We start from the raw sequence: 230,686 nt of genomic DNA, 5'->3' as shown, positions 1-230,686 counted from the left end.
AGCGACAGCTGCAGGCTTTCGTTTTCATCTTTGGCTTGAGCCAGCTCAGCGCTGATCTGCTCGTTGCGCTCGCTCAATTCCTGATTCTTTTGTACCAGGTCGATGACGAGTTGTTCCAATTGACTAAGGGAAGTTTCCAACATGATTGCCTTCTCGGGATTTTCAGGGGGCGCACACGATAAAGAAAAGTCCGCGTGGTCGCCAGGGATATCGGGTTAGACGCTTCGGCCTGGTGCAGATTGACCCACTGATAGCGGTCCGGTTCCCGCTGCAGATGCCCGCCTGTCAGGAAAACCGATCACGATTTCACAGTTTCATCTTCCGCACCTCAAGTCTGCCAAAGGTTGTCCGATAGTGAAGGCAAGCCTGAATCTGGCGCCGGTATCACGCGCCTTTTCCCTTTCCGGAAGACCACCATGTCCCTACGTAATATGAATATCGCCCCGCGCGCACTGCTGGGGTTTGCCTTGATCGGCGCGCTGATGCTGGGCCTGGGCCTGTTTGCCTTGAACCAGATGAGCAAGATTCGCCAGGCCGGCGAGACCATCGAGAACATCGCTGTACCCAGCATCACGAACCTCGATCAGCTCAACCAACTGACCCTGCGCCTGCGTACCTTGTCGTATCGCCTGCTGATCAACCGCGAAGCCGACACCCTGCAAAACACGCTGAAGCTGATCGGCCAACGCAACCAGCAGATCGATGAAGCGCGTAAGGCCTATGAGCCGCTGATCAGCAGCCCTCAGGAGCGGGCGGCCTACAACCAATATGTGCAGTTGCTCAGCCAGTATCGGCAACTGGAAAGCCGCATGCACCAGGCTTCGCAGAACAACGACCTGGATACCCTGCGCAACCTGATCAACCGCGACATGCTCAACAGCTCCGAGCAGATCAACAGTGTCATGGACCAGTTGGTTAGCATCAACACCGAGCAAACCCGTGAAATCAACCAGACCGCTGCCGAGCAGTACGCCAACGCCGTGACCCTGGTCATTGGCCTGCTGTTGGCCGCCACGGCGCTGACCCTGATCTGTGCCCTGCTGCTGACCCGCAGTATCGTCAAACCGATCAACGACGCCCTGCAGGCCGCCGAGCGCATTGCTGAAGGCGACCTCACCCGCACCATCGAGACCCAGGGCCAGGATGAGGCCGCACGCCTATTGCAAGCCATGGCCAAGATGCAGCACAAACTGCGCGACACCCTGCAACTGATTGCCGGTTCTGCCACCCAACTGGCTTCCGCCGCTGAGGAATTGAACAGCGTCACCGACGAAAGCGCTCGTGGCCTGCAACAGCAGAACAATGAAATCGAGCAGGCCGCCACTGCGGTCACCGAGATGACCAGCGCCGTTGAAGAAGTGGCGCGCAATGCCGTGAGCACTTCCGAAGCATCCAAGGAAGCCACCCGTTCGGCTGGCGACGGCCGCGATCTGGTGCTGGAAACGGTCACAGCCATCGAGCGCATGAGCGTTGACGTTCAGGGCACCGCCGATCTGATTGGCAACCTGGCGGAAGAGTCACGCGATATTGGCAAGGTGCTGGACGTGATTCGCGGCTTGGCCGACCAGACCAACCTGCTGGCCCTCAACGCCGCCATCGAGGCCGCGCGTGCCGGTGAAGCTGGCCGTGGTTTTGCTGTGGTCGCCGATGAGGTCCGCGCCCTGGCCCATCGCACCCAGCAGTCAACCAGCGAAATCGAGCGGATGATCGGCAGTATCCAGGGCGGTACCGAGCAGGCGGTCAACTCCATGCGCAACAGCACTGAACGTGCCGAGTCGACGCTGAACATCGCTCGCGGTGCAGGCCTGGCGCTGGACACCATCACCGGCGCGGTCGCCGAGATCAACGAGCGTAACCTGGTGATCGCCAGCGCCGCCGAAGAGCAGGCTCAGGTAGCCCGCGAAGTGGACCGCAACCTGGTCAACATCAACGACCTGTCAGTGCAATCGGCCACCGGTGCCCACCAGACTACTGCGGCAAGTGCCGAGCTGTCGCGTCTGGCGGTTGACCTGAACGGGCTGGTGGCGCGCTTCAGCGTCTGATCAATACTCGATCCGCACGTCGCCCTTGGGCACGCTGCAGCACGACAGGATATAGCCTTCGGCGACGTCATCATCGGTGATGCCGCCGTTGTGCTCCATCTCCACCTCACCACCGAGCTTGAGCACCTTGCAGGTGCCACAGATGCCCATGCCACAGGCTTTGGGGATCATCAGGCCAAGCTTGGCCGCCGCGGCGTGCACGGTCTCGCCCGGCGCCACGCGGATACTCTTGCCGGCGCTGGTGAACTCCACCTGATGCAGGTCGGCATTGTCCACTTCCGGCGCGTCGGCCGCCTGTTCGGCAAGCTCCACGGCGTCAGCCTTGACCTCGGCTGGGGTCGCACCGAACGACTCCTCGTGATATCGACTCATGTCATAGCCGCTACCTTCAAGCAGGCGCTTGACCGCGTGCATATACGGCGTCGGGCCACAGCAGAAGATTTCCCGCTCCATGTAATCCGGGGCAATCAACTCCATCAGCTTCTGGTTCAAGTAGCCGCGATAGCCCGCCCACGGCTCACCCAGACCATGTTTCTCACAAATGATGTGCAAGCTGAAGTTGTCGATCCGCGACGCCATATGCTCCAGCTCGCGGTGATAGATGATGTCTTTCGGCGAGCGGGCACTGTGCACGAAGACCATATCGACATTGGCGTTGGTGTCGTAGAACCAACGGGCCATGGACATCACTGGGGTGATGCCGACACCGCCACTGAGGTACAGCACCTTGGGGCTAGGAAAATCGATGGCGTTGAACAGCCCGACCGGCCCGTGCACCGCCAGCTCCTGGCCTTCGTGCAGGGTGTCGTGCAGCCAGTTGGAGACCTTGCCACCTGGCACCCGCTTGATCGTCACCGAGAAGCTGTAAGGGACTGAAGGCGAGCTGGAAATGGTGTAGGAGCGCATGATCGGCACACCGTCGATCTCCAGCTCCAGGGTCACGAACTGTCCTGGCTTGAAGAAGAACATGATCGGCTGATCGGCCATGAAGCAGAAGGTGCGCACATCCCAGGTTTCCTGGATCACCTTGACGCAACGGACGATGTGACGGCCGTTGGCCCAGGTCTGGGTGCTGACCGGATTGAGGAAGTTGGACATGCTCGTCTCCACGGCCGACTGTGGCCTGATGGCTGCGATTCTGCGCAAGCTGAACGGCAAACACTTTCCTATCCGCGACATCGGCGTGCTTATCGCGACCAGCCCCCTGCCACAAGGGCTGGCGCGTCGGAAACGGATCTGATCATGTCGCCCATGGATATGGTTCACGAACACTTCAATCGCACACTCCATCGCAAATGATCCTGCTGTATTTAGCCTTGCGTCGCCATAACAACGATTAGCCACTTTCACCGGCCATAGCAATGGCCATGAGGACCTACACGATGGACGTCACCGCAACTTTGAGTCTGGGCGATCCACTGGAACCTGCGCGCAAGGCGACTGCCGAGATGCTGCAGAGCCGCGAGCGAACCTTCTCGCTGCCACAGCCGTTCTATTGCGACGAGCGCCTGTTCCAGATCGACATGGAAGAAATCTTCCAGAAGGAATGGCTGATCGCTGGGATGACCTGTGAAATCCCGACCAAGGGCAACTTTCTCACCCTGCAGATCGGCAAGAACCCGATCCTGGTAGTGCGCGGTGCTGAAGGTCAGGTGCATGCCTTCCATAACGTCTGTCGTCACCGTGGCTCACGCTTGTGCACCAGCGACAAAGGTAAAGTCGCCAAGCTGGTCTGCCACTACCACCAATGGACCTACGAGCTCGATGGCCGCCTGTTGTTTGCTGGCACCGAGATGGGCGCTGACTTCGACATGAAGCAGTACGGGCTCAAGCCTGTAAACGTCAAGACCGCCGGCGGCTACATCTTCATCAGCCTGGCCGAGAACCCACCTGCGATTGATGACTTCCTGGCTACCCTGACGCACTACATGGAGCCCTACGACATGGAAAACACCAAGGTGGCGGTGCAAACCACCTTGATGGAAAAGGCCAACTGGAAACTGGTGCTGGAAAACAACCGTGAGTGCTACCACTGCAGCGGTTCACACCCGGAGCTGTTGAAAACTCTGCTGGAGTGGGATGACGTCACCGACCCACGGGCCGACCAGGCATTCAAAGACCATGTGGCCGCCTCGGCTGCAGCCTGGGACGCCGAGAAGATTCCGTACGCACACGCCAGCTTCGGCCTGCGTAACCGTATTGTGCGCATGCCATTGCTCAAGGGCACGGTGTCAATGACCCTGGACGGCAAGCAGGGCTGCCAGAAGCTGATGGGGCGGATCAAGAACCCGGACCTGGGCTCGATGCGCATCCTGCACCTCCCACACTCCTGGAACCACTGCATGGGCGATCACATCATCGTCTTCACCGTGTGGCCGATCAGCGCCCAGGAAACCATGGTGACCACCAAGTGGCTGGTGCATAAGGATGCGGTTGAAGGGGTCGATTACGATCCGGCACGCATGCGTCAGGTCTGGGACGCCACCAACGACCAGGACCGGCGCCTGGCCGAAGAGAACCAACGCGGGATCAACTCTACTGCTTACCAGCCGGGGCCGTACTCCAAAACCTATGAGTTTGGGGTAGTGAACTTTGTTGATTGGTATAGCGAGCGGGTGTTGAGCAATCTTGGCGCGGCGCCAGCACCTTATCTCAAGGGGGTCGCAGCGCAGTAAAGCAGGGCCGCTGCGCGGCCTATCGCCGGCAAGTCCCGCTCCCACAGGTTCTGTGTGTACCTCAAGCACCTTGTGGGAGCGGGCCTTGCCAGCAGCCTGTACGAATTTTAGCCACCCTGCGCAATCCCCCGGCCCCACTGGCCCCTTCCATACAGCAAACACTTTATCCACAGGACAACCCACAGCTAATGTGGGCAAGTCATTGTTTTTGCCACACAAAAATATTGATCATTATTTGATCAAATCTCTATAGGCCTTTAAATACGAGGCTTACAGAAGAAGGCGAACACCTTATCCACAGAGAGGCCAACAGACTTTGTGTGCAAAAGTCATGGACCACCAAAAGTAATGTGGATAACGCTTCGAACGACCGAAAAACCGGGCTGTAACCGACGTAAAAGCAGTTATTGGATGTTTTTTGATCAAACCTGTGCAGCCCTTGCTGTGCGGGCCTCTCAGCCATAGGCGAACATATTATCCACAGAGCCGCCAACAGCGATTGTGGGCAAAGTCATCGTCTTCCCGAGAAGAAAACCCCGAAAAATCCGTGACTTAGACTGGTCATTTTTTAACCATAACGCCGAAGGGCACGCAATGCGTGCCCTCCAGCCATACACAAACACTTTATCCACAGATCGGCCAACAGACTTTGTGAGCAACTGTTCAGCGCAGCACGCCCTCTTCCACCAGCAACTTGAGGATGGCTTCAGCACCCGCCTGCGGGCTCACGTCCTTGAGCACTTGTCCACCGCCGCCGCTGGCCTTGGCGGTGGCTGCTTTCATACGGTCGGCACCGCTTTTGGCCTTGATCACCTTCAAACGCTTGGGCCGAGGCTTGGCTGGCTGCAGTTCGGCGCCTGTGAACAACTCGTCTTCGACGATCTCTACCTGGCGCGCGGCCAAGACACCGCGGCGCGCAGGACCGAAAGCGCTTTGCCGCGGCTTGGGCGCCGCGTTATCCACAGTCGCCAGTAACGGCAAGCGCACCTTGAGCCGACGTCGCTGACCCCGTGGCAACGCTTGCAGCACCTGGGCTACGCCATTGTCGATAGATTCCACTTCCGCCAGCCCCACCACCAGCGGCCAGCCCAGACGTTCGGCCAGTAGAAACGGCAGCATGCCCGAACCCTCGCCGGTTTCGGCCTGGCTTCCCGCCAGTACCAGCTGTGCACCGGCTTCACGCAGGTAATCACCAAGCACGCCCAGGGCATCAGCCCCTTGAGGCTGTTCAAGCACATCCAACTGCTCCAGGCCCATGCCCAGATAGGCGCGCAAGGCCGGCTCCTGTGGATCGCCAGCATGCAATACCTGCAAGTTATCCCCAGCCAGCTGCAAGCCCAACTCCACCGCCCGTGCATCCTGTTCGGCACGCCGGCTGCGGCCAGAGCTAGGATGGGCACCGATTGAAACCAGACTGATGACCTTGGTGTTCATAATTGCCCCTGCCCTTATGCCGCATCGCGCTTGGCGTCGTTGCGATAGTTTTCCACAGCCTCGATCAGCGCCTGCAGAATCGCCGCACTGTCACCGATTACCGACAAATCGGCACGTTTGATCATGTCGCAGCCCGGGTCCATGTTGATCGCCACCACTTTGTCGCAGGCGCCAATGCCCTGCAGGTGCTGGATCGCCCCTGAGATACCCACAGCGAGATAGACCCGAGCCGTAACCCAGGTTCCAGTGGCGCCGACCTGACGGTTGCGCGGCATGAAGCCGTCATCCACAGCCACCCGCGATGCGCCCTCAGTGGCACCGAGGACAAGGGTGGCGCGGTGGAACAGGTCCCAATCCTTGACGCCGTTACCGCCAGATACAATAAATTCAGCTTCGGCCATGGCGATGGCTGCCGGGTCGACAGCGACCGGACCGAGGTCTTCAATACGTGGCAGGCTGCGCGCGACGCTTGTGGATAACTGTTCAGGCAAGGCTTCATGGCGGGTTTCGCTGACCGGCTCGGCACATTCGGCTGCGGCCAGAATCAAGCGTGGCAAGCCACGAATGAGGTCTTGCTGCCCAGCGCCAGCGCGACCACTGCATTGTCCATCCTTGACTTGCCATACCCTGGTCGCTGGACGCTCGCCGAGCGCCGCAGCAAAACGCCGCCCCAATTCGCCGCCGCCGGTGCGACTGTCGGGCAGCAGCCAGTGGCGCGGGTTGAACTGGTTATCCACAGCACGCAGCCCCTGCACCAGTTGCTCCGGTGCATAACCTTCAAACTCATCCCCCTCAATGACCAGCAAGCGATCAACACCGGCTTTGGAAAAGTTGTTTTCCTTGTGCTCGCCAAACACCACGGCCAACACCGCGCCGTCACTACCGGCCAGACTATGAGCCAGGCCCAGCAGATCACGGTCGTGGCTGCCCAAGCGACCGCCGACCATGTCCGGCACCACGGCAATGTAGAACGCCGGTTGTGGCACTTGGTGCAGCGGTAATTCCACCACCGCAGCGGCACTGCGCTTGTTGCTGGTGCCCTGCTGGGCACCGCTACGGTCAATACGCTTGATGCCGTTAGGGCCGATAAAACCTACCCCGTGCGGGTTCTTGCGCACAACGCCGTTGGGTCCCATCCAGCTGTGCTGCTGAGTTTGCTGCATGGCCGCATGCAGCGGGTGCAGGCGGTTACGGGCAATCCACTCGGCGCGTGGGTCACGGCGAATAATGTCGCTCATCAGTGCACCTCCGCAGGTTCACGCTTGGCAGGTGCGGGTTTGCTCGCTGGGGCCTGCTCTTCAAGCAGGGCATCGGCAACCAACTCGGCCAGATCCTTGATCAATGGCCGTGGCTCAACCACGCCTTCGAGCATCGCCGTGCACTGCGGACAACCGACTGCAACCAGCTCGGCGGCAGTCTCGCGGATGTCCTCCATACGCATGTCCGGAATCCGCTGCTTACCAGGAATGTCGGTGATCGGCGCACCGCCGCCACCGCCGCAGCAGCGAGAGCGAAAGCCCGAACGCTGCATCTCTTTCACTTCAATGCCCAGGGCACGTAGGACTTCCCGGGGTGCTTCGTATTCACCGTTGTAACGGCCCAGGTAGCAGGGATCGTGATAGGTGACGCTGCCACCTTTATGCTGGCCAAGATTCAGCGCGCCCGCGGCGATCAATTCGGCGATGTAGGTGCTGTGGTGCTGCACTAAGTACTCGCCGCCAAAGGCGCCGTATTCGTTCTTGAGCACATGGAAGCTGTGCGGATCGCAAGTGACGATGCGCTTGAAGCTGTACTTGGCCATGCTCTGAATATTGCGTTTGGCCAATTGCTGGAAGGTCGCTTCATCGCCCAAACGACGAGCCACATCACCACTGTCGCGCTCTTCCAGACCGAGCACGGCGAAGTCCACTTGGGCCGCTTTCAGTACTTTGACGAAAGCGCGCAAGGTGCGCTGATTACGCATATCGAAGGCGCCGTCACCGACCCAGAACAGCACGTCGGTGGTTTTGAGGTCGCTGAGCAGATTCAGGTTAAGGTCGGCTGCCCAGTTCATCCGTCCACCTGGGGCAAAGCCGCCTGGGTTGTCGGTGGCGATCAGGTTATCCAGCACTTCAGCGCCTTTGTTTGGCGTGGCGCCTTTTTCCAGGGTCAGGTGACGGCGCATGTCGACGATGGCATCGACGTGCTCGATCATCATCGGGCATTCCTCCACGCAGGCGCGGCAGGTGGTGCACGACCACAGGGTTTCGGCATCGACCAGGCCGTTGACGATCGGTTGGTGCGGATTGCCGCCATGTTCGCCGATGGGTTTGCCTGGGTAAGGGCTGCCGGCAAACTTGGCATCAGTGCCGCCAGCCAGGCCAACGACCATGTCCTGGATGAGTTTTTTCGGGTTCAGCGGTTGTCCGGCAGCAAAGGCTGGGCACGCTGCTTCACACTTGCCGCATTGCACACAGGCGTCAAAACCGAGCAACTGGTTCCAGGTGAAGTCCTTGGGTTTCTCCACGCCCAGCAGTGCTTGCGGGTCTTCCAGATCAATGGGTTTGAGGCCAGTCGAACGCCCACCGCCGAAACGCTCGGCACGGCGGTGCCAGGCTAGGTGCAGAGCACCGGCAAAGGCGTGCTTCATCGGCCCGCCCCAGGTCATGCCGAAGAACAATTCGGATACCCCCCAGAGCACGCCAAGGCCCAGCAAGGCGACCAGCAGCCAACCACCAAAACCTTCAGGCAGAATTCCGGCCACTGGCAAGGTCGCGATGAAGAAGCTTGCGGCGAACACCAACAGGCTTTTCGGCAAGCGCATCCACGGCCCTTTTGACAGACGCGAAGGTGGGTTGAGTCGACGCTTGTAGACGAACAGTGCGCCACCAAACATCAATACAGTAGCGAACAACAACGCATAGCCGAGGATCTTGTTGTGCAGGCCGAAACCGTGCACCAGGATCGCCAGCACCGCTGCCAGGACAAAGCCACCGGCGGTAGCAACGTGAGTGTTGGCCATGTATTTGTCACGGGCGACCACGTGGTGCAGGTCGACCATATAGCGCCGTGGCATGGCCAACAGGCCGCCAAGCAGGTCGACCTTGGATGGCCGACCTTGACGCCACATCCGCACGCGCCGCAAGGCGCCGAGGACAGCAAGGCCCAAGGCGGCGAACAGGAGGATGGGAAGCAGGGTGTTCAACATGGGAAGCTCCCAAAAGGCACCTCAGTGCCTTGCCAGGGGTTCACTGTGGGAGCTGGCCTTGCCAGCGATGCAAACACCGCGCAACAGCAAATAGTGCGCTGATCCCATCGCTGGCAAGGCCGGCTCCCACAGGAGTAGTAGCAAGCCGTCTGCCCTAGAAATCCTTACATAGGCGCAAGGCGTCATAGATCGCGGCATGTGTGTTGCGCTGCGCTACGCAGTCGCCGATGCGATACAGCAGGTAGCCTTCGCCCGATTGACTGAGGATTGGCTGCGGCTGGATCGCGAACAGTGCCTCGACATCAATTTGGCCTTTGTTGCGCGAACCTTCCTTGAGCCCGTAGTAGAGCGCTTCGTCCGGCCGTACACCGTTCTCGATCACTACCTGGTCGACCACCCGCTCCTCTTTGGCGCCGGTGTATTCGTTTTCCAGAACTGCCACCAGCTTGTCACCCTCGCGGTAGACCTTTTCCAGTGCCAGGTCGCCGGTCATGATCACTTCTTTGGGGTACATGCTGCGGTAGTAAGTCGGGAACGAAGTGCCACCAATGGCCACACCCGGCTTGATGTCGTCGGTGACGATCTCGACCTGGCTACCTTTGTCGGCGAGATAGTCGGCCACTGACATTCCGGTGAACTCACAAATGGTGTCGTAGACCAATACGTTCTTGCCCGGTGCGACCTTGCCGTCGAGCACGTCCCAGCTGCTGACCACCAGCCCCTCGGCGGCGCCCCAGTGCTCGTTCTGCTCCAGGAACGGATGCCCGCCCACGGCCAGCACAATCACATCAGGGCGTAGGTCCCTGATCGTGTCGATGTCTGCGGCAGTGCCCAGGCGCAGATCGACCTTCAGGCGCGCCAGCTCCAACTGGTACCAACGGGTAATACCGGCAATCTGATCACGCTGCGGCGCCTTGGCAGCGATGCTGATCTGTCCGCCAATGGCGTCCTTCTTTTCGAACAGCGTCACGTCGTGGCCACGCTCGGCCGATACCCGGGCCGCTTCCATTCCGGCAGGGCCTGCACCAACCACCACCACCTTGCGCTTGGGCCCGGTGGTTTTTTCGATGATGTGCGGCACACCCATGTATTCACGGGAGGTGGCAGCATTCTGGATACACAGGACATCCAGGCCCTGGTACTGGCGGTCGATGCAGTAGTTGGCACCGACACATTGTTTGATCTGGTCGACCTGGCCCATCTTGATCTTGGCAATCAGGTGCGGGTCGGCGATATGTGCGCGAGTCATGCCGACCATGTCCACGTAGCCGCCTTCAAGGATGCGCGTGGCCTGGTTCGGGTCTTTGATGTTCTGCGCGTGCAGCACTGGAACTTTGACCACTTCCTTGATCCCGGCCGCCAGGTGCAGGAACGGCTCCGGTGGATAACTCATGTTGGGGATAACGTTGGCCAGGGTGTTGTGGGTATCGCAACCTGAGCCAATCACCCCGAAAAAGTCGAGCATGCCGGTGGCGTCGTAGTACTTGGCGATTTCCTTCATGTCCTCGTGGCTGAGACCATCGGGATGGAATTCGTCACCACAGATACGCATGCCCACGCAGAAGTCTGCGCCGACTTCTGCACGCACAGCCTTGAGCACTTCCAGGCCAAACTTCATCCGGCCCTCAAAACTACCGCCCCATTCGTCCGTACGCTTGTTGACACGCGGGCTCCAGAATTGGTCGATCATGTGCTGATGCACGGCCGACAGTTCGACGCCGTCCAGGCCACCTTCTTTGGCCCGACGGGCTGCTTGCGCGTAATTGCCAATCACCCGCCAGATTTCCTCCGGCTCGATGGTCTTGCAGGTAGCACGGTGCACGGGTTCACGAATACCCGAAGGCGACATCAGGGTCGGCCAGTTGAAACCGTCCCAACGCGAGCGACGGCCCATGTGGGTAATTTGAATCATGATCTTGGCGCCGTGCTTGTGCATGGCATCAGCAAGATTCTGAAAATGCGGGATGATCCGGTCAGTAGACAGGTTTACCGAGGCCCACCATTCCTGCGGGCTATCGATGGCGACCACCGAAGATCCACCACAGATGGCCAGGCCTAATCCGCCCTTGGCTTTCTCTTCGTAGTATTTGACGTAGCGCGCGGTGGTCATGCCGCCGTCAGTGGCGTAGACCTCAGCGTGCGCAGTGCTCAATACCCGGTTACGGATGGTCAGTTTGCCGATCTGGATCGGCTGGAACATTGCTTCGAAAGCCATGGCAGGATCCTCGACTTACAACGGCTTGACGATGAACAGGCCGTCGTCGTGGCCTTCTTCCGAACCGCCGTAGACCTGCTCGGCGACCGTGCGAATCGTGCTGCCACGGGCGGCCAGAATCTGGTCCATGGCGCCGGCGAACCAGCCGGTGAACATGTAGTCAACCTTGCGTCCGACCTTGCCGTAGACGTAGACGAATGCCGAGTGCTCAAGCTTGACGCTGGCAGTGCCCTTCTCCAGGTCGATATCCTGAATCTTGAACAGACCCCAGCCGCGCTGCGACAGGCGTTTCATGTAGTGCTCGAACACTGCAACGCCTTCCAGGCCGTGGCATTCGGCCTCCTTCTCGCACCAGTGCCAGGCGGACTTATAGCCGGCCTTGTAGAGGATCTCGGCATAGGCATCAGCGCCCAGTACTTCCTCGATACCCATGTGGTTGTTGACGAAGAAATGCCGTGGCACATAGAGCATTGGCAGGGCATCACTGGTCCAGACACCGGTCTCGCTGTCGACTTCGATAGGCAATTGCGGGGCGATCTTGGCCATGGAAACTGAACTCCAGAAAATTAGGTTGGCTGCCCCTGCGCCTGTGGCCGGGGCTGGAAGACGGTTACTGGCGGCTTACTCGCCCCAGACATCCTTGAGCACGTTGACCCAGTTCTCGCCCATGATCTTGCGCACCACGCGCTCGGAATGGCCGCGCTTGAGCAGGGTTTCAGTGAGGTTGGGGAACTCGCCCACGGTGCGGATGCCCAGTGGGTTGATGATCTTGCCGAAGTTGGTCAGGCGCCGGGCATAGCCCTTGTCGTGGGTCAGGTACTCGAAGAAGTCCTGGCCATGGCCCTGGGTGAAGTCGGTACCAATGCCGATGGCGTCTTCGCCAACGATGTTCATGGTGTATTCGATGGCCTCGGCGTAGTCATCGATGGTCGAATCGATGCCTTTGGCCAGGAATGGCGCAAACATGGTCACGCCGACGAAGCCGCCATGGTCAGCAATGAACTTGAGCTCTTCATCGGACTTGTTACGCGGGTGCTCTTTAAGCCCGGAGGGCAGGCAGTGGGAGTAGCACACCGGCTTTTTCGATTCGAGGATGACTTCTTCGGAGGTCTTGGACCCGACATGGGACAGGTCGCACATGATGCCCACGCGATTCATCTCGGCAACGATTTCACGACCGAAGCCCGACAGGCCACCGTCGCGCTCATAGCAGCCGGTGCCGACCAGGTTCTGGGTGTTGTAGCACATTTGCACGATGCCTACGCCCAGTTGCTTGAACACGTCTACATAGCCGATCTGGTCTTCAAAGGCGTGAGCATTCTGAAAACCAAAGAGGATGCCGGTTTTACCCAATTCCTTGGCCTTGCGGATGTCGGCAGTGCTGCGCACCGGCATCACCAGGTCGCCGTTCTCGCGTATCAGTTTCTGGCTGGCAGCAATGTTGTTGACCGTGGCCTGGAAACCCTCCCAGACCGACACCGTGCAGTTGGCCGCAGTCAGGCCACCCTTGCGCATGTCTTCGAACAGCTCGCGGTTCCATTTGGCAATGATCAGCCCGTCGATAACGATGCTGTCGGCGTGTAACTCGGCTGGGCTCATCAGGCTGTCCCCTTTATTGGTAATACCTGCGCCGAATCGTCTGCCGGCGCTTTGGGGCCAGCATATGCCTAGGGGCCAGGTCGCCCAGATGCAAAAACGACAGGGGAATTGCCGAAAGCGTCAAACCGCGACAAAGGGCCGTGGCAAGTTTCATTCGAAGGGCAATAGCCGTTGCGGCTACCCTGTTCTTTGCCATAGCGCTGAGCGAGAATCGGCGCCCATATACCCACGGGTTTTTAGAGAATGTCGCAGATGAGATCGATGGTAGGCTTGGTCCTGGTGTTGTTGGCGTTCGGTGCTCATGCAGAAGAAGACGAGAACACCCCGTGCGACAACGTTGAACCCGATCAGCAAACCTACGCGTGTGCACTGTACAGCCGCCAGACCGCCGAGCGCGAACTTGATGCGGCCTTCAACGACCAGCTCGAACGCATCAAAGAGCAATACCGCGGCCAGACGACGCAAATCACCGAACTCAGCCAGCGCCTGCGTGACGCCGAAGCGATCTGGAAACAACTGCGCGATGCCGATTGCAAGGTCGAAACCTATGGCCAACCCCCCGGTAACAGCGCCTTTGAAACCGCGCAGAACACCTGCCTGGCCCAACGCAGCGACGATCGTTCGGAATACCTACAATCGCTCGGCCTGCAATAACCCCATCCCGAGGTATGAATGAAAGTCTGCGGAATCGAAATCAAAGGCAGTGAAGCCCTGTTGGCCGTGGCCACGCTGGACGCCGGGAACCTGGTCCATTTATCCCTGGCAACGAAAAAAATTGCTCTGGAAGACGACGAGCTGGCAGACAACGTGAAAGCCTTCGCCAGTCAAGCCCGGCACTTTATTGCTGAACACGGCATCAGCCACCTGGCAATCAAGAAACGCAGTAAAAAAGGCGATTTCGCAGGCGGTCCGACTACCTTCAAGATCGAGGGCGTGTTGCAGCTGCTGGATAACTGCGAAGTTGAGCTGGTTTCACCACAGACCGTCAGCGCTCAGGCGAAAAAGCACAACCTTGAGTTACCTGGCTCGCTGAACAAGTACCAGCACGAGGCCTACAAGAGCGCCTGCGCGCTGCTGCTCAAGCGCCGCTAAGGCTGGCGGCCCCGGCCTTACGGTCCTCCCGGGGGCAACGCTCGAATCGTCCCCGGTAGCAGCGGGTGAAATACGACGCCGACTCGAATCCGCAGGCAATGCTCACCTCCAGCACGCTCATGTCGGTCTGGCGCAGCAGTTGCCGCGCCTTGTCCAGCCGCAGACGCAGGTAAAAGCCGCTTGGGGTTTCGTGCAGGTATAACCGAAACAGGCGCTCCAATTGGCGCCGGGTAATCTGCACGGAATCAGCCAGCACCAGCGTGTTGAGCGGTTGCTCGGTGTTGCGCTCCATCTCGCCGATGACCTGCACCAGCTTCTTGTTGCTGATGCCATAGCGTGAGGCGATCTGCATGCGCTGATGGTCCTGGCGTGGGCGAATGCGCCCGAGCACAAACTGCTCGGACACTTGGATCGCCAGCGCCGGCCCATGAGCCTGGGCGATCAGGTCGAGCATCAGGTCGATGGATGCCGTACCACCGGCCGAGGTAATACGTCGTCGATCCACTTCGAACAGCTCCTGAGTCGCCAGCAGCTGCGGGTAAGACTCCTTGAACGCTTCCAGCGCTTCCCAGTGCAGGGTTACCCGGTGCCCTTCGAGCAAACCGGCTTCGGCCAAAACCACGGCGCCGGTATCGATGCCGCCGATCACTACGCCTTCGTGATCGAGTTTGCGCAGCCAATGCTGCAGCGCCGGGCTGAAGCTGCCCAACGGCTCAAACCCGGCCACCACCAGCAAGGTTGCACCCTTTGCCAAGGGTTGCAGCGCGCCATCGACATTGACCGACATACCATTACTGGCCTGCACCGCCCCACCCTCTATGCTCAACACCTGCCAGCGGTATAACCCGCCGCGAAAGCGATTAGCCACCCGCAGTGGCTCGATCGCCGAGATGAAGCCGATGGCAGAAAAACCGGGAAGCAATAGAAAGTAAAAATCCTGGGGCATAGCGAACGACTCGACGGCCACGGGTCTGCGGTTAATACCCTGCAGGTCGCCACTGTGCAAGTGCTGGTCGCCAGGGTGCGTATTTTCCCATGGCTGTACGCGTAGTTTGATCAGCACGGCACGCAGAGGCCGCCCCCTATAACAATTAGAACTGCCGTTGGAGGAGCCACCATGAACAGATTGATCAGCCGTAGCCTGCTGACGCTCGTCGGTACCGCAATCCTCAGCACCAACGTATGGGCCGCAGAGCCGGCCGTTTGCAAGAACGTACGCCTCGGCGTGGTCAACTGGACCGATGTCATGGCCACCAGCGCCATGACCCAGGTCCTGCTCGACGGCCTGGGCTACAAGACCAAGCAGACCAGTGCCTCGCAACAGATCATCTTTGCCGGTATCCGCGATAACCGCCTGGACATGTTCCTCGGCTACTGGAATCCGATCATGACCCAGACCATCACGCCGTTCATTACCGCCAAACAGGTCAAAGTACTCGAGCAACCGAGCCTCAATGACGCCCGCGCCACCCTCGCCGTGCCCAAATACCTGGCGGATAAGGGCCTGAAAACCTTTGCCGACATCGCCAAATTCGAGAAGGAGCTGGGCGGCAAGATCTACGGCATCGAACCCGGCTCCGGCGCCAACACCCAGATCAAGGCAATGATCAGCAAGAACCAGTTTGGTCTGGGCAAGTTCCAGCTGGTCGAATCCAGCGAGGCCGGCATGCTCGCCGCCGTCGATCGTGCTGTGCGGCGCAAAGAAGCCGTAGTGTTCTTCGGCTGGGCGCCCCATCCAATGAACGTCAACATCGACATGGCTTACCTGAGCGGCAGCGAAGACGCCTTAGGCCCGGACGAAGGCCGCGCCACGGTGTGGACCGTCACTGCCCCGGACTACGCCGAGCGCTGCCCGAACGCCAACCGCCTGCTCAGCAACCTGAAATTCACCGCCGAAGACGAGAGCCGCATGATGCAGCCGCTGCTCGATCATAAAGACGCCTTGGCCTCCGCCCGCCAATGGCTCAAGGATCACCCCGAAGACCAGAAGCGCTGGCTTGAGGGGGTGACCACATTCGATGGCAAGCCCGCCGCCGAAAACCTGCAACTGACTGCCAACTGAACCCAGCAAACCTGATGCCTTCGTCGCCTGCCGTGACGACGAAGCGAGCCACGACGCCTGAAGGAAACCGCACATGAACCATGACGTCATCATCACCTGTGCACTGACCGGTGCCGGCGACACCGCCAGCAAGAGCCATCTGGTACCGGTCACACCAAAACAAATCGCCGAAGCTGCCGTGGAGGCGGCGAAGGCCGGGGCAACCGTCGTTCATTGCCATGTCCGCGATCCGCAAACCGGGCGTTTCAGCCGCGATGTCGCCCTGTACCGCGAAGTGATGGAGCGCATCCGCGAGTCCGACGTGGACATCATCGTCAACCTCACCGCGGGCATGGGTGGCGACCTGGAGATTGGCCCGGGCGAAACACCGCTGGAATTCGGCGCCGGTACCGACCTGATTGGCCCGCTGGAGCGCCTGGCCCATGTCGAAGCGCTGCTGCCAGAAATTTGCACCCTGGACTGCGGCACCCTCAATTTCGGCGACGGCAACAGCATATATGTATCGACCCCAGCCCAACTGCGTGCTGGCGCCAAGCGCATTACCGAGCTTGGGGTCAAAGCCGAGCTGGAAATCTTCGATACCGGCCACCTCTGGTTCGCCAAGCAGATGATCAAAGAAGGATTGCTAGACGATCCGCTATTCCAGCTGTGCCTGGGTATTCCCTGGGGCGCACCGGCCGACACCGCCACGATGAAAGCCATGGTCGACAACCTGCCCGCCGGGGTGACCTGGGCAGGCTTCGGCATCGGTCGCATGCAAATGCCCATGGCCGCGCAAGCAGTACTGCTCGGCGGCAACGTGCGCGTGGGTCTGGAAGACAACCTGTACCTGGACAAAGGCGTGCTGGCCAGCAACGGCCAGTTAGTCGAGCGTGCCACAGAGATCCTCAGTCGCCTTGGCGCACGGGTCCTGACCCCTGCCGAAGGCCGCGTAAAAATGAACCTCACCCGTCGCTGATTGCTGGAGCCAATAATGAGCTTTATTACCGAGATCAAGACATTTGCTGCCCTGGGCAGCGGCGTGATCGGCAGTGGCTGGGTTGCCCGAGCCCTGGCTCACGGCCTGGATGTCATCGCCTGGGACCCAGCACCCGGCGCCGAAGCGGCCTTGCGCAAGCGCATCGCCAACGCCTGGCCAGCCCTCGAGCAACAGGGCCTGGCACCAGGGGCGTCACAGGCTCGTCTGCGGTTTGTCGCCACCATTGAGGAATGCGTGCGCGATGCCGACTTCATTCAGGAAAGCGCCCCCGAACGCCTCGACCTCAAGCTCGACCTGCACAGCAAGATCAGCGCCGCAGCCAAGCCGAATGCGCTGATAGGCTCAAGCACCTCGGGCTTGTTGCCCAGTGAGTTCTACGAGTCCTCGACTCACCCCGAGCGCTGCGTGGTCGGCCACCCGTTCAACCCGGTGTACCTGCTGCCGCTGGTAGAAATCGTCGGCAGCAACAAGACTGCGCCAGAGGCAATCGAGGCGGCGAAAACCGTCTACACCAACCTCGGCATGCGCCCGCTGCATGTGCGCAAGGAAGTCCCTGGTTTTATCGCCGACCGCCTGCTCGAGGCGTTGTGGCGTGAAGCCCTGCACCTGGTCAACGACGGTGTGGCAACCACCGGTGAGATCGACGACGCCATCCGTTTTGGCGCGGGCTTGCGTTGGTCGTTCATGGGCACGTTCCTCACTTACACCTTGGCCGGTGGCGATGCCGGCATGCGTCACTTCATGGCCCAGTTCGGCCCAGCGCTACAACTGCCCTGGACCTACCTGCCAGCACCGGATCTGACGGATGGCCTGATTGACGCCGTGGTCGAAGGTACCAGTGAACAGCTGGGTGAACGTAGCATCAGCGCGCTGGAGCGCTATCGTGATGATTGCCTGCTGGCAGTGCTTGAGGCGGTAAAAACCACCAAAGCCAAGCACGGCATGGCCTTCAGTGATTGACCGGAGTTCAGCGATGCCCGCATTGATCACCTACCAAACCCCAGTCCAGGCGGACTGGGTGGACTACAACGGGCATCTGCGCGATGCCTTCTATCTGTTGATCTTCAGTTATGCCACTGATGGCTTCATGGACCGCATAGGTCTCGATAGCGACAACCGAAGCGCCAGCGGCAACTCGCTGTTCACTCTGGAGTGCCACCTGAACTACCTGCACGAAGTAAAGCTCGGCACCCAGGTATGGGTACAGACACAGGTAATCGGCTTTGATCGCAAACGCCTGCACCTGTATCACAGCCTGCACCGTGAGGGTTTTGACGAGGCACTGGCGGCCAGTGAGCAGATGCTCTTGCATGTAGACTTGGCTGGACCACGCTCGGCACCGTTTGCAACAAAGGTGGTGGAGCAGCTGCAGGCCATTGTTGATGAGCAGGTTGACCTGCCAGCAGCCGAATTTGTTGGACGCGTGATCGGCCTTGCCGCGACGCATTGATCAGCAGACTTTCAGGCAAAAAATGGCCCCGGAGCCGTGACGCAACCGGGGCCTAGCGTGAGCATCCACATGCGTGAAGCGGAGGGTGACCAAACCTTCCTGTTACTGTGCATGGCCTCAGTTTGCCGCCTCCTTCACACCTCGGTTTGCCCGAAAACGACCTGTTCTTAGGTAAAGCAGCCATCGCGACATTCTGTTCTTGCCGCCCTGCACCTGTGCCCACAGAATCGACTGACGATCACACCTGCAAACAAGGACAACAGCCATGATGCACGCGGATTTGATTGATCAAGACGACCTACTGGGGCAACTGCGCGCCCTGGGTTTCGAGATGCCAGCCGACGCCAGTGCCGACCAGGCCTGCGAATGTGCGGTGCGGGGGTTAAGTGAACCGCGGGCCAAGGCCTTGAAGGGCATGGTGGAGCAGATATACACCAGCAATGCGACCATCCTGCCGGCCGTGCGCCAGGCCATCGAAAAGCAGCTGCTGCCGGCGCTCGCGCAATTCAACAGTACTCGCGGCTGACCCCATCGCTGGCAATGCCAGCTCCTACAGGTTTTGTGCACACCCCCAAACCTGTGGGAGCCAGTCTCGCCGGCGATAAGGCCCAACGCGCTTTCAGCTACAACCGCACACTGGCAAATGTCGACTCATTGCGCGCCTGGCTCAATGCCGACATTGGCCCCGCCAGCGGCGACAACACCAAGGCCTGCGGAATCGGCATCATTGCCACCTGCTGGGCGGTATTGGAGCCCACGCGCTCGTCACGCGGCGGAATGCCAAAGTACTCGCGATAGCACTTGGAGAAGTGCGGCGTGGAGACAAAGCCGCACACCGAAGCCACTTCGATAATCGACATCGGCGTCTGCTTGAGTAGTTGCCGGGCACGAATCAGGCGCAGCTTCAGGTAATAGCGCGACGGCGAGCAGTGCAGGTACTTCTGGAACAGGCGCTCAAGCTGGCGACGCGACACCGCCACATACACTGCCAGCTCATCAAGGTCGATCGGCTCCTCCAGGTTGGCTTCCATCAACGCGACGATTTCCTGCAACTTCGGCTGGTTGGTGCCGAGCATGTGCTTGAGCGGCACACGCTGGTGATCCTGCTCGTTACGAATACGTTCGTAGACGAACATCTCGGAAATCGCCGCCGACAGTTCGCGGCCATGATCACGGCTGATCAGGTGCAGCATCATGTCCAGCGGCGCGGTGCCTCCGGAGCTGGTAAAGCGGTTACGGTCGAGGGTGAACAAGCGGGTACTCATGCTGACCCGTGGGAAGGCTTCCTGCATCGCCGCCAGGCATTCCCAATGCACGCTGCAATCAAAGCCGTCGAGCAAGCCGGCGCAGGCCAGCGCCCAACTGCCGGTGCATACCGCCCCCAGACGCCGCGACTGACGGGCCTGGCTTTGCAGCCAGGTTACGTGCTCACGGGTCACGGTGCGTTGAATACCGATACCGCCGCAGACGATCACCGTATCCATCGCCGGTGCCTTGTGCATGGCCGCGTCCGGGGTGATCTGCAAGCCGTCGCTGGCCCAGACCTGACCGCCATCCACACTCAATGTGCTCCAGCGATACAGTTCACGACCGGACAGCTGGTTGGCCATGCGCAGCGGTTCGACCGCAGACGCCAGGGAAATGAGAGTGAAGTTATCCAGCAGCAGAAAGCCGATAGATTGTGGTGTGCGGTTTTGGGTTGGGGTCCCGGAGTTGTACGACGTCATCGCGGTATCTCCTCACACAATGCAGGTTGCGCCTCAGGCAGGCGCGGGCTTTTTTTGTCACGGCCCCGATTCGAATGCAGGGGCTTTGCCAATCACAACGCAAATGCCATGCCTGAAATTGAATGGGCATTCAATAAAACCCAAAAACGACGTCGCGCAGCGTCTATATTGCCGCTGTTGCGAGGCGCAGTGATAAACGCAAACCGCCGGGCTAGCGCCGGTGCTTGGGCGACATGAGCAATTCGGTAGCACTTGTGGGAAGGATGCCCAGAAACGACATGCGCAAGTGTCACCCCAGGCGCCAAGCACTGGGGTAACAGGGGTTTAAACAAAGGGTGTCGAGCCGTGCGCTAAAAGGTGGCACAGCTACCTTTAGCGGGCATAAATGGCGCAGCTCGATTCAGCACTCGATGGCATTGACCGCCAAACCACCGCGCGAGGTTTCTTTGTACTTGTCATGCATGTCGGCGCCTGTGTCGCGCATGGTACGGATCACCCGATCAAGCGAAATGAAGTGCTCACCGTCGCCACGCAGGGCCATCTGTGCGGCATTGATCGCCTTCACGGCGGCAATCGCATTGCGCTCGATACACGGCACCTGGACCAGACCGCCGACCGGGTCGCAGGTCAGCCCCAGGTTATGTTCAAGACCGATCTCCGCGGCATTCTCCAGTTGCCCCGGCGTTGCCCCCAGTACTTCGGCAAGGCCTGCAGCCGCCATGGCGCAGGCCGACCCGACCTCACCCTGGCAACCGACCTCGGCACCGGAAATCGATGCATTCTTCTTGCACAGAATGCCCACCGCCGCCGCGCCGAGGAAAAAATCGACCACACAGGCTTCGCTGACTACATCGCTAAAACGCATGTAGTAATGCAGTACCGCCGGAATGATCCCCGCCGCGCCGTTGGTCGGTGCAGTGACCATGCGCCCGCCCGCTGCATTCTCCTCATTGACGGCCAGGGCATAGAGATTGACCCACTCCATGGCACTCAAGGTGGAGCCGATCACATTGGGCTTGTTCAGCTCCTGCAGGCTGCGGTGCAGCTTGGCCGCCCGGCGTTTCACATTCAGTCCGCCAGGAAGAATGCCTTCATGTTTCAGACCGTTTTCAACACAGTCCTGCATGGCGCGCCAGAGCGTGAGCAAACCGGCGCGAATCTCTTCTTCGCTGCGCCAGACTTTTTCGTTCTCCATCATCAATTGCGACACACGCAGGTCGTTTTGCTTGCACAGTTCCAGTAGCTCTACCGCGCTATTGAAATCGTAAGGGAGCACGGTGTTATCAGCGTCCAGTACGCCGCTGGCAGCCTGGGCTGCATCAACCACGAAGCCACCCCCGACCGAGTAATAGGTATCGCGGTGCAGCTCGCCGTTAGCGCCTTCGGCGATCAGGGTCATGGCATTGGGATGGTAGGGCAGGTTTTCGTCGAGCAGTCGCATGTCACGGCCCCAGATAAAGTCGACTTCGAGTCGGCCATCAAGCAGCAACGTCTCTGTTTCGCGCAACGTGGCGATGCGCAGACCAATCTGCGACGGGTCGATAGCGTCCGGCCACTCCCCCATCAGGCCCATGATCACTGCATTGTCGCTACCGTGACCGATACCGGTGGCCGACAGCGAGCCGTACAGGCGTACTTCGATGCGCTGCACCTGCTCCAGCTCGCCACGTTCACGTAGCCCTTGAACGAACAGCGCCGCTGCCCGCATCGGGCCAACGGTATGAGAGCTGGAAGGGCCGACGCCGATCTTGAACAGGTCGAACACACTGATGGCCATGCCACCTACCTCCTGATTGAGCAGCCACCCCCAAGCCCAGCCAAGGGCGGTGCAACTGCTACGCTAAATAGGCGGCAATCCGCCGAATTCGCGCATCATCAGGCTTTTAAGCGCACGTCTGACGTCTGCAACCGACGCGTTCTTGCTCAGCAACGCCGCCAGCTGTCACCCACGTTTGTGTGCCGTTTTTTTGCGGTGCAGAAGCGCCGAAAGAGCGATTACGAGGTGGGATAAATCTGTAAACGACCTCATCGACACTGGATGCGACCCTGTCTGTACTGGATACGACGCGCCCTGTAGGCGTTTGATTTTCGCTGTTAGATGATCGGTATCGACTCGATTGCACGGCACCTGTCCCGCTATCGCCCGATAGTCAGGTCCGACCGAATGCAAATCATAAAGCACGGCGGTCCCGTGGGACGTCCGAAAAAAACATCAGGAGTCCATCGAATGAAAGGTTCACCTTCGCTGTTGCTGACCGCGCTACTGAGTTTGCCGGTTCTGGCACAGGCCGCAGAGCCCGAACAGTGTCACACCGTCAATTTCTCCGACGTCGGCTGGACCGACATCACCGTCACCACTGCGGTCACCAGCGTGGTGTTGCAGTCGCTGGGCTACAAGACCAAAACCACCATGATCTCGGTACCGGTGACCTACAAGTCGCTGGCCGACGGCAAGAACATGGACGTGTTTCTCGGCAACTGGATGCCGACCATGGAAAACGACATCAAGCAGTACCGTGATGCCGGCACGGTGGAAACCGTGCGAGCCAACCTTGAGAACGCCAAGTACACCTTGGCTGTCCCTGAAGCGCTCTACAACAAGGGCCTGAAGACCTTCGCCGACATCCCCAAGTTCAAGAAGGAACTGGACGGCAAGATCTACGGCATCGAGCCGGGTAACGACGGCAACCGCACCATCCAGAGCATGATCGACAAGAACGCCTTCGGCCTTAAGGACGCTGGATTCAAAGTGGTCGAATCGAGCGAAGCCGGCATGCTCTCGCAGGTCGATCGCGCTCAACGCCGTGGTACCGATGTGGTGTTCCTGGGCTGGGAACCGCACCCGATGAACACCCGCTTCAAAATGAAATACCTCGACGGTGGCGATGACTTCTTCGGCCCCGAATACGGCAAGGCCACCGTGCTCACCAATACCCGCAAGGGTTACGTGCAGGAATGCAGCAACGTGGGTCAGTTGCTGAAAAACCTGTCCTTCACCCTGGACATGGAAAGCACCCTGATGGGCAACGTCCTGGACGACAAGATGAAACCCGACGCAGCCGCCAAAGCCTGGCTGAAAAACAACCCTCAGGTACTCGAAACCTGGCTGGCAGGGGTTACCACCGTTGACGGCAAACCGGGCCTGGAGGCGGCCAAGGCCAAACTGACGCAGTAAGCACCACCTGCGGCGGGTTCGTCCCGCCGCAGGCTGTCTTCAATCTTTTGCAGGTGGACGCTCGCTATCATGCTGATCGATGAAAAAATACCTTTGGGCCAGTACATCGCAGGCTTCGTTGACTGGTTGACGCAACACGGCGCCAACTACTTCGATGCCTTCGCTGAAGCACTGGAATTGATGATTCATGGCGTGACCGGGGCACTGACCTGGTTCAACCCTTTCGTCCTGATCGGCCTGATCGCAGTCATCGCACACCTGATCCAGCGCAAATGGGCGCTGACCGCTTTCTGCGTGCTGTCTTTCCTACTGATCCTTAACCTGGGTTACTGGCAAGAAACCATGGAGACCCTGGCCCAGGTGCTGTTCGCCACCATGGTCTGCGTGGCCATCGGCGTGCCTTTGGGCATTCTTGCTGCGCACAAGCCGATGTTTTACACCGCCATGCGCCCGGTCCTGGACCTGATGCAGACGGTCCCTACCTTTGTCTACCTGATCCCGACCCTGACCCTGTTCGGGCTGGGCGTAGTCCCTGGGCTGATCTCGACGGTGGTGTTCGCCATCGCCGCACCGATCCGCCTGACGTACCTGGGCATCTGTGATGTGCCTCAGGAACTGCTCGACGCGGGCAAGGCGTTCGGTTGCTCACGCCGCCAATTACTCTCGCGCATCGAACTGCCTCACGCCATGCCGAGCATCGCCGCTGGGGTCACCCAGTGCATCATGCTGTCGCTGTCGATGGTGGTCATCGCCGCCCTTGTAGGTGCCGACGGTCTGGGCAAACCTGTGGTCAACGCACTCAATACTGCCGATATTGCCCTGGGCTTTGAAGCGGGACTGGCAATCGTGCTGCTGGCGATCATGCTCGACCGTATCTGCAAACAACCCGACGCACCGGTAAGGAGTGAAGCATGAGCATTATTCGCTTCGAAGACGTAGACGTTATCTTCTCCAGCCGACCGCGTGAGGCCCTCAGCCTGCTTGATCAAGGCCTTTCGCGGGAGCAGATCCTGAAGAAAACCGGGTTGGTAGTCGGCGTTGAAAAGGCCAACCTGGATATCAACAAAGGCGAGATCTGCGTGCTGATGGGCCTGTCCGGATCGGGCAAGTCGAGCCTGCTGCGCTGCATCAATGGCCTCAATACTGTTAGCCGCGGCAAATTGTTCGTTGAGCACGAAGGCTCACATATCGACATCGCCCACTGCACCCCGGCGGAACTGAAGATGATGCGCACCAAGCGTATCGCCATGGTGTTCCAGAAGTTCGCCCTGATGCCTTGGCTGACGGTGCGCGAAAACATCAGCTTCGGCCTGGAAATGCAGGGGCGCCCGGAAAAAGAGCGGCGCAAGCTGGTCGACGAAAAGCTTGAACTGGTGGGTTTGACCCAATGGCGCAACAAGAAGCCTGATGAACTCTCAGGCGGCATGCAGCAACGCGTTGGCCTGGCGCGCGCGCTGGCCATGGACGCCGATATCTTGCTGATGGACGAGCCTTTCTCCGCCCTCGATCCGCTGATCCGCCAGGGCCTGCAAGACGAACTGCTGGAGCTGCAACGCAAACTGAGCAAAACCATCGTCTTCGTCAGCCACGACCTTGACGAAGCCCTGAAGCTGGGCAGCCGTATCGCGATCATGAAAGACGGCAAGATCATCCAGTACAGCAAGCCTGAAGAGATCGTACTCAACCCTGCCGACGAGTACGTGCGTACCTTCGTCGCCCATACCAACCCGCTCAACGTGCTGTGTGGTCGCAGCCTGATGCGCACCCTGGACAAGTGCAAGCGGATCAACGGTTCGGTGTGCATCGATCCAGGTGGTGACTCGTGGCTGGATCTGGCCGAAGGCAACACCATCAAAGGCGCACGTCAGGGCGCCAATGGCATGGACCTGCAGAACTGGGCGCCAGGTGAAGCGGTAGAAGGGTTGGGTCGCAAACCGACCCTGGTCAGTGCCAGCATCGGCATGCGCGAGGCGCTGCAGATCCGTTACCAGACCGGAAACAAGCTAGTGCTGCAGGAAGGGAATACTGTGGTGGGGATTCTGGGTGACAGCGAGCTGTATCACGCCCTGCTGGGTAAAAATCTCGGCTAAACGCATCGCCCTTTGTAGCCGCTGCCGACAGGCTGCGATCGACTGCATGGCAGTCGCCACCTACGGCCGCTTCGCGCCCGATCGCAGCCTGCCGGCAGCGGCTACAGCTTCAACGTACGACGATACCTTGCTTGGCCATGAAGGCCTTGGCTTCCGGCACGGTGTACTCACCGAAGTGGAAGATGCTCGCCGCCAGCACTGCGCTGGCGTGGCCTTCGATGATTCCGTCGGCCAGATGCTGCAGATTACCCACACCACCTGAAGCAATCACCGGAATGCCCAAGGCATCGCTGATCGCTCGGGTTACACCGAGGTCAAAGCCGTTCTTCATGCCGTCCTGATCCATGCTGGTCAGCAGGATCTCACCGGCACCCAGGCCTTCCATCTTCTTCGCCCACTCCACCGCGTCCAGGCCAGTCGGCTTGCGACCGCCATGGGTGAAGATTTCCCAGCGCGGGGTTTCGCCCGGGCCGGAAACCTTCTTGGCATCGATGGCAACCACGATGCACTGCGAACCAAAGTGCGCGGCGGCTTCGCCGACGAACTCAGGGTTGAACACGGCAGCTGTGTTGATCGAAACCTTGTCTGCACCAGCATTGAGCAGGTTGCGGATGTCCTGCACGCTACGTACACCACCGCCTACAGTCAGCGGGATGAACACCTGGCTGGCCATGCGCTCGACGGTATGCAGGGTGGTATCGCGGCCATCGACACTGGCGGTGATATCGAGGAAGGTGATTTCGTCAGCGCCCTGTTCATCGTAGCGCCGGGCGATTTCTACCGGGTCACCAGCATCGCGGATGTTCTCGAATTTAACGCCCTTGACCACGCGGCCGTTGTCCACGTCCAGGCAAGGGATGATGCGCTTGGCCAGTGCCATGTCGGAGTCCTCAGCCTTTATAGCTGTCGCAGAAGGCTTGCGCCTCAGCAACATCCAGGGTGCCTTCGTAGATGGCGCGGCCGGTGATCGCGCCGATGATGCCCGGCGCTTTGGCGTCGAGCAGGGCCTTGATGTCACCCAGGTTGTGGATACCACCAGAGGCAATGACCGGGATCTTGGTAGCTGCGGCCAACGCTGCGGTGAACGGTACGTTGCAGCCCTGCATCATGCCGTCTTTGGCGATGTCGGTGTAGACAATGGCCGAGACGCCGTCAGCTTCGAAGCGCTTGGCCAGGTCGATGACCTGTACCGAGCTGACTTCAGCCCAGCCGTCGGTGGCAACAAAACCGTCTTTGGCATCCAGGCCGACGATCACTTTGCCTGGAAAAGCGCGGCAAGCTTCAGCCACGAACTCAGGCTCTTTCACCGCTTTGGTACCGATGATCACGTAGCTGACGCCAGCTTTTACGTAGTGCTCGATAGTTTCCAGCGAACGGATGCCGCCGCCGATCTGGATCGGCAGGTTCGGGTAGCGCTTGGCAATGGCGGTAACTACCTCGCCGTTGACCGGCTGGCCTTCGAAGGCTCCGTTGAGGTCAACCAGATGCAGACGGCGGCAGCCGCCTTCGACCCACTTGGCGGCCATGCTCACCGGGTCATCGGAAAATACCGTGGAATCTTCCATGCGGCCCTGGCGCAGACGTACGCAGGCACCGTCTTTAAGATCGATAGCGGGGATAATCAGCATCTGCAAAACCTGTCTATTCGGTAAACAGTGATGCTCGGGAAGTCAGTTCTTCTCGAGCGCCCACAGGTCGCTTTCGATGCTCTCGAACCGTTCTTTCAGGTGGTTCTGCACATCGAAAATCGCCCTGTTGTAGTAGTGCGGGGCAATCTCTTTGGTGAACAGCTCCAAAACTTCGGCGACCTCGAATGAGCCCAATTGCAGCTCAAAACGGTCTTCGAGAAAGCGCTTGAGTACGTCCAGCGCTTCACGTTCCTGTTCTGGTGCGAGGGTGAGGATCGGTACCTTGGTCCTGGACTTGCTCATTACCAGCGTCCGTCCCAGGCCGCGAAGTTCTGCAGCAGCTGCAGGCCATGGGTATGGCTCTTCTCTGGGTGGAACTGCACGGCAAAACGCGAACCTTCGGCCAGCGCCGCGGCAAAATCAACGCCGTAGTGACCACGGCCCACTACCTGCACGGCCTTGGCCGCCGCGATGTAGTAGCTGTGCACGAAGTAGAAGCGTGCAAGGTCAGGGATGTTGTGCCACAACGGATGGTCGATGGACTGGGTGACTTCGTTCCAGCCCATGTGCGGCACCTTCAGGTGCTCGCCGTCTTCATGCAGATCTTTGCCGAAGAACTTCACATTGCCGGGGAACAGGCCGATGCAGTCAACACCGTCGTTCTCTTCACTGTGATCGAGCAGCGCTTGCATGCCGACACAAATGCCCAGAAACGGACGGTCCTGACTGACTTCACGCACCAGGCTGTCGAAGCCCAGGCGGCGAATTTCGGCCATGCAGTCGCGGATCGCGCCAACACCAGGGAATACCACGCGGTCGGCCTCACGGATCACCGCAGCATCGCTGGTGATCAGCACCTTGCCGGCGCCGACATGCTCCAGGGCCTTGGCTACCGAGTGCAGGTTACCCATGCCATAGTCGATAACGGCAACTGTCTGCATTACAGGCAACCCTTGGTCGACGGCATCTGCCCAGCCATGCGCTCATCGAGCTCGATGGCCATGCGCAGGGCGCGGCCGAAAGCCTTGAACACTGTTTCGATCTGGTGGTGAGTGTTGTGTCCGCGCAGGTTGTCGATGTGCAGGGTAACGTTGGCGTGGTTGACGAAGCCCTGGAAAAATTCCTGGAACAGATCGACGTCAAAACCGCCTACCGAGGCGCGGGTGTACGGCACATGCATCTGCAGGCCAGGGCGGCCAGAGAAGTCGATGACCACACGCGACAGGGCTTCATCGAGCGGCACGTAAGCGTGGCCGTAGCGACGGATGCCTTTCTTGTCACCGATGGCCTGGTTGAACGCCTGGCCAAGGGTGATACCGACGTCTTCGACGGTATGGTGATCGTCGATATGCAGGTCACCCTTGCACTCGATGTCCAGATCAATCAACCCATGTCGGGCGATTTGGTCGAGCATGTGTTCAAGGAAAGGCACGCCGATATCAAATCGGGCCTTGCCGCTGCCATCCAGGTTGATCGAGGCCTTGATCTGGGTTTCCAGAGTATTGCGCTCGACGGAAGCCTTACGTTCGACCATCACCAGCTCCGCAAAATCATTGGGCGAAAAAGGCGATCATTATAGGCCTAGAAGCGTCTGGCATGAAACGAAGATGACATGTGGCAGGGGATTTACCTGGTAAATCCCCCAAAACGCACAAATCTCTGTGCGGTGGACTGTCAGTTGAACAGCACTGCGGTCTTCTGCAACGTCACCCAGATGCCCAACGCCAGCGGGATCCCCACGACCAGCCAGGCAGCAATCACCAACGGCAGACTGCCCGGTGCGGCATGCCATTGCAGCACCCGGGCATTGTCATTTTTCTGGTCATGGCTCAGCGCCTGTTCAGCTGCCAGCTGCGCATCCGTCATGAAGTACTTGTCGGCAACCGGACGTACCAGCGCATTACAGACAAAACCCAGCACCAGCAGGCCGGCGAGGATATACAGGGTGATGTCATACACCGCTGCCCGCTCGACACCCAGCGCCAATTGGTACTCACGCAGATAGGTGATCAACACCGGCCCGAGCACACCGGCAGCAGCCCAGGCGGTCAACAGGCGACCATGAATGGCGCCAACCATTTGTGTGCCAAACAAGTCAGCCAAATAAGCGGGCACGGTGGCAAAGCCACCACCGTACATCGACAGGATGATGCAGAACGCTGCCACGAACAGGGCGATGTTGCCCAGGTGCCCCATGTTCGGCACCAGTGCATACAGCGCGACACCCAAGGCAAAGAAAGCAAAATAGGTGTTCTTGCGGCCGATGTAGTCGGAGAACGAGGCCCAGAAAAACCGCCCACCGATGTTGAACAGGCTCAACAGCCCGGTGAACCCGGCAGCAATGGCAGCTATCTGCGCCAATTGCGCGGTATTGAGCTCACTGAAACTCAGGTCGTTGCCCAACAACTTGCCGGCGAAAACCTCCTGCAGCAATGGCGAGGCCATGCCCAAAATGCCAATACCCGCCGATACGTTCAGGCACAATACCAGCCAGATCAAGGCGAACTGCGGGGTTTTCCACGCCACACTGACGTGTACATGGCGGTGAGTGATCATCGCATTGCTGGTTTTCTTCAGCGGTGCGGTCCAGCCCTCGGGCTTCCAGCCAGTGGGCGGTACGCGATAGGCCAAAGCGCCGCCGATCATGAACACGAAGTAAATCACCGCCATCACCACGAAGCTCTGCCATACGCCGACACCTTCAGGGCTGGCGAAGTGGTTCATCAGCGCTGCCGCCAACGGCGCACCGACCATGGCGCCACCGCCAAAACCCATGATCGCCATGCCGGTCGCCATGCCGCGCTTGTCCGGGAACCACTTGATCAGGGTCGAAACCGGCGAGATGTAGCCCAAGCCCAGACCGATACCGCCGATGACGCCCGAGCCCAACCACATCAACCAGAGTTGGTGGGTATAGATGCCAAACGCCGAGATCAGCAGGCCACCACACCAGCACAGCGCCGACACCACCCCGGCCTTGCGCGGCCCGGCGTGCTCAAGCCAGCCACCCCAGATGGCTGCCGAACAACCGAGGAAAACGAAGAACAGCGTGTAGATCCAGCTCAACATCGAAATCTGCCAGTCACACTCGGCACTGAACAGACGGGCGAAAAAACTCATGTCCGGCGCACAAGCGACTGGCGCGCTAATACCGATTGCTTGCGACAAAGGCAACCAGAACACCGAAAAACCATAGGCCATGCCGATGCACAGATGGATGGCCAGTGCCGCCGGTGGCACCAACCAGCGGTTGAAGCCGGGGGCGGCAATAATTCGTTCCTTGGACAGGAAACCAGGGCTGCTGGTGATAGCGCCTGCCGTGATACTGCTATTCATTATTGTGTTCCCTCGCAGAAATGGTCAGCTCACGGCTCACGACCTTGGGCCCATCGGCAACTGATCGTTTTTTGGCACTATTGCCCTTATAAACGCGACAAATCGCCGCAACAGGGGCTTGTGAGCGGCGCAAGAGTAGCATTAGCGTCCCCCTTTGAAAGCCAGCTGACCCTGCCTTTTGCTCAACAACTGATACACGTCGGCAAGGAACTGTCCTGCCCGTCATTGTCGAACTCCAGACCAAGCCACGTCAGTAGGGCCTCGTCAGGTGCTGTAGGAGAATTCCTTAGTAATCCCCTGTCACGCCCAGTGACGCCACATGCAGCGCTATACTCTGCGGCTAAATTTTAGAATCGGACTACAAGGACTCGCCCATGAAAGCGTTCGGCAAAATCCTGGGGCTAGTGCTTCTCGGACTGTTGCTGATCATTGTGGCTCTAGGCTTTGCCTTGACCCACCTCTTCGATCCCAACGACTACAAAGACGAGATTCGCCAGCTGGCACGCGATAAAGCCCACGTCGAGCTGACGCTCAATGGCGACATTGGCTGGAGCCTGTTCCCCTGGCTGGGTCTGGAGCTGCATGAAGCCAGCATCGCGACCCTGAACAACCCCAAAGCGCCGTTTGCCGACCTGCAGATGCTTGGGCTGTCCGTACGTGTGCTGCCCTTGCTGCGCCGTGAAGTGCAGATGAGCGACGTGCGCGTAGAAGGTCTTAACCTGACCCTGAGCCGCGACGAGAATGGCCATGGCAACTGGGAAGACATCGGCAAGCCCTTGCCCGCGGCGACTACCGCCCCCACCGACCCTGCAACCCCAGCTCCCGCTGGCGATGCCACCGCCAAAGCCGACAGCAAGAGCGACGCTAACGAGCGTCCTGTCAAACTGGACATCGATAGCCTGACCGTGAACAACGCTCGGGTGCAGTACACCGATGCCCGCAGCGGGCAGATCTTCGGCGCTGAAAGCATCCAGTTGAGCACGGGTGCTGTACACGAAGGTGTGAATATTCCACTGAAAATGACCGCCTTCATCAGTAGCGGTCAACCGGTACTCAAGGCGCGCACCGAGCTAAACGGCGAACTGCGCTTCGACCGCCGCCTCAAGCGCTATCAGTTCGAAGACATGAAGCTCAGCGGCGAAGCCTCCGGCGAGCCTCTGCAGGGCAAGACCCTGACCTTCGCCGCCCAGGGTCAGTTGCTGGTCGACCTGGCAGCCAACGTCGCTGAGTGGAATGGCCTGAAACTCTCGGCCAACCAGCTGCGCGCCCTTGGCGAACTGAACCTGCGTGAACTGGATAAAACCCCGCAGTTGACCGGTGGCCTGTCCATTGCCCAGGTCAACCTGCGCACCTTCCTCGACAGCATCGGCCACCCGCTGCCTGCCACGGCTGACGCCAACGCATTGAGCAAGTTCGAGATGGTCAGCCGCCTGCAAGGCAGCCCTAACAGCCTGGCCTTGGAAGACCTGGCAATCAAACTCGACGACAGCACCTTCAGCGGTCGCCTGGCCGTCGAGGATTTCGCCAAACAAGCTTTGCGTATCCAGCTCAAAGCCGACAAGTTCGACGCCGATCGCTACATGCTAGCCAAGAGCGAAGCGGCTGCCAGCAGCAAAGCGGCGCGCCAGGCCGAGGTCAAGAGCAAAGAGCAAAGCGCACTGGCCAGTGCCGGTAACACGCCACTGCCGGACGCGCCAACCCAAGTCGCCTGGAGCAACGACAAGCTGTTGCCGGTCGATCGCCTGCGCCAGCTCGACTTGCAAGCTGACCTGAACTTCGGCCTGTTGACCCTGGACAAGCTACCCATCGAGAACGCCAACCTCAAAACCCAGGGCCAAGGCGGCTTGATCACCTTGGAAACCCTGCGCGGCGGCCTCTACGACGGTAGTTTCGAAAGCAAAGGTACCCTCGATGTACGCCCAGCAGTCCCGCAGATCGGTCTGAACACCAAGATCAACCGAGTACCGGTCGAGCACTTCATCAAGAGCCATACCGAAACACCACCGGTCAAAGGCTTACTGACGCTGAACAGCGATCTGACCGCCACCGGCAACAGCCAGAAGGCGCTGATCGATACCCTCAACGGTAACGCCAACTTCGTCATCAACGACGGCATCCTGGTCAACGCCAACCTTGAGCAGCAGCTTTGCCAGGCCATCGCCACCCTCAACCGCAAGGACCTGAGCGGCGAGCCGCGTGGCAAGGACACGCCGTTCCAGGAGCTCAAAGGCAGCCTGGTAATGCGTAATGGCCTAGCCAGCAACCCTGACCTGAAGGTGCGTATTCCCGGCCTGACGGTCAATGGCCATGGTGACCTTGACCTGCGCGTGCTGGGCATGGACTACCGGGTCGGTGTCATCGTCGAAGGCGACAAGCGCGACATGCCGGACCCGGCCTGTCAGGTCGGTGAGCGTTATGTCGGCCTCGAACTGCCCTTGCGTTGCCGTGGCCCGCTTGAGCTGGGCGCTAAGGCCTGCCGTCTGGACAAGGACGGCCTGGGTAAAGTCGCCGCCAAGCTTGCCGGTGACAAAGTCAGCGAAAAACTCAGCGACAAGATCGACGAGAAGCTCGGTGACAAGGTCAGCCCGGAGCTCAAGGATGCACTCAAGGGGTTGTTCAAAAAATGAGTCCCGAGCAGTTTTCCAGCGCCGTGCTGGAGTGGTACGACCGTAACGGCCGTCATGACCTGCCCTGGCAACAGGGCATCACTCCTTATCGAGTGTGGGTTTCGGAGATCATGCTGCAGCAGACCCAGGTGAGCACCGTGCTCAATTACTTCAGCCGGTTCATGGAGGCGCTGCCGACCGTGCAGGCCCTGGCTGAAGCCCCCGAGGATGAAGTGCTGCACCTGTGGACGGGCCTGGGTTACTACACCCGGGCTCGCAATCTGCAAAAGACCGCGAAGATCGTCGTCGAACAGTACGGCGGTGAGTTTCCCCGTGACGTGGAGAAACTGACCGATTTGCCAGGCATCGGCCTGTCCACCGCCGGCGCCATCGCCAGTATCAGCATGGGCCTGCGCGCACCAATCCTCGATGGCAACGTCAAACGCGTGCTGGCGCGCTACACCGCCCAGCAAGGTTATCCAGGCGAACCAAAGGTAGCCAAGGCGCTGTGGGCCAACGCCGAGCGCTATACACCGCACAGCCGGGTCAACCATTACACCCAGGCGATGATGGACCTTGGCGCCACCTTGTGTACCCGTAGTAAGCCCAGTTGCCTGCTGTGCCCGCTGAAGATCAGCTGTGAGGCGCACATGCTTGGCGAAGAAATCCGCTTCCCAGTGCCCAAGCCGCGCAAGGAGTTGCCACAGAAGCGCACGCTGATGCCGTTACTGGCCAACCGCGATGGCGCCATTCTGCTTTATCGGCGCCCGTCCAGCGGCCTCTGGGGAGGTCTGTGGAGCCTGCCGGAGCTGGATAACCTCGAACAGCTTGAAGATCTGGCCTACCAGCACGGCCTGAACCTGGCCAGCAGCCAGGCGCTAGACAGCCTGACCCACACCTTCAGCCATTTTCAGCTAGCCATCGAACCCTGGCTGGTCCGGGTCGAGGCGGCCACAGACCACGTGGCCGAGGCCGACTGGCTCTGGTATAACCTCGCCACCCCGCCGCGCCTGGGCCTTGCCGCCCCAGTGAAAAAACTGCTCAAACGCGCGGCCGACGTATTGCTTACAGGAGAGTCGCGATGACCCGCACCGTAATGTGCCGCAAGTACAAAGAAGAACTACCGGGCCTGGAACGCCCACCTTACCCAGGCGCAAAGGGCCAGGACATCTTCGAGCACATCTCGCAGAAGGCCTGGGCCGACTGGCAGAAAGAGCAGACCATGCTGATCAACGAGAAGCGCCTGAACATGATGAACGCCGAGGACCGCAAATTCCTCCAGGGCGAGATGGACAAATTCTTCTCCGGCCAGGAATTCGAGAAGGCCGAAGGCTACGTTCCACCAGCCGAATAACCCCCAAAAACCGTAAGCGACGGTATTAATTAAAAAAATTTTCAAAAAGTCGTTGACGCAAACCTGAAAAAGCCTTTTAATGCGCCCCGTTGCCCAGATAGCTCAGTCGGTAGAGCAGGGGATTGAAAATCCCCGTGTCGGCGGTTCGATTCCGTCTCTGGGCACCACTAATACCGAAAAGCCCCAAGTGAAGTGATTCCTTGGGGCTTTTTTAATGCCCGCGATTTCTCTACTGATCACGGGCCTGCCTGCACACAGGAACGCTGCAGGGTAGCCGGAGCCAAGGATGAGACTAACCGTCGTCGCCCTCACCATGATGCTGTGCCTGACCGGCTGTGTCGGCGCGACAGTGGCCCTGCCGTACAAACAGACCTACCCCAGCCAGGCCGATCAACCACTGCGCCTGAACGCTAGCCCCCCAGTTATCCGTAAAACACAAAAATCCGACGTTACCCGCCAATGGTGCGGCATCACCGTGTGGGCACTGATTGTGCCGATTCCACTGCAACTGCCGGTGTGCGAGAGCTACAGCGAAGTGGCATACGGCGCTGACGCAAACGGCGAACAGGTGATCCTGTTCAATACCAAGCAGCGCATCAGGCCAACACTCTACGCCTGCGGGCCAATCATGATCCTCGGGTCGATAGCCAGCCGCTACGAAGGCAATGCGTTCTGCGGTAGCCTGCCCTGGAGCGACGGCTGACCGAAACAAGCCGAAGACTGTTGACCACAGTCAGTATGCCCTTGGGGTGCAGCCGTAAAATGTCCCGAGGATATTAGAAAAAACTAACAGGCCCCCCATGAGCGAAGAATCCACTGCCCTGCCACTGCCCTTGCCCGCCCCAGAAACGCCAGCGAACGCCAGCCAGCCCCCGCTACCCAAGCCCGCTACCCCACGCACACGGCGGCCACGCGCCACCCGCAAGACGACTACAGTTACCGTCGACGGTGAAATCAGTACCATCAGCCAGCAACCGGCTGCACTGAAGGTCGCCTCGGCACCACGTGGCTCGAACGAAGACAGCCCCACGGCAAAACTGCCCGCCAGCTACCCCTATCGCACCCGCATGCGCCGCGCGGAGTACGAAAAGGCCAAGCACGCTCTGCAGATCGAACTGCTCAAGGTGCAAAGCTGGGTCAAGGAAACCGGCCAGCGCATCGTCGTCCTCTTTGAAGGCCGTGACGCAGCTGGTAAGGGCGGTACCATCAAGCGCTTCATGGAGCACCTGAACCCACGTGGCGCACGTATCGTCGCCCTGGAGAAGCCTTCCGAGCAGGAGAAGGGCCAGTGGTATTTCCAGCGCTATATCCAGCACCTGCCCACCGCCGGTGAAATGGTCTTCTTCGACCGCTCCTGGTACAACCGTGCCGGTGTCGAGCGCGTCATGGACTTTTGCACGCCGCTGCAATACCTGGAATTCATGCGCCAGGCACCTGACCTGGAGCGCATGCTCTGCAACAGCGGCACGCTGATGTTCAAATACTGGTTCTCGGTCAACCGCGAAGAGCAACTGCGCCGCTTCATCTCGCGTCGTGACGACCCGCTCAAACACTGGAAGCTGTCGCCGATCGACATCAAGTCGCTGGACAAGTGGGATGAATACACCGCCGCCAAAGAGGCGATGTTCTTCCATACCGATACCGCCGATGCGCCGTGGACGGTGATCAAGTCCGACGATAAGAAGCGCGCGCGAATCAACTGCATTCGTCATTTCCTGCATTCGCTGGATTATCCGGGCAAGGACCTGAGCGTGGCCTACCAGCCTGATCCACTGCTGGTTGACCGTGCTGCGCGGGTGCTTGAGGAGGAAGACCGTGGCGAGCTGCCTCAGTCGGCCTGAGCAGTGGCACTTGGGTTTAGCGGCCAACTGCGATTCAATACGCGCAATTTGTCCGAGTCAGCACAAGGGTGCACCGATGGCCTCCAGCAGCAAACAACAGAAACGCGCCAAGCGCGCCGCCAACAAGGCCCGTGAGAATCGCATGGTGCGTAGCGGCCAGGCGGTCAAGAGCAGCGGCGAGAGCTCCAGCGCCAGCGTCGAGCAGGTGTTCAACAAGGCCATGGACTCGGGCAGCTATACCGCCCTGTTCGACAAGATGAAACAAGCCCAGGAAGGCGGCTTGGTGCCGTTGATCTCGGTGTTCCTGGTTGACCCGCTACTGGCCCTGGTACTCAAAGGCCACAAGGAAGAGCACGCTACCGACTACATCGTCATGGTCTTCACCGCCTACCGCAAATGGCTCGATGGTGCCGATGAAGACACCACCATGGCCTGGCTTGAGAGCGACGAGTTCCAGGAAGCCTACATCTCGGCCTCCGAGGCGGTGGCCAAGACGCAACAGAAAATGTTTGGTTGAGTCTCACCTGCCGTAGCCGCTGCCGAGGTACGAGACTGCGATCGGCTGCAAAGCAGTCGCAACCGGGAAGCATGGCCGCTTCGCGCCCAATCGCAGCCTGACCGCAGCGGCTACAGCGATTGGCAGTTGGCAAAACAAAAAGGCCGCGATCCTCACAGATCGCGGCCTTATTCATTTCAACAACCCATCAGTTGTTCAACACCACTCGCCCAGCCGCTTCGGCCTTGCGCTTGCGTGCCACCAGCAGCCCCGCCGCGACCACGGCAATCGACAACAAGCCAGTCGCAACGATCTCGATGCGGTGATCCGGACGGATCAGCATCACGGTAAGAATGCCGACGATAAACACGATGGCCGCCCAGGTCAGGCCTGGGAACAGCCACATCTTGAAGGCGATCTTCTCACCTCGCGCCATACGCTGGCGGCGCATGCGCAGTTGCGAAATGGCAATCACCAGATACACCAGCAAGGCAATGGCGCCGGAGCTGGCCAGCAAGAACTCGAACACCGCGGCAGGTGCCACGTAGTTGGCAGCCACAGTCAGGAACGCCGCCGCCGTCGACAGCACCACCGCAACGTACGGGGTACCGCTGGAGGTGGTGCGCTGGGCCACGGCCGGCGCATCGCCACGCTTGCTCAGGGAAAAGAGCATGCGCGAGGAGGTGTACAGCGCCGAGTTCAGGCAACTGGTTACCGCGATCAACACAACGATGTCGACGATCAGCTTGGCGTTAGGGATGCCCATCAGGTTCAGCACGGTCTGGTAGGAGCCGACTTCTGCCAGCTCGCTGCTGTTCCACGGCACCAGCGCCACTACAAGGAAGATCGATACGAGGTAGAACAGGAAGATCCGCCAGATCACCGAGTTGGTGGCCTTGGAAATCTGCTTGCCCGGATCCTTGGATTCGGCTGCCGCAATCGTAACGATTTCGGTACCCATGAACGAGAACATGGTGGTCAGCATGGCTGCCAGCACTGCGCCCAACCCGTTAGGCATGAAGCCCTGGGTGTCGAACAGATGGCTGACGCCGCTGACCTGGCTGTTAGGCAGGAAACCAAAGACTGCCGCCAGACCAAGAACAATGAAGCCGATGATGGCAATAACCTTGAGCAGGGCAAACCAGAACTCGAACTCGCCGTAGTTCTTCACGCTGAACAGGTTGGTCGCGGTCAGCAGCAGGGTAATAACCAGACTAAAGACCCAGATACCGACATCAGGGAACCAGGCATGCAGGATGGCCGCTGCGGCGTTGGCTTCCAGCGGAATCACCAGCACCCAGAACCACCAGTACAGCCAGCCAATGGTAAAACCGGCCCAGTGGCCGATGGCCTTGTCGGCATAAGTAGAGAAGGAGCCCGTATCCGGTGAGGCAACCGCCATCTCTCCGAGCATGCGCATCACCAGCACCACCAGGGTACCGGCGGCGGCATAGGCCAGCAGAACGGCCGGACCGGCGGCGGCAATGGCGTGGCCAGAGCCTACGAACAGGCCGGCACCGATAACACCAGCAATGGACAGCATGGTGACATGCCGTTGTTTGAGCCCCTGAGCGAGGTCATTGGAATTGTGCGTACCGCTCATAAAACTACCTTTGCAAGAATTGCGTTCTGATCCTGCGACCTGAGGCGCGCCTTGGATAAAAAGATTGCTACATCCTGTTGCCGATGCATAAGGCAATATCCGCGCCAGCACGATGACCGTTCGTTCGAGATATCTCACACCCCCGTCTAACAAGGCTTACAGGCCTTTCTGCCAGAAGGTGACCGAAAGACCCTCAAAAACGCTCGGAAAACCACGATTACTGAAATACCCACTTACAAATGCCCCAGGTGCACCAAAATCATTCAGCGGTAACACCTCAGGCACATCGAAGAAACAAAAAGGCGCAACCCCCAGGTACCACCAAAGCCGCAATTCACAGCCCGAAGCTGTACGCAAGGTCAGAAACGACTTCCCAGCTCCGGCCAAAACTGGCACCATCGCGCCTTTTTTCATCAAGGCTCCGGCCCTGGAAACGAGGGCAGGCGGACATCCGCGCGACAGTCCACTGCAGCGATGCGACACTGGCCCTCTCGGCAACCACTTGCCCCTCCCTACCTTGTTGGCTGTCATTCGGCCGCTATGCTAGCTTGGCGCTCGCCAGGAAGGCCGCCTACAAGCAGGAGCGCACCAGAACACATGAGGACCGCACATGGCTGAGGCCACGCCCGCGCTGGAAATCCGCAACCTGCACAAACGCTACGGCGACCAGGAGATCCTCAAGGGCATCTCGCTGACCGCACGCGATGGCGATGTGATCTCGATCCTGGGATCCTCCGGCTCCGGCAAGTCCACCCTGCTGCGCTGCATCAACCTGCTGGAAAACCCGCACCAGGGCCAGATCCTGGTGGCCGGTGAAGAACTCCGGCTCAAGGCTGCGAAAAACGGCGAGCTGGTAGCTGCCGATAATAAGCAGATCAATCGCTTGCGCAGCGAGATCGGCTTTGTGTTCCAGAATTTCAATCTGTGGCCACACATGAGCATCCTCGACAACATCATCGAGGCCCCTCGCCGCGTGCTGGGTCAGAGCAAGGCCGAAGCCATCGAGCATGCCGAAGCGCTGCTCAACAAGGTCGGCATCCACAACAAGCGCCACAGCTATCCGGCCGAATTGTCCGGTGGCCAGCAACAGCGTGCGGCCATTGCCCGCACCCTGGCGATGAGACCCAAGGTCATACTGTTCGACGAGCCGACCTCGGCCCTGGATCCGGAAATGGTCCAGGAAGTGCTTAACGTTATCCGCGCCCTCGCCGAAGAAGGCCGTACCATGCTACTGGTTACGCACGAAATGGGCTTCGCCCGCCAAGTGTCCAGCGAAGTTATCTTCCTGCACCAAGGGCTGGTCGAAGAGCAGGGAACGCCGCAGCAGGTTTTTGAAAACCCGAACTCGGCGCGTTGTAAACAATTCATGTCCAGCAACCGCTAACGGAGCAATACGCATGCAGACCTATAAGAAATTCCTCCTGGCCGCTGCCGCCACGCTGGTGTTCTCGGCCAATGCAATGGCTGCCGAAAAACTCAAGATGGGCATCGAAGCGGCTTACCCGCCGTTCAACAGCAAGGATGCCAGTGGCCAGGTTGTCGGCTTTGATAAAGATATCGGTGATGCACTGTGCGCCAAGATGAAAGTCGAGTGCGAAGTGGTCACCTCCGATTGGGACGGCATCATCCCGTCGCTGCTGGCCAAGAAGTTCGACTTCATCGTCTCGTCGCTGTCGATCACTGATGAGCGCAAGCAAGCCGTCGATTTCACCGACCGCTACTACTCCAACAAGCTACAGTTCATCGCTCCAAAGAACAGCGACTTCAAGATCGAAAAAACCGATATGGACTCGCTCAAGACTGCACTCAAGGGCAAGACCATCGGCACCCAGCGCGCCACCCTGTCCGGCACCTGGCTTGAAGACAACTTCAGCGACGAAGTCAAAGCCATCAAGCTCTACGACACCCAGGAAAACGCCTACCTCGACCTGACCTCCGGTCGCGTCGATGCGCTGTTGGCTGACAAGTTGGTCAACGTCGACTGGCTCAAGTCCGAAGCGGGCAAGAACTATGAGTTCAAAGGCGAGCCTGTGGTTGAGAGCGACGAAATCGGTATCGCCGTACGCAAAGGCGACCCACTGCGCGAGAAGCTAAACACTGCGCTGAAAGAAATCGTTGCTGACGGCACCTACAAAAAGATCAACGACAAGTACTTCCCGTTCAGCATCTATTGATTCGCCCCGACCAGCACCGCCGTTTGCGGCGGTGCCCGTCCCTTGAACACACCTGCCCATGAATATTGATCTATACGGATTCGGTCCGGCCCTCGCGGCCGGGACACTGATGACCGTCAAACTGGCGTTGTCGGCCCTCTGCGTGGGGCTGCTGCTGGGGCTGCTTGGCGCCCTGGCCAAGACCTCGCCCTTCAAACCCCTGCAATGGATTGGTGGCACCTACTCGACGCTGGTTCGCGGCGTGCCGGAATTGCTCTGGGTACTATTTATCTACTTCAGCTTCGCGACGATGATGGACAAGCCCTTCGTGGCTGGTGTCATCGCCCTGGGCCTGTGCTTCGGGGCGTATGCCACCGAAGTTTTCCGTGGCGCGATCCTGGCCATCCCCAAAGGTCACCGGGAAGCTGGCCTGGCCCTAGGGCTGTCCAAGACCCGGATCTTCTCTAAACTGATCCTGCCGCAAATGTGGCGCATGGCCCTGCCAGGCCTGGGCAATCTGTTCATGATTCTGATGAAAGACACCGCCCTGGTGTCGGTAATCGGTCTGGAAGAAATCATGCGCCAGGCGCAGAACGGCGTAACCAACACCAAGTTGCCGTTCACCTTCTACATGGCCGCAGCCTGTATCTACCTGTGCCTGACCATTGTCGCCATGACCGTCATGCACTTTCTGGAAAAACGCGCCGCGCGCGGTTTCGCGAGGCCTAACCAATGAACTGGGAAGTCATTATCAAGTGGCTGCCAAAGCTCGTTCAGGGCGCCACACTGACCCTGGAGTTGCTGGCTATTGCGGTGATTGTCGGCTTGATCCTGGCCATTCCGCTGGGTATCGCTCGCTCGTCGCGGCACTGGTACGTACGCGCATTGCCATTTGGCTACATCTTCTTCTTCCGTGGCACCCCACTGCTGGTGCAACTGTTCCTGGTGTACTACGGCCTGGCGCAGTTCGATGCGGTGAAAAACAGCGCCTTTTGGCCGTACCTGAGTGATCCGTTCTGGTGCACGGTACTGACCATGACCCTGCACACGGCGGCCTATATCGCCGAGATCCTGCGTGGCGCCCTGCAAGCCATTCCTCGCGGTGAGATTGAAGCAGCCCGCGCCCTGGGCATGTCGCGGACCAAGGCGATGATCTTCATCATGCTGCCACGTGCGGCGCGCATCGGTCTGCCGGCCTACAGCAACGAAGTGATCTTGATGCTCAAGGCCAGTGCCTTGGCCAGCACAGTGACCTTGCTGGACATCATCGGTATGGCCCGGACCGTCATTGCCCGGACTTACATGCCGATTGAGATTTTCTTCGCCGCCGGGATGCTGTACTTGGTGATCTCCTTCGTACTGGTGCAAGCGTTCAAGCAACTCGAACGCTGGCTGCGCGTCGACGCCTGCCAGGGTCGTTGAACCTGTATAACGGGGCTGATCACAGCCCCGTTTTTGTATCTACCCATGACCACTTCCCGTCCACTTGAAGATAACCAACTGCTGAGCCGCTTCCAGGCTCTGGACGGCTTTCTGCGCGAGCACCAGGCACTCTGGCGACCACGCCCCTTCACCCACCTGCATTTGCCCTGGGAGGCAGAGCACGAGGCGCTGGCCACTTGGCTGCGGCAACGCTCGCTGAGCGAGGCGGAAGCGGCCCACAACCATCCCGAGCACCTGCCTGCACCTGCGCCTTTTCCACAGCTGGCGACGCTGGCCAGTCAGCTTTCCGAGATAGGCGAGTTATCCACAATTGACCTGCCCCCGGCCAGTCACCGTCTGAATGTCGATGTACCTGGGCGCAAGTGGCAGCAGATCGAGGCATTCGCCAGTCACCTGGATTTTGCCCAGCCGCCGCGACACTGGCTCGACTGGTGCTCGGGCAAAGGCCACCTGGGCCGTCGCCTGCTGCACGCCGAAAAACAACAGCTGACCTGCCTGGAATATGACCGGGTGTTGGTCGAAGCAGGTCATACGCTCAGCCAACACCATGGACTGAACGCCGAGCACCTACTGCAGGACGTACTGGCCGAAGACGCCGGTCGACACCTGGCTAGCGAACATACCGCAGTGGCCCTGCATGCCTGCGGCGACCTGCATGTGCGCTTGATGCAACTGGCCAGCCGTCAGGGCTGCCGGCAATTGGCCATAGCCCCGTGCTGCTACAACCGCATTCAGGCTCAGGAGTATCAACCGTTATCCACTGCCGCTAGGGTCTCCGGACTGCAATTGTCCATTGATGATCTGGGGCTGCCGCTCAGTGAAACCGTCACCGCAGGTGCTCGGGTTCGTCGCCAGCGTGACGAGTCGATGGCCAGACGCCTTGGCTTCGATCTGCTGCAGCGTCATTTGCGCGGCAAGGATGACTATTTGCCCACACCGTCACTGCCGGTCAGCTGGCTGCACAAGCCGTTTGCCGACTACTGTCGGGAACTGGCTGCCCTCAAGGGTCTGCAGATTGACCAGACTCCCGACTGGGACGCGTTGCAGACCGCAGGCTGGCAACGGCTGGGCCAGGTGCGCAACCTGGAGCTGCTGCGTAACCTGTTCCGGCGCCCGCTGGAGTTGTGGCTGGTGCTGGACCGCGCCTTGTACCTGCAAGAGCAAGGCTACCGGGTACAGCTAGGGGTGTTTTGTCAGCAACCGCTGACGCCGCGCAACCTCATGCTGCTGGCCGAGCGATAGTCATTCGCTGACATGTGTGCAGCCTGTGGATAAGTCTGTGGGAAACCTTTTGAAAAAACCCTCAAAAACCTTGGATCCAAGCGCTTTCAACGATTGATGGTTTTTTGCTCAGCGGTTTATCGCCAACAAAAACAGCCATTTGCGCAAAGACCAACGGCGAGCGTTGGTCCGATGTGCGCACCACACGGCTGGCACGCGCCTTGTGCATAAGCTTTTCAGCAAAATGTTCTAAGCAGGTATATCAGGCCAGTTTCAGCAAGCTCATGCCTACCAGCAACAGCACCAGGCCCAGCCAGCCCCGCCCGGCCAATCGCTGGCCAAATAGCGCCCACCCCATAGCCACTGTAGCGAGGATGCCGAAGCCACCCCAGATGGCGTACGCCAGCGACAGTTCAATATCGCGAACAGCTTGGGCCAGGGCGGTAAAGGCCGCCAGCACACAGAGAATCGAGATAACGCCCAGGCCACGTTTGCGAAAACCATCGGAGTACTTGAGCAGCAAGTTGGCGATGACTTCCAGCACGATAGCCAGGCCCAGCCAGGCAAATGGAATCCAGTTCATGCTTAGCATGGCAAGGCCTCCATGTTGCGCTCGGCAGGTGCTGGGCGAGTGCCGGCCTTGATCAGCAGAATACCGGCGATCATCACACCCAGGCCGGCAGCCTTGAGCAGCCCCAGGCTTTCACCCAACCAGGTGACACTGATCAGGGTGATCAGCACGATGCCAATGCCTTCCCACAGCGCGTAGGCCACGCCTACCGGCACACGCTTTACTGCCAGCGCCAGGAAGAAGTACGACAGACCGATCATGGCGTACATCAAGCCATGTCCGAGGAGTGGGGAGTGAGTGGCGGCGAATTTCATCGACGCCGTACCGATCACCTCAGCGGTGATGGCGATAAACAAATAGATCCAGGAACGCATGATGCCCTCCCACGGGCGACACAAAACCGGGCACGTAATCGGCGACGGCTACAGACAAAAACAGAGAAAAAAGCTGATTGTCGGGGGAGGCGCTACAGACCGCCGGTCCAGTGATTTTCACGGGAGACCAAACGAGAGGTGGGGAGCAGGTACGCTTTAGTGTTCAACATAATGAACAACAAATTAACTCAAGGCATCGTAAAAGTCAAATCGATAGAAAATGACTAATTAAATTTCGCGTCTTTCAGCCCGTATTTAGGTGAAAGCCCTTAAAGGCTGCAGAAAGGTTCGTAAATTATATTATTCATCACGCTGTAGCCGCTGCCGCCAGGCTGCGATCGACTGCGAAGCGGTCGTATAAACTGATCTGCCCTGTTCATCAGCCCCCCCTGAGGTACCTGGGTTACGACTGGCGCACCAACCCGAGCATCCTCATCAAAGACCGACCTTTAGAAAACGGAATTCACCGTGAACAAACCTTCCTCCCTCGCCTTGCTCACCTTCCTCCTGGCCCTGGCCGGTTGCAGCGGCACAAGCTACACCCCAACGTCTGACTGGGACATGCCACAGATGCAAGTGCTGGGCGATAACGGCCTGCCAGCTCAGCCTTCCACGCACTGCAACAAGCGCGGTTGCCACGAGCACAAGCCGATGCTTTTCGACCCAAGCCAAAGCGAACCCGACGCCACGACATTGCACCGCGGCTGGTAAGAAAACGCCTTGCAAAGCCTGTTGAATAAAGGCTTTGCAAGGAATCTTGCAGAAGTAGTTTACAGATGCAAACTGATCGCTATAATGGCGACCCTGTGCCGGTATAGCTCAGATGGTAGAGCAACTGACTTGTAATCAGTAGGTCCCGGGTTCGATTCCTGGTGCCGGCACCATACGCAGTAAAAAAGAGGCTCACCGAAAGGTGGGCCTTTTTTGTATTCACGCGTTGAGGGTTGCGATACAAAGTCCGAACTAGCCTCTGCCCCGCTGGAATGGATATCAGCGAAAGCCAGGTTCACTCGCTCAACCGCTCAGCCGCCTTGCGATAAACCTGCTCCCTTTCCCATTTATCCACCGCGACCACAAACACCACGATCTCCTGATCGATGACCTGGTAGACCAACCTATACCCGCTGCTGCGCAACTTGATCTTGTAGCAATCCGGCAAGCTATGCAGCCGATTCGCTTCAATACGGGGATTGAGCAAAACCGCAGTCAGTTTTTTCTTGAATTGCTGGCGCACCGTGTCGCCGAGCTTGTGCCATTCCTTAAGTGCCCGCGCATCGAATTCAAGACTATAGGTCATCCAGCGAAACCTTTACCCGCTGAGGTGCAGCAAGACGTTCGCGCACCTTGGCAAGCAGGGCCTCATCATCCTCAGTCATCAATACCGGCTTGAAAGGCAACTGACCGCGCTCTGCTACGTATTGCAGCGCTTGGCGCATCAGCTCGGAAGGCGTAACACCCAGCTTTTCAAGCTCACGATAGGCGCGTGCTTTGAGATCGTCGTCGATACGAACATTGATAGACGCCATGGCATCGGCCTCCTGTAATGACAATAGTCTTTACAGTGACCTAATGTGGCTCGATGGGCAAGTAGCCCTGCTGACCTACCGACGGAGCGCCATCGCTTCATATACCCACCGCGCGTTTCACTCGAGCCTCTCGCACCCACCAAAGCAATCAAGACGACGGGCTGCCAGGCAGCCCCGGGGCGAGTAAATCCCAACCTCGCATCGCCGACTCACTCGAAGCGAACTATTCGAGCCCTTTACGCCTCAACGCCTCACTATCAATCCCATCCAGCACGGCATCGACCAAGCCCTTGGCCATCTCAGCCGAGTGCAGGGTGGACCAGAGCAGGCCCTTCTTGGGCAGCCCATGAATATGCTCGCAAGCCTGCTGAGCCGTATCGTAGATACCCTCCAAAAGCTGCGAGGCATGGACCAATGCGTCTTCAGCTTCAATGCCATCGCGTACGGTGAACAAAGGCGGGTGTCCGGCATCACACGAGCCGAAGGTGGTTGTGGCAGTCTTGCCGAAGAGGGATTGCGGGGGATCGGGAACTATTTTTGTCATTGTGACGCTCCTTTTGCTGTGGAGCTGCCACCGCCTTGCGACCAAACAAATTGGGTGACAGCTGTACGCAGGTTGGTCGACCGGGGCAAAAGGCAAACCCGGCAGGCACGAATGCCTCCCGCGCACAGCCGCCATAGCACGAAGATGCGGACGAAAAAAACGTCAGCATTCGTGGATGAGAGCTTTTGCATTTTGCTAGTTCGGGCGACCAAACCCGATCGCTGATTTTGCAGCGACCGGTGAAGCCTAACGTTCATCGGGTTAGCAGGCAAGTTGAGGTGCGCCGCCAGGTGTATCGAACCTTGTAATCCAAGGATAGAGGTCCGTTTCGATATTGGAGGCTACCCTTGTGGCCCGCACCACTGCCCCGCTTACAAACACCGCCTGTCGCACAGAAACATCCCTTGGCCAAATGTCTGGGTGGAAAGCCTCTGGCGACACAAAAATTCAACATAAACAGCTTTGTTTCAATAGCTTTTGTCACCGCTTTAGTCACCACAGAAGCCGTTAGCCCCCTTAGCACACACCCAAGTCTTCATCTGTAACCGATCCAACCAAAATATTTAACAAAAATAGCTTTCCTCTTTTTTTCAATATGAAAGTCGATTAAATCAAGGATACCGGTAAAAAAAACATGCTCTTCAACACCCAATCTTTCAGGAATGAAGCAAAGGTCGTACCAGGACAGAATCTCATCAACTGAAAAATCACCTGACCGTTGAAGCTTTATATAAGTGGTTATATCCTTCCTTAGCGAAAGGGCAGAGCAATACGTTTTTTTCACCATCCATCGTTCGATTATCTCTTCGACGCTAAGCTGTCCAGCCCGTTGATCTTCAGGTAGATAATCGAGTATCCCATCACCCAAATCCTTCATAAAGCCTATCAACTCCATATATCCGCGCATTACAAAAATCTCAAGGTATTGGAAAGGCAGTAAGGATGTATCTTGGCATATAATTGAACTCAACGAATTCTATAACAACCCTCACCTTTGTCATAGGAACTGGAACATTCGGAGCTGAACGATAGATACCCCAGCCTACATTCTGTTTCGCATCGAACTCCAAGACTAGGCGATTGCTCTTACGAATAAACTGAGTTTTGGAGTACATCAGAATTCTAAGTTTGTTTGCTTTCAGTGCTTGGCTAATAGCCAATTCTGCGATATCCATTTTTTCAAATGTGGACATTACAGCAGCTGATTTCACCTTTTTCAAACGCCACTGTAATGCTGCAATATCTTTTTGGAAGTGGAGTTTTTCAGTATGCCCACCGACGCTGTTATTCGGTGCATGTAACGGCTTCTCGCTTGTAGCAATACTCATTCTTCCAGCACGAACCGAGGAAACTCGAAATGCGTTGTACATAGATGCAGTAGTTAAAGGCACTACGAATTCGGTAGCTAACCCTATGACCTGACCAGTCGCTCGAGAGGCACCTAAAGCCTCAGCCGCTGTTGCTCCTGCTTTAAATGCGTAAGAATCGGTTTGCTTGCCTGTCACAATTTGCGTGGAGGCAGCTGAGAGTTGGTCAGATGCATGAACTCCCATTGCAACACAACCGACCTTTGAAATCATCGTTGGCTCAGGTATCGCACATAAGACACCCGAACCAGCAAGTTCAATGATGCCGCCAACGAGACGAAGACTGCCAAATATACGGTTAGACATCATCTCGGCAGGAGTAAGAGACTCATGCGTGAGTACCGCCGCCATTTGGGCAAAATTGAGGATGGCGCGAAAACTTCCATCATCAGACATAATGGGTTTCCTTACGCAAATGGCTTGTTAGCGGTCCTGTCCCAGCCACCAGAAACGATACCAGCACTCCCCCCATCGGCACGCCGCTGTTGTGAATACTCGAATTTAATACGTCCGTAATTTAGGGTCACGACTTCGACAGGAAAGCCAGATTGTTCTGCGCCCTGCCCGCTCACTAATGCAATCAGCACCTCTTCAAGCACGATGTCCAGATACTTGAACTTTTCAGTCCCCGCTCGATGGATTCGAATGGTCACGTTTTTGATATGGGCGCCCCTGCAGCAAAGCTCAAACAACTTCGGGGTCGCTCTATCCACATATTTGCTGATCTGGAAATCCCCGAGGGAAACGCCCCCAGCAGATGCACCACCACTGGAACTGGCAGTTTGACTGATAGACTGCACGGCATCGTAGTGATAGGAAAGCAGCTCGATCCAACCTTTGTGCCCATCGTCAAGCGACTCGCCCTCAACGCCATCCACCTTCATAAACGCATCAAACGACATAGAAGCTCCCTGCTTTTCTCAAAGTCGAATAAGAAAACACTAACTGAATCTGCGCTCAAATTACCAGCGCTCCTTGTCGCCGAGCGTGTGCCATTCCTTAAGTGCCCGCGCATCGAATTCAAGGCTATAGGTCATCCAGCGAAACCTTTACCCGCTGAGGTGCAGCAAGACGTTCGCGCACCGTGGCAAGCAGGGCCTCATCATCTTCAGTCATCAATATCGGCTTGAACGGCAACTGACCGCGCTCTGCTGCGTATTGCAGCGCTTGGCACATCAGCTCGGAAGGCGTAACACCAAACCAATCAAGACGACGGGCTGCCAGGCAGCCCCGGGGCGAGTAAATCCCAACCTCGCATCGCCGACTCACTCGAAGCGAACTATTCGAGCCCTTTACGCCTCAACGCCTCACTATCAATCCCATCCAGCACGGCATCGACCAAGCCCTTGGCCATCTCAGCCGAGTGCAGGGTGGACCAGAGCAGGCCCTTCCTGGGCAGCCCATGAATATGCTCGCAAGCCTGCTGAGCCGTATCGTAGATACCCTCCAAAAGCTGCGAGGCATGGACCAATGCGTCTTCAGCTTCAATGCCATCGCGTACGGTGAACAAAGGCGGGTGTCCGGCATCACACGAGCCGAAGGTGGTTGTGGCAGTCTTGCCGAAGAGGGATTGCGGGGGATCTGGAACTATTTTTGTCATCGTGAACGTCTCTATTGTGGTGGAGCCGTCACCGCTTGCGACCAAACAAGTTGGGTGGCAGCTGTACGCAGGTTGGTCGACCAGGACAATAGACAAACCCGGCAGGCACGAATGCCTCCCACGCACAGCTGCCATAGAACGAAGATACCGACGAGCAAACGTAAGTATTCGTTGTAGGACGCTGTAGCGTCTATCGTTCAGACGGGCGACCAAACCCGATCGCTGATTTTGCAGCGACCGGTGAAGCCTAACGTTCATCGGGTTAGCAGGCAAGTTGAGGTGCGCCGCCAGGTGTATCGAACCTTGTAATCCCCACCCCCATCCGTTATAGCTAAAAAGGCATCCATAACGAGAAGAGGCAGAATCAGCCCATCATGAACGAGACCACACGCATCTTTCGCCCCCAAGGCCCGTTTGCCGCGCTGTTCGGCAAGCCTTACGGGCCCACCCTCGCCGCTGACCAATCGCTGTCCAGCTCGCCCCTCTCGACACTGTTCCACGCTTTGTCGATTCCACCCCGCGACGCCCTGCTCGCGCACAAACGCAAACGCCCTGTCCCCCCACCTGCCAGCTGACGCCTGAATTTTCCGCTTTCCATTGCCCTCGGCTCTGCCGTTCAGGGCTGGAGATACTTTGCATTTTTTTCAGTGTTTTCTGTCAGGAAGTCTTATGAGTATTCGTGTTGCCATTATCGGCGCCGGCCCGTCTGGCCTGGCGCAGTTGCGTGCCTTTCAATCCGCTCATGCCCAGGGCGCTCCGATGCCTGAGGTGGTCTGTTTCGAGAAGCAGTCCGACTGGGGCGGGATGTGGAATTACACCTGGCGCACCGGGCTGGATGAGCACGGTGAGCCGGTGCACGGCAGTATGTATCGCTACCTGTGGTCAAACGGGCCGAAGGAGTGCCTGGAGTTCGCCGACTACAGTTTCGATGAGCATTTCGGGCGGCCAATTTCGTCGTATCCGCCGCGTGAGGTGCTCTGGGACTATATTCAGGGCCGGGTGAAAAAGGCCGGTGTGCGCGATTACATTCGCTTCAACACGGCGGTCAAAGCCGTGAGCTTTGATCAAGCCAGCCGTACCTTTACGGTCAACGCCTACGACTACGCAATCGGCCAGGGCGTTGAGCAGGTGTTCGATTATGTGGTGGTCGCCAGCGGGCATTTCTCCACGCCGCATGTGCCGGACTTTGCCGGGTTCGAGCGTTTCTCCGGACGTATCCTGCATGCCCACGATTTCCGTGATGCGCTGGAGTTCAAGGGTAAGGATGTGCTGATCGTCGGCAGCAGCTATTCGGCCGAAGACATCGGCTCGCAGTGCTTCAAGTACGGCGCACGCTCGATTACCACCGCCTGGCGTACTCAGCCAATGGGCTACAAATGGCCCAAAGGCTGGGAAGAGCGCCCGCAACTGCAACGCGTTGAAGGCGACCTGGCGTTCTTTGCCGACGGTTCAAGCAAGCGCGTGGACGCGATCATTCTGTGCACCGGCTATCAGCATCACTTCCCGTTCCTGCCTGATGAGCTGACGCTCAAGACCGGCAACCGCCTATGGCCACTGGGGCTGTATCAGGGCGTGGTCTGGGAAGATAACCCGCAGTTGATCTACCTCGGTATGCAAGACCTCTGGTACAGCTTCAACCTGTTCGACGCCCAGGCCTGGTTCGCCCGCGACTACATGCTTGGTCGCCACACGCTGCCATCAAAGGCCCAGATGCAGGCCGATAGCGCACGCTGGCGCGCTGAAGAAGAGGCACTGGAAACCACCGCGTCGATGTACGAATTCCAGGGCCGCTATATCAAGCACCTGATCGGGCAAACCGACTACCCAAGCTTCGATATCGACGCGGTTAACCGGATCTTCCTTAAATGGAAGTCGGATAAAAAGCAGGACATCATGGGCTACCGCGACAAATCCTACCGCTCAGTTATCACCGGTACCACCGCTGTACCGCACCATACCCGATGGATGCAGGCCATGGACGACTCGCTCCTTGAGTACCTGCGCGAAACCTCAGCCAAGGGTGATGTGAAAACCCTACGCCAGCACTAAGCAGCCGCCGCCTGCCGACTGGGTGCAGGCGGCGGGCTTTCAAGCCCCAGCAACCAGTCGCAGTAGCGGGCCACACCCTGCTCCACCGTCAGGGTCGGCTCGCGATAACCCACCTCGCGCAGCTGCTCCAGATCGGCGCAGGTGTAGCACTGGTACTTGCCGCGCAGGTGATCAGGAAATTCGCTGTACTCAAGAATGCCTTCCAGCAAGGCCATCTCCCGTGAAAGCGGGGGCTGGTCCTGCTGCGCGCGCAGACGATTGATCACCGCCATGGCCACGTCGTTGAACGGCTGGGCACGGCCACTGCCAACATTGAAAATCCCGCTCAGGTGTGGGCGGTCAAGGAAGAACAGGTTGACCTTGACCACATCTTCCACCGAGACGAAGTCGCGTAGATGCCCCCCACTGGGGTAGTCACCGTAGCTGCCGAACAGGCTGACCTTGCCATGCGCCTGGTATTGGTTGAAGCAGTGCAAGGCTACCGACGCCATCGCACCTTTGTGCTGTTCGTGCGGGCCGTAGACGTTGAAGTAACGCAGGCCAACGATCTGGCTGCGTGCTGCGGACAGTTGCCGACGCACACGTTGATCGAAAAGGAATTTGGAGTAGCCGTAAACATTCAACGGCCGCTCGTTCTCGCGTTGCTCGCGAAAGTACCTGCCTGCGCCATACACCGCCGCCGATGAGGCATACAGCATCGGCACCTGCAGGCCTTGGGCAGCGTCGAGCAGGTCGCGGCTGAAGCGGTAGTTGTTGTCCATCATAAAGCGCCCGTCGCCTTCGACGGTGCTGGAACAAGCGCCCTGATGCAGCACAGCGCGGACCTTGCCGAACTGGCCACGGGCAAAGCGCTCGAGAAAGTCGTCCTTGTCCAGGTAGTCGGCAATCTCGCCATCGGCGAGGTTGCGAAACTTGTCTCCATCAGTCAGGTCGTCGACCGCAATAATCTCGGTTTCATTGCGTCGATTGAGGGCCTGGACCAGGTTGCTACCGATGAAACCGGCGGCGCCGGTGACGATAATGGTCATGCCTTGTCCCCCTTTGAGGGTGCAGAGCGCTCAGTTTAGGCAGGGTGAACTGTGCAAAAATTAACCAGGATCAATAGTTTTGCGGATAACCATGACGCTCGTCAGCTTGTGCTTTTGCGGTTATGGCCAGCACTGCCTTATCATCCAGCCCCCGTTCTTGTGCACATGGATGTCTGATGAAAGCCTTCACGCGCCTGCTACCTATCGCCCTGCTCGCCGCCTGTCTGCCCGGCCACACAACCTTCGCCGCCAGCTTCGATTGCAGTAAGGCCGGCACGCTGGTGGAAACAGCCATCTGCAACACACCAACACTGTCGACCAAGGACGAGCAGCTCAGCGAACTTTACCTGCCGCTCAAGCACCAGAAAATTTACCGTGAGCTGCAGCGGCAATGGCTGCGCGATGTACGCAATCATTGCGACTCGACAGCGTGTATTGAGTCCGCTTACGACCAGCAGATAGCACGGCTGACGCCGCCACCGGAGCGCCCACGCGTTGCGGCGCCGCCACTGACCCCTACGCCTGGCCAAGAGCCCTACAGGAGAATTGAGGACGCACCGTGGCAACGCTTTGCCCTGGCAACAATCCCCGAGATCAAGACCAACGCCTATGCTCGGGTGGTCGATGTGACGACCGTGGACGGCGTGCTGAATGTGGTAATTTTTGTCGGCGAACAGGCAGACCTCACGGTCAGCAGCCCTAGCAGTGTCTATGAGCGTCGCTACTTCGGCTCGCTCTACGAGTATTCCGATGCGCGCCCAGGGCTCCATCCCATTGCCCGCGACATTCGCTTCAGCGGTTGGGGCCGGACCGGCGCCAACGATCAAGGCGAACGGTACGCTGGCATCATTGACGGGGTGTTCTACTATCGCCAACGCATGCGTGGCGAGGCCGAGCAAAGCATGGCCTATACCTTGGGTTCCAGGACTGTGCCGCAACCGTCGACACAGCTCTACGCCACTGAATCCAGCAGCAAACGCTTTTCCAAAGCCATCATTGCCAGTGACCTGAACGTCGATAACACTGGGCTGCTGTTGATTTACCCCTTCCTGCAGGACGACAACGTCTACGATCGGGTGATGAGCTCAGATGACAAGGGCTGGAGCCTGATGAACCCGATCTGGAGTCCAACCCGGCCGGTGTTGTACTTCGATAACAACGGCGACTTCGCCTGTGTCTGGCGGGTTGATCTGGAGAACAAGACGCTGGAGAAGATCGTCCCTGAGCATGAAGCGGTTGCCGCGTTTCCGGCCGACGCCTTGGGCCACGAGGCCGTCGTTTACCTCGAGGCCAATCAACTGAAATTCGCCATCGCCCCTGGACCTTGAGAGTTCAGCCCAGCGCCGACAGCGTAGCAGTACGTCGGCGTCCGTACAGACGACCAATGCTGACAGCCCAGTTGATCAGGGCTACCGCTAGCAGGCTGAACATCATGGCTTCGGTGCCGCCACTGACAATCAGATTGCCCGCCAGCCACGGAAAGCCGAACACCCCGAGAAAGTACGCCAGGCTGAACAACAGCAGGGCTTGCGGGGTGTAGCCGGTCGGCGCCTGATTAGCCGCCAGGCCGTTGATCACCGAGTAGTTCAGGCCATAGCCGACGCCCAACAATGCCGCAGCCAGCAGGTAACTGAGGTTGCCCTGCACCCACCAGCCCAATGCCACGACCGCCAGGACGATAAAGCCCGAGAGCAGGCAGGACGCACGATAGGCATCGCGCTTGACCACCCAGCCGGCAATCAACAAGCGACAGCCAATTGCGGCGCTCATGAAACCGATGAAAAACAGCGAATAGTCCAGACCTCGCGCCGCGGCGTAGGAGGTTTGAAAGCTGCCCAAACCACCGAAAATTGCCCCGCCCAGGCCAACCATGAGAATCGGCCAGCGCGCCGCCGAGCCCAGCACCTGTGCACTGGCCCGGCGGCTGATACCGACGGGGTTGCACGCGTGGCGAGGCTGACGTGCCAGATGATTGAAGATCAGCAAACCGATGAATGCCGCCAGGGCCGCCGCATAGAATGCCGTTTGCACCGGCATGGCGAACACACTGGCGAGCTTGCCCGCCAGCGGTCCCGAGCCGATACCACTCATCATGCTGCCCGACAGCAGGGCGAAGCAGTGAGTGCGGCGTGAGGGCTCTACTCGCTCAGCGACCAGGATCGGCCCGAGGGTATAGAACGAGCCCCAGCCAAGGCCAAGGGTCAGACCACAGAGCATCAGGCCGAAACCGATGCCCGGCATCAGGGCAAAACCTAGACAGGTAACCACCAGGCATACCGCTGAGAACGCGATGGCTCGCGCCGATCCCGAGCGATCAGCCAGATGGCCACTGCCGAGTACAGCGACAACAGTGCTAAGCATCGCCAGGGAGATGATCTGCCCGGCATCCTGCTCGTTGCCTGCGCGGGTACTGACCAGCAAAGACAAAAGAAAGGTCGAGCCATAAGACAACGACAGCAGATAGCTGGCCAGGCACAGCAGGCCGAAACCACGATTAGCCGGTTCAGTATGGGTAGCGGAAGTCACAAGGCTTCACTCGCAAAAAACTGAAGTTGCCTTGTAGCACGACGACGGGTGACGGCAGTTATGCACATGCTGGAGTTGAGTTCAGTCAACAACAAACTATCGCCACGCCAACCGGGTCAAGCACCTGGGGGATAAAAGTCTTTTACCGATTTCACGGGTTTTCCACCGGCACGCTTGCCCTATCCTTGGCAGGATCTCTCATATCAGTGGAAGATTCATGAAAGCTTCGCTTCCCAGCCGCTACGCCGTTCTGGCCGGCTGCCTGCTCTTCACTTGTATCAGCCTGCCCTACCTTGCGACCCATGCTTGGCTCTGGCCCTTCAGCCTGATCTGCGCGGTACTTAGCCTGGTTGGCCTTAACGATCTGCGACAAAGCCACCACGCGGTTCGGCGCAACTACCCGATCCTGGGCAATATCCGTTACCTGATCGAAACCATCCGCCCGGAAATCCGTCAGTACCTGCTCGAAGGTGATGACGACAAACTGCCCTTCTCCCGTGCCCAACGCTCACTGGTGTATGCCCGGGCCAAGAATGAAAGCGCCGAGAAGGCCTTTGGTACGCTCAACGATGTTTATCGACCAGGCTTTGAGTTCATCAGCCATTCAATGCTGCCGGCCGACACGCCCGACCCCGCCTCGTTTCGCATCGCCATCGGTGGCCCGCAGTGTCGCCAGCCTTACTCAGCCTCGATCTTCAACATTTCGGCCATGAGCTTCGGCGCCCTCAGCGCCAACGCCATTGCTGCACTCAACCAAGGGGCGAAACAGGGGCGCTTTGCCCATGACACCGGTGAAGGCAGCATCAGCCCGTATCACCGTGAACATGGCGGCGACCTGATCTGGGAAATTGGCAGTGGTTACTTCGGTTGCCGCACTGCCGCTGGCCGCTTTGATCCCGAACGCTTTGCCGATCAAGCGCGCGATCCACAGGTGAAGATGATCGAAATCAAGCTCAGCCAGGGCGCAAAACCCGGGCATGGTGGGATTTTGCCCGGGCACAAGGTCAGCGCTGAAATCGCGACCACGCGTGGCGTGATGGTCGGTGAAGATTGCATCTCACCTGCAGCGCACAGTGCCTTTCGCACCCCTGTCGAGTTGTTGCAGTTCATCGCACAATTGCGTGAGCTGTCTGGCGGCAAGCCTGTGGGTTTCAAGTTCTGCCTGGGCCACCCATGGGAGTTCATGGGTATTGCCAAGGCGATGCTGGCAACCGATATCGTCCCGGATTTTATCGTCGTCGACGGCAAGGAAGGTGGCACCGGCGCTGCGCCGCGCGAGTTCAGCGACAACATTGGCGTGCCCATGCGTGAAGGCCTGATGTTCGTGCACAACACCCTGGTCGGCCTGAACCTGCGCGACAAGGTACGCATCGGTGCAGGCGGCAAGATCGTCAGCGCCTTCGACATCGCCAGCGTGCTGGCCATCGGCGCCGACTGGGTCAACTCGGCGCGCGGCTTCATGTTCGCCATCGGCTGCATTCAGTCGCAGAGTTGTCATACCAACAAGTGCCCTACCGGCGTGGCGACTCAAGACCCGCTGCGACAACGTGCACTGGTGGTGCCGGATAAAGCCGAGCGGGTCTACAGCTTCCACCGCAATACCCTGCATGCCCTGGCCGAGATGCTCGCGGCCGCCGGGCTTGAACATCCCTCACAGCTCAAGCCCAAACACCTGGTGCGGCGTATCAGCACCAGCGAGATTCGTCAGTTTTCCCAGCTGCACGTGTTCCTCAAGCCCGGTGAGTTGCTCAGCGGCTCGATCAACAGTGAGTTCTACGCGCGGATGTGGCGGATGGCTCGAAGTGACAGCTTTGAGCCGGAGACTGGCGAGGTGCTGGCGAACTCGCCCGCTGTACGTCGAAAACAAACAACCCCGGCCTGAGCCGGGGTTGCTGGAGACGCCAGACAACTATCAGAACAGGTTGACTGGGTACTCAACGAACACACGAACTTCGTTACCGTCGTCGTTGTAGCCGTTCAGGCGAACGCTTTCGGAAGTACGCAGGAACGAACTACGCAGTTTGACGGATAGGTCCTTAGCTGGACCTTCCTGAACCACATACTTGAACTGGTTGAAGATTTCGCGCTCTTTACCTTCACCGAAGCCGTGGGTGTTGATGTTGTCACCACGCACGTAGGCTACTTTGTAGGTCAGGCCCGGCACGCCGAAGGCGCCGAAGTCCAGGCCATAGCCGATCTGCCAGGAACGCTCGTCTTCAGCGTTGAAGTCGGACCAGTAGGAGTTGGCCAGGTAGATGGTCGAACCACCGTCACCCACGCCACCGGCGTTCTGGTAGAAGCCGTATTGATAACCGGTGTCGCCAGTACTGCGCTGGTGAGCAAGGGTGATCGAGTGTGGGCCGAAGGCATAAGTAGCCGCCAGGCTCCAGATGGTGTTGGAGTCGCCGGTCAGATCTGCGGCAGCGACGTACTTCTTGTCGATATCAGACTTGTAGCCGTTGAAATCCAAGGTCAGGGACTGGTCGTCCGAGATCGGGTGAACGTAGTTCACGCCCAGGTAGTACTTCTTCAGTACGTCTTCAACATCGGAGCCGTATACCGAAGCCGACAAGTTTTCGGTGAACTTGTAGCTACCGCCGAGCACGTTGATCGACTTCAGGCCACCGCTGTCACGACCTTCAGCACTCTTGCGCGCTTCCTGGGTGAAGCGACCGGCGTTCAGCTCCAGGCCCTTGATCTCTTTAGAGGTGATCAGGGTACCGGTGTAACTCTCAGGCAACAGGCGACCGTCGTCGTACTGCAGCACTGGCAGCTCCGGCATTTGGTCGCCGTACTTCAGTACTGTATTGGAGACACGGAATTTGACCGCGGCGCCGCCACGAGCAAGGTTATGCGGGGAATTCTGCTGGTTGGTCGCTGAGTCGCCATCGGCCGGTTTGAAGAAGTCGATACCGGCGCCACCGTTGCGACCTTTACCACCGTCCAGACGCACAGCGTACAGTCCGAAAGCATCCACACCGACACCGACGGTGCCCTGGGTGAAACCGGAGGAGAACTTGCCGATGAAGGCCTGGCCCCACTCGCTCTGATCTTTGGTGCCGTGTTTCTTGTCACGGTTGATGAATGCGTTGCGCAGCAGAACGCTGGCAGTGCTGTCTTCGACGAAGCCGTTAGCGCTGGCCTGATCATTGGCCGAAGCTTGAGTCGCCGCCATAAGCCCCAGCGCGATCAAGCTGATCCTGGTTTTCAACATTTTATTTTCCTTATTACGAGTCAAATACGCTCTGCGACCTACGCCAGAAACCACGCCCCCTGCGTGGGTTGACGCTCGCGGGTCAGAAAATAAAAAGCCCGCATGCGAGTGATCGCAGCGGGCCTTTTATTCTGGACTCTTGGCTCATGGGCCTACAGGCGTTGACCGAATCCTATCCGCGTGCGGATCAGCGTGTCAAAAATTCGTGAAAAATAACCCTGCGAAACAATTAGATACATAAACACGCGGGCGCAGTCGAGAAACGATTAACATAAGTAAATAGCAAGCATTATCATTCGCGCCGAATTTCAATACCTCTTTCGTCTAACTCGCTCTCCCCTTCGGATGCTCTTAATGCCTGCCCCCTGCCGCCTGTCACCCCTGACCTTGGGTGTCTCCCTGTTTCTCGGTTCCGCCATGGCGATGGCCGCCAGTACTACCCTGCCTGAGCTTTCGGTTACCGCCGAAAGTGATCCCGACCAAGATGATCCGCGAGTCAAGGAAGTCAGCACCGCCACCCGCACCTCAACACCTGCCCGTTATGTTCCCCAGGCTATCGACGCGGTGAAGACCAGCAACGTAATGGACTACGGCACTAACGACCTGGGCAAGGCGCTGAACGGCATTCCCAACGTCAGCAACGGCGCCGATACCCGCTTCGACAGCGTGCGTATCCGTGGCTTCGACGCCAGCAATGACTTCTACCTGGACGGCATCCGCGACGACAGTCAGTACGTGCGCGACTTGCACAACATCGAACGTATCGAGGTACTCAAAGGCCCGGCTGCCGTGTTGTACGGGCGCGGCAGTCAAGGCGGGATCGTCAACCGCGTGAGCAAACTGCCAGAAGCCGGCCGACGCTCAAGTATTGAAGCTCAAGGGGGCAGCGAAGACCTGCGCAGCCTGTACGCCGACCTCAGCGCCGATCCGTCGGATAACATCAGCCTGCGCCTGAACCTGGGCAACCAGGACAACAACAGCTTCCGCCACGGCATCGACGGCAGCCGCCAGCTGTTCGCCCCATCCATGAGCTGGCAACTGACTCCGGAACTCAACTGGCTGGTGCAATACGAATACAGCCGTTACAACCGCACGCCTGATCGTGGCATTCCGAGCGTCAATGGTCGCCCGGCCGATGTTGACCGTGACACTACGTATGGCGATACCCAACGCGACTTCATCGACGACAAGGCACAATCGCTGCGCTCACGTCTGAACTACCAACTCAGTGAAAACTGGCAGGTGCGTCACACCCTTGGCCTGTTCAAGCTCAACAGCGACTTCGACAACACCTACCAGAACGGCTACAAGGCCAGCACCAATCAGGTCACTCGCCAGCGCTGGCAGCAAGACCTCAATACCCGCAACCTGTTCAATAACCTAGAACTGGAAGGCAACTTCGACACCTTCGGCCTGCAGCACACCTTGTTGACCGGCCTGGAGGTCGGTAATCAGCGGCGCGATCCGTTGCTCTACAAATCAGCGACAGAAGTGCCGAGCGTAGACCTAGACAATCCCGACAGCGACGCGCAATACAATGGCCTGATGGTGCCTTCGAGCAACAACCACACCGTGGTCGATAGCCGTGGCCTGTACATCCAGGACCAACTGCGCCTGAACGATCAGTGGCAAATACTGGCAGGGGTACGCTTCGACCAGTTCGAAGTCGAAACCACCAACAAGCTCAAGAATATTTCCGAGAAGCAGGACAGCACCAGCACCAGCCCTCGCCTGGGCGTGGTCTATTCGCCATGGAAAGAACACTCCTTCTACGCCTCCTGGAGCAAAACCTTCTCCCCAGTGGGTGGCGGTCTGATCGGCATTACCCCGGGTGCACCTGGCAACAGCAATGAAACCAGCCCTGAAGAAACCCGGCAGAAGGAAATCGGGGTCAAGAGCGACTGGCTCGACGAACGCCTGAGCACTACCTTGGCGATCTACGAACTTGAGCTCTACAACCGCCGCACCAGCGACCCGAACGATCCTGGCGTTACCTTGCTGACCGGCCTGCAGCGTTCGCGCGGGGTGGAACTGACCGCCACCGGCAACATCGTCGGCAACTGGTACGTCCGGGGCGGCATCGGCATTCAGGATGCAACCATCGTCGAAGACAACAACAACCAGGAAGGCAATCGGGTGAGCAACGTCGCCAAACGCAATGGCAGCGTGTTCGTGACCTGGAAACCCGAGATGGGCTGGTATGGCGAGACCGGTCTGACCCTGGTCGGTGAACGTTATGCCGACAACCAGAACACTGCAGTACTGCCTGGCTATGGTAGTTGGGATGCCTTGGCCGGTTTCCGTACCAAGGACTGGGACCTGCGTGCGGCGTTGACCAACATTACCGACAAGACCTACTACAGCTCGGCCACCAGTGCCGCGCAGATCCAGTTCGGTGATCCACGCAGCCTGGTAGTTACCGGCACCTATAGCTTCTGATGCTAGAACGGTAGCCGCTGCCGCAGGCTGTGATCGACTGCGTAGCAGTCGCAACCCAACCAACTCGGTGATGGGTAACTACGGCCGCTTGGCGGCCGATCGCAGCCTGGCGGCAGCGGCTACGACAGATCCAGCAGGGTTGCGATTCACTCACCCAGCAGGGCTTCAAGCTCTGCTTCTGTAATCAACCCTCGCGGATAGCGCTCCAGCAACGAGCGGCGGTGATCGGACTTCCTGCCCCGGATGGCTCCATTACTTTTCAACCACTGCGCCACCCTTCGCAGGGCCGCGCCATTCAGTACGGACGAAGCCGACTCACTTACTGCATTCATTTCGACACGTACTCCCTGGGCCGTGAGTGGCTAACCTACTCAAACTTTGTGACAGAACAATGCTGTCCTATCTGCTTGAAATACAATGCAAAACAAATACAAGAGGTGTGCCAGATAGCAGCGCCGATTGTCGCCGCCCATAAAAAAACCCGTCCGAAGACGGGTTTTTTTATGGGCGCAAACTCAGCCTTTGAACGGTGCCGGTTGTTGCTGGGTCAGGCAGTGGATGTTGCCCCCACCCAACAGCATTTCGCGACCGGGGATCATCACCACTTCGTGGTCCGGGAAAACCCGAGCGAGAATCGCTCTAGCCTCGGCATCTGCCGGATCGTCGAAGCTCGGGGCAATGATGCCGCCATTGACGATCAGGAAGTTGACGTAGGAACCGGCCAAGCGCACGGATGGGTTTCGCTCCTGGCTACCGGCCACCGGATCGACGCCGGCACACTCTTCTTCAGTGGCAAACAACGGACCCGGAATCGGCATCTTGTGCACGGTAAAGGTGCGACCTTTGGCGTCACGGCTGTTCTGCAAGACCTCAAGTGCGGCGTGGCAGCGCGCGTAGTTGGGGTCTTGTGGATCATCTGTCCAGGCCAGTAACACTTCACCTGGGCGCACGTAACAACAGAAGTTGTCGACGTGACCATCGGTCTCGTCGTTGTACAGGCCATCGGGCAGCCAGATGATGGCGTCTACCGCCAAGTGATCGCGCAGGATGGCTTCGATCTGCTCACGGTTGAGGTGAGGATTGCGGTTGTGGTTGAGCAAGCATTCTTCGGTGGTGATCAGGGTGCCTTCACCATCGACGTGAATAGAGCCACCTTCGAGCACAAAGCCCTCGGTGTGATAACGCTGGCAGCGTTCCATCTCGAGGACCTTGCTGGCCACTTGCTCGTCACGGTTCCAGGGCGAGTACAGCCCGCCCTCGAAGCCACCCCAGGCGTTGAAGCCCCAGTCAACTCCGCGCACTTCACCGCTGTTGTTGATGACAAAGGTCGGACCGGTATCACGCACCCAAGCGTCGTCGTTGCTGATTTCCACCACGCGAATGTTCGGGGCATCCAGACGGGCGCGGACGTTGTCGTACTGGCCGGCCGAGACGGCTACGGTCACCGGCTGAAAACGGGCGATGGCCTGGGCCAGCGCCACGTGTGCAGCTTGTACTGGTTTGCCGCCCAGGCGCCAGTTGTCTGGACGCTCAGGCCAGACCATCCATACCTGGGTTTGCGGTGCCCATTCGGCTGGCATGTAAAAGCCGTCGGCGCGTGGGGTGCTGGTCAGGGTCTTCATGAGTAAACCTTTGCAGTATTCGACGCAGGCCTGGTAACCCACGTCGAGGTCATTGAATGATCAGGATTCCAGCGCGCCGTCGAGGGTTTTCACCGGGCCGTACAGGTTTGGACGACGGTCACGGAAAGTGCCCCAGGCGCTGCGGATGTGCTCCAGTTTGTCGAGGTCGAAAGTATGCACCAGCACGCCCTCTTCGGTCTCGTTGAGCGCTTGGACTTTCTCACCAAACTGGTTGGCGATGAACGACGAGCCGTAGAAGGTGATGTCGTAGCCGTCCTGTTCTTCGGTACCGATGCGGTTGCTGGCGATCAGCGGCATCAGGTTGGCGCCCGCATGGCCCTGCTGCACACGCTGCCAGTGATCTCGCGAGGAGATGGTCTTGTCGTGCGGCTCGCTGCCAATGGCTGTCGGGTAGAACAGCACTTCGGCACCGAGCAGCGCCATGCTACGCGCGCACTCCGGGAACCACTGGTCCCAGCAGATGCCTACGCCGATCTTGGCGTAACGGGTCTGCCAGACCTTAAAACCGGTATCGCCCGGATTGAAATAATACTTTTCGTGGTAGCCAGGGCCATCCGGGATGTGGGTCTTGCGGTACAAGCCCAGGTTGCTGCCATCGGCATCAATGATCGCGATGCTGTTGAAACGCGCACGACCGGCCAGTTCGAAGAAGCTGATCGGCAGCACCACCTGCAGCTCTTTGGCGAGCTTCTGGAAGTGGGCGATTGCGGCGTTGGTTTCAACCGGCGTGGCCAGTTGCAGGTAATCCGGATTCGGCTTCTGGCAGAAGTACGGGGTTTCGAACAGCTCCTGAATCAGGATGATCTGCGCGCCTTTTGCTGCCGCTTCGCGGACCAGCTTTTCGGCAGTGGCCAGATTGTCCTGACGATCCCAGGAACACGCCATCTGGGTGGCGGCGACAGTAACGGTGCGGCTCATGAAAACCTCCTCGAAGGATGACTGGGCCGGCTGACCGTGCAGACGACCGAAAACAGATTGCAGGGGTGGACGGACGACTTTATATCCGATAAATATCGGCTTTGAAAGCTGAGATATAAAAATAACAGGCACAAAAAAGCCGGTTAACCCGATAACAATCGAGTTAACCGGCTTTCAGCTCGCGAGCTAGAGGGCTTCTGAGAGCACCCTGTCGATGCTGTCTACGAAGAAGTCCACGCTCTCCCGAGTGGTGCACATCGGCGGCTTGATCTTGAGGATGTTCAAGTAATCGCCAGTTGGCTGCATGAAAATTCCCAGGTCACGCAGACGGTTACATAAGGTGGTGGTTTCTTCGCTGGCCGGCTCCAGGCTGGTGCGGTCGCGGACCAGCTCCAGGCCCAAGTAGAAGCCCGAACCATGGACGGCACCCGCTAGCGGATGTTTATCGACTAAACCTTGCAGGCGCGCCTTGAAGTACCTGCCCACATCTCGGGCGTTGTCCCACAAACCTTCCTCGCCCATGACATCCAGCACGGCAATGCCGATCCGGCAACTGACCGGGCTGCCGCCGGCAGATGAGAAAAAGTAGCCCTCAGCTTCCAGCGCTTCGGCTATCTCCCGACGGGTGATCACCGCCCCCAGCGGCTGGCCATTGCCCATACCCTTGGCCATGGTGATGATGTCCGGCACCACGCCTTGTTGTTCAAAGCCCCAGAAATACTCACCAAGCCGGCCATAGCCGACCTGTACTTCATCGGCGATGCACACGCCACCGGCGGCACGTACCTTGGCATAGGCCTGTTGCAGGTAACCCGACGGCAATGAAATGCCACCAGCATTGCCATACACCGGCTCGCAAATGAAGCCGGCCAGTTGCCGCTGATCGGCAGCCACGGCTGCCAGCTTGGCATCGACGTCACGCAGATAGTCGGTGCTGCTGTCGTCACCGCGATAGGCACCGCGGTAGGTGTTCGGCGCAATCACCGGATGCACCCAGTCAGGCCGAGTGCTCAGCGCCTGGGGGTTGTCGGCAATCGAGGTGGAAATCGCGTCGGTCGCCACTGACCAGCCGTGGTAGGCCTCCAGCACGCTGAGCATGTCCCGGCCACCGCTGTAGGCCCATGCCAAACGAATGGCCAGGTCGTTTGCCTCGGTGCCACTGTTGACCAGGAACACCCGGTCCATGGTATCGGGCGCCAGCTCCAGCAAGCGTTCGGAAAACTCGGCAATGGCCGCGTAATGAAAGCGTGAGTTGGTGTTGAGCAAGGACCACTGCCGAGCCGCTTCACTGGCCATCCGCGGATGACCATGGCCAAGTACCGCGACATTGTTGAGCATGTCCAGGTACGCACGCCCCTGCATGTCGTAGAGGTAATTGCGCCAGCCACGTTCGATATGGGGTGGCTGTTCATAGTAGTGCTTCTGCGAGCGGGCAAAACTGGCGTCGCGACGCTCAAGCAATTGCTGTGCATCAACCAGCGGCTCAGCGTCACAGGCGAACCCAAGCACGGCTTGCGGCGATGGGCATAGGGCTTGCCAGGCAACGGCCCGCGAAGGCACCACAAAGGAGGGCGGGCACAGGCCAGCAACGCGGCAGAGCTGGACGCTCAACAGCCCATCGATGTGCCCCAGGCACTGACCGTTGGTCAACTGCGACCCGGATTCGGGGGCATCGACCAGCCCACGCAACCACAGGCTGCACTGCGCGCCTTGCAAATACCCCTCGCCATCGGCCGTGTTTTGCCAAACCCCCGGCCAGGGGGCTTGCAACGCAGTCCCCGTAGGCAGCTGCAGCTCAACGTGCAAGGCAAAGGTCTTCGGCTCTTGCGGATTGTCGATATGGGTTTGCGACAGACGGTACTGCGCATAGAGCGAGCAAGCGGCCCCTTGTGCACTGGCCTGCTCACGCAACAGCTGCTGGTCGATACCGGGTTGCTCCCAGTTACCGGCATGGAAGTGGTTGCTCAACACCCCCAGATCCACCGACGTGACCCTGTTGGCCTGCACGCCAGGCAGCAACGGGCTTGCCTGCAAGGGCGACAGGGGTAGGTCGAAGCCGGTGATTTGCAGAATCGCAGCTTCCATCAGTTCGAATGGGACGCTGGTGGCAACATCAAAGATTTCCCATTCGTGTCTAAGGTTGTCACGAATGTAGTTATTGCCTGGATCGACACTCAGTTGCTGCTCACTGCTGAGCACCAGCACAGCGGCGCGCGCCACGATCATCGGCCATAGCGCCTGGAGTTCAACTTGGCTCAGCGGATTCAGCGCATGGTAGGCCTGAACGGCTGGCAAGATGCGTAGCGGATCGCCCTCGGCATGATGGAGCAAGGCCGCGCAGGTCACCGACAGGTCGGCAATACGCCAGGTGCGCAACAAGTCGCCGAAATCGATCACGCCGCACAGTTGCCATTGCCGTTGTGCGTCCCGTTGCCAGACGGCGTTGTCATCGGTGATGTCCAAGTGCACCGCTTGCATCGGCAATTGTTCGATCAACGGTTGCAAACGCTGTTCGGCCTTAAGGGTGGCTTCGAGCAGTTGCGCCTTGCGCGGTCCGTCGTTGAGCACAGGTGACAGGTGCGCGATCAGGGCTTGGGCATGCTGCGGGTCCCATTGCAATGTGCGCTCAAGCCCTGGGTGACTGAATTGCACCAAGGCCTGATCGATACGTGCGCAGAGCCTGCCCAGTTCAGCGACCAGCGTTGGTTCCATGTACTTGAGCCGGGTCAGTGGCTGACCTTCGATGTACTCAAGCAGACGCACGCGCAAGGCCTGGCCCTCCACCTCCAGTGCCAGTAACTGTGCACCGGAATTTGCAGTAATCACTGCGGGTACCGGCAACTCACGCTCGCGCAAGTAACTGAGGGCCGCATGCTGGGCTTGCAGTTCAGCGGCGCTATAATCGCCATGGCAGATTTTCAGCACATACCGCCCTTGCGCGCTGTCAACGCGAAAGTTCAGATCCTGCTGGCTACCCAAAGGCTGCAATGAACCACTGAGCCCATAGTGCTCCTGCAATATCCGCAGCGCTTGCTGCTCGCTGACATCAGGGCACGGTTGGCTGGAGCGGTGGAGCAAGGTACTGAGCGGCATGACGGGACCTCATTTTTTTGTTGCTTATATCGCCACTGCTTTTGCCGAGAAGCAAGATTAACCGCTAAAATCGCGCAAATTTTGCTCAACTGCTCAATGCTTTCAGGGAAAACTCGACTGCTCAGCGCTTTTTGCTTGCTCCAGTCCGCTCCCCACCACAAGCTATGCGCTTAATGTTCAATGTCCGTTATGGAAGAAAGGCAGTCCGACATGCGAATTCTCATCACCGGCGGAGCCGGCTTTATCGGTTCGGCGCTGGTGCGTCACTTGATCACCAATACCGAACACGAAGTGCTCAACCTCGATAAGCTGACGTATGCCGGCAACCTTGAGTCGCTGACCAGCATCGCGACCAATACCCGCTATGAGTTTGTTCAGGCCGATATTGCTGATCAAGCGACTGTCAGCGCTGTACTGGCACGATTCCAGCCACATGCCATCATGCATCTGGCGGCTGAGTCGCATGTCGACCGCTCGATCGACGGCCCGTCTGATTTCATCCAGACCAACATCGTCGGGACCTACAGCCTGCTAGAGGCCACTCGCGCCTACTGGCTGACCCTGCCGGCGCAAGAGCGTGCGGCATTTCGCTTCCATCACATTTCCACTGACGAAGTGTATGGCGACCTGCATGGCGTCGATGACCTGTTTACCGAAACGACGCCGTATGCACCAAGCTCCCCTTACTCTGCAAGTAAGGCGGCGTCCGACCACCTGGTCCGCGCCTGGCAACGTACCTATGGCCTGCCGGTACTGATCACCAACTGCTCAAACAACTACGGGCCGTTCCACTTCCCGGAGAAGCTGATTCCACTGGTGATTCTCAACGCCCTGGCGGGCAAACCGCTGCCGGTCTATGGCAACGGCCTGCAGGTTCGCGACTGGTTGTACGTCGAGGATCACGCCCGTGCCCTGTTCAAAGTTGTGACCGAAGGCAAGGTCGGCGAGACCTACAACATCGGCGGGCACAACGAGCAGAAGAACATCGACGTAGTCCGTGGCATCTGTGCGCTGCTTGAAGAGCTCGCGCCCGAACGCCCCGCCGGTGTCGCCAACTATGCCGACCTGATCACCTTCGTCCAGGATCGCCCAGGCCACGACCAGCGTTACGCCATCGATGCCAGCAAGATTGAGCGCGAGCTGGGCTGGGTCCCGGAAGAGACATTCGAAACCGGCCTGCGCAAGACTGTGCAGTGGTACCTGGACAACCTGCCATGGTGCCAGCGCGTACAAGACGGTAGCTACCAAGGACAGCGCTTGGGCGCCAGTGACTTCAAGGATCTTATTGCATGACCAAAGGTATCGTTCTGGCAGGGGGCTCCGGCACCCGCCTGCACCCCATCACCCTGGGTGTTTCCAAGCAACTGTTGCCAATCTACGACAAACCGATGATCTACTACCCGATTTCGGTGCTGATGCTGGCCGGTATTCGGGAGATCTTGCTGATTTCCACGCCTCATGACTTGCCGCAGTACAAGCAACTGCTGGGCGACGGCAGCCAGTTCGGCATCGAAATCAGCTACGCCGAACAGCCCTCTCCCGACGGACTGGCCCAGGCTTTCCTGATCGGTGAAGAGTTCATCGGAGACGATTCGGTCTGCCTGATTCTGGGCGACAACATTTTCCATGGCCAGGGTTTCAGCGAGCAGTTATTGCGCGCCATCAAGCAACCCACAGGCGCAACGGTGTTCGGCTACTGGGTCAAAGACCCGGAGCGTTTCGGTGTGGTCGACTTCGATCAGGACGGTCGCGCCCTGTCGATCGAAGAAAAACCCGCCAAACCCAAGTCGCCTTATGCAGTGACCGGCCTGTACTTCTACGACAACGATGTGGTGAACATCGCCAAGAACGTCAAGCCGTCGCCACGTGGCGAGCTGGAAATCACCGACGTCAACAATGCCTACCTGCAACGCGGTGACTTGCGCGTCGAGCGTTTCGGCCGTGGCTTCGCCTGGCTCGATACCGGTACCCACGACAGCCTGCTCGAAGCTTCGCAGTACGTGCAGACCATTGAGCACCGTCAAGGCCTGAAGGTTGCCTGCCTTGAAGAAATATCCTTCCAGCAGGGCTGGATCGATCGCCCGCAATTGCTGGAACGCGCCAGGATTTTCGGCAAGACCGGCTACGGACAATACCTCTACGGTCTGGCGGAAGAGCATCAATGAACGTCATCACTACCGACCTGCCAGGCGTGCTGATCATCGAACCAAACGTGTTCGGTGATAGCCGCGGTTTTTTCTATGAGAGCTTCAACGCCGAGGCGTTCAAAGACAAAACCGGCGTCACCACGACCTTTGTCCAGGACAACCATTCGCGCTCGCAGAAGGGTGTGCTGCGCGGGCTGCACTATCAACTGGAAAACACCCAGGGCAAGCTGGTGCGTGTCACCCACGGTGAAGTGCTGGATGTGGCTGTCGATATCCGGCGCAGCTCGCCACACTTCGGCCAATGGGTTGCGGTAAGGCTGTCCGCCGACAACCATCGCCAGCTGTGGGTGCCGGAAGGCTTTGCCCATGGTTTTGTCGTGCTCAGTGACAGTGCCGAGTTCCTCTACAAGACCACCGACTACTACAACCCGGCGGCCGAACGCTGCATTCGCTGGGACGATCCGGACCTGGCCATCGACTGGCAACTGGATGCTGCGCCGCAACTGTCCGCCAAGGACCAGGCCGGTAAATGGCTGAAAGAGGCGGATCTGTTCCCATGACCGCACGCCGACTGAACATCCTCATCAGCGGCCAGCACGGCCAGGTTTCCCAAGCGCTGCAACAGCGCTTGGGCGACCTTGGCCAGTTGCATGTGCTGGGTCGTGATCAGCTCGACCTGGCCAAGCCCGAAGGCATCCGTGAACACGTGCAGGCACTCAAGCCTGACCTGATCATCAACGCCGCCGCCCATACCGCGGTAGATCAGGCCGAAAGCGAGCCGGAACTGGCCTTTGCAATCAATGCCCAGGCTCCCGGCATCTTCGCCGAGGAAGCCGCCAAGCTGGGCATCCCGCTGATCCATTACTCCACCGACTACGTGTTCGACGGGAGCAAGGCTGGCGCTTATAGCGAAGACGACCAACCCAACCCGTTGGGCGTCTACGGGCGTAGCAAACTGGCCGGCGAACAGGCCATTGCCGCTGTTGGTGGTGAGCATTTGATCCTACGCACGAGTTGGGTGTACTCGCAGCACGGGCGCAATTTTCTGTTAACCATGCAGCGCCTGCTGCAGGAAAAACCACAACTGCGCATAGTTGCCGACCAGTTCGGGGCACCGACCTGGGCGGGCACCATTGCCCAGAGTACCCGCGCTCTGATCGAACGCTGGCTGGCGGGCCAAGCCGGCGCTTGGGGCACCTATCACTTGACCGCTCAGGGCGAGACGTCCTGGTTCGGTTTCGCCCAGGCCATTGGCGAACACCTCAAGGCCCAAGGCTTGCCTTGTGCCGAGTTGCTGCCGATTGCGTCGAGCGAGTACCCAACGCCTGCACGTCGTCCGCTGAACTCGCGCCTCGATTGTGGCCGCCTGCAACGCGAGTGGAATGTCAGCCAACCGCACTGGCAGCAAGCGCTGATTGACTGCCTGAAGTAGCGCATAATGCGCCAGATCATTCTGGCGCAGTTACGATGACCAAGACTCCACCTCTTCCCCGCCGTCCTCGATGGCGCAGCCTGGCACTACTGGCGATATGCCTGGCGCCTTTGCTCTGGCCCTTGCAGCACTTGGCCAAGCACTACTACCAGGGCGAACTGGCCGGCCAGAACCGCCAGATCCTGGACCTGTACGTCGCCAACTTGCTCGGCACCCTGCACCGCTATGAAACCCTGCCGCAGATCCTCGGTGACCTGCCCGCCTTGCGTGCGGTGCTGGCCGATCCAATCCGCCTGGAAACCCTGACCAACGCCAACCGCCTGCTCAAGAACATCGCCACCCAGACGGGCGCCGAAGTCATGTACTTGATGGATGCCAAGGGCAACACATTGGCGGCCTCCAATTGGGACAAGCACGATAGTTTCATTGGCCGAAATTTCGCATTTCGTCCTTATTACACTGAAGCCGTTGCCGGACGCCTGGGACGCTTCTTTGGCCAGGGCACGACATCGGCCAAACGCGGCTATTTCTTCGCCGCCGCCGTGCGTGACGGCGACGAGATCATCGGTGCATTGGTAGTTAAGGTCGATCTGGATCACACCGAAACCCTGTGGGGTAAAACCCCCGAGCAGTTACTTCTGACTGACCACAACGGCGTGGTGATCCTGACCTCCCGCCCAGACTGGCGCTTCCGTGCCACCCGGCCGCTGACCGACGCTGAACGCGAGGCGATTACCGCCATCCAGCCCTACCCGACCCAGACGCCTCAGCCCCTGAACCTCAACGAGCAAGCCTGGTTGATCCAGACCCAGGCTATCGAGGAAACCGGTTGGCAGGTCAGCATCCTCGCACCGAGAACCTTGATCGACCGTTCGGTAAACACCGTGGTCGCAATCGGTGCCGCCGCCTTGCTGGTACTGATGCTGTTGCTTGGTTTGATCATGCAACGTCGACGTCACTACATGGACCGCATCGACTTCGAGGCTCACGCACGCCAGGAACTGGAGAAGCGGGTGATTGAACGCACCGCCGACCTCGAAGGCCTGAACAGCCGCCTGAAAAGTGAAGTACTGGAGCGTGAGCAAGCCCAGCAGGAATTGGTGCGAGCCCAGGACGAGTTGGTCCAGGCCGGCAAACTGTCGGTACTGGGGACCATGTCGGCAAGCATCAGTCACGAACTCAATCAGCCGCTGGCGGCAATCCGCAGCTATGCAGAAAATGCCGAGATCCTCCTCGACCATCAGCGCACCGATGACGCACGCAGCAACCTCAAGCTGATCAGCGAACTGACCGGGCGCATGGCCTCGATCATTGCCCACCTGCGTGCGTTCGCTCGTCGTGACCGTCATGCGCCGGAAAGCGTGGCACTGCAGCCAGCGCTGGATGACGCCTTGGCCCTGCTGGCCAAACGTCGCCGGGCCATGGCCGTGGAGTTGGTGCGCGATCTGCCGGACGCGACGCTATGGGTCCAGGCGGGTGAGACCCGCTTACGTCAGGTACTGGGAAATCTGTTAGCCAACGCCCTCGATGCCCTGACCGAAAAAGCCAACCCGCGCAGGCTCATGCTCAGTGCCGAACAGCGCGACGGCAACGTCTACCTCTACATTCGCGACAACGGTCCCGGTTTCACCAGCGAAGCGCTGGCCCGTGCCCGTGAGCCCTTTTTCACCACCAAGACACGTACCCAAGGTCTTGGGCTGGGCCTGGCGATCTGCGATACCTTGATGCGCGCGCTAGGCGGCGAGTTGCTGCTTGGCAACCACCCCGAAGGTGGCGCCCTGCTTACCCTGCAACTGCGCATGGCCAAACCCGGCGCCAACCTGCAAACCTCGGAGGACCCATCGGCATGACAACCGAGCCGCTCATTGACAGTCAGGTACAGGTGATCCTGGTCGACGACGACCCACACCTGCGCCAGGCACTGAGCCAGACCCTGGATCTTGCCGGCCTTAAAGTCTTGTCCCTGAGCGATGCCCAGAACCTGGCCGGACGCATCGAACCGGACTGGCCAGGCGTGCTGGTCAGCGATATCCGCATGCCTGGCATCGATGGCCTGGAGCTGCTGCAACAGGTGCATGCCCAGGACCCCGATCTGCCGGTGTTGCTGATTACCGGTCATGGCGACGTGCCCCTGGCGGTACAGGCCATGCGCGCTGGGGCCTATGATTTTCTCGAGAAACCCTTCGCCAGCGATGCCCTGCTCGACAGCGTGCGCCGCGCCCTGGCCCTGCGTCGCCTGGTACTGGACAACCGCAGTCTGCGCCTGGCCCTGAGCGACCGCCAGGAACTGAGTACGCGGCTGGTTGGCCACTCGTCGCCTATACAGCGCCTGCGCGAGCAAATCGGCGCGCTGGCCGGCACCCGCGCCGATGTACTGATCCTCGGCGAGACGGGCGCAGGCAAGGAAGTGGTAGCCCGAGCGCTGCATGACCTGTCGAGCCGACGCGACGGTCCTTTTGTCGCTATCAATGCCGGCGCCCTGGCCGAATCGGTGGTCGAAAGTGAACTGTTCGGCCACGAACCCGGTGCGTTCACTGGTGCGCAGAAACGCCGAATCGGCAAGTTCGAGTTCGCCAATGGCGGCACGCTGTTTCTCGATGAAATCGAAAGCATGAGCCTGGATGTACAGGTCAAACTACTGCGTTTGCTGCAGGAACGGGTGGTCGAGCGCCTGGGTGGCAACCAGCAGATTCCGCTGGATATCCGCATCATTGCCGCTACCAAGGAAGACTTGCGACAGGCTGCCGACCAAGGCCGCTTCCGTGCCGACCTTTACTACCGCCTGAATGTCGCCCCCCTGCGTATTCCGCCGCTGCGCGAACGCGGTGATGACATCCTCGTGCTGTTCCAGCATTTCGCCGATGCTGCCAGCGCGCGTCATGGCCTATCGGCTCACGCGTTGCAACCGGCGCAGCGTGCGCTGTTACTGCGCCACAATTGGCCAGGCAACGTACGTGAACTGCAAAATGCCGCTGAACGCTTCGCCCTAGGGCTGGAGCTGGCGCTCGATGGCGAAGCACCACCACATTTCCAGGAACACCCTGCAATACCTGGCAGTGGTAACCTCAGTGAGCAGGTCGAGCACTTCGAGCGTTCGCTGATTGCCGCCGAACTGACCCAGCCGCACAGCTCCATGCGCAGCCTTGCCGAAGCACTCGGGATTCCACGCAAGACCCTGCATGACAAGCTGCGCAAGCACGGCCTGAGCTTCGCTGACAGCAACAGCAGCACTGACGATCTGGAGGACAACCGCCCATGACCACAGACAGCCACTACCTGGAGTCAGTGCTACACAGCGACATCCCCCTGACCCGCGAGATGGGTTTGCAGGTACTCGACTGGCAACAGCACCAACTGCGCCTGCAGCTGCCGTTGGCCGCTAACGTCAACCACAAGAGCACTATGTTCGGTGGCAGCTTGTACTGCGCGGCCGTACTGGTTGGCTGGGGCTGGTTGCACTTGCGCCTGCGTGAGGCAGGGATCGACGACGGTCATATCGTCATTCAGGAAGGGCACATCAGCTATCCGCTGCCAGTGACCGGAGTAGCTATCGCCGCCTGCCAAGCGCCGGAGGAGAAGGTTTGGGAACGCTTCGTTGCCACCTACCAGCGCCGTGGTCGTGCGCGCCTGAACCTGCATACACAAGTCACCAACGCCGGTAGTGATGAGGCCGCCGTGCTGTTTAGCGGCCAGTACGTGCTACACCGTTGAAGCCAGCTGCAGTAGGCGCTCACGCCACGGCGCAGCGGCCGGCAAGGCCAGGAAGTGGGCATTGAGCAATGACTCACGCGGCGGGTAGGTAAAGGCTTGGCCATTCAGACTAAGCACTTCACCGCCCGCGCCCTCCAGAACACCCTGGGCGGCAGCGGTATCCCACTGGGACGTCGGCGCCAGACGCGGATAGCAGTCGGCGGCCCCCTCGGCCAGCAGGCAGAATTTCAACGAACTGCCGATATTGGCAAGCTGCAATTCACCGACCGCAGTACTCAAGCCCGCCAACAAGGCTTCCTGCTGCGGGCTTGAATGCCGTCGGCTGGCGACCACGGTAAACCCCGCCCCCGCAGGTGGCGCCAGACGCACCTGGATTGCCTGTGGCGCGGCATTAGCCTCGGCACACCAGGCACCAATACCCTGGCCACCAAAGTAGCAACGTCCATTGGTGGGAATTGCCACGACGCCAAACACCACACGGCCCTGCTCGATCAGGGCGATATTGACCGTGAACTCTTCAGAACCGGCAATGAACTCCTTGGTGCCGTCGAGCGGGTCGACCAGCCACCAGCGCTGCCACCGCTGACGCTCACTCAAGGGAATATCGCAGTCCTCTTCAGACAGCACCGGGATCTGCGGGGCCAACGCCTGCAGGCCCTTGGCAATCACCTCATGGGCAGCCAGGTCGGCAGCAGTGACCGGCGACTCATCGAGTTTGGTCGTCACCGCCACATCGACGCGCCAGAACGGCAGGATGGCCTGGCCCGCCTGCCGTGCCAACTCAACCACCTGATGCATCAACTGTTGATCATTCATGCGCTGAACGCCCCACGCTGGGTCAGCAGATCACGCACCAGATACAACGCCGCCAGCGCGCGGCCTTCGGAAAACTGCGGGTGCTGGGCCAAGGCCGAAAGCTCGCGCAGGTTGATCTTGTCGACGCGCATTGGCTCTGGCTCATCACCTTCCAGGCGCTCCTCATACAGATCGGTGGCCAACACCACCTGAATCTTCTGGCTCATGTAGCCCGGCGACAGCGACAACTCGGTCAGGTGCTCAAGTTGATGAGCACCATAGCCCGCCTCTTCCTTGAGCTCGCGGTCGGCTGCTGCCAGCACATCTTCACCCGGCTCGATCAGGCCTTTGGGCAAGGACAGCTCGTATTCATCGGTACCACCGCAGTACTCTTCAACCAGCACCGCATGCTCGGCATCGAGCATGGCCACGATCATCACCGCGCCATAACCGTTACCACGCCCCACAAGCCGTTCGTAGGTGCGCTCGTTACCATTGGCAAAGCGCAACTGCACAGCTTCGACCCGAAACAGGCGGCTGCTGGCGACAATCTCGCGGGAGAGTACGGTAGGTTTCTGGCGCATGGGGCGGCTCCTGGGCGTGAACGGGTTACTATACCGTGGCTTGCCCGGCCACTGTTGCCCTGACTGTCCGAGAATTTCATATGCCCGTTTTAGCCTGGTCCACCATCGACACTGTACTGCTGGACATGGACGGCACCCTGCTGGACCTGCACTTCGACAACCACTTCTGGCTCGAACACCTGCCCCAGCGCTATGCCGAGCTGCACGGCATCAGCCGGGCAATGGCTGAATTGGAAATGCAGCCGTTGTTCGAGCAGCACGCAGGCTCGTTGAACTGGTACTGCCTGGACTTCTGGAGCCGCGAGCTGAATCTTTCAGTACGCGACCTCAAGCTCGAGACCGCCCATCTGATTGCCCTACGTCCGGACGCTGACACCTTTTTGCAGGCAATCAAGCAGGCCGGCAAACGGGTGATCCTGATCACCAACGCCCACCGCGACTCGCTGTCATTGAAATTGGAAAGAGTAGAGCTTGCACCTTACTTCGAACGCCTGATCAGTTCCCACGACTATGGCTACCCCAAGGAAAATCCACAGTTCTGGGATGCATTGCAGGCCGATATCGGCTTTGCTCCGCAGCGCAGCCTGTTTATCGATGACACCTTGTCGATCTTGCGCAGTGCCCGCGACTTTGGCGTGGCGCACCTGCTTGCGGTGCGCCAGCCGGACAGTCGCAAAGGGCCACGTGATACCGAAGAGTTCGCCGCCGTGGAGGACTACCGGACGCTGCTCGAAGGGCTTTGAGGTTTACTCGGGGATACGCAGGGTCTGGCCGGGATAAATCTTGTCCGGATGACTGAGCATCGGCTTGTTGGCTTCGAAGATTTTGTTGTACAGGTTGGCATTACCGTAAACGGTCAGAGATATGGCGCTCAGTGTGTCGCCTTTTTTCACCACCACAAAGCGCGCGGCAGTGGCCACCGGCCCAGTGACGGTAATCTGGTCATCGACCTCAGCAACCCCAGCAATGTTACCCAGCGCCAGAAGGATCTTCTCTTTTTCTTCCTGACTGGAGACCTCACCGGTGACGATAACCTTGTCGCCCTCCACCGTCGTCTGAACGTTCGGGTTACCCAGTCCGACTTTGGCCACATGGTCCTTCAACTGCTCGCTGGCATTGGCATTACCCGGCGTCAGCAGGTCGATGATTTTCTCGCCGGCCTCTTTGATGAAACTGAAAATGCTCATACCGCTCTCCTTGGTTATGAATCTCGGAGCCTGCAGTCTAGGACAGGTTAGAATGCTTCGCCTGCTTTGCGCCAAGGAGCGACGATGGACATCAAACAACTCAAATTCCTCATCGCCCTGGATGAAACCCGCCACTTCGGTCAAGCCGCCGCCCGCTGTCATGTGACCCAACCCACGCTGTCCATGCGCTTGCGCAATCTGGAGCAGGAACTGGATCTGGCCCTGGTTAACCGCGGTCAGCGCTTCGAAGGCTTTACCGCCCAAGGAGAGCGCGTATTGGCTTGGGCACGCACGGTGATTGCTGCCTATGACGGCCTGCATGCCGAAGCCGCTGCCTGTCGCGGTCACTTGGTCGGTAACCTGCGGTTGGGAGTGGTGCCCCTGTCGAGCTTCGATCCCTTGCCATTGCTGCAACGCTTGCACCAGCATCACCCGGACCTGAACTTCGAACTCAGCGCGCTGAGCTCCGAGCAGATTCTCGAGCAGCTGACCAGCAATCGTCTGGATCTGGGAGTCTCCTACCTAGAGCGCCTGGACCACGACCGCTTTCTGTCGCTGCCCCTGGGCGAGACGCGCATGGGACTGATGTATGACCCAGATCATTTTCGCTTCGACGAGCAGCCCTTAAGCTGGCAAGCATTGACCGAACTGCCACTGGGCCTGCTGACCGCCGGCATGCACTTTCGCCAGTCGATCGATCACAACTTCCACAGCCGTGGCCTGCAACCGCGCTTGCTGTTGCAGACTGATGCCGTCCATCAGTTGGTCCAAGCGGTTCGCGGTGGCCTGTGTTGCGCGATCATGCCACTGGCTGCAGGTTTGGAAGTGCTGACCGAAAAGCTGCGCCTGCAACCAATAGAGCAGGCCTGCACCCTGGCGCCACTGGGCCTGATCATGCGCCGCACAGCGCCGCGCTCGGCCTTGGCCGAAGCTTGCCTGGCTGAATTTCAAGCCCTGCAAAGTGGTGTCTGATCGACGCCACCTATCAATGCATCAGCATTAGCGATTAGACGATAACCGAGCGCAAGCCTAGGCTTAATCCAGACTAGTCGCCGGTATCTCTAATGCCTACAAAACCTCCGGCCTGCGCGGCGTCCGCCCCCCTGACTGCGCCCGCGGCCAGCAATCACTATGACTACAGCCACCTGACCGACCACAGCCAGGCCAGCACTGCGCTGGCCGAAGAAGTCGCATTGGCCATTGCCTACAACGGTATCAACCAGGCAGTCATGCTGGTCAGCCCGACTGACCTTGAAGATTTCATCGTTGGTTTCAGCCTCGGCAGCGGCATCATCGCCTCACCAGACGACATCTATGACCTCAAGCTCACGGGCCGCGGTTCGGCGATCAGCGCTGAGGTCGAGATCGCCAGTCGCGCTTTCTGGAACCTGAAAAACCAGCGCCGACAACTGGCGGGCACCAGCGGTTGCGGACTGTGTGGGGTTGAAGCCCTGGAACAAGCCCTGCCGGAGCTGAAGGTATTGCCTGGCACTCCGCTGCCGCCCGCGCACTGGCTCGACGGCCTGCGCCAGCGCATCGACGCCTTCCAGCCCCTGGGCCAGCACTGCGGGGCGGTACATGCGGCCTTGTACATGAACAACCAGGGTGAACTGCTGTTGGGCCGCGAAGACATTGGCCGTCACAACGCCCTGGACAAGTTGATTGGTGCCCTGTTGCGCCAGCACATCAGCCTCGACGGCGGGCTGGCGATTGTTACAAGCCGCTGTAGCCTGGAGTTGATCCAGAAGGTCCTGCGTGCCGGCATCCAGACCCTGGTCAGCTTGTCCTCACCCACCGGCCTGGCCCTGCAGTGGGCGCGCCGTCACAACCTGAACCTGATCCATTTGCCTAAACACAGCGCGCCACGGGTCTTCAGCCCCGTGCTGGAGAATTGACCGTGAGCCTGCATCACCAAGCCGATCAGAAGCCCGTCCCGCGTTACAAGCCCTATCACGGTGCTGCTGGAGGCTGGGGTGCTCTACGCAGCGTGGCCCAAGCCTGGATCGGCAGCGACAACGCGCTGAAGAACATCCGCGCCTTGCTCAAGACCAACCAGAATGGCGGCTTCGACTGCCCCGGTTGCGCCTGGGGCGATTCGCCGGAAAGCGGCATGGTCAAATTCTGTGAGAACGGCGCCAAGGCGGTGAACTGGGAGGCGACCAAGCGCCGTGTCGATGCTGCATTCTTTGCTCGCCACAGTGTTACCGCGCTGCTGGATCAGAGCGACTACTGGCTCGAGTACCAAGGCCGACTGACCGAGCCGATGGTCTATGAGCCGAGCACTGACCGTTACCGTCCGATCGACTGGGACGCAGCGTTCGCCCTGATCGCCAGCCATCTGCATAACCTCGCCAACCCCGATCAGGCCGAGTTCTACACCTCGGGGCGGGCCAGCAACGAAGCGGCCTATCTGTACCAGCTGTTTGTGCGTGCCTTTGGCACCAACAACTTCCCGGACTGCTCGAACATGTGCCACGAGGCCAGTGGCGTGGCCTTGGGGCAGAGTGTCGGCGTCGGTAAAGGCACGGTGACCTTTGACGATTTTGAGCACGCAGAGGCTATTTTCGTCTGGGGCCAAAATCCCGGCACCAACCATCCACGCATGCTCGAACCGCTGCGCGAGGCCGTCAAGCGTGGTGCCCAGGTGGTGTGTATCAACCCCCTCAAGGAACGTGGCCTGGAACGTTTCCAGCACCCGCAGCATCCGCTGGAAATGCTCACCAACGGCGACCGCCCGACCAACACCGCTTACTTGCGCCCAGCCCTGGGCGGCGACATGGCTTTGCTCCGGGGCATGGCCAAGTTCCTTCTGCAGTGGGAGCGCGAGGCTCAGGCCAGTAACGCAGCGGCCGTCTTCGATCATGACTTCCTCAATCAGCACACCCAAGGGATTACTGATTACCTGGAGGCGGTGGATGCCACCACCTGGGCAGCGATCGAGTCCCAGTCCGGTCTGAACCTGGCAGAGATCGAACAAGCTGCACGGATGTACTGCAAAGCCAAGAAGGTCATCATGTGCTGGGCCATGGGTATCACCCAGCACCGTCACTCGGTGGCGACCATCCAGGAAATAGCCAACCTGATGCTGCTGCGCGGCAACCTCGGCGTGCCCGGTGCGGGCCTGTGCCCAGTGCGCGGCCATAGTAACGTGCAAGGCGACCGCACCATGGGCATCAACGAGCGCCCGCCGGTTGCCCTGCTCGATGCGCTGGAGCGCCGCTTCAGCTTCAAGGTGCCACGTCATAACGGTCACAATACCGTGGAAGCGATTGGCGCCATGCTCGCCGGCCAGGCCAAAGTGTTCATCGGCCTTGGTGGCAATTTTGCCCAGGCCACGCCGGATACTGAACGCACTGCACAGGCCCTGCGTAGCTGTGAACTGACCGTGCAGATCAGCACCAAGCTCAACCGCAGCCATTTGATTCACGGCAAGCAGGCACTGATCCTGCCGTGCCTTGGCCGTACCGACATCGACCAGCAAGCCGAAGGCCCGCAGGCAGTCACCGTGGAAGACTCGTTCAGCATGGTGCATGCCTCCAACGGTCAACTGCAGCCACTGTCACGCCAGATGCGTTCAGAGCCGGCCGTCATCGCCGGTATTGCCGCTGCCACACTGGGCGCCAAACCGGTGGACTGGAACTGGTTGGTCGGCGACTACGCGCGTATTCGCGACCTGATCAGCGACACCATCCCAGGCTTCGACAGCTTCAACCAGCGTCTGGAACACCCGGGCGGGTTCTATCTGGGCAATAGCGCTGGGCAACGGCAGTGGAAAACTGCCAGCGGCCTAGCTAACTTCAAGGCCAACCGGCTGCCTGAGGACCTTCTGCACGAACGTGTGCGTGAAACCGGGCAGGTGCCTGATCTGATCATGCAGTCGATGCGTTCCCACGATCAGTACAACACCACCATCTACGGCCTCGATGACCGCTACCGTGGGGTCAAGGGCCAACGTAACGTACTGTTCGTCAATGAAGCCGACATCATCCGCCTGGGCTTTCACCCTGGACAAAAGGCCGATATTGTTTCGCTATGGAGCGATGGCCGCGAACGCCGGGTCAAAGGTTTCACCCTGCTCGCTTTCGATATACCCGCCGGTCAGGCGGCAGCCTATTACCCGGAAGTGAATCCGCTGGTACCGCTGGAGAGCGTCGGTGACGGTAGCCACACGCCAACTTCGAAGTTCGTCGCGATCCAACTGCAAGCCGCGAGCGACAACACGCGTATCGTCTGACAGAATCCACCGCTCAACACGCACAAAAAAGGCCCTGGCAGCGATGCCGGGGCCTTGTCTCAAGTAAGCTCAGACAGCCAAAAATCAAGAAAGTTTCATAGTTAAAACAGTAACTTAGAGAATTGTGTACAACTCGTGTTACTCGTCGGATTTCCATTGCCAGCCCCCTCCGTCAGCCTCAGGATCGCCTCGTCATCCTTATGAGGCTCTCTTGATGAAGTACTCCTCGATTCTGTTGTTGTCTCTCGGCCTGCTCAGTGGCGTTGCCTCGGCAGGTGGCACCACCGAAGCCGGTATCGGCGGCGCATTGGGTGGGGTACTGGGGTCTGCAGTCGGTCAGTCGATCGGCGGCAGCACCGGTTCGACAATCGGTGCAGGCCTTGGCGGCGCAGCCGGCAGTGCTGTCGGTGCCAACAAACACAGCCGTGGCGAAGCGGCCATCGGTGGCGCATTGGGCGCAGCTGGCGGTAATGCAATTGGTCGCAGCGTGGGTGGTGTCAACGGTGGCTACATCGGTGCAGCTGCAGGCGGTGGTGCCGGTGGCGCACTGGGTAACTACATGGGCAAGGAAAGTGACAAGGAAGATCGTCACTACAGCAGCCGTGACTACGACGACCGCGGCTACCGCCACGACCGTGGCCATCACTATGGCCATCGCAAGCACAAGAAGCACTGGCGTCACCGCTAACCACGTCCGGGCTTAAGCCAATCTCTTAGTCCCTGCCCTCACGGGCAGGGATTACGAATGATCCCCCCGCGTTACCGATCAAGCCGTTCAGGCAAAACCGCCTGTCAATCTGGCGAAATTTCGCACCGGCGCAATACCCCTATCTTATCTATGGCTTAGGGGCCACCCCGATTCTGGCCCAAATAGCCAGTAGCTATCATCGAACATTCCCCAATCAGCCAATGGACGCAGGGAATGCGCATCGATTCTGCACCGCCGCCCCTATTGCCCGTTGTCCGCAGAGGCTGATATGCCGGCAGGCAAGCGCTTACCTGCGCTCAACGATGCTCAGTTTCTTGAGCTGCAGTCGCTGGTGGAACGCGCATCAGGGGTGATTCTGCTTTCTGAGCGCCGCGCAGTCATTGCTGCCCGTCTGGCAAGGCGCCTGCGCCATTATAAATTGGCGACCTTCTCCGATTACCTGCTCCTACTCGCACGGCCAGACCAGGGTGTTGAGCGTCAGCGCGTGATCGAACTGCTTGTTGCCAAAGAGACCTACTTCTTCCGCGAACACCCGCATTTCGAATTCCTCGCCCACTGGCTGGCGACCAAGACCGGCCCTGTGCAACTGTGGAGCGCTGCCTGCGCGTCTGGCGAAGAAGCCTACAGCCTGGCCATGGTTGCCAGCGAACACGCCCGTAACGACAACTGGCACGTCCTGGCCAGTGATATAAGCCCAGATATGCTCGAACGTACCCGCCACGGCATCTACGACATTGCCCAGGCACGGTACTTTCCTGAGGGCTGGCTGCAACGCTATTGCCAATGGGGCATTGGCGAAATGGCCGGGCGCCTGCAGGTACAGACAAGTCTGCGGGAGCGAGTCAGTGTGCGGCAGATCAACCTGATCCGGCCGTTACCCGATGACCTCGGGGTATTCGATGTCATCGTTCTACGTAATCTGCTCAGCTATTTCAGTCAGGACGACAAGCAACAAGTCGTACAGCGACTGCTGACTCGATTACGCCCGGGCGGACTGTTGTTGATCGGTCACAGTGAAAGCATACACGGGCTTGATCTACCAATTCGTCCGATACTGCCATCGGTGTTCGAGCGTCTATGTTGACCTGCGCTGCCGACACCGACGGCAGACTTTCGATACTGATCATGCTCCGTCGCGGCAGCGCTCATACGGACCGAGCAAACCTGCCGCCTTCCAACCCTTGCGAAACAGGCTCGAACCCATGCTCTGCCGAATTCTACTTGCCGATGACTCGCCGCTCTTTCGAGCTGGCCTGCGCGCGCTGCTCGAACAAAAGAAACATTACGCCGTAGTCGGTGATGCAGGCGATGGCCTGACCGCAGTTGCTTTGGCGGAAAAGCTCAAGCCCGATGTGATTCTGTTGGGTATGACCGCCGACACCCAAGACAGTGAGCAAATCCTGCGCGAGTTGTGTCTGCGTGCGCCAGCCAGTCATGTGCTAATGCTCTCATCGCGTTCAGAGCTGGATTTCGTTATGCGCTGCCTGCAGCTAGGCGCTCATGGCTTCTTGCTCAACAGCGCTACGGTACAAGAACTGGAGCAGGCACTGCAGGCGCTGAAAAATGGTGGCCAATACCTGTCCTCAGCAGTACTGCCGATGGTCATCAGTCAAGCGGTGAAACACAGCAGCAAGCGCCTGCCCGGCAGTAACGCCATGCAACTGACAGTCCGTCAGCTGGAAATTCTGCGCCTGATCGCCCGCGGCGAAAGCACCCGTTCAATTGCCGATGGTCTGGGCCTAAGCGTGAAAACCATCGAGGCACATCGCTCACAGATCATGCACCGCCTGCAGATTCACGATGTCCCGGGGTTGGTGTTGTTTGCAGTACGTGAAGGCATCATTCGCCTGAACGACTGAGCGCGAATCAGCCCTGCAAGCGTAAGAACGCCTCCTGCAACTCAGCTGGCAGCGCAGCCGGCCGTCCCGAGGCGCGCTCGACGAAAACCTGAACGACCTTGCCAGCCGCGCACGGTTGCGTCTCGCCGAGCCGAAACAGCCCCAACTGATACTCCACCGAACTGCCGGCGAGGCGCGCCACACGCAGCCCGACTTCAAGGGTATCCGGGAACACCGGCAAGGCAAAAAAGTCCGCCGCCGAACTGACCACAAACCCCACTACTTCGCCCTCCTGTGGGTCCAGGTTGGCCTGCTGCTGAAGGAATGCCTGAATGGTCGTGTCGAAATAGCTGTACACCGTGGCACCGGCGATATGGCCATTGGGGTCGCTGTCTTGCCAGCGCGTAAGAACCGGCTGCAGGTGGGGATAGTCGTGGCGTTGGGGCATTTCGGACATGACTGGCCTAGCGTGTTAATAGGGGAATACCGAAGCTTCCCACAATCACGAAGAAATACCGAGAACGAAAAAGCCGCCCATAAGGGCGGCTTTTTCTGTTTCACACCGGTTTCAGCTTACAGCTGTGGACCAGCAGCCTTGATGGCGTCGGAAACTTCAAACTTCGTGAAGTTTTCGGTGAACAGCTTGGCCAGGCCTTTGGCTGCTTCATCGTAGGCAGCTTTGTCAGCCCAGGTGTTGCGCGGGTTGAGCAGGTTGGTTTCAACACCAGCAACGGCTTTTGGCACGTCCAGGTTGATGATGTCCAGGTGCTCGGTCTCGGCACCGACCAGCGCGCCGCTCTGGATCGCGGCGATCACTGCACGGGTGGTCGGGATGTTGAAGCGTTGGCCAACGCCGTAGCCACCACCGGTCCAGCCTGTGTTGACCAGGTAGACCTTGGAGCCGAAGCCGCGGATGCGCTTGATCAGCAGCTCTGCATATTCGCCAGCAGGACGCGGGAAAAACGGTGCGCCGAAGCAGGTCGAGAAGGTCGACTTGATGCCGCTGCCCGAACCCATTTCGGTCGAGCCCACCAGTGCGGTGTAGCCGGACAGGAAGTGGTAGGCCGCTTGTTCTTCGTTGAGGATCGACACTGGCGGCAGCACGCCGGTCAGGTCGCAAGTCAGGAAGATCACCGCGTTTGGCTCGCCACCGAGGTTCTTTTCCGAACGCTTGGCAACGTGCTCCAGCGGGTAAGCTGCGCGGCTGTTCTGGGTCAGGCTGACATCAGCGTAGTCAGCGTGCTTGGCATCGTCGATCACGACGTTTTCCAGTACCGCGCCGTGCTTGATGGCTTTCCAGATAACCGGCTCGTTCTTCTCGGACAGGTCGATGCACTTGGCATAGCAACCGCCTTCGATGTTGAACACAACGCCTTCGCCCCAGCCGTGCTCGTCGTCACCGATCAGGTAACGGCTTTCGTCGGCGGACAGGGTGGTCTTGCCAGTGCCGGACAGGCCGAAGAACAGGGTGACATCACCCGCTTCGCCGATGTTGGCGGCGCAGTGCATTGGCAGCACGTCGGCAGCCGGCAGCAGGAAATTCTGCACCGAGAACATGGCTTTCTTCATTTCACCGGCGTAACGCATACCAGCGATCAGCACTTTCTTCTGGGCGAAGTTGAGGATCACGCAGCCGTCGGAATTGGTGCCGTCACGTTCAGGCACGCACTCGAAGTTGGCAACGTTGAGAACCTGCCATTCATCACGGCCAGCAGGGTTGTACTGCTGCGGGTTGATGAACAGGCAACGGCCGAACAGGTTCTGCCAGGCGGTCTGGGTGGTCATTTTGACGGCCAGGTAGTGCTCGGAAGCAGCGCCTACGTGAACGTGCGAAACGAAATGCTCTTGAGCATTGTTGAAGGCCTCAACGCGGTCCCACAGGGCATCGAACTTGTCGGCCGGGAACTTGCGGTTGATCGGACCCCAGGCGATGGCGTCCTGAGTGGACGGCTCTTCGACGATGAAACGGTCGACCGGCGAACGACCAGTACGATGACCAGTTTTCACAACCAGCGCGCCAGTATCGGCCAGCTCGCCTTCACCGCGGTTCAGCGCTTCTTTTACCAGCTCATCGACGCTCAGGTCGGTGTACACGGTGTTGTTGGCTTGCGTCATGAGATTCCCCATCCGGCCTGCGGCCGAGTGCTCCAAACGTTTTGTAGTAGAGCTTTGAAAACTACTACAGCGAAAAAAGTGGCCGGATTATGCCAGAAACGCCCAAAAAAAGTAGGGCCCTCCTGTCAGAACGGCGAGTTTCCGGCGTTAGACAGGAGATTTACCTGTGCTGAAACGTTTTAGTGACGAGTATCTGACGGCGTGTCTACACCGCCACCGGCGAACAATTGCTCGATATCGGCCGCGTCGAATTGGTAGCTCTGATTACAGAACTGGCAATCGACTTCGATCTTGCCGCCATGCTCGTCGATCAAGGCCAGCGCATCAGGTTTACCCAGGCTGACCAGGGCATTACCGGAGCGCTCCCGCGAGCAGCTGCAGCGGAAATGCAGTGGCTGGATATCGAACAGGCGCACGGCATCCTCGTGATACAGGCGATGCAGCACGGTCTCATTGTCCAGACCAAGCAGCTCCTCGGCTTTCACTGTATTGGCCAGCGCTTTCACATGGTTCCAGCTTTCCTCACGCTCCTCGATGTCCTTGTGGCGATCAGCAGGCAACTGCTGCACCAGCAGGCCACGGGCGCGCTGGCCGTCGGCGGCGAGGGAAATACAGGTGTTAACCTGCTGGGACATGACGAAATAGTTGGTGAAACACTCCGAAAGGTCCTTGCCGTCCAGATCCACCGTGCCCTGGTAGCGCTGACCGTTGACCGGAATGATGGTCAGGACCAGATGGCCGCCGGGCATCAGGTCGGCAAGGGTTGCATCGTCCTTGACCTGCTCGGCCACATAGCGTGCCAGGCCGCGAATTTCGTGCTCGCTGGTGCATTCGATGGCCAGCAGGGGCACCGGCCCGCTCGACTGCGCCTGAAGGATCAACAGGCCATCGAATTTAAGGGTGCCGACCAGCAGCGCGGCAGCCGCCATCAGCTCGCCGAGCAACTGCGCGACAGGCAGCGGGTAAGGATGCTTGGCCAGCACTTCGGCGTAGCTGCGCTCCAGCCCGACCATTTCACCGCGAACATCGCGGTCGTCGAAGATGAAGCGTTGGGTGTAATCGGTATCCGGCAATTCAGACATGGGTTCGGCTATTCGCGTAAATGAGTTAATGGCACTTAGTTTATCAGTGCGCTCCGCGCCCGTTAACCGGCGCTGTCGTGAAGCTGATGGAGTTGGCGCCGCTGTTTCTTGGTCGGCCGACCATCGGTCGTCACGCCCAAGGCGCCAGCCTTGCGCATGGCGGCTGCCTTCTCGCGCCGCTCGATACTCTCGGTGGTTTCTTCGTACAGCGTCTGGGCCTCGGGCGCGCCACGGCGCACCACCGAAAGGGCCTTGACCACCACCGTGCGCTCGTCAAAGCCGGTGCGCAAGACAAATTCGTCACCGACCCGTGGCTCTTTGCCCGGCTTGCATCGCTCCCCCCGACAGTGCACCTTGCCACTTTCGATGGCCGCCTTGGCCAGCGCCCGGGTCTTGTAGAAACGTGCTGCCCATAGCCATTTGTCCAGGCGGACCTTATCGTCCTCTTCCGACTTTTGTGCCATGACATTTCCCCGCTTAATTTCGTAAACGGAACTGTACTACCGTATCTGGCGGATGCAAAAAAACCGCGGCGTGCTTACAGTTCACCGACCTGTCGCGCATGCCGATTCTGGCCTTGCGACTTTCTACGCTGGTTGAGCAATTTGAAGACATTTGACCATTTGACTGTGATCGGCCTGCGCGAGTGGGTAGCCTTGCCCGACCTCGGGGTAGCAGGCCTGCGCGCCAAGATCGACACCGGCGCCAGTACCTCAAGCCTGCACGCCACCGAGGTCGAGACCTTCGAGCGCAATGGCGAACCCTGGGTACGCTTCAACGCGCACCTGGGCTCAGTCGTGCAATTGCGTCACCGCCGCTGCGAAGCGCCGCTGGTGACCATGAAAACTATCAAGAGCTCCAACGGCCACGCCCAGATCCGTTACGTGATCCGCACGCCACTGGCACTCGGTGACCGGGTCTGGGAAGTGGAGTTCACCCTGGCCTGTCGCAAGGCCATGCGTTATCGCCTGTTACTAGGTTCCAAAGCCCTGATCCATGGCCAGTTGGTGGTCAATCCGGGTCTCAAGTACGTTCAGGACAAGCCGGCATTTCCGGCCACTATTTCTCCTTCCACAGGTGTTGCATGAAGATCGCCGTGCTGTCGCGTAACCCGCGTCTGTATTCCACTCGTCGTCTGGTTGAAGCCGGTACTGCACGAGGCCATGAGATGGTCGTGATCGATACCCTGCGCGCCTATATGAACATCGCCAGCCACAAGCCGCAGATCCACTACCGCGGCAAGCCCCTCGAAGGCTTTGATGCAGTCATTCCGCGCATCGGTGCCTCAGTGACGTTCTATGGCTGCGCGGTACTGCGCCAATTCGAGATGATGGGCGTGTTCCCGTTGAACGAGTCGGTCGCCATCGCCCGCTCGCGGGACAAATTGCGCTCGCTGCAGTTGCTGTCGCGACGCGGCATTGGCCTGCCGGTCACTGGCTTTGCGCACTCCCCCGACGATATCCCCGACCTGATCCAGATGGTCAACGGCGCGCCGCTGGTGATCAAGGTGCTGGAAGGCACCCAGGGTATCGGCGTGGTCCTGTGTGAAACCACCAAGGCAGCCGAATCGGTGATTGAGGCCTTCATGGGCCTGAAACAGAACATCATGGTTCAGGAATACATCAAGGAGGCCGGAGGCGCCGACATTCGTTGCTTCGTGGTCGGCGACAAGGTGATTGCCTCGATGAAACGCCAGGCCAAGCCCGGCGAGTTTCGCTCCAACCTGCACCGCGGCGGCAGCGCCAGCCTGATCAAGATCACCCCCGAGGAGCGCATGACTGCAATTCGTGCCGCCAAGGTCATGGGTTTAAGCGTCGCCGGTGTGGATATTCTGCGTTCGAATCACGGCCCACTGGTGATGGAAGTGAATTCCTCGCCCGGCCTGGAAGGCATTGAAGTCACCACCACCAAAGACGTTGCCGGGATGATCATCGAACATCTGGAGAAGAACGGCGGGCCAAACCTGACCCGCACCAAAGGCAAAGGCTAGACTGCGTCGCGCGGCAGCAACAGCCCTAGCGGCAGGCGCACTCGGGCTTCGAGCCCACCGCCGGAGCGGTTGCGCAGCTCAACATTGCCGCCATGCTGGGCGGCGATCCGCTTGACGATCGCCAGCCCCAGCCCCGTGCCCTTGCCACTGCGGGCGCGGTCGCCACGAATGAACGGGTTGAAGATACCCTCCAGCTCGTTCGGGTCGATGCCCGCCCCCCGGTCCAGCACGCTGAGCACCACGTAAGGGGCGCTGCTGTCGCCAGACACATAGGCCGCCACTTCAACGCCCTTTCCGGCGTGATACAAGGCGTTACCAATCAGATTATTCAACAAGCGCTTGAGCGATACCCTACGCAACGGGAAGGGCGGAATGGGCTCAAGACACAGGCGTACCCGCTCCTCTGGCTGGTTGAAGGGCGCCACCACCTCGCGCACCAGATCGCTCAGGTCGACCTCTTCTACCGGCTCATCCCGCCCGTCACGGATGAATGCGAGAAACTGGTCAAGGATCGCGTCCATATCTTCAATATCGCGCACCATGTCGTCAGTCAGGTCGCTCTCGTTGGCCAGCAACGACAACGACAAACGCAAACGCGTGAGCGGCGTGCGCAAGTCATGGGAGACACCGGCGAGCATCAATTCCCGCTCGCGCCCGGCCTGCTCGACGTCTTCAGCCATCTGGTTGAACGCCCGGTAGACCTCGGTCATTTCGCTGGGTGTATCGCTGATTGGCAACCTGACACTGCGCCCCTGACCCAGCTGTCGAGCAGCGAACACCAGACGTTTGAGCGGCTGGTTGAGCTGGCGGACAAAGATCCACGCCGACGCTGTGGACAACAGGCCGATGGCCAGGAACCAGCCCAACACGCTCCAGATTTTCTGCCCACGCAACGGGTGCGGATACAGCGGCACCTTCAACCAGCCATCTCCCAGGCTCGGCGCCCTTACCCACAACGCCGGTGGCGCGTGTATGCGCAGGCGCACTTCAGTGTCAGCCCCCAGCTCAGCTTGCATCTGACGCTGGTAGATCTCGCTGTAAGGCCAATGCTGCTCACCTTCAGGCACACCGGAACCGACCACGCGGATCAACCCGGCAGCCTCGGCGATTTTGTCCCGATTGGACTCGTCGGCCGCCCAATAGGCGCGCAGGGTCAGGGCGACACCGTGACTGTACTGGCGGTCGACCAGCACGTCTTCGTTCATCAGCAGGTAGACCAGCGTCAGGGCCTTTGAAAACAGAACGACGATCAGCACCAGCCAGAGGGTGCGGGCGAAGAAGCTTTGCGGGAACCACAGGGGCGTTTTCATCGACAACGGCTACACACTTTGCAGGAGCGAGCATGGCTCGCAGACTTTGCGGATCTCGGCACACGCAAAAACAGGGCAACCCGAAGGTCCGCCCTGCTTGCGGTGACTGGCTCCTACAAACGACACATCACTTGCTGGCATTGCCATCCGGCACGAACACATAACCCACGCCCCAGACAGTCTGGATATAGCGAGGCTTGGACGGATCGGGCTCGATCATGCGGCGCAGACGAGAGATCTGTACATCGATGGAGCGCTCCAAGGCGTCCCATTCACGGCCACGGGCCAGGTTCATGAGTTTGTCTCGGGTCAGCGGCTCGCGGGCATGCATCACCAGCGCTTTGAGCACCGCAAACTCACCGGTGGTGAGCATGTGGACTTCTTCACCACGCTTGAGCTCGCGAGTGGCCAGCGACAGCTCGTAGTCACCGAACGTAACGGTTTCGTCCTCGCTGCCCGGCGCGCCCGGTACCGCTGGCGCCTGGCGACGCAACACCGCCTTGACCCGGGCCATCAACTCATCGGGGTTGAACGGTTTGGCCAGATAGTCGTCAGCGCCCAGCTCCAGGCCTTTGATACGGCTCAGCTCGTCACCTTTGGCGGTGAGCATGATGATCGGGATCTGATTATTCGCGGCGCGCAACCGGCGACAGGCGGTCAGACCATCCTCGCCAGGCAGCATCAGGTCGAGGACCACCAAGTTGAAGACCTCGCGAGCCAACAAGCGGTCCATCTGTTCGGTATTGGGCACCGCACGGGCACGATAGCCCTTGCTGGTGAAAAATCGTTCCAGCAGGCTGCTCAAGCCCGGGTCGTCGTCGACGATGAGAATTTTTTCGCCTTCAGCGGTTTGTGCAGTGCTGCTCATGGATAACTCCTCTAATCTCGGCACGCATTATGGCTTAGCCGCCATTGACCGTGCCGTGTGCATTGTTAGCAGATTTTTCCCTGTGCGCCAGTTCTGCCTGGCCAGGGCTGGCGTGCTGCTATCACCGCAAGCCCGGCGCGCTGGGTATAATGCGCCGCTTTCAGCCAGTGCCGCATTGATCCAAGCGCCCCATGGCGCCCGCCCGCGGCCTTTGTTTTCACAATTTGTCAGGTGGTTTTATGGACAGCATCAACAGCCGCATCGCCGAGGAACTCGGTGTCCGCCCGCAACAGGTCGAAGCGGCCGTCGCTCTGCTTGATGAAGGCTCGACGGTGCCTTTTATTGCCCGTTACCGTAAAGAAGTGACCGGCAGCCTGGACGACACCCAACTGCGTCATCTGGAAGAGCGCTTGCGCTACCTGCGCGAGCTGGACGATCGCCGCGCCAGTATCCTTGCCAGCATTGAAGAGCAAGGCAAACTGACGCCGGAGCTTGCCCGCGAGATCAAACTGGCCGACACCAAGACGCGTCTTGAAGACCTTTACCTGCCGTATAAACAAAAGCGCCGCACCAAGGGCCAGATCGCCCTGGAAGCCGGCCTGGGCGAGCTGGCCGATGGTCTGTTGCATGACCCGCAGCTGAGCCCGGAAACCGAAGCCGCACGTTTTGTCGACGCCGAAAAAGGCGTGGCGGACGTCAAGGCCGCCCTCGAAGGCGCCAAGTACATCCTCATGGAGCGCTTCGCCGAAGACGCCAGCCTGCTCGACAAGCTGCGCAGCTTCCTCAAGCAAGAAGCGGTGCTCAGTGCTCGCCTGGTGGCTGGCAAGGAAGAAGAAGGCGCCAAGTTCCGTGACTACTTCGAACACGACGAGCTGCTCAAGAGCGTACCGTCGCACCGTGCCCTGGCGATTTTCCGTGGCCGTAACGAAGGCGTGCTGGCCGCGTCGCTGAAAGTCGGCGAAGAACTGCCGGGTACCCTGCACCCATGCGAAATGATGATTGCCGAACGTTTCGGCCTGCAAAACCAGAATCGCCCTGCCGACAAATGGCTGGGCGAGGTGGTGCGCTGGACGTGGAAGGTGAAACTCTACAGCCACCTGGAAACCGATCTGTTCGGTGAACTGCGCGACAACGCCGAAGGTGAGGCAATCAACGTCTTTGCCCACAACCTGCACGATCTGCTGCTGGCTGCGCCGGCGGGCCCACGCGCCACCCTGGGCCTTGACCCGGGCCTGCGTACCGGCTGCAAGGTCGCCGTCGTCGACGCCACCGGCAAACTGCTCGACACTGCCACCGTCTACCCGCATGTGCCGAAAAATCAGTGGGACCAGACCATCGCTGTACTCGCGGCCCTGTGCGCCAAGCACTCGGTCGAGCTGATCGCCATCGGTAACGGCACCGCCAGCCGTGAAACCGATAAGCTCGCTGCTGAACTGATCAAAAAATACCCAGCTCTGAAAATGACCAAGATCATGGTCTCCGAAGCCGGTGCTTCGGTGTATTCGGCTTCCGAGCTGGCGGCCCGTGAATTTCCTGATCTGGACGTATCGATCCGCGGCGCGGTTTCCATCGCTCGCCGCCTGCAGGACCCACTGGCCGAACTGGTGAAGATCGACCCGAAATCCATCGGTGTCGGCCAGTACCAGCATGATGTCTCCCAGCTCAAGCTGGCGCGCGGCCTGGATGCTGTGGTCGAGGACTGCGTGAACGCCGTCGGCGTCGACGTCAACACCGCCTCGGTGGCGTTGCTGGCACGCATTTCCGGCCTCAACAGCACCCTGGCGCAGAATATTGTCAGTCACCGTGACGCCAACGGCGCTTTCAAAACTCGTGCTGCGCTGAAAAAAGTCAGTCGTTTGGGCGAAAAAACCTTCGAACAAGCTGCCGGTTTCCTACGCGTAATGAACGGTGACAACCCGCTGGACGCTTCGGCCGTTCACCCTGAGGCCTACCCACTGGTACAGCGCATCGCCGCCGAAACCGACCGCGATATCCGCTCGCTGATTGGTGACAGCGGTTTCCTCAAGCGCCTGGACCCAAAAAAGTTCACCGATGAAACCTTCGGCCTGCCGACCGTTACCGACATCCTCCAGGAACTGGACAAGCCCGGCCGCGACCCACGCCCTGAATTCAAGACCGCCGAGTTCCAGGAAGGTGTCGAAGACCTCAAGGACCTGCAGTTGGGGATGATCCTCGAAGGTGTGGTCACCAACGTCACCAACTTCGGTGCCTTCGTCGATATCGGCGTGCACCAGGACGGTCTGGTGCACATCTCGGCGCTGTCGGAGAAGTTCATCAAAGACCCGCGTGAAGCGGTCAAGGCCGGCGACGTGGTCAAGGTCAAGGTCATGGAAATCGACATCCCGCGCAAACGCGTTGGCCTGTCGATGCGCATGAGCGACACCCCCGGTGAGAAAATCGATGGCGCCCGTGGCAGCCGTCCAGGTTCGGCACCGCGCCAGCAGAGCGCCCCGGCCCGCGCCAAGGAAACTCCGGCCCCGGCCAACAACGCCATGGCCGCGCTGTTTGCCAACGCCAAGCAACTGAAGAAGAAGTGATGGACGCTCAGCAAGAGGTGGTCCTCAGCGCCTTCAGCCAGTTGCTTGGCTGCCGTCTGCAACGCCTGGAAGCGGGCGTTGCAGAGATGACGCTGGCGCTGGAGCCGCATCTGCGTAACCGCGGCGGCAAGCTGCATGGCGGGGCAATCTTCAGCCTGGTCGATACCGCCATGGGCCTGGCTTGCTCCAGCGCCCATGGTTTCGATCAGCAAAGCGTGACCCTGGAGTGCAAGATCAACTACCTGCGCGCGGTGGGCGATGGTGAAGTGTTGTGCATCGCCCGTGTGCTACACGCTGGACGTCGAACCCTGGTGGTCGACGCCGAGGTACACCAGGACGACAAACTGGTGGCCAAAGCCCAGGGAACGTTCGTCGTCCTCTAGCCGCGAGTGACCAAATTGCGATACTTTCGGCAGAGCGCAGGCACTGCCGAAAGCCGGCCAAAACCAGGCGACAACGCCAGTTCCTCTGTCCACCCTTGTAGACCGTCATTTCCACCCCCATATTGGGGCGACTGATGCGTGAAGGAATCCATCTTGAGCGAACTTCTCAACCGCCGCCTGAGCCTGCTCGGCCAAGGCGACAACCTCTCCCTGCTCAAGCAGTGCCTGCACGGCATCGAGCGCGAATGCTTGCGTGTGACCGAACAAGGTCGCCTGGCACAGACCCCGCACCCCGAGGCTCTCGGCGCGGCGTTGACCCACGAGCAGATCACCACCGACTATTCCGAGTCGTTGCTGGAGTTCATTACTCCAGCACTGGCTGACCCTGCGCAGACCCTCGAAAGCCTGGAGAACATCCACCGCTTCGCCTACACCCAGTTGGGCACCGAGTACCTGTGGAGCCCGTCGATGCCTTGCCCGCTGCCCGCGGAGGAAGACATTCCGATCGCCTGGTACGGCAGCTCCAACATCGGTCAGCTCAAGTACGTGTACCGCAAGGGCCTGGCCCTGCGTTACGGCCGCACCATGCAGTGCATCGCCGGGATTCACTACAACTTCTCGCTGCCGGAAAAACTCTGGCCGCTGCTGCGTGACGCTGAAGGCAGCAGCCTGGATGACCGCGATTATCAGTCGGCTGCCTACATCGCCCTGATCCGTAACTTCCGCCGTTACAGCTGGTTGCTGATGTACCTGTTCGGTGCCTCGCCGGCGCTGGATGCCGGTTTCCTTCGCGGCCGCGCCCATCAGCTCGAACAGTTCGATGCCGATACGCTCTACCTGCCATACGCCACCAGCCTGCGTATGAGTGACCTGGGATACCAGAGCAACGCCCAGGCCGGCCTGACACCCTGCTACAACGATCTGAACAGCTACACCGACAGCCTGCGCAAGGCCGTCGCCACCCCGTATGCGCCCTATGTGGAAATCGGTACGCACAAGGATGGCGAGTGGGTGCAGTTGAACACCAACATTCTCCAGATCGAAAACGAGTACTACTCCAACATCCGTCCCAAGCGTGTGACCTACAGCGGCGAGCGTCCTATCCAGGCGCTGATGGCCCGGGGCATCCAGTACGTCGAAGTACGCTGCCTGGACATCAACCCGTTCCTGCCGACCGGCATCGACCTGCCCGAATCACGCTTCCTCGATGCCTTCCTGCTGTTCTGCGCCCTGGATAGCAGTCCACTGTTGGGCTCCCTGGAGTGCGGCAACTGCACGGACAACTTCCTCAATGTGGTCAAGCAAGGTCGTCGCCCAGGCTTGATGCTGGAGCGCCATGGCAAGCCGGTGGAGCTCAAGGAATGGGCCAATGAGCTGCTCGAGCGTATTGCGCCGCTGGCCGCACTGCTTGACCGCAGCCAGGACAGCGACGAGCACGGCAAAGCCCTTGAACTGCAAAGGGCCAAGGTCAGCGACCCGTCCCTGACGCCGTCGGCGCAAGTACTGGCGAGCATGAGCGAGCACAAGGAAAGCTTCAGTCGCTTTGCCCTGCGTCAGAGCCAGGCGCATGCTGAGTTCTTCCGCGCCAAGGCTTTGCCGGCAGGCGAGCAACAGCGTTTCGAAGCAGCAGCACGTGAGTCCCTGGAAGCCCAGGCCAAACTGGAGCGCGAAGAGAACAAGGTCGACTTCGACCTGTTCGTCAGCGCTTACCAGGCCAGCATCCTGGCGATCAGCAACTGACATGACCCGTACCGTCACCCCGCGCAAACCCCGCGCCCGTAGCCAGGCGCGGATCGACTCGATCCTTGAGGCGGCGCGAACCCTGCTGGCCAACGAAGGCGTGGCCAGCCTGTCGATCTACAGTGTCGCCGAGCGGGCACAGATTCCGCCGTCATCGGTGTATCACTTTTTCGCCAGTGTCCCAGCACTGCTCGAAGCCTTGACTGCCGACGTGCACGGCGCCTTTCGCGCGTGCCTCGCGGCACCGGTCGAAGCAGCGGCGCTGAACACCTGGCACGACCTCTCGCGCCTAGTAGAACTGCGCATGCTGAGCATCTACAACGAGGATGCTGCTGCCCGTCAATTGATCCTCGCCCAGCATGGCTTGAGCGAAGTGACCCAGGCTGACCGTCAGCACGACCTCGAACTGGGCGAGCAGATGCACGCGTTGTTCGCCCAGCACTTCCAGTTACCGGTACTACCGGAAGATGTCGATGTGTTTGCCCTAGCCATGGAGCTGGGGGATCGGGTCTATGCCCGCTCAGTGCAACTGCATGGGCAGATTACGCCGCGCATGGCTGAGGAAGGCATGCGCGTGTTTGATGCGTATCTGGGGTTGTACCTGCCGCCTTTTTTGCCTAAGCGCAAGATCAACCCGTAGCCGCTGCCGCCAGGCTGCGATCGGCTGCGAAGCAGTCGTCATACGGTCGCCACGAAGGGCCCGAAGACGGCCGTTCGCACTCGATCGCAGCCTGAGACCGGTGCCCTGCCACGGGCTCAAAGCTTGGCAATCGACACTTCTGTGGATTTCACAAAGGCAATTACCTCACTGCCAATGGTCAGCTCCAGCTCACGTACCGACCGGGTGGTGATCACCGAGGTGACAATGCCCGAAGCCGTCTGCACGTCGATTTCCGACAACACCGGGCCTTCGAGAATTTCCTTAACAGTGCCTTTGAACTGGTTACGTACGTTGATCGCTTTGATAGTCATCTGCTTACTTCCTTCAGGTTAGAGAGCCCAACGCAGTTGCGTCGGCAAAGGTGCTACGGGTTCCGGTTCAGGCGGTGCCGCCGGCACCGAGAGCACACGGTTGAGAACTTCGCTTTCCAGCGCTGCCAGACGATGGGAGCCACGTGCACGGGGACGCGTCAGGTCAACGATCAAATCCAGTCCCACTTCACCGTCTTCGATGAGGATCACCCGGTCAGCAACCGCCACCGCTTCGCTGACATCGTGAGTGACCAACAACACCGTAAAGCCATGCTGGCGCCAGAGCCGTTCGATCAGTTGCTGCATCTCGATACGGGTCAGGGCATCCAGCGCACCTAATGGCTCGTCGAGCAACAGCAGGCGCGGCTGATGGATCAGGGCACGGGCCAGGGCCACACGCTGCTTTTGCCCACCCGACAGTGCCGCCGGCCATTCATTGGCACGCTCGGCCAGGCCGACCGCCTCCAGGGCTTGCAATGCCTGTGGCCGCCAGTTGCCAGACAACCCCAGGCCGACGTTGTCGATGACCTTTTTCCACGGCAGCAAACGTGCCTCCTGGAACATCAGCCGGGTGTCTTCACGTGCCTCACTCAATGGCGCAGAGCCCGCTAATAGCTCGCCACCGGTGGGCTGATCGAGCCCCGCAAGCAAACGCAACAGCGTGCTCTTGCCACAGCCGCTTCGGCCAACGATGGCCACGAATTGTCCGGCTGGAACATGCAGGTCGATGTCACGCAGGACCTGGCGCTGGCCAAAGGTTTTCTGCAGGTTATTGGCCGCCAGCGGTATACCGCGCAGTAACCGCGCGGGTGCTTCTTGGAGGATGGTCATGCGCCCTCTCCCCGGGTCGGTTGATAAGCCGGATGCCAGCGCAGCCAGACCCGCTCCAGGCCTCGCGCCGCGAGATCGGCAAGCTTGCCGAGCACGGCATACAGAACAATCGCCAGCACCACCACGTCGGTCTGCAGGAACTCACGGGCATTCATCGCCAGATAGCCGATGCCTGCGTTGGCCGAAATGGTTTCAGCAACGATCAAGGTCAACCACATAAAGCCCAAGGCAAAGCGCACGCCAACCAGGATAGAGGGCAAGGCGCCGGGCAGAATCACCTGGCGAAACAGCTCGAAGCCGGACAGACCATAACTGCGCGCCATTTCCACCAGCGCCGGATCGACATTGCGGATGCCGTGGTAGGTGTTGAGGTAAATCGGGAACAGGGTGCCCAGGGCCACCAGAAAAATCTTCGCCGACTCATCAATGCCGAACCACAGGATCACTAATGGGATCAGCGCCAGGTGCGGCACGTTACGGATCATCTGTACCGAGCTGTCGAGTAAGCGTTCGCCCCACTTCGACAGTCCGGTGATAAACCCCAGCGCCAAGCCGATCGCGCCACCAATCAGAAAACCAAGCCCAGCTCGCCAGCCACTGATGGCCAGGTGGGTCCAGATTTCACCGCTGCGAATCAGCTCAACACCGGCACTGAACACCGCGCTCGGAGCAGGCAGGATGCGCGTCGACAGCCAGCCGACGCTGACTGCCTGTTGCCAGATTGCTAGCAAAAGCAATGGCAGCGCCCAGGGTGCCAGGCGCTGGGGCCAAGGAGTGGATACTCGACTCATAACCCGACCCTCAGCGCTGCGCCGTGGACTTGGGCAGGATGTCGTTTGCGACCATCTCGCCAAAAGGGCTCACGTAACCTGAGCTTTTCGGCAGCTCTGGACGCTGCACATCCAGGTGCGGAAAGAGCAGTTCAGCAACCCGGTATGACTCTTCAAGGTGTGGATAACCAGAGAAGATGAAGGTATCGATGCCCAGGGCGGCATATTCCTTGACCCGCTCGGCCACCGTCCGGCCATCGCCCACCAGGGCGGTGCCGGCACCACCACGCACCAGGCCGACACCGGCCCAGAGATTGGGGCTGACTTCCAGGTTGTCACGGTTGCCGCCATGCAGCGCGGCCATGCGTTGCTGGCCCACCGAGTCAAAGCGCGCCAGCGACGCTTGAGCACGCGCGATGGTGTCGTCGTCCAGGTGCGAAATCAGCCGCTCGGCAGCCTGCCAGGCCTCAGCATTGGTTTCGCGCACAATCACGTGCAGTCGGATACCGAAACGTACTGTGCGTCCTTGCTTGGCGGCTTTGGCACGGACTTCCTCGATCTTTTGCGCAACCGCGGTCGGCGGTTCACCCCAGGTCAGGTACAACTCGACCTGTTCGGCAGCCAGGTCCTGGGCCGCTTCCGAGGAGCCACCAAAGTACAGCGGTGGACGTGGCTGCTGGATCGGAGGGTAGAGCAACTTGGCGCCTTTGACCTGGATGTGCTGGCCGTCGTAATCGACAGTTTCGCCTTCCAGCACGCGCCGCCAGATACGGGTGAACTCCACCGAGGCCTGGTAGCGCTCTTCGTGGCTGAGGAACAGACCGTCACCGGATAGCTCTTCTGGATCGCCACCGGTGACCAGGTTGAACAATGCACGGCCGCCGGAGAGACGATCCAGGGTCGCGGCCTGACGGGCTGCCACAGTCGGCGAGATGATCCCGGGACGCAGGGCAACGAGGAACTTCAGGCGCTGGGTGACGGGAATCAGCGATGCCGCGACCAGCCAGGAGTCTTCGCAAGAGCGACCGGTCGGGATCAATACCCCGCCAAACCCCAAGCGGTCGGCAGCCTGGGCTATCTGCTGCAGATAGCCGTGATCGACGGCGCGTGCACCTTCGGCGGTGCCCAGGTAGTGGCCGTCGCCGTGGGTAGGAAGAAACCAGAAAATATTGAGGCTCATCGGAGTTGTCTCCTAAGGGGAACGCAAGCCGGGGCAACGCCCCGGCATGGGCAAATCGTCAAGGCGCGCTAGCGACCTTGGCCGGGGGAGTCCAGATCACATCCTTGATGCTCAACGGCTTGGGTATCAGCTTGAGCGTGTGGAAGGTGTCGGCGATTTTCTGCTGGGCGCTGACCACTTCCGGGGTCAGGAAGTGCGCGCCATAGCCCTGGCGTTTGACCGAGGTCAGAGTGATGTCAGCCGACAAGCCCAGCAGTGGCGCCACCTGCTCGGTGACCTCCTGCGGATTGGCCTGGGACCACTCACCGACCGCACGGACTTCCTCGACCAGCGTGCTGATCACTTCAGGGTGTTTTTGCGCGTAGGGCTTGGTTGCCAGGTAAAACTGGTGGTTATCGACGATGCCGTTGCCGTCGCGCAGGGTGCGCGCCTGCAACTGCTGTTCGGCCGCCGCCTGATAGGGATCCCAGATCACCCAGGCATCGACACTGCCGCGCTCAAACGCGGCGCGGGCATCAGCAGGCGGCAGGAACACCGGTTGGATATCGGTGTATTTGAGGCCGGCATCCTCCAAGGCGCGCACCAACAGGTAATGCACGTTGGACCCCTTGTTCAGCGCGACTTTCTTGCCCTTGAGTTCCTTCACTGACTGGATCGGCGAGCCCTTGGGCACCAGAATCGCTTCGCTGTGCGGAGCAGGGGGTTCATAGGCGACATACAGCAAGTCAGCGCCAGCAGCCTGGGCAAATACTGGCGGGGTTTCGCCAGTGACACCAAAGTCGATGGAGCCGACGTTCAAGCCTTCAAGCAGCTGCGGACCGCCTGGGAACTCCGTCCATTGCACCTGCACGCCCTGGGCAGCCAGACGCTTTTCCAGCGAGCCCTTGGCTTTGAGCAGCACCAGGGTGCCGTATTTCTGATAGCCGATACGCAGGCTTTCAGCCTGAGCTTGAGTAATGGCGCCGAAGGACACAGCCGCAGCAAACAGAGCGACCAGACCACGACGCAAAATGACAGTGCGCATAGCGCTCTCCTTTTGCTGTTGGGTTCAGGCTGCACCTGCTTGCCCGTTGGCGGGCGAGTAAGGTGGGAATTACAGAGGTTCGGGTTGTACGCCTCAGATGCTCCAGCGAGCACTGAGCAAGCGTTCGTTCAATACACCTGGCGCGAGCGGCTTGGGTCGACGGGCCAGGGCGCTGTGAAACTGTTCCAGCGATTCGTACAGGCGCTGCTCCAGCGCGGGTGCCAACTGCGCGGCGGCGCTGCCTTGGCCGTAGGCGATCTGGCTGTCATCGGCGAAGATCCCTTGCAGGGTTTCCTGGGCCTTGAGTGCAGACAGCACTGGCTTGAGGGCGTAATCCACCGCCAGCATGTGAGCGATGCTGCCGCCAGTGGCGATCGGCAACACCACCTTGTGACTCAAGGCGCGTTCGGGCAGCAGGTCGAGCAGGGTTTTCAGTGCACCGGCAAACGACGCCTTGTATACCGGGGTGGCGACGATCAAGCCGTCAGCCTGCTCTACCAGTTGCAGAAAGTGCTGGACCCTGGGGCTGTCGAAGCGTGCATGCAACAAGTCTTCGGCGGGAAAGTCGCGGACCTGGAAGGTCACCACTTCCACGCCCTGGCCTTGCAACCACTGGCGGCTGCGCTCAAGCAGCACGCCGGAGCGTGAACGCAAACTGGGACTACCACCGAGAGAAACAACCAGCATTGGAACGCATCCTTGATCGTGTTCTAGAGGGCCGCGAGGTTGAGTTTCTCGCTGGAATAGATTGACCTTAACAGCTACATACATATATCAATAAATCATATTTTTTTATTTGTTTATTCTTTTAAGAACTATAGCTTTGCCTCGTAACAAAACAAAAAAAGGGCCGTCGAAACGGCCCCAAAATCCCTGCTATGGCTAAAGATCAGCGATTAGGTTGCGGGGTCAGGCGCAAGTACGGCTTGACCGTCCGGTAACCTTTAGGAAAGCGTTGTTTGATTTCGTCTTCGTCCTTGAGCGACGGCACAATTACCACCTCATCACCGTCCTGCCAGTTGGCCGGTGTGGCGACCTTGTGGTTGTCGGTCAGCTGCAACGAGTCGATCACGCGCAAAATCTCGTGGAAGTTGCGCCCGGTGCTGGCCGGATAAGTGATGGTCAGGCGAATCTTCTTGTTCGGGTCGATGACGAACAAGGACCGTACGGTCAGGGTATCGCTGGCATTGGGATGAATCAGGTCGTAAAGGTCAGACACCTTGCGATCGGCATCGGCCAGGATCGGGAAGTTGACGATGGTGTTCTGGGTTTCGTTGATGTCTTCGATCCAGCGGTGGTGGGAGTCCACCGGGTCCACCGACAAGGCGATGGCCTTGACCCCACGTTCAGCGAACTGCTCCTTGAGCTTGGCGGTAAAACCAAGCTCAGTGGTGCACACCGGGGTGAAGTCGGCCGGGTGCGAGAACAACACGCCCCAACTGTTGCCCAGCCATTCATGGAAACGGATCTGGCCGGCGCTGGATTCCTGTTCGAAGTCGGGGGCGATGTCGCCGAGTCTGAGGCTCATGGTGCGGCTCCTTGGCTGGGTTCGTTATGGGTTCACTGTGCCTGCGATGGAATAAAAACAAAAAGAATAAATATTGATTTGTTTATAACTTTTAACTCTATTGATCGATAGGTAAAAAAAAGCCTCGCGTTAGAGCGAGGCTTCTTGGTTCAACCGGACTTACATGAAGCTGTAAGTGTAGTTGAAGATCAGGCGGGTTTGGTCCACGTCGGCACCGGCTTCGCCGCTGCCACGATAGACACCGTGACGCAGGCTGGTGCCCAGGCCTTTGAAGGTACCTTCCTGAATGACGTAGTCGATGCGAGCATCGCGTTCCCATTCGTTGTAAGAGCCGTCTCCGCTCTTGTTACGGATGTCATCACCACGCAGGTAGGAGATCGAAGTCTTCAGACCTGGAACACCCAAGCGGGCGAAGTCATAGGAGTACTGACCGAACGTGGTGTTTTCACCGGCACGGGCAAACTGGTTGATCATGCTATCGGTGAAGAGGTAGAAGCTTGCACCACCGGCACCTTCGTTGCGGCCATTACCGTCAACCACGTTGCCCTGGTTCAGCCAGACGAAACCACCGTCGTCACCGATTTGCTGATGACCCAACAGGAATGCATGGCCACCCAGGGTGTAGGTGAACATGGCGCTCCAGGTTTTGTTGTCGACCTCGCCAGTGTTCTTGGCATAACCGCCGTTGTTGCTGAACTGATAGCCAACCTCGCCGTTCTTACCATCCGAACTGCTGTCGAAGTAGCGCAGGTCGGTTTTGAACGACTGGTCTTCAGCAATTGGCAGTACGTGTACCAGACCCAGGAAGTGCTGCTTGTAGAAGTCTTCCAGGTTCGAGTAGTAGTACTGCAGGGTCAGGTCTTTGGTGACCTTCCAATCGCCACCGGCGAACTGGAATTTGTTACTGTCCTGAGTTGCGCCAATGCCGGCGACAGACAAACCAGTACGGTTGCTCGATGCCCGGCCCATAGCGTGAGTCAATTGACCCGCATTGATGGTCAGGTTGTCGATTTCTTTAGTCTGAATGGTGCCGCCTTCAAACGTTTGCGGCAGCAGACGACCATCGTTCGAAACCAGGATTGGTAGGTTTGGTGCCAGAGCGCTACCGAAATGAGCTTCAGTCTTGGAGAAGCGCGCTTTAGCGTTAGCACCAAAACGACCCCATTGGCTTACAGCCGAACCATCAGTGTCGCTTGGGAAGAAGCTACTGTTGTTCGGGTGATGGCCTTTGCCACCGTCCAGGTGAATACCCCAAAGGGCTTGAGCGTCCACACCAAAACCAACGACACCCTCGGTGAAACCCGAGATATAATCGAGCTTGAAACCTTGACCAGATTCCCGGCTGCTGTTGCTCCCAGTCTCACGGTCATCGTGATCGAAATACATGGTTCGCGAACTGAGCGACAGCTTGCTGTCTTCCACGAAACCGGCGGCGTTCGCCTGTTGGGCCAGAACCCCCACGGCCACGGCGAATGCCAAGGTCGACTTGTACATGTTTTGCTCCTCTCATTTCTAATTTTTGTGTGTCGCTTACGGCGGGATCTTTGTGTCCCGCTCGACGTCGATTGGCGATTAGCACCAAAGCGTGACCGTCAAGTCAATCGTAACGATTCATTTCACGACTTTGGTCTAATACGTCAACCCTTGGCGTCAAGGATAATGACAATCCTATAAATCCAAAAAGACTTATTTCGTAATTTTTCAGATTATTACGGAATATGGACCGAAATTTTCTCCGCTGCCGTTGTCGGCACACGCGCAAATTCCTAAAGGCTATTTGCTTGCAGGTTTTTAGATCGCTCAGCGTTTGAGACCCCGCGTTTACCTACCGCCCCCTTCTGCAACTCACCCGCATCTTTTCGTGTTCTGTAGGCCTTGGCATTGACCATCGTCAGGTTTAGAGGATGACCGCTTGCTGTCCAGGCCCGGTCACTTAAAGCGATTGGCTCCTAAGCTAATGCTAAAAAGTTATTTATTTTACTTTTCTTAGATCATTTAGCCTTTCAGCCATTGCTTCCCACCGACCGCCTGACAAGGAGTTCACCATGACCCTGCATGCTCCGCTGCGCCTGTTTGCCGCCCTGACCCTGACCGGTGCAAGCTGGTTTGCCCAGGCGGCCGACCTGACTGTTGCCTACCAGACTACCGTGGACCCGGCGAAAGTCGCCCAGGTCAACGGCGACTACGAAAAAGCCAGCAAAGCCAGTATCGACTGGCGCAAGTTTGACAGTGGTGCCGATGTAATTACCGCCGTCGCCTCCGGCGATGTACAGATCGGTTACCTCGGCTCCAGCCCCCTGGCCGCCGCCGCCACCCGCAAGCTGCCCGTGGAGACCTTCCTGATCGCCACGCAGATCGGCGCGGCCGAAGCCCTGGTGGCACGTGATGGCGCCGGGATCAACTCGCCTCAGGACCTGGTCGGCAAGAAAATCGCCGTGCCGTTCGTTTCAACCGGTCATTACAGCCTGCTGGCTGCACTTAAACAGTGGAACATCGACCCGGCCAAGGTACAGATCCTCAACCTGGCGCCACCGGCGATCATTGCCGCCTGGAAGCGGGGCGATATTGATGCCACCTACGTCTGGGACCCTGCACTGGGTGTCGCCAAGGAAAACGGCAAGGTGCTGATCACTTCCGGTGAACTGGCCGAGAAAGGCGCACCGACCTTCGATGCCTGGATCGTGCGCAAGGACTTCGCCGTCAAGCACCCTGAAATCGTCAAAGCTTTTGCCAAAGTCACCCTGGATGCCTATGCCGACTACCGCAAAGACCCTCAAGCCTGGCTGGCCAATCAAAGCAACGTCGACAAGCTGGTCAAGCTCTCCGGCGCTAAGGCCAGTGATATTCCGGGCTTGCTGCAGGGCAACGTGTTCCCGCTGGCCGCTGATCAGGTAGCCGCCCTCGGCGCGCCGACCACCCAGGCCATCACCGACACCGCCACCTTCCTTAAAGAGCAAGGCAAGGTCGAGGCAGTACTGCCGGACTACGCGCCCTACGTCAGCGCCAAGTTCATCGCCAATTGATCGGAGCTCGTCATGGCATTGCTTGAACTGGAGCGTATCAGCGCACAGTACCCCGGCGCAGCCGAACCGGTGCTGGCCGACATCAACCTGAGCCTGGGCCCACAGCAACTGCTGGTGGCCCTCGGCCCTTCGGGTAGCGGCAAAACTTCACTGCTCAACTTGATTGCCGGCTTTGTTGCGCCCAGTGCTGGGCGTATCACCCTTGATGGGGTGGCCGTGCAAGGGCCAAGTGCCGAGCGCGGCGTGGTGTTTCAGGATGACGCCCTGCTGCCCTGGCAGGATGTTCTGGCCAACGTTGCCTTCGGTCTGGAATTGGCGGGCGTGGCGCGCCCGGAGCGTGAACGCAAGGCGCAGGAAATGCTCGCCCTGGTAGACCTGGCCGATTTCGGCAAGCGCCGCATCTGGCAGTTGTCCGGCGGTCAGAAACAACGCGTGGGCCTGGCCCGCGCATTGGCCGCCGACCCACGCGTGCTGCTGATGGACGAGCCATTCGGCGCCCTGGATGCCTTTACCCGAGAACAAATGCAGGAGCTGCTTCTGCAGGTCTGGCAACGTACGGCGAAACCGGTGTTCCTGATTACTCACGACATCGAAGAAGCCGTGTTCCTCGCCACTGACCTGATCCTCCTGGCGCCCAATCCTGGGCAGATCGTCGAGCGCCTGCAGCTGGATTTCGGTCAGCGCTACGCCGCGGGAGAGTCGGCCCGGACGATCAAATCCGACCCACGCTTTATCGAAACCCGCGAGCACGTGCTCAGTCGGGTGTTTTCCCAACGCAGCGCCGCCGTGCGGCAGGAGTTTGCATGAGCAGCCTGGACGTGTCGGTCGCGGCCAAACGCAAAAACCCAACAACACCGGTTGCCAAGCCTCGTCGCAGCCTGAGCACACGCTGGATCAGCAGCCTGACCCTTCTCACCTTGCTCCTGCTGTGGTGGGCAGTGACCGCCGCTCAATGGATTGAGCCACTGTTCCTGCCACCCCCGGAAGCGGTACTGGCCAAGGCCTGGTTGCTGCTGACGCAAGGCTATATGGAATCGACCCTGTGGCAACACCTGGGCGCGAGCCTGGGACGCATCGGCCTGGCGCTGGGTGCGGCGATTGTCACCGCGATTCCGATCGGCATCGCCATCGGCCACAACCGCATCGCCCGCGGCATCCTCGACCCGCTGATCGAGTTCTACCGGCCTATTCCACCCTTGGCCTACTTGCCGCTGATCGTGATCTGGTGCGGCATCGGAGAGCTGTCCAAGGTACTGCTGATCTACCTGGCGATCTTTGCGCCCATTGCCATTGCGACCGCCACCGGCGTGCGCACTGTCGACCCGACCAAGCTGCGTGCGGCGCAATCGTTGGGTGCTTCGCGGGCACAGTTGATTCGCCATGTGATTCTGCCCAGCGCCCTGCCCGATATCCTCACCGGTGTGCGCATCGGCCTGGGCGTCGGTTGGTCGACCCTGGTGGCTGCCGAATTGATAGCCGCCACCAGCGGCCTGGGTTTCATGGTCCAGTCGGCTGCGCAGTTCCTGGTCACTGATGTAGTGGTGCTGGGCATTCTGGTGATCGCCTTGATTGCCTTCGCTCTGGAAATGGGGCTGCGTGCCCTGCAGCGTAAGTTAGTGCCCTGGCATGGCCAGAGCCATTGAAGCCTAAGCGAGAACAACCATGAGCCTGACTATTACCCCGCTGAGCATTGCCCTCGGCGCACAGATCAGCGGCGTTGACCTCAGCCGTGAGATCAGCAGCGAACACCGTGATGCCATCGAACAGGCCTTGCTCAAGCATCAGGTGCTGTTCTTTCGCGAGCAGCCAATCAACCCGCAACAGCAGGCCGACTTCGCCGCTCGGTTTGGTGACCTGCATATCCATCCGATCTACCCCAATGTGCCGGAAACGCCGCAGGTGCTGGTTCTCGACACGGCGGTAACCGACGTGCGCGACAACGCTGTCTGGCATACCGATGTCACCTTCCTGCCGACCCCGGCACTGGGTGCAGTGCTCAGCGCCAAGCAGCTACCGGCCTACGGTGGCGATACCTTGTGGGCCAGCGGTATCGCCGCCTTCGAGGCATTGTCGGCACCGCTGCAACAGTTGCTCGATGGTTTGAGCGCAACCCATGACTTCACCAAGTCGTTTCCGTTGGAGCGCTTCGGCACTACGCCTGAAGACCTTGCGCGCTGGGAAGCGACGCGGCGCAACAACCCGCCACTGTCACACCCGGTGATCCGTACGCACCCGGTCAGCGGGCGCAAGTCGCTGTTCGTCAATGAAGGATTCACCACGCGAATAAACGAGCTGAGCGAGGCGGAAAGCGAGGCGATACTCAAACTGCTATTTGCCCATACCACCCGGCCGGAGTTCACCATTCGCTGGCGCTGGCAGGAGAACGACGTAGCGTTCTGGGATAACCGCGTGACTCAGCATTATGCGGTGGATGATTACCGGCCACAGCGGCGGGTAATGCATCGGGCAACAATCCTGGGGGATGCACCGTTCTGAGTCTGCGGTGTAGCTATCGCCGGCAAGGCCGGCTCCCACAGGACTAAGGTTCAACCTTAGCCAATGTGGGAGTCGATCTTGTCGGCGATTAGGCCAGCAGGGTCAACGCACCAGATGCAAGAACTGCATATGCCGCTCGTACTGATCGAGGATGTCGTTGATGATCTGCTCCTTGCTGTAGCCCACCAGGTCATAGTCCTGGCTGCCTTCGCTCAGATGCACCTCGGCACGGTAGTAGCGACGGTTCTTCAGCTCCTGGGTGCCCAGCCCGCCCAAGGCGAACGATGGCGTGAAGTAGCCACGCATCTGCACCTGATAGATGAACGGCTGCTCCTCACCATGGCCAATCTTCAGACTGACGTTGTCATGGCTCGGGTCTTCCTGGGTGATGACGTTCAGGCCCTTCTCGACGAACACTTCAGTGACCTCGGCAATCGCCGGGCGCACCACGTCATCCATGAACCGATAGACCTCATCCCGTGATGGGAAGTGCACCGCTTGGCTCAAGCGCTGGCGCCAGCCACCACGGCCGCGGCGCGAGTTGGCGAACGGTGCCAGCGAATGCAACTGCGCAATCTGCCGCTGCGACTCCAGGTAGAACGCCTTGTGCAGGCCCCACATCATCGCCAGGAGGATCACCGAGAATGGCAGTGAGGTCAGCACCACCGCTGACTTCAACGAGTCGATGCTACCGGCAAACAACAGGCCGATCGTTACCAGGGCAGTCATTGCGCCCCAGAACACCCGCAACCAGTTCGGGCCGTCTTCATCAGGGTTACCCCCGCGGGCCGACAAGGTCGACAGCACCACGGTGCCAGAGTCGGCAGAGGTAACGAAAAACACAAAGCTGATGAACACCGTGACCGCGATCACGGCCTTGCTCCACGGATAGGTTTCCAGCAGCAGGTAAAGCGTCATCGACGGGTTGTCGATGGCTGATTGGCCTAATGCAGTCATACCGTGATCGAGCACCTGCGACATTGCGCTGTTGCCGAAGATCGACATCCACGCCAGGGTGAAACCCAGCGGGATCAGCAGCACGCCGAAGACAAACTCGCGAATGGTCCGGCCACGGGAAATCCGCGCAATGAACAGACCGACAAAAGGCGCCCAGGCAATCCACCAGGCCCAGTAGAACACGGTCCAGCCGCCCAGCCAGTCACGGGCTTCGTTGTAGGCATAGACGTCGAAGCTCTTACGCGGCAGCGCTCCGAGGTAATCACCCAGGTTCTGAATCAAGGTATTGAACAGGTGCTGGGTAGGCCCGGCGAACAGCACGAACAACAGCAGCGCACAGGCCAGGAACATGTTGATGTCGGACATCACCCGCACACCCTTCTCGACTCCGGCCACCGCCACCGCTACCGCCGCGCCCATCATCAGGGTGATCAGCGCCACCTGCACCCATTGGGTATGAGGAATGCCAAACAGGTAGTCCAGGCCCGAGTTCAGGTGCAGTACACCAAAGCCCATGTCCGCGCCCAGACCAAAGACCGTGGCAATAATGCCAAAGCCGTCCACGGCATAGCCGATGGGCCCGTTGATACGCTTGCCGATCAGCGGGTAGAGCGCTGAGCGCAGCGCCAGCGGCAGGTTATGCCGATAGGCGAAGTAGGCCAGGGCCATACCGACGAAGGCAAACACCCCCCAGCCATGCAGGCCCCAATGCAGGAACAGCAACTGCATGGCCTGACGCCCGGCCTCGACTGTTCCGGCTTCCCCTTGGGGCGGTTGGAGCATGTGAGTCAGTGGTTCGGAGACGCAAAAGAAGAACAAGGTAATACTGATGCCAGCGGCGAAGAGCATGCCGGCCCAGGACAAGTAGCTGAACTCGGGTTCGTCGTGGTCGGCACCGAGCTTGATCTTGCCGTAACCGGACAAGGCGGTGACCACCACGAAGACCAGGTACAGCGTCATCGCCAGCATGTAGTACCAGCCGACCGTGTTGGCCGCCCAGTTCTGCGCCGCCAGCAACCATTCGCCGGCCGCCTGCGGATTGCTGATGACCACCAGTCCGAAAATGAGGATAAAACTCGCCGCGAAGTAGAAAACCGGCGGATTCATGCGGATTTTGCCGCTAGGTAAGGAACTCGGCGCACCCATTAAATGTGCACCTCGACATGAGGGGAAAGGCTTGGATTGAACGGGTTCGGCAAAGGGTTTTCTCCTTTTGAACACCGGCAGCGGACCACCGTTTTAACTTGAACAAGCGTTCAAGTTAAACACGGATGGGGGTCGCGATGCGACCCAGTGCCGCAACTCAAGCCTGGGGCAAGGCCCTAGACACCATTGCGAATTTACTTTTGAGTGCCGTCATCATGCTGCAAATTGGCCTGGGTCAGGTTGCTGCCCGGAACCACGCTGCGGGTCAGCCAGACATTGCCACCAATGGTCGAACCCTTGCCAATAGTGATGCGTCCCAGAATAGTTGCGCCGGCATAAATCACCACGTCGTCTTCGACGATCGGGTGACGCGGATGGCCCTTTTGCAACTGCCCATCCTCGTCCGCCGGAAAGCGCTTGGCCCCCAAGGTCACGGCCTGGTAGATGCGTACCCGCTCACCAATGATTGCGGTTTCGCCAATCACCACACCCGTACCGTGGTCGATGAAGAAGCTTTTTCCGATCTGAGCACCAGGATGGATGTCGATACCGGTCGCCGAATGCGCCAGCTCCGAACTGATCCGCGCCAGTAACGGCAGGCCAGAACGGTAGAGGTGGTGGGCCAGGCGATGATGGATCACCGCAAGAATACCCGGATAGCACAGCAACACCTCATCGACACTGCGCGCCGCCGGGTCACCATGGAAGGCCGCCAGCACATCGGTATCGAGGATGCTGCGCAAACCCGGCAGGGCTGCGGCGAAATCCTGAATCAGACGCAGCGCCTTGGCATCGACCTCAGCGGCATCGCACTTGCCTTGGCGAGCGACGTAGCGCAGCTCCAGACGCGCCTGGGCATGCAAAGCTGTCAGGGCCGAGTCGAGGGTATGACCGACGTAGAAATCCTCGCTTTCCTCGCGCAGGTCGACAGGCCCCAGGCGCATGGGGAAAAGCGCCCCACACAATTGCTCGAGGATGTGCCGCATGGCTTCGCGCGAAGGCAATTCCCGCCCCCCCTGCTCGCCACTGCTACGGCCATTGCTGCTGCGCCATTTGTCACGGGCGCTGCGCAAGCCGGCAACGATGCCCTGCAATTGCCAATGCCCTGTTTGCGCGTTCTCGCTCACGGTTACGTCTCCCTGTCGCTACGGTGAATGGAATGAAAATGCTGTCAGATCAGCCCTCACTGTACGGCAAATGCCCTTACGGGAAAAAATAATCCGTTATTCCAAAACGCGATAAATCAGGCATAAGGCCGGAAGTTGCCCACTGACCAGAGGCTGCCTATAGTCGAATTTTCCCTTGCAGATGTATTGCCATGATCGACCGACAGCTATCCCGCTTCAATCGTCTGGACCTGCTTGGCGCGCCGACCGCGCTGGAAAAACTGCATCGCCTCTCGGCCTGGGTCGGCCGAGACATCTACGTCAAACGTGACGACTGCACTCCCCTTGCTCTGGGCGGCAACAAGCTGCGCAAACTCGAATACCTGGCGGCCGATGCCTTGAGCAAGGGCGCCGACACGTTGGTTACTGCCGGTGCGATCCAGTCCAACCATGTGCGCCAGACCGCGGCGCTCGCCGCGCAACTGGGCCTGGGTTGTGTCGCACTGCTGGAAAATCCGATCGGCACCGATTCACCGAATTACCAAAGCAACGGCAACCGTCTGTTGCTGGAACTGTTCGACGCCAAGGTCGAGCTTGTGGATAACCTCGACAACGCCGAGCAACAACTGCAAGCCCTGGCTGTACGCCTGCATGCCAGCGGGCGCAAACCCTACATCGTGCCGATCGGCGGCTCCAATGCGCTCGGGGCGCTGGGCTACGTACGCGCAGGCCTGGAGCTTGCCGAACAGATCAAACACGGCGGTCAGCGCTTTGCCGCTGTGGTGCTCGCTTCCGGCAGCGCTGGCACTCACAGCGGCCTGGCCTTGGCCTTGGCCGAAGCCCTGCCAAAGCTGCCGGTGATTGGTGTGACGGTGTCCCGCACAGATGAGGCCCAAAGGCCCAAGGTCCAGGGGCTTGCCGAGCGCACGGCTGAACTTCTCGGCGTGCACTTGCCCAAGCACTTCAAGGTCGAACTGTGGGACGAATATTTCGCCCCTCGCTATGGCGAGCCGAACGCTGGCACCCTCGCCGCCATTCGCCTACTGGCCAGTCAGGAAGGTTTACTGCTGGATCCGGTGTACACCGGCAAGGCCATGGCCGGCTTGCTCGACGGCATTGCTCGCCAGCGATTTGACGACGGCCCACTGATTTTCCTGCATACCGGTGGGGCACCGGCATTATTCGCCTACCCTGAGGTCTGGAACAGCTGAACTAATTATTCCCAAATAATATAAGAAGATGCATTTATATTATTTTTAAGCCTATTAACGTCACCCTATAGTCGCCTACCACTACACAACAACATTGGGGCTTCGTCATGACAGTAATCGGAAAACAGCTTCTCAACGCGAGCGTCGCCCTGCTGTTGGGTGCCAGTCTGCTCAGCCACGCGGTTGCCGGTGAGCAACTGAAATCCATCAAGGAAAAGGGTGTAATCAGCGTTGGCCTGGAAGGCACCTACCCCCCATTCAGTTTCGTCGATGCAGACGGCAAGCTGGCCGGGTTCGAAGTGGAACTGTCCGAGGCCCTGGCCAAGGAGTTGGGCGTCAAAGCCAAGCTGCAGCCGACCAAATGGGATGGCATCCTCGCCGCGCTTGAGTCCAAGCGCCTGGACGTGGTGATCAACCAGGTGACCATCTCTGAGGAGCGCAAGAAAAAATACGACTTCTCCCAGCCCTACACCGTTTCCGGCATTCAAGCGCTGGTGCTGACCAAGAAAAAGGATGAGCTCAATATCAAGACCGCTGCCGACCTGGCCGGTAAGAAAGTCGGCGTAGGCCTGGGCACCAACTATGAGCAGTGGCTAAAGGAGAACGTCCCGCAGGCCGAAATCAAAACCTACGACGACGACCCAAGCAAGTTCCAGGACCTGCGCGTTGGCCGCATCGACGCCACCCTGATCGATCGCCTGGCCGCACTGGAGTACGCCAAGAAGGCCAAGGACACCAGCGTCACCGGCGAAGCCTTCTCTCGCCAGGAAGCGGGCATAGCACTGCGTAAGGGTGAGCCGGAGCTGCTCGAAGCCCTCAACAAGGCACTGGACAAGCTGCGCGCCGACGGCACCTTGAAGCAAATCTCCGAGAAGTACTTCCAGGCTGACGTCACTCAATGATCGAGGAAAGCCTGCAGCTTGCCCTCGACAGCGCGCCCTTTCTGCTCAAGGGCGCGTACTACACGGTGATCCTCAGCCTCGGCGGGATGTTCTTCGGCCTGTTGCTGGGGTTCGGCCTGGCGCTGATGCGGCTGTCGTCACTCAAGCTGTTGAGCTGGACGGCGCGGGTTTATGTGTCGTTTTTCCGTGGTACACCGCTGCTGGTACAGCTGTTTATGATCTATTACGGCCTGCCGCAGTTGGGACTGGAGCTGGACCCGTTGCCGGCAGCGCTAATCGGCTTCTCGCTGAACATGGCCGCCTACGCCTGTGAAATCCTCCGTGCCGCGATTGGCTCGATCGATCGCGGCCAATGGGAAGCGGCCGCCAGCATCGGCATGACCCGTGGCCAGGCCATGCGCCGGGCGATCCTGCCTCAAGCTGCGCGCACTGCTTTACCCCCGCTGGGTAACAGTTTTATTTCTCTGGTCAAAGACACCGCTCTGGCCGCCACCATTCAGGTGCCCGAACTGTTCCGCCAGGCCCAATTGATCACGGCTCGTACCTTTGAAATCTTCACCATGTACCTTGCCGCAGCACTGATTTACTGGGTGCTGGCCAGCGTTCTCGCACACTTTCAGAACCGCCTGGAAGCGCGGGTCAACCGACACGACCAGGAGTCCTGAGGCATGATTGTGGTAGAGCGACTGAGCAAGCAGTTCAATGGTCAGACGGTACTCAAGGACATCAGCCTCAAGGTCGACGCGGGTGAAGTCATCGCCATCATCGGCCCCAGCGGTTCTGGCAAGACAACCTTTCTGCGATGCCTGAATCTGCTGGAAACGCCCAGTAGCGGCCGTATCCAGGTCGGTGATGTGGAAATCGATGCCAACCGCCCGCTCAGCCAGCAGCAAGGGTTAATCCGCAAGCTGCGCCAGCAGGTCGGCTTCGTGTTCCAGAACTTCAACCTGTTCCCCCATCGCACGGCACTGGAGAACGTCATTGAAGGCCCCCTGGTGGTCAAGAAGACACCTCGTGAACAGGCCGTCGCATTGGGCATGAAGCTGCTGGCCAAAGTCGGTCTGGCAGGCAAAGAAACGTCCTACCCGCGCAAGTTGTCCGGTGGCCAGCAGCAACGGGTGGCAATTGCCCGCGCCCTGGCAATGGAGCCCGAGGTAATTCTCTTCGACGAGCCCACTTCGGCCCTGGACCCCGAATTGGTCGGTGAGGTACTGGCAACCATTCGCGGCCTGGCCGAAGAAAAGCGCACCATGATCATCGTCACCCACGAGATGAGCTTTGCCCGTGATGTCGCCAACCGGGTGATCTTTTTCGACAAGGGGGTGATTGTCGAACAGGGTGAAGCCCGCACGCTGTTCGCTCACCCGAAGGAAGAGCGCACGCGTCAGTTCCTCGGCAAATTCCTCGGTACCCAGAACACCGGGTACTGAGTTTCCCGCCAGACACCATCCCCTACCTCACCTACAGGTTTTTCCTGTGGGCGTAGTCCTGTTCCGAAGTTTGCCACTGTCGGCCAATTGGCAGTGCGCGGGCTTGATCCTTTGCGCTTGCTGGCCAATAACCGCCAATCCCGCAGATGACCATGCCAAGGATGCGCACCATGCCCCATGTCAGCCAAGGACCCGAACTTTCCCCGCCAGCCCTTCCCGGCATCAATGCTGGCGGTATTGGACGCCACAGCGCGGCACGCTTGCGCGCACGCGTGCAGATCCAACCACCAATGGAAGCCGGCGATCTACTCACCCTGTTCTGGGGGCAACGCTTTGTTGCCGCCCACACCCTGCAAACTCAGGAAGCGGATGACAGTATCGATTTTCGTGTACCCGCTGCCCTGCTGCACAGCGGAATCCACCGCCTGCATTATCGTCTGCTCAAGCCCGGCAGTCGCCCACTGCGCTCACCCGAGCTGCAGGTATTGGCCAAACTCGACTGCCCAGGTGGCAACGGCGCCCACGCGCACCTGCAGCCCGTGCAACTAGCGAGTCAGCTGCGTCGCGAAGGCCTTTTCCTCAATAGCCTGTGTGGCGATCTACCCTGCACCCTGGCTCCGTATCAAAACATGGCCAAAGGCGATCGGGTTACCTTGCGTTGGGGCGACCTGCGCTTTGACCTGCCGACCTTGAAGCAGTGCCAGGTCGGCCATCCACTGCAGGCGAAGATCCCTTTGGCGCTCATCCACGAAGGCGGACCAGACCCACACCTGGAGCTGAGCTACTGCATTCTTGACCGAGTCGGCAACTGCTCGCAGTGGGCACCCGCCGCCTACCTTCGGGTATACGCAAAGCGTCGTTGAGCGCTTCTATATTTATTCCAAAAAGTTAGTTTATTTAATTTTTATACAGCATTAGGGTATATAAACCGGACCACCGGACCAGCGCATTTCAGTCGGCGCAGCCTGCGCCGACCTTTTCAATACGTGAGGTAAGGTATGGTCAGGAACACAATCACCCCAGTGCGTAACGCCAGGGCATTGAGTACAGCCAAGGAGCAGTACTGATGTCCAGTCTGGCAGAAACCAATGTCCACAGTGATCTGGACAGCGCCCCACTGCTGTTGCCCGCCAAGGTGCTACGCAGTGACGCTGAAGCCTTGCAGGCCGCCCATGAGCTGGCCGAACTAGCCCGCCGTCAAGCCGCTCGCCGCGACCAGCAACGCAAGCTGCCCTGGGCAGAAATCGAACAGTTCACCCGCAGCGGTCTGGGTAGTATTTCCATTCCCCGCGAGCATGGCGGCGCACAGGTGTCTTTTGTCACCATCGCCGAAGTGTTTCGCATCATCAGTGCCGCGGATCCGGCGCTGGGACAAATTCCGCAAAACCAGTTTGGCATGCTGCAACTGCTCAAAGGCACTGCCAACGAACGACAGCAGGAGCTGTTGTTCAAATCGGTGCTCGACGGCTGGCGGATCGGTAATGCCGGACCAGAGCGTGGCAGCAAGCACACCCTGGACCTTAAGGCGCGGATCAGCCGTGAGGGTGATCACTATGTGCTCAGTGGCGAAAAGTTCTATTCCACCGGCGCCTTGTTCGCCCATTGGGTGGCCGTCAAGGCTCTGAACGATGAGGGCCGTCAGGTGCTGGCCTTTGTTCGTCGCGGCACGCCAGGGCTGCGCATCGTCGATGACTGGTCCGGATTCGGCCAACGCACCACCGCCAGCGGCACCGTATTGCTCGACCGGGTTCAGGTCGATGCCGAACTGGTCGTCGACAACTGGCGCCAGAATGAGGTGCCGAATATCCAGGGCGCCGCCTCGCAGCTAATCCAGGCCGCCATTGATCTGGGCATCGCCGAAGCCGCCGTTGCCGACGCCATCACCTTTGTGCGCGAACGCTCACGGCCATGGATCGACGCCAAGGTCGAGCGCGCCAGCGATGACCTCTACGTGATCGCCGATATCGGTCGCCTGCAACTTGAGCTGCATGCCGCCCAGGCCTTGCAGAGCAAAGCAGCGCGCACCCTTGATGAAGTCAACGCAGCCCCCGTGGATGCTGCTGCGGCAGCCCGTGCCTCGATTGCCGTGGCCGAAGCCAAGGTGTTGACCACCGAGATCGCCTTGCTGGCCAGCGAGAAGCTGTTCGAACTGGCCGGCAGCCGCGCCACCCTCGCCGAGTTCAACCTCGACCGGCATTGGCGCAATGCCCGCGTGCACACCCTGCACGACCCGGTGCGCTGGAAATACCACGCCGTCGGCACCTATCACCTCAACGGTACCTTGCCTGCCCGGCATTCCTGGATCTGACCAGACCTCTGGAGCCTATTTATGAGCCTTCTGCCGCAACCGCACGAAAACGTCGCGGTCATTCACACTGACGCCCAGGCTTTGCAAGTTGCCGAAGAACTGGCTGGCGAGCTGCGCCGTGACAGCATCCTGCGCGACCGCGAACGCCGCCTGCCTCATCCGGAACTGGCGCTATTCTCGCGTTCCGGCCTGTGGGCCATCAGCGTGCCCAAAGCCCTTGGGGGTGCCGGTGTCTCCAACGTCACCCTGGCCAAAGTAATCGCGCGCATCGCCCAGGCCGATGCTTCCCTCGGCCAGATTCCACAGAACCATTTCTATGCCCTGGAAGTGCTGCGGGTAAACGGCAGCCTGCAGCAACAGCAGCGCCTTTACGCTGAAGTGCTGGCCGGCAAACGCTTCGGAAATGCCCTGGCCGAACTTGGTACCAAAACCGCCCATGATCGTACTACGGCGCTAAACCGTGACGGTGACGGCTACCGCATCAATGGGCGCAAGTTCTACGCCACCGGCGCCCTCTACGCCCAACGCATCCCCACGTCGGTGGTCGACGAGCAGGGCGTGCAACAACTGGTGTTTGTCCCTGCTGACAGCGACGGGCTGCAAGTGATCGACGACTGGAGTGGCTTTGGCCAGCGCACCACCGGCAGCGGTTCAGTGCTGTTTGAGAATGTCCGGGTCGCAGCCGAGGATGTGATTGCCTTCCAGAGCGCCTTCGAACGGCCAACTACTGTCGGCCCACTGGCACAGATTCTTCATGCCGCCATCGATACCGGCATCGCCCGCGCCGCCTACGAAGATGCACTGCAGTTTGTACGTACCCGCAGCCGACCATGGATCGACGCGGGCATCGACAAGGCCAGCGACGATCCGCTGACCCTGAAATCCTTTGGTCACCTGGCGATCCGTCTGCACGCCGCCGAAGCCCTTCTTGAACGTGCAGGTGAGTTTCTCGACCAGGCCCAGGCCGAAACCAACGCCAGCACTGTGGCCGCTGCCTCCATCGCCGTCGCTGAGGCGCGGGCAATCAGCACCGAAATCTCCCTTGCCGCCGGCAGCACCCTGTTCGAACTCGCGGGTAGTCAGTCCACCCTTGCCGAACACGGCCTGGACCGCCACTGGCGCAATGCCCGCGTGCATACCCTGCACGACCCGGTGCGCTGGAAGTACCACGCCATCGGCAATTACTACCTCAACGATGAGAACCCACCGCTGCGGGGAACCATCTGATGGCCAAGAAAAAGATCCTCCTCAATGCCTTCAACATGAACTGCATTGGCCACATCAATCACGGCTTGTGGACTCACCCTCGCGACACTTCCAGCCAATACAAGACCCTGGAGTACTGGACCGAACTGGCCCAGTTGCTGGAACGCGGGCTGTTCGATGGGCTGTTCATCGCCGATATCGTCGGTGTTTACGATGTGTACCAGAACAACGTCGACGTGCCGCTCAAGGAGTCGATCCAGCTACCGGTCAACGACCCTTTGCTGCTGGTATCGGCCATGGCCGCCGTGACCCGCCACCTGGGCTTTGGCCTGACGGCCAACCTGACCTACGAACCGCCGTATCTGTTCGCCCGCAAGCTCTCGACCCTCGACCACCTGAGCCGTGGCCGGGTCGGCTGGAACATTGTCACCGGCTATCTGGACAGCGCCGCCCGGGCCATGGGCCTGGAGCAACAAACTGAACACGACCGCCGCTACGACCAGGCCGATGAATACATGCAGGTGCTGTACAAGCTGCTCGAAGGCAGCTGGGAACACGACGCGGTGGCCAACGACCGTCAGCAGCGCGTCTACGCTCGGCCGGACAAAGTGCACAAAGTGCGTCACCAGGGCGAGTTCTATCGGGTCGAGGGATATCACCTGTGCGAACCGTCGCCACAGCGCACCCCGGTACTGTTCCAGGCGGGCAGCTCCGAGCGCGGTCTGGGCTTTGCCGGCAACCACGCCGAATGCGTGTTCATCAGTGGCCAGACCAAGGCCGGCACCCGAGCCCAGGTCGACAAGGTGCGTGCGGCCGCCGTGGCTGCCGGGCGTGATCCCGAGGCGATCAAAGTATTCATGGGCCTGACCGTGATAGTCGCCCGCACCGAGGAACAAGCCTGGGCCAAGCACGCCGAATACCTGCGCTACGCCAGTGCCGAAGCGGGCGTTGCGCATTTCGCCAGCTCCACCGGCATCGACTTTTCCGCCTACGCGCTGGACGAGCCGATCCACTATGTGCAGAGCAATGCCATCCAGTCGGCGACCAAAACCCTGCAGAACAACGACTGGACCCGGCGCAAGCTACTTGACCAGCACGCCCTTGGCGGGCGCTACATCACCCTGGTGGGATCGCCGAGCCAGGTTGCCGACGAACTGGAAAGCTGGATCGCTGAAACCGGCCTGGACGGCTTCAACCTGACTCGCACCGTAACCCCGGAAAGCTATGTCGACTTCATTGACCTGGTGATCCCCGAGTTGCAGCGTCGCGGCTCCTACAAGACCGCCTACGAACAAGGCAGCCTGCGCGAAAAGCTGTTTGCCACTGACCATCCCCTGTTGCCTGCCGACCATCCCGGCGCCAGCTATCGCCACACCACCCCGACTGGAGCGCTACAGCATGCTTAAGACTTTTTTTGCCCGCCCTGTCGCGGCCCTGCTCCTGAGCCTGGGCTTGTCCGGGATTACCCAGGCGGCCGACGCACCGTTGAAAGTCGGCACTACCGCCGCGTTCGCCATCCCGCTGGAAGCGGCCGTCAGTGAAGCGAAAAAACAGGGCTTGAGCGTCGAGCTGATCGAGTTCAGCGACTGGATCGCGCCGAATGTCAGCTTGGCCAGCGGCGACATTGACGTGAACTACTTCCAGCACATCCCGTTCCTGGAAAACGCCAAGGCAGCGGCAGGTTTTGATTTGGTGCCCTATGCGTCGGGCATCATCAACAATGTCGGCCTGTATTCGAAACAGTACAAAAGTTTCGACGAACTGCCCAAGGGCGCCAGCGTTGCCATCGCCAATGACCCGATCAACAGCGGCCGAGGCCTGCAGCTGCTGGCCAAGGCCGGCCTGATTACCCTCAAGCAAGGCGTTGGCTACAAGGCCACCGAAGAAGACATCGTCGCCAATCCCAAGCAGTTGAAGATCCTGCAGGTCGAAGCAGTGCAACTGGTGCGCGCCTATGATGATGCGGACCTGGTTCAGGGGTATCCCGCCTACATTCGCCTGGCCAATACCTTCGATGCCACCTCAGCGCTGCTGTTCGACGGCCTCGACCACAAGGAATACGTGATCCAGTTCGTCATTCGCCCGCAGACCAAGGGCGATCCGCGTCTGGCCAAATTCATCGACATCTATCAGCACTCGCCCGCCGTGCGGGCAGCGCTGGATAAAGCCCATGGCAAGCTTTACCAACCGGGATGGGAGAGCTGACATGAGCGCCGTCACCGCCCTTGCAACACCTGGGCAACAATCCTCGGCGCCACTGCATCAGGCTCAGCAACGGGCCCTGCGCCCGGAGCTGGGCAATGCCCATGTACGCTTCATTGGCCTGGGGAAAACGTATCCCGGGCAAGCGACGCCGGCGCTTGAAGCCATCGACCTGAACATCCAGCGTGGCGAAATCTTCGGCATTATCGGTCGCAGCGGTGCAGGCAAGTCGTCGCTGATCCGCACCATCAATCGGCTCGAACAACCGAGCACTGGCCGGGTGCTGATCGACCAGATCGACATCGGCGAATTCGACGAAGACCGCCTGGTACAACTGCGCCGACGCATCGGCATGATCTTCCAGCATTTCAACCTGATGTCGGCCAAGACGGTCTGGCAGAACGTCGAACTGCCACTTAAGGTTGCCGGTGTGCCCAAGGCCCAACGCCAGCGCAAAGTTGCCGAGTTACTGGAGCTGGTTGGCTTGGAACAGAAGCATCACGCTTATCCGGCACAACTGTCGGGCGGGCAAAAGCAGCGCGTCGGCATCGCCCGGGCGCTGGTACACGATCCAGATATCCTCCTCTGCGATGAGGCCACCTCGGCGCTCGACCCGGAAACGACCGCCTCCATTCTCGAATTGCTGCGCGACATCAACCAGCGCCTGGGCCTGACCATCGTGCTGATTACCCATGAGATGGCCGTCATCCGCGATATCTGCCAACGGGTGGTGGTGCTTGAGCGCGGGCGCATCGTTGAGCAGGGCGCGGTTTGGCGGGTCTTCGGCGATCCTCAGCATGATGTCAGCAAGACCTTGCTTGCACCGTTGCAAGCCGCCTTGCCGGCCAGCTTGCAGGCCCTGCTGCAGCCCCAGGCAAACGGTGTAGACGCAGGCCTGGTTCTGGATCTCAGAGTCAGCGGCAGTGACCAGCAGGCTCCGGAGTTATCCACATTGTTCACCAGCCTCGGTGGCCAGATCCGCTTGCTACAAGGCGGCATCGACGCCATACAAGGCAGGCCGCTGGGGCGGCTGGTGCTGTCGGTGACCAACTCCCCTCACAGCCATGAACAAATCATCCAACGTGCCCGGCAATGGGCCACGCAGCTAGAGGTACTGGGATATGTGGACTGAGCGCCTGCTGCAAGGAGTACTCGATACCCTGCTGATGGTCGGGGTGTCATCATTGATCGCCTTGTTGGCCGGAATACCGTTGGCGGTCATCCTCGTTACCAGCGGCAAGGGTGGAATCTTCGAAGCCCCCACCCTGAACCGGGTGCTTGGTGCCTTCGTCAACCTGTTCCGCTCGATCCCGTTTCTGATCCTGATGGTCGCACTGATCCCCTTCACACGCTTGATCGTCGGTACCACCTATGGCGTCTGGGCGGCTGTGGTGCCGCTGACCATTGCCGCCACGCCGTTCTTCGCGAGAATTGCCGAAGTCAGCTTGCGTGAAGTCGACCATGGCCTGATCGAAGCCGCCCAGGCCATGGGCTGCCGACGCTGGCATATCGTCTGGCACGTGTTGCTGCCCGAAGCCCTGCCGGGCATCGTCGGCGGCTTCACCATCACCCTGGTGACCATGATCAACTCCTCAGCCATGGCCGGTGCCATCGGTGCGGGTGGGTTGGGCGACATCGCTTACCGTTACGGCTACCAGCGCTTCGACAGCCAGATCATGCTCACCGTGATTGTCATGCTGGTGGTACTGGTAGCCTTGATTCAGCTGGGCGGGGATCGCTTGGCCAAAGGCCTGAACAAACGCTGACCCCACACCAGACTCAACCAAAGACTGTGGGCAGCGGCTTATTGAATCTGCTCAGGTGTGACAATCACCCAGTTCTTGTCCGCAGTCACCGCCAAGCCTTCTTTGGCCTGGGCGGCGGCATTCTGGGCAATCATGCCGTTGAGCTGTTCCATGTACTTGGCTTTGCGATTTATCCACAGGTGTATACCCCCCTTGCTCACATCGACACTGTGAAACTGCATATAACCGTCACTGGTTGGCGTATCACCGCCAACCAGCACCGGCTTTTTCCATTGATCGATGTAGGTGAGGATCGCGGCCTGCTTGCCCGCCATCCAGGTGGCAGGGGTCCACAAGTACGGGGTCAGCTCCAAGCCCATATTGGCCTGCGGGTCATAGTTGCCAGCGCTGATCTGCTTGCGCGCCGTGGTCAGCGCGCCGTTTTCACGATCCTTGAGCAACAGGCTGACGCCAATCACGTTCTGCGGTTTGACGTTGTAGCCGTACTTGGGGTCGGAGGCGACCATACGCACCAGCTCTTCAGACGCTGCTGTCATGACATAGACCTCGATGCCATTGGCCATCAGTTTGTTGAACAGCTCGGTCTGGCCAGTAAAGACTTTCGGCGGCTGCACCTCGATGGTCTTGACCTGATCACCCTCAAAATAGGTGCTTGGAATAGGCTTTCCAGAGGTCATCAACTCGTCGACATAGCCTTTGAGCTCCTTTAGGGTAAAGCCGGAGAACACTTGGGCAACCCATGGATAACAGACCATGTCGTCGATTTCGCAGAGCCGGTAGTAATAACTGAACAAACTTTCCTTGTGCTCGGCGGTGTCCTTGAATGGCATCAGCTTCAATGAGGGATCGAGCTTTTCGCGGCTGAGCAGGCCCTTGTTTTCCATAAACGGCAGCAGCGACTCTTCGAGGTCGAAGCGGTAGCTGGTGTTATCCATGTCAAAGACGGCGTAATTGCCTTTGTTGGCATTGGCCGCGATCATCGTGTCCAGTTGCTTGGCAGCGTCAGCCGGCCAGTGCTTGAGTTCGCTGGCCCAGGTTTGACCGGTCAGCAGCAGTGCCAGGCCGGCGGCGAGAACTTTCGGAGCAGACGTCATGTGCATTTCTCCAGAAAATAGGCCCGCCCACGCTAGCCAATGTGTACACGCCAAGAGCACCTGACAGCGACGCCGACACACCCCAGAACGGCGTTGCTCATGTCATTTGCGACACGCCTATATTCCAAAAACGACTAAGTAAATTACCTTTTGATATAAATTCGTTCGTTTTCATGCTGTTAGCATTTCTGTTCGCAATCGCACACAGAGGCGATGCCCCGCTTTTTCTCTGGAGCTCCAATGAATCTGCCGCTGTCACTCAATCTGCTGGCGTTCCTGGCCTTGCTGCTAGGCCTGGCCCAAACCCGTCATGGCAACTGGAGCCTGGCCAAGAAAGTTCTGGTCGGCCTGGTGCTCGGCGTGCTGTTCGGTGCTGTCCTGCATGCCATTTATGGCGCTGGCGACCCGATTCTCAAAGCCACCATCAGTTGGCTCGATCTGGTCGGCAACGGTTATGTGCAGTTGTTGCAGATGATCGTCATGCCACTGATCTTCGCGTCGATCCTCAGCGCCGTGGCCCGTCTGCACAATGCCTCGTCACTGGGCAAGATCAGCTTCCTGACCATTGGCACCCTGCTGTTCACCACAGCCATCGCCGCACTGATCGGCATTGCCCTGACCAACCTGTTCGGCCTGACCGCCGAGGGCCTGGTGGCCGGCACCGCCGAAACCGCGCGGATGCAGGCAATCCAAAGTGATTACGTGGGCAAGGTCGCTGACCTGAATATCCCGCAGCTGCTGCTGTCGTTCATTCCGAGCAACCCAGTCGGCGATCTGGCTCGGGCCAAACCGACGTCGATCATCAGCGTGGTGATCTTTGCCGTGTTCCTTGGCATGGCTGCCCTGCAGTTGCTCAAGGATGACGCGGACAAGGGCAATCGCGCCCTGGCCGCCATCGACACCCTGCAAGCCTGGGTGATGCGCCTGGTGCGCCTGGTGATGAAGCTCACCCCGTATGGTGTCCTGGCACTGATGACCAAGGTGGTCGCCAGCTCGAACCTGGACGACATCCTCAAGCTCGGTAGCTTCGTCGTGGTTTCGTATATCGGCCTGGGGCTGATGTTTGTGGTGCACGGTGTGTTGCTGGCGATCAGCGGCGTCAATCCGCTGCGTTTCTTCCGCAAGGTCTGGCCGGTGCTGACCTTTGCCTTCACCAGTCGCTCCAGCGCCGCCAGCATCCCGCTGAGCATTGAAGCGCAAACCCGTCGCCTGGGTATTCCACAGTCGATTGCCAGCTTTGCCGCCTCGTTCGGCGCGACCATTGGCCAGAACGGCTGTGCCGGTCTGTACCCGGCAATGCTGGCGGTGATGGTGGCTCCGGCCGTGGGCATCAACCCACTGGACCCGCTGTGGATCGCTACCCTGGTGGCTATCGTGACCCTCAGCTCAGCCGGTGTGGCCGGTGTCGGTGGCGGTGCAACCTTTGCTGCGCTGATTGTGCTGCCGGCCATGGGCTTGCCGGTGGAACTGGTCGCCTTGCTGATCTCGGTTGAACCGCTGATCGACATGGGCCGTACGGCGTTGAACGTCAATGGTTCGATGACGGCAGGGGCGATCACCAGTCAGATGATGCAGCAGACGGACAAAACGCTGCTGGAGGCCCAGGAGCATGCGGAACTGACGCATTCCTGAGTGTTGTAGCGCCTTTCAGGGCCTCATCGCCGGCAAGGCCGACTCCCACAGTGTCTGGCGTGTGGGAGCCGGTCTTGCCGGCGAAGCTTTATCAGGCCTTTTCCCACACCTCAAAGTGATACGCCGGCTTGTCACCTTCAGCCGGATTCGCCTGAGTCGAGGCCAACGCCCACTGCGCCAAGTCGAACTCAGGAAACCACGCATCGCCCTCTGGGTTCAGCTCCACTCGCGTCAGGTACAGCCGATCCGCCAGGCCACGCTCAATCGCCTGGGTATACAGTTGCGCACCACCAATCAGCATCAGCTCATCAACACCCTGCGCCAGCGCCCACTGTTCGGCACGCACTATCGCCTCATCCAGCGAAGCGAACACCTCGGCACCTTCGAGCTGCAGCCCAGGCTGGCGACTGACCACCAGGTTCAGACGCCCAGGCAATGGCCGGCCCAGCGAATCCCAGGTCTTGCGGCCCATGATGATCGGCTTGCCCAGCGTAGTCGCCTTGAAATATTTGAAATCCCCCGGCAAATGCCAGGGCATGCTGTTGTCGATGCCGATTACGCGGTTCTCGGCGAGCGCCGCGATCAGGCTGAGGGGAAGTGATGTTTTCATCCTGGCGAGGATAGCAAAGCCCGATCTTCGATGCCTGGGTTATGCTTTGAGCTGAATTGATCAATGGAAGACCGCGTGACTGCACTGACTGACCTGGACAAACGCTGGCTCACTGAAGCGGTACGCCTGCGCGAGGAACATGCCGGCCCCCTGGAGGACCAGGAAGCCAATCGCCGTGCCCGCCAGTTCGGCGGCGACCTGCCAACGCGTATCGAACAGCGTGCCTTGTGGCTGGCCGAGCGCGACGGCATGCGCAGCGCCCTGCAGCACTGGAAACAAGGTGCACGGTTAGCTCTGGCACTGTTATCAGTTGTGGCCGTTGTCAGCGGCGCGGGCCTGGCCCTGGCCGCCCTGGGCGACAGCCAACGCCCGGTCAATGTGTTCTGGGCCCTGGGTAGCCTGCTGGGCTTGAACCTGGTTTTGCTGCTGGGATGGGCTCTGGGTTTCTTCTTTGCCGGCGAGCAAGGCGCAACGTTGGGCAAGCTGTGGTTGTGGCTCAGTGAGAAATTCGCCCGTGATGCCCAGGCCGCGCATTTAGCCCCCGCCCTGCTGGTCCTGCTGCAACGTCAGAAACTCAACCGCTGGCTGCTTGGACTGCTGGTACACGGCCTGTGGCTGGTGGCCTTGAGCACAGCGCTGGTGATGCTGCTGGTGCTGCTCGCCACCCGCCGTTATGGCTTCGTCTGGGAGACCACCATCCTCGGCGCCGATACCTTCGTCGGACTGACCCAAGCCCTCGGCGCTGTGCCAGCCCTGCTCGGTTTCAACGTGCCAGACATCGACATGATCCGCGCCAGTGGCGACAGCCAACCCGCCCTGGAGCTGGCTCGCCAGGCCTGGGCCAGCTGGCTGCTCGGGGTATTACTGGTGTTTGGCATCGTCCCGCGCCTTGTGCTCGCAGCCCTGAGCCTGTGGCGCTGGCGTAGGGGCCGTGATCGCTTGCGTCTGGACCTCAACTTACCCGGCTACAGTCAACTGCGTGAGGCGCTGATGCCCAGCAGTGAACGCCTAGGCGTCAACGATGCCGCACCAGAGGCCTTACCGCAGATTGTGCGCGGCGTGGGTGAAGAGCTCAGTGACGGCGCCTTGCTGGTTGGCCTCGAACTGGACGATCAACGTCCCTGGCCACCCACCCTCCCGGCGACGGTGAAGAACGCCGGCATCCTCGACAGCCGTGAATCACGTAACAAGCTGCTCGAGCAGCTCAGCCGCTTCCCGCCAGCACGCCTGGCCATCGCCTGCGACCCGCGCCGCTCGCCGGACCGCGGCAGTCTGGCGCTGCTCGCTGAGCTTGCCCGCAACGCTGGCGCCACGCGCATCTGGTTACTGCAGGCATTGCCCGGCCAGGCCCTGGATGCCGACCGCTTGGGCGACTGGCATCAGGCGCTCGATCAATTGGGGCTGGAGCATGCCGACAGCGCCCCACTGACCTGGCTGGAGCATGGCCATGACTAAGCCGCTGAAACTGGCCGTGGTCGGCCATACCAACGTTGGCAAGACCTCGCTGCTGCGTACCCTGACCCGCGATGTCGGCTTTGGTGAAGTGTCCCATCGGCCAAGCACCACGCGTCATGTTGAAGGCGCACGGCTGTCGGTGGACGGCGAACCCTTGCTTGAGCTCTACGACACTCCAGGCCTGGAAGACGCCATTGCCCTGCTCGACTACCTTGAACGCCTGGAACGACCAGGCGAGCGCCTAGACGGCCCGGCACGGCTAGAGCGCTTTCTGCAAGGCAGCGAAGCGCGCCAGCGCTTCGAACAGGAAGCCAAAGTCCTGCGCCAATTGCTGGCCAGTGATGCCGGGCTGTATGTCATCGATGCCCGCGAGCCGGTGCTGGCCAAGTACCGGGATGAGCTGGAAGTGCTCGCCAGCTGCGGTAAGCCGCTGCTCCCCGTGCTCAACTTTGTTGCCAGCAGTGACCATCGTGAGCCCGACTGGCGCGAAGCCCTGGCCCGCCTCGGACTGCATGCGCTGGTACGTTTCGACAGTGTCGCGCCGCCGGAAGATGGTGAACGACGCCTTTACGAAAGCCTGGCGCTGATGCTGGAAAAATCTCGCCCGGCCTTGCAGCGGCTGATCGACGACCAGCAGGCGCAGCGCCAGGCCCGCCAACTCAGCGGCAAACGTCTGATAGCCGAACTGCTGCTCGATTGCGCGGCATGCCGACGCAGTGTGGTGGCTGAGCCTGGCGCCGAAGCTGTGGCCATAGAAGCATTGCGCAAAGACGTTCGCCAGCGCGAACAACGCTGCGTCGAGGCCTTGCTCAAGCTCTACGCCTTTCGCAAGGACGACGCCAGTGCCAGCGATTTACCCCTGCTGGACGGGCGCTGGGGCGATGATCTGTTTAACCCGGAAACCCTCAAGCTGCTCGGCGTACGCCTGGGTAGCGGTGTGGCTGCCGGTGCTGCAGCAGGTGCCGGTGTCGACCTGCTGGTCGGCGGCTTGACCTTGGGGGCTGCGGCGCTGGCTGGGGCCATTGCTGGCGGGGCATTACAAACGGCGCGCAGCTACGGCTCACGCCTGCTAGGCAAGCTCAAGGGGCAACGCGAATTGACCGTGGATGACAGCGTGCTGCGCCTGTTGGCACTGCGTCAGCATCAGCTGATTGAGGCTCTGGACAGCCGTGGACATGCGGCAATGGAGCGGATCAAGTTGAGCGCGCCTCAAGAACAAAGCTGGCGTGAAGGCAAGCTGCCGGAAGCCTTGAGCAAGGCGCGGGCGCATCCGCAATGGTCGTCGCTTAATCCGGGAGCCAGGCTCAATCAAGCGGAGCGCCAGGAGCAGATAGATAGCCTGGTGCAGGAGCTTTAGGGCCTTGCCGGCGATAGCGGTCTATAGGATCAATGCAATAGCGCCAACGCCTTGCCCTTGAGCACGTCCAAATCAATCACCGGCACATTCATCTCTTTGGCCAGCTCATCCCACTCTCGCATGCGCAGGCTTACGCTGCACAGCGGGTCACGCTCAAAGGCATCGGCTTCAGCTTCGCTCATCACCCCACCTTGATACTCCAGCGTGCGACGGCTGGCTTCACTCAAGCGCTGGTAGTAACCCGGTTTACGCAGCGTCAGGTAACGCTTGGCTTCAACGTGGTATTGCACCAACGTAACCAGGCGCTCGCTGAAACCGCAGCGACGCAAGTATTCAGCACCGACCTGCTCATGGCTGACCACTCCGTAGCCGCCCATATCACCTTCGGCACCGCCGCAAATATGGCCAATGTCATGGAAGAACGCCGCCAGCACCACTTCATCATCGAAGCCTTCGTCCAGGGCCAACTGCGCCGCCTGGGACATATGTTCCAACTGTGACACCGGCTCGCCGATGTAATCTTCATCGCCATGTTGCTGGTACAGGGCGAAGAGTTCGCTGACAACCTGCTCGGCCGTTCTCATTGTTATCCCCTCATGCGATGTCATTGAACAGTCGAGCGATGTGTCGCTCGGCCAGCGCCGGACCGACGCTCATGCCAACGCCACTGTGCATCAACGCTGCGCTGATGCCTGGCGCCACCTGCAAAAGCGAAAACGGTCCGGGGCCGCCAGAACCATAGACGCCTTGCCAGCGTTCGACCACCTCGATGCGACCGCCGAGGGTGTGCTCGGCCAGCTCGATCATCCAGTTGTCCACCTGCTCGGCATTGAAGGGCGCTGCATCGCTGCCATAGGCATGGGAATCGCCAATGATCAGCTCGCCATGGGGCGTAGGACTGATCAGCAGGTGAATGCCGTGCTCCATCAACTGCGGGCTGTTGCTCTGCAGTTGCGCCGTGAGGGCCTGTGCCTGCGGCAGATCGGCGAAGGCACCGTAATGCACACAACTAAGCCCCGTCAGCAACGCGTGTTGCAGGTCGAGCTTGAAACGTGGGCGTGCACGCAGCATCTGCAAGCGGCAGACCTGTGGCTGCAGCTGGGCAATAGGTTCGGCGAGCAAAGTCTGATAGTCATGCCCGGAGCAGACCACGGTCTGCGCGGCACTGAAATCACCGGCGGTGGTCGATACTTTTCCAGGCTGGATATCGCGCACCAGAGTGGAGAAATGAAACTGCACATCCAGTTCCTGCTGCAGGAAGCGGATCAAGGTCGGGATGGCTTCGCGGGAGTACAGTTGCTGGTCGTCCAGTCCGCGCAAGGCCGCACGGTGATGGCGAAACTGGCCGCCGTACAGGTCATTCAGCGCCGCACCGGACAACAGTTCGACCTTGTAGCCATGTTCCACAGCCCGTTCGGCACAAAAGGCTTCCAGCAGCTCCTGTTCAAGGGCGGTGCGCGCGAATAACAGCGAACCATTGCTCTTCAATTCAAAGCCAGCATGACGCGACCAGTGCGCCCAGATCCCGCGGCTGGCCTTGGCCAGCTCAAGCATGTCGCCCGGTGGCTGGCCGGTGACCAGGGCCTGGCCGAAGTTACGTACTGAAGCGCCCAAGGGCGTGGCAGTGCGCTCAAATACGCGCACCTTGAGGCCACGGCGGGCGGCGGCATAAGCATGCGAAAGGCCAAGAATGCCGGCGCCGACAATCAGTAGATCGGTCATCTCAGATTCCTTCAAAAATTGCACTGGCCTTATCGCTGACAAGGCCAGCTCTCACAGAGATATCCACAGCACCTCAATCTTGTGGGAGCCGGTCTTGCCGACGATGAAGCCAACCCGGTATTACTGCTGCGCTACCTTCTCCGACTTACCGTCATAGCGCTTACGCCATTCGGCCAGGATGGTGTCACGGTTCTTCGAAGCCCAGGCAAAGTCGTTCTTGATCAGGCGCTGTTCGTAGTCAGCCGGCAGTTCGGTCTGCGGCTGAGCGATGCCCGGTTGGGCCAGCACGGCGAAGTTTTCCTTGTACAGCTCCATCGCTGCCGGGCTTGCCGAGAAGTCGGCCAAGCGCTTGGCCGCGTCTTCATGCTTGCTGCCCTTGAGCACCGCAGTGGCTTCGATTTCCCAACCCAGGCCTTCCTTAGGCAGAACGATGTCCAGCGGCGCTCCCTGGCGCTTGAGCTGCACAGCCGGGTATTCGAAGGAGATACCAATCGGGAACTCACCCGCTGCCGCCAGCTTGCACGGCTTGGAGCCGGAGTGAACGTACTGGCCGATGTTCTGGTGCAGGTCATCCATGTACTGCCAGCCCTGCTTCTCACCGAAGGTCTGCAGCCAGGCACTGACATCGAGGAAACCTGTACCGGACGACGCCGGGTTAGGCATGACGATCTTGCCCTTGTACTCAGGCTTGGTCAGGTCCTGCCAGCTAACCGGCTTGGTCAGGCCCTGCTTCTCGGCTTCGATGGTGTTGAAACAGATGGTCGCCGCCCAGACATCCATACCGACCCAAGCCGGTGGGTTGGCCGCATCGCGGTAGTTGCCGCCGATCTTGTCCAGATCCTTTGGTGCGTAGCTTTGCAACATGCCCTGCTGGTCGAGGATCGCCAGGCTGGAAGCGGCCAAGCCCCATACCGCGTCAGCCTGCGGACGGTCTTTTTCGGCCAGCAGTTTGGCGGTGATGATGCCGGTGGAATCGCGTACCCACTTGATCTCGATATCCGGATTGGCCTTTTCAAAGGCCTGCTTGTAGCTCTTGAGTTGTTCAGCTTCAAGTGCGGTGTAGACCGTCAACTGAGTCTCGGCGGCAGTGGCCTGCAGGCTGAACGCAGTGAGGACGGCAGCGGCAAGAGCAAGTGGCTTGAACATGGTGCGGTTCCTTTGAACAGTACAGGGTTGGGTAGGGCAATCATTGACCTGGCGCGCGTTGGCGCCAGGCTTGAGAACGTTGCAGCAGGCCACGCGAGGCCCAGGCCAGGAGCAGCGAAACAGTGGCGCTGGTCAGCAAGATCAGGGTCGACATCGCTGCAGCGCCGCCGACGTTGCCGGCATCGTCCATGTTCAACACGGCGACAGCGGCGAGGATGGTGTCGGGGCTGTAGAGAAAGATCGCTGCCGACACCGTGGTCATTGCCGAGACGAACAGGTAGCGAATGATGTCCAGCAGCGCCGGCAGGCAGATCGGCACGGTGACCCGCAGAAAGTGACGGTACAGCGGTGCCTTGAGCGACAGCGCAGCCGCTTCGAACTCGCCGTCGAGCTGACGCAGGGCGGTGGTCGCGGTCATGTTTGCGGTGGTCAAGTAATGCGCAATGGTGCACACCACCAGCAGCGCCATGCTGCCGTAGAACACGTGCAAGGGGTTGCTGCTCAGGTTGAAAAAGAACACGTAGCCCAGGCCCAGGACCAAACCCGGCACCGCCATCGGCACGAAGCTGAGCAGGCGCAATACCAGGTTCAGCGAGCGCTGGCCCTTGGTCTTTTCCATCAGGTAGGCACCGGTGAAGATCACCGCGCTACCGATCAACGCCGTGCCCAGGGCCATGGTCAGGCTGTTGGTGTAGGCCAGCCAGCCGCCGCCGGCGGTTTCGTCGAACTGATAGTGCTTGAGCGACAAGGTCATGTTGTAGGGCCAGAAGGTCACCAGCGACGAGTACACCGCCATGCCCACCACCAACAGCAGCACCGCGCAGACCATCAATACAATCGCCAGGAACCAGGCATCGCGACGACGCGACGGTTGCGGCAGGAACACCTGGGCACGGCCACTCATTGAGTCACCCTGGCGCCGGCGTAGCCAGGCATCGACGGTAAAGCTGAGCAGTGCCGGCACCAACAAAACCATGCCGATCAACGCGCCGCGACCGAACTGCTGCTGCCCGACCACGGCCTTGTAGGCTTCCAGCGCCAACACCTGATAGTCGCCACCAACCACTACCGGCACACCGAAGTCGGTGATGGTCAGGGTGAACACCAGACAGAACGCGGCGAACACCGCCTGCCGTGTAGCCGGCCAGGTAATGCTGTGGAACGCGCGCCAAGGGCCTGCGCCCATGCTCGACGCGGCATCGAACAAGCGCGCGTCAGCCAGCGACAGCGCCGACAGTAGGATCATCAGCGCATGGGGAAAGGTGTAGATCGCCTCACCAAGGACAATGCCCCAGAAGCCATAGATATTGTCGCTGAGCAGCCCGCGCAGCAGCCCCTGATTACCGAACAGGTACACCAGAGCAATGGCCGGTAGCATCGAAGGTGCCAGCAACGGCAGCAGCGAGATACCCCGCCAGATACGTTTACCGGGTATCAGTGTGCGTTGCAGGGCATAGGCGAACAGGTAGGCCAGCGGCACGACAATCGCGGCAACACTGAGCGACACCTTCAGACTATTGCCCAACAGCCAGTGAAAGTTGGCGCTGGCAAACAGTTCACGCGCGGCGACCAAGCCACCGCCCTGCCCGGCATCGCTGCTGAAACCACGCCAGAAGATCGCCAACAGCGGCATCAACACCGCGACGGTCAGCAGGAGCAGCAGCAGCCATTTACCGCCGACCACGAACAGACGATCACCCAGTGAAGCGCCGGAGCGCTGTGCTGCCTTCGCCTGTGCGATCGGCATGGCCATTGGCGCGGCCATCTCAGGCAAACACCTGCAGGCTGCGCGGTGGCAAGGCTACCCAGATATCCTGGGAGCCCAGGCGCGGCATCGACTCGGGAGCGACTTCGGCCAACAGGGCATGGCCCGGCAGTTCATTGAACTCAAAACTCATGCGGCAGCGGTTGCCGAGGAACGTGATCTCGCGGACCCGTGCCGGGAACAGGTTTTCTTCATGCACCGCAGGGTTGACGCTGATCGCTTCGGGGCGGCAGAACAAACGTCCGCTACGGGCTTGGCCAGCACCGTCGGCCAGCCGCATGTTCAGCGCACCGACTTGAGCATGGCTGTCACTGTGACGCTGAAACGGCAACCAGTTGCCCTGGCCGACAAACTCGGCCACAAACGGAGTAGCGGGCTTGTCGTAGATTTCCTGAGGCGTGGCGTATTGCTCGACCTGGCCGTTGTTCATCACCGCGATGCGGTCGGCCATGAGCATGGCCTCATCCTGATTGTGCGTGACCATCAACGTGGTAATGCCCAACTGGCGCTGCAACTGGCGCAGCTCGGTGCACAGGTGCTCGCGAACACGGGCATCAAGGGCCGACATCGGCTCGTCGAGCAACAGCAAAGAAGGAGCCGGAGCCAAGGCCCGCGCCAGGGCTACTCGCTGCTGCTGACCACCGGAAAGTTGACCAGGGTACTTTTTCTCGCTGCCGGACAAACCGACCAGCTCCAGCATCTGTGCCACTCGCTGGCGCACTTCCTCACGACCGCTACCCGCCAGGCCGTAGGCGATGTTGGCCTCGACCGTCAGGTTCGGAAACAGCGCATAGGACTGAAACAGGATTCCGTAGTCACGGGCCTGGGGTGGCAGATCGGAGATATCACGGTCGCCGATATACAAGGTGCCGCGGTCCTGGCGTTCCAAGCCGGCGATACAGCGCAGCAGCGTGGTCTTGCCACAGCCGGACGGGCCCAGCAGACACACCAATTCACCGGCGGCGATGTCGAGGGAGACATCCTGCAGGGCGGTAAAGGCGCCGAAGCGCTTGTGGATACCGCGCACTTTCATTTGTGCGCCAGGGTTTGCGAGCGGCGTGTTCATGGCAGGACCTCATTGAACGAATGAGGGCCATGCTAGGGGGCTAATGCGAAGGTTCTGTGGCTGGGAAGCAAAAGATGGTGATAGTGGTATAGGCAGATTTTGGTGTGGCCTGGGTTAGCAACGCTGTGCCTTGCATCGCTGGCAAGCCAGCGCCCACAAGGTACTGCTGATCAGCTATATCTCAACCGCCGCCACTTCCTGCGCCAAACCAAGAAAAGCTGCTGGCAACCTTGCCTGCCGCCGTTCCTTCAGGCAATACAGGTACTCATGCATCACCGGCGCATTCTCCAGGCTCAGCACCCGCAACTCCGGGTTGTGCGGCACTTCATGGCGGGCGATCAGGCTGATACCGATGTTGCGCAACACCGCCTCGCGAATCGACTCACGGCTGCCGATCTCGACAACCGAACCCACCTTGACACCGGCTTCTTCAAGCATCTGCTCGGTCAGTTTGCGCGTAGTCGAGCCTTGTTCACGCACCAACAGGCAGTGCCCGGCGAGCGCCGACAACGGCAGCGATTCACGGCTGGCCAACGGATGGTTGCGATGCACCGCCACCACCAACGGGTCGGTACCCAATACGCGACGCACCAGACGAGCGTCTTCAACCAGTTGTGACGAAGCGGCAAGGTCTACGCGATAGTCCTCGAGCAGTTCCAGCACCTGCTGGGAATTGCCGATCTCCACTGAAACCTCGACGTGTGGCAGGCGCTCGCGAAAGATCTTCACCAGATCGAGGATGTAATACGGCGCGGTGGCGGCAATGCGCAGGCTGCCTTGGGCCTGGCCACTGTTGCGCAGGAAGAACTCAATATCGGCTTCCTGCTGCAGCAGCGCCTTGACCATCGGCAGCAACCGCGCGCCGTCATCACTGAGAGTAAGGCGTCGACCGCCGCGATAGAACAGCTCCACCGCATACTGGCTTTCCAGGTTGCGAATTTGCGTAGTGACTGTCGGTTGGCTGAGCCCGAGTTTCTTCGCCGCCAGGGTAATGCTGCCCAAGCGGGCAACCATGTAGAAGGCTTTCAACTCGGAACTCAACATACATCCTCTATTTTCGCAGTAAGCGCAGGCCGTTAAAGACCACCAACAAACTCACGCCCATATCGGCGAACACCGCCATCCACATGGTTGCCATACCGGCAAAGGTGATCGCCAGAAAGATCGCCTTGATCCCCAGCGCCAGCACGATGTTCTGGGTCAGGATCGCCGCGGTATCGCGTGAGAGCCTGACGAAGGCCGGGATTTTGCGCAAGTCATCATCCATCAGCGCCACGTCGGCGGTTTCAATTGCCGTGTCAGTACCAGCAGCAGCCATGGCAAAGCCGATCTCCGAGCGGGCCAATGCCGGGGCGTCGTTGATTCCGTCGCCAACCATCCCCACTCGATGCCCAGCAGCGTACAGGTCTTCGATAGTCTTGAGCTTGTCGGCCGGCAGCAGATTGCCATGGGCCTGATCGATGCCAACCTGAGCGGCAATCGCCTGAGCAGTATGGGGATTGTCGCCGGTGAGCATGACAGTCTTGATACCCAACTCATGCAATTCGGCAATCGCTTCACGACTGCTTTCCTTGACCGTGTCAGCCACGGCGAACAGGGCCAGCGGGCCGGATTTGTCGAGCAGCAGTACCACAGTCTTGCCCTGGCGCTCCAGCGCATCCAACTGTGCTTCAAGTTGCGGGGAGCACAGGCCCAGCTCTTCGACCAAGCGATGGTTGCCCAGGTGGTACAACTCACCGTCGATTTCACCGCGCACGCCACGACCGGCCAGGGCTTCGAAGGCGGTCACTTCACTGAAAGCCAGTTGCTGTCCAGCGGCGAACACCGCAATGGCACGAGACACCGGGTGATCGGAGCGCTCGGCAAGGCTGGCCGCCAACGCCTGTGCGCGGCCTTCGAACAGCGGTTCGAGAACCACATGATCGGTTTGCACTGGTTTGCCGTGGGTGATGGTGCCGGTCTTGTCCAGCGCCAGGAAGTCGAGCTTGCGCCCACCTTCAAGGTACACCCCGCCTTTGACCAGGATACCTTTGCGCGCCGCGGCGGCCAGGCCGCTGACGATGGTCACCGGGGTGGAGATCACCAGCGCACAAGGGCAGGCAACCACCAGCAGCACCAGAGCGCGGTAGATCCAGTCGAACCAGGCGCCGGCCATGAACAACGGAGGAATCACAGCAACAGCCAGCGCAAAGGCAAATACGGCCGGGGTGTAAATCCGCGAGAACTGATCGACAAAACGCTGAGTCGGTGCACGGGCACCTTGCGCCTCTTCCACCGCCTTGATGATCCGCGCCAGGGTCGATTGCCCGGCAGCCGCCGTCACCCGATATTCCAGGGCGCCTGCCTGATTGATGGTGCCCGCGAAAACCTTGTCACCCGGGCCTTTTTCTACCGGCAGACTCTCACCGGTAATCGGCGCCTGGTCGATGCTCGATTGGCCACTGATCACCTCGCCATCCAGGCCTATGCGTTCACCTGGGCGCACCCGCACCAAAGCGCCGAGCACCACCTGCTTAACTTCAACCTCACGCCATTGGCCATCGGCCTGTCGTACGGTGGCCATATCCGGCGTGAGTTGCATCAACCCACCGATGGCGTTGCGCGCACGGTCCAGCGAGCGTGCCTCGATCAACTCGGCGACGGTAAACAGGAACATGACCATGGCCGCTTCTGGCCACTGCCCGATCAGCACCGCGCCCGTCACCGCGATGCTCATCAGCGCGTTGATGTTGAGGTTGCCGTTCTTCAGGGCAATCCAGCCCTTCTTGTAGGTACCCAGACCACAACTGAGGATCGACACCAGGGCGACCAGTGCCACGACCCAGGAGGGCCCCAGCGCGGCGAAGTGAATGACTTCGGCGCCAATGGCCGCAACCCCCGACAGTGCCAGTGGCCACCAATGTTTTTTTTCAGGTGTCGGCGTGTAAGCAGGTTCCTCGCTGGAGTCAGTCAGGGGTTCGGCCTGCATGCCCAACGAAGCCACCGCCTGTTCGATCGCCGAGGTGTCGTCATGGGTATGGCGAACCTCGAGCACGCGATTGATCAGGTTGAACTCGAGCTGCTCGACCCCCGCCAGCTTGCCCAGCTTGTTCTGGATAAGGGTCTGTTCGGTCGGGCAATCCATCGCCTCGATGCGGAAGCGACTCAGGCGCGCATCATCGCTGGCAGCATCACCGAACTGCACTAACGACGGCGCGGCCTCGTGAGAGCAGCAGCTGTGTGCGTGCTTGGCGTGGTCATGACCGTGGGCGTCTTTACCGTGGATGTGGCTAACAGGCTGGTTCATAGGTTCATCCCTAAATGTCCTGTTGCCAAGTGAACACCCTGTAGCCACTATAGGGTCAAGCAACCTGTCGAGGATTTTGCAGATGAAGATCGGCGAACTGTCCAAAGCCACCGACTGCGCGGTGGAAACCATCCGTTACTACGAGCGGGAAAACCTGCTGCCGGAGCCTGCGCGCAGCGAGGGCAACTACCGGATGTACACCCAGGCTCACGTTGAGCGCCTGACCTTCATTCGCAACTGCCGCACCCTCGACATGACCCTGGAAGAGATTCGCAGCCTGCTGCGCCTGCGCGACAGCCCGGAGGATCAGTGTGAAAGCGTCAACGCGCTGATCGACGAGCATATTCAGCACGTAAATGCGCGTATTGATGGGCTGCAGGCGTTGCAGGCGCAACTGCTGGAGCTACGCCAACATTGCCATCCCAAAGAGGTGCAGTGCTCGATCCTCCAGCACCTGGAGGTCAATGGTGCGGTGACGGCTCCCGAGGCGGAGCATTCGCATGTGGGTAGAAGCCACGGTCACTGACGTGCCTTGCTGGCAACGCTTCGTAGCCGCTGCCGCCAGGCTGCGATCGGCTGCGTAGCAGTCGTCATCCAGTCACCCTGATGCGCCTGAATTGCGGCCGCTTCGCGCCCGATCGCAGCCTGGCGGCAGCGGCTACGAGGTTGCTCACGTAAATCAGTCAGAAAATTTCAGGTTTAGACGCTTTCGGAACTATCCTACGCACGCTGCCGCCTTTTCTCTGTTGTTGAGAAAATGCATCAGGGCTAATTTCCTTGGGTCGTCATTTTTGGCGGCCGGGCGTGAGAAACCCGATGACATTAGAGCAGCCAGTCATGGCGGCTGTGCGCGGGCAGACCAGCAATACGGCAGGTGTGGTGAATTTCATCCGCAGCGAGCAATCACCGATGGGGCTGTTTCGTATTGCGCCGGGCGTGCCGTGTGACTACGCGCTGGAACAAGCCTCAACCGTGGTGGGAGCGGCGGTGCGACGACTCGACTTGCCCCGCGATGCGATGTAATAGTCAAATCGCAATCGCGGGGCAAGCCCGCTCCCACCAGACAGCCAGTTGTTTCTACAATGACGGTGATCAGACCGCCATCGGGGCGGTCATCGGCGCATGGTGTTCGTAGCCTTCAAGGCTGAAGTCGCTCGGCTCGACCTTCTCCAGCCACTCTGGTTCGTACACGCCAGTCTTGGCATATTCCGGCACACGATCACTGATCACCAGCGTGGGTGCTGCCAGCGGCTCGCGCTTGAGCTGCTCGTTGAGCATGTCCAGGTGGTTTTCATACACGTGCGCATCACCGATGAAGTAGGTGAACCAGCGCGGCGTGTAGCCGGTCAGGCGACCCACCAGCGACAGCAGCGCCGCGCCTTCGGTGAGGTTGAACGGTGTGCCCAGGCCCAGGTCGTTTGAGCGGATGTAGAGGGTCAGGGAGATTTCCTTGGTCTCGACATTCGGGTGGAACTGGTACAGCAGGTGGCACGGCGGCAAGGCCATTTCATCGAGCTGCGCGCAGTTCCAGCCGTGGAACAGAATACGGCGGCTGCCTGGATCGTTGTGAATGGTGTCGATGCACTGGCGAATCTGGTCGATGGCCTTGTACAGCACCACGAAGGCCTCGCCGTCTTCTTCAGACGCTGCAATTTGCTGGAAGCCCTGGCTCTGCGCCAGCTCGATCGCCGCCGGGTTGCTCAGCGGGATGCGCTTGTAGGCCGGCCATTGGCGCCATTGCACACCGTAGATCTCGCCGAGGTCGTCATGCCCCTGGCGGAACGGGTTAGCCAGCCACTGGGCGTTTTCGTTGGCGTTCTGGTCCCAGACCTTGCAACCCAGCTCACGAAACTCGCCGGCGTTCTTCACACCACGCAAAAAACCCACCATCTCGCCGACGGCCGACTTGAACGCCAGCTTACGGGTGGTGATGGCCGGGAAGCCCTTCTGCAGGTCGAAGCGCAGCGAAGCGCCGGGCAGGCTGATGGTGCGGATACCAGTACGGTTGCCCTGCAGGGTGCCGTTTTCGATCACATCACGGACCAGATCTAGATACTGTTTCATGGCTTACCTGTAGCAAAGACGGCAGGGGATCACCCTGCCGTGGAAAATCAAACGGCGGCCTTGGCCGTGGGTTTACGGTTGTAGGCCCACCAGATCAGGCCGATGCCGCCGAGGATCATCGGCAAGCAGAGCAACTGACCCATGGTCAACCAGCCAAAGGCAATGTAGCCCAGCTGGGCGTCGGGAACCCGCACAAACTCAACAATGAAGCGGAAGATCCCGTAGAACAGCGCGAACATGCCGGAAATGGCCATGGTCGGGCGCGGCTTGCGCGAGTACAGCCAAAGGATCAGGAATAATGCCACACCTTCCAGGGCGAACTGGTACAGCTGCGACGGGTGACGCGGCAGTTGTGCCGGATCGCTGAACGGCGGGAAGACCATGGCCCACGGCACATCAGTGGCCTTGCCCCACAGTTCGGCGTTGATAAAGTTGCCAATGCGCCCGGCACCCAGGCCGATCGGCACCAGCGGCGCAACGAAGTCCATCAGCTCGAAGAACGACTTGTTGTTGCGTTTACCGAACCACAAGGCCGCCAGCATCACACCGATAAAGCCGCCGTGGAACGACATGCCGCCTTTCCACACTTCGAAGATCAACGCCGGGTTGGCCAGGTAGGCGTGCAGATCGTAGAACAGCACGTAACCCAAGCGTCCGCCGACAATCACGCCCATGGACAGCCAGAACACCAGGTCCGAGAGCTTTTCATTGCTCCAGGTCGGATCGAAGCGGTTCAACCGGCGCTTGGCCAGCAGCCAGGCGCCGCCGATGCCGATCAGGTACATCAGGCCGTACCAATGGATTTTCAGCGGACCCAGGGCAACAGCCACGGGGTCGATCTGCGGGTAAGGCAGCATGGTGACTCCTCTCGTTAAAGCAAAAAGCTCAAGCCGACGCAGAACAGCAGCGCGGCAAACAGCCGTTTGAGCAAGCGTGGCGACAGTTTATGCGCCAAGCGCGCGCCGAAGCGGGCGAAAAACATACTGGTCAGGGCAATTCCGAGCAGCGCCGGCAGGTACACGAAGCCCAGGCTATGCGCAGGCAAGTGTGGGTCGTGCCAACCCAGCCAGATGAAACTCAGGGCACTGGCCACAGCAATCGGAAAGCCGCAGGCCGACGACGTTGCCACCGCCTGCTGCATGGGCAAGCTGCGCCAGGTCAGGAACGGCACGGTCAACGAACCGCCGCCAATGCCGAAGATCGCCGATGCCCAACCGACAACGCCGCCAGCAGCGGTCAGTCCGGCCTTGCCGGGTACCTTGCGACTCGCCTTGGGCTTGAGGTCCAGAGCCATCTGCAGGGCGATCACTAGCGCGAACACACCAATGATCTTCTGCAACATCGGGCCCTGGATCAGCGACGCGGTCTTGGCCCCGATACCGGCACCAACCAGAATCCCCAAGGTCATCCAGACGAAGATCGGCCACTGCACCGCGCCCTTGCGGTGGTGCTCACGAATGGCGTTGATCGAGGTGAAGACGATGGTCGCCAGGGATGTACCCACGGCCAAGTGGGTCAGCACCGAAGCATCGAAACCCTGCAAGGTGAAACTAAACACCAGCACCGGCACGATGATGATGCCGCCGCCAACGCCGAACAACCCGGCCAGCACGCCTGCACAGGCGCCCAGCAGCAAATAGAGCACGAATTCCATTGTCGCCCCCGTAAATTCAGTCCGGCATGGTAACGGAAGGTAGGCCTGTGGCTCTAGTGAAGACACATTAAGTCGATGGAACAGGTTGGGCGCTATTGGGTAGAGTGGGCAAAAACACAGAGGACCACCTATGTGTCTGATCGTTTTTGCCTGGCGGCCGGGCCATGCCCAGCCGCTGATCGTCGCGGCCAACCGTGATGAGTTCTATGCCCGTCCCAGCCGCATGCTGGGCGCCTGGGACGATGCGCCTGGGGTGTATGCCGGACGCGACCTGGAAGCTGGCGGCACCTGGCTGGGCGTCGGCCCGGGCGGGCGTTTTGCCGCATTGACCAATATCCGCGACCCGCAACTGGCACAGGGCGCACGCTCACGTGGCGAGTTGGTGGCGGCGTTCCTGCGGGGCGAGAGTAGCGTTGAAGCCTATCTGGATCAGGTCGCCAGCCACAGCCAGCAGTACTCCGGGTTCAACCTGCTGGTGGGCGATAGCAGCACGCTTGGCTATCTGAATGCCCGAGAGGCGCAGGTGCAACTGCTCGGCGAAGGTGTTTATGGGCTGTCCAATGCAGGGCTGGACACGCCTTGGCCAAAGCTGGTCAAGGCTCGCGCCGGTTTGAAGCAACAGTTGGCCGACCCGCAGCCTCCGGCGTTGCTGAGCCTGCTTGGGGATAACCTGCAGGCCGCCGATGGCGAGTTACCAGAAACCGGCGTAGGGCTCACTACCGAGCGCTTGCTGTCGAGTGTGTTCATTGCCAGCCAGAACTATGGGACGCGGGCCAGTACGGTGCTGATTGTCGAGGCGGACGGTCGGCGCAGGTTGCTGGAGCGCAGTTTCGGGCCGTTTGGTGGGCATCTGGGGGAAGTGGATTTGCAGGTTTGAGGCTATCGCCGGTCTTGCCGGCGATGGGCCGCAAAGCGGCCGCAACAATCACAAGGTCTTCGACGACCCGGGATTGATCATCCGCGCCAGCCCAAGGTTCTTCAGAGCCAGCTGCAGCGAACTGTGGATAACTTGCGGGTTGTCGATACCCATGGCCTGGGCCAGCAGTTCCTTGGATTTGCTCAAGCTCACCTGACGCAGCATCCATTTCACTTTCGGCAAGTTGGTGGCGTTCATCGACAGGCTGTCGAAGCCCATGGCCATCAACAACACTGCAGCTGCCGGATCACCGGCCATCTCACCACAGATACTCACCGGCTTGCCTTCGGCATGGGCATCGCGCACCACGTTCTGCAGGGCTTGCAGCACGGCCGGGTGCAAGTAGTCATAGAGGTCGGCAACCCGCGGGTTGTTACGGTCTACCGCCAGCAAATACTGGGTCAGGTCGTTGGAGCCGACCGACAGAAAGTCGACCTGACGCGCCAGCTCGCGGGTCTGGTACACCGCAGCCGGGATCTCGATCATCACCCCCACCGGCGGCATCGGCACATCGGTGCCTTCGTCACGCACTTCGCCCCAGGCCCGGTGAATCAAGTGCAAGGCTTCTTCCAGCTCGTGAATACCGGAAATCATCGGCAACAGAATGCGCAAGTTGTTCAGGCCTTCGCTGGCCTTGAGCATGGCACGGGTTTGCACCAGGAAGATTTCCGGGTGGTCGAGGGTTACGCGAATGCCCCGCCAGCCGAGGAAGGGGTTGTCTTCCTTGATCGGGAAATACGACAGCGCCTTGTCACCACCGATGTCCAGGCTACGCATGGTCACCGGCAAGGGGTGGAAGGCCGCCAGTTGCTCGCGGTAAATCGCCAGCTGCTCCTTTTCACTAGGGAAGCGCTGGTTGATCATGAACGGTACTTCGGTGCGGTACAGCCCTACGCCTTCGGCGCCACGTTGCTGGGCACGGGCGACATCGGCGAGCAGGCCAGTATTGACCCACAACGGCATGCGGTGACCATCAAGAGTAATGCACGGCAGTTCGCGCAGGGCATCCAGGCCTTGGGCCAACTGGCGTTCTTCTTCGACCACTTCGGCATACTGCTTACGCAGCACATCGCTGGGGTTGGTGTAGACATCGCCCTTATAGCCATCGACGATCATGTCGATACCGTCGACCTTCGAATACGGGAGGTCGACCAGGCCCATCACGGTGGGAATACCCATGGCACGGGCCAGAATCGCCACGTGGGAGTTACCCGAGCCCAGTACCGATACCAGTCCGACCAGCTTGCCTTCCGGCACTTCGCCGAGCATCGCTGGGGTCAGTTCTTCGCTGATCAGAATGGTGTTGTCGGGATAGACCAGTGTCTGCTGCCTTGCCTCTTGCAGATAGGCCAGCAGACGCCGGCCTAGATCCTTCACATCGGAAGCCCTCTCGCGCAGGTAAGCGTCGTCCATCAGTTCGAAGCGATTGACGTGCTCGCCCACCACCTGGCGCAAGGCGCCCTGGGCCCACTGACCGGTCTTGATCACCTGCACCACTTCACCGCCCAGGGCCGCGTCTTCGAGCATCATCAGGTAGACGTCGAACAACGCGCGCTCTTCCGGGCGCAGTTGGGTAGCGAGTTTGGCGGACAGGCTGCGCATGTCGGCGCGCACGCCTTCCAGGGCGTTGTTGAAGAGTTTGAGTTCGGCCTCGATGTCATCGACGCTCTTGTCCGGCACCACGTCCAGATCGGCCGGTGGCAGCATGACCACTGCCTTGCCCACGGCCGCACCAGGCGAACCCGGTACGCCGACGAACTTGGCCTCTTGTATGCCTTTGCCCTGACGCCCCAGACCACGGATCGAGCCGGTTGCTTCGGCATGGGCAATTACCCCGGCGAGCTGGGCGCTCATGGTTACCAGGAAGGCTTCTTCGCCCTCATCGAACTGGCGTCGTTCCTTTTGCTGGATGACCAGAACGCCGACCACACGCCGGTGGTGGATGATCGGCGCACCGAGAAACGAGGCATAACGCTCTTCACCGGTTTCGGCGAAGTAGCGATACCGCGGGTGGTCTGCGGCGTTTTCCAGGTTCAGCGGTTCTTCACGCGTACCGACCAGACCGACCAGACCCTCGTTAGGCGCCATGCTGACCTTGCCGATCGAGCGTTTGTTCAAACCCTCAGAGGCCATCAACACAAAGCGGTTGCTCTCAGGATCGAGCAGATAGACCGAACAGACCTGACTACCCATGGCCTCTTTGACGCGCAACACAATGATCCCCAACGCCGTCTTGAGATCCTTGGCGGAGTTAACTTCCTGGACGATCTTGCGCAGCGTATTGAGCATGGCTCGGGGTCGAACTCCGTCGTCAGTCGCGCGCCAGCAGGCGCGGGGCAAGCTCTTTGAGAGCGCGGCGGTAAACCTCGCGCTTGAATGTCACCACCTGGCCCAGCGGATACCAATAGCTGACCCAGCGCCAGCCGTCGAACTCCGGTTTACCGGTCAAATCCATCCGCACCCGTTGCTCGTTGGAGACCAGGCGCAGGAGAAACCATTTCTGTTTCTGGCCGATACACAGCGGTTGGCTGTGGGTCCGCACCAGGCGTTGGGGTAAACGATAACGCAACCAGCCGCGGGTGCAGGCAAGAATTTCAACATCATCGCGCTCCAGCCCCACTTCTTCGTTCAGCTCGCGGTACAAGGCATCTTCCGGCGTCTCTTCAGGGTTGATACCACCCTGGGGAAACTGCCAGGCATCCTGGTTGATCCGCCGAGCCCATAGCACCTGCCCAAGATCATTCGTCAGAATGATCCCGACATTGGGGCGAAAACCATCGGGGTCGATCACGGCAGCAACCTCGCAAACGCATGTCACGGCATTGTTCCACAAAGCCCACAAGGCCAGCAACGCGCCTGTTTACCTTATGTGCACCGATGTGAAAAGTCCGTATTCTGTGGGACTTTTCAGATGTTATGCGAGTGACTTCAATGCGCCTGGCTTTATTCGATCTGGACAATACCCTTCTTGGCGGCGACAGCGATCACGCTTGGGGGGACTACCTCTGCGCCCGCGGGATTCTCGACCCAGTGGAGTATCAGAACCGCAACGACGCTTTCTACCAGGATTACCTGGCTGGCAAGCTGGATCTGGCGGCTTACCTGAACTTCAGCCTGGAGATTCTCGCGGCCACCGACATGGCGCAACTCGACGAATGGCATCGCGATTTCATGCGTGATTGTGTCGAGCCGATCATCCAGCCCAAAGCCCTGGCGTTATTGAAAAAACATCGCGACGCTGGCGACAAGCTGGTGATCATCACCGCCACCAACCGTTTCATTACCGGGCCGATTGCCAAGCGCCTGGAGGTGGAAACCCTGCTGGCTACCGAGTGTGAGATGGTTGACGGTCGTTACACCGGTCGCAGTACCGATGTGCCGTGCTTCCGTGAAGGCAAGGTGACGCGCCTGAAGCGCTGGCTGGAAGAAAATGGCTTGAATCTGGACGGCAGCTATTTCTATAGCGACTCGATGAACGATCTGCCGCTGCTGGAGCAGGTGGCCAATCCGGTTGCGGTCGATCCAGACCCGAACCTGCGGGCGGAAGCCGAGAAGCGTGATTGGCCGGTGATCAGCCTGCGCGATTGATTGGCCCCCATCGCCGGCAAGGCCGGCTCCCACAAGGTTATATATGGGAGCCGGCCTTGCCGGCGGTTACAGGCTCGTCGGTCAGACTGGCTTGGCGCCCATCAAACCGGCAATGGCGATAAAGCACACGCCACTGAACACCGCCAACGCCAAGGTAAACTTCGGATTACCCACGGTCGGCGCCGTACGCAGGCGATTGACCCGAGCCAACAACCAGAACCAGCTGAACGCTGCGAAGGTGTAAATCACGCTGGAGCCCAGCACCCAGGTCTGGCCCAGCGGCCAACCGATCAGGTGCACCAGCCACCAGCCTGTGAACGGCATGCTGACCAGGCAAATGCCCATCAGCAACCAGACAAATACCAGTGGCCGTTGCATCAGTCGGCTCGGCGCCGCCGTGTCGCCTTTGCGCCGCGCCAGCCAGGTCCAGATCGCCAGGCCAAGGGCACTGCCCAGCAACAGCACGGTGGCCGCGATGTGCAGGGTCTTGAGAGTGGTCAGGTATTCCATGTCATTGCTTCCTTGTGAACTGCCCTGAGCTTAGTCGCTCAGCCCAGGAACAGCCGGTACGCAGGGTTATCGGTTTCGTCCCAGTACGGATAGCCGATCTTGGCTAGAGCAGCGGGCACCAGATGGCGCTCATCATCCGGGACTTGCAGGCCAGCGACCACGCGACCATCGGCCGCGCCGTGATTACGATAATGGAACATTGAGATGTTCCAACGCCCGCCCAGTTTGTTGAGGAAATTGAACAGTGCCCCCGGACGCTCCGGGAACTCGAAACGCAGCACCAACTCGTCACTGACCCGCGCCGCATGGCCGCCGACCATATGCCGGATATGCAGCTTGGCCAGCTCGTTGTCGGTCAGGTCAGTGACCGGGAACCCTTGCTCGCTAAGGCTCTGGATCAAGGCACTACGCGGATCGGTGTCTGGATGAGTCTGCACACCCACGAAGATGTGCGCTTCACCATCGGCGTGATAGCGGTAGTTGAATTCCGTGATCTGGCGCTTGCCGATGGCCTCGCAGAAGGCTTTGAAACTGCCCGGCTGCTCGGGGATGGTCACGGCAATGATTGCTTCGCGACCTTCGCCCAACTCGGCACGCTCAGCAACATGACGCAGGCGATCGAAGTTGACGTTGGCACCGGAGTCGATCGCAACCAGGGTCTGACCACTAACGCCATAGAGCTCAACATACTTTTTGATCCCCGCCACACCCAATGCCCCGGCAGGTTCAGTGATCGAGCGGGTATCGTCGTAGATATCCTTGATTGCCGCACAGATCTCGTCAGTACTGACGGTCACCACCTCATCGACATAGGTCTTGCAGATGTCGAAGGTGTGCTGACCGATTTGCGCCACCGCTACGCCGTCGGCGAACAGCCCAACCTGAGGCAACACCACGCGCTCACCGGCGGCCATGGCGGCTTGCAGGCAATTGGAGTCGTCCGGCTCGACGCCGATCACTTTGATTTCTGGACGCAGGTACTTCACGTAAGCGGCGATACCAGCGATCAAGCCGCCGCCGCCCACCGGTACGAAGATCGCGTCCAACTGGCCCGGATGCTGGCGCAGGATCTCCATGGCTACAGTGCCCTGCCCGGCAATGGTGTGCGGATCGTCATAGGGATGGATATAGACGAAGCCCTTTTCGTCGACCAGCTTCAGTGAATACGCCAGCGCCTCCGGAAAGGAGTCACCATGTAACACGACCTTGCCGCCACGCGAACGTACACCTTCAACCTTGATTTCCGGGGTGGTCTTGGGCATCACGATAGTGGCCTTGATCCCCAGCTCACGGGCGGCCAGTGCCACGCCCTGGGCATGGTTGCCGGCCGAAGCGGTGACCACGCCACGGGCCAGTTCTTCCGGCGTCAGCTGGGCCAGTTTGTTGTAGGCACCGCGAATTTTGAAGGAAAACACCGGCTGCAAGTCTTCACGCTTGAGCAGGATGTTGTTGCCCAGACGCTTGCTCAGTTGGCCGGCGGTCTGCAATGGGGTTTCGACGGCGACGTCGTAAACGCGCGAGGTGAGGATCTTCTTGACGTACTGTTCGAGCATCGGGAAAGCATCACTGAGCGGTTGGGCGGGGTCTGCGAGTCTACCCCAGCGCCCCGTCGGGCGACCACAGCAAGTCCGGGGTTTTAGCCGCTATACTACGCGCCTTCACGATACTCCTCCCCGCTTCGGAGCCCGCATGACCCAGGATCAACTCAAACAGGCTGTCGCCCAGGCCGCTGTCGATTTCATTTTGCCCAAGCTCGACGACAAGAGCATCGTCGGCGTCGGCACCGGTTCGACCGCCAATTGCTTCATCGACGCCCTGGCCCAGCACAAGGCCGCCTTCGATGGCGCCGTGGCCAGCTCCGAAGCGACTGCCGCACGCCTGAAAGGTCACGGTATTCCAGTATATGAACTGAACACCGTCAGCGACCTGGAGTTCTATGTCGACGGTGCCGACGAAAGCGACGAGCACCTGAACCTGATCAAAGGCGGTGGTGCCGCCCTGACTCGCGAAAAGATCGTTGCCGCTGTGGCCAAGACGTTCATCTGTATCGCTGATGCCAGCAAGCTGGTGCCGGTGCTCGGCGCATTCCCGTTGCCGGTCGAAGTGATCCCGATGGCCCGCAGCCATGTCGCGCGCCAGTTGGTCAAACTCGGCGGTGATCCGGTTTATCGTGAAGGTGTGCTCACTGACAACGGCAACATCATCCTTGATGTGCACAACCTGCAGATCATCAACCCGGTGGAGCTGGAAAGCCAGATCAACGCTATTGTCGGTGTAGTCACCAACGGTTTGTTCGCGGCGCGGCCGGCGGATCTGCTGTTGCTGGGGACTTCCGAAGGCGTGAAAACCCTCAAGAACTGAGTCTCGCGCCCACTCCTGTGGGAGCCGGCCTTGCCGGCGATGGGTGGCGCAGCCACCCTCAACCTTTACTCGGTCGGCTTCTTGAACACATAAAACAGGTTCGGCTCACTGACCAGGTAAATGGTCCCGGCATCGTCCATGGCGATGCCTTCGGCCTGCGGCACGCTCTTTTTCAGGCCCTGAAAGCCCTTGCGCAGCGACAGCGTGCTCAAGGGTTTGCCTTTCACATCCAGCTCCAGCACCAGCTGTGACTCATCCGACAGCGCCAACAGATGGCCGCTGCGCTCATCGAACTGCAAGCTCGACAGATCTCGCACAAACAGTCGCGAATCACGTTTCTGGTCCTGTACCACATGCACCGCGTAAGGCTGCTCCGGATTTTCATGAGGAAAGCCATGCACCTCGTAAATCAGCATCGGATCGCGCTCCTTGGCTACGAACAGACGCTTGCCGGCCGAGTCATAAGCCAGCCCCTCAAACCCCTTGTTGCCGTTCAAGCCGATACCCAGCGTTAACTGCTCAGCATCTTTGGCATCGAGGAATAGGGTGTTGTCACTCAGGTGTACTCGAATCAGGCGCTGCTCGCGCTCGTCGGTAATGACATAACTGCTCGGGCCGACGTATTCCACTGCCTCAGGATCGCCAAAGCCAGTCAGTGGCACCCGACGCAGAATGCGCCCATCCAGCGATAGCTCGATCAGCTCGGAACGCTTGTTGGTTACGGTAAACAGGCTGTTGCGATCAGGATCGAAGGTCAGCGCCGAGATATCGTCATCCAGACCCTCGATCGTCTTCGCCTCGAGTACCACCCGGTACTGATCCAGGCCAATACTCTGCTCGAAGGGCTGCCACCAGGCCTTGAGATTGAACCACCCCCGCTCGTAAAGGCGATAGTGCTGCCCTGCTAAAGCAAGCAATAGCAAGGCAATCAGGCTTACAACCAGAGCAATCAGGGGTAGACGGATGTAGCGGCGCATTCAGAGGGACTCGATAGGTGGCAGTCAGAATCTAACCACACTCTGCTGAATCCAAACTTAACCCGACTATAGGACAAGTATTAAATTAGGGCTTTTTGAAACGGTAGAACAGATCCGGTTCACTGACGATATACAGGGTACCGTGCTCATCCATTGCCACCCCTTCGGCACGCGGGATCCGCTTGTTCAAACCGTTGAAGCCGCCCAACAGGGTCATGAAGCTGACTTGCTCACCCGTCTCGTCCAGCTCCAGCAGCATATTGGAGTCAGCGGACAGTACCAGCATGTGTCCAGTACGGGGGTCGATGCCCAAGGCCGAGAGATTGCGCAGGTCCAGCTCCTCGCTGGGCAATGGCTTCTTGTCACCGGTCAATGAGCTCTGACCGTCGCTGCTCCAGGTGAACAATGCGGGTGGGCGCTCTTCGCCAAGCACAATGCGCTGTTGCTGAGGGTCCCAGGCGACCGCTTCGAAAGCCTTGTTCTGGTTCTCCGAGGGACCGAGGTCGTACTGCGGGAAGTCAGCAATATTCAGTGATTGCGTATCGGCTTTGAGGGTGACAATGGTCATTTTGTGATCACGTTCGTCAACAATTGCCAGACGCCCACCTTCAAGTGCTGCCACCCCTTCTGGGTTGCTCCACCCCACCAGCGGTATTTTGCGCAATACATCGCCGTCGAGGCTCAACTCGACCAGGAAGGGGTTCTTGCCCATGACTGCGAACAGGGTTTTGCTCACCGGGTTGTAGGTCAGGTCAGACGCTTCATCGTCTTCCATGCCTGGCAAAACCTTGGCATCGATATCAACCAGGTAGTCCGGCAACCAAATGCTGGCTTTTTGCTCAACCGGACTTTCAAAGCCCTCCTGCAACCACAACACCCCACGGTCATCCCAGTGCATGGCAATGGCCACGCCATAGCCAATGATCGCCGCCGCGACCACCCAGGTTGACCAACGCAAGGCAAGCCCACGCTTTCGCGCAGACGACAGGGATTTGCTCGAAGGGACGGGAGTGGCCATGGAATAGATGCTCTTTTTTTGCCAGTTAATAACACATTACCGGCACGTTCGCAGAGCCAGATCCGCAAGCATTATCCGGATCGTATGTGAAAAAAATGACAAAACCCGACCACCGGGATCAACAATAGCCACGGCAGCCAGCGGTGCTGGCTGCCGCGGGGATTACAGCACTGTGCTTTCGAAGCGGCTGACGCCTGGTAACTCCAGCACCAGCTCATCGCCCGGGTTGAGCGGGCCGACACCCACCGGGGTGCCGGTGAGGATCACATCACCGGCCTGCAGAGTGAATTGCGAAGCCATGTGCTGGATCATCAGCACGATCGGGTTGAGCATCAGCGCGCTGTTACCGTCCTGGCGCACTTCACCGTTGATCGTCAGGCGGATTCCGATGTCGGCCAGATCTTCGAACGTGCTACCAGCAACGAAGGGAGCCAGTACACAGGCACCATCGAAACATTTGGCACGCTCCCACGGCAGGCCCTTGGCCTTGAGTTCAGCCTGCAGATCGCGCAGGGTCAGGTCCAGTGCCGGAGCAAAGCCGGAAATGGCGTCGAGCACTTCTTCTTCGCTGGGCTCAGGCGACAGGGACTTGCCCAACAACACAGCGATTTCCGCCTCATAGTGCACCGAGCCACGCTCGGCTGGGATCTTGAAGCCGCCGTTTAGCGGCACCACGCAGCTGCCCGGCTTGATGAACAGCAGGGGCTCAGTCGGAATCGGGTTGTCCAGTTCCTTGGCGTGCTCGGCATAGTTGCGCCCGATGCACACCACTTTGCCCAGGGGAAAGTGAATACGCGTGCCGTCTACATACTGGTGCTGATAGCTCATTACCGACTCCTGGCGCTATTGGAAGCTCTTATGCCTTTGACTTACTCAACTGCGAAGATCTTGCCTGGGTTCATGATCCCGTTCGGGTCGAACACCGCCTTCACAGCTTTCATATACTGAATCTCGACGGGCGACCTGCTATAGGTGAGGTAATCACGCTTGGTCATGCCCACCCCATGTTCGGCAGAAATCGAGCCGTTGTACTTCTGCACGATCTCGAACACCCACTTGTTCACCGTAGCGCACTTGGCAAAGAACTCGTCCTTGCTCAAAGCATCGGGCTTGAGGATGTTCAGGTGCAGGTTGCCGTCACCGATGTGGCCATACCAGACCACTTCGAAATCCGGATAGTTTTCTTCGACGATCGCATCGATATCTCGCAGAAATGCTGGCACTTTCGAGACAGTGACCGAGATATCGTTTTTGTAGGGTGTCCAGTGCGAGATGGTTTCGGAGATGTACTCGCGCAATTTCCACAGGTTTTGCAGCTGCTGCTCGCTCTGACTCATCACACCGTCGAGCACCCAACCCTGTTCCACGCAGTGCTCAAACGTGGCCAAGGCCGCGTTAGCCACTTCTTCAGTGCTGGCTTCAAACTCCAGCAAGGCATAGAACGGGCACGGGGTATCGAAAGGCGCGGGAACATCGCCACGGCCCATGATCTTGGCCAGGGCCTTGTCGGAAAAGAATTCGAAGGCGGTCAGGTCGAGCTTGTCGCGAAACGCGTGAAGCACCGGCATGATCGAGTCGAAATCAGGGGTGCCGAGCACCATCGCCGTAAGGTTGTTCGGCGCACGATCCAGACGCATCGTCGCCTCGACCACAAAGCCCAGGGTTCCTTCCGCACCGATGAACAGCTGACGCAAGTCGTAGCCTGTGGCGTTCTTGATCAGGTCCTTGTTCAGCTCCAGCAGATCGCCAGCACCGGTAACCACCTTCAGGCCAGCGACCCAGTTGCGGGTCATGCCATAGCGAATAACCTTAATACCACCGGCATTGGTGCCGATATTGCCGCCAATCTGACTCGAACCTGCAGAGGCGAAGTCCACGGGGTAGTACAAGCCTTTATCTTCTGCAAAGTTCTGTAGCTGCTCAGTGACCACGCCCGGCTGACAGACCACCGTCCGGTCGAACTCATCAAACGCCAGAATCTGGTTCATGTAGTCGAAAGACACCACCACTTCACCATTGGCTGCTACCGCCGCGGCCGAAAGCCCAGTGCGCCCGCCCGACGGCACAAGGGCAACCCTGTGCTGATTGGCCCAGCGCACAATGGCCTGGACCTGCTCGGTGCTCTTGGGAAACACGATAGCCCGCGGTGCCGGGGCGAAATGCTTGGTCCAATCCTTGCCATACGCCTCGAGGGAAGCCGCATCGGTCAGCATCTTGCCGGGCTCAACCAGGGTCATCAGCTCATCAAGCAACGCAGAATCGGTCATCGACAGAACTCTCGAACTATTCATAGTCACCCTGAGCACTCTTCACGTGCCAGGGATGGGCGTATCGGGGGGTACTCATGCTAGCATACGCCCCCCGCTGATCGTGCTTTAGGCCGATGCTGCGAGAGCTTCACTTCCCTGCCATTTTTCTCCGGGACACAGGTTTACGCAGATGAGCAAGACTTCTCTCGATAAGAGCAAGATCAAGTTCCTTCTACTCGAAGGCGTCCACCAATCCGCCGTGGACGTCCTCAAGGCCGCCGGGTATACCAACATTGAGTACCTCACCGGTTCTCTGCCCGACGCCGACCTGAAGGAAAAGATCGCTGATGCCCACTTCATCGGCATTCGCTCGCGCACTCAACTGACCGAAGAGGTTTTCGACTGCGCCAAGAAACTGGTCGCTGTCGGCTGTTTCTGCATCGGTACCAACCAGGTTGACCTGAATGCCGCTCGCGAGCGCGGTATCGCCGTATTCAACGCGCCGTACTCCAACACCCGTTCGGTCGCCGAACTGGTACTGGCCGAAGCAATCCTGCTGCTGCGCGGTATCCCTGAGAAAAACGCTTCCTGCCATCGTGGTGGCTGGATCAAGAGCGCGGCCAATTCCTTCGAAATCCGTGGCAAAAAGCTGGGTATCGTCGGGTATGGCTCGATCGGCACCCAGTTGTCGGTCCTGGCCGAAAGTCTTGGCATGCAGGTATTCTTCTTCGACCCGCTGACCAAACTGCCACTGGGCAACGCTACTCAGGTCACCAGCCTGAACGAGCTGTTGGGTCTGGCCGACATCGTCTCGCTGCACGTACCTGAGCTGCCGTCCACCCAATGGATGATTGGCGAGAAAGAAATCCGCGCGATGAAGAAAGGCTCGATCCTGATCAACGCCGCCCGCGGTACCGTGGTCGAGCTGGATCACCTGGCTGCAGCGATCAAAGACAAGCACTTGATCGGCGCCGCCATCGATGTGTTCCCAGTCGAGCCGCGTTCCAACGACGAGCAGTTCGAAAGCCCGCTGCGCGGCCTGGACAACGTGATCCTGACCCCGCATATCGGTGGCTCCACCGCCGAAGCCCAGGCCAACATTGGCCTGGAAGTCGCCGAGAAGCTGGTCAAGTACAGCGACAACGGTACCTCGGTGTCGTCGGTCAACTTCCCTGAAGTGGCCCTGCCAGCACACCCAGGCAAGCACCGCCTGCTGCACATCCACGAAAACATTCCGGGCGTGCTCAGCGAGATCAACAAAGTCTTCGCCGAAAACGGAATCAACATCTCCGGTCAGTTCCTGCAGACCAACGAGAAAGTCGGTTACGTAGTAATCGACGTTGATGCCGAGTACTCGGATCTGGCGCAAGAAAAACTGCAACAGGTCAAGGGCACTATCCGTTCCCGCGTACTGTTCTAAGGTTTTCTGGCAACAAAAAAGGGAGGCCCTGGTGGCCTCCCTTTTTTATGCTGCGCCGTTTACTTTACGTTCACGGTGATCTTCTTCGATTCAAGGCTTGGCTTGAACGGCACATGAAACTTGTCGCCCAACACAAGTTGCAGCGTGTGTTTGCCTGGGGTCAGGGTCAGTTCAACTTCGGTCTGAGCCTTGCCGAAGTGCAGCACTTGCGGACCGGCAGGCAGTGGCGCCTTGTTTTCCGGCAGCAGGCTGGTTGGCAACACCTGGTCAGCGACCGGTTCCTTGTCGACATCTACCAACAGGTGATGGTGGCCGGTGTGCGGGGTTTGGTCACCCGCGGGTTTGAGCTCCATGCCCTCGATGCCGAATTTGACGGTGAAGGTCTTGTCGACCGTCGCGCCATCAGCCGGGGAAACGATGAAGACCTTGGCGTCTTTCGGTGGCTCCTGGCTCTTCAGGCCTTCGGCGGCTACAGCAAATGCCGACACTCCCATCAACAGGCCGACGACGGCTGCACGCGAAACTAGGCTTTTCATTCACTTCTCCTGTGATTTGTTTCTAAACCTTGCCAGTGAATCAGAGGCAATGGTTTGTAACCATAGATCAATTGCATCAGAAAATATCCGAAATTTCGTACAGAAAATATTTCCTCCAGCGCCTAACATCCTAGCGTCGATGCTGTCCTAAGTTGCGCGCGACCGTGGCATCATCAGAAAGCTACGGCGATGTTTTTCACTGCCAACGAATACAAGGGATTTAGATGCGCTTGACCATAGGGATACTGTTTGCCGCACTGCTCAGCCCGTGGGCACACGCTGAGTTGATCGATGACATGAACGACCGTGGCGAGTTACGCATTGCCATCGAGGCCAATATGGCGCCGTTCAACTTCAAGGATGACGGCAAACTGGCCGGCTTCGAAGTTGAACTCGGCCAGGAACTGGCCAAAGAACTGGATGTGCGTGCCCAGTTCGTGGTCACTACTCGCGACGACCTGCTGCCTGGTGTTGAAAGCGGCAAATATGACATTGCCCTTAACCATATTGCCGCCACTGACGAACTCAAAGAGCGCCTGGATTTCAGCGAACCCTACAGTTACTCCAGCGCCCAGCTGATTGTGCGCAAGGAACAGAAAAACCCATTGAGCACGCTCGAAGCGCTCAAGGGCCACAGCCTGGGGGTTGTTCAGGGTAGTCAGTTCGCCGAGCAAGCACGCGGGGTCGAAGGGGTTGATCTGCGCAGCTACCCGGACGCCAGTCAACCGCTCAAGGACGTGGCTAACGACCAGATCGACGCCGCCATCAGTGATCGCCTGCTGGTGCCGCATGCCATTCGCGACAGTCAACAACCGGTGACTGAAGGCGCTACCGTCGGGCCCATCGTGAGCCTGGCGATTCCGTTTCAGAAGGGTAACCCGGCATTCCACAGTGCTGTGGATAAAGCCCTGCAGCGGATCAAGGCCGATGGGCGCTTGGCAGCGCTGTCACAGAAGTGGTTCGGAATGGACGCCAGCAAGCCGCCCAAGCAGTAATACCGTCTGGTTAGCTGTAGCCGCTGCCGTCAGGCTGCGATCGGCTGCGAAGCAGTCGTGATCCGCCTGTCGAAATAGGCCTGAATGACGGCCGCTTCACGCCCGATCGCAGCCTGTCGGCAGCGGCTACGAATCAACAGCCCCACCATTAGGTAGCTGCTGCAACGCTAGCTCTGCCGCCTCGAGTTCCAGCTCACTGAACACCTGCACCCCTTCGCGGCGCAACAAGGCAGTGGTCACACCCTCACCCGCCACCTTGGTGTCACTGAAGGTACCGTCATAGGTCAGCGCGTTACCGCACGACGGGCTACCGGACTTGAGCACTGCGATCCGAACGCCATGGCGACGAACCAGCGCCAGCGCCAACTGAGCACCGGCGAGAAACTGCGCACTGACATCTTCACCACTGACCGTCAGCACTTGCACCTGACCATCAAGGACATCACGACCCTGCCCTCCCGGAATCTCCGCAGGTGGCCGTGGCGTCGGTAGTCCACCTGCGACTTCCGGGCACAACGGCACGATCCGGCCTTCGCTCTGCCAGCGCTGCAGCAGATCAGGGTGGCCGCTGGCGCGCCCGTCATAACGCACCGGCTGCCCCAGCAGACAGGCGCTGACCAGCACCTTGTGCCGGTTAGAACGGTTCATTGCCACGACGACGGAACCAGCCGGTGACCGACAACCGCTCGCGCCGAGCCGGCAGCACTTCATGGGGAATATCACCAGAAAGGAATACCACCAGGCAGCCTCCAATAGGCTCCACGTCGTGTTCCACGCCGTCTTTAAGGCTCATGCGCAACTGCCCACCATCGCCTGGCAACCAGTCCGGGTTGAGATAGATCACCGCCGATACCGTGCGTCGGTCATCGTCGCGGAAACGGTCAAGGTGCTTGCGATAGAAAGCCCCGGGCGGATACAGGGCAAAGTGGCACTCGAAATCTTCAAGCCCCAGAAACAACCCACGATTGAGGGCTTCACGCAGGCCATCCATCAGTTCAAGGTACTGATCACAGCACTCAGCCTGGCCGGGCTCCAGCCACTGGATATGATCGCCGCGAATACCCTCGCGAACCTCTTGGCTCGCGCCCCGACCTACCGCGGCGGGAGCCAGTTCACCCTCCTCGGCACGTATACGACACTCAGCCGCCAGCGCCAGGGTCAACGACTCTGGAAGGAAGATATTCTGCTGCGACCAGCCACAGGAGGCCAGGTCGTCGACAATGCGCAACAGCAGTGGGTGATCAGGAGATAGGGGCATGGCGCGCATAGTATCCATCTGCTGCGAAAACCAACAGCGCCACTTAGCTGAGAGTATGCAATGGCTTCTCGACAAAGCCCGGCAAGGCCAAGACAATAGCGCCCTGCCGACAGGAGTCCTGAATGCGCCGTTTGTTTTTTTTGCTGATGATGATCTGCACCACGCCTGTCTGGGCAGACAGCCTCGACCAACTTTACAAGGTCGCCGGCTGGCCCGAGCAGCGCGCCCACTTTACCGATGCCCTCGATGCCGCCCAGCAGCGCTATCGCAATAGCCTGCCGCCCGCCGTTTATCAGGCGCTGGTCAATAACAGCAACCAGCGCTTTGAGGCCAAAGCCATGGACAGGCGTGCCCAGGCACAGTTGCGCGCCAACCTGAGCAACCCTAGCCCTGCATTGGTGTTCTTCCAGTCGCCGTTGGGACGCAAGGTTGTCGCCGCCGAGTTGCTGGCTACCCGACGTGACCAGCTGGCCAAAAACGCCAAAGGACTGCCCAAGATGGAGGCCAGTGACAATCGTCTGCTGATCATCGGTCACCTGGCCCAGGCCCTGCCAGCGCGCGAAGCCGGTGCTGAAGTCAGCTTGGCGATTGCCGGTGTTGCTGCCGACAGCCTCAGCCAGATGATTCCCGGCTTGCTCGGCGGCGGCCAGGCTCAAGGTCTGCTTGATGGCCAACGCCAGCGCCTGATGCAACAGATTGGTAGCGAGATGAACAACACCCTGCTCTATGTGTATCGCAACCTGTCCGATGCCGAGCTGGATGAATTCGCCACCTTTGCCGAATCCACTGAAGGCCAGACTTACTACAAGGCGGCCCTGGCCGCCATTCGAGCAGGCTTGGCCGTCGGCCAGAACACCTCAGACTTGAAGTGATCAGCCCAAGCGTTGATCAATGAAGTCGAAATAGCGCTGACGAATCGCCGGCAGCTCGTTGGCTAAATGATGCCGCGCCTCAGGAATCAGCAGTATTTCCGGCGCGGCAAATTTCTCCCGCAATACCTTGAGGTTATACGGCCAGTCCACGGTCATGTCCGACTCGCCCTGGATAATCACCAGTCGCCGCGCACTGACCGGTGCCGCCTCGATGCGTTTGACCCAATCCACCAGCGCCCCGACCCAGGCCGTCGGTAAACGCCGCGGTTGTAGCGGATCTGCCTGCAAAAACGGCAGAAACGTCGGATCGTTGCTGTTTTCACTGAAGCGTCGTTCGATGCCGTTGACGAAGGGCCGCAGTAGCCGATAGCTCAATTTCGACCAGCGCCACGCGCGTGGCCGCACCAATGGCGCCAGCAGTATTACCTGACCCTGGGCTGGGCTTTGCGCGCCACCGTGCAGCAGATGATCGATGACAATCGCCCCACCGGTACTCTGCCCACAAAGATGCCAGGGCTGCGGCAGGTCGAGACTACGCCCCTGCTCAAACAGCGCTTGCAGCACTTGTTGGTACGCGCCGAAATCGTCAATGCTGGCCCGTTCGCCACTGGACAAACCGTGCCCCGGCAAGTCGCAAGCGATCACGGCGTAATCCTGATCCAATGCCCACTCGATCACATGCCGGTACAACCCCATGTGGTCGTAGTAGCCATGCAGCAATACCAGGGTCGCCACAGGTGCCGCGGGCATCCACACCTGGCCGACCAACTCGAATCCCGCCGCCTGGAAACGCCCCAGCCAACGCTGCGGCGTCTCCTTGCGTGCCGGCAGATCCAGCCCGTAGTAGCGCTGGTAGGCCTGGGCCTGACTCGACAACGGCTGGCGTGCCGCCAACGCAGACAAGCTGGCGCGTAACGAATCGGGCTGAAATGACGCAGGCATAGACGATTTTCCATACAGCAAAGGCGAGATATTGACCTAGGATATTCAGCTGTCGCCAGCCGCATGGCAAGCTAGGTGACTTTTAACGGATATTGCCCTCATGCTAGCGCCCACCACCCGCACCCTTTTCGGCCTGTTGATCGTTGCGCTATGCGCGGCAGGTTTGTGGTGGGCCTACGACAGTTTCCAGAGCCGCTACCTACGCACCTTCGACAACCAAACCGCCCTGTTTTCCGGCGACCGCCTGCAACTCCCAGCCACCATCGCCGGGCCTGGGCCGATTCGCCTGGTGCACTTCTGGGATCCGGCGTGCCCCTGCAACGTCGGCAATCAGCAACACCTGGCCGAGCTGATCGAACAGTTCGCCGCGCAGGGTGTGGATTTCTATGTCGTACAGAAACCCGGTAGCCGCGGCCAATTGCCCACCACCCTCAGTGCGCTCAAACCGCTGGCCAATTTCCCCGGTGCCGAGCACCTGCCAGCCAGCCCGGCGGTAGCGATCTGGGATCGCCAGGGCAAGCTGGCTTACTTCGGCCCCTATAGCGAGGGCGCAACCTGCAACTCGAGCAACAGCTTCATCGAGCCGATTCTGCTGGCCTTGAGTCAGGGCCGCGCCGTCAGTGCCACGCATACCATGGCCGTGGGTTGCTACTGCCCCTGGAGCCCTTAACGCAAGCGCGCAGGGTTGCCCACCACCGTCGCTCGGGCCGGCACATCGCGTGTCACCACACTGCCAGCGCCGATCACCGCGTTATCGCCCACGGTGACACCCGGCAGGATGATCGCCCCGCCACCAATCCACACATTGCTGCCGATCTTCACTGGCCGGCCACTCTCCAGGCCGCTGCGGCGGACCTTGGGATCCAGCGGGTGGTCAGCCGTATAGATCTGCACCGCTGGGCCGATCTGACAGTCGTCACCGATGCTGACGGGGCAGACATCAAGGATCACACAGTTGAAATTCATGAAGACATTGCTGCCAAGGCTGATGTTGTAGCCATAGTCGCAATAGAACGGTGGGCGAATCACTGCACCATTGCCGACCGCCGCGAAGTGTTCCACCAGCAGGCCATGACGCTGCTCATTCAGCAGCTCGGCACTGTTGTTGTAGCGCTGCATCCAGTGCTTGTTGGCAATTTGCTCGGCCTGCAGTTCCGGGCAGCTGGCGTGGTAGAGCTGGCCACTGAGCATTTTCTGTTTTTCACTGAGATTCATCTTCCCTCCTTTGGGGCTATCCTCTGTCCTGATTTAGCTTGATCATCGGACCACAACATCCGCTAAAAAGTACAAGGAGTCTTGATGAAGCGCAGCCTGACCTTCCTCGCTGTGGTCATTGCCGCGGTCGCTGGTGGCGGTTACTGGTATGTGCAAGGTAAGTTGCCGCAGCGCGAGGGCGAGGTAGCACTGGCCAGCCTGCAGGCTCCGGTCAGTGTGCGTTATGACGCCCGAGGTGTGCCGCACATCCAGGCCAACAACGAGATCGACCTGTACCGTGCTCTGGGCTATGTGCATGCCCAAGACCGCCTGTTTCAGATGGAAATCATCCGCCGCCTGGCCCGTGGCGAACTGGCTGAAATCCTCGGCAGCAAGCTGCTGCCCACCGACACCTTGTTCCGTAACCTGCGCATTCGTGAACAAGCCGAGCGTTATGTCGAACGTCAGGACAAACAAGCGCCCGCCTGGCTCGCCCTGCAAGCCTACCTCGATGGCGTCAATGCCTGGCAGGACAGCCACCCCAAACCGATGGAATTCGATGTCCTGGGCATCACTGCGCGGCCCTTCACCGCGCAGGACACCCTAAGTATCGCCGGCTACATGGCCTACAGCTTTGCCGCTGCCTTTCGCACTGAACCGGCGTTGACCTTTGTTCGCGACCAGTTGGGTAGCGAGTACCTGAAGATCTTCGACCTCGACTGGAATCCGCAAGGGGCTTTGCACAGTCGCCCGCCGCTGGCAGCCGCGGACTGGAAGAGCCTGGAGCACTTGGCCCAAGTCAGCCAGCAAGCCTTGAGCGAGGCCGGCATTCCCCAGTACGAAGGGAGCAACGCCTGGGCCGTATCCGGCAGCCGTACACGCAGCGGCAAGCCGCTGTTGGCCGGCGATCCGCATATCAGCTTTGCGGTGCCCTCGGTCTGGTATGAAGCCGAATTGTCGGCACCTGGTTTCAACCTCTATGGCTATCACCAGGCGCTCAATCCCTTTGCTTCGCTAGGCCACAACCGTGACTTCGGCTGGAGCCTGACCATGTTCCAGAACGACGATGTCGATCTGATCGCCGAACAGGTCAACCCGGACAACCCAGATCAGGTCCGCATCAACGGCCAGTGGCAAGCCCTAACCATCACCCAGGACACTATCGCCGTGAAGGGCGAAGAGCCAGTGACCATCACCCTGCGCCGCTCGCCTCACGGCCCGATCGTCAACGACGTGATCGGCACCAATGCCGGGCCCACACCAATTGCCATGTGGTGGGCTTTCCTGGAAACCGAAAACCCGATCCTGGACGGTTTTTACCAGATCAATCGTGCCGACTCCCTGGACAAGATGCGAGCCGCTGCCGCCAAGGTCCAAGCCCCCGGGCTCAATCTGGTCTGGGCCAATGCCCGCGGCGATATCGGCTGGTGGGCCGCAGCGCAGCTGCCGATTCGCCCGGATGGGGTGAACCCGGCGTATATCCTCGACGGCAGTACGCCACAGGCTGACAAGCTCGGCTTCTACCCGTTCAGCGCCAACCCGCAGCAGGAGAACCCGGCCAGCGGCTACATCGTCTCAGCCAACTATCAGCCGCCGGCAGCGATGCCAATTCCGGGTTACTACAACCTTCCCGACCGTGGCCAACAGATTGACCGCCACCTGGCCGATCCAGAGACCAAATGGGATACGCAAAACAGCCAGGCGCTCCAACTCGACACGGTCAGCGACTATGGCCCACGAACCCTGGCGCCATTACTGGGGACCCTGCGTGAAGTGGCCAGTGGTGATCGGGAGAAGGAACTGGTTGAACAGCTGGCGAGCTGGACCGGTGACTACCCACTGGACTCGGTTAGCGCCACGCTCTTCAACCAGTTCCTCTACGACCTGGCTTACGCGGCCATGCATGACGAACTGGGCGATGCCTGGTTCCAGACCATGATCAGCACCCGCGCCATCGACGCAGCCTTGCCACGCCTGGCCGCCGACGCCGAATCTCCCTGGTGGGGCCAGCATGGCAGCAGCGAACATGGCAATCGCACAGATACCGTCAAACGTGCCTGGCAAGCCAGCATCGCCCACCTGCGCGAAACGTTGGACAACGATCCAGCCGCCTGGCAATGGGGCACTGCGCATACCCTGACCCACAACCACCCGCTGGGGCTACAGAAGCCACTGAACCTGTTATTCAATGTCGGCGCCTTCGCCGCGCCCGGTACGCATGAGGTGCCCAACAACCTCTCAGCGAAGATCGGCCCGGCGCCTTGGCCGGTAACCTATGGCCCGTCGACTCGACGCCTGATCGACTTCGCCGATGCCAGTCAGGCGCTGACCATCAACCCGGTTGGGCAGAGTGGCGTGCTGTTCGATAAACACTATGCCGATCAGGCTGAGGACTATATCGAGGGGGTGTACCACAAGGCGCAAATGGGGGTGACACCGGCGCAAAGTACCTTGCGGTTGATGCCCCGCAATTAGCTGCAAAATCCTGGAGAGTGTCGGGATCTTTTTGCCATAAATGCTTTCCAACGGCTGCCACTTCCCACACCTCCAGGAAGAAAACAACAATGAACCAGCAAGCCGAGCATGATCCCCAGGACCTGTTGAAACTACTGACTGCGCTGATGCGCGCCATGCAAACCCGCTCCTGAGCCAAACGCAAAAACGCCGACATGGGTTAACCCATGTCGGCGTTTAACAAACAGCGGTAATCAGAACGCCGGCAGTACCGCGCCGCTGTATTTCTTCTCGATGAAGGCTTTCACTTCTGGACTGGTCAGTGCCTTGGCCAGCTTCTGGATGGCGTCGCTGTCCTTGTTGTCTGGACGAGCAACCAGGAAGTTCACGTACGGCGAGTCGGCACCTTCGATGACCAGGGCGTCTTTGGCCGGGTTCAGACCGGCTTCCAGAGCGTAGTTGGTGTTGATCATGTCCAGGTCAACCTGATCCAGTACGCGTGGCAGCATGGCCGACTCAAGCTCGCGGAATTTCAGCTTCTTCGGGTTCTCGGCGATGTCTTTCGGCGTGGCCAGGGCATTCTTCGGATCTTTCAGGGTGATCAGGCCAGCTTTCTGCAACAGCAGCAGGGCGCGGCCACTGTTGCTGCCTTCGTTCGGGATGGCGACGGTAGCGCCTTCCTTCAGCTCGCTCAGGTTCTTGACCTTCTTCGAGTAACCACCGAACGGCTCGACGTGTACGCCAATCACGGTTTCCAGGTGCGTGCCTTTGCCTTCGTTGAAGTTCTTCAGGTACGGCAGGGTCTGGAAGTAGTTGGCATCCAGACGCTTCTGGTCGACCTGTACGTTTGGCTGCACATAGTCGGTGAACACCTTGATCTCCAGGTCCACGCCTTCTTTGGCCAGGGTCGGTTTGATCAGCTCCAGAATTTCGGCGTGGGGTACAGGGGTGGCGGCAACCACCAGTTTTTCGCCAGCCTGGGCAAAACCTGCAACCGACAGAGCGGCCGCCAGAGCAGTGAACAACAGAGCCTTTTTCATGCGCAGTCCTTATTCGAATACACGGCCATCGGTCGACGGCAAACAATGAGTTGCCAGCACTTTGCTAGCTGGCTTGGTAGCGGACAATACCCAGATTTTTTATGCCGTAACAATATCTTTTATTTAGCTTCTTATTCCATTTAGGCATTGATCCGCAACAAGGCTTGTTCCAGCAAGTGCTGCAAGGCGCTGCGTTCACTGGCGACAGCCCGCAGGCACAACTGATCAAGCTGACTGGCCAATGCTTGCAGCGGTGTCGGCAGGTTCAAATGTTCAGGCAAAATCTCCTCACCGCTGCTGACCAGCAAGGCGAAGTGAATGACGTTTTCCAGTTCGCGGGTATTGCCCGGCCAGCTGTGCAGCTCCAACACGCGCTGGGCGGCGTCACTGATCAACGGTACTGGCAGGTTCAGGCGTGGGCTGTAGATACCGACAAAATACTCGGCCAGCGGCAGGATATCGCCAACCCGATCGCGTAACGCAGGCAGCTCCAGATGCCCTTCGCGCAGGTAGTGGTACAGGCGCTCATGGAATTTGCCAGCGCTGACGGCTTCGCCCAAGTCGATACTCGACGCGGCGACCAGGCGCACATCTACAGGGTTAGGTTGCTGGGCACCCACGCGGATGACTTCACGGTTTTCCAGCGCAGCAAGCAATTTGACCTGAATGGCCAAAGGCAAGTCGGCGATTTCATCCAGGTACAGGGTGCCGCCATTGGCTGAGCCGAACCACCCGGCACGGCTGCTGGCGGTGCCACTGTAGGCACCTGCGCTGTAACCAAAGAGTTCGGCATCGGCATAGGTCGGGCTGATTGCCGCACAGTTGACCGACACAAACAGGCCCGCGCGATCACTGGCGCGGTGGATCTGCCGGGCCAGCAGCTCCTTACCGGTACCCGTTTCACCGCGAATCAGCACCGGCAGTGCCAAAGGCGCCAGCAGCTCTAGCTCCTCACGCAATTGCCGCGAGCGCGGATCGACGAACACCAGCGCCTTGGCGCGAATGCTCAGTGGGCTCTTGTCCAGCTCGGGAAACGTCAGCAGCGGCTGACCGAAGGTGTCGTGAATACTCATGGCAAACTCCCGCCCGCAGCATCTGGGGCCGGGCGTTGGCTCTGGAAAAAGGTCAGCGCCTGCAGTCAGGCGCGGCGAAGGGCGTGCTGTTCCAGTCGGTTCTGCAGGCGATACAGGTAGGCAAAGCCCTGCTCCCAGCGACGGTGCCCGGACTTGACGTTGATATGCCCGGCCCCGGCAAGAAAGTCCACCTCGGCGCCCCAGGCTCGCGCCAGTTGCATGGCCCGCGGAGCGCTGATTGCCGGATCGTTGTCAGAACTGACCACTTGGCTTGGGAACGGCAATAACTGCTGGGCGATCGGCGCGAAGTTGCGCAGCGCTGGCGCGCAGGTTGGGCGCTCGACGTCGGCTGGCGCCACCAGCAAGGCGCCGCGTACCCGGCGCAGCAGGGTGGCACTGGCTTGCGTTGCCCAATGGGCGACGGTGATGCAACCCAGGCTATGGGCAATCAGGATCACCGGCGCATCATCGGCGGCCACTGCCTGTTCCAGTGCCCGCACCCAATCCTGGCGTTGCGGCGTCAACCAATCGGCCTGCTCGACCCGTGCGCTATTGGGCAGCACGTGCTGCCAGTGACTTTGCCAATGGTCTTCTGGCGATCCTTGCCAGCCCGGCACAATCAGGTAACGGATCGACGTGTTGCGCATGGGGATGCCTCCTGCTGGGTTTGCTTGAGGCTAAGTATAAGGAGGCGGTTATATCAGTAAAGGAATAAGAAGCTATTTATTAATAACCAAAATGCAATTCAGCGATAAAAAAAGGGGCCAGCCCCTGCCGAGGAATGGCCCCTGAAGATTTTCCTGTGGGTGTTAGATGTTGGCTACTTGCTGCCAAACCTTGGGCTTGAAGAACAGTGTCTCGCCACGCGCCAGGCCACTCAGGCTGTCGTGATCTTTGACCACCTCAGCCTCTATCAACTCGCTCTGACCCTCCACCTTCAGAGTCACCCGTGTGGTTGCGCCCAACGGCCGAATGTCACGCACTTCAGCGGCATGGTGCCCCTCCACCTCATGCCGCGACAGCGACACTTCATGGGGCCGGAACAGCACATGATGACCTTCGCTCAGGTGCAAGCGGTTGGAGTCGCCGAGGAAGTGATAAACAAAATCGCTGGCCGGATTCTCATAGACCTCACCTGGCGAGCCGATCTGCTCGATTACGCCCTTGTTCATCACCACGATACGGTCGGCGACTTCCATCGCTTCTTCCTGGTCGTGGGTCACGAACACCGAGGTCAGGTTGATGTCTTCGTGCAGGCGCGCCAGCCAGCGGCGCAGTTCCTTACGTACCTTGGCATCGAGAGCGCCGAATGGTTCATCGAGCAGCAGCACCTTGGGCTCCACCGCCAGGGCGCGGGCCAGGGCGATACGTTGGCGCTGGCCACCGGAGAGCTGCTCGGGATAACGATCACTGAGCCAATCAAGCTGAACCATGTTCAGCAGCTCGTGGACCTTCTCGGCAATCTTGCTCTCGCTCGGACGCTCGCCCTTAGGCTTCATGCGCAAACCAAAGGCGACGTTGTCGAACACGCTCATGTGACGGAACAGGGCGTAATGCTGGAACACGAAACCGACGTTGCGATCACGCACGTCGTGACCGGAAACATCCTCACCGTGGAAGACAATACTGCCCTGATCGGGGGTTTCCAGCCCGGCGATGATTCGCAGCAACGTAGTTTTGCCGCAGCCGGACGGCCCCAGCAGCGCCACCAGCTCACCGCTGTGGATATCCAGGTTGATGCTGTCCAGAGCCTGGAAAGCGTTGAAGCGCTTGCTGACGTTACGAACTTCGATCGACATGAATTATTCCTCCGCTGCGCTGTGGCGCAGACGGTTAATACGGGACTCGCTCCACTGCTTGAGCAGCAGGATGAAGAGCGCCAGGATCAGCAACAGGCTGGCCACGCTGAAGGCCGCGACATGGTTGTATTCGTTGTAGAGGATCTCGACATGCAACGGCAAGGTGTTGGTCACCCCGCGAATGTGCCCGGAGACCACCGACACTGCACCGAACTCACCCATCGCCCGCGCGGTACACAACACCACGCCGTAAATCAGGCCCCATTTGATGTTGGGCAGGGTCACATGCCAGAACATCTGCCAGCCGTTGGCCCCAAGCAGGCGCGCGGCCTCTTCTTCCTGGGTGCCCTGCTCCTGCATCAGCGGGATCAGTTCACGGGCCACGAACGGCACGGTAACGAAGATGGTGGCCAGGACAATACCCGGCAAGGCAAACACGATCTGGATGTCATGATCCTGCAGCCAGGGCCCGAAAAAGCCCTGTGCGCCAAACATCAGCACGTAGACCAAACCGGCGATCACCGGCGAGACCGAGAATGGTAGATCGATGAGTGTCACCAGGATGCTCTTGCCGCGGAAGGTGTACTTGCTCACACACCAGGCAGCGCTGACCCCGAACACCAAGTTCAGCGGTACCGAGATGGCCACGGCAATCAGCGTCAGCTTCAGCGCTGACAGGGCGTCGGGCTCGAAGATTGCCTCGAAGAAGGTCCCCAGGCCCATTTTCAGGCCCTGGGAGACCACGATCACCAACGGCAACAGCAGGAACAGCACGAAAATCAACCAGCCAAGGCCGATCAGGATTCGCCGTGAGGCTGCGCTACCGCGGCGGGCGGCGTTGGCCGAAGCGCTCGCGCCAATTGAAGATGCAGACATGGAAGTGGTCTCCTTCAAGGGGTTTCGATGCGCCGCTGCAGCAAGTTGATCAGCAGCAACAGGACGAAGGAAACCACCAGCATCAACACGCCGATGGCAGTGGCGCCGGTGTAGTCATACTGGTCGAGTTTGACCATGATCAGCAGCGGCAGGATTTCGGTTTTCATTGGCATGTTGCCAGCGATGAAGATCACCGAACCGTACTCACCGACGCCACGGGCAAAGGCCAAGGCAAAACCGGTCAGCCAAGCGGGTAACAGCGCTGGCAACAGTACATAGCGGAACACTTGCAGAGGCTTGGCCCCCAGGCAGGCGGCGGCTTCTTCGACTTCGCGAGGGATGTCAGCCAACACCGGCTGCACCGTACGCACCACGAACGGCAAGGTCACGAAGGTCAGCGCCAAGGTGATACCCAACGGGGTGTAGGCGATCTTGAAACCGAGGTCGGTAGCGAACTGACCGACCAGGCCCGCAGGTGCATACAGCGCGGTCAGGGCAATACCGGCAACCGCCGTAGGCAGTGCGAACGGCAAATCAATCATCGCCTCGATAACCTTGCGCCCCGGGAAGGTGTAACGCACCAGCACCCAGGCCAGCAATGTACCGATGATGCCATTGATGATGGCGGCGCACAGGGCAGTGCCGAAGCTCAACTTGAGTGCAGCGAGTACCCGCGGCGCACTGATGATGGCCCAGAACTGGTCCCAGGTGAGCTGGGCGGCATGCACAAACATGGCCGCCAGCGGTATGAGCACAATCAGACTGAGGTACACCAAGGTGTAACCCAGCGTCAGCCCGAAGCCGGGTATGACGGGGGAGATACGACGTGACATAAAGGTCCCTGGTTGAACGCACAAGACCCGGGACAGATCCCGGGCCCATGCTGGCTACTGAATGGCGATTATCCTAACGGCCATGCTTCACTGTGCCGTGTAGATCTGGTCGAACACACCACCATCGTTGAAGAACTTGGGTTGGGCAGTCTTCCAGCCGCCGAAGTCTTTGTCGATAGTCACCAAGTCCAGTTTCGGGAACTGCTTGGCGTATTCGGTGGCAACTTTCACATCACGTGGACGGTAGAAGTTGTCAGCGGCGATTTTCTGCCCGGCCGGGCTGTACAGGTATTCGAGGTAAGCCTTGGCGATTTCGCCATTGCCTTTTTTCTCGGCGTTCTTATCGACCACGGCCACCGGCGGCTCGGCAAGGATCGACAACGACGGCACGACGATCTCGAACTTGTCATTGCCACCGTCTTCCTTAAGGGCCAGGAAGGCTTCGTTTTCCCAGGCCAACAGCACATCGCCTTGACCGTTGTTGACGAAGGTGATGGTCGAGCCACGGGCACCGGTATCGAGCACCGGAACGTGCTTGAACAGCTCCTTCACGTATTCCTGCGCTTTGGCTTCACTGCCACCGGCTTTGAGACCATACGCCCAGGCGGCGAGGAAGTTCCAGCGCGCGCCGCCGGAGGTTTTCGGGTTCGGGGTGATGACCGAGACGTCTTTCTTGATCAAGTCGCCCCAGTCCTTGATGCCTTTCGGGTTGCCCTTACGCACCAGGAAGACAATGGTCGAGGTGTAGGGGGTACTAGCGTCCGGCAGGCGGTTCTGCCAGCTGTCTGGCAGGGTCTTGCCGAGCTTGGCTACCTCATCGATGTCGCCGGCCAGGGCCAGGGTGACTACGTCGGCACGCAAGCCGTCGATTACCGCCCGGGCTTGCTTGCCTGAGCCGCCGTGGGACTGCTGGATCTTCACCTGATCGTTCGGGTGAGCCTGCTGCCAATGCTTGATGAACTCGGCGTTGTACTGCTGGTACAGCTCCCGGGTCGGATCATAGGACACGTTCAACAACTCGTAGTCCTTGGCGATGGCGGAACCGGCAAAAACGGCGCTGGCGAGTGCGGCCAGAGCATAACGGCGGATGGACATGGTGAAGCTCCCGATTGGCATATTTTTCTAATTAGGTGGCGCGTTCATCGCGGGGCATGCCCGCGCTCATATCAACCGGGCTTGGTGCCGGGGTTCTGCAGGCGGAATTTTTCCTTGCGCTCGATCTGCACGACCTGAGCGTTGTGCACGGTGATTTCCACCGCACCAAAGCGCAGATCGCGTAGAGCGCTCTGAATTTCGCGCAGAATGGTGGCTTCGTCCTGACCGTCAACGCTACGCAGAGATGCGCTCATGCTCGTGCTCCTGTGAATAAGAGGTGCCGTGCAGTTGCGTATAGAGGACGACTGCGCCTGGCTTGAGGGCAATCTTAGGGGGGCGTGAATATTCTTAAAAATACTATTTAAGAATTTTTATATAACCAAAAATTGACAAACTCTCCGTAGCCGCTGCCGCTAGGCTGCGATCGACGGCGTAGCAGTCGCAAGCCAGACCATTCTACGACCGCTTCGCGGCCGATCGCAGCCTGACGGCAGCGGCTACGCCCTATGTGGCCCTTAGGCCCAGCGCAATTGCTGCGCCGGAACCGGGCGCCCGAACCAGTAGCCCTGGCCCATCTGACACTGCTGGTCGAGAAGAAACTGCGCCTGCTCGGCCTGTTCGATCCCTTCAGCAATCACCTGCAGGCCCATGCTTTTACCTAAAGCGATAATGACTTTCACGATCGCCACATCATCTTCATCACAAGGCAACCCTGCGACAAAACCCTGGTCGATTTTTAGTTTTTGCACGGGCAAGCGCTTTAGCCGCAACAGCGAAGAGTATCCGGTGCCAAAGTCATCAATGGCCAGGCACAGCCCCAGTTCGCGCAGACGGTGCAATTGTTCCAGAGCTACCTCGGGGTCTTCCATCACGGCGCTTTCGGTCACTTCCAGCTCCAACAGCGCCGGGTCCAGGCCAGTATCGTGCAATACCTTGGCGACCTGCTGGTATAAGTCGCGATGGCCAAACAGGCGACTGGAAATGTTCACCGCCACGAACGACAGTGCCCGACCGTCAGCCTGCCACTGCACCATCTGCTTGCACGCCTGATTCAGCACCCAGGTGTCGATCTCTGCAATCAGACCGGTACGCTCAGCAATCGGAATGAACTCACCGGGCGACACTAACCCACGCTTAGGGTGCTGCCAGCGCACCAGCGCTTCGACACCGATCATCGCGCCGCTGCTCAGGTCATGCACTGGCTGGTAATACACCTGCAGTTCTTCTTGCTCCAACGCCCGGCGTAACTCGCCAGCCGTCTCGACTCGCTGCTGGGCGTGGGCGGTCAACTCTTCGGTGTACAGCGCATAACCTGCACGACCGCTGGCCTTGGCCTTGAACAAAGCCGAGTCGGCATTGCGCAGCAATTGTTCGGCACTCAGGGCATCGCTGGGAAACAGGCTGATGCCGATACTGGCGCTGACAAACAGGCGCTGATTCTCAAGTTCGAAAGGCTGCTTCATCACATCAATGAGGCTTTGCGCCAGCGCCGCCGCCTGGCCGACCTGCGGACATTGCTCGGTCAACACGGCGAACTCGTCGCCGCCTAGGCGCGCCAAGGTCACACCACTGCCCAACAGCGCCTTGAGGCGCTCGCCGACCATTTTCAGTAACTGGTCACCGACATTGTGCCCAAGGCCGTCGTTAATGCTCTGGAAATGATCCAGGTCCAGCAACAGCAGGGCACAACCACGCTTCTTTGCCTGGGCCGCTGTCAGCGCTTGTTCGGCGCGATCGTTGAACAGCAAGCGATTGGGCAAATCCGTGAGCGGATCATGATGGGCCAGGTAGGCCAGTTCGCGCTCACTGTGCTTGATCGCACTGATATCGCTGAACACGGCCACGTAGTGACTCAGCTCGCCGCTGTCATCACGGATAGAGCAAATGGTCTGCCACTGTGGGTACACCTCGCCACTTTTGCGCCGGTTCCAGATTTCACCGCTCCACTCGCCCTGTTGCGCCAGTGTTTCGTAGATCGCCTGATAAAACGCTGGCCCATGGCGCCCGGATTTGAACTTGCTCGGACGCTGGCCGATGACTTCGTTCTTCTCGTAGCCGGTGATCTGCATGAACGCGCGGTTCACGTGCACGATCACCCCATCACGGTCGGTTACCAGCACACCCTCAAGCGTGCTGTCGAACACTGCCGCAGCCATGCGCAAACGCTCGCGGTCCTCCCGGCGCAGACGCGCGCCAACACCGATAAAGTTCAGCAGGCGGGCACGGGAATTGAAGATCAGCACTGCGCTGCACAGTACCCACACATAGGCGCTGCACAATTGCCACCGGGCCAGTTGCTGAGGATTATCGAAAAGACTGCTCAATAATTGATCGGTCAGTGCCAACCAGAGCACGGATAACACTAGATAGAGCGCAGCCATGCGCATGGCGTCTCGAATGGAAGCAGACATAAGGTCCTGACAAGCCCACAAAAAATATTGGGGGATTATAGGGTAGAAACATCCCGTGACCTCCTATCTAAAAGGCCGACTGGTTTTATTTAACCGTGCAGGGATAATGCTTCCCAGCTGTTCCTTATGTTCTAGAGGGCCCTATCGCCTATGTGGTACCAAGGTTTGCTCAACTTGTCAGCCTGGCAACTGCTGGCAGTTACCCTGGTCATGACCCACGTGACCATCGTCAGTGTCACTGTTTACCTGCACCGTTATTCAGCCCATCGCTCGCTGGAACTGAACGCCGGGCTCAAGCATTTTTTCCGTTTCTGGCTGTGGCTGACCACGGCGCAGAACACCCGCGAGTGGACAGCCATCCACCGCAAGCACCACGCCAAATGTGAAACCGTCGATGACCCGCACAGCCCGGTGATCAAAGGCCTGTCCACGGTACTGCGCAAAGGTGCAGAGCTGTATCGCGAAGAGGCGCAAAACCCGGAAACCCTGCGCATCTACGGCAAGAACTGCCCGGAAGACTGGATCGAGCGCAACCTCTACTCACGCTATAAGCTCGGCGGTATAGCCCTGATGGCGGTGATCGACTTGCTGCTGTTCGGCACCATCGGCATCACCATCTGGGCCGTGCAGATGATGTGGATTCCCTTCTGGGCTGCTGGCGTCATCAACGGCCTTGGCCACGCCGTGGGCTATCGCAACTTCGAATGCCGTGATGCGGCCACCAACCTGGTGCCTTGGGGCATCATCGTTGGCGGCGAAGAGCTGCACAACAACCATCACACCTACCCCAACTCAGCCAAGCTATCGGTCAAGCGCTGGGAGTTTGACATGGGTTGGGCCTGGATCCAGCTGTTCTGTTTCCTGCGTCTGGCCAAGGTGCAACGCGTTGCGCCGATCGCCCATCGGGTTGAAGGCAAGGGCCAGTTGGACATGGACACCGCTATGGCGATCCTCAACAACCGCTTCCAGATCATGGCGCAGTACCGCAAGCTGGTGATCGCGCCGCTGGTCAAACAGGAACTGGCACGGGTCGATGACTCGGTACGCCATCAGTTCCGTCGTGCCAAACGCCTGTTGTCGCGGGAAACCAGCCTGCTTGAAGACCGCCACCACCTGCGCATCCAGACCATGCTTGAACACAGCCAAGCACTCAAGACCATCTACGAGAAGCGTCTGGCTCTGCAGCAAATCTGGCTGCGCACCAGCGCCAACGGGCATGACATGCTCGCCGCCATGAAAGACTGGGTCCATGAGGCCGAAGCCAGCGGTATCCAATCGCTGCGCGACTTCGCTGCCCAACTGAAAACCTACTCGCTGCGCCCTGCACTGACCTGATGCCGTTGATCGGTGCCCCCCTGCGCGGGGTGCACCGCTCGGAACTTCACCGCCTATTCTCACTCTGACTGGCACAAGCCCGCGTGGCGGGCCGGGTCGTGGCCGCCCGCCTCTGTGTGAGAAGTTCCGTGCAAATGGTCAATAAGAAACCGACGTCTCAACCCCACAGTGCGCCACCTGAAGCCGCCCAGACTTTTCTGGCGCTGATGCACGCTCAAGGCGAAGTCGCCCGCCTGAGCGAACGTGAGCAGCTGTTCAGCTCGCTGCTCGAAAGTGTTAACGCAGTACTCTGGGCGTTCGATTGGGAATCGCGCCAAGTGCTCTATGTCAGCCCAGCTTACGAGCGCATCTTTGGCCGCCCAGCCGGCCTGCTACTCGCTGACTTCAACGAATGGCGCGATAGCATCTACCCCGATGACCTCGACTATGCCGAACGCAGCCTGGCTGAAGTGCTGGTCAAAGGCGCAGTGGAAGACCGTGAGTACCGCATCATCGACGCCAACGGCCAAGTTCGCTGGCTCAGCGACAAATGCTTCATCAACCAACAGACCGATAGCAACCAACGGGTGATCGTGGTTGGCATGGCCGAAGACATCACCGAAAAGAAACGCCTCGAAGGCGAGTTGCAGCACCTGGCCACCACTGATGTGCTGACCCAGAGCAGCAACCGTCGGCATTTTTTCGACTGTGCTCAAACCGCCTTCGAAACGGCACGACTGGAGCAAACGCCGTTGTCCTTCCTGTTGTTGGATATTGATGACTTCAAACAGATCAACGACACCTACGGCCATCAGGAGGGCGACTACGTCCTGCAGCGCATCGCCGATACCGGCAAAGCCGTGCTACGCCGTGGCGACCTGTTCGGGCGTATTGGCGGTGAGGAATTTGCAGCGGTATTTCCCGGCTGTACGCCACAGATCGCCCAGCAGATCGCCGAGCGTTTGCAGCGGGAAATTCAGCGCTTGGGCTTCAGTCATGAGCAGAGCACATTTGGCGTGACGGTGAGCCAGGGGCTGACGGGCATCACTGAAACGGATGAATCGCTGGACAGCCTGTTTGCCCGAGCGGATACGGCGATGTACCAGGCCAAGCGTCGGGGCAAGAATCAGATTGTGACTGGCTGAGAACGCGGTCTGGCCTATCGCCGGCAAGACCGGCTCCCACAATTTGCTGCCCACACTGTTCCACTGTGGGGCTGGCCTTGTCAGCGATAGGTACTTACGCCTTACGCAACCGTCCCAGCTCCGGCATTCCCACCTTCAGCAATCTGGCCGTTTTACTCTCGGCCAGCGCTTCCAGCCCCTGGTCCACCGGCAACCGCGCCAGCTGCCCAGCCAGGTTCATCACCAGCGCTTCACGTGAATACACTCCACCACCCAACTGGTAGATCGCTGCAATCAGCTCACGCAGCTCCAATGGCAAGCGCCAGCGGGTGCGCAATGCCGAACCAAAAGCCGCGCCAAACTCATTGAGCGAAAGCTCAATGTCATCCTCATCAAGCTCGCCCCCGGACAGACGCCATTCCTGCAGGCAACGCAGCAACGCCAAGTCACCCAGGCAATGCAGCAACCCGGCGCAGTAACAACGCTCCTGGTCCAGTTCGAGCATCCGCGCCAAAGTTCGCGCGTATTCGGCGGCGTGTAATGACAACGCCCAGAAGTGCTCGGCGCGCAGCGACAGCAGTGGATCACTGAGCTTGGCACTGCGCTTTAGCGTCAGCCCCAGGATCAAGTTCATGCTCTGAGTGGTGCCGAGCTTGTTCAGCGCTTGCAATAAGGTCTGCACAGCGCCGTCGCGATGCAACGCGGCGCTGTTGGCCGCGGCAATCAGCACCGCAGTAACCTGCGGGTCGTTGCGGATCTCTTCTTCCAGAGTCTTGAGATTGAGCCCCTGCGGATTCAGGCTGCGCTTGATCGCCTGCTGCACATCGGCCAGCAACGGGCCGCCATCTGCCGTAGCCCGGCGGCCTTCAAGAAAGCGCGGCAAAGTCATGCCCGGTTGCAACGGCGGCACCGGACAGGCGATCTCCTCACCGACCTTGAGCAGCAGCTCTTCCAGGCGATGACGCAAGGATTCCATATTCAACGGCTTGCTCAGATAAGCCGTAGGCGCAAACGGCAACGCCTCGCGCACACTGGTGCTGTCGCTGCGATTGCTCATGAGGATGAAGGGCAACGACGGTTGACGACCTTTGGCGCGCACGTTGCGCAAGAGATCCAGGCCATCACCACCAGGCAACTCACGAGCGGCAATGATCAGGTCGGGTTGGCACGACAGCGCCGCGAGTGCCTGAGAGCCATCGGCGCAGACTTGCACACGTGCATCACAGCGCACGCTGAGCAACATCTGACTGAGCATATCCCGCACCCAGGGGTCGCCTTCGGCAATCAGCACACAAGGTGCCTTGGCTGGGTTGGTACTGCTCATACTCGACTCTCCGCTAGTTCACGACGCGCCATCCCGCGCACCTTCCAAGTTTCTCCTTAGTGGCTACCTTAGCCCGCTTGCCTTCCTTTGGCCGAAAAAAAACCCGCCGAAGCGGGTTTTTCTTCTAGTGCGTCACAGTTTACGCGAGTTCTGCGAAGCACTCTTCGATGATCGCCAGACCTTTGTCCAGTTGCTCATCAGGGGAGGTCAGCGGAACCAGGATACGCAGGACGTTGCCGTAGGTACCGCACGACAGCAGGATCAGACCCTTGTCACGCGCCTTGGCAACAACCGAGGCTACTGCGGCAGCGTTCGGGGTGTGCGAACCGGCTTTGTCGAAGACTTCAACAGCAATCATCGAACCCAGGGCACGCACGTCACCGATGATCGGGTGCTTGTCTTGGATCTTGCGCAGGCCAGCAACCAGACGCTCGCCAACAGCCTGGCTGCGTTCCAGCAGTTTTTCTTCTTCGAATACTTCCATCACGGCCAGGGCCGCGGCGCAAGCGATCGGGCTACCGGCGTAGGTGCCGCCCAGGCCGCCTGGAGCGATAGCGTCCATGTATTCCGCCTTGCCGCAAACACCGGCCAGTGGGAAACCACCGGCGATGGATTTGGCGAAGGTGGTCAGGTCTGGAGCAACGCCCATTTGTTCCATGGCGAAGAAGGTGCCGGTACGGCCAGCGCCAGTCTGCACTTCGTCAGCGATCAGCAGGATGCCGTGCTGGTCGCACAGGGCGCGCAGACGCTTCATGAACTCTTTAGGTGCGACGTAGAAACCACCTTCGCCCTGAACAGGCTCGAGGATGATTGCGGCGATGTCGCGCGCTTCGGCGTCGTTCTTGAAAATGCGCTCGATCGAAGCGATCGAGTCATCAATGCTGACACCATGCAGTTCGTTCGGGTACAACGCACGGAAGATGCCGCCTGGCATCAGGCCCATGCCGGCCGAGTAAGGTACGACTTTACCGGTCAGGCCCAGGGTCATCATGGTACGACCGTGGTAAGCACCGGTGAAGGCGATCACGCCAGCACGGCCAGTGGCGGCGCGAGCGATCTTGATGGCGTTTTCAACGGCTTCGGAACCGGTGGTGACCAGCAGGGTTTTCTTGGCGAAGTCGCCTGGAACCTTGGCGTTGATCTTTTCGCACACTTCAACGTAAGGCTCGTAAGCCAGTACCTGGAAGCACGTGTGGGTCAGTTTGTGCAGTTGGGCTTCAACGGCAGCGATGATCTTCGGGTGCACGTGACCGGTGTTCAGTACCGCGATACCGCCGGCGAAGTCGATGAACTCGCGGCCTTCGACGTCAGTAACGGTAGCGTTTTTAGCCGAGTCAGCGAAGATCGGGTGGATCTGGCCAACACCGCGTGGAACAGCGGCAACACGACGTTGCATCAAAGATTCGTTGGTCTTGCTCATAGTGTCCTCAATTCGCCACACATAAGATGGCGCGATTCAAGTCAGAGTGGCCGGTATTCAACTGCGGGCAGCATGCGTTGATCGACTGCTGCAGGGGCCCAGGCCACTGGATGTACGGTGTAAAAAGGCCAGCGGGACGTCGCTCTCGCGCCCCGCTGGCAGAGGTAAAGCCTTACGCTGCGATCAGACGCTGATGCACAGGTATTTGATTTCCAGGTAGTCTTCGATGCCGTACTTGGAACCTTCGCGGCCCAGGCCAGAGGCCTTGATACCGCCGAACGGCGCGACTTCGTTGGAGATCAGACCGGTGTTGATACCGACCATGCCGTACTCCAGCGCTTCGGCAACACGGAACACACGGCTCATGTCACGGGCATAGAAGTACGAGGCCAGACCAAACTCGGTATCGTTGGACATGGCAATGACTTCTGCCTCGTCCTTGAAACGGAACAGTGGAGCCAGTGGGCCAAAGGTTTCTTCCTTGGCCACGGCAGCATTCTTCGGCACGTTGACCAGTACGGTCGGTTCGAAGAAGTTGCCTTCGATCAGCTTGCCGCCGGTCAGGATCTGAGCGCCTTTGCCAACGGCGTCAGCGATGTGCTCCTGGACCTTGGCTACTGCTTTCTCGTCGATCAGCGGACCGGTGGTGGTGCCGTCTTCCAGGCCGTTACCGATTTTCAGCTTGGCCACAGCGGCCTTGAGCTTCTCGGCGAAGGCATCGTAGACGCCGTCCTGAACGTAGATACGGTTGGCGCAGACGCAGGTCTGGCCGTTGTTGCGGTACTTGGAGATGATCGCGCCTTCGACGGCCTTATCCAGGTCAGCGTCGTCGAACACGATGAACGGTGCGTTACCGCCCAGCTCCAGGGAAACCTTTTTGATGTCCTTGGCGCATTCAGCCATCAGCTGGCGACCGATTTCGGTCGAGCCGGTGAAGGACAGCTTGCGAACGATCGGGTTGCCGGTCAGCTCGCTACCGATGTCGCCAGCGCTGCCGGTGACCACGCTCAGTACACCAGCCGGGATACCGGCACGGTGTGCCAGCTCAACCAGGGCCAGCGCCGAGTACGGGGTTTGCGAAGCAGGCTTGAGCACCATGGTGCAACCAGCGGCCAGAGCCGGGCCGGCTTTACGGGTGATCATCGCGGCCGGGAAGTTCCACGGCGTAATCGCGGCGGTCACACCGATTGGCTGCTTGATCACGATCAGGCGCTTGTCTGGCTGGTGGCCAGGAATGGTGTCACCGTAAACGCGCTTGGCTTCTTCAGCGAACCACTCAATAAAGGAAGCGGCGTAGGCGATCTCGCCCTTGGCTTCAGCCAGCGGCTTGCCTTGTTCGGTGGTCATCAGGCGCGCCAGGTCGTCCTGGTGTTCGATCATCAATTCGAACCAACGACGCAGCTTGCCCGCACGTTCTTTGGCGGTCAGCGCACGCCAGGCCGGCAGCGCCTTGTCGGCGGCCTCAATGGCGCGGCGGGTTTCGGCAGCGCCCATCTTCGGCACAGTGCCGATGATCTCGCCGGTGGCCGGGTTATTGACCTTGATGGTCTGACCGTTGTCCGCGTCCAACCACACGCCGTCGATGAAGGCTTGCTGGCGGAACAACTGGGCATCTTTAAGCTGCATGTCGGCTTCCTTAAAGGCACCGTGCAGGCACGGAGCGAATTATTGATTGTAGAAAAAGGAGAGCGTTTGAAATCTCAAACGAATCCTAGGAGCAACGAGGAAAAAGGACAATAGGGTGTTCGAAAAAAAGAACAAAATGCGCTATACGGCGGACTTTTTCAGATCAACGTCACTTATAGACTGCCATGTGTGCAAAATCGAACACAGCCATACTGACGATGGACGCCGACAGTCTAGATGGGTATCATGGCGCCCGCGCTGCACTCGTAGCTCAGCTGGATAGAGTACTGCCCTCCGAAGGCAGGGGTCGTGGGTTCGAATCCCGCCGAGTGCGCCATCTTCTTTCTGTTTGCTCGCAAAGAGCCGGCGTTTCACGCCATCTTCCGCTTACCTGCCTTTCAATAGGCCCTCGCCTGCTCCCGCAGACGCCCGAGTCCTTATTACCAACCGCTCTAACTAAATCCCCTATAAGTCCTGCTGGCTTTACCTGGCTTAAGCTATCCGCTTACAATGATGGCAATATGCCCACCATCAATGGATTGCGGCGAAGGTTACCCACACCCTCCAGGGAATTTAGGAATGAAAATGCTGAAACACTGTCTGGCTTTGACCGTTGTCGCTTCTCTCGTTGGCTGCCAGGCGACTGGCGAGCAGTATGAATCCGATGTGTTTGACGCCAGCCAGGTGAACACTCAGCAAGAAGCCAAGACCGTGAAGATCCTCACCGTCTCGCCGACCAAGATCAAAGTCAGCAACGAGAAGAACAAAAATGCCGCGATGATGGTTGGCGGTGTTCTCGGTGCACTGGGTGGCGCAGCTCTGGGTGCTGGCAAAAACACTGACACCGCTATTGTCGGCGGTGTTGCCGGTGGTGGTGCGGGCGCTCTCGCCGGCTCCATGGTCAACGACACCACCCTGGTTCCAGGCGTGCTGATCGGTTACTCCGAAAGCGGCAAGATCTACACCTCCGCTCAGGTAGGTCGCCCTTGCAACTTCGAAGTCGGTGGCATCTCCTTGATGGTCATGACCATGAGCAACGAGACGCGCATTCAGCCGAATGCTACCTGCCCAGAACCTAAAAAGAGCTGAGGCAAGCGGACATGAAGCATATTGTTCTGGGCACCGCCCTCGCACTGTCTGCCATGACCGCCACAGCAGGCCAGTTTGATCAGCTTTACCAGATCGAACAGCAGACCAAACAGACTGAAGCCAACCTGGAAGCCGAACGCCTACGCCAGGCCGCCGCCGCCCAGCAGCGCGCCGAATCTCGCGAAGCTGCTGCCCGTCAGCAGCGCGCTGCCTCGCAGCGTGCTGCCGCGCAAGCCGCCGCCGAACGGCAGCAGGCGCAAGCCACCGAGCAGAAACGCGTTCGCACCCGTGAAGAAGGCTTCGAAGACGAGCTGCGCGCACTGGAGCTGGAAGAGCGTCGCCTGCAACTGCAAGCGAAAAAAGCTCAGGTTGCACGGGCCAACGACTACATCGATGCCGAGCTGCGCGACAGCGCTGCGCGCACCGACGTGATCCAGTCCAACGCCGACTCCGCACGCAACGTGACCTCGGGCACCAAGTCCTTGCTCGAAGACGCGGGCAAGGCCGAGGTCAATCGCTCCAACAGCCTGTTCGGCAAGTAATCATCACAGGCCTGCCCCGGCGTTTTGCCGGGGTCGACCTTTGCGGAGACAACATCATGCTGCGTCTGTTTATGCTGGTAGCGGCTGGTCTGCTGCTGAGCGGCTGCTTCAAGGAAGAAGCCGAGTTTCCTACCGTCGACCTGCATGGCCGTCTGGTGGTGAACCAGGAAATGACCGCCTCGCGTCAGGCTCAGGGCATCCAGGGCGAATACTTCAAACGTGTGCTGAGCGTTAACGGTCAGGACATGGACTTTGGCGATTTCGTCAAACAGTACTGCCCAGACAGCAACACCCGTAATGAAACCTGCATCAAGGCCTTCCGTATCAAGAAGATCGATGATGTAAGCGGTGCGACCCGGTTCTTGCCCAACGGGCTTTGAACATAAGTTGTAGTGCCGAAGGCTCCGGTGAAAACCTGGGCCTTTTTTGTTGGCCGCACCACCACTTGCTGTAGCCGCTGCCGAGGCACGAGACTGCGATTGACTGCTGGGAGCACGGGCACCTCGGTGGGCCTGACGAATCGCGGTGGCCAGGTTTTGCGGCCGCTTCACCCCCGATCGCAGCCTCACAGCTGTGGCTACAAGGAGCCAGTCAAGACCGCTGGCACAAGTGTCAGATTTTGTTTCGAGATGCCGGAAAATGCTGGCTGATAACACCGGCTACAAAGCCTTTGATGACATCGACTCAGCCAGCAAGAATTTTCTCTGGTCGACCCTGCATTCGGCGGAAATGGCCAAAGGGCTGGTGGAGACACTGATCAATGGCGTCGCCGCCTTTGAATACCCCCTCACGCGCGAAGTGCCATTATTTTGCCGTCAAAGAATTACTTGGTAAACTATCCAGCTGACTTCAACTGCACATGCACAGCAGGAACTATCAAAAGGATTTGTCATGGCAATGGTGTTTTGCCGCGGTTGCGCCAAGCAGATACATGAAACGGCGCCTTCCTGCCCACAATGTGGTGCGCTCCAGCATCTGCAGGCCGCCACACAGCCTGCCAATCCGCCCTCCCCGTGGATGGGTATTGTCTCCCTGACACTCGGGATTCTCTGCACACTTTCCCTGTTTGATAGCGCTGACTGGGACGGTGATACGGTGCTCGGATTAAGCCTGTTTGCAATCATCAGCCTGGTCTTGGGTAGCATCAGCATCTTGCAGCAAAAGCCTGGAAGCAACATGGGCATTGCCGGTGTTGTCATGTCAGGTATTTCGCTGTTTGTGTTTATAGGGTTTTCAGTTAATTAACGTGAGGGATAACAAATGAGTATGGTTTTTTGCCGTGGCTGCGCCAAGGAAATCCACCAAAGCGCCATGGCCTGCCCGCAGTGTGGGGCACCTCAAGGCGTTGCGCCGGCTGCCGCTGTTGCAACCGCTGCGCCTGAAGCCACAGGTAACTGGTATTTTGCCGTACTGAAGAAGTACGCTGTGTTCGCCGGTCGTGCGCGCCGCAAAGAATACTGGATGTTCTTCCTGATCAACTGCCTGATTGCCTTTGGCATTGGTGTAGCCGAAGGCCTGGCAGGTACTAATGGCCTGTTCTCGAACGTGTACTCCCTGGCATTGCTTATCCCTGGTATCGCCGTCGGCGTCCGCCGTATGCACGATACCGATCGCAGCGGCTGGTGGCTGCTGCTGCCCATCGTCAACATCGTGTTCCTGTGCCAGGACAGCACCCCAGGTGCTAACCGCTTCGGCCCGAACCCGAAGGGAATCGCTTGATCAAACATTGATCGAGTTCTGACAAAGCGGCCATTGTTGGCCGCTTTTTCGTTTATGGGCCAGTTCATGACGTTTTTCAATCGCCTCGATGCCGCTTTCTCCCTTGCCCTGCGGCGATCTGTACACGATTCTTTAGGTATCTGCCGTCATCAACTCCCAGCATCGCAGAGGCCTTTATGAAAACCGTGGCACAGCTACTGAAAACCAAAGCCCAGCAGCACCATCAGGTACATACCATTGGCCCCGGCCAGATGGTCCTCGATGCCCTGCGGCTGATGGCCGAGAAGAACGTCGGTGCCTTGCCGGTGGTCGAAGGTGGCCAAGTAGTGGGAATCGTCAGTGAGCGTGACTATGCGCGCAAGATGGTGCTCAAGGGCCGTTCATCAGTGGGCACCCCGGTCAGCGCGATCATGAGCGCGCCGGTGATCACTGTGGATCCGCACCAGAACATCGAGTACTGCATGAACATGATGACCAACAGCCACCTGCGGCACCTGCCGGTAGTGGAGAACGGTGAGCTGTTGGGCCTGTTGTCGATCGGTGACCTGGTCAAAGAGGCCATCGCAGAACAGGCCAACATGATCCTGCAGCTGGAGCAGTACATTCGCGGCGATTGAACCACCGCGAACACTCTCAGCGGTATTCGCCCTCCAGCTCATCGAGCTGGTGGTCGAAGCTGCGCAGACGCGCCGACCAAGTGTAGACCAGCACTTCCAGATCCCGATTGAGCACTGCGCCCCCTCGCCCGCTACTTTGCTGCGAATCGCACAGGTCCAGTTGATAGCGCTCGCGGGCCATGGCGGTGGCCACGGTAGAGAGCTCACGGGCGTTATCCAGCCAGTGCCGGCGCAGGTCATGGGTTTCCTTGTCCAGCTCCCGACATTGGCGTTTGAGGGCCTCCAGGCTTTGCTCAAGTGGCGTGCCTTCAAGCTCCCCCATAACTTCCTGAAAGGTGCGCCCCGGCTGCCAGTAGCTGCCCCAGAAATAACGGTCGAACACAGTTTCGACTCGACGCAAGGCAACCTTGGTGTTCCAGATCGCCACCAGAGTGCGCCCCTGGGCCAACTGGCGTTTGCTGACCCTTAGTTGCTGCCAGGCGATCCAGGCCAGCGCCGTCAGCGCCAATGCCCCGATCACGCCACCGGCGGCATAGAGAAACACCAGGGCCTGGTTGAGTTGATAGGTCTCCTTGACTCCATAGAAATAACCGACGGTCAGCAAACTCAAAGCAGTCACGGCACACCAAAAACCAACGGCATAGGGCTCTTTCATTGGCGCTGTCCCCTGTTGTTTTTTTCTGAGCATAGCAACGCCGAACGCCGGTATCAGGTGCCGCTCGGCGTTTATTTTTTCGGGTTACGCAAGGCTTCGTTGAGCTGGTCGAACGGCACCGCCCAGTCGGAGTCTTCAGTGACACTCTCTTGGAGAAAAGCCTTTTGAGACGGCGTCCAAAAGGGTGCGTCGACCAGTTTTATATCGCCCTTTAGTGGCGAATGACTGGTAAGGAATTGATCGATGCCGACTGGATCGTCGGGCAGACCCAGCTGTTTGAACAAATCTGAAAACTTATGGGTAGGTGCTTCCATGGGTCACTCCTTTAGGCCAGGCCGGTCGTCCACGACGCCAGCCTGGCAGTGGGTTGATCATCAGCAAACCTCACGCACTTCAGCGTTAGGCACCAGTTTCAGGTACTGCGTCATGTTCATGTGGATCAGGTGATCGTGATCGCCGGCTTCGACATAGATATCGCCCTGACGGGTCAGGGTCGGGTCAACCAGCATCTTGATCGAATAGGCATCGCCCATGGCCGGGATAGCACCGCGTTCGCAGTCACCAAACAGGTGTGGCAGGTTGCTTTCAGAGGTCATATGCCATTGCCCGGTAGCTTGTACCTTGCTCATGTCCAAGTGACGGTTGGCCGGCAATACAGCCATCAGGTAGTTGCCGTGGCGGTCGTCGAGCATGACTGACTTGGCTACCCGCTCAGCGGGTACTCCGGCCATGCGCGCCGACTCAAGGCTGGTGGATGAGTGCGCGTGAGGAACGATGTCGTAGTCGCAGCCGGCCTTGTCCAGGCACTGCTGCAGGGTTTTTGCCATACGCATGGTGCACCTCCGTATAGAGCTAGCCCCCACTTGTGAAGTTTAGGCCGTGCTGCCCGAGGCAGCCGACTAAACTTATTGGACACATACAAGACGGGTGAATTCAGGTGATCGCTCGTTGGTTTCGGCACCTGCTGGTAATGCTCTGGCTCGGCGCAATTTCGAGCGGCCAGGCTGCGCCCGGCCAGCCAGTGCTGGTACTGAGTATCAACGACGCCATTGGTCCGGCCAGTGCCGATTATCTGATTCGTGGTTTGGAGCACGCCAAAGCCGAGCATGCACAGTTGGTGGTGATCCGCCTCGACACTCCTGGCGGACTGGACAGCTCGATGCGCGAGATTATCAAAGCAATTCTCGCCAGCCCCGTGCCAGTGGCCAGTTACGTCGCCCCCAGTGGCGCCCGGGCGGCCAGTGCCGGCACCTACATCCTCTACGCCAGCCATGTCGCAGCCATGGCCCCCGGCACCAATCTCGGCGCTGCCACGCCGGTGCAGATTGGCGGTTTACCCGGCCCTCCCAAGGACCCAGCGGCGCCACCGGCAGCGCCGACTGGCGACAAGCAATCACCGCAGATCGAACAAGACACCATGACCCGCAAGCAGGTCAACGATGCGGCGGCCTACATTCGCGGCTTGGCTCAGTTGCGCGGGCGCAACGCCGACTGGGCCGAGCAGGCGGTGCGCGAAGCCGTCAGCCTGCCCGCCAGCGATGCCCTGCGCCTGAAGGTGATCGACCAGGTTGCCAATGACCTGCCTGACCTGTTGCGACAGCTCGACGGCAAAACCGTCGACGTCGCTGGACAACCGCTGCAACTGAACACGGCTGGCGCGGCGGTGATCGAGCGCCAACCCGACTGGCGCACCCGTTTGCTGGCAGTCATCACCAACCCCAGTGTCGCTCTGATCCTGATCATGATCGGTGTCTACGGTCTGATGTTCGAGTTCATGAGCCCAGGTTCCGGGGTGGGTGGGGTGATCGGCGGTATCTGCCTGTTGTTGGCCCTGTATGCCCTGCAGTTGTTGCCAGTGAGCTATGCCGGTATCGGGCTGATCTTGCTTGGCGTGGCATTCATGATCGCTGAGGCGTTTATGCCCAGCTTTGGCGTGGTTGGCTTCGGCGGCATCGTCGCCTTTGTGGTCGGCGCGGTGATTCTAATGGACACCGACGTGCCCGGTTTTGGCATCCCGCTGGCGCTGATCCTGTTCCTGGCGCTGGTCTCGGCATTGTTACTAGGCGGTGTGCTGGGCATGGCCATAAAAGCACGCAGGCGCGCGCTGGTCAGCGGTGACGCCGGGCTGGTCGGTAGCCTGGCGACGGTAATGGCAGTCAATGACAGCGACCCCTATATCGGTTCGGTGCAGGCGCAGGGTGAACAGTGGCAGGCGCAGTGCCAGACGCCGCTGCAGGTAGGTCAACGCGTCCGGGTGATCTCACGCAAGGGCGTACTTCTGGACGTCAGTGCCGCGGCAGACGCTGTGGTGCAAGGAGATTGAGCATGTTCTTCGAACTGGGTTTTGGTGCGCTGGTGGCGCTGACCGCAGTGCTGTTGCTGTCAGCGTTTCGCATCCTGCGCGAGTACGAGCGGGGCGTGGTGTTCCAACTTGGGCGTTTCTGGCGGGTCAAGGGGCCCGGTCTGGTGTTGTTGATTCCAGGTGTCCAGCAAATGGTTCGGGTCGACCTGCGCACCATCGTGCTCGATGTACCACCACAGGATGTGATCACCCGCGACAACGTTTCGGTCAAGGTCAATGCGGTGCTGTACTTTCGTGTGCTTGATCCACAGAAGGCGATCATTCAGGTCGAAGACTTTCTCATGGCCACCAGCCAGTTGGCGCAGACAACCCTACGCGCGGTGCTCGGCAAGCATGAGCTGGACGAATTACTGGCTGAACGCGAACGCCTGAATCTGGATATCCGCGAAGTGCTTGATGCACAAACGGACGCCTGGGGCATCAAGGTGGCCAATGTCGAGATCAAGCATGTCGACCTCAACGAGTCGATGATCCGCGCCATTGCCCGCCAGGCGGAGGCCGAACGCGAACGGCGAGCCAAGGTGATTCACGCCGAAGGTGAATTGCAGGCCTCGGAGAAACTGATGCAGGCGGCAGAGATGCTCGGGCGCCAGCCGGGGGCCATGCAACTGCGGTACATGCAGACCCTGGGCAGTATTGCCGGGGACAAGTCGTCGACCATTGTCTTTCCGTTGCCGATCGAGATGCTCAAGGGGTTTGTGGACAAGTGAAACTGCAGCGGCGGCCTATCGCCGGCAAGCCCGGCTCCCACAGGGTTTCGATGCAGGCCGCAGCTGTGAGGCTGACGTTACCAGCCGCCACCCAACGCCAGGAACAAGCCGATCTGCCCCATCGCCACCTGCGTGTTGGCCATCGCCAGTTGCGCGCGCATGTCGGTATAGGTCCGCGTCGCCTGCAGATCCGCCAGGAATGACTCACGCCCAGCCTGATAGAAGCGATGGGTCTGGTCAGCGGCCAACTGCGCCGACTTCTCCGCCTCCGCCAAGGCATCACGGCGCTCAAGCAATGCACTGTACTGCGCCAGGCTGGTCTGGGTTTCGCGGATGGCATTGAGCACCACCCCATCAAAATGCGCCAGCGCCGCCTGAGTTGTAGCTTCGGCCTGGCGAATACGTGCACGCGAGCCGTTGGTCGGCACCGTCCAGGTCAGCAGCGGGCCAAAGCCCCAACGGTTGGTCGCTGGCTCGCCGAGGTTTTCCAGGATACCAATGGTGCCGACCTGGGCACCGATGCTGATGTCTGGATACAGTTGACCGGTGGCCACACCGATGGTCGCCGTTGCCGCCGCCAGACTTCGCTCAGCCTGACGTACGTCCGGACGCCGCTTGAGCAGCGCGGCGCCATCCCCCACCGGTAGCACTTGCGCGATGTGCGGTAGTTCAGCGCAGTCGGCGGTACCGGCTGGCAGCTGTGCCACGGGTTTGGCCAGTAACATCGACAGGGTATACAAGCCCGCCTCACGTGCAGCCTGGTAGCGCGGCAGCTCGGCGCGCAGTGACTTGAATTGGGTCTGCGAACGGGTGACCTGAGTTTCGTCACCACGCCCAGCGTCGCGTAGGCGCTGGGTCAAGGTCACGCTCTGCTCTTGCAGGTCCAGGGACTCACGGGCGATGTGGTACTCCTCGTTAGCAGCACACACCTGAGTGTAGGCGCGCACAACATCGGCGACCACGGTGATTCGTGCGGTATCGGCAGCGGCTTGGGTAGCATCGGCATTGGCCTGAGCAGCTTCGACACCACGCTTGAGGGTGCCCCACAAGTCGAACTGGTAGGACGCGCTGATGATCGCTTCACCAATGTTCGCCACCGGCACCTTCTCCGGCAGCAGGAACGCTTCGCCGGACTCCTGCAAGCGCTGGGCCCCGAGTTTCACGCCGCCATTGAGCCCACCCTGGGCTTCAGCCTGCTCAACCTGGGCACGGGCACGGGCGATATTGGCAGCAGCGACACGCAGTTCGGTGTTGGCCGCAAGGGCCTGGCTGACCAGGGTGTTGAGGCGCTGGTCGTGATACAGGTGCCACCAGTTCTGCGGCACCGGCGCCGACACTACGCTATTGGCATCCTGACGCAGCTGACCCTGTAGGTCGGCACGCTGGATCGCGCCGTCCTTGGGCAATTGGTAATCCGGGCCGACCATCTGGCAGGCCGACAGCAACAGGCTCAGGCCAAGCAGAGACAGGCGTTTCATTGATCTTTACCGTCGATAATCGACACGGTCGCGGTACGTCCGGCAATCATGCGAAAGTCCGCTGGCACTTCATCGAACGCGATCCGCACCGGAATCCGCTGAGCCAGGCGCACCCAACTGAACGCCGGATTGACGTTAGGCAGCAGGTTGGCACCGCTGCTGCGGTCACGGTCTTCAATACCGGCAGCGAAGCTCTGTACATGCCCACGCAAACGGGCGTTGTCGCCCATTACGCGGATATCCACCGCCTGACCGATATGAATGCCAGACAGCTTGGTTTCTTCGAAGTAACCATCAACGTGGTAGGAGCTGCTGTCGACCACCGAGAGCACGGCTTTGCCAGCACTGACAAATTCATGGGGGCGCGGCGCGCGGTCGTTCAGGTAGCCATCGACCGGGCTGCGCACCACTGAACGGTCCAGATTCAACTGCGCAGCGTCCACCGCGACCTGTGCCTCGGCCAGCGCCGACTGCGCTCGGGCCTCGCGGGACTGGCTCTCTTCCAGTTGCTCCTGCGCCACCAGATTGCCCAGACCACGGTTACGGCGGGCTTCTCGGCTGGTCTGGGCCAGGGTTTCCTTGCGTTCGGCCAAGGTCGCCTGAGCATGGCGCAGGGCTAGCTTGAAGCGGTCTTGGTCGATGGTGAACAGCACGTCGCCGCGCTTGACCACCTGGTTGTCACGCACTTCAACCTTCTGGATCAGGCCGGACACGTCAGGGGCAATCTGGATCACGTCGGCGCGGATGTGCCCGTCGCGAGTCCAGGGAGCGAACATGTAGTACATGACCATCTGCCAGACCAGTACGGTCGCCAGCGTCACTACCAGCAGGGTCAGGACCACGCGGCCCAGCGTCAACAAGGGTTTTTTCATGGCAGCATCAGGTTTCGGCAAAAGTGGTCGACCGTGCCGAGCAGCACGGCGTAGAGAGCAACGTTGAACAACGCCCGGTGCCAGACCAGGCGATAGAAATGCACACGGGTGAGCACGGCATGCACCCCGAGAAACAGCAGGTAGGTGAGGACCATCATCACCAGCAGCGTGGGCAGGAACACCCCGCTGATATCCAATTCACCGATCACAGTGGGGCTCCATCGATGCCATAGGGCAGTTGTGGCGGCTCATCAGACGGCTCCAGCACCACCTCAACCCCAGGCAGCAGGGCCAGGCGCAGGCCGCTCAACGCGTGCAGCAATTGCAGCCGGGTTTCGGCGTTGTCGGCCAGGTCTTCAAGATTCAGGGCACGGCGGGCGCGCTCCATGTTCTGCAGCAAAGCCGGCGGCGCATGCAGACGCTGACGGGCGTCCAGACAGGCCTGAAAGTGCTCGCCGACTTCTTCAACCACCCGCTCCAGTGATGCCCGTGTCTGCGCGCCAACCCGTGGCATATAAGCGAGCAGATCAAGCAGGTTCAGGCCCGCACGCAGATCGCGCAGGGCGGTGCCGGTATCCTGGCCGGTCTGGATCAAGCGCGGCAGAAGTTGCATCAGGCGGTCGAGCATTTGCACGCCAAGGCGCCGGTGTTCGGCCAACGTTGCCGGGCGGGTCATGCCGACGATGTCGCGCCAGCTGAAGCGGGTCAGACGCTTGGCCGCCAGTTCGACACCGAATGGGCGCATCACCAGGGTCCAGATGAAGGCAAACAACAACCCTACAGGACCTGCCAGGTTGGAGTTGATGAAGGTCAGGAAGTTGGCGTCGTAGGCGCCCTGGATGCTGATGAACGAAGCGGTGTTGACGATGGTCAGCAGGGTGCCGAGGTAAAACTGAGGCTGTACCGTGAGCGTGCCCACACAGATGAACGGCACGGCAAAAGCCAACACCAGCATCGGGAAGTCATGAAGGTTCGGTAGCACCAGGAACAGGTACAAGCTGGCAAACACCACCGATACTGCGGTCCAGAAGAAGAACCGGTATATCTGCGGGGCCGGGTCGTCCATGGCGGCGAAGAAGCTGCAAGCCACAGCGGCAAGAATCACCGCACTGCCGCCATCGTTCCAGCCCGAGAGGATCCACAACGTGGTGGCGGCGATGATCGCCGTGACGGTGGAAAACACGGAGTAGAGCATCAGACCACGGTCGAAGAACGGCGTCAGCCGCCCCAGGCGCCAGTGCCGATACACCGCACGCCATGGCGACTGGTCATCGTTGCGAATGGCATGTTGCAGGCTGCAACAGTCTTGCCACAGATCGACCCATTCGGCCAGACGGTAGAGGGCATTGGATAGCAACAGCGAAGCGCGTTCATCGAGTGCCACGACGCTCGGCTGCAGGTGTTCGAGCTGCGCCTTCAAGGTCGACCAACGGCCCGGTGCAGCGTCGCTGGCGGTGCTTTTTAGCCAGTCACGCGCCTGCTCCAACAGCGGTTGCAGCTGTTCTGCCTCTGCCGGAGCGCGGGCCTCCAGGGCCAACAGCGCATCGTCGAGGGCGTCGACCACCGGCAACAGATGAATCATCCGCCCGCGCAATTCGCGGGCATTTTTGACCGTCTGCGGCCGCGCGCCTTCGTGGGACAACTGGCCAATCATCAGCTCCAGCGAGTTGAAGGTAGTCACCATTGAAGCGCGCAAGGCGCCAACGGTATCGGCCGACGTCTGGCGAGCCAGGAACGTATCACTGTAGCGGATTGCCTCGTTGAACCAGTTACCGGTAGCACCGACCAGCACCGGGGTCAGCCGACGCGGCCAGAAGATCGCACCGACCACTGCGGCACAGACAATACCCAGGCAGATTTCCTGGGCCCGCGAGGAAGCGATGTCGAACACCCGTAGCGGGTCGTCGACCACCGGCAGGGCAATCATTGGCAAGGTATAACCAGCCAGCATCAAGGCATAGCTGTTGGCGGTACGCAGGTGCAGCGACAGGAACAACAAGGTGCCGGTCCACAAGGCAATGGCCACTGTCAGCAGCAAGGGTGTCTGCACCAGCAATGGCACCAGGAACACCGCTCCAGCGGCGCCCAGCAGCGTACCCATAGCACGGTACAGCGCTTTGGAGCTGGTCGGCCCAACGAATGGGCTGGAGACGATATAAACAGTGGCCATGGCCCAGTAAGGCCTAGGCAACTGCATGAGCAAGGCGATGTACAACGCGATCATCGACGCGGCGAAGGTGCGCACGCCGTAGAACCAGTCACGGGCAGGCGGCAAAGTGCTGAAGAAGCCCTTCATGAAGGCACGCCCGGCGTGCGCTGTGCGGCAGTCTCGAAGGCGCGCAATACGCGCAGGGTCGCCAGCAGATCAGCTTCGTCAATACCTTGCAGGATCTCTTGGCGCAGGCGTACCAGCTCGCCCTCGATGGCTTCAGCCACCTCCCGACCACGAGGGGTCAGGCTCAAGGCCTTGGCACGGCGGTCCACCGGGTCTTCCGTCCGGCAAACGAGCCCTGAACTGCACAACTGGTCGAGCAGGCGCACCAGCGATGGGCTTTCAAGCCCTGCAGCCTGGGCAACCGCCACTTGGTGCACACCGTCGCCCAAGCGCACGATAGTCAGCAGCGGCATGGCGCAGGCCTCGGAAATACCATAGCCGGCCAGCGTCGTCTGACAGATCCGGCGCCATAGCCGACTGGCCACCACCATGCCGGTGCTGATGTTCAGGTGCAGCGCTTCGAGAGTCATGGGGGACGGGCCGTTGTCATATTCATAGTTTGCTAACTATCTATATTCTTCGATCCACGCCCCCGCCGTCAAGCGCGGCTGACGGGCGCCACCTTCACGGCTGTATTTGATCCTCCAGCTTCATAGTCAGCGCCAGCGAGCTTCCCATGACGATGGCCTGGTCCCGCCAGAACAGGTAGCGCAAGGCATTCTGGGAAATGCTGAAGTGCACCGCCAGCTCTTCAGCCGCCTGCATCACCCCGGCGACGGCCGCCAGCTCCAACCAATACACGCCCGCTTTGTGGTCAGCCGCTACGCTCTGTCCGTGTAGCAACCGGTAACCGACTTCGAACCGGCAGCGCGCCTCGCCCCTCTGGGCACCGCGCAAGAACCAGCGGTAGGCCTGTTGCAGGTCGACCACCCACTGCTGCTCGTCGCTGTCGCAGATCTCTTCCTCGTAGAGATCGCCCAACGCCGCGGCAGCTTGCTCCAGGCCGCGCTCAAACGCTTGCTGGTAGTACTCGGCCGCGGAGGCATAGGCAACATCCACCCCTTTGCCGAAATAGTACTGTTGACCCAGGTTGAACCAGGCCGGAGCACTGCCTTGCAACGCCGCCATACGCAGCAAGTGGCCGGCCAGCGTCGGATCGGCACGCCAGTATTTACCATTGAGCCAGATCCAGCCCAGGTCGTTGAGCGCCGCAACATTCCCGTCCAGGGCCTGATCGCGCAGATCGTTGTACAGCGCCTGCAGGTCCGTGGCCTCTTCCAGACGGCTGATCAGGATGAAGCTTTCGCCCAGGGCCGCACGCTGGCTGGGCATCCCCACACCGTTGTACAGCCGCTCCCGCTGACCACAACGGCCAGGTGCCGGAATGATGCGCTCAGGTAACAGGCGCTCGAGCAGTGGGTAGATGTTGCTGGCAGCTGACATGTTCATCCTCATTGAACAACCCCCCGAACCGATGGCGGGTGTGATGAGGCGTGATTCTGCGCAGAGCCACGACAAAACCTGTCGCGAACGATTCGGTTGAGGCAAATCAACTGCTTCATCCTTGATTTGATAGATAAATGGCCAATTGCCATATCTTTCCACTAGGACCATGCTACAACCGCAAGACTAGACAAGGACGCCACCTTTTGCCCTCCGCCACGACCCGCGCCACCCTCAGCCGTCAATGGGAGTTGCTGCGCCAATTGCCCAGCCGCTCGCCAGGCATCACCAGCGCCGAGCTGGTGGGGCGCCTGCAAGACGCCGGCTTTTCCATCAGTAAACGCAGCATCGAACGCGACTTGAACGAGCTGTCACTGATTTTTCCGCTGGAACGCAATGACAAGAGCATTCCCTATGGCTGGCACTGGGCGACCAATGCCTGCGTTGAATTGCGCGGCATCAGTATCAATGAGGCGCTGAGCCTGGCATTGGTCGAGGAAGCCGTTCGACCGTTGTTGCCCAGCAGCATGCTCAAGGTGCTCGATGCGCGTTTCAGTCATGCCCGGCAAAAGCTTGAACACCTGTCCAGCGCCAACAAGGCAGCACGTTGGCTGGATAAAGTCGCCAGCGTCCGAGCGGACATGAACATGCAGGCCCCGGAAGTCCCGGATACGATTCTGGAGACCCTGCAGCATGCCCTGCTTGAGGAGTACCAACTGCGCTGCCAGTATTACTCGGCGCACAACGACAAGATCAGTGAGATGACCCTCAATCCACTGGCGCTGATCCAGCGTGGCCAGATCAGCTATCTGATCGCTACTGCTGCGCCTTACAGCGACATTCGTCAGTTTGCGGTGCATCGCTTTCGTCACCTGCGCGTGCTCGACAGTGCCACCGAGGGCTTGCACGACTTTGACCTGCAGGCTTACCTACGCAGCGATGCCCTGCAGTTTGGCGATACCGACAAGATCGAACTGCAGGCCTGGATAAGCGACAACCTGGCACGCCTGGTGCGGGAGACGCCGCTGTCGGCGGACATGCAACTGACCCCGCTGGAACAAGGCCATTGCTTGCGGGCGACGGTAAGCAACAGTTGGCAGTTGCGCTGGTGGTTACTGAGTCAGGGAGATGGCTTGATCGTCGAACAGCCCTTGGTCCTGCGCCAGCAGATTGCCGAAACCCTGAGCAATGCGGCAGCGCAATACCAGACGATCTGAGTCCATCAGCGTTGCATGCCCCAGCGGCGCACGGTGATGCGCTCCAGATTGTTGAACACTAAGCTTTCCACCAGCAGGCCGATCAGAATTACCACGGCAAGCCCGGCGAAGACTTTGTCGGTGTACAGCTCGTTACGGTTCTGGAAGATGTACCAACCCAGTCCGCCTTTGCCACTGGTGGCGCCGAACACCAGTTCGGCGGCAATCAGGGTGCGCCAAGCGAAGGCCCAACCGATCTTCAGGCCCGAGAGAATCGACGGCAGCGCGGCCGGGATCAGAATGTGCAGCACCAGCCGAAGACCGCGCAAGCCGTAGTTGCGCCCGGCCATGCGCAAGGTTTCGCAGACGCCGAGGAATCCGGCATAGGTGTTCAGGGCCAAGGCCCAGAGCACCGAATGCACTAGAACGAAAATCAGACTGTTGTCGCCCAGGCCAAACCAGAGCAGGGCCAGCGGCAGCAAGGCAATGGCTGGTAACGGGTTAAACATCGAGGTCAATGTACTGAGCAGGTCGCGGCCGAATTGGGTCGAGACAGCCAGGCTGGTCAAACCAAACGCCAGCACGATACCCAGCAGATAGCCCTTGAGCAGCACCACCAGGGAGACACCGACCTTAGCCGGCAGCTCGCCGCTAAACAGGCCGTCATACAAGGCCGCTGCCGTTTGCAGGAAACTGGGCAACAGCAAGTCGTTGCCCTGATAACGGGCAATGGCTTCCCACGCCGTGGCCAGCAACAGCAGAATCAGTCCCTTGCGCAACCAAGCCTGTTGCCACAAGCGCTGGCCCAAGGGCAGTTCGCGCTCAATCGGAACACTGATCAGCGGTTCGAGGACAACTTCGTATTCCTGACGCGGCGTAACAGATGTAAGCATGAGAAAGCTCCCGGTCAGTAGGCGATACGGATGTCGGCAAAACCCCATGCCGGGTCGTGCTCGGCTGGAGCGTCATCGTTGAACAGCAAGCGATGGATACGTAGCGCCGAGGCCTGAAAGTCACTGGCGCCAAGGCTCTGCAGGTCGTACTGATGGCTATGGATTTCGGCACGCACCCGCCCTGGATGAGGTGACAGCAGGAGAATGCGATTACCCACCACCAGCGCTTCTTCGATCGAGTGGGTGACAAACAGCAAGGTGAAACGCACCTCTTCCCATAGCAGCAGCAATTCTTCCTGCATCTTGCGCCGGGTCAGCGCATCGAGCGCGGCGAAGGGTTCGTCCATCAGCAGGATTTTCGGCTGCATGGCCAACGCACGGGCGATGGCGACCCGAGCTTTCATGCCGCCCGACAAGGTATGTGGATAAGCATCGGCAAAGCCGCTCAGGCCGACTTTCTCCAAATATTGAAAGGCACGTGCTTCGGCCTCCTTGCGCTTGAGCGTGCCCGACGCCAGCAATGGGAACATGACGTTTTGTTTGACGGTTTTCCACGGTGGCAGTTGGTCGAACTCCTGGAACACTACGATCCGATCCGGCCCCGGGCCATGTACCGCCTGGCCCTGCAAGCGGATCTGCCCCTCCCGCGGCTCGATAAAGCCGGCGACCGCCTTGAGCAAGGTGGACTTACCGCAACCGGAGGGGCCAAGCAGGACAAAGCGATCCGCTTTGTCCACTTCGAAACTGACCTGGTGAGTGGCCCGCACCACGCTCTGCGCAGTGCGGTATTCCAGACTAACGTTATCCACCTGCAGTAGCGGCGGCGTAGCGACGCGGCTCAACTTGCTGACCGTGTGGCCTTGCAATGGGGTGTTCATCCGATTCAGCTCCCTTGCAGCGGCTTCTCATCCTGGAAGAAGTAGTCTTTCCAGGATTCTGGTTTGTGTTTGATCGCGCCCACGCGGTAGAGGAACTCAGCCAGCGGGTAGGTATTTTTCGGCGTTACACTGAACTCGTACTGCGGGTTGTCGATGATCTTGAGCAGTGCTTCACGGTCGATCTTGGCCTTGGTCACACGGATATACGTGTCGGCTGCGGCGGCCTTGTCGTTCTGGGCGAAGTCTGCGGCCTCAGCCAGGGCGTCAACGAAGGCCTTGTAGGTCTTGGGGTTGTCCTTGCGGAATTTCTCGGTGGCGAACAACACGGTTGGCGAGTTAGGCCCGAGCAGGTCGTAGGTATTGAGCACCACATGCACGTCCTTGTTGGCCAATACCTGGTCCTGGAACGGTGGGTTGGAGAAGTGCGCGTTCAGCTCGGTGCCACCTGCCAGCAAGGCGGCGGTAGCGTCTGGGTGCGGAACCGCCAGTGTGTACTTGTCGAGACGATTGAACGCCTCGTCGCCCCACTGTTTGGCGGCAGCGTACTGAAGGAAGCGCGACTGCACCGATACGCCCACCGCTGGCAGCGCAATACGGTCCTTCTCGCTAAAGTCGGCGATGGTCTTGACCTTGGGATTGCTGCTGACCAGGTAGTACGGGAAGTTGCCCAACGAAGCCACGGCCTTAACGTTCTGGCGCCCCTGAGTGCGGTCCCAGATCGTCAGCAATGGGCCGACCCCCGCGCCAGCAATGTCCACGGAACCGGACAACAGCGCATCGTTGATTGCCGCGCCGCCGGACAGCTGCGTCCAGTCGACCTTGATCTCGATGCCCTGCTCTTTACCGTACTTCTCGATCAGGTTTTGATCGCGCACAACGTTGAGCAGCAGATAGACAATGCCGAACTGTTCGGCAATGCGAATTTCACCTTCGGCCTGAGCTGTTGCAGGGGCTACCAGACTGCCGGCGAGCAGACTGGCGCCTAGACCGATACTGGCCGCCAAGCGGCTGATTGACTTGCGCATGCTGTACTCCTGGAAACGTGTCAGAACGGGGCATCGCCCTGGATGGTCGTGCGGTACAGCTTGCGGCGCAGGTGCGCGGGGCAGCCGGCCGCCAGGTGGATCAACGAGCGGTTGTCCCAGAACACCAGATCCCGGGGCTGCCACTGGTGGCGATAGATGTTCTGTTCCAACACGCTATGGGCATAGAGCTCGGCGAGGATCTGCCGGCTTTCATCTTCGGGCAGGCCAACGATGCGGGTGGTAAAGCCTTCACTGACGAACAAGGCCTTGCGACCGCTCTGCGGGTGGGTCCGCACCACGGGGTGAATCACTTCCTGCACCTGGGCCAGTTGCTCAGCAGTCAGCGCAGGACGCCAGTTGCCTTCGAATTTGGTTTCGCTGTACCGCGCGGTGTAGGAGTGAGCCGCGCGACGGTCTTGCACAGCATTGCGCAGAGCGTCAGGCAGTCGGTCCCAGGCTGTGTGCATGTCCGCGAACAGAGTGTCGCCGCCTTCGCTTGGCAGCTCCTGGGCATGCAGCATCGAACCCAGGCTCGGCAGCTCCTTGTATGACAGGTCCGAATGCCAGAACTTGCCAGCATCGCCCAGACCGATGTTCTGGCCGTTTTCGACGATATTGGAGACGATCAGGATTTCCGGGTGACCGGCCAGCAGAAACTGTTTGAGCACATGGATCTGCAGCACACCGAAGCGGCGGCTGAAGGCAATCTGTTGTTCAGGGGTTATGTGTTGGTCGCGAAAGACTAGGACATGATGGTCGAGATGGGCGCGATGAATGTGGGCGAAATCCTCGGCATTGACTGCACGGGACAAGTCCAGCCCGATGATTTCGGCGCCGACGACACCAGAGAAAGGACGAATTTCAAAGCGTTGTTGTTGTGCGCTGTCGACAAGCGACAAAACGCTAGAGGCCGCTGACATGATTCACTCCCACGCAAAGCGCGCCCAAAGGTGCGCGCATCGATCAGAAACTCACGGGGATTCCGTGTTGGTTCGGTCGTGCGGCGCGCCGATTGGTCGGCAGGTACGCAGGGGATTAACTATAAAGTCATAAGAGATATATTTTAAATATCTTTATTGAATAAGCATATCATCGCAGGCAATCCCATCGGCAACGCTGTGGGAGCGGCTTCATCCGCTCCCACAAAAAGCCTGCGATCCTTCGTGCAGGCTTGCCCCGATGCTGTTAACGCTCGCGCAAGGCCTCTGCCCGGGCGCGGATGATCGGCTTGAGCAAGTAGCTCAGCACACTCTTCTTGCCGGTAATGATGTCTACCGAAGCCACCATCCCTGGAATGATCAACAACGGATTCTCGTCGGTGCCCAGGTGGCTGCGCTCGGTACGCAGTTTGATCACGTAGAAGGTGTTCTTCTCTTCATCGGTAATGGTGTCTGCACCGATCTGCTCGAGCTTGGCTTTCAGACCACCATAGATAGTGAAGTCATAGGCGGTGAACTTGACCATGGCTTCCTGGCCAGGATGCAGGAAGGCGATGTCTTGCGGGCGAATTCGCGCTTCGACTAACAGGGTGTCGTCCAACGGTACGATTTCGACCAGGTCGCTACCCGGCTGGATTACACCACCGACGGTGTTGACCAACAGTTGCTTGACGATACCGCGCACCGGTGAGGTCACCAGGGTTCGGTTAACTCGATCATCCAGCGCTTTACCGGTGGCCTGGGCTTTGCTCAGGTCGGTACGCGCTTCATTGAGCTGCATGAGGGCATCGCTGCGGAATTTGCCGCGGGTCTCATCGATTTTGCGCTCGACTTCCTTGATCGCCGATTCGGCGCGCGGAATGGCCAGCGAAGTGGCGTCCAGTTGGCCGCGGTTTTCCACTTCGGCGCGCTTGAGGCGCAGCACTTCTACCTGGGAGATCGCCCCCTGAGCCACCAGTGGCTCGGACATGCTGATCTCCTGGCGCAGCAACTGCAGGCTGTTGCGGTACTGCCCTTGCTTGGAGCTGAATTCACGCAACTCCTGCTGACGCTGCACCAACTGCTCCTGCAAGCCGCCGATCTCGTCCTGTAACTGCTGACGGCGGCTCTGGTACAGAGCCTCTTCGTTGGACGCCTGGCTTGGCGCCGCCTTGCGGATTTCCTCGTCGATCTTCAACGGCCGGTCATCGACTTCGGCACTCAAGCGCTCCACACGCAGGGCCATGGCCAAGCGATCGGCTTCAGTCTCACCTACGTTAGAAACAAAACGGGTATCGTCCAGACGCAACAGGGGCGCGCCCGCTTCAACGATCTGGCCTTCTTTGGCATAGATCTCGGCGACGATACCGCCTTCCAGGTTCTGGATCTTCTGCAGCTTGGACGACGGAATGGCCTTACCTTCGCCGCGGGTGACTTCGTCGATGATCGCAAAGTTGGCCCACAAGCCCATGAACAGAAAGAAGGCGAGTACCCCCCAGATGGTCAGGCGCACGATGCGTGGCGCATCTTCGATCAGCGCTTTGTTCACCTCAGGCAGGGGCTGACCGCTGAGCGACTCCGAGCCTTTGAAGTATTTGCGCAGGCTTTCCTTGAACTGACCCATATCCAACTTATGCAACACTGATCTGCCCCTTCTTCAGCGCATCCATAACGGCGGCTTTCGGGCCATCCGCAACAATCTGCCCACGGTCAACGACAATCAGTCGGTCGACCAGTGACAACAACGATGCACGGTGGGTGACCAGCACCACAGTCTTGCTTTCAATAACCGCCTGCAGGCGTTGCTTGAGACGTTCTTCACCCGTGTTGTCCATGGCGCTGGTGGGTTCGTCGAGCAGCAGAATTTGCGGATTGAGCAGCAGCGCCCGGCCCAGAGCAACGTTTTGACGCTGGCCACCGGAGAGGTTCTGACCGCGTTCACCGACCTGCAACTCATACCCCTGCGGATGCAGGCGGGCAAACTCATGGACCCCTGACAGTTCGGCGGCCTGCAGGACCATTTCGTCCTCGACATAACGCGCGCCGCTGACCAGGTTGTCGCGCAATGTGCCGGCCATCAACTGGATATCCTGAGGTACGTAACCGATGTTGTGGCGCAGCTCGCTGACGTCGACCTGGCGGATATCCACGCCATCGACCAACAGCGAACCACCGTCGGCTTCGTAAAGACCAACAATCAGCTTGGCCAGCGAGCTCTTGCCCGAGCCGCTACGGCCGATGATGCCGATTTTCTCACCTGGACGAATGGTCAGGCTGACACCTTTGAGTGCCAGGTTCTGCTGGTTCGGATAGGTGAAATCAACGCCGCGGAACTCGATGGCGCCCTGCAGCACCTGACGGCTCAGCGGACGCTCTTCGAAGTTGCGCTCTTGCGGCAGCTCCATCATCTGGTCGGTCGAGACCATAGTGACCTTGGCCTGCTGATAACGGGTCAGCAAACCGGACAACTGCGCCAGCGGTCCAAGGGCACGGCCACTGAGCATGTAACAGGCGATCAGGCCGCCCATGCTGAGGTTGCCGGCAATGATCTGGTAGACACCGGCACATATCAGCGCCACACCGGCCAGTTGCTGGATCAGCAGGGTGACGTTCATCGCCATGCCCGAGAGCACTTTGACCCGCAGCTCCAGACGGCTGAGGGTGCCGATGGTCTGCTCCCACATGTACTGGCGTTCGCTCTCGGCGTTGTTGACCTTGACCGCGTCAAGGCTGGCCAGGGTTTCGATCAGGCTCGACTGGCGCTCGGAGGCCAAAGCCATGGTCCGCTCCAGCGTCGCCACCAGGGGCTTCTGCAGGGCATAGCCGATACCCAATGCCAGCGGAAAGGCAACGATCGGAATCCATACCAGGTGGCCGCCAATGATGGCGATCACCAGCAGGATCAGCAGGGTGAACGGCAGGTCGATCAGGCTGGTCAGGGTCAATGACGCGAGGAAGTCGCGAAGCCCTTGGAATTCATGGATGTTCTGGGCAAAGCTGCCGACCCGCGCCGGGCGATACTTCATCGCCATGCCGACGATGCGCTCGAACAAGGTGGCAGAGATGATCAGGTCGGTCTTTTTCCCAGCAAGGTCAAGGCACAGACTGCGCAAGCCCTTGAGGATCAGGTCGAAGATGTACGCACCGGCGATACCGATCGCCAGCACCCACAAGGTCGCGGTCGCCTGGTTGGGGACAACGCGATCGTAGACGTTCATCACGAACAGCGGCGCGGCCAGGGCGATTAGGTTGATCACCAGGCTGGCGGCGATGGCATCGATGTACAGCCAGCGACTGCGCTTGAGGGTGTCACGGAACCAGGAGCGCGCACGCGGAATCAAGTTGCCGTGATTGACGTCGAACTTGTGCTGCGGCTGGGCGAAGAATACCCGCCCACTGTAGTCGCTCTGCAGTGCTTCGCGACTGACATGCACCTCGCCGCCGTCGCTCTCGCTGAGCAACAGCCGCGCAGTGTCATCATTTTCCCAACCGAGCAGCACCGTGCTGCGACCATCCTTGAGCAGCAGCATGGCCGGCATGGCGATAGCCGGAATCTGCTCAAGCTTGCGCTGCAACAAACGCCCCTGCAAGCCAGCACGGGCTGCTGCACGTGGCAGCAGTTCTGGGCTCAGGCGCTGGGCCGGCAGCGGCAGGCCGGTGGTCAGCATCGCCCGGCTGGCGGGCTTCTGGTGCAGCACACAGAGGGACAGCAGGCTGTCCAGCAACGGGTCGTCGTGCTGACTGCGTGGATCATGGCTGAGTTGGACTCGACTGACTTCTGATTCCACGCGGCTTCTCTTGATAATTGCGGTTGGTGATTAAGCTGAGCCTCAGTTCATCCCTGGCAGGCTCACTTGGGGTTTCATATCGTTCTGCACAACGGATGCCATCGGTGCCACAACACCCTGGCTCTTGAGCAACTGGCCAATGGTCGCCTTGATTCGATACTGAGTAAACACTTGGATGTTCTTCACTTCGGTCAGACGACGCTGGGCGGTGAAGAGTTCGTTCTCACTATCGAGCAAGTCGAGCAAAGTCCGCTCGCCCAAGCTGAATTGCTTCTGGTAAGCGGAGCGCACGTTGTTGCTGTAGTCGACATATTGCTGGGCAATAGGCAATTGCGCGTTGGCGTTGTCCAGAGCATTCCATGCCAGGCCTAATTCCTCATTGAGCTGGCGCAAGGCATTGTTACGAATGTCTAGCGCCTGGTTGGTCAGGTACGACTTGGATTCCAAGTCGGCCTTGTTGCTACCACCGGCATACAGGTTAAAGCTCATACGAAGCATAGCCTGCCATTCGTTATTGTGGCCGTTCATGCCATCAATATCGTTATCGGCCGTCCGTCCGAGTTCTGCATCGAAACGTGGATAGAACGTAGACTTCGCCGCCTCATACTGCTTTTCCGCCGCCGCAATATCAGACTCCGCCGAACGCAGGATCGGGCTGCTTTCGATCATTTGTTGACGGGCTTCATCGAGGTTGGCCGGCAACAAATCGATGAACGGAGCAGGCGGGCTCAACTCATCAGGCATTTGGCCAACCACGCTCAAGTAGTTGGTCTTGGCGTCGGCCAGATTGGTTTGCTCGGTGATCAGGTTGTTACGCGCCTGGGCCAAGCGGGCTTCGGCTTGGTCAAGGTCAGCTAGACGCCCAACGCCGCGGGAGGTACGCAGCTTGATCTGATCGTAAATACGCTCGTGGCTGCGCAGGTTGTCTTCAGCCAGACGCACCATTTCGCGGCGGGTGAGGACGTCCAGGTATACCTGGGCTACGGTCAGTGCGGTGCGCTCGGAGGAGCCCAGCAACGAGTAAGCGCGAGCGTTAACGGTGGCTTGTTGACGCCCTACTTCGCTGGACGTGGCAAAACCGTCAAAAACCATTTGCCGCAGGCGCAGGCTGGATTCACCCCGGTTGAGGGTCTCCCAACGGTTGCCAGTGCTCGGACTGTCGGTCCCTTCGCGGCCATAACCTGCCAGCACATCGACCCGCGGCAAATAGCCGCCCTTGGCGGCACGCAGTTGGTAGTCAGCAGCAATACGGCTGTTGACCCCGGCCTGGATCTCAGGATGGACCTCAAGGGCTTTCTGCATGGCCTCTGGCAGGCTTTGTGCTTGAACGAAACTGGCAGCGAGGGCGAAAGGAAGAGCAGTGAACAGTGACGCGCGCATTTAACTTTTTTCCCAGGGACCTCTTGTCCCAAATCACAGCAAAAATCGTTGCTGCATTCGAAAATGGCAACCGGTTGACCTTATGTCGGAAAACATCCGAAGGGGTACTGGAACGTACGCAGGAAGGGTGGAAGCCGCTCAAATATCAATGTGACATTACGGCGGTGATTGTTTAGGATGACAAGCATAAGGTCAATACTTTGGCATAAAACTAATAGCCAATAGTTATTGACGTAAAATTGACGAAACAAAGCGTCAAATATCTATAGATACATTCCATCGGAAGCGGCAATTCAGCGCCAGCTTGGCATGGAAGCCAAATTGAACGGGTATACCGGAGAGTCCAATGAGCAGCGTTGTTGCTATCGTCAAAAGCATTATTGGCCAAGTTATCGCCGTATCCCCGGAAGGGGCGCGCCGCGTACTGATCGAAGGTGACCGCCTGTTCGCTGGCGAACAAGTGCTGACCGGCCTCGCAGGTGCCGTAACCCTGGAACTGGCCGACGGCCGCACCCTGGACCTGGGCCGCGATACCCAATGGAGCGCCGACACACCAGACAGCATCACTGATCTGGCGGCAGCGACTGCCCAGGCTGCCCCTTCGGTTGAAGAGCTGCAACAGGCCATCGCCGCCGGTGCTGACCCTACTACCGAACTTGAAGCTACTGCGGCAGGCCCTTCGGCCGCAGGCTCGGGTGGCGCTGCCGGTGGCGGCCACAGTTTCGTCATGCTTGATGCCACCGCAGGCTCGGTCGACCCGACCATTGGCTTCCCCACCGGCCCCATCGGTTTTGCTACCGATAATGGCCGTGAAGAGCTGGGTGGTCTGGATAACAGCAACAACCTAGCGCAAGCCGTCCCCACCGGGTTGACCTTGAGCGCTACGCCATCGATCACTGAAGCCGGTGGCGTGATTATCTACACCGCCACTATCGGTCAGCCGCCGCTGACTGACCTGACCGTGACCCTGTCCAATGGCCAGGTCATTGTCATCAATGCCGGCCAAACCAGCGGCAGCGTCAGCGTGACCATCCCGCCGAACGACACGGTTTATCTAGATGCCAGCGAAATCTCCGCGACCATTACCGGCACCAGTGGTGGCGGTGGCGTGGTGATTACTCCAGACACTACCCCGGCGGTCACACAGATCACTGATACCATCGATGCCACTACCGTGTCGGTCACTGCAGAGCCGGCGAAAGAAGGCGACGCTAACGTTACCTTCCACTTCCAGCTGAGCAATCCGCCCCAGGGCGCGACCACCCTGACCGTTAACGTCGGTGGTCAGAATTACACCGTGAACGTTGATGCCAGTGGTAAGGGAACCTTGTCCGTTCCGAACACTAACGGTGAAGACGTCTACAAAGACGGTACTACCGTCGATGCGACCGTTACTTCGGTGAACGGTGGCAACTACGAAGCCACTGACCTCACCGATGCCAACGTCACCGTTGAAGTTAAAGACACCACTGACACCACTACCGTGTCGGTCACTGCAGACCCAGCGAAAGAAGGCGACGCTAACGTTACCTTCCACTTCCAGCTGAGCAATCCGCCCCAGGGCGCGACCACTCTGACCGTTAACGTCGGTGGTCAGAATTACACCGTGAACGTTGATGCCAGTGGTAAGGGAACCTTGTCCGTTCCGAACACTAACGGTGAAGACGTCTACAAGGACGGTACTACCGTCGACGCGACCGTTACTTCGGTGAACGGTGGCAACTACGAAGCCACTGACCTCACCGATGCCAACGTCACCGTTGAAGTTAAAGACACCACTGACACCACTACCGTGTCGGTCACTGCAGACCCAGCGAAAGAAGGCGACGCTAACGTTACCTTCCACTTCCAGCTGAGCAATCCGCCCCAGGGCGCGACCACTCTGACCGTTAACGTCGGTGGTCAGAATTACACCGTGAACGTTGATGCCAGTGGTAAGGGAACCTTGTCCGTTCCGAACACTAACGGCGAAGACGTTTACAAAGACGGTACTACCGTCGATGCGACCGTTACCTCGGTGAACGGTGGCAACTACGAAGCCACCGACCTCACCGATGCCAACGTCACCGTTGAAGTCAAAGACACCACTGACACCACTACCGTGGCCGTCACCGCTGACCCAGCGAAAGAAGGCGACGCTAACGTTACCTTCCACTTCCAGCTGAGCAATCCGCCCCAGGGCGCGACCACCCTGACCGTTAACGTCGGTGGTCAGAATTACACCGTGAACGTTGATGCCAGTGGTAAGGGAACCTTGTCCGTTCCGAACACTAACGGTGAAGACGTCTACAAGGACGGTACTACCGTCGACGCGACCGTCACCTCAGTTAACGGCGGCAACTACGAAGCCACTGACCTGAAGGGTGCTAACGCTACCGCTGAAGTCAAAGACACCACCGACACCACTACCGTGTCGGTCACTGCAGACCCGGCGAAAGAAGGCGACGCTAACGTTACCTTCCACTTCCAGCTGAGCAATCCGCCCCAGGGCGCGACCACCCTGACCGTTAACGTCGGTGGTCAGAATTACACCGTGAACGTTGATGCCAGTGGTAAGGGAACCTTGTCCGTTCCGAACACTAACGGTGAAGACGTCTACAAGGACGGTACTACCGTCGACGCGACCGTCACCTCAGTTAACGGCGGCAACTACGAAGCCACTGACCTGAAGGGTGCTAACGCTACCGCTGAAGTCAAAGACACCACCGACACCACTACCGTGTCGGTCACTGCAGACCCGGCGAAAGAAGGCGACGCTAACGTTACCTTCCACTTCCAGCTGAGCAATCCGCCACAAGGCGCGACCACTCTGACCGTTAACGTCGGTGGTCAGAATTACACCGTGAACGTTGATGCCAGTGGTAAGGGAACCTTGTCCGTTCCGAACACTAACGGTGAAGACGTCTACAAGGACGGTACTACCGTCGACGCGACCGTCACCTCAGTTAACGGCGGCAACTACGAAGCCACTGACCTGAAGGGTGCTAACGCTACCGCTGAAGTCAAAGACACCACCGACACCACTACCGTGTCGGTCACTGCAGACCCGGCGAAAGAAGGCGACGCTAACGTTACCTTCCACTTCCAGCTGAGCAATCCGCCACAAGGCGCGACCACTCTGACCGTTAACGTCGGTGGTCAGAATTACACCGTGAACGTTGATGCCAGTGGTAAGGGAACCTTGTCCGTTCCGAACACTAACGGTGAAGACGTCTACAAAGACGGTACTACCGTCGATGCGACCGTTACTTCGGTGAACGGTGGCAACTACGAAGCCACTGACCTCACCGATGCCAACGTCACCGTTGAAGTTAAAGACACCACTGACACCACTACCGTGTCGGTCACTGCAGACCCAGCGAAAGAAGGCGACGCTAACGTTACCTTCCACTTCCAGCTGAGCAATCCGCCCCAGGGCGCGACCACCCTGACCGTTAACGTCGGCGGTCAGAATTACACCGTAAACGTTGATGCCAGTGGTAAGGGAACCTTGTCCGTTCCGAACACTAACGGTGAAGACGTTTACAAAGACGGTACTACCGTCGACGCAACCGTTACTGCGGTCAATGGCGGCAACTACGAAGCCACCAGTGTGGACGGCGCCTCCGCGACTGCCGAAATCAAGGACACTACCGACACCACCACTGTGGCCGTCACGGCTGACCCAGCCAAAGAAGGCGACGCTAACGTCACCTTCCACTTCCAGCTGAGCAACCCACCACAGGGCACTACTACGCTCACCGTCAACGTCGGCGGCAAGGACTACACCGTCAGCGTCGATAAGGACGGCTACGGCAAGCTGGACGTCCCGAACACCAACGGCGAAGACGTTTACAAAGACGGTACTACGGTCGACGCGACCGTTACCTCGGTGAACGGCGGTAACTACGAAGCCACCGACCTCACCGATGCCAACGTCACCGTTGAAGTCAAAGACACCACTGACACCACCACCGTAGCGGTCACGGCCGATCCAGCCAAAGAAGGCGACGCTAACGTCACCTTCCACTTCCAGCTGAGCAACCCACCACAGGGCACTACTACGCTCACCGTTAACGTCGGCGGCAAGGACTACACCGTCAGCGTCGATAAGGACGGCTACGGCAAGCTGGACGTCCCGAACACCAACGGCGAAGACGTCTACAAGGACGGTACTACCGTCGACGCAACCGTTACTGCGGTCAATGGCGGCAACTACGAAGCCACTGACCTCACCGACGCCAACGTCACCGTTGAAGTCAAAGACACCACTGACACCACCACCGTAGCGGTCACGGCCGATCCAGCGAAAGAAGGCGACGCTAACGTCACTTTCCACTTCCAGCTGAGCAACCCACCACAGGGCACTACTACGCTCACCGTTAACGTCGGCGGCAAGGACTACACCGTCAGCGTCGATAAGGACGGTTACGGCAAGCTGGATGTTCCAAACACCAACGGCGAAGACGTTTACAAAGACGGTACTACGGTCGACGCGACCGTTACCTCGGTGAACGGTGGTAACTACGAAGCCACTGACCTGAAGGGTGCTAACGCTACCGCTGAAGTCAAAGACACTACCGACACCACTACCGTGGCAGTCACCGCTGACCCAGCCAAAGAAGGCGACGCTAACGTCACCTTCCACTTCCAGCTGAGCAATCCGCCCCAGGGCACCACCACCCTGACCGTTAACGTCGGTGGTAAGGACTACACCGTCAGCGTCGATAAGGATGGCTACGGCAAGCTGGACGTTCCAAACACCAACGGCGAAGACGTTTACAAAGACGGTACTACGGTCGACGCGACCGTTACCTCGGTGAACGGCGGCAACTACGAAGCCACCAGTGTGGACGGCGCCTCCGCGACTGCCGAAGTCAAAGACACTACCGACACCACTACCGTGGCAGTCACCGCTGACCCAGCCAAAGAAGGCGACGCTAACGTCACTTTCCACTTCCAGCTGAGCAACCCGCCTCAGGGCACCACCACCCTGACCGTGAACGTCGGTGGTAAGGACTACACCGTCAGTGTCGATAAGGACGGCTACGGTAAGTTGGATGTTCCGAATACCAACGGCGAAGACGTTTACAAAGACGGTACTACCGTCGATGCGACCGTTACCTCGGTGAACGGTGGCAACTACGAAGCCACCAGTGTGGACGGCGCCTCCGCGACTGCCGAAGTCAAGGACACTACCGACACCACCACCGTAGCGGTCACGGCCGATCCAGCGAAAGAAGGCGACGCTAACGTCACTTTCCACTTCCAGCTGAGCAATCCGCCACAAGGCACCACCACCCTGACCGTTAACGTCGGTGGCAAGGACTACACCGTCAGCGTCGATAAGGACGGCTACGGCAAGCTGGACGTCCCGAACACCAACGGCGAAGACGTCTACAAGGACGGTACTACCGTCGACGCAACCGTTACTGCGGTCAATGGCGGCAACTACGAAGCCACTGACCTCACCGACGCCAACGTCACCGTTGAAGTCAAAGACACCACTGACACCACCACCGTAGCGGTCACGGCCGATCCAGCGAAAGAAGGCGACGCTAACGTCACCTTCCACTTCCAGCTGAGCAATCCGCCCCAGGGCACCACCACCCTGACCGTTAACGTCGGTGGTAAGGACTACACCGTCAGTGTCGATAAGGACGGCTACGGCAAGCTGGATGTTCCGAACACCAACGGCGAAGACGTTTACAAAGACGGTACTACCGTCGACGCGACCGTTACTTCGGTGAACGGTGGCAACTACGAAGCCACTGACCTCACCGATGCCAACGTCACCGTTGAAGTTAAAGACACCACTGACACCACTACCGTGGCAGTCACCGCTGACCCAGCCAAAGAAGGCGACGCTAACGTCACCTTCCACTTCCAGCTGAGCAACCCGCCTCAGGGCACCACCACCCTGACCGTCAACGTCGGTGGTAAGGACTACACCGTCAGCGTCGATAAGGACGGCTACGGCAAGCTGGACGTCCCGAACACCAACGGCGAAGACGTCTACAAGGACGGTACTACCGTCGATGCGACCGTTACTTCGGTGAACGGTGGCAACTACGAAGCCACCGACCTCACCGATGCCAACGTCACCGTTGAAGTTAAAGACACCACTGACACCACTACCGTGGCAGTCACCGCTGACCCAGCCAAAGAAGGCGACGCTAACGTCACCTTCCACTTCCAGCTGAGCAATCCGCCACAAGGCACCACCACCCTGACCGTGAACGTCGGCGGCAAGAATTACACCGTCAGCGTCGATAAGGATGGCTACGGCAAGCTGGACGTTCCGAATACCAACGGTGAAGACGTTTACAAAGACGGTACTACCGTCGATGCGACCGTTACCTCGGTGAACGGTGGCAACTACGAAGCCACCGACCTCACCGATGCCAACGTCACCGTTGAAGTCAAAGACACCACTGACACCACTACCGTGGCAGTCACCGCTGACCCAGCCAAAGAAGGCGACGCTAACGTCACCTTCCACTTCCAGCTGAGCAACCCGCCTCAGGGCACCACCACCCTGACCGTCAACGTCGGTGGTAAGGACTACACCGTCAGCGTCGATAAGGACGGCTACGGCAAGCTGGACGTCCCGAACACCAACGGCGAAGACGTCTACAAGGACGGTACTACCGTCGACGCAACCGTTACTGCGGTCAATGGCGGCAACTACGAAGCCACTGACCTCACCGACGCCAACGTCACCGTTGAAGTCAAAGACACCACTGACACCACCACCGTAGCGGTCACGGCCGATCCAGCGAAAGAAGGCGACGCTAACGTCACCTTCCACTTCCAGCTGAGCAACCCGCCTCAGGGCACCACCACCCTGACCGTCAACGTCGGTGGTAAGGACTACACCGTCAGCGTCGATAAGGACGGCTACGGCAAGCTGGACGTCCCGAACACCAACGGCGAAGACGTCTACAAGGACGGTACTACCGTCGACGCAACCGTTACTGCGGTCAATGGCGGCAACTACGAAGCCACTGACCTCACCGACGCCAACGTCACCGTTGAAGTCAAAGACACCACTGACACCACCACCGTAGCGGTCACGGCCGATCCAGCGAAAGAAGGCGACGCTAACGTCACTTTCCACTTCCAGCTGAGCAACCCACCACAGGGCACTACTACGCTCACCGTTAACGTCGGCGGCAAGGACTACACCGTCAGCGTCGATAAGGACGGTTACGGCAAGCTGGATGTTCCAAACACCAACGGCGAAGACGTTTACAAAGACGGTACTACGGTCGACGCGACCGTTACCTCGGTGAACGGTGGTAACTACGAAGCCACTGACCTGAAGGGTGCTAACGCTACCGCTGAAGTCAAAGACACTACCGACACCACTACCGTGGCAGTCACCGCTGACCCAGCCAAAGAAGGCGACGCTAACGTCACCTTCCACTTCCAGCTGAGCAACCCGCCTCAGGGCACCACCACCCTGACCGTCAACGTCGGTGGTAAGGACTACACCGTCAGCGTCGATAAGGACGGCTACGGCAAGCTGGACGTCCCGAACACCAACGGCGAAGACGTCTACAAGGACGGTACTACCGTCGACGCAACCGTTACTGCGGTCAATGGCGGCAACTACGAAGCCACTGACCTCACCGACGCCAACGTCACCGTTGAAGTCAAAGACACCACTGACACCACCACCGTAGCGGTCACGGCCGATCCAGCGAAAGAAGGCGACGCTAACGTCACTTTCCACTTCCAGCTGAGCAACCCACCACAGGGCACTACTACGCTCACCGTTAACGTCGGCGGCAAGGACTACACCGTCAGCGTCGATAAGGACGGTTACGGCAAGCTGGATGTTCCAAACACCAACGGCGAAGACGTTTACAAAGACGGTACTACGGTCGACGCGACCGTTACCTCGGTGAACGGTGGTAACTACGAAGCCACTGACCTGAAGGGTGCTAACGCTACCGCTGAAGTCAAAGACACTACCGACACCACTACCGTGGCAGTCACCGCTGACCCAGCCAAAGAAGGCGACGCTAACGTCACCTTCCACTTCCAGCTGAGCAATCCGCCCCAGGGCACCACCACCCTGACCGTTAACGTCGGTGGTAAGGACTACACCGTCAGCGTCGATAAGGATGGCTACGGCAAGCTGGACGTTCCAAACACCAACGGCGAAGACGTTTACAAAGACGGTACTACGGTCGACGCGACCGTTACCTCGGTGAACGGCGGCAACTACGAAGCCACCAGTGTGGACGGCGCCTCCGCGACTGCCGAAGTCAAAGACACTACCGACACCACTACCGTGGCAGTCACCGCTGACCCAGCCAAAGAAGGCGACGCTAACGTCACTTTCCACTTCCAGCTGAGCAACCCGCCTCAGGGCACCACCACCCTGACCGTGAACGTCGGTGGTAAGGACTACACCGTCAGTGTCGATAAGGACGGCTACGGTAAGTTGGATGTTCCGAATACCAACGGCGAAGACGTTTACAAAGACGGTACTACCGTCGATGCGACCGTTACCTCGGTGAACGGTGGCAACTACGAAGCCACCAGTGTGGACGGCGCCTCCGCGACTGCCGAAGTCAAGGACACTACCGACACCACCACCGTAGCGGTCACGGCCGATCCAGCGAAAGAAGGCGACGCTAACGTCACTTTCCACTTCCAGCTGAGCAATCCGCCACAAGGCACCACCACCCTGACCGTTAACGTCGGTGGCAAGGACTACACCGTCAGCGTCGATAAGGACGGCTACGGCAAGCTGGACGTCCCGAACACCAACGGCGAAGACGTCTACAAGGACGGTACTACCGTCGACGCAACCGTTACTGCGGTCAATGGCGGCAACTACGAAGCCACTGACCTCACCGACGCCAACGTCACCGTTGAAGTCAAAGACACCACTGACACCACCACCGTAGCGGTCACGGCCGATCCAGCGAAAGAAGGCGACGCTAACGTCACCTTCCACTTCCAGCTGAGCAATCCGCCCCAGGGCACCACCACCCTGACCGTTAACGTCGGTGGTAAGGACTACACCGTCAGTGTCGATAAGGACGGCTACGGCAAGCTGGATGTTCCGAACACCAACGGCGAAGACGTTTACAAAGACGGTACTACCGTCGACGCGACCGTTACTTCGGTGAACGGTGGCAACTACGAAGCCACTGACCTCACCGATGCCAACGTCACCGTTGAAGTTAAAGACACCACTGACACCACTACCGTGGCAGTCACCGCTGATCCAGCCAAAGAAGGCGACGCCAATGTCACCTTCCACTTCCAACTGAGCAACCCGCCTCAGGGCACCACCACCCTGACCGTGAACGTCGGTGGTAAGGACTACACCGTCAGCGTCGATAAGGACGGCTACGGCAAGCTGGACGTCCCGAACACCAACGGCGAAGACGTCTACAAGGACGGTACTACCGTCGATGCGACCGTTACTTCGGTGAACGGTGGCAACTACGAAGCCACTGACCTCTCCGACGCCAACGTCACCGTTGAAGTTAAAGACACCACTGACACCACTACCGTGGCAGTCACCGCTGATCCAGCCAAAGAAGGCGACGCCAATGTCACCTTCCACTTCCAACTGAGCAACCCGCCTCAGGGCACCACCACCCTGACCGTGAACGTCGGTGGTAAGGACTACACCGTCAGCGTCGATAAGGACGGCTACGGCAAGCTGGACGTCCCGAACACCAACGGCGAAGACGTCTACAAGGACGGTACTACCGTCGATGCGACCGTTACTTCGGTGAACGGTGGCAACTACGAAGCCACTGACCTCTCCGACGCCAACGTCACCGTTGAAGTTAAAGACACCACTGACACCACTACCGTGGCAGTCACCGCTGATCCAGCCAAAGAAGGCGACGCTAACGTCACCTTCCACTTCCAGCTGAGCAATCCGCCCCAGGGCACCACCACCCTGACCGTTAACGTCGGTGGTAAGGACTACACCGTCAGCGTCGATAAGGATGGCTACGGCAAGCTGGACGTTCCAAACACCAACGGCGAAGACGTTTACAAAGACGGTACTACGGTCGACGCGACCGTTACCTCGGTGAACGGCGGCAACTACGAAGCCACCAGTGTGGACGGCGCCTCCGCGACTGCCGAAGTCAAAGACACTACCGACACCACTACCGTGGCAGTCACCGCTGACCCAGCCAAAGAAGGCGACGCTAACGTCACTTTCCACTTCCAGCTGAGCAACCCGCCTCAGGGCACCACCACCCTGACCGTGAACGTCGGTGGTAAGGACTACACCGTCAGTGTCGATAAGGACGGCTACGGTAAGTTGGATGTTCCGAATACCAACGGCGAAGACGTTTACAAAGACGGTACTACCGTCGATGCGACCGTTACCTCGGTGAACGGTGGCAACTACGAAGCCACCAGTGTGGACGGCGCCTCCGCGACTGCCGAAGTCAAGGACACTACCGACACCACCACCGTAGCGGTCACGGCCGATCCAGCGAAAGAAGGCGACGCTAACGTCACTTTCCACTTCCAGCTGAGCAATCCGCCACAAGGCACCACCACCCTGACCGTTAACGTCGGTGGCAAGGACTACACCGTCAGCGTCGATAAGGACGGCTACGGCAAGCTGGACGTCCCGAACACCAACGGCGAAGACGTCTACAAGGACGGTACTACCGTCGACGCAACCGTTACTGCGGTCAATGGCGGCAACTACGAAGCCACTGACCTCACCGACGCCAACGTCACCGTTGAAGTCAAAGACACCACTGACACCACCACCGTAGCGGTCACGGCCGATCCAGCGAAAGAAGGCGACGCTAACGTCACCTTCCACTTCCAGCTGAGCAATCCGCCCCAGGGCACCACCACCCTGACCGTTAACGTCGGTGGTAAGGACTACACCGTCAGTGTCGATAAGGACGGCTACGGCAAGCTGGATGTTCCGAACACCAACGGCGAAGACGTTTACAAAGACGGTACTACCGTCGACGCGACCGTTACTTCGGTGAACGGTGGCAACTACGAAGCCACTGACCTCACCGATGCCAACGTCACCGTTGAAGTTAAAGACACCACTGACACCACTACCGTGGCAGTCACCGCTGATCCAGCCAAAGAAGGCGACGCCAATGTCACCTTCCACTTCCAACTGAGCAACCCGCCTCAGGGCACCACCACCCTGACCGTGAACGTCGGTGGTAAGGACTACACCGTCAGCGTCGATAAGGACGGCTACGGCAAGCTGGACGTCCCGAACACCAACGGCGAAGACGTCTACAAGGACGGTACTACCGTCGATGCGACCGTTACTTCGGTGAACGGTGGCAACTACGAAGCCACTGACCTCTCCGACGCCAACGTCACCGTTGAAGTTAAAGACACCACTGACACCACTACCGTGGCAGTCACCGCTGATCCAGCCAAAGAAGGCGACGCCAATGTCACCTTCCACTTCCAACTGAGCAACCCGCCTCAGGGCACCACCACCCTGACCGTGAACGTCGGTGGTAAGGACTACACCGTCAGCGTCGATAAGGACGGCTACGGCAAGCTGGACGTCCCGAACACCAACGGCGAAGACGTCTACAAGGACGGTACTACCGTCGATGCGACCGTTACTTCGGTGAACGGTGGCAACTACGAAGCCACTGACCTCTCCGACGCCAACGTCACCGTTGAAGTTAAAGACACCACTGACACCACTACCGTGGCAGTCACCGCTGATCCAGCCAAAGAAGGCGACGCCAATGTCACCTTCCACTTCCAACTGAGCAACCCGCCTCAGGGCACCACCACCCTGACCGTGAACGTCGGTGGTAAGGACTACACCGTCAGCGTCGATAAGGACGGCTACGGCAAGCTGGACGTCCCGAACACCAACGGCGAAGACGTCTACAAGGACGGTACTACCGTCGACGCAACCGTTACTGCGGTCAATGGCGGCAACTACGAAGCCACCAGTGTGGATGGCGCGTCCGCGACTGCCGAAGTCAAGGACACTACCGACACCACCACCATCAGCATCGGCGGCTCCACCTCGGTTGCCGAAGGCGATCTTGCCAACTACACCGTGACGCTGACCAACAAAGCGGAAACCGACGTCACCATCAAGCTGAGCTACACCGGCACAGCCACTGATGGTAAAGACTTCACCGGTGTAGCCTACGTGACAATCCCGGCAGGCAGCAGCTCCGCCAATTTCAGCGTGCCGATCCACCGTGACGGTCTCGCCGAAGGCTCCGAGAGCTTCACCGTGAAGATCGATTCGGCCACTGGTGGTAACTTCGAACACCTGGCAGGCGTCGGCAGCGAGGTCACCACCACCATCCAGAGCAACGAAGTTCCGGTTGCCGCCGGTGGCGCCGCGACCGGTACCGAAGACACCGATCTGGTACTGACCTGGGCCAACTTCGGCATCACCGATGCCGACACCCCAGCTGCTAACCTGGGCCTGACCATCACCAAACTGCCCGCTGATGGCGTATTGCAGTACAAGGATGGCAACGTCTGGAAAACCCTGACCGCAAACGATGCAGGCAAGGTCTTCAGCAAAGCCGACATCGATGCCGGCAAGCTGAAGTTCGTGCCAGACCACAACGAGTCGGGCATCAACGCCAACGGCGGCAGCGGCGTGGGCAACAAAGAAGCCGACTACGCACAGCTCCAGTTCAAGCCAACTGACGGACAGGGCCTGGGTAACGAGTCGACCGTGAAGATCGATATCACCCCGGTTGCCGACAAGCCAGACCTGAACATCGGCAGCAACAATGTGAACTCGGTGGGCTTGGTCAAGGAAACCTGGAACAGCCTTAACGGCCTGGGCACAAACGGCAACGGCATCACCGGTGACGCGTTGAAGAATGTCTTCGATAACGCCGGCAACCCCAATAGCACCTCAATGGTCACCAACGCCCAGTCCAACGGCAGTGTGACGGGTGGCTCGGGCTCTAAGACCTCCGGCCTGATCTACCTGGAAGCCGGCAAGACCTACAGCTTCAGTGGTACAGGTGACGACAGCCTGCTGATTACCATCGGCGGCAAGAATGTGGCTTCGGCCACCTGGGGCGCCGGTGGCGCTATCAGCGGTTCGTTCACGCCAACCAGCAGCGGTTATTACACCCTGGACATCTACCACGCTAACCAGAGCGGTCCGGGCAGCTATGACGTCAACCTGTCGGTCAATGGCAGCGCACCGGTCGACCTGAGCAACAGCAACATCCCGATGTACCCAAGCGTGAGCGACCTGAACAACGCTGGCGTTACTGTCGGCGACTTGCACGGCAACAACGGCGAAGGTTACTACCAGGGCTACAAGCTTAATGAGGGTGCAGAGAATGGCACCGTCAAGCTGGTGGGCATCTCGACCAATCTGACCGACACCGATGGTTCGGAAAAACTCAGCGTCAAACTGGGCGGTATTCCGGAAGGCTCGGTCCTCAGCGATGGCGCCGGTCACACCGTGACGGTTGGCAAAGGCGAAATCGATGTCACCGGCTGGAATCTCAACGGCCTGAGCATCAAGCCGCCGGCTTACTACCATGGCCAGTTCGACGTTACCGTCACCTCGACTGCGACAGAAAAAGCCAACAATGACAACGCCTCCAGCCAAGGCACGATCAAGGTCACCGTTTACCCGGACACCTACAACACCAGCAACCTGACCGCCGAAAACGACACGATGTCGCTCGGTAGTGGAAACGACATCAACGTTGCCGACGTCAACGGCCTGCATGTAACGCCTGGGCAGGACTATAACCTGGCGTTCATTGTCGATACCTCGGGCAGTATGGGTGATCGTGGTGTGGACGCTGCGAAGAAATCTCTGGAATCGGTGTTCAAGACCCTGGCCAACAGCGTCAATGGCGCGCAGTCCGGCACGGTGAACATTCTGCTGGTGGACTTCGCCAATCAAGTCAACGCCACCGTCTCGATCAATCTGGCCGACGACGGTGCGTTGAAGTCGTTGCAAACGGCACTGGACAAGCTCAGATCTGGTGGCGGTACCAACTACGAAGATGCATTCAAAACCACCGCCAACTGGTTCCAGAACCTCAAAGATGCTGGCAGCACCGGCGATAACCAGACGTTCTTCATCACTGACGGTCAGCCGAACGTCTATCAGATTGGTGAGCAGGCCAACCCGACGTTCAAGTACTCCAGCTACACGATGGATACCGAGCTGAGCAGGCTGAATTACAAGCTGGGCGACGTGCTCAACAAAGAAATGGTGGGTAGCGACAACCGGATCAGCGTCAACAAGAATGGCTACCTCACCGCTGAGTATCGTTGGGGCAATGAATGGCGAGTCGACCGCGATGCTTCAGGCGAATTGCACGCCCAGGGCGACGGCACCTATGAATTGTCGTATGCAAGCCAGGGTTGGAACGTCACCAGTAACTCCAAAGAGTCGTTCCTGTTGTTGTCAAACCTCTCGAGCGTCGAAGCAATTGGTCTGAACAACGGCGTCAATGCCAACGACCTGAAGCCATATGACACCGACGGCAAACCGCAGACCAACATCGATCCGAGCAAGCTGGCCGAAGCCATTCTTGGCCATACCGAAGCCACTAAACCGGGCAACGATGCGGTCAGTGGCGGCAATGGCAATGACATCCTTTTCGGTGACCTGGTCAGCTTCGACTCGATTGCCGGCAACGGCGTCGAGGCCATGCAGGCCTATGTCGCTGGCAAGCTGGGTGTACAGCTGGGCGATGTCGATGGACGTGTACTGCACAAGTACATCACCGAGCACGTCAGCGAGTTCGATGTATCGCGCGCCAATGATGGTGCCGACACCCTGCTCGGCGATGCCGGTAATGACATCATCTTCGGCCAGGGTGGCAACGATTACATCGATGGCGGTAAGGGCAATGACATCCTGCTCGGCGGCGATGGCATCGACACCCTGCTCGGCGGTGAGGGTAATGACATTCTCACCGGTGGTAGCGGCGCCGACACCTTCGTGTGGAAAGCCGGCGACACGGGTAAGGATGTGATCAAGGACTTCAAGCCTGCCGAAGGTGACCGTCTGGACCTGAGCGATCTGCTGCACGGCGAGAAGGCCAGCACCATCGACAACTACCTGAAGATCACCACGGTCAATGGTGAGTCGACCCTGCAGGTCAGTTCCGAAGGCAAGCTCAACGCCACAGGTGGCTTGGCCAATGCCGACGTGACGATCAAGCTCGAAGGCGTCAACTGGGCCAATACCACAATCAACTCGCTGGTATCCGGTGCTGATCCGACCATCAAGATCGACCACTCCAACAGCTGATAGCCCTCAACCGCGGCAGCCTGACCACGGCTGCCACGGTCAAGGCTTGGCCTGTAACCTGTTCACATTGCATACTCGCTCGCCGGGCCCACAGCCCGGCGAGCTTGGCCTATGCTGCTGACTGCGGTGATGGACTCAATTTAACGAGGGATACCCCATGTTCTACGTGCAACGTGATGCACAAGGCCAGTTGCTTCGGGTAGAGGCCGCCGCCTTCGACGGCTGCACGGAGGAACTGCCAGCCGACCACGCTGAAATTCAGGAATGGTTTGCCGACGACGTTGTCGAGAACAGCCTCAAGCAGCTCAAGCAGAGCGATCTGGACATGATCCGGGTGCTTGAAGATTTGATCGAAGTGCTGACCAGCAAAGGCGTGATCAGCATCACTGACCTGCCTGCCGGCGCTCAGGCAAAGCTGCTCAATCGTTCCAGTGCGCGTGAAGCCCTGGGCGGCTTGAACAACTTGATCGATGACAGTGAAGACAGCGGTCTGATTTGAACCGCAGCGGGCCGCTCTGCGGCCCGCTCATCCTTCCTCAGCGCCAAGGTGCGGGTTCGCCGACCAGCCTGCCCTGCACGCCCTGAATACCCATCTCTCGCAGCACCTTGAGTTCACCTTCAGTTTCCACCCGCTCGGCAATCAGCGGCAGGTCGATGCTGTGCGCGGCGCGCTGGATCGCTTCGATGAACAAGCGCTTGTGCTGCTCTTGATCGATTGCACGGATGTAGCTGCCATCGATCTTCAGGTAGGCCAGCCCCAAATGCGCCAGGTTGCCGATCATACTGAAGCGCCCACCAAAACGTTGCAGACTCAGGCTGAAACCCAGCCCACGCAAACGCCGGGTCAATTGCTCCAGCACTGCCTGGTCTGGTAGTTGTTCTTCGCCGATTTCCAGGGTCAGGCGCGGCCCCAGCGCCTGACTCTGGCCAAGCAACTCATACACCCTCTGCAGTGCAGCAGGATCGGCCAAGGTAGCTGCCGAGAGGTTCAAGGCCAACGACTCGGTGTGGGTCTGCATGTGCTTGAGCACCTGCTCAAGCATCAGCACATCAAGCCGCGCCGACCAGCCAAAGCGCTCCAGCCAGGGTAAGAAACGTCCGGCAGCAATCGCCTGGCCTTGATTGTCCAACACCCGCGAGATGACCTTAAAGTGCAATACCTTCTCGGGTGAATCGCTGGCCACCACCGGCTGGAAAAACAACTGGAAGCGCCCTTGTTGCAGCGCCTCATCCAGCAACTGGTGCCAGGCATGGTGAGTATCACCGGCCTGAGGGGCAGTTCCTTGCTCAAGGCAGACCCAGCCGGGCTCAACTTGGCTCTCGGCCCGTGCCAGCGCCTCATCCGCCAGCTTCAGCAAGGCCTGAGGAGCATCGCCAGGGCTGTACGGGGCCATACCGATGCAGGCCACGGGCGTGACATCGGTGGCTCCGGTGTCGGCCAGACTTTGCAAGGTGACTTCCAGGGCTTGGGCCAACTGAACCGCTTCCTCATGCACCAGGCCTGGCGCCAGCACGGCGAATTCACCGCCACGGCTGCGCGTGATCAGGTTGTTGGTCTCCGGATAATTGGCGCAAGTGCGCTGCAGTTGCTGGCCGACGGCCTGGAGCAATTGGTCGGTACGTTGACCGCCGAGGCGCTGGTTGAGCCCGGCGAGGTCTTTGACTCGCAACAGCAACAAGTAGCCCGGCCGGGCTTCTTCGATATTGCTGACCTGTGCATTGAGCTGCATTTCGAAATAACGCCGATTGGCCAGGCCTGTGAGGCTGTCCTGATAGGACTCAACACGCAGCTTTTCGCTGCGCTCAGCCTGCTCCTTGAACAGCGCCTTGAGCTTCTCGACCATCTGATTCATGGCCTGGACCACCCGGCGCAACTCTGGGGTGCTCGGCAGGTCAGGCAGGCTGAGAAACTCGCGACGAGCAATGGCGTGGGACTGCGCCACCATGTAGTCCAACGGCTTGAGCTGCCGACGCAGTAATAACGCGCCGAGCACCGCGCTCAAGGCCCCGCACAAAAGCAACCAGCCCAGGCTACCCAAGGCGCTCTGCCAGAGTTTGGCCAGGGCGAACATCGGATGGCTGACCACTTCGACTCGTGCCGCCTGCTGCCAACCCCGGCTGACGATGGCATCGCCACCAGCAGGCTCAAGGCCGATCAGGCGAATGAACCAGCCTGGTACACCGTTGGCTTCAGCTTCGGCGTGACGCTCAACCAACACGGCATTAGAGCCCAGGTCGATGACTTTGATACTGGAGTAATAACCACTGTCGAAAATCGAGCTGACCATCAACTCAACCATCGCCGGGTCATCGATGTTGGGCGTCAGCGACAGTGCCAAGGCAGTCGCCGCATCCTGGGCGTGCGAGCGCAATTGGTTTACATATTGGCTGCGCGAACTCTCCAGACTGACCATGAAGCTGCCGCTGAAGGCGACCACCAGAAACAGGCAGATGGCGAGCAGCAATTGTTTGAACAGTGACATCTGTGCTCCTTTAGTAAACCGGTTCGGCCGGGAAACCTTCGGCCTGCATCTTTTTCAGTAGATCCTGCCAGCGCGACAAGCGTTTGGTATCGCCGACCTTCTTGTTGCCCGTAGCGCCGGTCAGCCACAGCCCCTCACCGTTGAAGGAGTAGACCGGCAGCAAGTCGGTACGCTCGCTGGCGGGCTTGATCGCGTCCATCAGGCTGTCGAGCACCAGCGGCATGGCGTTGGGGCTCGAATAGTAGGTCAGGACCATGTGCGCACGGTTCTGCCGTAGCGCCTTAACGTAAGTGATCCGCAGCTTGTCAGCCGGCACGCCCATGCGCCTGAGGCTGAAGTACTTGGCGACAGCATAGTCTTCGCAATCACCCTGGCCCTTGATCAAGGCCTGTATCGGCGTTGCCCAGTAATCGACCTCGCGCCACAGGTCGATATCCTCGACATAGCGCAATTGGTGATTGAAGAACTGGTTGACCCGTTTGAGCTGCTCGGCTTCGCTGCCCTGCTTTTGCGTCGTCAGCAGGTTCTGCCAAGCATCGATACGGCCTTGCCCTGCCCCCAAAGGCCCATACAGGGACTGGGCACGGCGGCTGATCTGGGAAAAATCCCAGTCGGCGTGCAGGCTGCCCAGCAACAGGCAGCCGAGCACTACGGCAAGGCCCAGCCGGCGCATGGTCAAGTGAACAGCCCAACGTATCGCCAATGCGAAAAACCTGCGCAGACCTATGGAAAAACACCGATGGTGCGGCCTTACCCATGAAAAAACAATGGCACCGTGCAATCACCCATCATCCGCTTACTGACTATTGGGGAAAGTGCCAGTGGCCAGTACGTCGGCTCAGCTTCCCTTGGAGAAAAACTTCATTCACGATAGCAACTACCGTTACGCCTGCAGTCAGCCGACAGGGTCAGCACTCGAGGTCGTTGTGCGCGGTTTGACAAGTGCTCACCCGCTGACTAGGGTTATTGGATCCAATCGTCAAAACATCCCGACATTAAGGACAGAGTAAAGCGTGACCGAAAAATCCAAATCCTTGAGCGAAATACTGGGCAGCGAGCAAGTGCCGCCGCACCTGGCTCGTAGTGTGATTGAAGAGCGGTTGCGCAGCGCTATCCTTGATGGCCGCCTGGCACCTGGCCGGGCCCTGCGCCAACAGGAGTTGGCGACGCTGTTCGGGGTCAGCCGTATGCCAGTACGTGAAGCCCTGCGTCAGCTTGAAGCGCAATCCCTGCTGCAAGTGGTGGCACACAAGGGCGCTGTGGTAGCACCGCTGATTGGTGAAGATGCCGTGGACACCTATGCACTTCGAGTGATTCTGGAATCGGAAGCACTGCGCCAGTCGATCCCACTGCTCGATGCCGATGACATTGCCCTTGCCCGCGGTTATATCAAGCAATTGGAAAAAGAAACCCGACATGCTGAAATCGGTCGCCTAAACCGGTTGTTTCACATGAGCTTGTACCACAAGGCCTCAAACAAGAAGCTGTTGCGCCTGATTGAAATCGAGCTCAATGAAGAAGAACGCTTCCTGCGCTTTCACTTGTCCTCGATGGGCCTGGGCAAACTGACCCAGGACGACCACAACGGCCTGGTGGATGCAGCCAACGATAAATCCGTCGATGACGCTATCAACGTTCTCGAGCGCCATCTGAACACCGCGGCGAAAACCATCAAGGCTTATCTGAACGGTCGAGCGGCAGAGTAATTCCGCGCCCCAGTGGCGCATCAGCCCCGCTATCTATTTGTATCAATCTATGACGGCCTCCAGCCGTTTTGCGCTCGTCATTGCGCTGTGATGAGCGCGCGCCCTCTCAATTCGCCCTCCTCCTCCTGAACGCAGCCATGGCAGCGTGTGCGTTTTCGGCACACTCTAGTTCGCGCAGCGACCGCTGATCGTCTTCAGACGGGCCAGGTCGGCTGCCTGTCCAGAACATACAGAAGGAGTCCAGCGCCGGGCCAGGTCCAATATCGATCAGCTGCCCACACAATTATTGCCGTGATAATTCCGTCCTTCAGTAGTACTCCGAGTGAGGCATTCACTCATCATGCTTTTATTCTGACTCGTTATTGTCGGAAGGAGTACTTACATGCCAATAAAACTCTCAAAAGATGTTTTATAAGACCAACTTATTCGCAAAATAATAAGAGCGCAAATATATTTACAAAGCCCATTGCAAGACCCCAGGAAGTTGTTCTAACTTTTTAAACGCCAGCTACCGGCGAGCCACTCAACGCTCAGTTAAGCCCTGAATACCAGCCTCTCAACGGGCCTGGCTACACAACCAAAGCATTTTATCGACTTTGCAATCGAGGCATTTACTCGCCGCAAAGAGATGGAATTCTTTACCCACTATCGCGCCATGTACACATTAAGCACTGATGAGGGAACATTATGGCCACCTATAAATCAAGACTTGCACAATACAAAGAGAAACTTGCCACTCACCCTATATTTTCCGAAATCGATTCACTGCCGGTACTTCAACGCTTCATGGAAACCCATGTATTTGCCGTCTGGGACTTCATGTCACTGACCAAGCGCCTGCAACAGGAGCTAACCTGCGTTCACCTACCCTGGCTGCCACCGCAAGACCCGCAAGCCGCCCGCCTGATCAATGAAATCGTGCTGGGCGAGGAGTCGGATGATCGTCTTGATCGGGGCCACTACAGCCACTTCGAGCTCTACCTGGACGCCATGCGTGAGGTCGGTGCCAGCACCACGGCCATCGAGCAGTTCGTCCACCTGCAACGCCAAGGCATCGGTTACGCCAACGCCTTGCAACAGTCCGAGGCCAGTGAGGCCGCCAAACAATTTGTCTGCAACACCCTGGACGTCGCCCTCAATGCCCAGGCGCACAGCGTTGCCGCAGCGTTTCTGCACGGGCGCGAAAGCGTCATCCCGACCATGTTCCAGCGCATCCTGGATGACTGGGGCATCAGCGCTGAACAAGCACCGACGTTGCGCTACTACCTGCAACGGCACATTGAAGTCGACTCAGAGGACCACGGCCCGGCCGCCGAAGAGCTGCTCGCGCGTCTGGTGAATCAAGACCCACAGCGTGAACAGCAAGTCTACGAAGCCGCGATTGCCGCAGTACAAAGCCGTATCGCTCTGTGGGATCAACTGCGTCTGTCGATGCGCATCGGCCAAGTCGAGGTCCGCGCATGAACGCCATCGACTACCAATCCTTTGCCGATACCTGGGAGAGCCGGGCCACCATCCGCACCCGTCCGCGGCGCTTGGTCGAAGATGACCAGCGCCTGATCTATCCACTAAGCCGCCAGCCGCTGGTGCTAGCGCAGACTTTCGAGCGCGAGTGCCCGCAACTGCGCGACTTTGCCTTGGTACAAAGCCTGTACAAGTTCATCAATGACGTAGTGATCTTCGAAACCGAAATCGTCGACCGCACCGCTCGCAGAATCGCCAAGGATCGCTTCGCCATTCGCTTCCCGTTCGCCTGCCGCTACGACGCCATGACCGTGGTAGTCGATGAGGACTACCACGCCTTGGTAGCGATGGATTTCATGCAGCAAACCATCGCGCTGAGCGGTATCGAACCGATTAGCTTGCCAGCAGAAATCGAGCTCAGCCGCGCGATTCCAGCGGCCCTGGCCCTAGCCCCAGCGCACTTGCAGGATGCTCTGGAACTGATTTGTGTCGGCATTGCCGAGAACACCCTCACCGACGATGTCGCCGCCTTCGCCCGTGACGACACGGTCAAACCGTCGGTGAAGGGCCTGATGGCCGATCACCTGCTGGATGAGGGGCGCCATTCAGCATTCTGGGCGCGGCTGACACGCATTTACTGGCAAAGCGCTTCAGAGGCTGACCGCCAATGTCTGGCAGCAATTCTCCCAGTATTCCTCAACCAGTACCTGACCAACGACCTCCAGAAAGCCTTCGACTTCGAACTGATCGCGCACCTGCCAGTCGCCCCCCTCGTTCGCCAGGCACTACGTGAAGAGGTTCTGGGCATGGCCTATCCAATAAACAGCCAGCATCCGTTACTGAACAACATCCTGCGCTTTTTTCGTAGCAGTTCAATGCTCGACTCACCCTGCGTACAACACGCACTGGCGCACTACCTGCCCCAGGCAAGGAGAGCGCCATGAGACGTCTCGACATCCTGTTGATCGGTAATAGTCCGGCGCTGACACTAATCAATCAAGAGATTGAGCAGTATGGCCACGCAGTAGCCCAGGTAACCTCCTCCCAGGCCATGGCGCAGCTCCCGTGGCACCCGCCGCACCTGGTGATCGACGATGGAAGTCTCACGCTCGACCCGAGCGACTGGCAGGTATGGAAGAATTGCCCGCTGCTGAGTCTTCGCCTGGGTGTCTACCAACAGCCAAACAGTGACCTGCCTGCAATAGAGCTGTTGTGCTGGACTGGCAGCTTCACCGCGCAACGGCTGATCGAGCGCCAGCAAGTGGCGCCAGTCCTGTCGGGCAATGGCCAGCAACTGCGTCAACAAACAATCGACGTCCTGCTGGAAACACTTGCTCTACAGATCAGTCGCTTTTCACGGAATCCGGATCACCTGCTCGAGCTTGTCGCGATCAATCCGGGCCCGCATGACCACGAGCAAAACCTAGGTTGGCTTGAACAGCTGGCATTTGTTCATCGTTTCAACCAAACGCGATCCCCCGAGCTGCTGCGCCAAGCCGGCATCCCGTTGATCGAACGGCTGGATCAGAGCCTGCGCCGTTACGCACACAAGCCAGCGCTGAACCTGGATGGCCAGCGTATGGACTATCACCATTTACACGCTCAGGCTGTCGCCATCCAGCAACAGTTGCTACCACTGTTACCTGCGGCCGTGAATCCCACGCAAGCTGTTGTAGTGGGTGTCTGCATCGGCAAGTCACCAGCGCTCTATGCCAGCCTCCTGGCCGTTCTGGGCTGCGATGTGGTGTATCTACCGCTTGACCCGAACCAGCCGGCGCAACGGCTGCGTCAGATCCTGGGCGATGCCAGAGCCTGTGTGTTGCTGCACGATGGACAGTTCGTCTATGAAGGGCCAAACCTGACGGCGCTGGACGTGCGCCAGTTGCCCGCCGTGAAGCAAGCCCCACTACCGGCGTTAATGCTGCAACGTCCGGCGCTGGATAACCCATGCGTGGCGATCTACACCTCCGGCACCACTGGGCAGCCCAAAGGCGTGCTGTTAAGCCAACGCAACCTCAGCCATTTCCAGGCGTGGTACAGCGCACATGTGCAGCTATCACAGGATTGCCGGGTCTTGCAGTTCTCGACCATCGGCTTTGACGCCTCACTGTTGGACATCTTGCCGACCTGGATCTGTGGCGCCGAGCTAGTGGTACCCAACGAGGACCAACGTCGCGATCCGCAACAACTGCTCACGCTGATTCACCAGCAACAGGTTAGCCACGCCTTTCTGCCACCTGCGCTGTTGAGCATTCTGCCGCTTGAGCGGGGTTTGGGCCTGACCCACTTGATCACAGGTGGCGACGTGTGCGAGCCAGGGGTGATCACTCAACTGGCCGAGCGGTGTCAGTTGCATAACATCTATGGCCCAACGGAAACCAGCGTACTGGCGACCACTCGGGTATTACGCCCAGGCGACAACCCGCGCAACCTGGGGAGACCGATCGCTAACACCCAAGTATTGATTCTCGACCAGGACTTGCTGCCGGTCGCTGAGCAACAACCCGGCGAGCTGTACATCGACGGCCCCGGCGTGGGCCTGGGCTATTTGAACAATCCCCAGCTCAGTGACGAGCGCTTCGTGCAGATCAATTTGGCTGACGGCTCCCGTCGGCGCCTGTACCGCACTGGCGACATTGGCAAATGGACCGCTGATGGCATCGAGCTGTGTGGCCGGCGGGACAATCAGGTGAAGATCCGCGGCTTTCGCGTCGAACCGGAAGAGATCGAGCATTGCCTACGCACCAGTGGATTGTTCCGCCAACTGGCCGTGGTCATTGATGAACAGCGTCGAATCCTCGTCTTTGCCGCGCATCCCACCAGCGAGGGCGCTGAGCAGGCCTTGCGAGAGCATGCCGAGCGAAATCTGCCCGACTACATGCGCCCGACCTTGTACCGACGCGTAGCGCACATGCCCTATACCGCAAACGGCAAAGTCGATCGTCACTCGCTGATGCAACTGCCACTGGAGTTGCCGCAGAACAACCAGCGCCGCGCTCCCGCCAATGCTATAGAGAAACAGCTGCTGAGGGTGTGGAGCATGCTGCTGGAGCTACCGGAGGAAGACATCTCCACCGATGACAGCTTCTTCAATCTGGGTGGGCATTCCATTCTTTTGTCTCGCCTGCTGTTGAGTGTCCGTGAGCAGTTCAGTCGCGGCATCCCCATCAATCGCTTCATTGAAATGCCAACCCTATGTCGTCTGGCGCAACTGATTGGTGGCGACGCCAATCAAGCAGGTGAAATCGATCCCCAGGCTGAGCAAGACTGTCGACGTGAGCTGGGCCTGACTATCCGGCCCTTGGCGCAACTGGGCGATGTGCACAAGGTGATTGTCACCGGGGCCAACAGCTTTCTCGGCGTACACCTGGTCGAAGCATTACTGGCATGGGGTGCCAGCGAAGTAGCCTGCCTGGTTCGACGCAATGCCCACCAGTCAGCCAGCGAGCGCTTCTATCAGGCGCTGGAAGAAAACCAGTTAGGTGCCTTGGACCTGGCCCGGGTGAAAGTATTTGACGCCGACTTGCGCCTGCCGCAACTAGGCCTGAGTGCTGCCGACTACGACTATCTCGACAACCACTATGGCGCGCTGCTGCACAACGCAGCGCAAGTCAATCACGTACTTGATTACCAGACCTTGGCCCGCGACAACGTCGAACCGCTGTTCGAGTGCCTGCGCTTGTGCGAAGGCCGACGCAAGAAGGTGGTCAATTTCATATCGACCTTGTCTGCCTGCAGTGCCATCGACAGCGACGGCCTGGTGCTTGAACAGGGTCCAGCGAACACTCCACCGATCTACCTGCGCAATGGCTACAACCTGAGCAAATGGGTCGGCGAACGCATCCTTCAGCGCGCCCGCGCCGAGGGTGTATGGGTCAATCTGTACCGCCCAGGCAATATCAGCTTCAACAGCCGTACCGGTGTCTGCCAACCTCAGCGCAATCGACTGATGCTGATGCTCAAAGGCTCGCTACAGCTGGGTCAGGTTCCAGCCCTGGAGCTGAACTTCGACCTCATGCCGGTGGACTTCCTCGCCCGCTTCATCGCCTTCCACAGCAGTCGTTATCAGGACGCGCAAGCCGTGTTCAACCTCCACAACCCAGAGCCGCTGAGCTGGCGCAGCTATGTCTCGGCATTTCGCGACCATGTCTGGCCGTTCGAGCTGGTCAGTGTCGAGCAATGGCAGCAACAGTTACAGCGGGTCGACCGCGATAACGCCTTGTTCGACGTGCTGGGGTTCTACCTGGACGGCTTCGAAGAAGACATCGGCGACATCTCCAACATCCAGCACGCCAACGCCCGCGCTGGCGTCAAGCGCATGGGCACATGTTATCCGGCCAAGACCCCTGAGCTACTGCAGCGCGGTCGCCAGTACCTCCACCAGATCGAATTCCTCTGAACCCTTCAACCCACGCAGGAGATCCACACCATGCAAACACTTCAACCCGACACCCTGATCCGAAACCCTGATGGCTGCCAGGTAGTCGCCAGCGTCGAGATTGCCGCAGACGCGGCGAGTGTCTGGAACATCGTCGGCAACTTTGCCGGCTTTCCCGTGTTCATTCCGGCGCTTTCGCACATCGAAATGAGCGGTAGCGGCGTCCGTTCGGTGCGCAAGAAATTGTTCAAGGATGGCAATGTGGTGATCGAACAACTCAATGCTCGCAATGACCAGGCTATGTGCATGACCTGGAGCCTGATCTATACCAGCCTGAACATCGGCAACCTGTGGGCGGCCATGCAGGTCGAGGCGCTGGGCGAACATCGTGCCCGCGCGGTATGGACTATTCAGGCCGAACCTTACACAGGCGGTCGCGATGCGTTGCCTGGGTTTCAGGCATTTCTTCAGGGGTTCGCTGATGATGCTATGAACAACGTGCGCAATTTGCTGGAGTGATTTCGCTATAGCGGCACAATCTCGCTCCTACAAGGCCGGTAGGAGCGGGCGTATCGGGCCTATCTGGTTGCATTGGCACACTTGCCTGAAGCTGCAGTACCTTCGCTTGAAAACCGTGAGCTGCCGCTTCGCGTCCCATCGCAGCCTAGCGGCAGCGGCTACCAACTTGACCTGTCATAGCAGGTGCCGGGCCCTAGAAAGACAAAACCCCTGTCTGCAGTGCAGACAGGGGTTTTGGAATTGAATCTTGACGATGACCTACTCTCACATGGGGAAACCCCACACTACCATCGGCGATGCATCGTTTCACTGCTGAGTTCGGGATGGGATCAGGTGGTTCCAATGCTCTATGGTCGTCAAGAAATTCTGTGTGCCGGTCCGTCTGTTGCGACGTGCCAGCGAATTCTTGATGCTTCTACTCTAAAGACAAAACCCCTACCTGCATACGCAGATAGGGGTTTCGGAATTTAATCTTGACGATGACCTACTCTCACATGGGGAAACCCCACACTACCATCGGCGATGCATCGTTTCACTGCTGAGTTCGGGATGGGATCAGGTGGTTCCAATGCTCTATGGTCGTCAAGAAATTCTGTTGCCAGAAGGTCTTGTTAGACACTCCAGCGAATTGGGTATGTGACAGTTTGTGGTTTTACGAACTTTCGGTTCATTTCGTCTTCACCACCACAATCTGCGTTGCAGATTGCTTGGGTGTTATATGGTCAAGCCTCACGGGCAATTAGTATTGGTTAGCTCAACGCCTCACAGCGCTTACACACCCAACCTATCAACGTCGTAGTCTTCGACGGCCCTTCAGGGAGCTCAAGGCTCCAGTGAGATCTCATCTTGAGGCAAGTTTCCCGCTTAGATGCTTTCAGCGGTTATCTCTTCCGAACATAGCTACCCGGCAATGCCACTGGCGTGACAACCGGAACACCAGAGGTTCGTCCACTCCGGTCCTCTCGTACTAGGAGCAGCCCCTCTCAAATCTCAAACGTCCACGGCAGATAGGGACCGAACTGTCTCACGACGTTCTAAACCCAGCTCGCGTACCACTTTAAATGGCGAACAGCCATACCCTTGGGACCGGCTTCAGCCCCAGGATGTGATGAGCCGACATCGAGGTGCCAAACACCGCCGTCGATATGAACTCTTGGGCGGTATCAGCCTGTTATCCCCGGAGTACCTTTTATCCGTTGAGCGATGGCCCTTCCATACAGAACCACCGGATCACTAAGACCTACTTTCGTACCTGCTCGACGTGTCTGTCTCGCAGTCAAGCGCGCTTTTGCCTTTATACTCTACGACCGATTTCCGACCGGTCTGAGCGCACCTTCGTACTCCTCCGTTACTCTTTAGGAGGAGACCGCCCCAGTCAAACTACCCACCATACACTGTCCTCGATCCGGATAACGGACCTGAGTTAGAACCTCAAAGTTGCCAGGGTGGTATTTCAAGGATGGCTCCACGCGAACTGGCGTCCACGCTTCAAAGCCTCCCACCTATCCTACACAAGCAAATTCAAAGTCCAGTGCAAAGCTATAGTAAAGGTTCACGGGGTCTTTCCGTCTAGCCGCGGATACACTGCATCTTCACAGCGATTTCAATTTCACTGAGTCTCGGGTGGAGACAGCGCCGCCATCGTTACGCCATTCGTGCAGGTCGGAACTTACCCGACAAGGAATTTCGCTACCTTAGGACCGTTATAGTTACGGCCGCCGTTTACCGGGGCTTCGATCAAGAGCTTCGCGTTAGCTAACCCCATCAATTAACCTTCCGGCACCGGGCAGGCGTCACACCCTATACGTCCACTTTCGTGTTTGCAGAGTGCTGTGTTTTTAATAAACAGTCGCAGCGGCCTGGTATCTTCGACCGGCATGAGCTTACGGAGCAAGTCCTTCACCCTCACCGGCGCACCTTCTCCCGAAGTTACGGTGCCATTTTGCCTAGTTCCTTCACCCGAGTTCTCTCAAGCGCCTTGGTATTCTCTACCCAACCACCTGTGTCGGTTTGGGGTACGGTTCCTAGTTATCTGAAGCTTAGAAGCTTTTCTTGGAAGCATGGCATCAACCACTTCGTCGCCTAAAGGCAACTCGTCATCAGCTCTCGGCCTTAAGATCCCGGATTTACCTAAGATCTCAGCCTACCACCTTAAACTTGGACAACCAACGCCAAGCTGGCCTAGCCTTCTCCGTCCCTCCATCGCAATAACTAGAAGTACAGGAATATTAACCTGTTTTCCATCGACTACGCTTTTCAGCCTCGCCTTAGGGACCGACTAACCCTGCGTCGATTAACGTTGCGCAGGAAACCTTGGTCTTTCGGCGTGGGAGTTTTTCACTCCCATTGTCGTTACTCATGTCAGCATTCGCACTTCTGATACCTCCAGCAAGCTTCTCAACTCACCTTCACAGGCTTACAGAACGCTCCTCTACCGCATCACCTAAGTGATACCCGTAGCTTCGGTGCATGGTTTGAGCCCCGTTACATCTTCCGCGCAGGCCGACTCGACTAGTGAGCTATTACGCTTTCTTTAAAGGGTGGCTGCTTCTAAGCCAACCTCCTAGCTGTCTAAGCCTTCCCACATCGTTTCCCACTTAACCATGACTTTGGGACCTTAGCTGACGGTCTGGGTTGTTTCCCTTTTCACGACGGACGTTAGCACCCGCCGTGTGTCTCCCATGCTCGGCACTTGTAGGTATTCGGAGTTTGCATCGGTTTGGTAAGTCGGGATGACCCCCTAGCCGAAACAGTGCTCTACCCCCTACAGTGATACATGAGGCGCTACCTAAATAGCTTTCGAGGAGAACCAGCTATCTCCGAGCTTGATTAGCCTTTCACTCCGATCCACAGGTCATCCGCTAACTTTTCAACGGTAGTCGGTTCGGTCCTCCAGTCAGTGTTACCTAACCTTCAACCTGCCCATGGATAGATCGCCCGGTTTCGGGTCTATACCCAGCGACTAAACGCCCTATTAAGACTCGCTTTCGCTACGCCTCCCCTATTCGGTTAAGCTCGCCACTGAATATAAGTCGCTGACCCATTATACAAAAGGTACGCAGTCACCTAACAAAGTAGGCTCCCACTGCTTGTACGCATACGGTTTCAGGATCTATTTCACTCCCCTCTCCGGGGTTCTTTTCGCCTTTCCCTCACGGTACTGGTTCACTATCGGTCAGTCAGTAGTATTTAGCCTTGGAGGATGGTCCCCCCATATTCAGACAAAGTTTCTCGTGCTCCGTCCTACTCGATTTCATGACTAAGAGATTTTCGCGTACAGGGCTATCACCCACTATGGCCGCACTTTCCAGAGCGTTCCGCTAATCTCAAAGCCACTTAAGGGCTAGTCCCCGTTCGCTCGCCACTACTAAGGGAATCTCGGTTGATTTCTTTTCCTCAGGGTACTTAGATGTTTCAGTTCCCCTGGTTCGCCTCTTGCACCTATGTATTCAGTACAAGATACTCAGCTTATGCTGAGTGGGTTCCCCCATTCAGAGATCTCCGGATCAAAGTCTGTTTGCCGACTCCCCGAAGCTTATCGCAGGCTACCACGTCTTTCATCGCCTCTGACTGCCAAGGCATCCACCGTATGCGCTTCTTCACTTGACCATATAACCCCAAGCAATCTGGTTATACTGTGAAGACGACATTCGCCGAAAATTCATGAAAACTCACAAATTTTACCTTAGCCTGAACAAACACCAGTGAAAGTGCTGTCCAGTCTATCTTTCTATCACATACCCAAATTTTTAAAGAACGATTCTGAAAAAGTTCAGAAATCAATATTCGATGCGAATATTCATTTCTAAGCTTTGACATGGTAACAAGGGGGTGGTGGAGCCAAGCGGGATCGAACCGCTGACCTCCTGCGTGCAAGGCAGGCGCTCTCCCAGCTGAGCTATGGCCCCAACAAGAAACTGGTGGGTCTGGGCAGATTCGAACTGCCGACCTCACCCTTATCAGGGGTGCGCTCTAACCAACTGAGCTACAGAC

Annotated in this window: 206 protein-coding genes, 5 tRNA genes, 3 rRNA genes and 2 pseudogenes (2 of these 216 cut by a window edge); 102 read left to right on the top strand and 114 right to left on the bottom strand. The window is 59.2% G+C overall.

The features are described from left to right. Nucleotides 1-143, bottom strand: partial view of a hypothetical protein gene (locus CX511_RS02450; RefSeq protein WP_045180729.1) — the 5' portion only. The gene continues 88 nt to the left of window position 1, outside the view; only the first 143 of its 231 coding nucleotides appear in the window; it begins with the start codon at nt 141-143; its stop codon lies beyond the left edge, outside the window. 273 nt (nt 144-416) lie between these two features. Here CX511_RS02450 and CX511_RS25530 point away from each other — a divergent pair. Together CX511_RS25530 and CX511_RS25525 are read left to right on the top strand one after the other, a co-directional pair. Next, nucleotides 417-1,139 (top strand): annotated as a pseudogene (locus CX511_RS25530) (MCP four helix bundle domain-containing protein); the annotation flags it as partial. Nucleotides 1,140-1,169: 30 nt separating this feature from the next. Beyond that, entirely contained in the window at nt 1,170-2,042 is an 873-nt protein-coding gene (locus CX511_RS25525) for a methyl-accepting chemotaxis protein (protein ID WP_422211502.1), read from the top strand. On the opposite strand, the gene gbcB is transcribed toward CX511_RS25525, so the two are convergent. Further along, nucleotides 2,043-3,140, bottom strand: coding sequence for a glycine betaine monooxygenase reductase subunit (gbcB, locus tag CX511_RS02440; protein ID WP_045180733.1), 1,098 nt, complete (start codon nt 3,138-3,140; stop codon nt 2,043-2,045). Between gbcB and CX511_RS02435 the strand changes: the two genes are divergently transcribed. After that, a complete protein-coding gene (locus CX511_RS02435) occupies nt 3,139-3,282 on the top strand; it encodes a hypothetical protein (protein WP_156156578.1) in 144 nt (47 codons plus the stop codon). The two genes, gbcB and CX511_RS02435, sit on opposite strands and share 2 nt — an antisense overlap. Before the next feature lie 142 nt (nt 3,283-3,424). Then, a complete protein-coding gene (gene gbca / locus CX511_RS02430) occupies nt 3,425-4,717 on the top strand; it encodes a glycine betaine monooxygenase oxygenase subunit (protein WP_045180735.1) in 1,293 nt (430 codons plus the stop codon). Nucleotides 4,718-5,380: 663 nt separating this feature from the next. Here the strand turns inward: gbca and etfB are convergent. The 6 genes from etfB to CX511_RS02400 form a co-directional block, all read right to left on the bottom strand. Beyond that, entirely contained in the window at nt 5,381-6,151 is a 771-nt protein-coding gene (gene etfB / locus CX511_RS02425; protein WP_045180737.1) for an electron transfer flavoprotein subunit beta, read from the bottom strand. Between the two features lie 14 nt (nt 6,152-6,165). Then, nucleotides 6,166-7,389, bottom strand: a complete 1,224-nt coding sequence (gene etfA / locus CX511_RS02420) for an electron transfer flavoprotein subunit alpha (RefSeq protein WP_101293389.1) — start codon at nt 7,387-7,389, stop codon at nt 6,166-6,168. Continuing rightward, a complete protein-coding gene (gene dgcB / locus CX511_RS02415; RefSeq protein ID WP_045180740.1) occupies nt 7,389-9,338 on the bottom strand; it encodes a dimethylglycine demethylation protein DgcB in 1,950 nt (649 codons plus the stop codon). The genes etfA and dgcB overlap by 1 nt, the downstream gene beginning before the upstream one ends. 154 nt (nt 9,339-9,492) lie before the next feature. Continuing rightward, nucleotides 9,493-11,553: a dimethylglycine demethylation protein DgcA gene (gene dgcA, locus CX511_RS02410; RefSeq protein WP_045180741.1), complete on the bottom strand. Its 2,061-nt coding sequence runs from the start codon at nt 11,551-11,553 to the stop codon at nt 9,493-9,495. A 15-nt stretch (nt 11,554-11,568) separates the two neighbouring features. Then, nucleotides 11,569-12,099 (bottom strand): DUF5943 domain-containing protein, encoded by a 531-nt coding sequence (locus CX511_RS02405; protein ID WP_101293390.1) that lies wholly within the window; start codon nt 12,097-12,099, stop codon nt 11,569-11,571. A gap of 75 nt (nt 12,100-12,174) precedes the next feature. Continuing rightward, nucleotides 12,175-13,152 (bottom strand): dipeptidase, encoded by a 978-nt coding sequence (locus CX511_RS02400; protein WP_045180745.1) that lies wholly within the window; start codon nt 13,150-13,152, stop codon nt 12,175-12,177. A 252-nt stretch (nt 13,153-13,404) separates the two neighbouring features. Between CX511_RS02400 and CX511_RS02395 the strand changes: the two genes are divergently transcribed. Further along, complete coding sequence (locus CX511_RS02395) at nt 13,405-13,806, top strand: lysozyme inhibitor LprI family protein (RefSeq protein WP_045180747.1); 402 nt, start codon at nt 13,405-13,407, stop codon at nt 13,804-13,806. A gap of 18 nt (nt 13,807-13,824) precedes the next feature. Next, a complete protein-coding gene (locus CX511_RS02390; protein WP_045180749.1) occupies nt 13,825-14,244 on the top strand; it encodes a DUF3010 family protein in 420 nt (139 codons plus the stop codon). Here the strand turns inward: CX511_RS02390 and CX511_RS02385 are convergent. Beyond that, a complete protein-coding gene (locus CX511_RS02385; protein ID WP_045181256.1) occupies nt 14,231-15,190 on the bottom strand; it encodes a GlxA family transcriptional regulator in 960 nt (319 codons plus the stop codon). The two genes, CX511_RS02390 and CX511_RS02385, sit on opposite strands and share 14 nt — an antisense overlap. A 171-nt stretch (nt 15,191-15,361) precedes the next feature. Here CX511_RS02385 and choX point away from each other — a divergent pair, with 171 nt between their 5' ends. The 5 genes from choX (at nt 15,362) to CX511_RS02360 (ending at nt 19,261) form a co-directional block, all read left to right on the top strand. Continuing rightward, nucleotides 15,362-16,306 carry a choline ABC transporter substrate-binding protein gene (choX, locus tag CX511_RS02380; RefSeq protein ID WP_045180752.1) on the top strand — a complete coding sequence of 315 codons (945 nt, stop codon included), beginning with the start codon at nt 15,362-15,364 and terminating at the stop codon, nt 16,304-16,306. Nucleotides 16,307-16,379: 73 nt separating this feature from the next. Continuing rightward, nucleotides 16,380-17,264, top strand: coding sequence for a 3-dehydrocarnitine:acetyl-CoA trimethylamine transferase CdhC (cdhC, locus tag CX511_RS02375; RefSeq protein WP_045180755.1), 885 nt, complete (start codon nt 16,380-16,382; stop codon nt 17,262-17,264). A 15-nt stretch (nt 17,265-17,279) separates the two neighbouring features. After that, a complete protein-coding gene (locus CX511_RS02370) occupies nt 17,280-18,245 on the top strand; it encodes an L-carnitine dehydrogenase (RefSeq protein WP_045180758.1) in 966 nt (321 codons plus the stop codon). A 13-nt stretch (nt 18,246-18,258) separates the two neighbouring features. Next, nucleotides 18,259-18,735, top strand: a complete 477-nt coding sequence (locus CX511_RS02365; RefSeq protein ID WP_101293391.1) for a thioesterase family protein — start codon at nt 18,259-18,261, stop codon at nt 18,733-18,735. 265 nt (nt 18,736-19,000) lie between these two features. Continuing rightward, nucleotides 19,001-19,261 carry a hypothetical protein gene (locus CX511_RS02360; RefSeq protein ID WP_045180763.1) on the top strand — a complete coding sequence of 87 codons (261 nt, stop codon included), beginning with the start codon at nt 19,001-19,003 and terminating at the stop codon, nt 19,259-19,261. Nucleotides 19,262-19,358: 97 nt separating this feature from the next. On the opposite strand, the gene gbdR is transcribed toward CX511_RS02360, so the two are convergent. Further along, nucleotides 19,359-20,462, bottom strand: coding sequence for a choline metabolism transcriptional regulator GbdR (gene gbdR / locus CX511_RS02355; RefSeq protein WP_028942254.1), 1,104 nt, complete (start codon nt 20,460-20,462; stop codon nt 19,359-19,361). 400 nt (nt 20,463-20,862) lie between these two features. Beyond that, on the bottom strand, nt 20,863-22,239 hold the full coding sequence (locus tag CX511_RS02350) for an L-serine ammonia-lyase (RefSeq protein ID WP_101293392.1): 1,377 nt from the start codon (nt 22,237-22,239) through the stop codon (nt 20,863-20,865). A 450-nt stretch (nt 22,240-22,689) separates the two neighbouring features. Here CX511_RS02350 and CX511_RS02345 point away from each other — a divergent pair, with 450 nt between their 5' ends. From CX511_RS02345 to choV, 3 genes are all read left to right on the top strand, one after another. Then, nucleotides 22,690-23,637: a choline ABC transporter substrate-binding protein gene (locus CX511_RS02345; RefSeq protein ID WP_045180772.1), complete on the top strand. Its 948-nt coding sequence runs from the start codon at nt 22,690-22,692 to the stop codon at nt 23,635-23,637. A gap of 66 nt (nt 23,638-23,703) precedes the next feature. Continuing rightward, nucleotides 23,704-24,552 carry a choline ABC transporter permease subunit gene (gene choW / locus CX511_RS02340; RefSeq protein ID WP_177327748.1) on the top strand — a complete coding sequence of 283 codons (849 nt, stop codon included), beginning with the start codon at nt 23,704-23,706 and terminating at the stop codon, nt 24,550-24,552. After that, the gene (gene choV / locus CX511_RS02335; RefSeq protein ID WP_045180778.1) at nt 24,549-25,727 is read left to right on the top strand and encodes a choline ABC transporter ATP-binding protein; all 1,179 of its coding nucleotides are present in this window, start codon (nt 24,549-24,551) and stop codon (nt 25,725-25,727) included. Before choW ends, choV begins: the two co-directional genes overlap by 4 nt. Nucleotides 25,728-25,836: 109 nt before the next feature. Here the strand turns inward: choV and hisF are convergent, their stop codons facing one another. The 6 genes from hisF to CX511_RS02305 form a co-directional block, all read right to left on the bottom strand. Next, entirely contained in the window at nt 25,837-26,607 is a 771-nt protein-coding gene (gene hisF, locus CX511_RS02330) for an imidazole glycerol phosphate synthase subunit HisF (RefSeq protein ID WP_045180781.1), read from the bottom strand. 10 nt (nt 26,608-26,617) lie between these two features. After that, the gene (gene hisA / locus CX511_RS02325) at nt 26,618-27,355 is read right to left on the bottom strand and encodes a 1-(5-phosphoribosyl)-5-[(5-phosphoribosylamino)methylideneamino]imidazole-4-carboxamide isomerase (RefSeq protein WP_038605771.1); all 738 of its coding nucleotides are present in this window, start codon (nt 27,353-27,355) and stop codon (nt 26,618-26,620) included. Between the two features lie 42 nt (nt 27,356-27,397). Further along, nucleotides 27,398-27,658, bottom strand: coding sequence for a DUF2164 domain-containing protein (locus CX511_RS02320; RefSeq protein WP_045180788.1), 261 nt, complete (start codon nt 27,656-27,658; stop codon nt 27,398-27,400). Further along, nucleotides 27,658-28,296, bottom strand: coding sequence for an imidazole glycerol phosphate synthase subunit HisH (hisH, locus tag CX511_RS02315; protein ID WP_045180791.1), 639 nt, complete (start codon nt 28,294-28,296; stop codon nt 27,658-27,660). Before hisH ends, CX511_RS02320 begins: the two co-directional genes overlap by 1 nt. After that, nucleotides 28,296-28,889 (bottom strand): imidazoleglycerol-phosphate dehydratase HisB, encoded by a 594-nt coding sequence (hisB, locus tag CX511_RS02310; RefSeq protein WP_028942262.1) that lies wholly within the window; start codon nt 28,887-28,889, stop codon nt 28,296-28,298. The genes hisH and hisB overlap by 1 nt, the downstream gene beginning before the upstream one ends. A 140-nt stretch (nt 28,890-29,029) precedes the next feature. Then, nucleotides 29,030-30,691: an OFA family MFS transporter gene (locus tag CX511_RS02305; protein WP_101293393.1), complete on the bottom strand. Its 1,662-nt coding sequence runs from the start codon at nt 30,689-30,691 to the stop codon at nt 29,030-29,032. A 374-nt stretch (nt 30,692-31,065) separates the two neighbouring features. Here CX511_RS02305 and CX511_RS02300 point away from each other — a divergent pair, with 374 nt between their 5' ends. From CX511_RS02300 to CX511_RS02270, 7 genes are all read left to right on the top strand, one after another. Further along, the gene (locus tag CX511_RS02300; RefSeq protein WP_045180796.1) at nt 31,066-33,318 is read left to right on the top strand and encodes an AsmA family protein; all 2,253 of its coding nucleotides are present in this window, start codon (nt 31,066-31,068) and stop codon (nt 33,316-33,318) included. Beyond that, entirely contained in the window at nt 33,315-34,382 is a 1,068-nt protein-coding gene (gene mutY, locus CX511_RS02295) for an A/G-specific adenine glycosylase (RefSeq protein WP_045180799.1), read from the top strand. The genes CX511_RS02300 and mutY overlap by 4 nt, the downstream gene beginning before the upstream one ends. After that, nucleotides 34,379-34,651 (top strand): oxidative damage protection protein, encoded by a 273-nt coding sequence (locus CX511_RS02290; RefSeq protein WP_045180802.1) that lies wholly within the window; start codon nt 34,379-34,381, stop codon nt 34,649-34,651. The genes mutY and CX511_RS02290 overlap by 4 nt, the downstream gene beginning before the upstream one ends. A gap of 91 nt (nt 34,652-34,742) precedes the next feature. Continuing rightward, nucleotides 34,743-34,818: transfer RNA gene (locus CX511_RS02285), tRNA-Phe, on the top strand. A 119-nt stretch (nt 34,819-34,937) separates the two neighbouring features. Next, a complete protein-coding gene (locus CX511_RS02280) occupies nt 34,938-35,354 on the top strand; it encodes a hypothetical protein (RefSeq protein WP_101293394.1) in 417 nt (138 codons plus the stop codon). Nucleotides 35,355-35,451: 97 nt separating this feature from the next. Next, nucleotides 35,452-36,492: a polyphosphate kinase 2 gene (gene ppk2, locus CX511_RS02275; RefSeq protein WP_045180808.1), complete on the top strand. Its 1,041-nt coding sequence runs from the start codon at nt 35,452-35,454 to the stop codon at nt 36,490-36,492. A gap of 76 nt (nt 36,493-36,568) precedes the next feature. Next, nucleotides 36,569-37,009, top strand: a complete 441-nt coding sequence (locus CX511_RS02270; RefSeq protein ID WP_045180810.1) for a hypothetical protein — start codon at nt 36,569-36,571, stop codon at nt 37,007-37,009. Between the two features lie 187 nt (nt 37,010-37,196). Here CX511_RS02270 and gabP read toward each other — a convergent pair whose 3' ends face one another. Both gabP and CX511_RS02260 read right to left on the bottom strand, forming a co-directional pair. Next, the gene (gene gabP / locus CX511_RS02265) at nt 37,197-38,591 is read right to left on the bottom strand and encodes a GABA permease (RefSeq protein WP_045180813.1); all 1,395 of its coding nucleotides are present in this window, start codon (nt 38,589-38,591) and stop codon (nt 37,197-37,199) included. 156 nt (nt 38,592-38,747) lie between these two features. Beyond that, nucleotides 38,748-39,005: a hypothetical protein gene (locus CX511_RS02260; protein ID WP_045180816.1), complete on the bottom strand. Its 258-nt coding sequence runs from the start codon at nt 39,003-39,005 to the stop codon at nt 38,748-38,750. A 196-nt stretch (nt 39,006-39,201) separates the two neighbouring features. Here CX511_RS02260 and CX511_RS02255 point away from each other — a divergent pair, with 196 nt between their 5' ends. Genes CX511_RS02255 through CX511_RS02235 form a run of 5 tightly spaced genes read left to right on the top strand, consistent with a single transcriptional unit; the run spans nt 39,202 to nt 43,429 of the window. Next, entirely contained in the window at nt 39,202-39,975 is a 774-nt protein-coding gene (locus tag CX511_RS02255) for an ABC transporter ATP-binding protein (RefSeq protein ID WP_045180819.1), read from the top strand. Between the two features lie 13 nt (nt 39,976-39,988). Then, nucleotides 39,989-40,765 (top strand): ABC transporter substrate-binding protein, encoded by a 777-nt coding sequence (locus tag CX511_RS02250; protein ID WP_045180822.1) that lies wholly within the window; start codon nt 39,989-39,991, stop codon nt 40,763-40,765. Between the two features lie 58 nt (nt 40,766-40,823). After that, nucleotides 40,824-41,480 (top strand): ABC transporter permease, encoded by a 657-nt coding sequence (locus CX511_RS02245; RefSeq protein WP_045180825.1) that lies wholly within the window; start codon nt 40,824-40,826, stop codon nt 41,478-41,480. Beyond that, the gene (locus CX511_RS02240; RefSeq protein WP_045180828.1) at nt 41,477-42,166 is read left to right on the top strand and encodes an ABC transporter permease; all 690 of its coding nucleotides are present in this window, start codon (nt 41,477-41,479) and stop codon (nt 42,164-42,166) included. Before CX511_RS02245 ends, CX511_RS02240 begins: the two co-directional genes overlap by 4 nt. Nucleotides 42,167-42,211: 45 nt before the next feature. Further along, the gene (locus CX511_RS02235) at nt 42,212-43,429 is read left to right on the top strand and encodes a methyltransferase (protein ID WP_045180831.1); all 1,218 of its coding nucleotides are present in this window, start codon (nt 42,212-42,214) and stop codon (nt 43,427-43,429) included. Nucleotides 43,430-43,670: 241 nt separating this feature from the next. Here the strand turns inward: CX511_RS02235 and mdtI are convergent, their stop codons facing one another. Both mdtI and CX511_RS02225 read right to left on the bottom strand, forming a co-directional pair. After that, the gene (gene mdtI, locus CX511_RS02230) at nt 43,671-44,000 is read right to left on the bottom strand and encodes a multidrug/spermidine efflux SMR transporter subunit MdtI (protein ID WP_045180834.1); all 330 of its coding nucleotides are present in this window, start codon (nt 43,998-44,000) and stop codon (nt 43,671-43,673) included. Next, complete coding sequence (locus CX511_RS02225) at nt 43,994-44,353, bottom strand: multidrug/spermidine efflux SMR transporter subunit MdtJ (RefSeq protein WP_101293395.1); 360 nt, start codon at nt 44,351-44,353, stop codon at nt 43,994-43,996. Before CX511_RS02225 ends, mdtI begins: the two co-directional genes overlap by 7 nt. A 468-nt stretch (nt 44,354-44,821) precedes the next feature. Here CX511_RS02225 and CX511_RS02220 point away from each other — a divergent pair, with 468 nt between their 5' ends. Both CX511_RS02220 and CX511_RS02215 read left to right on the top strand, forming a co-directional pair. Beyond that, a complete protein-coding gene (locus CX511_RS02220) occupies nt 44,822-45,064 on the top strand; it encodes a hypothetical protein (RefSeq protein WP_101293396.1) in 243 nt (80 codons plus the stop codon). A gap of 97 nt (nt 45,065-45,161) precedes the next feature. Continuing rightward, nucleotides 45,162-45,237, top strand: a tRNA-Thr gene (locus CX511_RS02215). A 122-nt stretch (nt 45,238-45,359) separates the two neighbouring features. Here CX511_RS02215 and CX511_RS02210 read toward each other — a convergent pair. The 8 genes from CX511_RS02210 to CX511_RS02175 all read right to left on the bottom strand — a co-directional run bounded on the left by CX511_RS02210 (nt 45,360) and on the right by CX511_RS02175 (nt 49,390). Continuing rightward, nucleotides 45,360-45,650 (bottom strand): type II toxin-antitoxin system RelE family toxin, encoded by a 291-nt coding sequence (locus CX511_RS02210; RefSeq protein WP_101293397.1) that lies wholly within the window; start codon nt 45,648-45,650, stop codon nt 45,360-45,362. Next, nucleotides 45,640-45,879: a type II toxin-antitoxin system RelB/DinJ family antitoxin gene (locus tag CX511_RS02205; RefSeq protein ID WP_045180850.1), complete on the bottom strand. Its 240-nt coding sequence runs from the start codon at nt 45,877-45,879 to the stop codon at nt 45,640-45,642. The genes CX511_RS02210 and CX511_RS02205 overlap by 11 nt, the downstream gene beginning before the upstream one ends. A 223-nt stretch (nt 45,880-46,102) precedes the next feature. Then, nucleotides 46,103-46,423, bottom strand: a complete 321-nt coding sequence (locus CX511_RS02200; RefSeq protein WP_045180853.1) for a DUF6124 family protein — start codon at nt 46,421-46,423, stop codon at nt 46,103-46,105. Nucleotides 46,424-46,958: 535 nt separating this feature from the next. Next, nucleotides 46,959-47,330, bottom strand: a complete 372-nt coding sequence (locus tag CX511_RS02195) for a hypothetical protein (protein ID WP_101291786.1) — start codon at nt 47,328-47,330, stop codon at nt 46,959-46,961. 10 nt (nt 47,331-47,340) lie between these two features. After that, complete coding sequence (locus CX511_RS02190; RefSeq protein WP_101291787.1) at nt 47,341-48,186, bottom strand: RNase A-like domain-containing protein; 846 nt, start codon at nt 48,184-48,186, stop codon at nt 47,341-47,343. Between the two features lie 11 nt (nt 48,187-48,197). Beyond that, the gene (locus CX511_RS02185; protein ID WP_101291788.1) at nt 48,198-48,692 is read right to left on the bottom strand and encodes an Hcp family type VI secretion system effector; all 495 of its coding nucleotides are present in this window, start codon (nt 48,690-48,692) and stop codon (nt 48,198-48,200) included. 124 nt (nt 48,693-48,816) lie between these two features. After that, the gene (locus CX511_RS02180; protein WP_269216852.1) at nt 48,817-49,035 is read right to left on the bottom strand and encodes a type II toxin-antitoxin system RelB/DinJ family antitoxin; all 219 of its coding nucleotides are present in this window, start codon (nt 49,033-49,035) and stop codon (nt 48,817-48,819) included. Between the two features lie 34 nt (nt 49,036-49,069). Then, the gene (locus CX511_RS02175; RefSeq protein WP_220639097.1) at nt 49,070-49,390 is read right to left on the bottom strand and encodes a DUF6124 family protein; all 321 of its coding nucleotides are present in this window, start codon (nt 49,388-49,390) and stop codon (nt 49,070-49,072) included. Between the two features lie 374 nt (nt 49,391-49,764). Between CX511_RS02175 and CX511_RS02170 the strand changes: the two genes are divergently transcribed. Beyond that, nucleotides 49,765-49,965 carry a hypothetical protein gene (locus CX511_RS02170; protein WP_045180856.1) on the top strand — a complete coding sequence of 67 codons (201 nt, stop codon included), beginning with the start codon at nt 49,765-49,767 and terminating at the stop codon, nt 49,963-49,965. Nucleotides 49,966-50,059: 94 nt separating this feature from the next. Further along, nucleotides 50,060-51,439: a trimethylamine monooxygenase gene (locus CX511_RS02165; RefSeq protein WP_101293075.1), complete on the top strand. Its 1,380-nt coding sequence runs from the start codon at nt 50,060-50,062 to the stop codon at nt 51,437-51,439. Here the strand turns inward: CX511_RS02165 and rfaD are convergent. Further along, nucleotides 51,436-52,467, bottom strand: a complete 1,032-nt coding sequence (gene rfaD, locus CX511_RS02160; protein WP_101293076.1) for an ADP-glyceromanno-heptose 6-epimerase — start codon at nt 52,465-52,467, stop codon at nt 51,436-51,438. The two genes, CX511_RS02165 and rfaD, sit on opposite strands and share 4 nt — an antisense overlap. A 176-nt stretch (nt 52,468-52,643) precedes the next feature. Here rfaD and CX511_RS02155 point away from each other — a divergent pair, with 176 nt between their 5' ends. Next, nucleotides 52,644-53,795 (top strand): lysozyme inhibitor LprI family protein, encoded by a 1,152-nt coding sequence (locus CX511_RS02155; RefSeq protein WP_101293077.1) that lies wholly within the window; start codon nt 52,644-52,646, stop codon nt 53,793-53,795. Between the two features lie 4 nt (nt 53,796-53,799). Here CX511_RS02155 and CX511_RS02150 read toward each other — a convergent pair whose 3' ends face one another. After that, nucleotides 53,800-54,993 carry an MFS transporter gene (locus CX511_RS02150; protein ID WP_101293078.1) on the bottom strand — a complete coding sequence of 398 codons (1,194 nt, stop codon included), beginning with the start codon at nt 54,991-54,993 and terminating at the stop codon, nt 53,800-53,802. Between the two features lie 217 nt (nt 54,994-55,210). Between CX511_RS02150 and CX511_RS02145 the strand changes: the two genes are divergently transcribed. Continuing rightward, nucleotides 55,211-56,875, top strand: a complete 1,665-nt coding sequence (locus CX511_RS02145; protein ID WP_101293079.1) for an FMN-binding glutamate synthase family protein — start codon at nt 55,211-55,213, stop codon at nt 56,873-56,875. Between the two features lie 30 nt (nt 56,876-56,905). Here CX511_RS02145 and CX511_RS02140 read toward each other — a convergent pair whose 3' ends face one another. After that, on the bottom strand, nt 56,906-58,207 hold the full coding sequence (locus tag CX511_RS02140; protein ID WP_045180869.1) for an OprD family porin: 1,302 nt from the start codon (nt 58,205-58,207) through the stop codon (nt 56,906-56,908). A 354-nt stretch (nt 58,208-58,561) separates the two neighbouring features. Between CX511_RS02140 and CX511_RS02135 the strand changes: the two genes are divergently transcribed. After that, a complete protein-coding gene (locus tag CX511_RS02135) occupies nt 58,562-60,646 on the top strand; it encodes a TonB-dependent receptor (protein WP_101293080.1) in 2,085 nt (694 codons plus the stop codon). Nucleotides 60,647-61,161: 515 nt separating this feature from the next. Here CX511_RS02135 and aguA read toward each other — a convergent pair. From aguA to CX511_RS02115, 3 genes are all read right to left on the bottom strand, one after another. Continuing rightward, complete coding sequence (gene aguA, locus CX511_RS02125) at nt 61,162-62,268, bottom strand: agmatine deiminase (protein WP_101293115.1); 1,107 nt, start codon at nt 62,266-62,268, stop codon at nt 61,162-61,164. Between the two features lie 60 nt (nt 62,269-62,328). Next, nucleotides 62,329-63,207: an N-carbamoylputrescine amidase gene (gene aguB / locus CX511_RS02120; RefSeq protein ID WP_101293081.1), complete on the bottom strand. Its 879-nt coding sequence runs from the start codon at nt 63,205-63,207 to the stop codon at nt 62,329-62,331. A 186-nt stretch (nt 63,208-63,393) separates the two neighbouring features. After that, on the bottom strand, nt 63,394-66,300 hold the full coding sequence (locus CX511_RS02115; protein WP_101293082.1) for an aminotransferase: 2,907 nt from the start codon (nt 66,298-66,300) through the stop codon (nt 63,394-63,396). 210 nt (nt 66,301-66,510) lie between these two features. Here CX511_RS02115 and rfbB point away from each other — a divergent pair, with 210 nt between their 5' ends. From rfbB to CX511_RS02080, 7 genes are read left to right on the top strand one after another with little or no spacing between them, the layout of a single operon-like run. After that, nucleotides 66,511-67,593 (top strand): dTDP-glucose 4,6-dehydratase, encoded by a 1,083-nt coding sequence (gene rfbB / locus CX511_RS02110; RefSeq protein WP_101293083.1) that lies wholly within the window; start codon nt 66,511-66,513, stop codon nt 67,591-67,593. Next, the gene (rfbA, locus tag CX511_RS02105; RefSeq protein ID WP_101293084.1) at nt 67,590-68,465 is read left to right on the top strand and encodes a glucose-1-phosphate thymidylyltransferase RfbA; all 876 of its coding nucleotides are present in this window, start codon (nt 67,590-67,592) and stop codon (nt 68,463-68,465) included. The genes rfbB and rfbA overlap by 4 nt, the downstream gene beginning before the upstream one ends. Next, the gene (gene rfbC, locus CX511_RS02100) at nt 68,462-69,007 is read left to right on the top strand and encodes a dTDP-4-dehydrorhamnose 3,5-epimerase (RefSeq protein ID WP_045180889.1); all 546 of its coding nucleotides are present in this window, start codon (nt 68,462-68,464) and stop codon (nt 69,005-69,007) included. Before rfbA ends, rfbC begins: the two co-directional genes overlap by 4 nt. An 11-nt stretch (nt 69,008-69,018) precedes the next feature. Continuing rightward, entirely contained in the window at nt 69,019-69,879 is an 861-nt protein-coding gene (gene rfbD, locus CX511_RS02095; protein WP_045181273.1) for a dTDP-4-dehydrorhamnose reductase, read from the top strand. 35 nt (nt 69,880-69,914) lie between these two features. Then, nucleotides 69,915-71,729, top strand: a complete 1,815-nt coding sequence (locus CX511_RS02090; protein ID WP_045180892.1) for a sensor histidine kinase — start codon at nt 69,915-69,917, stop codon at nt 71,727-71,729. Beyond that, nucleotides 71,726-73,138: a sigma-54-dependent transcriptional regulator gene (locus CX511_RS02085; protein WP_045180895.1), complete on the top strand. Its 1,413-nt coding sequence runs from the start codon at nt 71,726-71,728 to the stop codon at nt 73,136-73,138. The genes CX511_RS02090 and CX511_RS02085 overlap by 4 nt, the downstream gene beginning before the upstream one ends. Further along, entirely contained in the window at nt 73,135-73,590 is a 456-nt protein-coding gene (locus CX511_RS02080) for a YiiD C-terminal domain-containing protein (protein WP_045180898.1), read from the top strand. The genes CX511_RS02085 and CX511_RS02080 overlap by 4 nt, the downstream gene beginning before the upstream one ends. On the opposite strand, the gene cysQ is transcribed toward CX511_RS02080, so the two are convergent. Beyond that, complete coding sequence (gene cysQ / locus CX511_RS02075; protein WP_045180901.1) at nt 73,579-74,406, bottom strand: 3'(2'),5'-bisphosphate nucleotidase CysQ; 828 nt, start codon at nt 74,404-74,406, stop codon at nt 73,579-73,581. The genes CX511_RS02080 and cysQ overlap by 12 nt on opposite strands. Next, nucleotides 74,403-74,969, bottom strand: a complete 567-nt coding sequence (nudE, locus tag CX511_RS02070; RefSeq protein WP_045180904.1) for an ADP compounds hydrolase NudE — start codon at nt 74,967-74,969, stop codon at nt 74,403-74,405. The genes cysQ and nudE overlap by 4 nt, the downstream gene beginning before the upstream one ends. An 80-nt stretch (nt 74,970-75,049) precedes the next feature. Here nudE and yrfG point away from each other — a divergent pair, with 80 nt between their 5' ends. Then, nucleotides 75,050-75,712: a GMP/IMP nucleotidase gene (yrfG, locus tag CX511_RS02065; protein WP_045180907.1), complete on the top strand. Its 663-nt coding sequence runs from the start codon at nt 75,050-75,052 to the stop codon at nt 75,710-75,712. A 3-nt stretch (nt 75,713-75,715) separates the two neighbouring features. Here the strand turns inward: yrfG and lysM are convergent, their stop codons facing one another. After that, entirely contained in the window at nt 75,716-76,156 is a 441-nt protein-coding gene (lysM, locus tag CX511_RS02060) for a peptidoglycan-binding protein LysM (protein ID WP_045180910.1), read from the bottom strand. Nucleotides 76,157-76,240: 84 nt separating this feature from the next. Between lysM and CX511_RS02055 the strand changes: the two genes are divergently transcribed. The 6 genes from CX511_RS02055 (at nt 76,241) to CX511_RS02030 (ending at nt 82,958) form a co-directional block, all read left to right on the top strand. Continuing rightward, entirely contained in the window at nt 76,241-77,128 is an 888-nt protein-coding gene (locus CX511_RS02055) for a LysR family transcriptional regulator (RefSeq protein WP_045180913.1), read from the top strand. Nucleotides 77,129-77,220: 92 nt separating this feature from the next. After that, nucleotides 77,221-78,051, top strand: a complete 831-nt coding sequence (gene fdhD, locus CX511_RS02050) for a formate dehydrogenase accessory sulfurtransferase FdhD (RefSeq protein WP_101293085.1) — start codon at nt 77,221-77,223, stop codon at nt 78,049-78,051. A 2-nt stretch (nt 78,052-78,053) separates the two neighbouring features. Continuing rightward, nucleotides 78,054-80,390 (top strand): FdhF/YdeP family oxidoreductase, encoded by a 2,337-nt coding sequence (locus CX511_RS02045; protein WP_045180919.1) that lies wholly within the window; start codon nt 78,054-78,056, stop codon nt 80,388-80,390. A 214-nt stretch (nt 80,391-80,604) separates the two neighbouring features. After that, on the top strand, nt 80,605-81,078 hold the full coding sequence (locus CX511_RS02040) for a glycine zipper domain-containing protein (RefSeq protein WP_045180922.1): 474 nt from the start codon (nt 80,605-80,607) through the stop codon (nt 81,076-81,078). 289 nt (nt 81,079-81,367) lie between these two features. Beyond that, nucleotides 81,368-82,183 carry a CheR family methyltransferase gene (locus tag CX511_RS02035; RefSeq protein ID WP_101293086.1) on the top strand — a complete coding sequence of 272 codons (816 nt, stop codon included), beginning with the start codon at nt 81,368-81,370 and terminating at the stop codon, nt 82,181-82,183. Nucleotides 82,184-82,301: 118 nt separating this feature from the next. Continuing rightward, the gene (locus tag CX511_RS02030; RefSeq protein WP_101293087.1) at nt 82,302-82,958 is read left to right on the top strand and encodes a response regulator; all 657 of its coding nucleotides are present in this window, start codon (nt 82,302-82,304) and stop codon (nt 82,956-82,958) included. A gap of 7 nt (nt 82,959-82,965) precedes the next feature. On the opposite strand, the gene CX511_RS02025 is transcribed toward CX511_RS02030, so the two are convergent. From CX511_RS02025 to CX511_RS02010, 4 genes are all read right to left on the bottom strand, one after another. Next, nucleotides 82,966-83,394: an acyl-CoA thioesterase gene (locus CX511_RS02025; protein ID WP_045180930.1), complete on the bottom strand. Its 429-nt coding sequence runs from the start codon at nt 83,392-83,394 to the stop codon at nt 82,966-82,968. 116 nt (nt 83,395-83,510) lie between these two features. Next, a complete protein-coding gene (locus tag CX511_RS02020; protein ID WP_045180932.1) occupies nt 83,511-85,052 on the bottom strand; it encodes a phosphoenolpyruvate carboxykinase in 1,542 nt (513 codons plus the stop codon). 179 nt (nt 85,053-85,231) lie between these two features. Continuing rightward, complete coding sequence (gene hslO / locus CX511_RS02015) at nt 85,232-86,134, bottom strand: Hsp33 family molecular chaperone HslO (protein WP_045180933.1); 903 nt, start codon at nt 86,132-86,134, stop codon at nt 85,232-85,234. 62 nt (nt 86,135-86,196) lie between these two features. After that, entirely contained in the window at nt 86,197-86,598 is a 402-nt protein-coding gene (locus CX511_RS02010) for an RNA-binding S4 domain-containing protein (protein ID WP_045180936.1), read from the bottom strand. 141 nt (nt 86,599-86,739) lie between these two features. Here CX511_RS02010 and rimB point away from each other — a divergent pair, with 141 nt between their 5' ends. Beyond that, complete coding sequence (gene rimB, locus CX511_RS02005; protein WP_101293088.1) at nt 86,740-87,222, top strand: retropepsin-like aspartic endopeptidase RimB; 483 nt, start codon at nt 86,740-86,742, stop codon at nt 87,220-87,222. Then, nucleotides 87,219-88,124 carry a 30S ribosomal protein S6--L-glutamate ligase gene (rimK, locus tag CX511_RS02000; protein ID WP_045180940.1) on the top strand — a complete coding sequence of 302 codons (906 nt, stop codon included), beginning with the start codon at nt 87,219-87,221 and terminating at the stop codon, nt 88,122-88,124. Before rimB ends, rimK begins: the two co-directional genes overlap by 4 nt. Here rimK and CX511_RS01995 read toward each other — a convergent pair. After that, nucleotides 88,121-89,434 (bottom strand): ATP-binding protein, encoded by a 1,314-nt coding sequence (locus CX511_RS01995; protein ID WP_045180944.1) that lies wholly within the window; start codon nt 89,432-89,434, stop codon nt 88,121-88,123. The genes rimK and CX511_RS01995 overlap by 4 nt on opposite strands. Nucleotides 89,435-89,561: 127 nt before the next feature. Continuing rightward, entirely contained in the window at nt 89,562-90,302 is a 741-nt protein-coding gene (gene ompR / locus CX511_RS01990; protein ID WP_045180947.1) for an osmolarity response regulator transcription factor OmpR, read from the bottom strand. A gap of 239 nt (nt 90,303-90,541) precedes the next feature. Here ompR and CX511_RS01985 point away from each other — a divergent pair, with 239 nt between their 5' ends. The 4 genes from CX511_RS01985 (at nt 90,542) to CX511_RS01970 (ending at nt 95,623) form a co-directional block, all read left to right on the top strand. Further along, nucleotides 90,542-92,860: a Tex family protein gene (locus CX511_RS01985; protein WP_101293089.1), complete on the top strand. Its 2,319-nt coding sequence runs from the start codon at nt 90,542-90,544 to the stop codon at nt 92,858-92,860. Continuing rightward, entirely contained in the window at nt 92,860-93,243 is a 384-nt protein-coding gene (locus CX511_RS01980) for a PaaI family thioesterase (protein ID WP_045180954.1), read from the top strand. The genes CX511_RS01985 and CX511_RS01980 overlap by 1 nt, the downstream gene beginning before the upstream one ends. 153 nt (nt 93,244-93,396) lie before the next feature. Next, complete coding sequence (gene gshA, locus CX511_RS01975; protein ID WP_045180956.1) at nt 93,397-94,983, top strand: glutamate--cysteine ligase; 1,587 nt, start codon at nt 93,397-93,399, stop codon at nt 94,981-94,983. Between the two features lies 1 nt (nt 94,984). Then, complete coding sequence (locus CX511_RS01970; protein WP_045180959.1) at nt 94,985-95,623, top strand: TetR/AcrR family transcriptional regulator; 639 nt, start codon at nt 94,985-94,987, stop codon at nt 95,621-95,623. Between the two features lie 116 nt (nt 95,624-95,739). Here the strand turns inward: CX511_RS01970 and CX511_RS01965 are convergent, their stop codons facing one another. From CX511_RS01965 to CX511_RS01930, 8 genes are all read right to left on the bottom strand, one after another. Continuing rightward, nucleotides 95,740-95,955: a TOBE domain-containing protein gene (locus CX511_RS01965; RefSeq protein WP_010221227.1), complete on the bottom strand. Its 216-nt coding sequence runs from the start codon at nt 95,953-95,955 to the stop codon at nt 95,740-95,742. An 18-nt stretch (nt 95,956-95,973) separates the two neighbouring features. Then, nucleotides 95,974-96,786 carry an aliphatic sulfonates ABC transporter ATP-binding protein gene (ssuB, locus tag CX511_RS01960; protein WP_045180964.1) on the bottom strand — a complete coding sequence of 271 codons (813 nt, stop codon included), beginning with the start codon at nt 96,784-96,786 and terminating at the stop codon, nt 95,974-95,976. Next, the gene (gene ssuC, locus CX511_RS01955) at nt 96,783-97,577 is read right to left on the bottom strand and encodes an aliphatic sulfonate ABC transporter permease SsuC (RefSeq protein WP_101293090.1); all 795 of its coding nucleotides are present in this window, start codon (nt 97,575-97,577) and stop codon (nt 96,783-96,785) included. The genes ssuB and ssuC overlap by 4 nt, the downstream gene beginning before the upstream one ends. A gap of 10 nt (nt 97,578-97,587) precedes the next feature. Beyond that, nucleotides 97,588-98,736 carry an FMNH2-dependent alkanesulfonate monooxygenase gene (gene ssuD, locus CX511_RS01950; RefSeq protein ID WP_045180968.1) on the bottom strand — a complete coding sequence of 383 codons (1,149 nt, stop codon included), beginning with the start codon at nt 98,734-98,736 and terminating at the stop codon, nt 97,588-97,590. Nucleotides 98,737-98,794: 58 nt separating this feature from the next. Beyond that, nucleotides 98,795-99,760, bottom strand: a complete 966-nt coding sequence (locus CX511_RS01945; protein WP_101293091.1) for a sulfonate ABC transporter substrate-binding protein — start codon at nt 99,758-99,760, stop codon at nt 98,795-98,797. 93 nt (nt 99,761-99,853) lie between these two features. After that, nucleotides 99,854-100,447, bottom strand: a complete 594-nt coding sequence (gene ssuE / locus CX511_RS01940; protein ID WP_045180975.1) for an NADPH-dependent FMN reductase — start codon at nt 100,445-100,447, stop codon at nt 99,854-99,856. Nucleotides 100,448-100,649: 202 nt separating this feature from the next. Next, nucleotides 100,650-101,288 carry a peroxiredoxin gene (locus CX511_RS01935; RefSeq protein WP_101293092.1) on the bottom strand — a complete coding sequence of 213 codons (639 nt, stop codon included), beginning with the start codon at nt 101,286-101,288 and terminating at the stop codon, nt 100,650-100,652. A 159-nt stretch (nt 101,289-101,447) separates the two neighbouring features. Continuing rightward, nucleotides 101,448-102,782: an OprD family porin gene (locus CX511_RS01930; RefSeq protein WP_101293093.1), complete on the bottom strand. Its 1,335-nt coding sequence runs from the start codon at nt 102,780-102,782 to the stop codon at nt 101,448-101,450. Nucleotides 102,783-103,333: 551 nt separating this feature from the next. Here CX511_RS01930 and tauA point away from each other — a divergent pair. Genes tauA through tauD form a run of 4 tightly spaced genes read left to right on the top strand, consistent with a single transcriptional unit; the run spans nt 103,334 to nt 106,807 of the window. Continuing rightward, nucleotides 103,334-104,311: a taurine ABC transporter substrate-binding protein gene (gene tauA / locus CX511_RS01925; protein WP_045180983.1), complete on the top strand. Its 978-nt coding sequence runs from the start codon at nt 103,334-103,336 to the stop codon at nt 104,309-104,311. Between the two features lie 12 nt (nt 104,312-104,323). Next, the gene (gene tauB, locus CX511_RS01920; protein ID WP_101293094.1) at nt 104,324-105,118 is read left to right on the top strand and encodes a taurine ABC transporter ATP-binding subunit; all 795 of its coding nucleotides are present in this window, start codon (nt 104,324-104,326) and stop codon (nt 105,116-105,118) included. Beyond that, nucleotides 105,115-105,954, top strand: a complete 840-nt coding sequence (gene tauC, locus CX511_RS01915; RefSeq protein WP_101293095.1) for a taurine ABC transporter permease TauC — start codon at nt 105,115-105,117, stop codon at nt 105,952-105,954. Before tauB ends, tauC begins: the two co-directional genes overlap by 4 nt. Before the next feature lie 19 nt (nt 105,955-105,973). Beyond that, nucleotides 105,974-106,807 (top strand): taurine dioxygenase, encoded by an 834-nt coding sequence (tauD, locus tag CX511_RS01910; protein ID WP_101293096.1) that lies wholly within the window; start codon nt 105,974-105,976, stop codon nt 106,805-106,807. A 102-nt stretch (nt 106,808-106,909) separates the two neighbouring features. On the opposite strand, the gene betT is transcribed toward tauD, so the two are convergent. Together betT and epsC are read right to left on the bottom strand one after the other, a co-directional pair. Then, the gene (gene betT / locus CX511_RS01905; protein ID WP_177327745.1) at nt 106,910-108,871 is read right to left on the bottom strand and encodes a choline transporter BetT; all 1,962 of its coding nucleotides are present in this window, start codon (nt 108,869-108,871) and stop codon (nt 106,910-106,912) included. 233 nt (nt 108,872-109,104) lie between these two features. After that, complete coding sequence (gene epsC, locus CX511_RS01900; RefSeq protein WP_045180993.1) at nt 109,105-110,037, bottom strand: serine O-acetyltransferase EpsC; 933 nt, start codon at nt 110,035-110,037, stop codon at nt 109,105-109,107. 191 nt (nt 110,038-110,228) lie between these two features. Between epsC and CX511_RS01895 the strand changes: the two genes are divergently transcribed. The 11 genes from CX511_RS01895 to CX511_RS01845 all read left to right on the top strand — a co-directional run bounded on the left by CX511_RS01895 (nt 110,229) and on the right by CX511_RS01845 (nt 121,041). Next, nucleotides 110,229-111,227, top strand: coding sequence for a D-cysteine desulfhydrase (locus tag CX511_RS01895; RefSeq protein WP_045180995.1), 999 nt, complete (start codon nt 110,229-110,231; stop codon nt 111,225-111,227). 107 nt (nt 111,228-111,334) lie between these two features. After that, nucleotides 111,335-112,129, top strand: coding sequence for a cystine ABC transporter substrate-binding protein (tcyJ, locus tag CX511_RS01890; protein WP_045180997.1), 795 nt, complete (start codon nt 111,335-111,337; stop codon nt 112,127-112,129). Beyond that, nucleotides 112,126-112,794, top strand: a complete 669-nt coding sequence (gene tcyL / locus CX511_RS01885) for a cystine ABC transporter permease (RefSeq protein ID WP_101293097.1) — start codon at nt 112,126-112,128, stop codon at nt 112,792-112,794. Before tcyJ ends, tcyL begins: the two co-directional genes overlap by 4 nt. Nucleotides 112,795-112,797: 3 nt before the next feature. Next, complete coding sequence (tcyN, locus tag CX511_RS01880) at nt 112,798-113,559, top strand: L-cystine ABC transporter ATP-binding protein TcyN (protein WP_045180999.1); 762 nt, start codon at nt 112,798-112,800, stop codon at nt 113,557-113,559. A 170-nt stretch (nt 113,560-113,729) separates the two neighbouring features. Beyond that, nucleotides 113,730-114,422, top strand: a complete 693-nt coding sequence (locus tag CX511_RS01875; protein ID WP_045181001.1) for a hypothetical protein — start codon at nt 113,730-113,732, stop codon at nt 114,420-114,422. Nucleotides 114,423-114,625: 203 nt separating this feature from the next. Next, on the top strand, nt 114,626-115,867 hold the full coding sequence (locus CX511_RS01870; protein ID WP_045181004.1) for an SfnB family sulfur acquisition oxidoreductase: 1,242 nt from the start codon (nt 114,626-114,628) through the stop codon (nt 115,865-115,867). Between the two features lie 21 nt (nt 115,868-115,888). After that, on the top strand, nt 115,889-117,094 hold the full coding sequence (locus tag CX511_RS01865) for an SfnB family sulfur acquisition oxidoreductase (RefSeq protein WP_045181008.1): 1,206 nt from the start codon (nt 115,889-115,891) through the stop codon (nt 117,092-117,094). Beyond that, nucleotides 117,094-118,479 (top strand): LLM class flavin-dependent oxidoreductase, encoded by a 1,386-nt coding sequence (locus CX511_RS01860; RefSeq protein WP_101293098.1) that lies wholly within the window; start codon nt 117,094-117,096, stop codon nt 118,477-118,479. Before CX511_RS01865 ends, CX511_RS01860 begins: the two co-directional genes overlap by 1 nt. Further along, nucleotides 118,472-119,278, top strand: coding sequence for a MetQ/NlpA family ABC transporter substrate-binding protein (locus CX511_RS01855; RefSeq protein WP_045181016.1), 807 nt, complete (start codon nt 118,472-118,474; stop codon nt 119,276-119,278). Before CX511_RS01860 ends, CX511_RS01855 begins: the two co-directional genes overlap by 8 nt. Nucleotide 119,279: 1 nt before the next feature. Next, entirely contained in the window at nt 119,280-120,407 is a 1,128-nt protein-coding gene (locus CX511_RS01850; RefSeq protein WP_045181019.1) for a methionine ABC transporter ATP-binding protein, read from the top strand. Then, entirely contained in the window at nt 120,397-121,041 is a 645-nt protein-coding gene (locus CX511_RS01845) for a methionine ABC transporter permease (RefSeq protein ID WP_045181022.1), read from the top strand. The genes CX511_RS01850 and CX511_RS01845 overlap by 11 nt, the downstream gene beginning before the upstream one ends. A gap of 38 nt (nt 121,042-121,079) precedes the next feature. Here the strand turns inward: CX511_RS01845 and CX511_RS01840 are convergent, their stop codons facing one another. Beyond that, nucleotides 121,080-122,135 (bottom strand): HAD family hydrolase, encoded by a 1,056-nt coding sequence (locus CX511_RS01840; protein WP_045181025.1) that lies wholly within the window; start codon nt 122,133-122,135, stop codon nt 121,080-121,082. Nucleotides 122,136-122,375: 240 nt separating this feature from the next. On the opposite strand from CX511_RS01840, the gene CX511_RS01835 reads away from it, so the two are divergent. After that, entirely contained in the window at nt 122,376-123,767 is a 1,392-nt protein-coding gene (locus tag CX511_RS01835; RefSeq protein WP_045181028.1) for an L-cystine transporter, read from the top strand. Nucleotides 123,768-123,858: 91 nt separating this feature from the next. Here the strand turns inward: CX511_RS01835 and CX511_RS01830 are convergent, their stop codons facing one another. Next, complete coding sequence (locus CX511_RS01830) at nt 123,859-124,377, bottom strand: dihydrofolate reductase (RefSeq protein ID WP_045181031.1); 519 nt, start codon at nt 124,375-124,377, stop codon at nt 123,859-123,861. A gap of 63 nt (nt 124,378-124,440) precedes the next feature. Between CX511_RS01830 and CX511_RS01825 the strand changes: the two genes are divergently transcribed. Both CX511_RS01825 and CX511_RS01820 read left to right on the top strand, forming a co-directional pair. Next, nucleotides 124,441-125,832 (top strand): DUF2868 domain-containing protein, encoded by a 1,392-nt coding sequence (locus CX511_RS01825; protein WP_177409692.1) that lies wholly within the window; start codon nt 124,441-124,443, stop codon nt 125,830-125,832. Next, entirely contained in the window at nt 125,825-127,189 is a 1,365-nt protein-coding gene (locus tag CX511_RS01820; protein WP_045181034.1) for a GTPase/DUF3482 domain-containing protein, read from the top strand. The genes CX511_RS01825 and CX511_RS01820 overlap by 8 nt, the downstream gene beginning before the upstream one ends. Before the next feature lie 29 nt (nt 127,190-127,218). Here the strand turns inward: CX511_RS01820 and CX511_RS01815 are convergent, their stop codons facing one another. From CX511_RS01815 to CX511_RS01785, 7 genes are all read right to left on the bottom strand, one after another. Next, entirely contained in the window at nt 127,219-127,773 is a 555-nt protein-coding gene (locus CX511_RS01815; RefSeq protein ID WP_101293099.1) for a phosphonate degradation HD-domain oxygenase, read from the bottom strand. A 10-nt stretch (nt 127,774-127,783) separates the two neighbouring features. Beyond that, nucleotides 127,784-128,911, bottom strand: coding sequence for a TIGR03364 family FAD-dependent oxidoreductase (locus CX511_RS01810; protein WP_045181040.1), 1,128 nt, complete (start codon nt 128,909-128,911; stop codon nt 127,784-127,786). Between the two features lie 120 nt (nt 128,912-129,031). Beyond that, nucleotides 129,032-130,057, bottom strand: coding sequence for a putative 2-aminoethylphosphonate ABC transporter substrate-binding protein (locus CX511_RS01805; protein WP_045181043.1), 1,026 nt, complete (start codon nt 130,055-130,057; stop codon nt 129,032-129,034). A 40-nt stretch (nt 130,058-130,097) separates the two neighbouring features. After that, entirely contained in the window at nt 130,098-131,822 is a 1,725-nt protein-coding gene (locus CX511_RS01800; protein ID WP_045181046.1) for a putative 2-aminoethylphosphonate ABC transporter permease subunit, read from the bottom strand. A 1-nt stretch (nt 131,823) separates the two neighbouring features. Continuing rightward, on the bottom strand, nt 131,824-132,888 hold the full coding sequence (locus CX511_RS01795; RefSeq protein ID WP_045181049.1) for a putative 2-aminoethylphosphonate ABC transporter ATP-binding protein: 1,065 nt from the start codon (nt 132,886-132,888) through the stop codon (nt 131,824-131,826). Nucleotides 132,889-133,062: 174 nt separating this feature from the next. Then, the gene (locus CX511_RS01790; protein ID WP_045181052.1) at nt 133,063-133,932 is read right to left on the bottom strand and encodes a LysR family transcriptional regulator; all 870 of its coding nucleotides are present in this window, start codon (nt 133,930-133,932) and stop codon (nt 133,063-133,065) included. Between the two features lie 7 nt (nt 133,933-133,939). After that, complete coding sequence (locus tag CX511_RS01785; protein WP_045181055.1) at nt 133,940-136,174, bottom strand: heavy metal translocating P-type ATPase; 2,235 nt, start codon at nt 136,172-136,174, stop codon at nt 133,940-133,942. Nucleotides 136,175-136,256: 82 nt separating this feature from the next. Between CX511_RS01785 and cadR the strand changes: the two genes are divergently transcribed. After that, on the top strand, nt 136,257-136,700 hold the full coding sequence (cadR, locus tag CX511_RS01780) for a Cd(II)/Pb(II)-responsive transcriptional regulator (RefSeq protein ID WP_045181058.1): 444 nt from the start codon (nt 136,257-136,259) through the stop codon (nt 136,698-136,700). Nucleotides 136,701-136,990: 290 nt separating this feature from the next. Beyond that, a complete protein-coding gene (locus CX511_RS01775; protein WP_082071293.1) occupies nt 136,991-137,197 on the top strand; it encodes a DUF3077 domain-containing protein in 207 nt (68 codons plus the stop codon). Between the two features lie 69 nt (nt 137,198-137,266). On the opposite strand, the gene CX511_RS01770 is transcribed toward CX511_RS01775, so the two are convergent. The 3 genes from CX511_RS01770 to CX511_RS01760 are packed head-to-tail and all read right to left on the bottom strand — an operon-like array spanning nt 137,267 to nt 139,892. Next, the gene (locus CX511_RS01770) at nt 137,267-138,238 is read right to left on the bottom strand and encodes a thymidylate synthase (RefSeq protein ID WP_101293100.1); all 972 of its coding nucleotides are present in this window, start codon (nt 138,236-138,238) and stop codon (nt 137,267-137,269) included. 47 nt (nt 138,239-138,285) lie between these two features. Next, a complete protein-coding gene (lgt, locus tag CX511_RS01765; RefSeq protein WP_045181067.1) occupies nt 138,286-139,095 on the bottom strand; it encodes a prolipoprotein diacylglyceryl transferase in 810 nt (269 codons plus the stop codon). A 14-nt stretch (nt 139,096-139,109) separates the two neighbouring features. Further along, nucleotides 139,110-139,892: a sulfite exporter TauE/SafE family protein gene (locus CX511_RS01760; RefSeq protein ID WP_045181070.1), complete on the bottom strand. Its 783-nt coding sequence runs from the start codon at nt 139,890-139,892 to the stop codon at nt 139,110-139,112. Between the two features lie 130 nt (nt 139,893-140,022). On the opposite strand from CX511_RS01760, the gene CX511_RS01755 reads away from it, so the two are divergent. After that, on the top strand, nt 140,023-140,769 hold the full coding sequence (locus CX511_RS01755; protein WP_101293101.1) for an NRDE family protein: 747 nt from the start codon (nt 140,023-140,025) through the stop codon (nt 140,767-140,769). Between the two features lie 48 nt (nt 140,770-140,817). Here CX511_RS01755 and ptsP read toward each other — a convergent pair whose 3' ends face one another. Continuing rightward, on the bottom strand, nt 140,818-143,097 hold the full coding sequence (gene ptsP, locus CX511_RS01750) for a phosphoenolpyruvate--protein phosphotransferase (RefSeq protein WP_045181075.1): 2,280 nt from the start codon (nt 143,095-143,097) through the stop codon (nt 140,818-140,820). A 22-nt stretch (nt 143,098-143,119) separates the two neighbouring features. Beyond that, complete coding sequence (locus CX511_RS01745) at nt 143,120-143,599, bottom strand: RNA pyrophosphohydrolase (RefSeq protein WP_010222140.1); 480 nt, start codon at nt 143,597-143,599, stop codon at nt 143,120-143,122. A 140-nt stretch (nt 143,600-143,739) separates the two neighbouring features. On the opposite strand from CX511_RS01745, the gene CX511_RS01740 reads away from it, so the two are divergent. Further along, the gene (locus CX511_RS01740; RefSeq protein ID WP_045181078.1) at nt 143,740-144,396 is read left to right on the top strand and encodes a histidinol-phosphatase; all 657 of its coding nucleotides are present in this window, start codon (nt 143,740-143,742) and stop codon (nt 144,394-144,396) included. An 81-nt stretch (nt 144,397-144,477) separates the two neighbouring features. Here the strand turns inward: CX511_RS01740 and CX511_RS01735 are convergent, their stop codons facing one another. Both CX511_RS01735 and ilvA read right to left on the bottom strand, forming a co-directional pair. Beyond that, complete coding sequence (locus CX511_RS01735) at nt 144,478-144,906, bottom strand: DUF2269 domain-containing protein (RefSeq protein ID WP_101293102.1); 429 nt, start codon at nt 144,904-144,906, stop codon at nt 144,478-144,480. A 38-nt stretch (nt 144,907-144,944) separates the two neighbouring features. After that, nucleotides 144,945-146,459, bottom strand: a complete 1,515-nt coding sequence (gene ilvA / locus CX511_RS01730) for a threonine ammonia-lyase, biosynthetic (RefSeq protein ID WP_045181084.1) — start codon at nt 146,457-146,459, stop codon at nt 144,945-144,947. Between the two features lie 136 nt (nt 146,460-146,595). On the opposite strand from ilvA, the gene rpiA reads away from it, so the two are divergent. Continuing rightward, a complete protein-coding gene (rpiA, locus tag CX511_RS01725) occupies nt 146,596-147,267 on the top strand; it encodes a ribose-5-phosphate isomerase RpiA (RefSeq protein ID WP_045181087.1) in 672 nt (223 codons plus the stop codon). A 65-nt stretch (nt 147,268-147,332) separates the two neighbouring features. Here the strand turns inward: rpiA and CX511_RS01720 are convergent, their stop codons facing one another. The 4 genes from CX511_RS01720 to CX511_RS01705 form a co-directional block, all read right to left on the bottom strand. Continuing rightward, complete coding sequence (locus tag CX511_RS01720; RefSeq protein WP_045181090.1) at nt 147,333-148,244, bottom strand: SdiA-regulated domain-containing protein; 912 nt, start codon at nt 148,242-148,244, stop codon at nt 147,333-147,335. An 85-nt stretch (nt 148,245-148,329) separates the two neighbouring features. After that, nucleotides 148,330-149,262, bottom strand: a complete 933-nt coding sequence (locus tag CX511_RS01715) for an SdiA-regulated domain-containing protein (protein ID WP_045181094.1) — start codon at nt 149,260-149,262, stop codon at nt 148,330-148,332. A 162-nt stretch (nt 149,263-149,424) separates the two neighbouring features. After that, complete coding sequence (locus CX511_RS01710) at nt 149,425-150,090, bottom strand: fumarylacetoacetate hydrolase family protein (protein WP_045181103.1); 666 nt, start codon at nt 150,088-150,090, stop codon at nt 149,425-149,427. A gap of 41 nt (nt 150,091-150,131) precedes the next feature. Further along, nucleotides 150,132-151,529, bottom strand: a complete 1,398-nt coding sequence (locus CX511_RS01705) for a D-2-hydroxyglutarate dehydrogenase (RefSeq protein WP_045181106.1) — start codon at nt 151,527-151,529, stop codon at nt 150,132-150,134. A gap of 172 nt (nt 151,530-151,701) precedes the next feature. On the opposite strand from CX511_RS01705, the gene serA reads away from it, so the two are divergent. Further along, on the top strand, nt 151,702-152,931 hold the full coding sequence (gene serA / locus CX511_RS01700) for a phosphoglycerate dehydrogenase (RefSeq protein ID WP_045181109.1): 1,230 nt from the start codon (nt 151,702-151,704) through the stop codon (nt 152,929-152,931). 59 nt (nt 152,932-152,990) lie between these two features. Here serA and CX511_RS01695 read toward each other — a convergent pair whose 3' ends face one another. Continuing rightward, nucleotides 152,991-153,467 carry a DUF4399 domain-containing protein gene (locus CX511_RS01695; RefSeq protein ID WP_045181111.1) on the bottom strand — a complete coding sequence of 159 codons (477 nt, stop codon included), beginning with the start codon at nt 153,465-153,467 and terminating at the stop codon, nt 152,991-152,993. A gap of 224 nt (nt 153,468-153,691) precedes the next feature. Here CX511_RS01695 and CX511_RS01690 point away from each other — a divergent pair, with 224 nt between their 5' ends. After that, a complete protein-coding gene (locus CX511_RS01690) occupies nt 153,692-154,462 on the top strand; it encodes a transporter substrate-binding domain-containing protein (protein WP_101293103.1) in 771 nt (256 codons plus the stop codon). A gap of 126 nt (nt 154,463-154,588) precedes the next feature. Here the strand turns inward: CX511_RS01690 and CX511_RS01685 are convergent, their stop codons facing one another. Together CX511_RS01685 and CX511_RS01680 are read right to left on the bottom strand one after the other, a co-directional pair. Beyond that, on the bottom strand, nt 154,589-155,110 hold the full coding sequence (locus CX511_RS01685; protein ID WP_101293104.1) for a 2-thiouracil desulfurase family protein: 522 nt from the start codon (nt 155,108-155,110) through the stop codon (nt 154,589-154,591). Continuing rightward, nucleotides 155,097-155,729 carry a 2OG-Fe(II) oxygenase gene (locus CX511_RS01680; RefSeq protein ID WP_045181117.1) on the bottom strand — a complete coding sequence of 211 codons (633 nt, stop codon included), beginning with the start codon at nt 155,727-155,729 and terminating at the stop codon, nt 155,097-155,099. Before CX511_RS01680 ends, CX511_RS01685 begins: the two co-directional genes overlap by 14 nt. A 113-nt stretch (nt 155,730-155,842) precedes the next feature. Here CX511_RS01680 and CX511_RS01675 point away from each other — a divergent pair, with 113 nt between their 5' ends. Next, on the top strand, nt 155,843-156,592 hold the full coding sequence (locus CX511_RS01675; protein ID WP_045181120.1) for a DUF2059 domain-containing protein: 750 nt from the start codon (nt 155,843-155,845) through the stop codon (nt 156,590-156,592). On the opposite strand, the gene bipL is transcribed toward CX511_RS01675, so the two are convergent. After that, complete coding sequence (gene bipL / locus CX511_RS01670; RefSeq protein WP_045181126.1) at nt 156,593-157,534, bottom strand: phospholipase BipL; 942 nt, start codon at nt 157,532-157,534, stop codon at nt 156,593-156,595. A 100-nt stretch (nt 157,535-157,634) separates the two neighbouring features. Between bipL and CX511_RS01665 the strand changes: the two genes are divergently transcribed. Continuing rightward, the gene (locus tag CX511_RS01665) at nt 157,635-158,204 is read left to right on the top strand and encodes a DUF6436 domain-containing protein (protein WP_045181128.1); all 570 of its coding nucleotides are present in this window, start codon (nt 157,635-157,637) and stop codon (nt 158,202-158,204) included. Here CX511_RS01665 and CX511_RS01660 read toward each other — a convergent pair. Beyond that, nucleotides 158,201-158,749: a sugar O-acetyltransferase gene (locus CX511_RS01660; protein WP_045181130.1), complete on the bottom strand. Its 549-nt coding sequence runs from the start codon at nt 158,747-158,749 to the stop codon at nt 158,201-158,203. The two genes, CX511_RS01665 and CX511_RS01660, sit on opposite strands and share 4 nt — an antisense overlap. An 84-nt stretch (nt 158,750-158,833) precedes the next feature. Here CX511_RS01660 and CX511_RS01655 point away from each other — a divergent pair, with 84 nt between their 5' ends. Then, complete coding sequence (locus CX511_RS01655; RefSeq protein WP_101293105.1) at nt 158,834-161,203, top strand: penicillin acylase family protein; 2,370 nt, start codon at nt 158,834-158,836, stop codon at nt 161,201-161,203. Nucleotides 161,204-161,436: 233 nt separating this feature from the next. Here the strand turns inward: CX511_RS01655 and CX511_RS01650 are convergent, their stop codons facing one another. The 9 genes from CX511_RS01650 to dibA all read right to left on the bottom strand — a co-directional run bounded on the left by CX511_RS01650 (nt 161,437) and on the right by dibA (nt 170,309). Next, on the bottom strand, nt 161,437-162,222 hold the full coding sequence (locus CX511_RS01650; RefSeq protein ID WP_045181133.1) for a MetQ/NlpA family ABC transporter substrate-binding protein: 786 nt from the start codon (nt 162,220-162,222) through the stop codon (nt 161,437-161,439). Nucleotides 162,223-162,362: 140 nt separating this feature from the next. After that, on the bottom strand, nt 162,363-163,295 hold the full coding sequence (locus tag CX511_RS01645) for a sigma 54-interacting transcriptional regulator (protein ID WP_045181135.1): 933 nt from the start codon (nt 163,293-163,295) through the stop codon (nt 162,363-162,365). Nucleotides 163,296-163,360: 65 nt separating this feature from the next. Further along, the gene (locus CX511_RS01640) at nt 163,361-163,942 is read right to left on the bottom strand and encodes an alpha/beta hydrolase (RefSeq protein ID WP_101293106.1); all 582 of its coding nucleotides are present in this window, start codon (nt 163,940-163,942) and stop codon (nt 163,361-163,363) included. 162 nt (nt 163,943-164,104) lie between these two features. Further along, on the bottom strand, nt 164,105-165,094 hold the full coding sequence (locus tag CX511_RS01635; protein WP_045181138.1) for a sulfate/molybdate ABC transporter ATP-binding protein: 990 nt from the start codon (nt 165,092-165,094) through the stop codon (nt 164,105-164,107). Between the two features lie 3 nt (nt 165,095-165,097). Continuing rightward, complete coding sequence (cysW, locus tag CX511_RS01630) at nt 165,098-165,970, bottom strand: sulfate ABC transporter permease subunit CysW (RefSeq protein WP_045181140.1); 873 nt, start codon at nt 165,968-165,970, stop codon at nt 165,098-165,100. Nucleotides 165,971-165,984: 14 nt separating this feature from the next. Continuing rightward, nucleotides 165,985-166,803: a sulfate ABC transporter permease subunit CysT gene (gene cysT / locus CX511_RS01625; RefSeq protein ID WP_045181142.1), complete on the bottom strand. Its 819-nt coding sequence runs from the start codon at nt 166,801-166,803 to the stop codon at nt 165,985-165,987. A gap of 87 nt (nt 166,804-166,890) precedes the next feature. Further along, nucleotides 166,891-167,898, bottom strand: a complete 1,008-nt coding sequence (locus CX511_RS01620) for a sulfate ABC transporter substrate-binding protein (RefSeq protein WP_101293107.1) — start codon at nt 167,896-167,898, stop codon at nt 166,891-166,893. Between the two features lie 71 nt (nt 167,899-167,969). Then, complete coding sequence (oscA, locus tag CX511_RS01615; protein WP_045181150.1) at nt 167,970-168,152, bottom strand: sulfur starvation response protein OscA; 183 nt, start codon at nt 168,150-168,152, stop codon at nt 167,970-167,972. Between the two features lie 261 nt (nt 168,153-168,413). After that, nucleotides 168,414-170,309, bottom strand: coding sequence for a phosphodiesterase DibA (gene dibA, locus CX511_RS01610; protein ID WP_101293108.1), 1,896 nt, complete (start codon nt 170,307-170,309; stop codon nt 168,414-168,416). A gap of 150 nt (nt 170,310-170,459) precedes the next feature. On the opposite strand from dibA, the gene desA reads away from it, so the two are divergent. Then, the gene (desA, locus tag CX511_RS01605) at nt 170,460-171,644 is read left to right on the top strand and encodes a delta-9 fatty acid desaturase DesA (RefSeq protein WP_045181155.1); all 1,185 of its coding nucleotides are present in this window, start codon (nt 170,460-170,462) and stop codon (nt 171,642-171,644) included. Nucleotides 171,645-171,778: 134 nt separating this feature from the next. Next, a complete protein-coding gene (locus CX511_RS01600; RefSeq protein WP_101293109.1) occupies nt 171,779-172,768 on the top strand; it encodes a GGDEF domain-containing protein in 990 nt (329 codons plus the stop codon). Between the two features lie 94 nt (nt 172,769-172,862). Here CX511_RS01600 and CX511_RS01595 read toward each other — a convergent pair whose 3' ends face one another. The 3 genes from CX511_RS01595 to gabD all read right to left on the bottom strand — a co-directional run bounded on the left by CX511_RS01595 (nt 172,863) and on the right by gabD (nt 177,117). Next, a complete protein-coding gene (locus CX511_RS01595) occupies nt 172,863-174,071 on the bottom strand; it encodes a response regulator (protein WP_101293110.1) in 1,209 nt (402 codons plus the stop codon). A 139-nt stretch (nt 174,072-174,210) separates the two neighbouring features. Continuing rightward, nucleotides 174,211-175,491: a 4-aminobutyrate--2-oxoglutarate transaminase gene (gene gabT / locus CX511_RS01590; RefSeq protein WP_045181164.1), complete on the bottom strand. Its 1,281-nt coding sequence runs from the start codon at nt 175,489-175,491 to the stop codon at nt 174,211-174,213. A gap of 183 nt (nt 175,492-175,674) precedes the next feature. Next, complete coding sequence (gabD, locus tag CX511_RS01585) at nt 175,675-177,117, bottom strand: NADP-dependent succinate-semialdehyde dehydrogenase (RefSeq protein WP_045181167.1); 1,443 nt, start codon at nt 177,115-177,117, stop codon at nt 175,675-175,677. A gap of 260 nt (nt 177,118-177,377) precedes the next feature. On the opposite strand from gabD, the gene CX511_RS01580 reads away from it, so the two are divergent. The 8 genes from CX511_RS01580 (at nt 177,378) to CX511_RS01545 (ending at nt 181,084) form a co-directional block, all read left to right on the top strand. Then, a tRNA-Arg gene (locus tag CX511_RS01580) sits at nt 177,378-177,454 on the top strand. A gap of 242 nt (nt 177,455-177,696) precedes the next feature. Beyond that, the gene (locus CX511_RS01575; protein ID WP_045181170.1) at nt 177,697-178,206 is read left to right on the top strand and encodes a hypothetical protein; all 510 of its coding nucleotides are present in this window, start codon (nt 177,697-177,699) and stop codon (nt 178,204-178,206) included. Nucleotides 178,207-178,217: 11 nt separating this feature from the next. Next, nucleotides 178,218-178,748: a DUF5384 family protein gene (locus tag CX511_RS01570; protein WP_045181173.1), complete on the top strand. Its 531-nt coding sequence runs from the start codon at nt 178,218-178,220 to the stop codon at nt 178,746-178,748. Nucleotides 178,749-178,804: 56 nt separating this feature from the next. Further along, nucleotides 178,805-179,128 (top strand): hypothetical protein, encoded by a 324-nt coding sequence (locus CX511_RS01565; RefSeq protein WP_045181176.1) that lies wholly within the window; start codon nt 178,805-178,807, stop codon nt 179,126-179,128. Between the two features lie 259 nt (nt 179,129-179,387). Then, complete coding sequence (locus CX511_RS01560) at nt 179,388-179,582, top strand: hypothetical protein (RefSeq protein WP_045181179.1); 195 nt, start codon at nt 179,388-179,390, stop codon at nt 179,580-179,582. Nucleotides 179,583-179,639: 57 nt separating this feature from the next. Beyond that, a complete protein-coding gene (locus tag CX511_RS01555) occupies nt 179,640-179,993 on the top strand; it encodes a hypothetical protein (protein ID WP_045181182.1) in 354 nt (117 codons plus the stop codon). Nucleotides 179,994-180,008: 15 nt separating this feature from the next. Beyond that, nucleotides 180,009-180,467, top strand: coding sequence for a DUF805 domain-containing protein (locus CX511_RS01550; protein WP_082071294.1), 459 nt, complete (start codon nt 180,009-180,011; stop codon nt 180,465-180,467). Nucleotides 180,468-180,643: 176 nt separating this feature from the next. Further along, entirely contained in the window at nt 180,644-181,084 is a 441-nt protein-coding gene (locus tag CX511_RS01545) for a CBS domain-containing protein (RefSeq protein ID WP_045181185.1), read from the top strand. Nucleotides 181,085-181,100: 16 nt separating this feature from the next. On the opposite strand, the gene CX511_RS01540 is transcribed toward CX511_RS01545, so the two are convergent. The 3 genes from CX511_RS01540 to CX511_RS01530 form a co-directional block, all read right to left on the bottom strand. Beyond that, complete coding sequence (locus CX511_RS01540) at nt 181,101-181,739, bottom strand: hypothetical protein (RefSeq protein WP_045181188.1); 639 nt, start codon at nt 181,737-181,739, stop codon at nt 181,101-181,103. Between the two features lie 71 nt (nt 181,740-181,810). Then, entirely contained in the window at nt 181,811-182,053 is a 243-nt protein-coding gene (locus tag CX511_RS01535) for a DUF2789 domain-containing protein (protein WP_045181191.1), read from the bottom strand. 60 nt (nt 182,054-182,113) lie between these two features. Continuing rightward, entirely contained in the window at nt 182,114-182,572 is a 459-nt protein-coding gene (locus CX511_RS01530; protein WP_045181194.1) for an aminoacyl-tRNA deacylase, read from the bottom strand. A 104-nt stretch (nt 182,573-182,676) separates the two neighbouring features. Here CX511_RS01530 and CX511_RS01525 point away from each other — a divergent pair, with 104 nt between their 5' ends. Then, the gene (locus CX511_RS01525; protein ID WP_045181197.1) at nt 182,677-184,062 is read left to right on the top strand and encodes an NfeD family protein; all 1,386 of its coding nucleotides are present in this window, start codon (nt 182,677-182,679) and stop codon (nt 184,060-184,062) included. Nucleotides 184,063-184,064: 2 nt separating this feature from the next. Further along, nucleotides 184,065-184,811 (top strand): slipin family protein, encoded by a 747-nt coding sequence (locus CX511_RS01520; protein ID WP_101293111.1) that lies wholly within the window; start codon nt 184,065-184,067, stop codon nt 184,809-184,811. A 77-nt stretch (nt 184,812-184,888) separates the two neighbouring features. Here CX511_RS01520 and CX511_RS01515 read toward each other — a convergent pair whose 3' ends face one another. The 6 genes from CX511_RS01515 to CX511_RS01490 form a co-directional block, all read right to left on the bottom strand. Continuing rightward, the gene (locus tag CX511_RS01515; protein WP_045181202.1) at nt 184,889-186,289 is read right to left on the bottom strand and encodes an efflux transporter outer membrane subunit; all 1,401 of its coding nucleotides are present in this window, start codon (nt 186,287-186,289) and stop codon (nt 184,889-184,891) included. Then, entirely contained in the window at nt 186,286-187,161 is an 876-nt protein-coding gene (locus CX511_RS01510; protein ID WP_045181205.1) for an efflux RND transporter periplasmic adaptor subunit, read from the bottom strand. The genes CX511_RS01515 and CX511_RS01510 overlap by 4 nt, the downstream gene beginning before the upstream one ends. Continuing rightward, complete coding sequence (locus tag CX511_RS01505) at nt 187,158-187,370, bottom strand: DUF1656 domain-containing protein (RefSeq protein WP_028943804.1); 213 nt, start codon at nt 187,368-187,370, stop codon at nt 187,158-187,160. Before CX511_RS01505 ends, CX511_RS01510 begins: the two co-directional genes overlap by 4 nt. Continuing rightward, nucleotides 187,367-189,457: an FUSC family protein gene (locus CX511_RS01500; protein WP_045181210.1), complete on the bottom strand. Its 2,091-nt coding sequence runs from the start codon at nt 189,455-189,457 to the stop codon at nt 187,367-187,369. Before CX511_RS01500 ends, CX511_RS01505 begins: the two co-directional genes overlap by 4 nt. Beyond that, nucleotides 189,454-189,906 (bottom strand): MarR family winged helix-turn-helix transcriptional regulator, encoded by a 453-nt coding sequence (locus CX511_RS01495; RefSeq protein ID WP_101293112.1) that lies wholly within the window; start codon nt 189,904-189,906, stop codon nt 189,454-189,456. Before CX511_RS01495 ends, CX511_RS01500 begins: the two co-directional genes overlap by 4 nt. A gap of 94 nt (nt 189,907-190,000) precedes the next feature. Further along, on the bottom strand, nt 190,001-190,819 hold the full coding sequence (locus CX511_RS01490; RefSeq protein WP_045181215.1) for a tetratricopeptide repeat protein: 819 nt from the start codon (nt 190,817-190,819) through the stop codon (nt 190,001-190,003). Nucleotides 190,820-191,025: 206 nt separating this feature from the next. On the opposite strand from CX511_RS01490, the gene CX511_RS01485 reads away from it, so the two are divergent. Beyond that, complete coding sequence (locus CX511_RS01485; protein WP_101293113.1) at nt 191,026-192,036, top strand: helix-turn-helix transcriptional regulator; 1,011 nt, start codon at nt 191,026-191,028, stop codon at nt 192,034-192,036. A 5-nt stretch (nt 192,037-192,041) separates the two neighbouring features. Here CX511_RS01485 and CX511_RS01480 read toward each other — a convergent pair whose 3' ends face one another. The 7 genes from CX511_RS01480 to CX511_RS01450 all read right to left on the bottom strand — a co-directional run bounded on the left by CX511_RS01480 (nt 192,042) and on the right by CX511_RS01450 (nt 200,896). Then, nucleotides 192,042-192,908 carry an ABC transporter permease gene (locus CX511_RS01480; RefSeq protein WP_045181220.1) on the bottom strand — a complete coding sequence of 289 codons (867 nt, stop codon included), beginning with the start codon at nt 192,906-192,908 and terminating at the stop codon, nt 192,042-192,044. Nucleotides 192,909-192,922: 14 nt separating this feature from the next. Continuing rightward, nucleotides 192,923-193,786: an ABC transporter ATP-binding protein gene (locus CX511_RS01475; protein ID WP_045181223.1), complete on the bottom strand. Its 864-nt coding sequence runs from the start codon at nt 193,784-193,786 to the stop codon at nt 192,923-192,925. Between the two features lie 5 nt (nt 193,787-193,791). Further along, nucleotides 193,792-194,811, bottom strand: a complete 1,020-nt coding sequence (locus CX511_RS01470) for an ABC transporter substrate-binding protein (RefSeq protein WP_045181225.1) — start codon at nt 194,809-194,811, stop codon at nt 193,792-193,794. 20 nt (nt 194,812-194,831) lie between these two features. Continuing rightward, the gene (locus CX511_RS01465) at nt 194,832-195,731 is read right to left on the bottom strand and encodes a TauD/TfdA dioxygenase family protein (RefSeq protein WP_045181228.1); all 900 of its coding nucleotides are present in this window, start codon (nt 195,729-195,731) and stop codon (nt 194,832-194,834) included. 265 nt (nt 195,732-195,996) lie between these two features. Continuing rightward, entirely contained in the window at nt 195,997-197,352 is a 1,356-nt protein-coding gene (locus tag CX511_RS01460; RefSeq protein WP_177409693.1) for an HlyD family type I secretion periplasmic adaptor subunit, read from the bottom strand. A 7-nt stretch (nt 197,353-197,359) separates the two neighbouring features. Continuing rightward, on the bottom strand, nt 197,360-199,516 hold the full coding sequence (locus CX511_RS01455) for a type I secretion system permease/ATPase (protein WP_045181234.1): 2,157 nt from the start codon (nt 199,514-199,516) through the stop codon (nt 197,360-197,362). A 42-nt stretch (nt 199,517-199,558) separates the two neighbouring features. Next, entirely contained in the window at nt 199,559-200,896 is a 1,338-nt protein-coding gene (locus tag CX511_RS01450; RefSeq protein ID WP_045181236.1) for a TolC family outer membrane protein, read from the bottom strand. A gap of 346 nt (nt 200,897-201,242) precedes the next feature. Between CX511_RS01450 and CX511_RS25520 the strand changes: the two are divergent. The 3 genes and pseudogenes from CX511_RS25520 to CX511_RS01440 all read left to right on the top strand — a co-directional run. Next, a pseudogene (locus tag CX511_RS25520) lies at nt 201,243-202,364 on the top strand (retention module-containing protein); the annotation flags it as partial. A gap of 15 nt (nt 202,365-202,379) precedes the next feature. Beyond that, a complete protein-coding gene (locus tag CX511_RS01445; protein ID WP_442968560.1) occupies nt 202,380-216,143 on the top strand; it encodes an immunoglobulin-like domain-containing protein in 13,764 nt (4,587 codons plus the stop codon). Between the two features lie 157 nt (nt 216,144-216,300). Beyond that, nucleotides 216,301-216,642: a hypothetical protein gene (locus CX511_RS01440; RefSeq protein WP_045190271.1), complete on the top strand. Its 342-nt coding sequence runs from the start codon at nt 216,301-216,303 to the stop codon at nt 216,640-216,642. A 37-nt stretch (nt 216,643-216,679) separates the two neighbouring features. Here the strand turns inward: CX511_RS01440 and lapD are convergent, their stop codons facing one another. Together lapD and lapG are read right to left on the bottom strand one after the other, a co-directional pair. After that, nucleotides 216,680-218,626: a cyclic di-GMP receptor LapD gene (gene lapD / locus CX511_RS01435; RefSeq protein WP_101291837.1), complete on the bottom strand. Its 1,947-nt coding sequence runs from the start codon at nt 218,624-218,626 to the stop codon at nt 216,680-216,682. A gap of 10 nt (nt 218,627-218,636) precedes the next feature. Then, the gene (lapG, locus tag CX511_RS01430) at nt 218,637-219,299 is read right to left on the bottom strand and encodes a cysteine protease LapG (protein ID WP_373432784.1); all 663 of its coding nucleotides are present in this window, start codon (nt 219,297-219,299) and stop codon (nt 218,637-218,639) included. Nucleotides 219,300-219,639: 340 nt separating this feature from the next. Here lapG and CX511_RS01425 point away from each other — a divergent pair, with 340 nt between their 5' ends. The 5 genes from CX511_RS01425 (at nt 219,640) to CX511_RS01405 (ending at nt 226,693) form a co-directional block, all read left to right on the top strand. Next, the gene (locus CX511_RS01425; RefSeq protein ID WP_101291838.1) at nt 219,640-220,332 is read left to right on the top strand and encodes a GntR family transcriptional regulator; all 693 of its coding nucleotides are present in this window, start codon (nt 219,640-219,642) and stop codon (nt 220,330-220,332) included. A 687-nt stretch (nt 220,333-221,019) separates the two neighbouring features. Further along, nucleotides 221,020-221,796 (top strand): DUF3050 domain-containing protein, encoded by a 777-nt coding sequence (locus CX511_RS01420; protein ID WP_101291839.1) that lies wholly within the window; start codon nt 221,020-221,022, stop codon nt 221,794-221,796. Beyond that, a complete protein-coding gene (locus CX511_RS01415) occupies nt 221,793-222,740 on the top strand; it encodes a diiron oxygenase (RefSeq protein WP_045190284.1) in 948 nt (315 codons plus the stop codon). The genes CX511_RS01420 and CX511_RS01415 overlap by 4 nt, the downstream gene beginning before the upstream one ends. Then, nucleotides 222,737-226,195: an amino acid adenylation domain-containing protein gene (locus CX511_RS01410; RefSeq protein ID WP_101291840.1), complete on the top strand. Its 3,459-nt coding sequence runs from the start codon at nt 222,737-222,739 to the stop codon at nt 226,193-226,195. Before CX511_RS01415 ends, CX511_RS01410 begins: the two co-directional genes overlap by 4 nt. A gap of 30 nt (nt 226,196-226,225) precedes the next feature. Then, nucleotides 226,226-226,693, top strand: a complete 468-nt coding sequence (locus CX511_RS01405) for an SRPBCC family protein (protein WP_045190287.1) — start codon at nt 226,226-226,228, stop codon at nt 226,691-226,693. 245 nt (nt 226,694-226,938) lie between these two features. On the opposite strand, the gene rrf (CX511_RS01400) is transcribed toward CX511_RS01405, so the two are convergent. The 5 genes from rrf (CX511_RS01400) to CX511_RS01380 form a co-directional block, all read right to left on the bottom strand. After that, nucleotides 226,939-227,054, bottom strand: a 5S ribosomal RNA gene (rrf, locus tag CX511_RS01400). A gap of 110 nt (nt 227,055-227,164) precedes the next feature. Beyond that, a 5S ribosomal RNA gene (rrf, locus tag CX511_RS01395) occupies nt 227,165-227,280 on the bottom strand. 131 nt (nt 227,281-227,411) lie between these two features. Further along, nucleotides 227,412-230,302: ribosomal RNA gene (locus CX511_RS01390) — 23S ribosomal RNA — on the bottom strand. Between the two features lie 223 nt (nt 230,303-230,525). Beyond that, a tRNA-Ala gene (locus tag CX511_RS01385) sits at nt 230,526-230,601 on the bottom strand. Nucleotides 230,602-230,611: 10 nt separating this feature from the next. Then, nucleotides 230,612-230,686, bottom strand: a tRNA-Ile gene (locus tag CX511_RS01380); it runs 2 nt beyond the window's last position.

It is taken from the genome of Pseudomonas sp. S06B 330, from assembly GCF_002845275.2.
Taxonomy (GTDB): Bacteria; Pseudomonadota; Gammaproteobacteria; order Pseudomonadales; family Pseudomonadaceae; genus Aquipseudomonas.
This window is presented reverse-complemented; position numbering and strand designations above follow the sequence as displayed.

Bases quoted from the DNA above. Each gene is read 5' to 3' on its own strand.
- CX511_RS25525 (WP_422211502.1), top strand. From the start codon at position 1,170: ATGGCCAAGATGCAGCACAAACTGCGCGACACCCTGCAACTGATTGCC.
- CX511_RS02435 (WP_156156578.1), top strand. From the start codon at position 3,139: ATGCTCGTCTCCACGGCCGACTGTGGCCTGATGGCTGCGATTCTGCGC.
- gbcB (WP_045180733.1), bottom strand. From the start codon at position 3,140: ATGTCCAACTTCCTCAATCCGGTCAGCACCCAGACCTGGGCCAACGGC.
- gbca (WP_045180735.1), top strand. From the start codon at position 3,425: ATGGACGTCACCGCAACTTTGAGTCTGGGCGATCCACTGGAACCTGCG.
- etfB (WP_045180737.1), bottom strand. From the start codon at position 6,151: ATGAACACCAAGGTCATCAGTCTGGTTTCAATCGGTGCCCATCCTAGC.
- etfA (WP_101293389.1), bottom strand. From the start codon at position 7,389: ATGAGCGACATTATTCGCCGTGACCCACGCGCCGAGTGGATTGCCCGT.
- dgcB (WP_045180740.1), bottom strand. From the start codon at position 9,338: ATGTTGAACACCCTGCTTCCCATCCTCCTGTTCGCCGCCTTGGGCCTT.
- dgcA (WP_045180741.1), bottom strand. From the start codon at position 11,553: ATGGCTTTCGAAGCAATGTTCCAGCCGATCCAGATCGGCAAACTGACC.
- CX511_RS02405 (WP_101293390.1), bottom strand. From the start codon at position 12,099: ATGGCCAAGATCGCCCCGCAATTGCCTATCGAAGTCGACAGCGAGACC.
- CX511_RS02400 (WP_045180745.1), bottom strand. From the start codon at position 13,152: ATGAGCCCAGCCGAGTTACACGCCGACAGCATCGTTATCGACGGGCTG.
- CX511_RS02395 (WP_045180747.1), top strand. From the start codon at position 13,405: ATGAGATCGATGGTAGGCTTGGTCCTGGTGTTGTTGGCGTTCGGTGCT.
- CX511_RS02390 (WP_045180749.1), top strand. From the start codon at position 13,825: ATGAAAGTCTGCGGAATCGAAATCAAAGGCAGTGAAGCCCTGTTGGCC.
- CX511_RS02385 (WP_045181256.1), bottom strand. From the start codon at position 15,190: ATGCCCCAGGATTTTTACTTTCTATTGCTTCCCGGTTTTTCTGCCATC.
- choX (WP_045180752.1), top strand. From the start codon at position 15,362: ATGAACAGATTGATCAGCCGTAGCCTGCTGACGCTCGTCGGTACCGCA.
- cdhC (WP_045180755.1), top strand. From the start codon at position 16,380: ATGAACCATGACGTCATCATCACCTGTGCACTGACCGGTGCCGGCGAC.
- CX511_RS02370 (WP_045180758.1), top strand. From the start codon at position 17,280: ATGAGCTTTATTACCGAGATCAAGACATTTGCTGCCCTGGGCAGCGGC.
- CX511_RS02365 (WP_101293391.1), top strand. From the start codon at position 18,259: ATGCCCGCATTGATCACCTACCAAACCCCAGTCCAGGCGGACTGGGTG.
- CX511_RS02360 (WP_045180763.1), top strand. From the start codon at position 19,001: ATGATGCACGCGGATTTGATTGATCAAGACGACCTACTGGGGCAACTG.
- gbdR (WP_028942254.1), bottom strand. From the start codon at position 20,462: ATGACGTCGTACAACTCCGGGACCCCAACCCAAAACCGCACACCACAA.
- CX511_RS02350 (WP_101293392.1), bottom strand. From the start codon at position 22,239: ATGGCCATCAGTGTGTTCGACCTGTTCAAGATCGGCGTCGGCCCTTCC.
- CX511_RS02345 (WP_045180772.1), top strand. From the start codon at position 22,690: ATGAAAGGTTCACCTTCGCTGTTGCTGACCGCGCTACTGAGTTTGCCG.
- choV (WP_045180778.1), top strand. From the start codon at position 24,549: ATGAGCATTATTCGCTTCGAAGACGTAGACGTTATCTTCTCCAGCCGA.
- hisF (WP_045180781.1), bottom strand. From the start codon at position 26,607: ATGGCACTGGCCAAGCGCATCATCCCTTGCCTGGACGTGGACAACGGC.
- hisA (WP_038605771.1), bottom strand. From the start codon at position 27,355: ATGCTGATTATCCCCGCTATCGATCTTAAAGACGGTGCCTGCGTACGT.
- CX511_RS02320 (WP_045180788.1), bottom strand. From the start codon at position 27,658: ATGAGCAAGTCCAGGACCAAGGTACCGATCCTCACCCTCGCACCAGAA.
- hisH (WP_045180791.1), bottom strand. From the start codon at position 28,296: ATGCAGACAGTTGCCGTTATCGACTATGGCATGGGTAACCTGCACTCG.
- hisB (WP_028942262.1), bottom strand. From the start codon at position 28,889: ATGGTCGAACGTAAGGCTTCCGTCGAGCGCAATACTCTGGAAACCCAG.
- CX511_RS02305 (WP_101293393.1), bottom strand. From the start codon at position 30,691: ATGAATAGCAGTATCACGGCAGGCGCTATCACCAGCAGCCCTGGTTTC.
- CX511_RS02300 (WP_045180796.1), top strand. From the start codon at position 31,066: ATGAAAGCGTTCGGCAAAATCCTGGGGCTAGTGCTTCTCGGACTGTTG.
- mutY (WP_045180799.1), top strand. From the start codon at position 33,315: ATGAGTCCCGAGCAGTTTTCCAGCGCCGTGCTGGAGTGGTACGACCGT.
- CX511_RS02290 (WP_045180802.1), top strand. From the start codon at position 34,379: ATGACCCGCACCGTAATGTGCCGCAAGTACAAAGAAGAACTACCGGGC.
- CX511_RS02280 (WP_101293394.1), top strand. From the start codon at position 34,938: ATGAGACTAACCGTCGTCGCCCTCACCATGATGCTGTGCCTGACCGGC.
- ppk2 (WP_045180808.1), top strand. From the start codon at position 35,452: ATGAGCGAAGAATCCACTGCCCTGCCACTGCCCTTGCCCGCCCCAGAA.
- CX511_RS02270 (WP_045180810.1), top strand. From the start codon at position 36,569: ATGGCCTCCAGCAGCAAACAACAGAAACGCGCCAAGCGCGCCGCCAAC.
- gabP (WP_045180813.1), bottom strand. From the start codon at position 38,591: ATGAGCGGTACGCACAATTCCAATGACCTCGCTCAGGGGCTCAAACAA.
- CX511_RS02260 (WP_045180816.1), bottom strand. From the start codon at position 39,005: ATGAAAAAAGGCGCGATGGTGCCAGTTTTGGCCGGAGCTGGGAAGTCG.
- CX511_RS02255 (WP_045180819.1), top strand. From the start codon at position 39,202: ATGGCTGAGGCCACGCCCGCGCTGGAAATCCGCAACCTGCACAAACGC.
- CX511_RS02250 (WP_045180822.1), top strand. From the start codon at position 39,989: ATGCAGACCTATAAGAAATTCCTCCTGGCCGCTGCCGCCACGCTGGTG.
- CX511_RS02245 (WP_045180825.1), top strand. From the start codon at position 40,824: ATGAATATTGATCTATACGGATTCGGTCCGGCCCTCGCGGCCGGGACA.
- CX511_RS02240 (WP_045180828.1), top strand. From the start codon at position 41,477: ATGAACTGGGAAGTCATTATCAAGTGGCTGCCAAAGCTCGTTCAGGGC.
- CX511_RS02235 (WP_045180831.1), top strand. From the start codon at position 42,212: ATGACCACTTCCCGTCCACTTGAAGATAACCAACTGCTGAGCCGCTTC.
- mdtI (WP_045180834.1), bottom strand. From the start codon at position 44,000: ATGCTAAGCATGAACTGGATTCCATTTGCCTGGCTGGGCCTGGCTATC.
- CX511_RS02225 (WP_101293395.1), bottom strand. From the start codon at position 44,353: ATGCGTTCCTGGATCTATTTGTTTATCGCCATCACCGCTGAGGTGATC.
- CX511_RS02210 (WP_101293397.1), bottom strand. From the start codon at position 45,650: ATGACCTATAGTCTTGAATTCGATGCGCGGGCACTTAAGGAATGGCAC.
- CX511_RS02205 (WP_045180850.1), bottom strand. From the start codon at position 45,879: ATGGCGTCTATCAATGTTCGTATCGACGACGATCTCAAAGCACGCGCC.
- CX511_RS02200 (WP_045180853.1), bottom strand. From the start codon at position 46,423: ATGACAAAAATAGTTCCCGATCCCCCGCAATCCCTCTTCGGCAAGACT.
- CX511_RS02195 (WP_101291786.1), bottom strand. From the start codon at position 47,330: ATGCGCGGATATATGGAGTTGATAGGCTTTATGAAGGATTTGGGTGAT.
- CX511_RS02190 (WP_101291787.1), bottom strand. From the start codon at position 48,186: ATGTCTGATGATGGAAGTTTTCGCGCCATCCTCAATTTTGCCCAAATG.
- CX511_RS02185 (WP_101291788.1), bottom strand. From the start codon at position 48,692: ATGTCGTTTGATGCGTTTATGAAGGTGGATGGCGTTGAGGGCGAGTCG.
- CX511_RS02175 (WP_220639097.1), bottom strand. From the start codon at position 49,390: ATGACAAAAATAGTTCCAGATCCCCCGCAATCCCTCTTCGGCAAGACT.
- CX511_RS02170 (WP_045180856.1), top strand. From the start codon at position 49,765: ATGAACGAGACCACACGCATCTTTCGCCCCCAAGGCCCGTTTGCCGCG.
- CX511_RS02165 (WP_101293075.1), top strand. From the start codon at position 50,060: ATGAGTATTCGTGTTGCCATTATCGGCGCCGGCCCGTCTGGCCTGGCG.
- rfaD (WP_101293076.1), bottom strand. From the start codon at position 52,467: ATGACCATTATCGTCACCGGCGCCGCCGGTTTCATCGGTAGCAACCTG.
- CX511_RS02155 (WP_101293077.1), top strand. From the start codon at position 52,644: ATGAAAGCCTTCACGCGCCTGCTACCTATCGCCCTGCTCGCCGCCTGT.
- CX511_RS02145 (WP_101293079.1), top strand. From the start codon at position 55,211: ATGAAAGCTTCGCTTCCCAGCCGCTACGCCGTTCTGGCCGGCTGCCTG.
- CX511_RS02140 (WP_045180869.1), bottom strand. From the start codon at position 58,207: ATGTTGAAAACCAGGATCAGCTTGATCGCGCTGGGGCTTATGGCGGCG.
- CX511_RS02135 (WP_101293080.1), top strand. From the start codon at position 58,562: ATGCCTGCCCCCTGCCGCCTGTCACCCCTGACCTTGGGTGTCTCCCTG.
- aguA (WP_101293115.1), bottom strand. From the start codon at position 62,268: ATGAAGACCCTGACCAGCACCCCACGCGCCGACGGCTTTTACATGCCA.
- aguB (WP_101293081.1), bottom strand. From the start codon at position 63,207: ATGAGCCGCACCGTTACTGTCGCCGCCACCCAGATGGCGTGTTCCTGG.
- CX511_RS02115 (WP_101293082.1), bottom strand. From the start codon at position 66,300: ATGCCGCTCAGTACCTTGCTCCACCGCTCCAGCCAACCGTGCCCTGAT.
- rfbB (WP_101293083.1), top strand. From the start codon at position 66,511: ATGCGAATTCTCATCACCGGCGGAGCCGGCTTTATCGGTTCGGCGCTG.
- rfbA (WP_101293084.1), top strand. From the start codon at position 67,590: ATGACCAAAGGTATCGTTCTGGCAGGGGGCTCCGGCACCCGCCTGCAC.
- rfbC (WP_045180889.1), top strand. From the start codon at position 68,462: ATGAACGTCATCACTACCGACCTGCCAGGCGTGCTGATCATCGAACCA.
- CX511_RS02090 (WP_045180892.1), top strand. From the start codon at position 69,915: ATGACCAAGACTCCACCTCTTCCCCGCCGTCCTCGATGGCGCAGCCTG.
- CX511_RS02085 (WP_045180895.1), top strand. From the start codon at position 71,726: ATGACAACCGAGCCGCTCATTGACAGTCAGGTACAGGTGATCCTGGTC.
- CX511_RS02080 (WP_045180898.1), top strand. From the start codon at position 73,135: ATGACCACAGACAGCCACTACCTGGAGTCAGTGCTACACAGCGACATC.
- cysQ (WP_045180901.1), bottom strand. From the start codon at position 74,406: ATGAATGATCAACAGTTGATGCATCAGGTGGTTGAGTTGGCACGGCAG.
- nudE (WP_045180904.1), bottom strand. From the start codon at position 74,969: ATGCGCCAGAAACCTACCGTACTCTCCCGCGAGATTGTCGCCAGCAGC.
- yrfG (WP_045180907.1), top strand. From the start codon at position 75,050: ATGCCCGTTTTAGCCTGGTCCACCATCGACACTGTACTGCTGGACATG.
- lysM (WP_045180910.1), bottom strand. From the start codon at position 76,156: ATGAGCATTTTCAGTTTCATCAAAGAGGCCGGCGAGAAAATCATCGAC.
- CX511_RS02055 (WP_045180913.1), top strand. From the start codon at position 76,241: ATGGACATCAAACAACTCAAATTCCTCATCGCCCTGGATGAAACCCGC.
- fdhD (WP_101293085.1), top strand. From the start codon at position 77,221: ATGCCTACAAAACCTCCGGCCTGCGCGGCGTCCGCCCCCCTGACTGCG.
- CX511_RS02040 (WP_045180922.1), top strand. From the start codon at position 80,605: ATGAAGTACTCCTCGATTCTGTTGTTGTCTCTCGGCCTGCTCAGTGGC.
- CX511_RS02035 (WP_101293086.1), top strand. From the start codon at position 81,368: ATGCCGGCAGGCAAGCGCTTACCTGCGCTCAACGATGCTCAGTTTCTT.
- CX511_RS02030 (WP_101293087.1), top strand. From the start codon at position 82,302: ATGCTCTGCCGAATTCTACTTGCCGATGACTCGCCGCTCTTTCGAGCT.
- CX511_RS02025 (WP_045180930.1), bottom strand. From the start codon at position 83,394: ATGTCCGAAATGCCCCAACGCCACGACTATCCCCACCTGCAGCCGGTT.
- CX511_RS02020 (WP_045180932.1), bottom strand. From the start codon at position 85,052: ATGACGCAAGCCAACAACACCGTGTACACCGACCTGAGCGTCGATGAG.
- hslO (WP_045180933.1), bottom strand. From the start codon at position 86,134: ATGTCTGAATTGCCGGATACCGATTACACCCAACGCTTCATCTTCGAC.
- CX511_RS02010 (WP_045180936.1), bottom strand. From the start codon at position 86,598: ATGGCACAAAAGTCGGAAGAGGACGATAAGGTCCGCCTGGACAAATGG.
- rimK (WP_045180940.1), top strand. From the start codon at position 87,219: ATGAAGATCGCCGTGCTGTCGCGTAACCCGCGTCTGTATTCCACTCGT.
- CX511_RS01995 (WP_045180944.1), bottom strand. From the start codon at position 89,434: ATGAAAACGCCCCTGTGGTTCCCGCAAAGCTTCTTCGCCCGCACCCTC.
- ompR (WP_045180947.1), bottom strand. From the start codon at position 90,302: ATGAGCAGCACTGCACAAACCGCTGAAGGCGAAAAAATTCTCATCGTC.
- CX511_RS01985 (WP_101293089.1), top strand. From the start codon at position 90,542: ATGGACAGCATCAACAGCCGCATCGCCGAGGAACTCGGTGTCCGCCCG.
- CX511_RS01980 (WP_045180954.1), top strand. From the start codon at position 92,860: ATGGACGCTCAGCAAGAGGTGGTCCTCAGCGCCTTCAGCCAGTTGCTT.
- CX511_RS01970 (WP_045180959.1), top strand. From the start codon at position 94,985: ATGACCCGTACCGTCACCCCGCGCAAACCCCGCGCCCGTAGCCAGGCG.
- CX511_RS01965 (WP_010221227.1), bottom strand. From the start codon at position 95,955: ATGACTATCAAAGCGATCAACGTACGTAACCAGTTCAAAGGCACTGTT.
- ssuB (WP_045180964.1), bottom strand. From the start codon at position 96,786: ATGACCATCCTCCAAGAAGCACCCGCGCGGTTACTGCGCGGTATACCG.
- ssuC (WP_101293090.1), bottom strand. From the start codon at position 97,577: ATGAGTCGAGTATCCACTCCTTGGCCCCAGCGCCTGGCACCCTGGGCG.
- ssuD (WP_045180968.1), bottom strand. From the start codon at position 98,736: ATGAGCCTCAATATTTTCTGGTTTCTTCCTACCCACGGCGACGGCCAC.
- CX511_RS01945 (WP_101293091.1), bottom strand. From the start codon at position 99,760: ATGCGCACTGTCATTTTGCGTCGTGGTCTGGTCGCTCTGTTTGCTGCG.
- ssuE (WP_045180975.1), bottom strand. From the start codon at position 100,447: ATGCTGGTTGTTTCTCTCGGTGGTAGTCCCAGTTTGCGTTCACGCTCC.
- CX511_RS01935 (WP_101293092.1), bottom strand. From the start codon at position 101,288: ATGAGCCTCAGACTCGGCGACATCGCCCCCGACTTCGAACAGGAATCC.
- CX511_RS01930 (WP_101293093.1), bottom strand. From the start codon at position 102,782: ATGTACAAGTCGACCTTGGCATTCGCCGTGGCCGTGGGGGTTCTGGCC.
- tauA (WP_045180983.1), top strand. From the start codon at position 103,334: ATGACCCTGCATGCTCCGCTGCGCCTGTTTGCCGCCCTGACCCTGACC.
- tauB (WP_101293094.1), top strand. From the start codon at position 104,324: ATGGCATTGCTTGAACTGGAGCGTATCAGCGCACAGTACCCCGGCGCA.
- tauC (WP_101293095.1), top strand. From the start codon at position 105,115: ATGAGCAGCCTGGACGTGTCGGTCGCGGCCAAACGCAAAAACCCAACA.
- tauD (WP_101293096.1), top strand. From the start codon at position 105,974: ATGAGCCTGACTATTACCCCGCTGAGCATTGCCCTCGGCGCACAGATC.
- betT (WP_177327745.1), bottom strand. From the start codon at position 108,871: ATGAATCCGCCGGTTTTCTACTTCGCGGCGAGTTTTATCCTCATTTTC.
- CX511_RS01895 (WP_045180995.1), top strand. From the start codon at position 110,229: ATGATCGACCGACAGCTATCCCGCTTCAATCGTCTGGACCTGCTTGGC.
- tcyJ (WP_045180997.1), top strand. From the start codon at position 111,335: ATGACAGTAATCGGAAAACAGCTTCTCAACGCGAGCGTCGCCCTGCTG.
- tcyL (WP_101293097.1), top strand. From the start codon at position 112,126: ATGATCGAGGAAAGCCTGCAGCTTGCCCTCGACAGCGCGCCCTTTCTG.
- tcyN (WP_045180999.1), top strand. From the start codon at position 112,798: ATGATTGTGGTAGAGCGACTGAGCAAGCAGTTCAATGGTCAGACGGTA.
- CX511_RS01875 (WP_045181001.1), top strand. From the start codon at position 113,730: ATGCCCCATGTCAGCCAAGGACCCGAACTTTCCCCGCCAGCCCTTCCC.
- CX511_RS01870 (WP_045181004.1), top strand. From the start codon at position 114,626: ATGTCCAGTCTGGCAGAAACCAATGTCCACAGTGATCTGGACAGCGCC.
- CX511_RS01865 (WP_045181008.1), top strand. From the start codon at position 115,889: ATGAGCCTTCTGCCGCAACCGCACGAAAACGTCGCGGTCATTCACACT.
- CX511_RS01860 (WP_101293098.1), top strand. From the start codon at position 117,094: ATGGCCAAGAAAAAGATCCTCCTCAATGCCTTCAACATGAACTGCATT.
- CX511_RS01855 (WP_045181016.1), top strand. From the start codon at position 118,472: ATGCTTAAGACTTTTTTTGCCCGCCCTGTCGCGGCCCTGCTCCTGAGC.
- CX511_RS01850 (WP_045181019.1), top strand. From the start codon at position 119,280: ATGAGCGCCGTCACCGCCCTTGCAACACCTGGGCAACAATCCTCGGCG.
- CX511_RS01845 (WP_045181022.1), top strand. From the start codon at position 120,397: ATGTGGACTGAGCGCCTGCTGCAAGGAGTACTCGATACCCTGCTGATG.
- CX511_RS01840 (WP_045181025.1), bottom strand. From the start codon at position 122,135: ATGACGTCTGCTCCGAAAGTTCTCGCCGCCGGCCTGGCACTGCTGCTG.
- CX511_RS01835 (WP_045181028.1), top strand. From the start codon at position 122,376: ATGAATCTGCCGCTGTCACTCAATCTGCTGGCGTTCCTGGCCTTGCTG.
- CX511_RS01830 (WP_045181031.1), bottom strand. From the start codon at position 124,377: ATGAAAACATCACTTCCCCTCAGCCTGATCGCGGCGCTCGCCGAGAAC.
- CX511_RS01825 (WP_177409692.1), top strand. From the start codon at position 124,441: ATGGAAGACCGCGTGACTGCACTGACTGACCTGGACAAACGCTGGCTC.
- CX511_RS01820 (WP_045181034.1), top strand. From the start codon at position 125,825: ATGACTAAGCCGCTGAAACTGGCCGTGGTCGGCCATACCAACGTTGGC.
- CX511_RS01815 (WP_101293099.1), bottom strand. From the start codon at position 127,773: ATGAGAACGGCCGAGCAGGTTGTCAGCGAACTCTTCGCCCTGTACCAG.
- CX511_RS01810 (WP_045181040.1), bottom strand. From the start codon at position 128,911: ATGACCGATCTACTGATTGTCGGCGCCGGCATTCTTGGCCTTTCGCAT.
- CX511_RS01805 (WP_045181043.1), bottom strand. From the start codon at position 130,057: ATGTTCAAGCCACTTGCTCTTGCCGCTGCCGTCCTCACTGCGTTCAGC.
- CX511_RS01800 (WP_045181046.1), bottom strand. From the start codon at position 131,822: ATGGCCGCGCCAATGGCCATGCCGATCGCACAGGCGAAGGCAGCACAG.
- CX511_RS01795 (WP_045181049.1), bottom strand. From the start codon at position 132,888: ATGAACACGCCGCTCGCAAACCCTGGCGCACAAATGAAAGTGCGCGGT.
- CX511_RS01790 (WP_045181052.1), bottom strand. From the start codon at position 133,932: ATGTTGAGTTCCGAGTTGAAAGCCTTCTACATGGTTGCCCGCTTGGGC.
- CX511_RS01785 (WP_045181055.1), bottom strand. From the start codon at position 136,174: ATGAACCAGCCTGTTAGCCACATCCACGGTAAAGACGCCCACGGTCAT.
- cadR (WP_045181058.1), top strand. From the start codon at position 136,257: ATGAAGATCGGCGAACTGTCCAAAGCCACCGACTGCGCGGTGGAAACC.
- CX511_RS01775 (WP_082071293.1), top strand. From the start codon at position 136,991: ATGACATTAGAGCAGCCAGTCATGGCGGCTGTGCGCGGGCAGACCAGC.
- CX511_RS01770 (WP_101293100.1), bottom strand. From the start codon at position 138,238: ATGAAACAGTATCTAGATCTGGTCCGTGATGTGATCGAAAACGGCACC.
- lgt (WP_045181067.1), bottom strand. From the start codon at position 139,095: ATGCTGCCTTACCCGCAGATCGACCCCGTGGCTGTTGCCCTGGGTCCG.
- CX511_RS01760 (WP_045181070.1), bottom strand. From the start codon at position 139,892: ATGGAATTCGTGCTCTATTTGCTGCTGGGCGCCTGTGCAGGCGTGCTG.
- CX511_RS01755 (WP_101293101.1), top strand. From the start codon at position 140,023: ATGTGTCTGATCGTTTTTGCCTGGCGGCCGGGCCATGCCCAGCCGCTG.
- ptsP (WP_045181075.1), bottom strand. From the start codon at position 143,097: ATGCTCAATACGCTGCGCAAGATCGTCCAGGAAGTTAACTCCGCCAAG.
- CX511_RS01740 (WP_045181078.1), top strand. From the start codon at position 143,740: ATGCGCCTGGCTTTATTCGATCTGGACAATACCCTTCTTGGCGGCGAC.
- CX511_RS01735 (WP_101293102.1), bottom strand. From the start codon at position 144,906: ATGGAATACCTGACCACTCTCAAGACCCTGCACATCGCGGCCACCGTG.
- ilvA (WP_045181084.1), bottom strand. From the start codon at position 146,459: ATGCTCGAACAGTACGTCAAGAAGATCCTCACCTCGCGCGTTTACGAC.
- rpiA (WP_045181087.1), top strand. From the start codon at position 146,596: ATGACCCAGGATCAACTCAAACAGGCTGTCGCCCAGGCCGCTGTCGAT.
- CX511_RS01720 (WP_045181090.1), bottom strand. From the start codon at position 148,244: ATGCGCCGCTACATCCGTCTACCCCTGATTGCTCTGGTTGTAAGCCTG.
- CX511_RS01715 (WP_045181094.1), bottom strand. From the start codon at position 149,262: ATGGCCACTCCCGTCCCTTCGAGCAAATCCCTGTCGTCTGCGCGAAAG.
- CX511_RS01710 (WP_045181103.1), bottom strand. From the start codon at position 150,090: ATGAGCTATCAGCACCAGTATGTAGACGGCACGCGTATTCACTTTCCC.
- CX511_RS01705 (WP_045181106.1), bottom strand. From the start codon at position 151,529: ATGACCGATTCTGCGTTGCTTGATGAGCTGATGACCCTGGTTGAGCCC.
- serA (WP_045181109.1), top strand. From the start codon at position 151,702: ATGAGCAAGACTTCTCTCGATAAGAGCAAGATCAAGTTCCTTCTACTC.
- CX511_RS01695 (WP_045181111.1), bottom strand. From the start codon at position 153,467: ATGAAAAGCCTAGTTTCGCGTGCAGCCGTCGTCGGCCTGTTGATGGGA.
- CX511_RS01690 (WP_101293103.1), top strand. From the start codon at position 153,692: ATGCGCTTGACCATAGGGATACTGTTTGCCGCACTGCTCAGCCCGTGG.
- CX511_RS01685 (WP_101293104.1), bottom strand. From the start codon at position 155,110: ATGAACCGTTCTAACCGGCACAAGGTGCTGGTCAGCGCCTGTCTGCTG.
- CX511_RS01680 (WP_045181117.1), bottom strand. From the start codon at position 155,729: ATGCGCGCCATGCCCCTATCTCCTGATCACCCACTGCTGTTGCGCATT.
- CX511_RS01675 (WP_045181120.1), top strand. From the start codon at position 155,843: ATGCGCCGTTTGTTTTTTTTGCTGATGATGATCTGCACCACGCCTGTC.
- bipL (WP_045181126.1), bottom strand. From the start codon at position 157,534: ATGCCTGCGTCATTTCAGCCCGATTCGTTACGCGCCAGCTTGTCTGCG.
- CX511_RS01665 (WP_045181128.1), top strand. From the start codon at position 157,635: ATGCTAGCGCCCACCACCCGCACCCTTTTCGGCCTGTTGATCGTTGCG.
- CX511_RS01660 (WP_045181130.1), bottom strand. From the start codon at position 158,749: ATGAATCTCAGTGAAAAACAGAAAATGCTCAGTGGCCAGCTCTACCAC.
- CX511_RS01655 (WP_101293105.1), top strand. From the start codon at position 158,834: ATGAAGCGCAGCCTGACCTTCCTCGCTGTGGTCATTGCCGCGGTCGCT.
- CX511_RS01650 (WP_045181133.1), bottom strand. From the start codon at position 162,222: ATGAAAAAGGCTCTGTTGTTCACTGCTCTGGCGGCCGCTCTGTCGGTT.
- CX511_RS01645 (WP_045181135.1), bottom strand. From the start codon at position 163,295: ATGAGTATTCACGACACCTTCGGTCAGCCGCTGCTGACGTTTCCCGAG.
- CX511_RS01640 (WP_101293106.1), bottom strand. From the start codon at position 163,942: ATGCGCAACACGTCGATCCGTTACCTGATTGTGCCGGGCTGGCAAGGA.
- CX511_RS01635 (WP_045181138.1), bottom strand. From the start codon at position 165,094: ATGTCGATCGAAGTTCGTAACGTCAGCAAGCGCTTCAACGCTTTCCAG.
- cysW (WP_045181140.1), bottom strand. From the start codon at position 165,970: ATGTCTGCATCTTCAATTGGCGCGAGCGCTTCGGCCAACGCCGCCCGC.
- cysT (WP_045181142.1), bottom strand. From the start codon at position 166,803: ATGTCACGTCGTATCTCCCCCGTCATACCCGGCTTCGGGCTGACGCTG.
- CX511_RS01620 (WP_101293107.1), bottom strand. From the start codon at position 167,898: ATGTCCATCCGCCGTTATGCTCTGGCCGCACTCGCCAGCGCCGTTTTT.
- oscA (WP_045181150.1), bottom strand. From the start codon at position 168,152: ATGAGCGCATCTCTGCGTAGCGTTGACGGTCAGGACGAAGCCACCATT.
- dibA (WP_101293108.1), bottom strand. From the start codon at position 170,309: ATGTCTGCTTCCATTCGAGACGCCATGCGCATGGCTGCGCTCTATCTA.
- desA (WP_045181155.1), top strand. From the start codon at position 170,460: ATGTGGTACCAAGGTTTGCTCAACTTGTCAGCCTGGCAACTGCTGGCA.
- CX511_RS01600 (WP_101293109.1), top strand. From the start codon at position 171,779: ATGGTCAATAAGAAACCGACGTCTCAACCCCACAGTGCGCCACCTGAA.
- CX511_RS01595 (WP_101293110.1), bottom strand. From the start codon at position 174,071: ATGAGCAGTACCAACCCAGCCAAGGCACCTTGTGTGCTGATTGCCGAA.
- gabT (WP_045181164.1), bottom strand. From the start codon at position 175,491: ATGAGCAAGACCAACGAATCTTTGATGCAACGTCGTGTTGCCGCTGTT.
- gabD (WP_045181167.1), bottom strand. From the start codon at position 177,117: ATGCAGCTTAAAGATGCCCAGTTGTTCCGCCAGCAAGCCTTCATCGAC.
- CX511_RS01575 (WP_045181170.1), top strand. From the start codon at position 177,697: ATGAAAATGCTGAAACACTGTCTGGCTTTGACCGTTGTCGCTTCTCTC.
- CX511_RS01570 (WP_045181173.1), top strand. From the start codon at position 178,218: ATGAAGCATATTGTTCTGGGCACCGCCCTCGCACTGTCTGCCATGACC.
- CX511_RS01565 (WP_045181176.1), top strand. From the start codon at position 178,805: ATGCTGCGTCTGTTTATGCTGGTAGCGGCTGGTCTGCTGCTGAGCGGC.
- CX511_RS01560 (WP_045181179.1), top strand. From the start codon at position 179,388: ATGCTGGCTGATAACACCGGCTACAAAGCCTTTGATGACATCGACTCA.
- CX511_RS01555 (WP_045181182.1), top strand. From the start codon at position 179,640: ATGGCAATGGTGTTTTGCCGCGGTTGCGCCAAGCAGATACATGAAACG.
- CX511_RS01550 (WP_082071294.1), top strand. From the start codon at position 180,009: ATGAGTATGGTTTTTTGCCGTGGCTGCGCCAAGGAAATCCACCAAAGC.
- CX511_RS01545 (WP_045181185.1), top strand. From the start codon at position 180,644: ATGAAAACCGTGGCACAGCTACTGAAAACCAAAGCCCAGCAGCACCAT.
- CX511_RS01540 (WP_045181188.1), bottom strand. From the start codon at position 181,739: ATGAAAGAGCCCTATGCCGTTGGTTTTTGGTGTGCCGTGACTGCTTTG.
- CX511_RS01535 (WP_045181191.1), bottom strand. From the start codon at position 182,053: ATGGAAGCACCTACCCATAAGTTTTCAGATTTGTTCAAACAGCTGGGT.
- CX511_RS01530 (WP_045181194.1), bottom strand. From the start codon at position 182,572: ATGCGTATGGCAAAAACCCTGCAGCAGTGCCTGGACAAGGCCGGCTGC.
- CX511_RS01520 (WP_101293111.1), top strand. From the start codon at position 184,065: ATGTTCTTCGAACTGGGTTTTGGTGCGCTGGTGGCGCTGACCGCAGTG.
- CX511_RS01515 (WP_045181202.1), bottom strand. From the start codon at position 186,289: ATGAAACGCCTGTCTCTGCTTGGCCTGAGCCTGTTGCTGTCGGCCTGC.
- CX511_RS01510 (WP_045181205.1), bottom strand. From the start codon at position 187,161: ATGAAAAAACCCTTGTTGACGCTGGGCCGCGTGGTCCTGACCCTGCTG.
- CX511_RS01500 (WP_045181210.1), bottom strand. From the start codon at position 189,457: ATGAAGGGCTTCTTCAGCACTTTGCCGCCTGCCCGTGACTGGTTCTAC.
- CX511_RS01495 (WP_101293112.1), bottom strand. From the start codon at position 189,906: ATGACTCTCGAAGCGCTGCACCTGAACATCAGCACCGGCATGGTGGTG.
- CX511_RS01490 (WP_045181215.1), bottom strand. From the start codon at position 190,819: ATGTCAGCTGCCAGCAACATCTACCCACTGCTCGAGCGCCTGTTACCT.
- CX511_RS01480 (WP_045181220.1), bottom strand. From the start codon at position 192,908: ATGCTTACATCTGTTACGCCGCGTCAGGAATACGAAGTTGTCCTCGAA.
- CX511_RS01475 (WP_045181223.1), bottom strand. From the start codon at position 193,786: ATGAACACCCCATTGCAAGGCCACACGGTCAGCAAGTTGAGCCGCGTC.
- CX511_RS01470 (WP_045181225.1), bottom strand. From the start codon at position 194,811: ATGCGCAAGTCAATCAGCCGCTTGGCGGCCAGTATCGGTCTAGGCGCC.
- CX511_RS01465 (WP_045181228.1), bottom strand. From the start codon at position 195,731: ATGTCAGCGGCCTCTAGCGTTTTGTCGCTTGTCGACAGCGCACAACAA.
- CX511_RS01460 (WP_177409693.1), bottom strand. From the start codon at position 197,352: ATGGGTCAGTTCAAGGAAAGCCTGCGCAAATACTTCAAAGGCTCGGAG.
- CX511_RS01450 (WP_045181236.1), bottom strand. From the start codon at position 200,896: ATGCGCGCGTCACTGTTCACTGCTCTTCCTTTCGCCCTCGCTGCCAGT.
- CX511_RS01440 (WP_045190271.1), top strand. From the start codon at position 216,301: ATGTTCTACGTGCAACGTGATGCACAAGGCCAGTTGCTTCGGGTAGAG.
- lapD (WP_101291837.1), bottom strand. From the start codon at position 218,626: ATGTCACTGTTCAAACAATTGCTGCTCGCCATCTGCCTGTTTCTGGTG.
- lapG (WP_373432784.1), bottom strand. From the start codon at position 219,299: ATGCGCCGGCTGGGCCTTGCCGTAGTGCTCGGCTGCCTGTTGCTGGGC.
- CX511_RS01420 (WP_101291839.1), top strand. From the start codon at position 221,020: ATGGCCACCTATAAATCAAGACTTGCACAATACAAAGAGAAACTTGCC.
- CX511_RS01415 (WP_045190284.1), top strand. From the start codon at position 221,793: ATGAACGCCATCGACTACCAATCCTTTGCCGATACCTGGGAGAGCCGG.
- CX511_RS01410 (WP_101291840.1), top strand. From the start codon at position 222,737: ATGAGACGTCTCGACATCCTGTTGATCGGTAATAGTCCGGCGCTGACA.
- CX511_RS01405 (WP_045190287.1), top strand. From the start codon at position 226,226: ATGCAAACACTTCAACCCGACACCCTGATCCGAAACCCTGATGGCTGC.